Origin of the sequence: Desulfosalsimonas propionicica, assembly GCF_013761005.1 — a bacterium.
Taxonomy (GTDB): Bacteria; Desulfobacterota; Desulfobacteria; order Desulfobacterales; family Desulfosalsimonadaceae; genus Desulfosalsimonas; species Desulfosalsimonas propionicica.
The window spans coordinates 1-219,376 of the sequence record NZ_JACDUS010000005.1; the positions used below are offsets into that span (position 1 = coordinate 1).

The 219,376-nt window shown below is 53.8% G+C and carries 207 protein-coding genes and 3 tRNA genes; 102 read left to right on the forward strand and 108 right to left on the reverse strand.

The window, feature by feature from the left end; genetic code table 11:
- Positions 1–158: 158 nt before the first annotated feature.
- The 3 genes from HNR65_RS09940 to HNR65_RS09950 are packed head-to-tail and all read right to left on the reverse strand — an operon-like array spanning position 159 to position 4,032.
- Positions 159–2,126 carry a transglutaminase TgpA family protein gene (locus tag HNR65_RS09940; RefSeq protein WP_181551357.1) on the reverse strand — a complete coding sequence of 656 codons (1,968 nt, stop codon included), beginning with the start codon at positions 2,124–2,126 and terminating at the stop codon, positions 159–161.
- Positions 2,123–3,022 (reverse strand): DUF58 domain-containing protein, encoded by a 900-nt coding sequence (locus tag HNR65_RS09945; protein ID WP_181551358.1) that lies wholly within the window; start codon positions 3,020–3,022, stop codon positions 2,123–2,125. The genes HNR65_RS09940 and HNR65_RS09945 overlap by 4 nt, the downstream gene beginning before the upstream one ends.
- A gap of 59 nt (positions 3,023–3,081) precedes the next feature.
- Positions 3,082–4,032, reverse strand: a complete 951-nt coding sequence (locus HNR65_RS09950; RefSeq protein ID WP_232364741.1) for an AAA family ATPase — start codon at positions 4,030–4,032, stop codon at positions 3,082–3,084.
- 1,040 nt (positions 4,033–5,072) lie between these two features.
- Here HNR65_RS09950 and HNR65_RS09955 point away from each other — a divergent pair.
- Genes HNR65_RS09955 through dinB form a run of 3 tightly spaced genes read left to right on the forward strand, consistent with a single transcriptional unit; the run spans position 5,073 to position 9,341 of the window.
- Positions 5,073–6,407 carry an amidohydrolase gene (locus HNR65_RS09955; protein ID WP_181551359.1) on the forward strand — a complete coding sequence of 445 codons (1,335 nt, stop codon included), beginning with the start codon at positions 5,073–5,075 and terminating at the stop codon, positions 6,405–6,407.
- A gap of 9 nt (positions 6,408–6,416) precedes the next feature.
- Positions 6,417–8,129, forward strand: a complete 1,713-nt coding sequence (gene ade / locus HNR65_RS09960) for an adenine deaminase (RefSeq protein WP_181551360.1) — start codon at positions 6,417–6,419, stop codon at positions 8,127–8,129.
- A 27-nt stretch (positions 8,130–8,156) separates the two neighbouring features.
- The gene (gene dinB, locus HNR65_RS09965) at positions 8,157–9,341 is read left to right on the forward strand and encodes a DNA polymerase IV (RefSeq protein ID WP_181551361.1); all 1,185 of its coding nucleotides are present in this window, start codon (positions 8,157–8,159) and stop codon (positions 9,339–9,341) included.
- Positions 9,342–9,895: 554 nt separating this feature from the next.
- On the opposite strand, the gene HNR65_RS09970 is transcribed toward dinB, so the two are convergent.
- From HNR65_RS09970 to HNR65_RS18165, 6 genes are all read right to left on the reverse strand, one after another.
- The gene (locus tag HNR65_RS09970; RefSeq protein ID WP_181551362.1) at positions 9,896–11,146 is read right to left on the reverse strand and encodes a class I tRNA ligase family protein; all 1,251 of its coding nucleotides are present in this window, start codon (positions 11,144–11,146) and stop codon (positions 9,896–9,898) included.
- 115 nt (positions 11,147–11,261) lie between these two features.
- Positions 11,262–11,771, reverse strand: a complete 510-nt coding sequence (locus tag HNR65_RS09975; protein WP_181551363.1) for a DUF2062 domain-containing protein — start codon at positions 11,769–11,771, stop codon at positions 11,262–11,264.
- Between the two features lie 18 nt (positions 11,772–11,789).
- The gene (locus tag HNR65_RS09980) at positions 11,790–12,560 is read right to left on the reverse strand and encodes a DUF364 domain-containing protein (RefSeq protein WP_181551364.1); all 771 of its coding nucleotides are present in this window, start codon (positions 12,558–12,560) and stop codon (positions 11,790–11,792) included.
- Between the two features lie 13 nt (positions 12,561–12,573).
- Positions 12,574–13,752, reverse strand: coding sequence for a metallophosphoesterase (locus HNR65_RS09985; protein ID WP_181551365.1), 1,179 nt, complete (start codon positions 13,750–13,752; stop codon positions 12,574–12,576).
- Positions 13,753–13,821: 69 nt separating this feature from the next.
- Positions 13,822–14,253 (reverse strand): PPC domain-containing DNA-binding protein, encoded by a 432-nt coding sequence (locus HNR65_RS09990; RefSeq protein ID WP_181551366.1) that lies wholly within the window; start codon positions 14,251–14,253, stop codon positions 13,822–13,824.
- A gap of 63 nt (positions 14,254–14,316) precedes the next feature.
- Positions 14,317–14,820 carry a rubrerythrin family protein gene (locus HNR65_RS18165; RefSeq protein ID WP_181551367.1) on the reverse strand — a complete coding sequence of 168 codons (504 nt, stop codon included), beginning with the start codon at positions 14,818–14,820 and terminating at the stop codon, positions 14,317–14,319.
- Positions 14,821–15,123: 303 nt separating this feature from the next.
- On the opposite strand from HNR65_RS18165, the gene HNR65_RS10000 reads away from it, so the two are divergent.
- Complete coding sequence (locus tag HNR65_RS10000; protein ID WP_181551368.1) at positions 15,124–15,999, forward strand: 3-hydroxyacyl-CoA dehydrogenase family protein; 876 nt, start codon at positions 15,124–15,126, stop codon at positions 15,997–15,999.
- A gap of 53 nt (positions 16,000–16,052) precedes the next feature.
- The gene (locus tag HNR65_RS10005) at positions 16,053–17,261 is read left to right on the forward strand and encodes a thiolase family protein (protein WP_181551369.1); all 1,209 of its coding nucleotides are present in this window, start codon (positions 16,053–16,055) and stop codon (positions 17,259–17,261) included.
- A 99-nt stretch (positions 17,262–17,360) separates the two neighbouring features.
- Here HNR65_RS10005 and sugE read toward each other — a convergent pair whose 3' ends face one another.
- Both sugE and HNR65_RS10015 read right to left on the reverse strand, forming a co-directional pair.
- The gene (gene sugE, locus HNR65_RS10010) at positions 17,361–17,681 is read right to left on the reverse strand and encodes a quaternary ammonium compound efflux SMR transporter SugE (protein ID WP_181551370.1); all 321 of its coding nucleotides are present in this window, start codon (positions 17,679–17,681) and stop codon (positions 17,361–17,363) included.
- Positions 17,682–17,703: 22 nt separating this feature from the next.
- Positions 17,704–18,336, reverse strand: coding sequence for a DUF1638 domain-containing protein (locus HNR65_RS10015; protein WP_181551371.1), 633 nt, complete (start codon positions 18,334–18,336; stop codon positions 17,704–17,706).
- Positions 18,337–18,870: 534 nt separating this feature from the next.
- Here HNR65_RS10015 and HNR65_RS10020 point away from each other — a divergent pair.
- On the forward strand, positions 18,871–21,474 hold the full coding sequence (locus HNR65_RS10020; RefSeq protein ID WP_332309024.1) for a PEP/pyruvate-binding domain-containing protein: 2,604 nt from the start codon (positions 18,871–18,873) through the stop codon (positions 21,472–21,474).
- 45 nt (positions 21,475–21,519) lie between these two features.
- Here HNR65_RS10020 and gdhA read toward each other — a convergent pair whose 3' ends face one another.
- From gdhA to HNR65_RS10040, 4 genes are all read right to left on the reverse strand, one after another.
- Positions 21,520–22,866, reverse strand: a complete 1,347-nt coding sequence (gene gdhA, locus HNR65_RS10025; protein WP_435051289.1) for an NADP-specific glutamate dehydrogenase — start codon at positions 22,864–22,866, stop codon at positions 21,520–21,522.
- Positions 22,867–22,924: 58 nt separating this feature from the next.
- A complete protein-coding gene (locus tag HNR65_RS10030) occupies positions 22,925–23,512 on the reverse strand; it encodes a hypothetical protein (protein WP_181551373.1) in 588 nt (195 codons plus the stop codon).
- Between the two features lie 354 nt (positions 23,513–23,866).
- Positions 23,867–25,330 (reverse strand): sigma-54-dependent transcriptional regulator, encoded by a 1,464-nt coding sequence (locus HNR65_RS10035; RefSeq protein WP_181551374.1) that lies wholly within the window; start codon positions 25,328–25,330, stop codon positions 23,867–23,869.
- The gene (locus HNR65_RS10040) at positions 25,308–27,206 is read right to left on the reverse strand and encodes an ATP-binding protein (protein ID WP_181551375.1); all 1,899 of its coding nucleotides are present in this window, start codon (positions 27,204–27,206) and stop codon (positions 25,308–25,310) included. Before HNR65_RS10040 ends, HNR65_RS10035 begins: the two co-directional genes overlap by 23 nt.
- Positions 27,207–27,441: 235 nt before the next feature.
- Here HNR65_RS10040 and HNR65_RS10045 point away from each other — a divergent pair, with 235 nt between their 5' ends.
- Together HNR65_RS10045 and HNR65_RS10050 are read left to right on the forward strand one after the other, a co-directional pair.
- Positions 27,442–28,308: a damage-control phosphatase ARMT1 family protein gene (locus HNR65_RS10045; protein ID WP_181551376.1), complete on the forward strand. Its 867-nt coding sequence runs from the start codon at positions 27,442–27,444 to the stop codon at positions 28,306–28,308.
- Positions 28,305–29,411: a tRNA-queuosine alpha-mannosyltransferase domain-containing protein gene (locus HNR65_RS10050; protein WP_181551377.1), complete on the forward strand. Its 1,107-nt coding sequence runs from the start codon at positions 28,305–28,307 to the stop codon at positions 29,409–29,411. The genes HNR65_RS10045 and HNR65_RS10050 overlap by 4 nt, the downstream gene beginning before the upstream one ends.
- Before the next feature lie 42 nt (positions 29,412–29,453).
- Here HNR65_RS10050 and HNR65_RS10055 read toward each other — a convergent pair whose 3' ends face one another.
- Both HNR65_RS10055 and HNR65_RS10060 read right to left on the reverse strand, forming a co-directional pair.
- Positions 29,454–30,293: a mechanosensitive ion channel family protein gene (locus HNR65_RS10055; RefSeq protein ID WP_181551378.1), complete on the reverse strand. Its 840-nt coding sequence runs from the start codon at positions 30,291–30,293 to the stop codon at positions 29,454–29,456.
- A 34-nt stretch (positions 30,294–30,327) separates the two neighbouring features.
- Positions 30,328–30,909 carry a DJ-1/PfpI family protein gene (locus tag HNR65_RS10060; protein ID WP_181551379.1) on the reverse strand — a complete coding sequence of 194 codons (582 nt, stop codon included), beginning with the start codon at positions 30,907–30,909 and terminating at the stop codon, positions 30,328–30,330.
- A gap of 215 nt (positions 30,910–31,124) precedes the next feature.
- Here HNR65_RS10060 and HNR65_RS10065 point away from each other — a divergent pair, with 215 nt between their 5' ends.
- Positions 31,125–31,724 carry a flavodoxin family protein gene (locus tag HNR65_RS10065; RefSeq protein ID WP_181551380.1) on the forward strand — a complete coding sequence of 200 codons (600 nt, stop codon included), beginning with the start codon at positions 31,125–31,127 and terminating at the stop codon, positions 31,722–31,724.
- A gap of 70 nt (positions 31,725–31,794) precedes the next feature.
- Here the strand turns inward: HNR65_RS10065 and HNR65_RS10070 are convergent, their stop codons facing one another.
- From HNR65_RS10070 to HNR65_RS10125, 12 genes are all read right to left on the reverse strand, one after another.
- The gene (locus tag HNR65_RS10070) at positions 31,795–32,151 is read right to left on the reverse strand and encodes a hypothetical protein (protein WP_181551381.1); all 357 of its coding nucleotides are present in this window, start codon (positions 32,149–32,151) and stop codon (positions 31,795–31,797) included.
- Between the two features lie 254 nt (positions 32,152–32,405).
- Positions 32,406–32,843 carry a PaaI family thioesterase gene (locus HNR65_RS10075; protein WP_181551382.1) on the reverse strand — a complete coding sequence of 146 codons (438 nt, stop codon included), beginning with the start codon at positions 32,841–32,843 and terminating at the stop codon, positions 32,406–32,408.
- A complete protein-coding gene (locus tag HNR65_RS10080) occupies positions 32,836–33,867 on the reverse strand; it encodes a medium chain dehydrogenase/reductase family protein (RefSeq protein WP_181551383.1) in 1,032 nt (343 codons plus the stop codon). The genes HNR65_RS10075 and HNR65_RS10080 overlap by 8 nt, the downstream gene beginning before the upstream one ends.
- A gap of 77 nt (positions 33,868–33,944) precedes the next feature.
- On the reverse strand, positions 33,945–35,735 hold the full coding sequence (locus tag HNR65_RS10085) for an AMP-dependent synthetase/ligase (protein ID WP_181551384.1): 1,791 nt from the start codon (positions 35,733–35,735) through the stop codon (positions 33,945–33,947).
- 14 nt (positions 35,736–35,749) lie between these two features.
- The gene (locus HNR65_RS10090; protein WP_181551385.1) at positions 35,750–36,526 is read right to left on the reverse strand and encodes an ABC transporter ATP-binding protein; all 777 of its coding nucleotides are present in this window, start codon (positions 36,524–36,526) and stop codon (positions 35,750–35,752) included.
- A gap of 30 nt (positions 36,527–36,556) precedes the next feature.
- Positions 36,557–37,375, reverse strand: a complete 819-nt coding sequence (locus HNR65_RS10095) for an ABC transporter ATP-binding protein (RefSeq protein ID WP_181551386.1) — start codon at positions 37,373–37,375, stop codon at positions 36,557–36,559.
- A gap of 16 nt (positions 37,376–37,391) precedes the next feature.
- The gene (locus HNR65_RS10100; RefSeq protein ID WP_181551387.1) at positions 37,392–38,636 is read right to left on the reverse strand and encodes an ABC transporter substrate-binding protein; all 1,245 of its coding nucleotides are present in this window, start codon (positions 38,634–38,636) and stop codon (positions 37,392–37,394) included.
- 33 nt (positions 38,637–38,669) lie between these two features.
- Positions 38,670–39,545, reverse strand: coding sequence for a branched-chain amino acid ABC transporter permease (locus tag HNR65_RS10105; protein WP_181551388.1), 876 nt, complete (start codon positions 39,543–39,545; stop codon positions 38,670–38,672).
- A gap of 13 nt (positions 39,546–39,558) precedes the next feature.
- Positions 39,559–40,608 (reverse strand): branched-chain amino acid ABC transporter permease, encoded by a 1,050-nt coding sequence (locus HNR65_RS10110; protein WP_181551389.1) that lies wholly within the window; start codon positions 40,606–40,608, stop codon positions 39,559–39,561.
- Positions 40,609–40,812: 204 nt separating this feature from the next.
- Positions 40,813–41,784 (reverse strand): NAD(P)/FAD-dependent oxidoreductase, encoded by a 972-nt coding sequence (locus tag HNR65_RS10115; protein WP_181551390.1) that lies wholly within the window; start codon positions 41,782–41,784, stop codon positions 40,813–40,815.
- A gap of 7 nt (positions 41,785–41,791) precedes the next feature.
- The gene (gene cfa, locus HNR65_RS10120; protein ID WP_181551391.1) at positions 41,792–42,916 is read right to left on the reverse strand and encodes a cyclopropane fatty acyl phospholipid synthase; all 1,125 of its coding nucleotides are present in this window, start codon (positions 42,914–42,916) and stop codon (positions 41,792–41,794) included.
- Positions 42,917–43,124: 208 nt separating this feature from the next.
- Positions 43,125–44,315, reverse strand: coding sequence for an MFS transporter (locus tag HNR65_RS10125; RefSeq protein ID WP_181551392.1), 1,191 nt, complete (start codon positions 44,313–44,315; stop codon positions 43,125–43,127).
- A gap of 183 nt (positions 44,316–44,498) precedes the next feature.
- Here HNR65_RS10125 and HNR65_RS10130 point away from each other — a divergent pair, with 183 nt between their 5' ends.
- The gene (locus tag HNR65_RS10130; protein ID WP_181551393.1) at positions 44,499–45,506 is read left to right on the forward strand and encodes a tyrosine-protein phosphatase; all 1,008 of its coding nucleotides are present in this window, start codon (positions 44,499–44,501) and stop codon (positions 45,504–45,506) included.
- Between the two features lie 14 nt (positions 45,507–45,520).
- On the opposite strand, the gene HNR65_RS10135 is transcribed toward HNR65_RS10130, so the two are convergent.
- On the reverse strand, positions 45,521–46,087 hold the full coding sequence (locus HNR65_RS10135) for a hypothetical protein (RefSeq protein ID WP_181551394.1): 567 nt from the start codon (positions 46,085–46,087) through the stop codon (positions 45,521–45,523).
- Positions 46,088–46,396: 309 nt separating this feature from the next.
- Here HNR65_RS10135 and HNR65_RS10140 point away from each other — a divergent pair, with 309 nt between their 5' ends.
- Positions 46,397–46,846 (forward strand): hypothetical protein, encoded by a 450-nt coding sequence (locus HNR65_RS10140; protein ID WP_181551395.1) that lies wholly within the window; start codon positions 46,397–46,399, stop codon positions 46,844–46,846.
- Between the two features lie 43 nt (positions 46,847–46,889).
- Here the strand turns inward: HNR65_RS10140 and HNR65_RS10145 are convergent, their stop codons facing one another.
- From HNR65_RS10145 to HNR65_RS10185, 9 genes are all read right to left on the reverse strand, one after another.
- Positions 46,890–48,152, reverse strand: coding sequence for a phenylacetate--CoA ligase family protein (locus HNR65_RS10145; protein WP_232364742.1), 1,263 nt, complete (start codon positions 48,150–48,152; stop codon positions 46,890–46,892).
- Positions 48,127–48,867: an ABC transporter ATP-binding protein gene (locus tag HNR65_RS10150; RefSeq protein WP_181551396.1), complete on the reverse strand. Its 741-nt coding sequence runs from the start codon at positions 48,865–48,867 to the stop codon at positions 48,127–48,129. The genes HNR65_RS10145 and HNR65_RS10150 overlap by 26 nt, the downstream gene beginning before the upstream one ends.
- A gap of 10 nt (positions 48,868–48,877) precedes the next feature.
- Positions 48,878–49,687, reverse strand: a complete 810-nt coding sequence (locus HNR65_RS10155; RefSeq protein ID WP_220128354.1) for an ABC transporter ATP-binding protein — start codon at positions 49,685–49,687, stop codon at positions 48,878–48,880.
- Positions 49,653–50,609: a branched-chain amino acid ABC transporter permease gene (locus HNR65_RS10160; protein ID WP_181551397.1), complete on the reverse strand. Its 957-nt coding sequence runs from the start codon at positions 50,607–50,609 to the stop codon at positions 49,653–49,655. The genes HNR65_RS10155 and HNR65_RS10160 overlap by 35 nt, the downstream gene beginning before the upstream one ends.
- Position 50,610: 1 nt before the next feature.
- Positions 50,611–51,486 carry a branched-chain amino acid ABC transporter permease gene (locus HNR65_RS10165; RefSeq protein WP_181551398.1) on the reverse strand — a complete coding sequence of 292 codons (876 nt, stop codon included), beginning with the start codon at positions 51,484–51,486 and terminating at the stop codon, positions 50,611–50,613.
- A 23-nt stretch (positions 51,487–51,509) separates the two neighbouring features.
- Entirely contained in the window at positions 51,510–52,679 is a 1,170-nt protein-coding gene (locus tag HNR65_RS10170) for an ABC transporter substrate-binding protein (protein WP_181551399.1), read from the reverse strand.
- A 50-nt stretch (positions 52,680–52,729) separates the two neighbouring features.
- Positions 52,730–53,161 (reverse strand): ACT domain-containing protein, encoded by a 432-nt coding sequence (locus tag HNR65_RS10175; RefSeq protein ID WP_181551400.1) that lies wholly within the window; start codon positions 53,159–53,161, stop codon positions 52,730–52,732.
- Between the two features lie 33 nt (positions 53,162–53,194).
- Entirely contained in the window at positions 53,195–54,496 is a 1,302-nt protein-coding gene (locus HNR65_RS10180) for a phenylacetate--CoA ligase family protein (protein WP_181551401.1), read from the reverse strand.
- Between the two features lie 518 nt (positions 54,497–55,014).
- On the reverse strand, positions 55,015–55,806 hold the full coding sequence (locus tag HNR65_RS10185) for an enoyl-CoA hydratase/isomerase family protein (protein ID WP_181551402.1): 792 nt from the start codon (positions 55,804–55,806) through the stop codon (positions 55,015–55,017).
- Positions 55,807–55,988: 182 nt separating this feature from the next.
- On the opposite strand from HNR65_RS10185, the gene HNR65_RS10190 reads away from it, so the two are divergent.
- The gene (locus HNR65_RS10190; RefSeq protein WP_181551403.1) at positions 55,989–56,600 is read left to right on the forward strand and encodes a class I SAM-dependent methyltransferase; all 612 of its coding nucleotides are present in this window, start codon (positions 55,989–55,991) and stop codon (positions 56,598–56,600) included.
- An 83-nt stretch (positions 56,601–56,683) separates the two neighbouring features.
- Here HNR65_RS10190 and HNR65_RS10195 read toward each other — a convergent pair.
- Positions 56,684–56,760: transfer RNA gene (locus HNR65_RS10195), tRNA-Arg, on the reverse strand.
- A 257-nt stretch (positions 56,761–57,017) separates the two neighbouring features.
- On the opposite strand from HNR65_RS10195, the gene HNR65_RS10200 reads away from it, so the two are divergent.
- The 20 genes from HNR65_RS10200 to HNR65_RS10295 all read left to right on the forward strand — a co-directional run bounded on the left by HNR65_RS10200 (position 57,018) and on the right by HNR65_RS10295 (position 79,906).
- Positions 57,018–58,022, forward strand: a complete 1,005-nt coding sequence (locus HNR65_RS10200; protein WP_181551404.1) for a sigma-70 family RNA polymerase sigma factor — start codon at positions 57,018–57,020, stop codon at positions 58,020–58,022.
- 100 nt (positions 58,023–58,122) lie between these two features.
- Entirely contained in the window at positions 58,123–59,841 is a 1,719-nt protein-coding gene (locus tag HNR65_RS10205) for a tetratricopeptide repeat protein (RefSeq protein WP_181551405.1), read from the forward strand.
- Positions 59,838–60,617 (forward strand): hypothetical protein, encoded by a 780-nt coding sequence (locus HNR65_RS10210; RefSeq protein WP_181551406.1) that lies wholly within the window; start codon positions 59,838–59,840, stop codon positions 60,615–60,617. The genes HNR65_RS10205 and HNR65_RS10210 overlap by 4 nt, the downstream gene beginning before the upstream one ends.
- Complete coding sequence (locus tag HNR65_RS10215) at positions 60,614–61,423, forward strand: ATP-grasp domain-containing protein (RefSeq protein ID WP_232364743.1); 810 nt, start codon at positions 60,614–60,616, stop codon at positions 61,421–61,423. Before HNR65_RS10210 ends, HNR65_RS10215 begins: the two co-directional genes overlap by 4 nt.
- Positions 61,410–62,579: a deoxyguanosinetriphosphate triphosphohydrolase family protein gene (locus HNR65_RS10220; protein ID WP_181551407.1), complete on the forward strand. Its 1,170-nt coding sequence runs from the start codon at positions 61,410–61,412 to the stop codon at positions 62,577–62,579. The genes HNR65_RS10215 and HNR65_RS10220 overlap by 14 nt, the downstream gene beginning before the upstream one ends.
- 162 nt (positions 62,580–62,741) lie before the next feature.
- The gene (locus HNR65_RS10225) at positions 62,742–63,137 is read left to right on the forward strand and encodes a LapA family protein (protein ID WP_181551408.1); all 396 of its coding nucleotides are present in this window, start codon (positions 62,742–62,744) and stop codon (positions 63,135–63,137) included.
- A 54-nt stretch (positions 63,138–63,191) separates the two neighbouring features.
- Positions 63,192–65,870 (forward strand): DNA mismatch repair protein MutS, encoded by a 2,679-nt coding sequence (mutS, locus tag HNR65_RS10230; protein WP_181551409.1) that lies wholly within the window; start codon positions 63,192–63,194, stop codon positions 65,868–65,870.
- 37 nt (positions 65,871–65,907) lie between these two features.
- Positions 65,908–67,878 carry an N-acetylmuramoyl-L-alanine amidase gene (locus tag HNR65_RS10235; RefSeq protein WP_232364744.1) on the forward strand — a complete coding sequence of 657 codons (1,971 nt, stop codon included), beginning with the start codon at positions 65,908–65,910 and terminating at the stop codon, positions 67,876–67,878.
- A gap of 47 nt (positions 67,879–67,925) precedes the next feature.
- Entirely contained in the window at positions 67,926–69,305 is a 1,380-nt protein-coding gene (purB, locus tag HNR65_RS10240; protein WP_181551410.1) for an adenylosuccinate lyase, read from the forward strand.
- A 279-nt stretch (positions 69,306–69,584) separates the two neighbouring features.
- A complete protein-coding gene (locus tag HNR65_RS10245) occupies positions 69,585–69,977 on the forward strand; it encodes a roadblock/LC7 domain-containing protein (protein WP_181551411.1) in 393 nt (130 codons plus the stop codon).
- Positions 69,978–70,061: 84 nt separating this feature from the next.
- The gene (locus HNR65_RS10250; RefSeq protein WP_181551412.1) at positions 70,062–70,667 is read left to right on the forward strand and encodes a GTP-binding protein; all 606 of its coding nucleotides are present in this window, start codon (positions 70,062–70,064) and stop codon (positions 70,665–70,667) included.
- A gap of 11 nt (positions 70,668–70,678) precedes the next feature.
- A complete protein-coding gene (locus HNR65_RS10255) occupies positions 70,679–71,281 on the forward strand; it encodes a hypothetical protein (protein WP_181551413.1) in 603 nt (200 codons plus the stop codon).
- Between the two features lie 42 nt (positions 71,282–71,323).
- Positions 71,324–71,797 carry a DUF8082 domain-containing protein gene (locus HNR65_RS10260; protein WP_181551414.1) on the forward strand — a complete coding sequence of 158 codons (474 nt, stop codon included), beginning with the start codon at positions 71,324–71,326 and terminating at the stop codon, positions 71,795–71,797.
- 101 nt (positions 71,798–71,898) lie between these two features.
- A complete protein-coding gene (locus HNR65_RS10265; RefSeq protein WP_181551415.1) occupies positions 71,899–73,098 on the forward strand; it encodes a HAMP domain-containing protein in 1,200 nt (399 codons plus the stop codon).
- Between the two features lie 131 nt (positions 73,099–73,229).
- Positions 73,230–74,252 (forward strand): hypothetical protein, encoded by a 1,023-nt coding sequence (locus HNR65_RS10270; protein ID WP_181551416.1) that lies wholly within the window; start codon positions 73,230–73,232, stop codon positions 74,250–74,252.
- Positions 74,253–74,316: 64 nt separating this feature from the next.
- Positions 74,317–75,417, forward strand: a complete 1,101-nt coding sequence (locus tag HNR65_RS10275; protein ID WP_181551417.1) for a response regulator — start codon at positions 74,317–74,319, stop codon at positions 75,415–75,417.
- Between the two features lie 74 nt (positions 75,418–75,491).
- Entirely contained in the window at positions 75,492–75,857 is a 366-nt protein-coding gene (locus HNR65_RS10280) for a hypothetical protein (RefSeq protein WP_181551418.1), read from the forward strand.
- Positions 75,858–75,936: 79 nt separating this feature from the next.
- Positions 75,937–78,315, forward strand: coding sequence for a GspE/PulE family protein (locus HNR65_RS10285; protein WP_220128355.1), 2,379 nt, complete (start codon positions 75,937–75,939; stop codon positions 78,313–78,315).
- A gap of 47 nt (positions 78,316–78,362) precedes the next feature.
- The gene (locus tag HNR65_RS10290; protein ID WP_181551419.1) at positions 78,363–78,833 is read left to right on the forward strand and encodes a PilZ domain-containing protein; all 471 of its coding nucleotides are present in this window, start codon (positions 78,363–78,365) and stop codon (positions 78,831–78,833) included.
- Positions 78,830–79,906 (forward strand): adenylate/guanylate cyclase domain-containing protein, encoded by a 1,077-nt coding sequence (locus HNR65_RS10295; RefSeq protein ID WP_181551420.1) that lies wholly within the window; start codon positions 78,830–78,832, stop codon positions 79,904–79,906. Before HNR65_RS10290 ends, HNR65_RS10295 begins: the two co-directional genes overlap by 4 nt.
- Positions 79,907–80,042: 136 nt before the next feature.
- On the opposite strand, the gene HNR65_RS10300 is transcribed toward HNR65_RS10295, so the two are convergent.
- The 3 genes from HNR65_RS10300 to HNR65_RS10310 all read right to left on the reverse strand — a co-directional run bounded on the left by HNR65_RS10300 (position 80,043) and on the right by HNR65_RS10310 (position 83,048).
- Positions 80,043–80,549, reverse strand: coding sequence for a chemotaxis protein CheW (locus HNR65_RS10300; RefSeq protein ID WP_181551421.1), 507 nt, complete (start codon positions 80,547–80,549; stop codon positions 80,043–80,045).
- A gap of 69 nt (positions 80,550–80,618) precedes the next feature.
- Complete coding sequence (locus HNR65_RS10305; protein WP_181551422.1) at positions 80,619–82,556, reverse strand: methyl-accepting chemotaxis protein; 1,938 nt, start codon at positions 82,554–82,556, stop codon at positions 80,619–80,621.
- Positions 82,557–82,950: 394 nt separating this feature from the next.
- A tRNA-Sec gene (locus tag HNR65_RS10310) sits at positions 82,951–83,048 on the reverse strand.
- A gap of 67 nt (positions 83,049–83,115) precedes the next feature.
- Here HNR65_RS10310 and HNR65_RS10315 point away from each other — a divergent pair.
- The 6 genes from HNR65_RS10315 (at position 83,116) to alaS (ending at position 90,459) form a co-directional block, all read left to right on the forward strand.
- Complete coding sequence (locus HNR65_RS10315) at positions 83,116–84,267, forward strand: M20/M25/M40 family metallo-hydrolase (RefSeq protein WP_181551423.1); 1,152 nt, start codon at positions 83,116–83,118, stop codon at positions 84,265–84,267.
- Positions 84,264–85,442, forward strand: coding sequence for a nickel pincer cofactor biosynthesis protein LarC (gene larC, locus HNR65_RS10320; protein ID WP_181551424.1), 1,179 nt, complete (start codon positions 84,264–84,266; stop codon positions 85,440–85,442). Before HNR65_RS10315 ends, larC begins: the two co-directional genes overlap by 4 nt.
- 40 nt (positions 85,443–85,482) lie before the next feature.
- The gene (locus HNR65_RS10325; RefSeq protein WP_181551425.1) at positions 85,483–85,956 is read left to right on the forward strand and encodes a phosphatidylglycerophosphatase A family protein; all 474 of its coding nucleotides are present in this window, start codon (positions 85,483–85,485) and stop codon (positions 85,954–85,956) included.
- Between the two features lie 16 nt (positions 85,957–85,972).
- Positions 85,973–86,599 (forward strand): RNA 2',3'-cyclic phosphodiesterase, encoded by a 627-nt coding sequence (gene thpR, locus HNR65_RS10330; protein ID WP_181551426.1) that lies wholly within the window; start codon positions 85,973–85,975, stop codon positions 86,597–86,599.
- A gap of 125 nt (positions 86,600–86,724) precedes the next feature.
- Positions 86,725–87,795, forward strand: coding sequence for a recombinase RecA (gene recA / locus HNR65_RS10335; RefSeq protein ID WP_181551427.1), 1,071 nt, complete (start codon positions 86,725–86,727; stop codon positions 87,793–87,795).
- Positions 87,796–87,804: 9 nt separating this feature from the next.
- The gene (gene alaS, locus HNR65_RS10340; protein WP_181551428.1) at positions 87,805–90,459 is read left to right on the forward strand and encodes an alanine--tRNA ligase; all 2,655 of its coding nucleotides are present in this window, start codon (positions 87,805–87,807) and stop codon (positions 90,457–90,459) included.
- On the opposite strand, the gene HNR65_RS10345 is transcribed toward alaS, so the two are convergent.
- From HNR65_RS10345 to HNR65_RS10360, 4 genes are all read right to left on the reverse strand, one after another.
- Positions 90,411–92,219 carry an extracellular solute-binding protein gene (locus HNR65_RS10345; RefSeq protein WP_181551429.1) on the reverse strand — a complete coding sequence of 603 codons (1,809 nt, stop codon included), beginning with the start codon at positions 92,217–92,219 and terminating at the stop codon, positions 90,411–90,413. The two genes, alaS and HNR65_RS10345, sit on opposite strands and share 49 nt — an antisense overlap.
- Before the next feature lie 8 nt (positions 92,220–92,227).
- Complete coding sequence (gene dapB, locus HNR65_RS10350) at positions 92,228–93,058, reverse strand: dihydrodipicolinate reductase (RefSeq protein ID WP_181551430.1); 831 nt, start codon at positions 93,056–93,058, stop codon at positions 92,228–92,230.
- A 142-nt stretch (positions 93,059–93,200) separates the two neighbouring features.
- Positions 93,201–94,925, reverse strand: a complete 1,725-nt coding sequence (locus tag HNR65_RS10355) for a sugar phosphate nucleotidyltransferase (RefSeq protein ID WP_181551431.1) — start codon at positions 94,923–94,925, stop codon at positions 93,201–93,203.
- Between the two features lie 17 nt (positions 94,926–94,942).
- A complete protein-coding gene (locus HNR65_RS10360; RefSeq protein WP_181551432.1) occupies positions 94,943–97,600 on the reverse strand; it encodes a 1-acyl-sn-glycerol-3-phosphate acyltransferase in 2,658 nt (885 codons plus the stop codon).
- 278 nt (positions 97,601–97,878) lie between these two features.
- On the opposite strand from HNR65_RS10360, the gene HNR65_RS10365 reads away from it, so the two are divergent.
- A complete protein-coding gene (locus tag HNR65_RS10365; RefSeq protein WP_181551433.1) occupies positions 97,879–98,166 on the forward strand; it encodes a hypothetical protein in 288 nt (95 codons plus the stop codon).
- 118 nt (positions 98,167–98,284) lie between these two features.
- Here HNR65_RS10365 and HNR65_RS10370 read toward each other — a convergent pair whose 3' ends face one another.
- Positions 98,285–98,962: a ribonuclease HI gene (locus HNR65_RS10370; RefSeq protein WP_220128356.1), complete on the reverse strand. Its 678-nt coding sequence runs from the start codon at positions 98,960–98,962 to the stop codon at positions 98,285–98,287.
- Between the two features lie 41 nt (positions 98,963–99,003).
- A complete protein-coding gene (locus tag HNR65_RS10375; RefSeq protein WP_181551434.1) occupies positions 99,004–100,179 on the reverse strand; it encodes an exo-beta-N-acetylmuramidase NamZ family protein in 1,176 nt (391 codons plus the stop codon).
- Between the two features lie 621 nt (positions 100,180–100,800).
- On the opposite strand from HNR65_RS10375, the gene dnaA reads away from it, so the two are divergent.
- Entirely contained in the window at positions 100,801–102,201 is a 1,401-nt protein-coding gene (dnaA, locus tag HNR65_RS10380) for a chromosomal replication initiator protein DnaA (RefSeq protein ID WP_181551435.1), read from the forward strand.
- A 79-nt stretch (positions 102,202–102,280) separates the two neighbouring features.
- The gene (locus HNR65_RS10385; protein WP_332309025.1) at positions 102,281–103,579 is read left to right on the forward strand and encodes an FAD-binding oxidoreductase; all 1,299 of its coding nucleotides are present in this window, start codon (positions 102,281–102,283) and stop codon (positions 103,577–103,579) included.
- 3 nt (positions 103,580–103,582) lie between these two features.
- Here HNR65_RS10385 and HNR65_RS10390 read toward each other — a convergent pair whose 3' ends face one another.
- The 8 genes from HNR65_RS10390 to rpsF all read right to left on the reverse strand — a co-directional run bounded on the left by HNR65_RS10390 (position 103,583) and on the right by rpsF (position 110,103).
- Entirely contained in the window at positions 103,583–103,762 is a 180-nt protein-coding gene (locus tag HNR65_RS10390) for a hypothetical protein (protein WP_181551436.1), read from the reverse strand.
- A gap of 36 nt (positions 103,763–103,798) precedes the next feature.
- Complete coding sequence (locus HNR65_RS10395; protein ID WP_181551437.1) at positions 103,799–104,575, reverse strand: inositol monophosphatase family protein; 777 nt, start codon at positions 104,573–104,575, stop codon at positions 103,799–103,801.
- A 12-nt stretch (positions 104,576–104,587) separates the two neighbouring features.
- Entirely contained in the window at positions 104,588–106,297 is a 1,710-nt protein-coding gene (gene hflX, locus HNR65_RS10400) for a GTPase HflX (protein WP_181551438.1), read from the reverse strand.
- Positions 106,298–106,345: 48 nt separating this feature from the next.
- Positions 106,346–107,716, reverse strand: coding sequence for a replicative DNA helicase (gene dnaB / locus HNR65_RS10405; protein ID WP_181551439.1), 1,371 nt, complete (start codon positions 107,714–107,716; stop codon positions 106,346–106,348).
- Between the two features lie 159 nt (positions 107,717–107,875).
- Positions 107,876–108,322 (reverse strand): 50S ribosomal protein L9, encoded by a 447-nt coding sequence (rplI, locus tag HNR65_RS10410; RefSeq protein WP_181551440.1) that lies wholly within the window; start codon positions 108,320–108,322, stop codon positions 107,876–107,878.
- A gap of 60 nt (positions 108,323–108,382) precedes the next feature.
- Positions 108,383–109,339, reverse strand: coding sequence for a DUF2232 domain-containing protein (locus tag HNR65_RS10415; protein WP_181551441.1), 957 nt, complete (start codon positions 109,337–109,339; stop codon positions 108,383–108,385).
- Between the two features lie 66 nt (positions 109,340–109,405).
- Positions 109,406–109,651, reverse strand: a complete 246-nt coding sequence (gene rpsR, locus HNR65_RS10420; RefSeq protein WP_181551442.1) for a 30S ribosomal protein S18 — start codon at positions 109,649–109,651, stop codon at positions 109,406–109,408.
- Between the two features lie 5 nt (positions 109,652–109,656).
- Positions 109,657–110,103 carry a 30S ribosomal protein S6 gene (gene rpsF / locus HNR65_RS10425; protein WP_181551443.1) on the reverse strand — a complete coding sequence of 149 codons (447 nt, stop codon included), beginning with the start codon at positions 110,101–110,103 and terminating at the stop codon, positions 109,657–109,659.
- Positions 110,104–110,479: 376 nt separating this feature from the next.
- Between rpsF and HNR65_RS10430 the strand changes: the two genes are divergently transcribed.
- Complete coding sequence (locus HNR65_RS10430) at positions 110,480–110,938, forward strand: YcbK family protein (protein ID WP_181551444.1); 459 nt, start codon at positions 110,480–110,482, stop codon at positions 110,936–110,938.
- A gap of 48 nt (positions 110,939–110,986) precedes the next feature.
- Here the strand turns inward: HNR65_RS10430 and HNR65_RS10435 are convergent, their stop codons facing one another.
- The 11 genes from HNR65_RS10435 to HNR65_RS10485 form a co-directional block, all read right to left on the reverse strand.
- Entirely contained in the window at positions 110,987–112,660 is a 1,674-nt protein-coding gene (locus HNR65_RS10435; RefSeq protein ID WP_181551445.1) for a L,D-transpeptidase family protein, read from the reverse strand.
- Positions 112,661–113,110: 450 nt separating this feature from the next.
- A complete protein-coding gene (locus tag HNR65_RS10440; protein WP_181551446.1) occupies positions 113,111–114,112 on the reverse strand; it encodes a tyrosine-type recombinase/integrase in 1,002 nt (333 codons plus the stop codon).
- A 4-nt stretch (positions 114,113–114,116) separates the two neighbouring features.
- Entirely contained in the window at positions 114,117–114,296 is a 180-nt protein-coding gene (locus HNR65_RS10445) for a hypothetical protein (RefSeq protein WP_181551447.1), read from the reverse strand.
- 89 nt (positions 114,297–114,385) lie between these two features.
- Complete coding sequence (locus HNR65_RS10450; protein WP_181551448.1) at positions 114,386–114,823, reverse strand: hypothetical protein; 438 nt, start codon at positions 114,821–114,823, stop codon at positions 114,386–114,388.
- A 161-nt stretch (positions 114,824–114,984) separates the two neighbouring features.
- A complete protein-coding gene (locus HNR65_RS10455; protein ID WP_181551449.1) occupies positions 114,985–118,908 on the reverse strand; it encodes a restriction endonuclease subunit S in 3,924 nt (1,307 codons plus the stop codon).
- Positions 118,909–119,224: 316 nt separating this feature from the next.
- Positions 119,225–120,082 carry a GIY-YIG nuclease family protein gene (locus HNR65_RS10460; RefSeq protein WP_220128357.1) on the reverse strand — a complete coding sequence of 286 codons (858 nt, stop codon included), beginning with the start codon at positions 120,080–120,082 and terminating at the stop codon, positions 119,225–119,227.
- A 283-nt stretch (positions 120,083–120,365) separates the two neighbouring features.
- A complete protein-coding gene (locus tag HNR65_RS10465) occupies positions 120,366–120,809 on the reverse strand; it encodes a 4-fold beta flower protein (RefSeq protein ID WP_181551451.1) in 444 nt (147 codons plus the stop codon).
- 145 nt (positions 120,810–120,954) lie between these two features.
- On the reverse strand, positions 120,955–122,136 hold the full coding sequence (locus HNR65_RS10470; protein ID WP_181551452.1) for a Shedu anti-phage system protein SduA domain-containing protein: 1,182 nt from the start codon (positions 122,134–122,136) through the stop codon (positions 120,955–120,957).
- 184 nt (positions 122,137–122,320) lie between these two features.
- Positions 122,321–122,899: an HNH endonuclease gene (locus HNR65_RS10475; protein WP_181551453.1), complete on the reverse strand. Its 579-nt coding sequence runs from the start codon at positions 122,897–122,899 to the stop codon at positions 122,321–122,323.
- A gap of 70 nt (positions 122,900–122,969) precedes the next feature.
- Positions 122,970–123,668 (reverse strand): hypothetical protein, encoded by a 699-nt coding sequence (locus HNR65_RS10480; protein WP_181551454.1) that lies wholly within the window; start codon positions 123,666–123,668, stop codon positions 122,970–122,972.
- Between the two features lie 325 nt (positions 123,669–123,993).
- Complete coding sequence (locus HNR65_RS10485) at positions 123,994–124,734, reverse strand: XRE family transcriptional regulator (RefSeq protein WP_181551455.1); 741 nt, start codon at positions 124,732–124,734, stop codon at positions 123,994–123,996.
- A gap of 106 nt (positions 124,735–124,840) precedes the next feature.
- On the opposite strand from HNR65_RS10485, the gene HNR65_RS10490 reads away from it, so the two are divergent.
- Positions 124,841–125,095, forward strand: coding sequence for a helix-turn-helix domain-containing protein (locus HNR65_RS10490; RefSeq protein WP_181551456.1), 255 nt, complete (start codon positions 124,841–124,843; stop codon positions 125,093–125,095).
- A gap of 226 nt (positions 125,096–125,321) precedes the next feature.
- On the opposite strand, the gene HNR65_RS10495 is transcribed toward HNR65_RS10490, so the two are convergent.
- Positions 125,322–125,597: a hypothetical protein gene (locus HNR65_RS10495; RefSeq protein WP_181551457.1), complete on the reverse strand. Its 276-nt coding sequence runs from the start codon at positions 125,595–125,597 to the stop codon at positions 125,322–125,324.
- Between the two features lie 91 nt (positions 125,598–125,688).
- Here HNR65_RS10495 and HNR65_RS10500 point away from each other — a divergent pair, with 91 nt between their 5' ends.
- Positions 125,689–126,258, forward strand: a complete 570-nt coding sequence (locus HNR65_RS10500; RefSeq protein WP_181551458.1) for a phage antirepressor N-terminal domain-containing protein — start codon at positions 125,689–125,691, stop codon at positions 126,256–126,258.
- A gap of 70 nt (positions 126,259–126,328) precedes the next feature.
- Positions 126,329–127,174: a hypothetical protein gene (locus HNR65_RS10505; RefSeq protein ID WP_181551459.1), complete on the forward strand. Its 846-nt coding sequence runs from the start codon at positions 126,329–126,331 to the stop codon at positions 127,172–127,174.
- 11 nt (positions 127,175–127,185) lie between these two features.
- On the opposite strand, the gene HNR65_RS10510 is transcribed toward HNR65_RS10505, so the two are convergent.
- Positions 127,186–127,491: a hypothetical protein gene (locus HNR65_RS10510; RefSeq protein WP_181551460.1), complete on the reverse strand. Its 306-nt coding sequence runs from the start codon at positions 127,489–127,491 to the stop codon at positions 127,186–127,188.
- Positions 127,492–127,569: 78 nt separating this feature from the next.
- On the opposite strand from HNR65_RS10510, the gene HNR65_RS10515 reads away from it, so the two are divergent.
- The 4 genes from HNR65_RS10515 to HNR65_RS10530 all read left to right on the forward strand — a co-directional run bounded on the left by HNR65_RS10515 (position 127,570) and on the right by HNR65_RS10530 (position 131,320).
- Positions 127,570–128,076, forward strand: a complete 507-nt coding sequence (locus tag HNR65_RS10515) for a hypothetical protein (protein WP_181551461.1) — start codon at positions 127,570–127,572, stop codon at positions 128,074–128,076.
- 138 nt (positions 128,077–128,214) lie between these two features.
- Positions 128,215–128,394, forward strand: coding sequence for a hypothetical protein (locus tag HNR65_RS10520; protein ID WP_181551462.1), 180 nt, complete (start codon positions 128,215–128,217; stop codon positions 128,392–128,394).
- On the forward strand, positions 128,375–128,905 hold the full coding sequence (locus HNR65_RS10525; RefSeq protein WP_181551463.1) for an AAA family ATPase: 531 nt from the start codon (positions 128,375–128,377) through the stop codon (positions 128,903–128,905). Before HNR65_RS10520 ends, HNR65_RS10525 begins: the two co-directional genes overlap by 20 nt.
- A 3-nt stretch (positions 128,906–128,908) precedes the next feature.
- Positions 128,909–131,320, forward strand: coding sequence for a phage/plasmid primase, P4 family (locus tag HNR65_RS10530; RefSeq protein ID WP_181551464.1), 2,412 nt, complete (start codon positions 128,909–128,911; stop codon positions 131,318–131,320).
- A gap of 163 nt (positions 131,321–131,483) precedes the next feature.
- On the opposite strand, the gene HNR65_RS10535 is transcribed toward HNR65_RS10530, so the two are convergent.
- A complete protein-coding gene (locus HNR65_RS10535; protein ID WP_181551465.1) occupies positions 131,484–131,627 on the reverse strand; it encodes a hypothetical protein in 144 nt (47 codons plus the stop codon).
- Between the two features lie 65 nt (positions 131,628–131,692).
- Here HNR65_RS10535 and HNR65_RS10540 point away from each other — a divergent pair, with 65 nt between their 5' ends.
- The 30 genes from HNR65_RS10540 (at position 131,693) to HNR65_RS10685 (ending at position 157,007) form a co-directional block, all read left to right on the forward strand.
- Complete coding sequence (locus HNR65_RS10540) at positions 131,693–132,061, forward strand: hypothetical protein (protein WP_181551466.1); 369 nt, start codon at positions 131,693–131,695, stop codon at positions 132,059–132,061.
- A gap of 480 nt (positions 132,062–132,541) precedes the next feature.
- On the forward strand, positions 132,542–132,883 hold the full coding sequence (locus HNR65_RS10545) for an ASCH domain-containing protein (RefSeq protein ID WP_220128358.1): 342 nt from the start codon (positions 132,542–132,544) through the stop codon (positions 132,881–132,883).
- A complete protein-coding gene (locus HNR65_RS10550; protein WP_181551467.1) occupies positions 132,880–133,392 on the forward strand; it encodes a hypothetical protein in 513 nt (170 codons plus the stop codon). The genes HNR65_RS10545 and HNR65_RS10550 overlap by 4 nt, the downstream gene beginning before the upstream one ends.
- On the forward strand, positions 133,392–134,066 hold the full coding sequence (locus HNR65_RS10555; RefSeq protein ID WP_181551468.1) for a DNA cytosine methyltransferase: 675 nt from the start codon (positions 133,392–133,394) through the stop codon (positions 134,064–134,066). The genes HNR65_RS10550 and HNR65_RS10555 overlap by 1 nt, the downstream gene beginning before the upstream one ends.
- The gene (locus HNR65_RS10560) at positions 134,063–136,009 is read left to right on the forward strand and encodes a terminase gpA endonuclease subunit (protein ID WP_181551469.1); all 1,947 of its coding nucleotides are present in this window, start codon (positions 134,063–134,065) and stop codon (positions 136,007–136,009) included. Before HNR65_RS10555 ends, HNR65_RS10560 begins: the two co-directional genes overlap by 4 nt.
- Before the next feature lie 11 nt (positions 136,010–136,020).
- On the forward strand, positions 136,021–136,275 hold the full coding sequence (locus HNR65_RS10565; protein ID WP_181551470.1) for a helix-turn-helix transcriptional regulator: 255 nt from the start codon (positions 136,021–136,023) through the stop codon (positions 136,273–136,275).
- A gap of 49 nt (positions 136,276–136,324) precedes the next feature.
- The gene (locus HNR65_RS10570) at positions 136,325–136,753 is read left to right on the forward strand and encodes an ion transporter (RefSeq protein WP_181551471.1); all 429 of its coding nucleotides are present in this window, start codon (positions 136,325–136,327) and stop codon (positions 136,751–136,753) included.
- A 440-nt stretch (positions 136,754–137,193) separates the two neighbouring features.
- Positions 137,194–137,640, forward strand: a complete 447-nt coding sequence (locus tag HNR65_RS10575) for a hypothetical protein (RefSeq protein ID WP_181551472.1) — start codon at positions 137,194–137,196, stop codon at positions 137,638–137,640.
- Positions 137,641–138,018 (forward strand): hypothetical protein, encoded by a 378-nt coding sequence (locus HNR65_RS10580; protein ID WP_181551473.1) that lies wholly within the window; start codon positions 137,641–137,643, stop codon positions 138,016–138,018. It abuts the gene before it with no gap.
- Positions 138,019–138,261: 243 nt separating this feature from the next.
- Positions 138,262–138,489, forward strand: coding sequence for a DUF6148 family protein (locus tag HNR65_RS10585; RefSeq protein ID WP_181551474.1), 228 nt, complete (start codon positions 138,262–138,264; stop codon positions 138,487–138,489).
- On the forward strand, positions 138,486–140,081 hold the full coding sequence (locus HNR65_RS10590; protein WP_181551475.1) for a phage portal protein: 1,596 nt from the start codon (positions 138,486–138,488) through the stop codon (positions 140,079–140,081). The genes HNR65_RS10585 and HNR65_RS10590 overlap by 4 nt, the downstream gene beginning before the upstream one ends.
- Positions 140,078–141,481: a S49 family peptidase gene (locus tag HNR65_RS10595; RefSeq protein ID WP_181551476.1), complete on the forward strand. Its 1,404-nt coding sequence runs from the start codon at positions 140,078–140,080 to the stop codon at positions 141,479–141,481. The genes HNR65_RS10590 and HNR65_RS10595 overlap by 4 nt, the downstream gene beginning before the upstream one ends.
- Positions 141,482–141,552: 71 nt before the next feature.
- On the forward strand, positions 141,553–141,948 hold the full coding sequence (locus tag HNR65_RS10600) for a hypothetical protein (RefSeq protein ID WP_181551477.1): 396 nt from the start codon (positions 141,553–141,555) through the stop codon (positions 141,946–141,948).
- Positions 141,949–142,004: 56 nt separating this feature from the next.
- Positions 142,005–143,003, forward strand: a complete 999-nt coding sequence (locus tag HNR65_RS10605) for a hypothetical protein (RefSeq protein ID WP_181551478.1) — start codon at positions 142,005–142,007, stop codon at positions 143,001–143,003.
- Between the two features lie 89 nt (positions 143,004–143,092).
- Entirely contained in the window at positions 143,093–143,449 is a 357-nt protein-coding gene (locus HNR65_RS10610) for a hypothetical protein (protein WP_181551479.1), read from the forward strand.
- A 20-nt stretch (positions 143,450–143,469) separates the two neighbouring features.
- Complete coding sequence (locus HNR65_RS10615; RefSeq protein WP_181551480.1) at positions 143,470–143,955, forward strand: hypothetical protein; 486 nt, start codon at positions 143,470–143,472, stop codon at positions 143,953–143,955.
- 150 nt (positions 143,956–144,105) lie between these two features.
- The gene (locus HNR65_RS10620; protein ID WP_181551481.1) at positions 144,106–145,077 is read left to right on the forward strand and encodes a phage tail tube protein; all 972 of its coding nucleotides are present in this window, start codon (positions 144,106–144,108) and stop codon (positions 145,075–145,077) included.
- Position 145,078: 1 nt separating this feature from the next.
- The gene (locus tag HNR65_RS10625) at positions 145,079–145,351 is read left to right on the forward strand and encodes a hypothetical protein (protein ID WP_181551482.1); all 273 of its coding nucleotides are present in this window, start codon (positions 145,079–145,081) and stop codon (positions 145,349–145,351) included.
- A gap of 125 nt (positions 145,352–145,476) precedes the next feature.
- A complete protein-coding gene (locus tag HNR65_RS10630) occupies positions 145,477–145,761 on the forward strand; it encodes a DUF1799 domain-containing protein (protein WP_181551483.1) in 285 nt (94 codons plus the stop codon).
- Positions 145,739–146,275, forward strand: coding sequence for a hypothetical protein (locus tag HNR65_RS10635; protein WP_181551484.1), 537 nt, complete (start codon positions 145,739–145,741; stop codon positions 146,273–146,275). The genes HNR65_RS10630 and HNR65_RS10635 overlap by 23 nt, the downstream gene beginning before the upstream one ends.
- 3 nt (positions 146,276–146,278) lie before the next feature.
- Positions 146,279–148,246, forward strand: a complete 1,968-nt coding sequence (locus tag HNR65_RS10640; protein WP_181551485.1) for a hypothetical protein — start codon at positions 146,279–146,281, stop codon at positions 148,244–148,246.
- A gap of 1 nt (position 148,247) precedes the next feature.
- The gene (locus HNR65_RS10645) at positions 148,248–149,108 is read left to right on the forward strand and encodes a hypothetical protein (protein ID WP_181551486.1); all 861 of its coding nucleotides are present in this window, start codon (positions 148,248–148,250) and stop codon (positions 149,106–149,108) included.
- A 1-nt stretch (position 149,109) separates the two neighbouring features.
- Positions 149,110–150,000: a hypothetical protein gene (locus HNR65_RS10650; RefSeq protein WP_181551487.1), complete on the forward strand. Its 891-nt coding sequence runs from the start codon at positions 149,110–149,112 to the stop codon at positions 149,998–150,000.
- Between the two features lie 3 nt (positions 150,001–150,003).
- Positions 150,004–151,674: a hypothetical protein gene (locus HNR65_RS10655; protein ID WP_181551488.1), complete on the forward strand. Its 1,671-nt coding sequence runs from the start codon at positions 150,004–150,006 to the stop codon at positions 151,672–151,674.
- Positions 151,674–152,525, forward strand: coding sequence for a phage BR0599 family protein (locus HNR65_RS10660; protein WP_181551489.1), 852 nt, complete (start codon positions 151,674–151,676; stop codon positions 152,523–152,525). The genes HNR65_RS10655 and HNR65_RS10660 overlap by 1 nt, the downstream gene beginning before the upstream one ends.
- Positions 152,526–152,528: 3 nt before the next feature.
- Positions 152,529–155,306 carry a phage tail protein gene (locus HNR65_RS10665; RefSeq protein WP_181551490.1) on the forward strand — a complete coding sequence of 926 codons (2,778 nt, stop codon included), beginning with the start codon at positions 152,529–152,531 and terminating at the stop codon, positions 155,304–155,306.
- A gap of 3 nt (positions 155,307–155,309) precedes the next feature.
- The gene (locus tag HNR65_RS10670; protein ID WP_181551491.1) at positions 155,310–155,627 is read left to right on the forward strand and encodes a hypothetical protein; all 318 of its coding nucleotides are present in this window, start codon (positions 155,310–155,312) and stop codon (positions 155,625–155,627) included.
- Positions 155,628–155,701: 74 nt separating this feature from the next.
- The gene (locus HNR65_RS10675; protein WP_181551492.1) at positions 155,702–156,022 is read left to right on the forward strand and encodes a hypothetical protein; all 321 of its coding nucleotides are present in this window, start codon (positions 155,702–155,704) and stop codon (positions 156,020–156,022) included.
- On the forward strand, positions 156,022–156,447 hold the full coding sequence (locus HNR65_RS10680; RefSeq protein WP_181551493.1) for a DUF5675 family protein: 426 nt from the start codon (positions 156,022–156,024) through the stop codon (positions 156,445–156,447). Before HNR65_RS10675 ends, HNR65_RS10680 begins: the two co-directional genes overlap by 1 nt.
- Positions 156,448–156,449: 2 nt before the next feature.
- Positions 156,450–157,007, forward strand: a complete 558-nt coding sequence (locus HNR65_RS10685; protein ID WP_181551494.1) for a hypothetical protein — start codon at positions 156,450–156,452, stop codon at positions 157,005–157,007.
- A 110-nt stretch (positions 157,008–157,117) separates the two neighbouring features.
- Here the strand turns inward: HNR65_RS10685 and HNR65_RS10690 are convergent.
- Together HNR65_RS10690 and HNR65_RS10695 are read right to left on the reverse strand one after the other, a co-directional pair.
- Positions 157,118–157,194, reverse strand: a tRNA-Lys gene (locus tag HNR65_RS10690).
- Between the two features lie 77 nt (positions 157,195–157,271).
- Positions 157,272–158,045 carry an RNA 2'-phosphotransferase gene (locus HNR65_RS10695; RefSeq protein ID WP_181551495.1) on the reverse strand — a complete coding sequence of 258 codons (774 nt, stop codon included), beginning with the start codon at positions 158,043–158,045 and terminating at the stop codon, positions 157,272–157,274.
- A 137-nt stretch (positions 158,046–158,182) separates the two neighbouring features.
- Between HNR65_RS10695 and hemL the strand changes: the two genes are divergently transcribed.
- Together hemL and mpl are read left to right on the forward strand one after the other, a co-directional pair.
- Positions 158,183–159,469, forward strand: coding sequence for a glutamate-1-semialdehyde 2,1-aminomutase (gene hemL, locus HNR65_RS10700; RefSeq protein WP_181551496.1), 1,287 nt, complete (start codon positions 158,183–158,185; stop codon positions 159,467–159,469).
- Between the two features lie 14 nt (positions 159,470–159,483).
- Complete coding sequence (mpl, locus tag HNR65_RS10705; RefSeq protein ID WP_232364745.1) at positions 159,484–160,926, forward strand: UDP-N-acetylmuramate:L-alanyl-gamma-D-glutamyl-meso-diaminopimelate ligase; 1,443 nt, start codon at positions 159,484–159,486, stop codon at positions 160,924–160,926.
- 31 nt (positions 160,927–160,957) lie between these two features.
- On the opposite strand, the gene HNR65_RS10710 is transcribed toward mpl, so the two are convergent.
- From HNR65_RS10710 to HNR65_RS10725, 4 genes are all read right to left on the reverse strand, one after another.
- Positions 160,958–162,706, reverse strand: coding sequence for a long-chain-fatty-acid--CoA ligase (locus HNR65_RS10710; RefSeq protein ID WP_181551497.1), 1,749 nt, complete (start codon positions 162,704–162,706; stop codon positions 160,958–160,960).
- A gap of 96 nt (positions 162,707–162,802) precedes the next feature.
- The gene (locus HNR65_RS10715; protein WP_181551498.1) at positions 162,803–163,105 is read right to left on the reverse strand and encodes a hypothetical protein; all 303 of its coding nucleotides are present in this window, start codon (positions 163,103–163,105) and stop codon (positions 162,803–162,805) included.
- Between the two features lie 12 nt (positions 163,106–163,117).
- Entirely contained in the window at positions 163,118–163,885 is a 768-nt protein-coding gene (locus HNR65_RS10720) for an enoyl-CoA hydratase/isomerase family protein (RefSeq protein WP_181551499.1), read from the reverse strand.
- A 173-nt stretch (positions 163,886–164,058) separates the two neighbouring features.
- The gene (locus HNR65_RS10725; protein ID WP_181551500.1) at positions 164,059–164,463 is read right to left on the reverse strand and encodes a DUF4168 domain-containing protein; all 405 of its coding nucleotides are present in this window, start codon (positions 164,461–164,463) and stop codon (positions 164,059–164,061) included.
- Between the two features lie 276 nt (positions 164,464–164,739).
- On the opposite strand from HNR65_RS10725, the gene HNR65_RS10730 reads away from it, so the two are divergent.
- Positions 164,740–166,197, forward strand: a complete 1,458-nt coding sequence (locus HNR65_RS10730; protein ID WP_220128359.1) for a sensor histidine kinase — start codon at positions 164,740–164,742, stop codon at positions 166,195–166,197.
- Positions 166,190–167,566 (forward strand): sigma-54-dependent transcriptional regulator, encoded by a 1,377-nt coding sequence (locus HNR65_RS10735; RefSeq protein WP_181551502.1) that lies wholly within the window; start codon positions 166,190–166,192, stop codon positions 167,564–167,566. The genes HNR65_RS10730 and HNR65_RS10735 overlap by 8 nt, the downstream gene beginning before the upstream one ends.
- Positions 167,567–167,602: 36 nt before the next feature.
- Here HNR65_RS10735 and HNR65_RS10740 read toward each other — a convergent pair whose 3' ends face one another.
- The 4 genes from HNR65_RS10740 to HNR65_RS10755 are packed head-to-tail and all read right to left on the reverse strand — an operon-like array spanning position 167,603 to position 172,659.
- Positions 167,603–168,190: a TorD/DmsD family molecular chaperone gene (locus HNR65_RS10740; protein ID WP_181551503.1), complete on the reverse strand. Its 588-nt coding sequence runs from the start codon at positions 168,188–168,190 to the stop codon at positions 167,603–167,605.
- Positions 168,190–169,329: an NrfD/PsrC family molybdoenzyme membrane anchor subunit gene (gene nrfD / locus HNR65_RS10745; RefSeq protein ID WP_181551504.1), complete on the reverse strand. Its 1,140-nt coding sequence runs from the start codon at positions 169,327–169,329 to the stop codon at positions 168,190–168,192. The genes HNR65_RS10740 and nrfD overlap by 1 nt, the downstream gene beginning before the upstream one ends.
- Positions 169,329–170,054, reverse strand: a complete 726-nt coding sequence (locus tag HNR65_RS10750; RefSeq protein ID WP_181551505.1) for a 4Fe-4S dicluster domain-containing protein — start codon at positions 170,052–170,054, stop codon at positions 169,329–169,331. Before HNR65_RS10750 ends, nrfD begins: the two co-directional genes overlap by 1 nt.
- Before the next feature lie 34 nt (positions 170,055–170,088).
- The gene (locus HNR65_RS10755; RefSeq protein ID WP_220128360.1) at positions 170,089–172,659 is read right to left on the reverse strand and encodes a molybdopterin-dependent oxidoreductase; all 2,571 of its coding nucleotides are present in this window, start codon (positions 172,657–172,659) and stop codon (positions 170,089–170,091) included.
- Positions 172,660–172,897: 238 nt separating this feature from the next.
- On the opposite strand from HNR65_RS10755, the gene HNR65_RS10760 reads away from it, so the two are divergent.
- Genes HNR65_RS10760 through HNR65_RS10770 form a run of 4 tightly spaced genes read left to right on the forward strand, consistent with a single transcriptional unit; the run spans position 172,898 to position 174,936 of the window.
- Positions 172,898–173,737: a metalloregulator ArsR/SmtB family transcription factor gene (locus HNR65_RS10760; RefSeq protein ID WP_220128361.1), complete on the forward strand. Its 840-nt coding sequence runs from the start codon at positions 172,898–172,900 to the stop codon at positions 173,735–173,737.
- Positions 173,738–173,760: 23 nt separating this feature from the next.
- On the forward strand, positions 173,761–173,886 hold the full coding sequence (locus HNR65_RS18170) for a hypothetical protein (protein ID WP_269750876.1): 126 nt from the start codon (positions 173,761–173,763) through the stop codon (positions 173,884–173,886).
- Positions 173,887–174,192 carry an MOSC domain-containing protein gene (locus HNR65_RS10765; RefSeq protein ID WP_232364746.1) on the forward strand — a complete coding sequence of 102 codons (306 nt, stop codon included), beginning with the start codon at positions 173,887–173,889 and terminating at the stop codon, positions 174,190–174,192.
- Positions 174,193–174,216: 24 nt separating this feature from the next.
- The gene (locus HNR65_RS10770) at positions 174,217–174,936 is read left to right on the forward strand and encodes an ABC transporter permease family protein (RefSeq protein WP_181551506.1); all 720 of its coding nucleotides are present in this window, start codon (positions 174,217–174,219) and stop codon (positions 174,934–174,936) included.
- Between the two features lie 415 nt (positions 174,937–175,351).
- On the opposite strand, the gene HNR65_RS10775 is transcribed toward HNR65_RS10770, so the two are convergent.
- The 19 genes from HNR65_RS10775 to HNR65_RS10865 all read right to left on the reverse strand — a co-directional run bounded on the left by HNR65_RS10775 (position 175,352) and on the right by HNR65_RS10865 (position 194,962).
- Entirely contained in the window at positions 175,352–176,311 is a 960-nt protein-coding gene (locus tag HNR65_RS10775; RefSeq protein ID WP_181551507.1) for an electron transfer flavoprotein subunit alpha/FixB family protein, read from the reverse strand.
- 64 nt (positions 176,312–176,375) lie between these two features.
- Positions 176,376–177,122, reverse strand: coding sequence for an electron transfer flavoprotein subunit beta/FixA family protein (locus tag HNR65_RS10780; protein WP_181551508.1), 747 nt, complete (start codon positions 177,120–177,122; stop codon positions 176,376–176,378).
- A 49-nt stretch (positions 177,123–177,171) separates the two neighbouring features.
- A complete protein-coding gene (locus tag HNR65_RS10785; protein WP_181551509.1) occupies positions 177,172–178,539 on the reverse strand; it encodes a hypothetical protein in 1,368 nt (455 codons plus the stop codon).
- Positions 178,540–178,543: 4 nt separating this feature from the next.
- Positions 178,544–179,308, reverse strand: coding sequence for an outer membrane lipoprotein-sorting protein (locus HNR65_RS10790; protein ID WP_181551510.1), 765 nt, complete (start codon positions 179,306–179,308; stop codon positions 178,544–178,546).
- A gap of 14 nt (positions 179,309–179,322) precedes the next feature.
- The gene (locus tag HNR65_RS10795; RefSeq protein ID WP_181551511.1) at positions 179,323–180,561 is read right to left on the reverse strand and encodes an ABC transporter permease; all 1,239 of its coding nucleotides are present in this window, start codon (positions 180,559–180,561) and stop codon (positions 179,323–179,325) included.
- On the reverse strand, positions 180,561–181,244 hold the full coding sequence (locus HNR65_RS10800) for an ABC transporter ATP-binding protein (protein WP_181551512.1): 684 nt from the start codon (positions 181,242–181,244) through the stop codon (positions 180,561–180,563). Before HNR65_RS10800 ends, HNR65_RS10795 begins: the two co-directional genes overlap by 1 nt.
- 69 nt (positions 181,245–181,313) lie before the next feature.
- Positions 181,314–181,988 (reverse strand): tetratricopeptide repeat protein, encoded by a 675-nt coding sequence (locus tag HNR65_RS10805; RefSeq protein WP_181551513.1) that lies wholly within the window; start codon positions 181,986–181,988, stop codon positions 181,314–181,316.
- A 30-nt stretch (positions 181,989–182,018) separates the two neighbouring features.
- Positions 182,019–182,900: an alpha/beta fold hydrolase gene (locus tag HNR65_RS10810; protein ID WP_181551514.1), complete on the reverse strand. Its 882-nt coding sequence runs from the start codon at positions 182,898–182,900 to the stop codon at positions 182,019–182,021.
- A gap of 47 nt (positions 182,901–182,947) precedes the next feature.
- Positions 182,948–183,211, reverse strand: a complete 264-nt coding sequence (locus tag HNR65_RS10815) for an acyl carrier protein (RefSeq protein ID WP_220128362.1) — start codon at positions 183,209–183,211, stop codon at positions 182,948–182,950.
- 53 nt (positions 183,212–183,264) lie between these two features.
- Positions 183,265–185,115 carry an acyl-CoA dehydrogenase family protein gene (locus HNR65_RS10820; protein ID WP_181551515.1) on the reverse strand — a complete coding sequence of 617 codons (1,851 nt, stop codon included), beginning with the start codon at positions 185,113–185,115 and terminating at the stop codon, positions 183,265–183,267.
- Positions 185,116–185,117: 2 nt separating this feature from the next.
- Positions 185,118–186,548 carry an amidase gene (locus HNR65_RS10825; protein ID WP_181551516.1) on the reverse strand — a complete coding sequence of 477 codons (1,431 nt, stop codon included), beginning with the start codon at positions 186,546–186,548 and terminating at the stop codon, positions 185,118–185,120.
- Positions 186,533–187,594, reverse strand: coding sequence for a hypothetical protein (locus HNR65_RS10830; RefSeq protein WP_181551517.1), 1,062 nt, complete (start codon positions 187,592–187,594; stop codon positions 186,533–186,535). The genes HNR65_RS10825 and HNR65_RS10830 overlap by 16 nt, the downstream gene beginning before the upstream one ends.
- Positions 187,587–188,291, reverse strand: coding sequence for a hypothetical protein (locus HNR65_RS10835; protein ID WP_181551518.1), 705 nt, complete (start codon positions 188,289–188,291; stop codon positions 187,587–187,589). The genes HNR65_RS10830 and HNR65_RS10835 overlap by 8 nt, the downstream gene beginning before the upstream one ends.
- Positions 188,292–188,352: 61 nt before the next feature.
- Complete coding sequence (locus HNR65_RS10840; RefSeq protein WP_181551519.1) at positions 188,353–189,726, reverse strand: hypothetical protein; 1,374 nt, start codon at positions 189,724–189,726, stop codon at positions 188,353–188,355.
- Positions 189,723–190,265 carry a hypothetical protein gene (locus HNR65_RS10845; RefSeq protein ID WP_181551520.1) on the reverse strand — a complete coding sequence of 181 codons (543 nt, stop codon included), beginning with the start codon at positions 190,263–190,265 and terminating at the stop codon, positions 189,723–189,725. The genes HNR65_RS10840 and HNR65_RS10845 overlap by 4 nt, the downstream gene beginning before the upstream one ends.
- A 30-nt stretch (positions 190,266–190,295) precedes the next feature.
- Entirely contained in the window at positions 190,296–191,177 is an 882-nt protein-coding gene (locus tag HNR65_RS10850) for a hypothetical protein (protein ID WP_181551521.1), read from the reverse strand.
- Positions 191,174–192,247: a hypothetical protein gene (locus HNR65_RS10855; RefSeq protein WP_181551522.1), complete on the reverse strand. Its 1,074-nt coding sequence runs from the start codon at positions 192,245–192,247 to the stop codon at positions 191,174–191,176. The genes HNR65_RS10850 and HNR65_RS10855 overlap by 4 nt, the downstream gene beginning before the upstream one ends.
- A 34-nt stretch (positions 192,248–192,281) precedes the next feature.
- Positions 192,282–193,424, reverse strand: coding sequence for a type III PLP-dependent enzyme domain-containing protein (locus HNR65_RS10860; RefSeq protein ID WP_181551523.1), 1,143 nt, complete (start codon positions 193,422–193,424; stop codon positions 192,282–192,284).
- A gap of 2 nt (positions 193,425–193,426) precedes the next feature.
- Positions 193,427–194,962 carry a class I adenylate-forming enzyme family protein gene (locus HNR65_RS10865; protein ID WP_181551524.1) on the reverse strand — a complete coding sequence of 512 codons (1,536 nt, stop codon included), beginning with the start codon at positions 194,960–194,962 and terminating at the stop codon, positions 193,427–193,429.
- 521 nt (positions 194,963–195,483) lie between these two features.
- Between HNR65_RS10865 and thiM the strand changes: the two genes are divergently transcribed.
- Positions 195,484–196,320, forward strand: coding sequence for a hydroxyethylthiazole kinase (gene thiM, locus HNR65_RS10870; RefSeq protein WP_181551525.1), 837 nt, complete (start codon positions 195,484–195,486; stop codon positions 196,318–196,320).
- Here thiM and HNR65_RS10875 read toward each other — a convergent pair.
- Both HNR65_RS10875 and HNR65_RS10880 read right to left on the reverse strand, forming a co-directional pair.
- Positions 196,274–196,684, reverse strand: coding sequence for a PGPGW domain-containing protein (locus tag HNR65_RS10875; protein ID WP_181551526.1), 411 nt, complete (start codon positions 196,682–196,684; stop codon positions 196,274–196,276). The genes thiM and HNR65_RS10875 overlap by 47 nt on opposite strands.
- A 6-nt stretch (positions 196,685–196,690) precedes the next feature.
- Positions 196,691–198,271, reverse strand: a complete 1,581-nt coding sequence (locus HNR65_RS10880) for an HAL/PAL/TAL family ammonia-lyase (RefSeq protein WP_181551527.1) — start codon at positions 198,269–198,271, stop codon at positions 196,691–196,693.
- Positions 198,272–198,572: 301 nt separating this feature from the next.
- Between HNR65_RS10880 and HNR65_RS10885 the strand changes: the two genes are divergently transcribed.
- Entirely contained in the window at positions 198,573–198,896 is a 324-nt protein-coding gene (locus tag HNR65_RS10885; RefSeq protein WP_181551528.1) for a hypothetical protein, read from the forward strand.
- Positions 198,897–198,938: 42 nt separating this feature from the next.
- Here HNR65_RS10885 and HNR65_RS10890 read toward each other — a convergent pair whose 3' ends face one another.
- The gene (locus HNR65_RS10890; RefSeq protein ID WP_181551529.1) at positions 198,939–199,649 is read right to left on the reverse strand and encodes a cytochrome c biogenesis CcdA family protein; all 711 of its coding nucleotides are present in this window, start codon (positions 199,647–199,649) and stop codon (positions 198,939–198,941) included.
- Here HNR65_RS10890 and HNR65_RS10895 point away from each other — a divergent pair.
- Positions 199,638–200,027, forward strand: a complete 390-nt coding sequence (locus tag HNR65_RS10895; RefSeq protein ID WP_181551530.1) for a hypothetical protein — start codon at positions 199,638–199,640, stop codon at positions 200,025–200,027. The two genes, HNR65_RS10890 and HNR65_RS10895, sit on opposite strands and share 12 nt — an antisense overlap.
- 216 nt (positions 200,028–200,243) lie before the next feature.
- Here the strand turns inward: HNR65_RS10895 and HNR65_RS10900 are convergent, their stop codons facing one another.
- From HNR65_RS10900 to HNR65_RS10910, 3 genes are all read right to left on the reverse strand, one after another.
- Positions 200,244–201,938 carry an FAD-binding oxidoreductase gene (locus HNR65_RS10900; RefSeq protein WP_181551531.1) on the reverse strand — a complete coding sequence of 565 codons (1,695 nt, stop codon included), beginning with the start codon at positions 201,936–201,938 and terminating at the stop codon, positions 200,244–200,246.
- A gap of 91 nt (positions 201,939–202,029) precedes the next feature.
- On the reverse strand, positions 202,030–203,586 hold the full coding sequence (locus HNR65_RS10905) for a glycerol-3-phosphate dehydrogenase/oxidase (protein WP_181551532.1): 1,557 nt from the start codon (positions 203,584–203,586) through the stop codon (positions 202,030–202,032).
- A gap of 44 nt (positions 203,587–203,630) precedes the next feature.
- Positions 203,631–204,593, reverse strand: a complete 963-nt coding sequence (locus tag HNR65_RS10910) for a sulfite exporter TauE/SafE family protein (protein WP_181551533.1) — start codon at positions 204,591–204,593, stop codon at positions 203,631–203,633.
- A 113-nt stretch (positions 204,594–204,706) separates the two neighbouring features.
- Between HNR65_RS10910 and HNR65_RS10915 the strand changes: the two genes are divergently transcribed.
- From HNR65_RS10915 to HNR65_RS10960, 10 genes are all read left to right on the forward strand, one after another.
- Positions 204,707–204,871, forward strand: a complete 165-nt coding sequence (locus HNR65_RS10915) for a hypothetical protein (protein WP_181551534.1) — start codon at positions 204,707–204,709, stop codon at positions 204,869–204,871.
- Between the two features lie 219 nt (positions 204,872–205,090).
- Positions 205,091–205,531, forward strand: a complete 441-nt coding sequence (locus HNR65_RS10920) for a hypothetical protein (protein ID WP_181551535.1) — start codon at positions 205,091–205,093, stop codon at positions 205,529–205,531.
- Positions 205,532–205,638: 107 nt separating this feature from the next.
- On the forward strand, positions 205,639–206,898 hold the full coding sequence (locus HNR65_RS10925) for a TolC family protein (RefSeq protein WP_181551536.1): 1,260 nt from the start codon (positions 205,639–205,641) through the stop codon (positions 206,896–206,898).
- 56 nt (positions 206,899–206,954) lie between these two features.
- On the forward strand, positions 206,955–208,205 hold the full coding sequence (locus HNR65_RS10930; protein WP_181551537.1) for an efflux RND transporter periplasmic adaptor subunit: 1,251 nt from the start codon (positions 206,955–206,957) through the stop codon (positions 208,203–208,205).
- 11 nt (positions 208,206–208,216) lie between these two features.
- Entirely contained in the window at positions 208,217–211,336 is a 3,120-nt protein-coding gene (locus HNR65_RS10935; RefSeq protein WP_220128363.1) for an efflux RND transporter permease subunit, read from the forward strand.
- Positions 211,337–211,347: 11 nt separating this feature from the next.
- Positions 211,348–211,671, forward strand: a complete 324-nt coding sequence (locus HNR65_RS10940) for a P-II family nitrogen regulator (protein ID WP_181551538.1) — start codon at positions 211,348–211,350, stop codon at positions 211,669–211,671.
- Positions 211,672–211,808: 137 nt separating this feature from the next.
- Positions 211,809–211,901: a hypothetical protein gene (locus tag HNR65_RS18260; RefSeq protein ID WP_181551560.1), complete on the forward strand. Its 93-nt coding sequence runs from the start codon at positions 211,809–211,811 to the stop codon at positions 211,899–211,901.
- Entirely contained in the window at positions 211,901–212,815 is a 915-nt protein-coding gene (locus HNR65_RS10950; RefSeq protein ID WP_232364748.1) for a cation diffusion facilitator family transporter, read from the forward strand. The genes HNR65_RS18260 and HNR65_RS10950 overlap by 1 nt, the downstream gene beginning before the upstream one ends.
- 308 nt (positions 212,816–213,123) lie before the next feature.
- Positions 213,124–213,540 carry a MarR family winged helix-turn-helix transcriptional regulator gene (locus tag HNR65_RS10955; RefSeq protein WP_181551539.1) on the forward strand — a complete coding sequence of 139 codons (417 nt, stop codon included), beginning with the start codon at positions 213,124–213,126 and terminating at the stop codon, positions 213,538–213,540.
- Between the two features lie 48 nt (positions 213,541–213,588).
- Positions 213,589–214,485, forward strand: a complete 897-nt coding sequence (locus HNR65_RS10960; protein ID WP_181551540.1) for a permease — start codon at positions 213,589–213,591, stop codon at positions 214,483–214,485.
- A gap of 21 nt (positions 214,486–214,506) precedes the next feature.
- Here HNR65_RS10960 and HNR65_RS10965 read toward each other — a convergent pair whose 3' ends face one another.
- Complete coding sequence (locus HNR65_RS10965; protein ID WP_181551541.1) at positions 214,507–214,809, reverse strand: hypothetical protein; 303 nt, start codon at positions 214,807–214,809, stop codon at positions 214,507–214,509.
- On the reverse strand, positions 214,806–215,993 hold the full coding sequence (locus HNR65_RS10970) for a double-cubane-cluster-containing anaerobic reductase (RefSeq protein ID WP_181551542.1): 1,188 nt from the start codon (positions 215,991–215,993) through the stop codon (positions 214,806–214,808). Before HNR65_RS10970 ends, HNR65_RS10965 begins: the two co-directional genes overlap by 4 nt.
- A gap of 300 nt (positions 215,994–216,293) precedes the next feature.
- Between HNR65_RS10970 and HNR65_RS10975 the strand changes: the two genes are divergently transcribed.
- Both HNR65_RS10975 and cfa (HNR65_RS10980) read left to right on the forward strand, forming a co-directional pair.
- Positions 216,294–217,670, forward strand: a complete 1,377-nt coding sequence (locus HNR65_RS10975; RefSeq protein WP_181551543.1) for a sigma-54 interaction domain-containing protein — start codon at positions 216,294–216,296, stop codon at positions 217,668–217,670.
- A gap of 358 nt (positions 217,671–218,028) precedes the next feature.
- On the forward strand, positions 218,029–219,207 hold the full coding sequence (gene cfa, locus HNR65_RS10980; protein ID WP_181551544.1) for a cyclopropane fatty acyl phospholipid synthase: 1,179 nt from the start codon (positions 218,029–218,031) through the stop codon (positions 219,205–219,207).
- Positions 219,208–219,376: the final 169 nt, after the last annotated feature.

The window sequence follows — 219,376 nt, forward strand, 5'->3', positions numbered from 1 at the left end:
AGTTCTTGGCGAAGCGGAGCGGCCGCGGCCGAATTACTTCGGCCGCAGCGAAGCAAGCCTTAGAACTGCCCGGCCCGAGTGCGCGAACGCCAGGGCGGCACCACCCCATAGCCCACGCTCAAACGGTTGTTTTGGATTTCCGGTTTTCAGACAAAACTTTAGACAGGCGGCTTGTCTTTTGCCGGGTCAAAGGCCCGGATTTTGGCGATGAATTGTTTGCGGGTGTTTTGCCCTGCTGCCGGCCGGTAACGAAGGGCGATATAAAGGCGGGTGATTTCATGCACGGGTTTTTCCAGATCCGGGCGTTTTTCCGCAATATATTCGGCGAATTCGAGGGGGCCCATGTGTTGTGGCCGGACAATGGCGACCCGGGCCATTTTTGAGCAGAATTTTTCATAATACCGGGCTTCTGGCGCTGTTTTTTTTCGGGCGGCCCGGTTTTGCAACCGGGCGTGGAGCCAAAACAGGCCTGCTGCGCCGGCTGCGGCCGCCAGGAGCATTAGAAAAGGGCCTTTCCAGGATCGGGTGTCAATGCCCAGGGCTTTTAGCAGGTCCTGTTGCTGCTGTTTGGAATAAGCCGAAAACCAAGCCTCCCATTGAAGGCCCATGGCGTCCCAGCCGAGCCGGACCTGGTCAATAAACGAGGTAATGGGTCGTAAGTATTTGCGGGCAAAATTTCCTCCCAGCTCCCCGGGCTGAAGCGAGCCGGCAGCCCCCTGGTCCAGGCGTTCCGGCGCCACTTCAAGGGTGGGATCCACCCGGGTCCATCCGTTTTCCGGATACCACACCTCCACCCAGACATGGGCGTCAGACTGCCGGATAATCAGGTATTGCGCCCAGGGATTGACCTGGCCGCCCAGGTATCCGCCCACAATGCGCGCCGGCACCCCGGCTGCCCGCATCAGAAAGGCAAAGGCGGATGCATAATGCTCGCAATAGCCCTTGCGGGATTCAAACAGGAAATCGTCAACCGGATTATGTCCCAAAAGCGGGGGCTGCAGGGTGTAGGCAAAGTTGTTGTCCCTGAGAAAAGAAAGTGCATTTTCGACAATTTCCCCAAATCCCGTGGAATTTTCCGCCAGGTCCGCAGCCAGGTCCCGGGCCCGGGGGTTGGTTTCTTGCGGCAGGTTCAGGGCGTCTTTGACCCCGTAATCCACCGTGGCGGTGTTATACCGGGTATAGGAACGCATTTGGTATCTGCGCTTGCGGGTGATGCTGCGCCTGGACACAACCGTGAAATCGCGCTTCAGGGTCGTCCGGCGCGAAGGGGCCTTTGCGGGCAGATCCAGGGCAAAGACCCATTGCTGGTTGTGGGGCTCAAGGGAAATGGTGTATTCCACTGAATCGCCGCCCTGGATGGATTGATTCAGTTTCGGGACCCGGTCTGCACTGTGCCAGGCCCGGCCGTCAAATCGTGAAAACACAACCCCACGCCAGTATCGCTGCTCCGGAAGAATCACCGGGCCGTCAAACTGCGCGCGAAAGGCCGGATCGTTGTTTTGCACCAGGTTTGCCACTGATCCCGGGCTGAGTTGATCGGAAAATCCGGTTTGGCCCAGATTGGTTTGTGAAAACCCCACCAGACTGCCTTCCAGGCGGGGAAACAGCAGAAAGAGCAAAATCATAAGGGGCAATGCCTGGGCCATGACAAGGCCTGCTCGCCGGGCGCTTGTTTTATACGCGCCAAGCGGATCATTGATGCGCACCAGGGCGGCTGTGGTCAGCAGCACAGAAAAAAACATATACAGGGTAATGGCAAAGGTCTCGGATCGCAGCAGGCTGCTGATGATGATAAAGTAGGCGATAAATACGGTAATCATCCGGTCCCGGTGGGTGCTGATTTCAAAAGGTTTTAACGCAGCCATCACTGCCAGCAGGCCCACGAATGCATCTGAGCCGAACCCGATGCCGTAGGTGGCCACAAGACCGGCTATGCCGGCCACAGAAAGCAGAATCCGCACCCTGCGCCCGGGTTGGGGCCAGCCGGTTCTCATGCATAACAGCAGATATGCCCACATGGCAGCACACCACGCGGTTATCCAGGGGGCCATCTGCAGGGTGTGGGGCAGGATGGCCGCAGCCAGTGCGGCTATCAGTGCAGGAAGGTATTTTTTTTCCGTATTCATTTGTCCCGGGGCTCCTGATTGATTCCAAACAGGGCAAGGGCTTTTAAGCACCTGTGGCGGTGGTCCCTGCCGCTGCCCGGTGCGATAAAGGATCCGGGCAGGTTCAGGCCGTATTCCATGTTTGCGTCCGCAGCTCTGCGCACCAGGTCGCAGAGCTGAGACAATCGTGTTTCCGTGTCCGGGCCGGTCATTTGTTCATAGTCAAACACCATGTTGCTGCGGCCGTGGCCGGCAAATTCCTTGGTAAACAGACCCTGGCCCCGGGACAGGGCCTTCCACGAAATCCGGCGGACCGGGTCACCCGGCTGATAGACTTTCAGGCCCAGAAAATCGTCTGTTCCGGACAGCAGCGGCGCGGAGTCCTGGTTTGTTCCCCCTTCTGCAATTTCACTGAATTCAAATGCCGCGGCAATGGGGTTGGGATAAACTGTGCAGAAACAATTGAGCCGAACCCGGGTCCATGCATAAAAAAGGCCCAGGGGAAAGCAAGTGGACACGGTCAGGGGACCCGGGACGAGCAGCCCCCGTTTTGGGGCGGCCACCCTGACCGAAATGCGGGCCTCGGCATCCGGGCTCAGGTTTTCAATAGCGGAGCCCGGGTTTTCAAAAAAAAATTCCAGGGCGTTTCGCCGGCGGCCTTCCGGCGATATTAGAAAGACAAACACGGCTGTTTCCTGTGCAAAAACAGGGCGGGCGGAAACAGATAAAATTTTTAACCCCTTCAGGTTGCGGTGAGTGTGGACCATGGACACAACCGCCATGGACCCGAGCAGAAACACCAGCAAAAAACCGAGGTTGTTGTTGTAATTAATGGAGCCGGCCAGCATGGCCGCCAGCACCAGCAGAAACATCAGTCCGTGCCGGGTGGGCAGAATATAGGTGTTTTTCCGGGCCACGGTTCAGGGCAGGTGCCGGACGGAAGCGGGATTTAAAAATTTTTCAAAAAAAGGCCATTTCAAAGCGGCACCGGGATTTCAGCCAGAATTTCCATTAACCGGTTTCTGCCGATTTCCGTGCGGTCCTGTCCGGATCGCAGCCGGTGGCCGGCCACCCAGGGCAGGATCTGCTGGAGATCTTCGGGCAGGGCATAATCCCGGCCATGCAGCCAGGCCCAGGAGCAGGCGGCCCGGATCATGGCCAGCCCGGCCCGGGGGGAAAGACCCACGTGAAAATGGTCGCTGGTGCGGGTGAAATACAGGATTTCCCGGACATAGTCCACAAAGGTGTCAGAGGTGTGCACGTTTTTGATCTTTTTCTGGATGGCCCGCACATCGTCTTTGTTCATATTTGCCTCAATGGTTTCCAGCGCGTCCTGCGTGCCCTGGCCTTTGAGGATCTGTTTTTCCGCGGCCCGGCTGGGATAGCCGATCTCGATGCGCATCAGGAAGCGGTCGAGCTGGGATTCGGGCAGGGGGAACGTGCCCGCGTATTCCAGGGGATTCTGGGTGGCAATGACGAAAAAGGGCGGCTCCAGGCGCCGGGTTTTGCCCTCAAAGGAGACCTGGCCTTCTTCCATGGCTTCGAGCAGTGCGCTCTGGGTTTTAGGCGTAGTCCGGTTGATTTCGTCTGCCAGCAGCACCTGGGTGAAAACCGGTCCCCGGTGAAAATGAAAGAGCCCGGTTTTCTGGTCGAATATGGATACCCCCAGGATGTCGCCGGGCAGCATGTCGCTTGTAAACTGCAGGCGCTGGAACTCCAGTCCCAGGCATTTGGCCAGGACCTTGGCCAGGGTGGTTTTGCCGATGCCCGGCAGATCCTCGATCAAAAGGTGGCCCTCGGCAAACAGGCAGGTCAGGGCAAGGCGCACCTGGGACTCCTTGCCGAGCATCACCTGGCTGATTTGCGCCACAATGGCTTCAAACTGCTCATTCATCTGCCGGTGCTGTGCTGTTAACGGGTTTTTCATGCTGCAATCCTTAAAGGTTTCGTAAAAAGCTGTTTACCGCGCCCGCTGTTTTTTCAGGAAGGAAGCCCTGCGGTCGGGGTCGGTTTTTTCGCTCCTGACCGTTTACGGATTCAGCCAATGCCTTCGCTAAAATTTACAAACTCGGCCTTTCGGCCTCAAACAGTTTGAAATTTTTACGCTCCGGCATTTGCTGAATTTTTTCGTAAACGCTCAATGTCGCTTCAAAAACCGACCCCGCCCTTGGACTTCCTTGGAAGTTGTTTATTCCGCTGCAGCGGTTTTTATGAAGAAAGGAAATCCATAAGCGCCCTGGCTGATCGGCGGCACGAAAAAGCAAGTTTCCTCGTTTCAGGAGCCTCCTGGAGCCTCAATTTCCGTTCGGAAACCCGCTTTTCCGTTTCGCCGTCAGGGTAACGGAGTACAATATTGGTATAGCGTAAAAAAGAGATTTCCATGGAAGTCGATTCCTTGGCTCTGTGATCATTTTGAGCGAGGTTAAATTTAACAGAAACCCTTTCCCAATGCCAGAACAGGTTGGCCAGGCCCGCAATCTTTCAGCGTTGGTTTGCATGCGTTCCCTGGCCGGATAACTTCAACAATTCCAGGGAAAAGCGGAATTTTGTATTGAAAGCAGAATGGATTTCATTTTAGATAAGAAAGTACGGATGAAATCGGCTTTGACAGAATGGCAAGAAGGTTTTATATGGTTTGATCCTTGTCAGGAAGGAAGCCCTGCAGTCGGGGTCGGTTTTTTTGGTCCTGATCGTTTACGGATTCATCAAATGCCTTCGCTCAAATTTACAAACTCGGCCTGCCGGCCTCAGACAGTTTGAAATTTTTACGCTCCGGCATTTGCTGAATTTTTCCGTAAACGCTCAATGTCGCTTCAAAAACCGACCCCGACCGCAGGGCTTCCTTGGAAGGGTTTTACCTGGGCCGAAGCCGGGGACCGGGCATTAACAGTAATTTTTTTGCGGTTACAGACAAGGTGTTTTGAGCGATAATCTTCCACTTTCGTCAGTGATACAAAGGAGGCGTTTTTGGGGCAGGCGGCTGATATTTTGATCCGCAATGCCGTGGTGGTTACGGTAAACCCGGATTTTGAAATCATTGAAAACGGGGCAGTGGCCATAAAAGACGGGCGAATTGATTTTGTGGGTTCTGATGGGGCCGGCAATCCCGCCGGAGCCCGGCAGGTCATTGATGCCTGCGGCGGCATTGTGATGCCGGGGCTTGTCAACACCCACACGCATCTTCCCATGTCTTTGTTCCGGGGCCTGGCCGATGACCTGGTCCTGGACAAATGGCTCACCAGCCATATTTTCCCGGCCGAGGCCGCCCATATCCATCCGGACACCGTGCAGGCGGCCACCCTGCTGTCATGTGCGGAAATGCTGTTGTCCGGTACCACCGCCTGTTGCGATGGTTATTTTTATGAAAATTTTGTGGCCGAAGCGGTTGCTAAAGCCGGGATCCGGGCTGTGCTCGGCCAGGGTGTCATTGATTTTCCGGCCCCTGACTGCCCGGAACCGGAAAAAAACATAGACACGGCCCAGGCGTTTGTGAACCAATGGAAGGGCAAAAATGCCCGAATCTCTCCGTCGATTTTCTGCCATTCCCCCTACACCTGCTCGGTGCGCACCCTGCAGCGGGCAAAACAGGCCGCAGACAAAGCAGGGGTGCTTTTCCAGATCCACGTGGCAGAGACCCGAAACGAGGGGGAAAACACCGGTATCGGCCAACTCCGGTCCGTGGCGGCCTATCTGGCGGATCTGGGGGTCCTGGGCCCAAACACCCTGGCGTCTCACTGCGTGTGGCTCAGCCCTGAAGATATTGCCATTTTTCAGGACACGGGCACAAAAGTCAGCCACAATCCCGAAAGCAACATGAAACTGGCCTCTGGCATCGCACCTGTGCCGGCCATGCTGGCCGCCGGTATTTGCGCGGGGTTGGGAACAGATGGCTGTGCCAGCAACAACAACCTGGACATGTTTGAAATCATGGAGTATGCCGCAAAACTCCACAAGGTCTCGGCCATGGACCCCATCGTGATGGATGCCGAAACCGTGGTTCGCATGGCCACCATACAGGGGGCGGAAAGCCTGGGCCTGGGTCATCTCATCGGCTCAGTGGAGCCGGGCAAGGCTGCTGATCTCATTGTCATTGACACCCGCCAGCCGCATCTGTGTCCCTTGTATCACCCGGAATCCCATCTGGTTTACGCTGTCCGCGGCGCAGATGTCTCCCATGTGCTGGTTGACGGGCAGCTCCTGGTGGAACGCGGTCGGCTGGTGGACATGGATGTTACAGCGGTCATGGCAGAAGTCAGCCGCATTGGCCAAAAGGTGGCGAAAACCGATAAACACCACCAATAGAGGAATCTCATGGACATTTCCGCCCTGATTGCTGCAGCCCGGGGTGCAGTACCCGCAGATCTGCTGATCACAGACGCCCGCATTGTCAACGTGTTTTCCGGGCAGATCTCCAATGGCAGCATTGCCATAAAAGACGGATATATTGCCGGTATCGGCGACTATCCGGCCCGGCAGATTGTTTCGGTCAGCAATGCTTATGTGTGCCCCGGCCTCGTTGATGCCCATGTACACATTGAAAGCGCCATGACCAGTGTTTCGCAATTTGTGCGGTCGGTTTTGCCCCGCGGGGTGACCACGGTTGTGGCAGATCCCCATGAAATCGCCAATGTCATGGGCACCGACGGCATTGCCTACATGCTGGCGGCGGCCGAAAAACAGCCCATGAATATCTATTTTACCCTGCCTTCATGCGTGCCGGCAACAGACATGGAAACCGCAGGTGCGGTGCTCGACGCCGGCAGTCTCATGCCCCTTTTGTCCCATCCGCGGGTTCTGGGTCTGGGCGAGATGATGAACTTTCCCGGAGTGATCAACGCCGATGCCAGGGTCCTGGAGAAAATCCGAGCGGCGGCGGATCATCACAAATCTGTGGAGGGGCATGCCCCGGGGCTTTCGGGAAAGGACCTGGCGGCCTACCTGGCCGCGGGCATGACAAGCGACCATGAATGCGTGTCTGCTGCAGAGGCCATGGAAAAGCTCAGCCTGGGTATGCACATCATGATCCGGGAGGCCACGGGCGCAAAAAATCTTGATGACCTGCTGCCGATTGTCAATGACAAAACCGCCGGTCGGATCATGTGGTGCACAGATGACCGCCATCCCCAGGATCTTTTAAATCAGGGCAGCATTGACCATATTATCAGGCGGGCCGTGGGAAGGGGCCTTGATCCGGTCACGGCCGTGTCTCTGGCCACCGTCAGCCCGGCTGCCTATTTCGGCCTGCACCGACTGGGGGCCATTGCTCCGGGCCGGCGGGCCGATCTGGTGGTGGTGCCGGATCTGGAGGATTTTGACGTTTCTTCGGTTTATTGCGCCGGGATTCTGGCGGCAGAAAACGGGGAGGCGGTTTTTCCCGATCCCGGGGCTGAACCCGCCAGTTATCCGGATTCCATGAATGTGGGCGATTCCGATCCGGATTTTGCAATCCCCGCCCGGGGCCGAAAGCTCCGGGTGATTGGTCTCTGCCCGGGCCAGATCACCACACAGGGCCGGATCCTGGATGCCCGGATAAAAGACGGCCATGCCGTGTCTGATCCGGGCCGGGATCTGATCAAGCTGGCTGTGGCGGAGCGGCACAAGGCCACCGGTAATATCGGCCTGGGGTTTGTCTCCGGCTTTGGGCTGCGCTCCGGGGCCATTGCCGGCAGCGTGGCCCACGATTCCCATAATATCATTGCCGCAGGTGTGGATGACGCAGACATCCGGGCTGCTGTCAGGGCCGTCATTGACATGGGCGGGGGATTGGCCGTGGCCGCGGATCAAAGGACGGCCGCGTCTTTGGCCCTTCCCATTGCCGGTCTCATGTCAGATCAACCCCTTTCTGGGGTGCAGGGCGGGATCGGAAAACTCAACCAGGCGGCCGCAGACCTGGGCTGTACATTGGCGGATCCGTTTATGGCGCTTTCCTTTCTGGCCCTGCCCGTGATCCCGGATCTGCGGCTTACGGACAAGGGATTGGTGGACGTGGCAAAGTTTGCCCGCGTCCCGTTGTTTGCGGATTGATATGAGGAAAAAATAAAAATTTCAGCCATGATTGTTCACGTGGACATGGACGCGTTTTTCGCGTCAGTGGAAAAAAAAGATGATTCTGCGCTGGCCGGCAGGTGCGTGATCGTGGGCGGGATCTCGGACCGGGGGGTGGTGTCTGCGGCCAGCTACGAGGCCAGAAAATTCGGGGTGCGCTCGGCCATGCCCATGTACCGGGCCCGCCGCCTGTGTGCTGAAGGGGTGTTTCTCGCCCCCCGGCCCTGGCGGTACAAGGAGATCTCCAGGCGGGTCATGGATGTTTTGTCCGGATTTTCCCCGCTGGTGGAGCCGGTGTCCATAGACGAGGCCTATCTGGATATCACCGGTTGCGGCCGTCTTCTGGGAGATCCGCAATCCATCGGCGCAAAGATCAAGCAGGCCGTCCGGCAGGACACGGGCCTTACCTGCTCGGTGGGCATCACGCCCCTGAAGTTTCTCTCCAAGATCGCATCGGATCTGGAAAAGCCCGACGGCCTGGTGGTGATTTCTGAAAAACAAACAGCCGATTTCATTTATAGCCTGCCAGTGCAGAAAGTGCCCGGTGTCGGACAGGTGGCCCGGGAAAAACTGCAGCGTATGGGCATTTCTACCCTGGGAGATGCGGCCGGCTATGACAAGGCTGTTTTGGTCCGGCATCTGGGCAGTTTCGGCACACGGCTCCATGAGCTTTCAACCGGTGTTGACCGCAGCCGGGTCAGCGCGGTGCGGCCGGTGAAATCCGTTAGTTCCGAACAGACCCTGGCCGCTGATACCCGGGATAAAAATGAATTGAAAACGCATCTTCTGGCCCATGCCGAAGATGTGGGCCGGCAGCTGCGGCGTCACCGCCTGCGGGCCAAAACCGTTTTCATCAAGATCAAGCATTCGGATTTCACCCAGGTCACCCGCCAGGCGCCCCTGGGCCAAAGGGGCAACTGCTCGGCCGTGTTATACCGCACCGGCGCGGACCTGCTGGATGCCTACAGTTTTGACAAACCCGTGCGCCTGGTGGGGCTGGGAGCGGCGGACCTGGCAGATGAGCGCACGCCGGTGCAGCAGTCCCTGTTTGCAGAAAACGGGTCTTTGCATGACAAATGGGAAAAGATCGATACAGCCATGGATGCCATCTGGGAAAAATACGGGGTGCGCAAAATCACCCGGGCCCGGGGCATGGATCCCCCGGACCCGGGCGGCGACAATCCGGCCTGAGCCCAACGGAAGACCATCGTCCCGGATGATGTTGTAGCCGTCGGGTTTTTCCTGTCATAAAAGCTTTTCAGGTCGCCTGGAAGTTTGTCAGGAAGGACGTCCGAAGGGCGGGGGTGGGTTTTTTGCTCCTGATCGTTTTTGCGGATTTAGCCAATGGCTCACGGTTTCAAGCAGTTTGAAATTTTTCCGGCACAGACTTTGGCTGAATTTTCCCGCAAAAACCCTCAATGTCGCTTCAAAAACCCGCCCCCGCCCTTCGGCGTCCTTGGCACCCGCGTCCAAATCCGATAACGCTGTAAAACACCACTCCATACCGATCAGTTTATATCGGCATTCAAATTCAAGGAACATCCCGGTAAAAAACAGTTTCTGGCACATATTTCCAGAGCACTGGCCATGAGCCGGGGCGGGGGTGGTTTGCGAGTCGCATTGAGCGCGCAAGCGGTCAGCAGGGAGCAAACCGCCACCGGGCCGGCATCATGCCAAAATTATAGAACCAAGCATTAGCAGCAACTTTTTTGAACTTACTTAGAAGGGGGAGGGGCAGCAGGTTTTCAGAGCAGGTGCAGCACCCGGTCGATGGCCCGGAGGCGGCTGTGGGCGGTTTGTGCGTCCTTTTGGGCAAGGTGTCCGGCTGCGGCTTTTTCGGCCAGGCCGCTGAGGGTGGTGTAGAGGCTGTCAAAGGCGTCTTTGACATTTAAGTCATCATTCATGGATTTTTCAAAACCGGTTTGCAGGTCCCGGACCAGGGTCCTGGCTTCGGGATCTGATGCGGCGGCAAATTTTGTCTGGGCTGTTAACCGCGCGGCCATTTCCCGAAACGTTTCCACCCGGCCCCGGGCCAGGTCCAGCTGGTCCCGGGTCATGTTCAGATTGTCCCGGTATCGGCCGTTAATCAGGAAAAAGCGGATGTGGCGGGGATGGTAGCCCTGGTTGTGCAGGTCTGTGACATAAACGATGTTGCCCCGGCTTTTGGACATCTTGGCGCCCTGGATGCGCACGTGACCGGCATGGAGCCAGAAAGGGGCCAGGGTTTTGCCCGATACTCCTTCCACCACGGCGATGTTGTAGTCATGGTGGCGGTAAATGTTGTCAATGCCTCCGCAGCAGATATCGAGTTCATAGCCGAGATGCTCGGTGATCATGGCCGGGTCCTGAACGTTCCATGCGGGCCGCCCCTTTCCCAGTGGCGTCTGCCAGAAGATATCCCCGTCAGATTTCCGCCAGGCCTTCCAAAGGATAAAATCGCCCAGGTTCCAGCGCTGGCCCGGGTAGGTGTCTTTTCTGAACCGCATTTTTCGGGCCGGCCACCTGGACATGTCCAGGCCGTAGAGCCGGCCGAACCCCTTGAATTTCAGGGGATCAAAAAAAACATCACTTTTGTGGAAATAGGCGGTGCTGTTTTCGAGCAGCCGCTGGATTAAAAACACAGCCTGATCCACGCAGGTGGTGGAACGGGCAATGGTTTCGGGAAGGCCGATGTTGAGCTGCCGGCAGTCTTCCAAAAACCGGTTGGCCACCGAGCCAGTGAGTTCTCCGAGGCTGATGCCCAGTTCATTGGCCCGGAAAATGGCCTTGTCTTCCATGTCCGTGAAGTTGATCAGCCGGTTTACCGTGTATCCCTGGTATTGCAGGTAACGCTGGAGAATGTCTTCAAACAGAAAGGTGCGATAGTTGCCGATATGGGGCCAGTTGTATATGGACGGCCCGCAGGTAAACAGCTTGACTTCTTTGTCCCCATGGCGGGGATCAAACCGCTGTTTTCTCCCGGTCATGGTGTTTTGCAGATACAGGTGTTCCGCCATGGCGTCTGTCCCGGCATTGGGGTGTATGGGTTATGAACGTATCATATTGATCATAACAGCCGTCCAAAATCGTGTCAAACCAGGGTGGGGCAATTTGTGCAAAAGATGCGGGAAGTTATTTTTTTTCTTTCCGGGATGCAAGATACCAGGCAATTCGGACAAATCCGTAACCGGCCAGGGCGGCAACAGATCCGAGCAACATACCGCCTGTCCACAGGTAGACGGCTTTGGTGAAAATATCCCGGATGCCCAGCTGCTCTTTTTCCACAAGACCCGAAAAGATCCACGGCAGTTTGCCCAGGCTGTGGTAGCCGATGTTATAGGCCATTTTGTAAAAGAAAATAATGGTCAGGGGATTGGTGATCCAGCAGGCAGCCAGGGCCACGGGCAGGTTGACGCGCAGCCAGAGGGCGCAAAATGCGGCAATGATCATCTGAAAGGGAATGGTGGGCGTAAAGGCCACAAACAGGCCCAGGGCCAGTCCGCCGGAAATGGTATAGCGGTCAATGTGCCAGATCTCCCTTGCAAAGAGGCGCTCTCCGAGCATTTTATGAATGCGTTCGCCCCGGAGCCGGTCCCTGGAAATCAGGTTGTTTTCAAGCCATGTTCGGATTCGGCGGGACAAAAAGACGGGCTTTCCTGTTTACAACAAAGGTTGCTTGGGTTTGCAGGCCGGGCGGTTGACTTTTTCAATAACACCTTTAAACCGGCGCATGCCCCCGCCTGCGCTGACAATGTGGAGAAGTTCTTCAGGCCTGGTGACAATGACGCCGGAAAGTCCGGTAATCGGGGTGTCTGCAAAGATTTCGGTGATCAGGGGTGTTGAGGCCCCCAGCACGATGACCTCCCGGCAGTTGCGCGTGTGGCCGATGAGATCATCAAAGCTGTGATTGATAATGGATGTGGCGGTGAGAAAACAGACCGTGCACTCGGGCAGCTTTTGAGGGATTTCCGATGACGGGCGCATACCCTGGGCGGGTGCGGCAATCTGCTCAAATATATTGAGTTCCGCGCCTGTATCCCGGAGCGGCTTGACCAGAGGGGCAAAATGACCCACCATGGCCACCCGGTCACTGCTTGTGACCCGGATTTTGGTCAGCACATCCCCGGTGTCCAGATCGGTATTGGGGGTGTTGACCAGGGCGTTGGCTGTGGCCAGCCCCACGGCGGTTTCAATGGGATCATCGGAATTGACAAGGGCCAGCAGCTGGTCTGCATTTTTGTCAATCAGGGGGAGCATGCCGGTAAACACCGTGCATCCCTTGTGCAGATGGGTTTTGGGCGTGGCTGCAAGGCCGGTCCGGCCGTTTTCGATCATCACTGCAGTATATCCCAGCCCGATGCGTACATCTTTTATTTGATGGGCTGGGGCTGTACCGGCTGCGTACTGGTATATGCGCTGATTGATTGTCATTTCTTGTCCTGTATCATTTTTCCATTTTTTTAACAAGCCGGATTACGGCAATTTCCGGCCGGCCGGCGGTTCGCATGGGCGGGCCCCAGGAGCCGATACCGGAGGTGGTGTAGAGGTATAACCCGTTGATTTTTTTTAGCCCGTAATCATGGCCCCGGTAAAGCCAGCGGGTCAGAAACTGCAGGGGAAAAATCTGCCCGCCATGCGTGTGGCCGGATACCTGAAGATCCGCGTTGAGTTCGCGGTTGGTGATAAAGCGCGTATCCGGCCTCCAGTAGTTGGCCATGTGGCGATCCCGGAGGGAGTCTTTATGAATACCCATTTCCGTGGGTGTATGAAACATTACAATCCGTAACGTCCCGGGTGTTTTTTCCCTTGCAAAATTGCCCAGACCGGCAACAGCAGCGATGCCCGGGTAGCTGACGCCCACGAGTTCAAGCCCGCTGATGGCCACGGCTTCATTGTGGAGAATCCGAAGGGGTGTGTTTTGGATCAGACGCAATGATTTTTCAATGCCCACGTAATGCTCGTGGTTGCCTGTGACAAAAAACACGCCGTGCCGGGCTTGCAGGTCGTTTAGGGGTTTGAGGTTGTCTTTATAGGCCCCGCCCATGCCGTCGACAAGATCTCCGGTGATCAGCACCAGATCCGGCTGCAGGCTGTTGACAATATTGACTGTGCGCCGCGCAAATCCCTGCTGGTTCATCAGGCCCAGGTGCATGTCGGAAAGCACTGCTATTTTAGTGTTTTTCCAGTCTTCGGGCAGTTCGGCAACCGGGACGGACACGTAACGGACAACTGGATGAAAGGCCGCCCAGATGCCATAGCCCGAAGCCGTGACCGCAAGGGCCAGCATTACCATGCCGATGCCTTTGGACGGCAGCTCAACCCCGGCCAGTCGACTGATGCCCAGCAGAATCCAGGCGGCGGCTGCAGCGCTCAGACTGTGGATCAAAAAACCGGTCCATACTGCTGCAAACCGGTAATAAGCGATGGTCCACGGATTTTCCCGCCAGTGGATGGCCACAAAAGCGCTGATAAAAGAAAAACTCAGCAGGACCATGGCGGCATACAACAGGTATCGGAACCCGGGGCGGCTGATCTGAAAAAAGGAAATGGCGCTTCGGAACACCGCATAATGCGATATCAGCATGATGCCGGTCAGGGTAAGGGCAAACAGGGCAAATCTCATGGCATTCCTGGCACCGGCTGGCTGCCCGGGGCATGCCTGCTGGTGTTTTATGGGCTTTTTGGCCGCTGGTTACATATCTGTGGACCAAAGGGGAAGGCCGGTTTCCTCGTCATATTTTCTTTCAAAAATCGCCCCGTCATAGCCCTCGATAATGAGTTCGCAGGCAAAAATTACGGTGCCCTGGGCAAGGTGGCCCCCGTAAGCGTTTCCGGCCCCGTCAGCCAGAGTGACATGGGCATGGACCATTGGCTGTCCGTCTTTTATGGATATGTTGCCGGAAAGCTTTGCGATCTCAAGGGGCTGATCCAGGGTGAAAAACTGGTACTCCCTTGTTTTCTGGTCATAATAGGCCAGCCGGGCCCGCTGGACTGCGCCGATGGCTTCCAGCCGCCCGAGGCGAATGTTTTTTTCCCTGCACAGGGCAGTGATTTCATCGAGCAGATCCGCACCATGGGTGAGCCGACCCATAAAGCGTTCTGCGGATTGGATTTTTTTCATCATGGTCATGGGATCCTGCCTTTCTCCCGCACATGGGGATGTTTTGGATTTGCTCGTCCCGGGTGTTTATTCCACGGTCTTGAATTTTTCCCTGGGAGCCCCGCATACCGGGCATTTCTCGGGTGCTTTTTTGTCTGTGACATACCCGCAGACCTGGCAGACCTGATAGGCCTTGACGGTGTTTTTGATGACCTGATAAAGGGCGCGCTCATAGAGTTTGGCATGATAGGCCTCGGCATCCCGGGCCTGGCCGAATGTTGTGGCGGCCTGGGTTTCGCCCTCGTCTTCGGCGGCCTTGATCATTTCCGGATACTCGTTTTCGCTGATGGACTGCTCGCGTTTAAAAGAATCGAGCAGGTTGGTATCCGTGTCCTTTACCAGCAGATCCCTGACCAGGTTTAAATGGCGCGTGGCATGTACCCGCTCGGCTTCGGCAACGGCCCTGAACAAAAGGGCAATCTGGGGGACCTCTTCTTCCTCGGCTTTCTCAGCATACGCCAGAAGCCTGAAATAGGCCTTGGCCTCGCCGATAAATGCCGTGTATACATTTTCTCTGGTTTTTTCCTTCATGAGTTCTCCTTGTGCTGCTGGCGGTCCGGTATAAAACTGCAAGGGCCTCCGGCGTTCTGGCAACGGCGGCCTGCTGTTTAACGCTATTTCCTTTTATCAATACCTTAACAGCAGCCGATTTTCAAGTCCGGTGCGCAGGTCCGTTCAAAAACAGGCTGATATAGGGTTTTTTCAATGAAATGGTTGTTCAGATATTTTAGCTCATGTTCATCAACAAAACTGTTGACCCATGGAAGTTTTGGCTGTTTAAATTAAATCTTTTCTAAAACCCAATAAACCGCAAACATGGAAGAAGGAGGCATTATGAACATTGACGACGTAAAAAACATTACCGTGGTCGGGGCCGGCAACATGGGGCATCAGATAGCCACCCTGTGCGCTATCAAGGGGTATAAAACCGTCTGCACCGACGTCAAGGAAGATGTGCTCAAAAAGGCTGAGGCCTTTGTAGACAAGTATCTGCCCGGCCGGGTCAAAAAGGGCAAACTCACCGAGGAGCAGGCTATGCAGGCCAGGAACAACATTCGGTTTACCCAGAGCCTCGATGATGCAGCCAAAGAAGCCGATTATGTGATTGAGGCCGTGCTGGAGGTGGTGGACCTGAAGAGAAAGATTTTTGCCGACCTGGACCGGATTACGCCGGAGCATGCCATTCTGGCCACCAACAGCTCCTTTATTGTCAGCTCCAAAATCGCTGATGCCACAAAGCGGCCGGAAAAAGTGTGCAATTTGCATTTTTTCAATCCCGCCCTGGTCATGAAACTGGTGGAAGTGGTCCAGGGTCCCCATACCGGCGATGAAACAGTGGAAATCTCCATGGATCTGTGCCGGAACCTGGAAAAGGTCCCCGTGCATCTGAAAAAGGAAGTGGACGGATTTCTGCTCAATCGCATATTCCGCGCAATTAACCATGAAGCCCTATGGCTGCTGGACATGGGCGTTGCCTCTGTCGAAGACATTGACAAAGCTTGCGTCTACGGCGCAGGCCATCCCATGGGGCCCTTCCGTTTAAACGATCTCACAGGCATTGACCTGGCCTACACCATGGCCATGGAAAGCTTCAAGGCCACCGGCGATCCTGCCCAGCGTCCTTCGCCCAGCGTGGTGGAGCATTACGTCAAGGGGGAATACGGTGAGAAGACCGGCAAGGGCTGGTATGACTATTCCGATAAGCAATAACTGTCTGAAGCCGGCGGCAGCGGCCGGATATATATTCCAATAAAGGAGTCAGTATGCCTGAAAGAGAAATTGTTTTTGTTGATGCCGTGCGCACGGCATTCGGGCGCATGGGGGGCACCCTCCGGGATGTTTTCTGCTCCAAGCTCGGCGGCATTGCCCTGAAAGGACTGCTGGACAAAACCGGGATTGCCGAAAAAGCGCATGTGGATACTGTGATGGCCGGTTCAGCCGCCCATTGCTCCCATGCGCTGAACCCGGCCCGCTGGGCCGCCTTGTATTCGGGCCTTCCATATGAAACTTCGGCCTCTTACGTGGAGATGCAGTGCGGTTCTGCCATTGATTCCATCAATCATGCCGCCTGGAAGATGCTCGCCGGCCAGGCCGATATCGTGATTGCCGGCGGCATGGAATCCTACAGCCAGGTGGCGGCAAAGTTTTCCATGTCCACCCCGCCCTACAAGCTGATTCCGCCAATGCCGATTCAGCAGCAGCTTTCTCCTGTACCGGAAGAATGCATTGGCATGGGTTTGACCGCGGAAAACCTGCAGCAAATGTATCATATTTCAAGGCAGGCTTCTGATGAGTTTGCCTATAACAGCCAGATGCGGGCCAGGGCCGCCATGGAGGCCGGTTATTTCAAAGACGAGATTGTGCCGGTGACCTTCCCGGCGACCCGAAAAACCCCGGAAGTGGTTTTTGACACAGACGAGCATCCCCGGTTTGAGACCACACTGGAAGCCCTTGCCAAGCTGCCGCCCGCCTTTAGCAAAGAGGGGACCGTGACGGCCGGAAACGCCTCGGGCAGAAACGACGGTGCGGCATTCGTGCTGATGATGACCCGGCAGAAGGCCCAAGAGCTGGGCTATGAGCCCATGGCCAAATGGCTTGCAGGTGCGGATTACGGCTGCGATCCCAGGATCATGGGCATCGCCCCGGCTCACGCCGTGCCCAGGGCGCTTTCCCGGGCCGGGCTGAAGCTTTCCCAGATGGATCACATGGAATGCAATGAGGCTTTTGCGGTCCAGAACCTGGCGGTGATCAAGGAAATAGAAAACCAGACCGGTGAGAAGGTGGACATGGAAAAGTGGAATCCCCTGGGCGGGGCCATTGCCTTTGGCCATCCCAACGGTGCATCCGGTGCCCGGGTGGGCATGTTTGCCATGCGCACCCTGATTCGCAACGGCGGCCGGTATGGATTTTTCAGCTCCTGCTGCGGCGGGGGACTGGGCGTTGCCACAGTGATTGAAAACCTGCAGCGGTAATTTTTTAAATCAGGATAAAAAGCCAGGAACAGATACTTCCGGCAGAGGCCGGCGGGTTTGTTTCTGGCTTTTTTTGTAACCCGTAACACCTGTGTATGATCAGGACGGCGTTGCCAGCTTGAGCCCGATGATTCCGGCAACGATCAAGCCAATGCTGATGAGCCGGCCGGCGCCGGCCGGCTCATCAAATAGTGCAATGCCCAGAATCACGGTGCCCACCGCGCCAATGCCCACCCATACTGCATATGCGGTTCCAACGGGCAGACTTTTCATGGCCAGCCCCAGCAGCCACACGCTGGCAAGCATTGCCAAAAGGGTCCACACGCTTGGCCACAGCCGGGTAAACCCCTGGGTGTATTTCAATCCAATGGCCCAGCCGGTTTCAAATAAGCCGGCAAGAATCAGAACAATCCAAACCATGGGTTAATTTTCTGCCTTTATTTCAGCCTGCCAGGGCAATGGCCTGCTCCTCAAGAAGGGATTTGAATCGCTCGAGGGTAATGGGGCAGGGCTGGATGGGAATGCCCATCCAGTCCGAATATTCCAGCAGTTCCTCGGGCTTTTCCGCCATGTACTGGTCCATAAAACCGATGGCGTCGAGTACCATGGCGCCGCCGGTATGTTTGGGAAAATTTTCATTGGCCAGCCCCTTGTCCCATCCCTTGTATACCTGATGGCGGAATTTGATCCATCCAGGGGTGAGCCACAACACCTTTTCCCCGTTTGCCAGCTCCTGTCGCTGTTCTTTGCCCGCGAGCATGTCCATGCAATGGGTGGCGTTAATCCGGGCAATATGGCCGCCCTGTTCATGGATAATCGTGTCAATGGTTCGGGTAACGTCACCGGTATTGACATAGCAGAACTTCCCGCCGTAGACAACAAGGATTTTTTCGGTTTTTTCCTGTGCTTTTCGGATCTTATCAGTGAGCTGTTTTTCCAGTTCCCGGGGGTCTTCATGAAGTCCGGGTGTGGTGAAGTACAAATGCGCCGGGTTTAAGAATCCTTCCTGGCGCAGGTAATTGAGTTCCGGGCTCAGTGTGCCGCAAGATACAATGGCGATGTTTTCAAAATTCATGATCAAAGCCTTTATCCTTTTCAAGGTTTGGGTTTGGATGTCATTCAAACGCTTTTTTTTCTTTTTGTTAATAAAATATACAAAATTGATGCCAGTATGCCCAATATGGGGTGGAATGGAGGTAATTTACCTTTATTTCAAAAAGTTATTCTTTGTTTAAATGAGGATTCAGTCATGCGGCTGTTTTTTGCTGCCGTGGCGCAAAACGGTATATAACGTTAGGTAGCGGTATTGGATAAAATCAAATTCGGGTTTGCTGTGTTGTTGAAACCCTGTTTTCAATATCGTACAAACTGTGATAATCAAAGAATAAGGAACAAAGTGTGATGGCACCGTAAAAGTCCAATATCTGCGTTACGCGCGATTTCTCAGAATTTCACGTACGGCTAAGTACGCTGCATTCTTCGGCAATCGCGCAAGCCTGGATCTTGAACTTTTACGGCGCCATCTGAAAACTTGCTTTTTACGAAACCATCAAGAGTGGTTTTTGAAACCGCCGCCCGGTCAATGCTGTCTGAATCCTTTTGATAAAGCGTGAAGATTTCAACAATGGCCTATTACTCCCATGTCAGCACAGGCTGGCCAAGCCTGGATACAATCATTGATCACCTGCGCCGGGGCGATAACGTGGTCTGGCAGGTCGACAGCATCGATGATTACCAGCGTCTTGTAACGCCCTTTGTCAATAGCGCACTGGCAAGAAATGAGCGGGTGGTCTACATGCGTTTTGCCCGGCATATTCCGCTGGTGGAGCCCCGCGATAACATTGTGGTCTATCATTTAAGAACCGAAAACGGGTTTGAATCTTTCTCCGCCGAGGTCCATAGCATTATCACCCGCCAGGGGCGGGATGTCTGCTATGTTTTTGATTCATTGTCGGATTTGCAGCATGTCTGGGCCACGGACCTGATGATCGGGGATTTTTTTTTCATCACCTGCCCGTATTTGTTTGAACTCAATACCACCGCCTATTTCGGAATTTTGAGAAACCGGCATTCTTTCAAGGCCATCGCCCGGATCCGGGAGACCACCCAGGTGCTCATTGATGTCTACAACTACCAGGGCCAGGTGTGTGTTCATCCCATCAAGGTGCAGCACCGTTATTCGCCCACCATGTTTTTCCCCCACATCAAGAAAAAAGACGAGCTCATGCCGGTCATCAACAGCGTGGAGGCCACCAGGCTGTTTTCCTATCTGGCCGATCACCAGGCGGTCAGCGCCCAGCGGCGACTGGATTATTGGGACCGCCTTTTCATGCAGGCCCGCAGCCTCCTGGAATCCGGGGCCGGGGGCGCGGAAAAAAAAGATATGGTCGAGCAGTTGAGCCGACTGCTGCTGACGCGCAACAAGCGGCTTTTATCCATGATCCGCAGGCATCTGGGCCTGGAGGATCTGCTGATGATCAAAGAAAGACTCATCGGTACCGGCTTTATCGGCGGCAAATCTTTGGGCATGCTCATGGCCCGCAAAATCTTGACACAGGACAGGGCCTTTGACTGGTCACAGGTGATAGAGCCCCATGATTCTTTTTATATCGGTTCGGACGTTTTTTATTCCTATATTGTTCAAAACGGCTGGTGGAAGCTGTTTATGGCCCACAAGACCCGCACGGGATATTTCAGCCGGGCTGCGGAACTTCGGGAGAAAATGTTAAACGGGGTATTTCCCGAAGAGATCACCGAGCAGTTCCAGCTGATGCTCGAGTATTTCGGTCAGTCGCCCATTATCGTGCGTTCCAGCAGCCTGCTCGAAGATGCTTTCGGAAGCGCCTTTGCCGGCAAGTACGAGAGTTTTTTCTGCGTCAACCAGGGTTCTCCGGAAAAACGGTACGAAAAGTTCGAAGAAGCGGTCAGGCGGATCTTTGCCAGCACCATGAGTGAAGACGCCCTGGCCTACAGGCTGCAGCGGGGCCTGGACCAGATGGATGAACAGATGGCGCTTCTGGTGCAAAGGGTTTCAGGCGCCTATCATCAGCGTTTTTTCTATCCCGAACTGGCCGGCGTCGGGCTTTCCTACAATCCCTTTGTGTGGAAAAAGGGCATGGACCCGCATGCCGGTATGATCCGGCTGGTATTCGGCCTGGGCACCCGGGCGGTCAACCGGGTGGAAAATGATTATCCCAGAATCGTGGCCACAGACGATCCCCTGGTGCGCCCGCTTGCGGGCATGCATGATATCCGGAAATTTTCCCAGCATTACATTGACCTGCTCAACCTGGAGCAAAACGATATCCAGAGCCTGTCTGTCCAGGAACTGCTGGAAAAGCAGCGGCCGGAAAAATTTGATTTATTGGCCACCCGGGATGAAGAAGCCGATCGGGAAATGCGCCGCATGGGGCGGCCGCAAAAAGATATCTGGATTCTGACCTTTGATTTGTTTTTGACCCGCACGTCGTTTATTGACTGGATGAAGCGTATGCTGAGCCGGCTGGAAAAGGCCTATGAATACCCGGTGGATGTGGAATTTACCGTTAACTTCAATCAGTCCGATCAGCTCCAGATCAACCTGCTCCAGTGCCGGCCGCTGCAGACCATTGGTGACAGAAGCCGGGTGTTTCTGCCCAGCAGCGTGCCGCCGGACCGGATCCTGGTCCGCATGGAAGGCAATTTCATGGGCGGCAATATCAGCCAGCCCATATCCCGGATTATCTTCGTGGATTGCCAGGCCTATGCCGGGCTTTCCCGTTCGGAGAAATACAGCGTGGCCCGCTTGGTGGGCCGGTTAAACCGGCAGATCCCCGATCGGGAGAAAATGCCCACCCTGCTGATGGGCCCGGGGCGCTGGGGAACCCATACGCCGGAGATGGGCGTTGCTGTTCACTTCTCGGAAATCAACCACATTGCCGCCATTGCTGAAATCAGCTACCAGGACGGCAGCCTGATCCCGGATCTGTCCTTTGGGACCCATTTTTTCCATGATTTGATTGAAACCGGAATTTTTTACCTGGCCATTTATCCCGAATCTCCGGGCGTGGAATTTAATGCCCGCTGGATCCGGTCCCTGCCAAACGCACTGGAAGAAACCGCCGAAGAAGACACCCGGCTTTCTCACGTTGTCCGGGTGGTGGACACAGCCGGTTTGGGATTAAAGCTGCAGTCTGATGTGGCCGGACAAAGGGTGATCTGCTACCGGGAATAAAGCCCCGGCAGATCACCCTTTGTCTGGTTTTTGCGGGAGTTGGGATTACACCACGCCGTAGGCGAGCATGGCCCTGGCCACTTTGACAAAACCGGCAATATTGGCGCCCATGACGTAATTGCCTTTTTTCCCGTAGGCCTCTGCCGCATCCAGGCAGGACTGGTGGATGTCTTTCATGATCGTCTGCAGCCTGCGGTCAACTTCCTCCCGGCTCCAGGAGAGCTTGAGGCTGTTTTGGCTCATTTCCAGGCCCGAGGTGGCCACGCCGCCGGCATTGGCCGCTTTTCCCGGACCATAAAGGATGCCGTTGTCCTGGTAGACTTTTACGGCTTCCGGGGTGGAGGGCATATTGGCGCCTTCGGCCACGCACATGCACCCGTTTTTGATCAGGGCCTGGGCGTTTTGGGCCTCGATTTCATTCTGGGTGGCGCACGGCAGGGCAATGTCGACCTTGATGTCCTGCTCACGGATCACATCCCAGACGCTTTTTCCTTCAAAGCAGACGGTTTTGTATTTGTCTGCGTATTCCGAGACCCGCCCGCGGTGCACGTTTTTAAGCTCCATGAGATAGCAGGTCTTGTCGTTGTCAATACCCTTTTCATCAATGACCGTGCCGGCTGAATCCGAAACCGAAACAATCCGGCCGCCCATTTCGTTGACCTTTTCAATGGCAAACTGGGCCACATTGCCCGATCCGCTGACGGCCACTGTTTTGTCCTTGAAATCCAGGCCCCGGGTGGCCAGCATTTCAGCGGCAAAATAGACGGTGCCGTAGCCGGTGGCCTCGGGCCGGATCAGGCTGCCCCCGTATTCCAGGGCCTTTCCGGTAAGCACGCCGGTATGCTCGTTTCGAAGCTTTTTGTAATATCCGTACAAAAAGCCGATCTCCCTTGCCCCCACACCGATGTCACCGGCCGGGACATCGGTTTCCGGGCCGATGTGCCGGGATAATTCCCGCATGAAGGCCTGGCAGAACCGCATGATTTCATTGTCGGTCTTGCCCTTGGGGTCAAAGTCGGAGCCGCCCTTGCCGCCGCCCATGGGAAGGGTGGTGAGTGAATTTTTAAAAACCTGTTCAAAGCCCAGAAATTTGATGATGCTTAAATTGACCGAGGGATGAAACCGGATGCCGCCTTTAAACGGGCCGATGGCATTGTTGAACTGAACCCGGAAGCCGCGGTTGACATGAACCTCTCCCCTGTCATCCACCCAGGGAACACGGAACAAAATTGCCCTTTCAGGCTCCACGATCCGCTCATAAATCCCGGCCTTTACAAATTCCGGGTGCTTTTCAGCCGTGGGCTCAAGTGTTTCAAGCACCTCGGTGACGGCCTGGTGAAACTCCTTCTGGCCGGGGTCTGTGTGTTTGACTTTTTCAATAACGCTTTGGATTATCGACATTCACTGGCCTCCTTGAAAATAAAAAAATGGTTCCGGATAAGATTTTGGGTTATTTGACAATATAGATTTTGCCCATGGACGCAGAGGCGATGGCGCTGTCGGGCTTTTTTTGAAAATACTGGAAATCATTTTCCCCGATGCCGTCTATGCCTATAAACTCCGCCATGAGTTCGGAAAGACGGTCAAACCCGCTGCCGAAAAAGGTCAGCTTGGAAAAAAACGGTCTCAGGCGCTGAAAATCAACGGGCACGGCAAAGTGCACCGGAAAAAGGGGGTCGCCTACCACCAGGAGGTATTTTTCCGGACATTCCAGGATATTGTAGTCTGGGGCGATGTCAGCGGCCCGCACCGGGATGAAATCATTTTGCAGGATTCTGCCGGCTTGACCGGCGTCAATGTCATCAACTCCCATCAGATCCGGGCAGTCAAAATATCCCAGGATGTAGAGGCAGATGCCGAAGCTGCTGATCTGCTCATACACGGGGTTGTCCCGATCACACATCATCAGGATTTCATCAATACGTTCCCGGATTTGCAAACCCTGGCGCCGGATTTTTTCCAGGTTTGCGGATACAGCGGTGTTTTGGAAACCATCTTTGGACCCGGTCTTCCGGCCGGATGTGTGCTGGGTATACATGGGAGCCCTCCTTGTTTGCATGCGAACCATCTGAAAATCGACTTTTACGAGTCCATCATCATTCTTGTCAGGTGATCCGTTTTTGTCCAAAGGAGACTGCAGGGAGCATGCCACAATGCGGAGTTTAAAATGATCTATGATAAAATATTGGAATTAAATAAAATAATTATGAAACGGTTTTCAGTTTGGAATGAAAAGAATTTTTATGTGGTTGAATAAAGGCATCAGGCCCTGGCGATGCAGGCGGATTTGGGTTGCGGCAGGCGGGTGATTCGGTCTCTGCGGGTCTTTTCCGGATTTGTATAAATTTTGAACACCCCGGGGCAGCTTTTGCACAAATCTGCGGGAGCGGTTTCACTCAGCTTTGGGTTCCTGGTTTTCCTTTTGAGTTTGTTTTTTGATCCGGTGCCGGAGGGTGTTTCTGCTGATGCCCAGCATTTCGGCCGCCTTGACCTGGTTGTTGCCGCATTCTTCCAGGGCTTTTCGGATCAGGGTTTCTTCCACGATTTCGATGATATTGGCGTGAATGTCCTGCTCGGAAATCCGGAAAATATCGGGCAGTATTTCTTCGAGTTTTTCCTTGAGCCGCTCAATGAGCTGTTCTCGATTCATGTTTTGGAGTGCGGCATCAGCCTCAGCATTGGGAATCAAAAGACTGCCTTCGGAAATCACCCCGCCGGTGCACAGCAGCACTGCCCGGCGCACGCAGTTTTCCAGTTCCCGGACATTTCCGGGCCAGAAATAGTCGTTGAGTTTGCGCAGGGCCGATTCAGATACATAGCATCCAGGCCGGTCGTATTCCTCGGCAAACCGGGCCAGAAAATATTTTACCAGTTCGGAGATGTCCTGCTTGCGGTGCCGCAGGGCGGGCAGTTCCAGGGAAATGACCTTCAGCCGCCAGTACAGGTCTTCCCTGAACCGCCCGGCCCGGACTTCGGCCTCCAGGTCCTTGTTGGTGGCCGCAATGATGCGCACATCCACTGTGATGGGCTGGCCGCTGCCAAGCCTTTCGATTTCTCCTGTCTGCAGGGCCCGCAGCAGCTTGGCCTGCAGGGGGGGTGACATTTCGCCGATTTCGTCCAGAAACAGGGTGCCTTTGTGGCATCGTTCAAATTTGCCGATATGGGTCCGCTCCGCACCGGTGAAGGCGCCGCGCTCATGGCCGAAGAGTTCACTTTCAAACAGGGATTCGGGGATGGCCGCGCAGTTGACAGCAATAAAGGGTTTTTCACGCCGCCGGCTGTGATGATAAATGGCCCGGGCGGCCAGTTCCTTTCCCGTGCCGCTTTCCCCGGTAATCAATACAGGCACGTCCTTTTCCGCCACCTGGCCGATGAGCTTGTAGATTTCCTGCATTTGACGGCTGGACCCGATCATCTGCAGGCTGTCGCGGTTGTCTGCAGGCTGCTGCTGGTCTGCAGACGGGGCGGGAAACAGGACAATCTGTTTCATCTGCCGGCTGACCTGCAGGGCCTCGGACACGATGCGGGTCAGGTCTTTTTTCTCAAAAGGCTTGACCAGGTAATCATAGGCCCCGCGCTTCATGGCCTCGATGGCCAGGTTGGTGGTGCCATAGGCGGTCATGAGGATCACCGGGGTTTTGACCTCGATTGCGCGGATTTCTGAAAGGGTGTCAAGCCCGTTGAAATCCGGCATCTTGTAATCGAGCAGTATCAGGTCAAAGTCCTGCTGCCCGATGGTTTCAATGGCCTGCCGCCCGCTGGCGCATGCAGTGACCCCATATCCTTTTCTCTGGAAAAAACGGCTCAGAAAATGGATCAAACCTTCGTCGTCATCAATGAGCAGTATCTTGTCCATGGTCCTTGTCCGCCGGATGGCTGGATTCAATGGGAATATAGAGGCGAAATACGGTGCCTGTTCCGGGCGTGCTCTGCACCCCGATGGTGCCGCCGTGGCTTTCGATGGTGTTTAACACCAGGGGCAGACCCAGTCCCGTGCCTGCGGCCTTGGTGGTGTAAAAGGGTTCAAACAGGTTTTCCATTTGTTCTTCGGAAATGCCGCAGCCGGTATCCCGGACGTCGATGCGCACACAGGCCACGGTCTGATGGTTTTGCGCAAACCGGTCGCTTTGCGCTGATACGCTCAGGGTGCCGTGGTTTTCCATGGCCTCCAGGCAATTGACCATGAGGTTGACCAGGGCCTCGGCCAGCAGTTTTCTGTCCCCGAAAACCGCGGGAAGATGATCCTGTATGCTGGTTTTAAGGCTGCATTCCTGGCGGTTGGCCAGGGGGCGGATCATGTATAGCACATCTTCGATGAGCACGGAGACATCAATTACGGAAAAGACCAGTTCCTCGGGCTTGACAAAATCGAGGAACCGGTTGACAGAAGATTCAATCCTGTTGACCTGTTTCATTGCGATCCGGAAATCCTCCTGGTCTTCCGCGCTGTTGGCGATCTGCTCCTGGGCGGATTCCAGATACAGCTTCAGCGATGTCAGGGGGGTGCGGATCTCATGGGCAACAGCCGCGCCCATGCGCCCCATGGCGGCAAATTTTTCCGAGCGTTCTGCCATTTGCCGGGTTTTTTCCAGCATGATATCGGTTTCCCTGAGCTGGGCATCTTTTAAACCCACTTTTTCCCGGAGATGATGCTGCCGCTGCTGAACCTTGGCATACATGTGTTCAAAGGCCCGGTAGAGCATCCCGATTTCGTCCTTGCGGGCGGTTTTCACAATGGGCTGGTCGGTTTTGGAATCGGCGATCATATCAGCATACCGGCTCAGGCGCCGGATCGGTCCCACGATGTGAAAGGAGATCATCCAGGTGAGGGCCAGGGCCGAGCCGATGCATAAAAAGACCGTCAGATAGATGATGGATTTCAGGGTGCTGGCGCTTTCAAAGGCTTCCTTTCTGTCCTGTTCCACCACAATATACCAGTCTGTGCCCGAAACGTTCATGGAAGTGCCCAGCACCTCAATGCCCCGGTAGTCCAGGTAGGCTTTTTCCCTGTCCCTTTTTTCAAAGATGTTTTTGAAACTCTCTGACTGGGAAATGTTTTCCGATAGAATCCGGCGGGGTTCCTTGTGGGCCAGAAACTGCCCGTCTTCATTGACCAGGTAGCATTCCCCGGTTTCTCCCAGAAAAATGTTGAGAATAAAGAAAATAATCTTTTTGGTGCCCACCTGTCCGTAGATGGTGCCGGCCCTTTTTTCACTGTTTGGTGAAAAGATCGGGGCGGACACATAAAATGAGGATTCATGCTGGCGGGGGGCGTATGTGATCTTTGATATGCGAAGGCTTGTATCCGCAGCCGCCGGTTCAGGCGGGGGCTGCACCGGGCGGGTCCCGCTGTTGCAAATCATTCGGCCGTCTGCGGCCACCACGGTGAGGTTTTTATATACCCCGTATTTTTTGCGGATCAGATCCAGATAGGGCTGGATGTGTTCTGCATCCATGGATTGCACCAGGGAGGTGCCGGCCATGACCTCCATGTCGGCCTTGCGCTCATCAAGCCAGCGCTCGAGAATAGCCGTCTTGTCTGTTGCCGCGTTTTCCAGCTGCCGCATGACCATGCTTACAATGAGCTTTTCGGTAATCTGCAGGGAAAACCAGCCGATAACCATCAGCGGAACCAGGGCCAGCACCAGAAAGATAATCATTACCTTGGTGCGCAGGTTCCACAGCGGCCTGTTGGGGGCTTTTTTTTGTGCTCGTGAAGCGTTTGGGTCCAAATCCGGATCTCCTGGAAAAAACAGACAGGCGTTGCAATGCCTACCGGGGTTTCTAAAAAAGATCCAGGGGCGGGTCAAGCAATAAGTCGCCGGGCCGGGTGGTGTTGGCAAAAAAAAAACGATTTTGCCCGGTGCGGCTTTCTGTTATTTCAGAACAAGACTTGCACGCAACCGGAATCTGATATTGGGTTTTGAAATCCGGTCGTTTTTTGCAACCCAACAAGGACCACATATAATGAAAACCTATTTTGCATGCATGCCCTGCTTTCTGAACCAAGCCCTGCGGGCCTGCCGGTTTATGGGTCTGGATGACCAGAAAACGCGTCAGGTGATCAATGCGGTGGCGAAACTGATCCCGCAAATCCCTATGGAGAGCTCTCCGCCGGAAACCGGCAGGGCGGTTTACCAAATCATCCGGGAGATTTCGGGCAATGCCGACCCATACCAGCAGGTCAAGGCGGAAAACACGGCCAATGCCCTGGCCCTGTACCCGGTTATGAAACAGATGGCCGCGGCCGCGGCCAACCCGCTGGCTGCCGCTGTCCGGATTGCCGCAGCCGGCAACGTGATTGACTGCGGGGTCAATGCTTCCTATGCCATTGAAAAGGAAGTGGATCAGATGCTGGAAAACGAGTTTGCCGTCTTTGACATGGACGCGTTTCTGGCCCAACTGGAAAAAACCGAGCGAATTTTGTATATCGGGGACAATGCCGGCGAATGCGTTTTTGACCGGGTGCTTATCGAGCAGTTGCCCAGGCCGGTGACATACGTGGTGCGCCAGGCGCCCATCATCAATGACGCCACAATGGAGGATGCGCTTGCCGCAGGCATTGACCGTGTGGCCGATATTGTTTCCTCCGGCACCGATGCCCCGGGGACCGTGTTGTCCACGTGCACTTCGGATTTTCTGGACTTGCTGAAGCAGCCCTGGCTGAAAATCAGCAAAGGGCAGGGCAATTATGAGGCCCTTTCCGCGGGTCCTTATCCGGTATTTTTCCTGCTCAAGGCCAAGTGCAGTGTCATTGCCAGGGATCTGGATGTGGACGAGGGGCAGATGATTTTTGCCAGCAGCTCCCCCCCGGATTTTTCCCGGGCCTCATGAAGCTGCTTTTCCTGGAACCTTTTTACGGCGGCTCTCACCGGGATTTTGCCGACGGCCTGTGCCGGCATTCCCGCCATGGGATTGATCTGCACACCATGCCGGAGCGATTCTGGAAATGGCGGATGCGGGGGGCGGCCCTGCATTTTATCCGCCGGATCATTGATCCCGGGGCTTATGACGCCATGATCTGTCCGCCGCTGATGAGCCTGGCCGACTTCCGCATGCTGTGCCGGGGCAGATGCCCCCCGGCCATTGTCTATTTCCATGAAAATCAGCTCACCTACCCGGTGGCCCCGGGCGAAACCCGGGACCTGCATTTTGCATTCACGGACATCACCACTGCCCTGGCTGCGGATCGGGTTCTGTTTAACTCCCGGACGCATTTGACGGATTTTTTCCATCATGTGCCTGAATTGCTGCGCAGGATGCCGGATTTTCGGCCTTCCTGGGTGGTTGATCAGATCCGGGCCAAATCCGGTGTTTGTTATCCCGGCTGCCGGTTTCCGGCAGATTGCCCGGACAGCCACGCCTTCCAGTCGTCGGGTCAGGACCCACCCCTGGTGATCTGGAACCACCGTTGGGAATTTGACAAGCAGCCGGAGATGTTTTTTGCCGCCCTGGAACAGGTGGCCCGGGCTGGCGTGGATTTTGAGGTGGCTGTGCTCGGCCGAGCATATGATAAGACTCCCCGGGTGTTTGGTGCTGCGCGCAGCCGTCTGGGCGGCAAAATCCGGCAGTTCGGGCATGTGGATGACAAGGGTCAATATCTGCAATGGCTGGCACGGGGTACTGTGGTGGTCAGCACAGCCATCCAGGAAAATTTCGGCATTTCCGTGGTGGAAGCCGCACGCTTCGGGTGCCTGCCCCTGTTGCCAAACCGGCTGGTTTACCCGGAAATCATACCAGCAGATCTGCATCCGGTTTGTTTGTATGACAGCTTTGACACCCTTGTGAAAAAGCTCGGGGACATGCTTTGCCGCCCCCGGGCCTACAATGATTGTCGCCGGGCCCTGACTGCACACATGGGGCGATACAGCTGGGAGCAGCGGATTGGTGAATTTGACCGGGAGTTTGAAGACCTGGCTGCCGGCAGCAGGGAATAGCTGCGTTGTCATACAATTTTGCCCTGCTGCCGGCCGCCGGGATTATGCGACCTTTTGCTGGTACATATGTACGTCGCGCTGGGGAAACGGAATGGAAATGCCGTTTGCGTCAAACTGTTTTTTGACGCTTTCTGTCATGTCAAAATAAAATGTCCAGTAGTCCCCGGCATTCACCCACGGCCGGCAGGCGATGTTGACACTGCTGTCGGCCAGTTCAAGAACTGCGATTACGGGTTCGGGCGCCGGCAGAATACGGCTGTCATTTTTCAGCAGATCCCACAGAATGCCTTTTGCCTTGTCAATGTCGGAATCATAGGCAATGCCGAACACCATGTCCACCCGCCGGGTGCCCTGGGTGGCATAATTGACGATTTTATCGCCGGTCATGGTGGCGTTGGGAACGATCACCGTCTTGTTGTCCGGGGTGAGCAAAATGGTGTTGAAAATCTGGATCTCCCTGACGGTTCCGGCCGTACCCCCGCCTTCGATGTAATCATCCACCTTAAACGGCCGGAATAGAATCATGAGAACGCCTGCGGCAAAATTGGCAAGCGAGCCCTGAAGGGCAAGACCAATAGCCAGGCCTGCGGCACCCAGAAGAGCAATAAACGAGGTGGTCTGGATGCCCAGCTGGGCCAGGGCGGCGATGACCACAAAGGCAAACAGGGCAATATAGGTCAGGTTGGTGGTAAACGTAATCAGGGTTTCATCCACTTTGGTGCGCCGCATGGATTTTTCCAGGAAATTGCGCAAAAAAATGGCGACCCACCGGCCGAGCACAAAAACCGCAAGGGCGGCCAGCACCTTCATGCCAAAAACCACCCCAAGGTCCATTAACCGGGCAATCAACTGCTCCAGGCCGTTTATTGAAAATTGCTCCATGGGTTATTGCTCCTTTTTCTTGTTGGCTGATGCATCAGGTCTGGATTTTTGTGCCCAGTACTTCGAGAAATTTTGCCAGCCATTGGGGGTGGGCCGGCCAGGCCGGGGCAGTGACCAGGTTGCCGTCCACATGGGCCTGATCCACAGGGATATCCGCATATGTCCCGCCGGAAAGGGTGACGTCCGGACCCACGGCCGGGTAGGCCGAGCAGGTTCTTCCTTTAAGGGCGCCGGCGGCGGCCAGCACCTGGGCTCCGTGGCAGATGGCGGCAATGGGCTTGCCGGCCTGGTCAAAATGACGGACCATTTCCAATACGGTTTTGTTTAGCCGGATGTATTCGGGCGCGCGGCCTCCGGGTATGACCAGCGCATCGTAGTCTCCGGGCCGGATGCTGTCGAAATCCGCTGTAACGGCAAAGTTGTGCCCGGGCTTTTCGCTGTAGGTCTGGTCGCCTTCAAAGTCATGGATGGCGGTGCGAACCGAATCCCCGGATTTTTTGCCGGGACAGACCGCGTCCACATGGTGGCCCGTCATCAGCAGTGCCTGATAAGGCACCATGGCCTCGTAATCTTCCACAAAATCGCCCACGAGCATTAGAATTTTTTTGGCACTCATACATTCCTCCTTGGATTTATCGGATTTGAAAGGAAGTCGTTGCTCCGCCTGCATGTCTGTCTTATTTTGATTAATATATGGATCTCTTTTCTGCGTTGGTCCATAACAAAGCAAACGTAACTGCATTCCGGCATGTTTGCAAGGTGCGCTTTGAACCGGAAGAAAGTCGGTTTCAAAGCGCAAAAACCAAACAAGGATAACATTGTGGAGGTAGCATGTACGCACTGGCCATCAGCGGAAGCCCGAGAAAAGACGGCAATACGGATTATCTGTTAAAGGAGGTCCTGGCCCCCGTTTCCCGGGCCGGGTGGGAAACCGAACTGGTCCGGGCGGGCGGCAGGGAGATCCGCGGCTGCATTGCCTGCTACAAGTGCTTTGAAAATCAAAACCAGCGCTGCGCCGTGGAAACAGATATGTTCAATGAGATTATGGAAAAAATTGTCCGGGCAGACGCCCTGATCATGGGATCGCCCACGTATTTTACAGATGTGAGCGCTGAATTAAAGGCGGTTGTGGACCGCGCCGGGCTGGTCTCCCAGGCAAACGGGGTCCTGCTGCGCGGCAAGATCGGCGCGGCCGTGGCCGCTGTCCGGCGGGCCGGGGCGGTCCATGTTTTTGATACCATCAATCATATGTTTCTGATGTCCCAGATGATTGTGCCCGGCTCCACCTACTGGAATATGGGCATGGGCTTTGACAAGGGCGATGTGGCAGACGATGCCGAGGGCATGAAAAACATGCGCCACCTGGGGGCTGTCATTGCCTGGCTGGGCAGTGCGGTCAGCAAACATCCCGATGCCTATCCCAATCCCTAACCCCAAAGTGTGCAAACCTGCTTTACAGGGCTGCCCCCGGCAGTTTACAGCCGTTGGGGCAGCATTTTTTTTACCAAAGGCAGATCACTTTTTCGCCTTCCTGCAGCTGGGCGCGCACTTTTTCCATATGCCGCAGCGGTGCCATTTCCCGTTCAAACTCATCCATGGTCAGGCCCATGTCCCCGGCCAGTTTTTCCGGGGGTGTGGGGCCGTTTTTTTTGAGATAATCCACAATGGCAGACTGGTTTTGCGTCAGATCCGGTCCTGTGCCGGTTTTTTCCAGATTCTTGGCGCTGTAAACCGCCCAGGGATCACATGTTTTGGGCTTGGCCGCCATGTCGATATAGCAGTCCTCGCATACGGTCTGCCCCCGTGCTTCCATGGCCTGGTCTGTATTGATTTCAGCTCCGCAACTCTGGCATTTCATGTCTCGGCCTCCTTTTTGTTCTCTGCAGTCGGATTTTGAAAAAAAATAACCAAATTTTAAGATTTTTCAATGCATTTCAGAGTCATGATGCCTGAAAACACCATGCCCATGATGGAGCGTATGGGACTGGTGGGACGGAAGCGCCGGAGGAAAAATCCATGCAGAAAACCCTGCTGGCGGGCATTCGCCTGGCCGGGATTATATTGAGAGGAGCTACAGGCAGTCGCTGCCGCCGGTTTCCGGGGGCGGCGGTTTTACCCGATCTTTTGCTGTTTTTCGGATGCGCCGGCCATGGCTGTGATGGTGCCCTGGGCAACAGCGCAAAGCACCCGGTCGCCCCGGGTATCTGAAAACACCTCGCAGCGGCATACCGCCTGGGTCCTGCCCGTATGTATCACAGTGGCCCGGGAGATGATTTTGTCGCCTTTTGCCGGCTTCAGGTAATTGATCTTATACTCCGAGGTGAGCACATTTGGCCCCAGCACGCTGCCGCCGGCAAACGTCAGGGCGTTGTCTGCGGCATAACTGAGCACCCCCCCGTGGACAAAACCGTGCTGCTGCATCAGCTGCGGGGCGACAGAAATGGTGAGTTCGGCCGTGCCCTGATTAAACGCGGTGATTTCAGCGCCCACATGCACACTAAAGGGCTGTGCTGCCAGGATTTGTTTGCCCATCTCCAGCAGGTCATTCATTTGTGTTTTCTTTGTATCCGGGGATTAGCACAATTTTCCCGCTTGGCCGGGCCGCTTCAATGTGTTCATGGGCCTGCCTTGCCTCTGCAAGGGGCATCCGGGCTGCGATTTGCGGCTTGATTTCCCCCTGTGCCAAAAGGTCCAGGAGCCGGGTCAGGTCTGCGGAAAACCATTTCGGGTGTTTTTTGCGCATGGCGGCAATGGAGTAAAACGCCGTCCGGCGGCCGTTGGGAAGCATGTTCCAGAGTTTCAGGCGCATGAAATCAAGGGGGATGCTTCCGCCTTTGGCTGTTACCGCGTTGTAGAACCCGTAACATACCAGCATGCCGGCGGGATCCAGCAGATCAAAGGATCGCTTCAGGCTTTGTCCGCCAATGGGATCAAAGACCGCGTCAAACCCGCCGCCGGCAAGACTGCGCAGGTGCTGGGGCCAGTTGTCCCGCTGATAGTCAATCGGGGTAGCCCCCAGCGAAGACACCAGTTCATGCTTGGGCGCAGAAGCTGTGCCATAGATTTCCAGTTCTGATAATTTTCCCAGCTGAAGCATTGCCGTGCCCACGGCACCGCCGGCTCCGTGTACAAGAATCCGGGCGCCTTTCTGCATTCGGGCAACGCGGTGGAGCAGCTGGTAAGCCGTTACATAGGAAAGGATTGTGCCCACGGCTTCTGCCGGATCAAGATGGTCGGCAACAGGGGTCAGCCGATCTTCGGGAAGGCATAAATACTCGGAATAAGCCCCAATGACCGTTAAGTCGGCCACTTTCTGGCCCGGGCGAAGACGGGCTGTGCCAGGGCCGGTTTTGTCCACGATTCCAACCATGTCATAGCCCGGCGAGAAGGGCGGCTTTTGCTTAACCTCCGGGTACATGCCTTTGCGGATCATCACGTCCGTGAAAGCCGCACCTGCGGCAAGCGCCCGGATTCGCACCTCTCCGGGGCCGGGTTCGGGCAGGGCAGACTCCTGGATTGTCTCAAGCACCTCAGGGCCGCCAAAGCGGGTTATGACAACACGTTGATAGCTCATTTTCCCGGCCTCTCAGTTCATTGTTCGAAATTACAACGGACTTATCAGAAAAACGGCCCGGCATCAACAGCTCCTGATCATTTGTACATCTCTTCAATAATACCGGCAAATGCCTGGTTGACGTACTTGCGCTTGACCTTCATGGTGGGGGTGACCTCGCCGTCTTCCTCGTATAGCTTTTTGGGCAGGATGCGGAACTTGCGGACGTTTTCCACCCGGGCCAGACCCTTGTTGACCTGGTCGATCTCAGACTGGATGAGCTTGTTGATTTCCGGGTGTGCGGCCAGATCCCCGTAGGTGGAAAACTGGATTTTGTTTTCCTGGGCGTATTTGACCACGTTGTCCTCGTCGATCATGATCAGCGCGGAGAGAAATTTTCGACGGTCGCCGATCAGTACCGCGTCATTGATGTAGATGCTGGCCTTTAGCATGTTTTCAATGTACTGGGGGGAGATGTTTTTGCCGCCTGCGGTGATGATGATGTCTTTTTTCCGGTCCGTGATTTTCAGATACCCGTCTTTGTCGATTTCTCCCACGTCTCCGGAGTAAAGCCAGCCGTCTTTCAGGGTTTCGGCTGTGGCGGTTTCGTTTTTGTAATACCCGGCAAACACCCCCGGGGATTTGACAAGAATTTCCCCGTCTTCGGCGATGTTGATTTCCGTGCCCGGCACCGGGGTGCCAACGGTGCCGAATTTGGCCCGCCCCTCCCGGGAGGTGCAGGTCACGCCGGTGCCTTCTGTCTGTCCGTAGCCTTCAACCAGGTTGATGCCGATGGATTGATAGAAGAAAAGCACCCGGGCCGATATTGGGGCGGCCCCGGAATAGGCCACCCGGATCCGGTCAAATCCGAGTCTTTCCCTTAGTTTGCGAAATACCGCAAAATGGGCCAGACCAAAAGCCAGGGTCAGCCAGGAGGGCACTTTTTGAAAATGCATTATTCGCTCGGCCCGCTTTTGGCCGATTTTCAGGGCGGCCGCATAAGCCAGCTGTTTTGCCCGGGTGGCATCAGACATGCGGATCTGGATGGCGGAATAGTATTTTTCCCAGATCCGGGGCACGGCATAGCCCACCGTGGGAGAGACCTCGATCATGTTGTCTGTGACCGTGTCGGGCTTTTCCACGAAATTGACCACATAGGCGTGTCGCAGGTGTGTGAACACGGAAAACAACCGCTCAAATATATGGCAAAGCGGCAGAAACGACAACACCTCGTCTTGCCTGTCCATGGGATTTTGTTCCACAATGGCGTCTGCCATCCAGGTGACGTTGCCGTGGGTGAGCATGGCGCCCTTGGGCGGGCCGGTGGTGCCCGAGGTGTAGATCAGTACGCAGAGATCCCGGGGTGTAAGTGATTCTGAACGCTGATCCACGCCTGTTTTGGAGAGGGCCTGGCCGCGGGCCACAAGTTCGTCATAGCCCATGACCATGGGATCTGAAAATTCCCGCAGTCCTTTTGTATCCCATACAATGACTTTTTTTAGATCCGGGACCGTGTCTCTGAAACTCAGCCATTTGTCGAGCTGTTCCTCGTTTTCAACAAACAGAAAAACCGAATCGGAATTGGACACCACGTACTGGACTTCCTGCCAGGCATTGGTGGTGTAAATCCCCACGGACACGCCGCCTGCGCACTGGATGCCCATGTCGATCATGACCCACTCCGGGCAGTTGTCCCCGATAATGGCCGCACTGCTGCCTTTTTCAAGGCCCATATCGATTAAGGCCGCGCTGATGTTTCTTGCGGCATCAAAATATTGATCCCAGGAGATATCGTGCCACAGGCCCAGTTTCTTGAAACGCATGGCTACCATCTGCCCTCGGTCGGAAACGGTCTGTTTGAAAACAGCAGGGGTTGTGGATGCAGTCAATGGATTCCTCCGTGTTATCGCCAGACTTTTTTTCGTTTCCAGCGCTGATAGCCCTTGGCCGATTCTGTGGAGCGCACGCCCATGTAAAATTCCCGGACATTTTCATCTTTCATCAGATCTCCGGATTGGCCCTTCATGACAAACCGGCCGTTTTCCAGAATCAGGGCCTCATTTGATACCTCCAGGGCCTTTTTCGCGTTTTGTTCCACCAAAAGGATGGTCACGCCTTCCTGGTTAATTTTTTTTATGATTTCAAATATTTCTTTTACAAGCAAAGGAGAGAGCCCAAGGGATGGCTCATCAAGGAAAAGCAGCCTGGGCCGGCTCATCAATGCCCTTCCAATGGCCAGCATCTGCTGCTCTCCTCCGGACAGGGTGCCGGCCCACTGTCCGGTGCGGTCGGCAAGGATGGGAAAATAGGCAAAAACGCGGTCCAGGTCCCGGGTCACCGCCTTTTTGTCTCTGCGGGTATAGGCCCCCATCATGAGGTTTTCCCTGATGGTGAGTTCTTCAAACACCTCCCTTCCCTCGGGGACCAGGGATATGCCCATGCGCACGATTTTCTCTGTGTCTGCGCCGTCAATCCGCCGGCCTGCAAATTCAATGGTGCCCTTGTCCGGCTGATCATCGATGAGCCCCATGACCGTACGAAGAATCGTGGTTTTTCCCGCCCCGTTATTGCCCAGGATGGCGGTGATGCTGCCTTCCTCCACGGAAAGCGAGGCACCGCGAATGGCATAGATCAGGTCATAATAGGTCTCGATGTTTTTGATTTCGAGCAAAGTCCCCAAAGTCCGGCTCCTTGTGCAATCATGTCGGGTTTATGCCTGTTGGTGTTCCTTTTGGGCCGGGTCCGGCAAATCCGGCTCATCGTCCCCGCCCAGATAGGCCTTTAACACCTCCGGGTGCATGCTCACCTGCTGCGGGGTGCCCTGGGTAATTTTTCTGCCGAAGTTGATGGCAAGAATCCGGTTGGATATATCCATGACCATGTTCATGTCATGTTCGATCAAAAGAATGGTAATGCCAAGTTCGTCCTGGATGTCCTTGATCCAGAAGATCACGTCCTGTTTTTCTTCCGCATTCATGCCGGCGCAGGGCTCGTCGAGCAAAAGCAGTTCGGGTTCTGCGGCAAGGGCCCGGCCCAGTTCGATTTTTTTCTGAATCCCGTAGGGAAGGGCCCCCACCATTTTGTTGCGAAAGGACTGCAGCTCCAGCAGATCAATGATTTCCTCGACTTTACGCCGGTTTTGGATTTCCTCTTTGCCGGCAAAGGATTTTTTCCCCCACATCAGCCCTCCCCTGAACAGCCCGGTTTTCATAAACAGGTGCCGGCCGAGCATGATGTTTTCCATGGTGTTCATGTTGGAAAACAGCTCAATATTTTGAAATGTGCGCGCTATTCCGGCCCTGGCCACCCGGTCCGGAGACAGACCCCGGATGTTTTTGTCCCTGAATATGATTTTTCCCTCAGTGGGCGGATAAATCCCGTTGATGCAGTTAAATATAGTGGTCTTGCCGGCTCCGTTGGGCCCGATAATGGCGTAAATTTCCCCTTTTGCCACTTCAAAGGAGACATCATCTGCGGCCTTTAGCCCGCCAAAGGCCATGGTCAGCCCGCTGACTGCAAAAAAGGTCATATATCTGGTTCTTTTCTTATTGGGACATGGGAATAAACTCGGTTGTCTGCCAGTCGGTCAGAATCTTTGAACCGCCGTCTGCCGTGCACTGCTGGAGAAAGATCTCCTGCTGGCCGATCCGGCACAACGGATCATCCGGGTCATAAGGCCCATAGGTAATTCTTCCCATCAGTCCCTGAAAATTTTCCATCTTTTCCAGTTCCGCCACCAGCTTTTCCCGGGTAAGGTCCCGGCCGGCCCGGCGGATGGCTTCCACCAGGGGTTCGGCGAGCCCGATACCGGTGGTGAAGGTATATCCCCAGCGCTCGTCGTCGGCGGCAAATGCGTCATAGACCTCGGTTTTGTATTTGGCCATGAGTTCATGGTTGGGGTTGTTGATGTGTTCGATACCGCCCACATTGCCGGTGGGCTGCGCCATTCCGAAGCTGGCCGTGATCACGCCCTCGTAGAGCCCCTTGGTGATGGCGATCATGAGCGGAAAATCGCCGCATGTGGTGGTGCTCATCCACTGGGGTTCAAAGTTCATGGCCTTGCCAGTGCCCAGAAGTCTGGCCACATGCCCTGGTGTGACAAAAACCAGGACCGCGTCGGCTTCAGCCTGGCGCAGCTTCATGGTGTGGGGACGCATGTCCGTGTCTGAAATCGACACGGGCACTTTGGCAGCAAGCTCCATGCTATGCTGCTCAAGCACGTGTTGGGCGCCTTCAAGTCCCTGTTTACCGTAATCGTCTTCCTGGTAGACCACGGCAATTCTCTTTTTGTCCATTTCCGTGACGGCATATTCGGTCAGCAGCTGGGCATCGCCAAGGTAAAGGGGATAGACGTTAAACAGATGCTTTTGGGGCGGGGTCACCCAGTGTCTGGAGCCTGCAGAGGGCCCCACCCATGGAATCCCCCTTTCCATGAGATAGTCCTTGACCGCAAGGCCGCATGCAGTGCCCACCCCGCTGACCCAGGCAAACATGCCGGTCTGTTCCTGGAGCTGTTTTACGCCGGCAATGGTCTTGGCCGGGTTGTAGGCGTCGTCAAAATAGTGGTGGATCAGCTTTCTGCCGTGTATCCCGCCGTTTGCATTGATCCATTTGAAATACGCGTCCGTGCCCCGGGCTACGGCCCCCCAGGGAGCCGCCGGTCCGGTCTGGGGCGACCACTGGCCGATATGGATCTCGGTGTCTGTCACCCCGACTTCTGCGTGCCCGGTCGGAACAAAACCCAGCATCAGCAATGCACCCATCATCACAGCCAAAAATGTGTTTTTCATTTTTCCCCCTCCAATCCGGTTTGTTGTTGGCTTTTACACCTTTTTCACGTAATGCCGGGCAAAAAGGCCGCTCGGCTTTATGCACAGGACAATGACGATAACAACAAAGGCCACCACCGCCTTGTACTCCATGGAGACATATCCTCCGAACAGGTGCTCGGTTATTCCCACGATATAAGCCCCGAACACGGCCCCGGGCAAAGATGTCATTCCGCCGATCACGGCTGCGGCAAATCCTTTTAGCAAGGGATCCCACATCATGTAAGGCTCCATGAAAACCGGGGCCAGAAGCAGCCCGGCCACGGTGCCCACAGTGGCTGAAATGCCCCAGGTGATCATTTTTACGCGGTTGGTACGGATTCCCATGAGCCGGGCGGCGGTTTCATTCTGCTGGGTGGCTTTCATGGCCACGCCAAGTTTGGAAAACCGGAAGAACAAAAACAGGGCCACCATGATCACAAGGGCCGCCACCAGGGTGAGCAGATCCAGGGTGCTGATATAGACATTGCCGAACATGATACTGGAATATGAAGAGATGGGAAAGGGCATGACCCGTTGGTCTGCGCCGAACTTCCAGGACACAAAGCCCAGCAGCACCATTTCCAGGCCGATGGTGATGATAATCAGGCCAAGTATATTCGGATTTTTGGCCCTTCGGACAACTGCAAACTCCAAAAAGCACCCCAGAAACATGGCAAACGCCAGTGCCCCGAAAAACGCCGTAAACACGGACTGGCCATAGGAATAAATCAGCATGTAGGCGATAAATACCGGAAGCAGGGCCATTTCCCCCTGGACGAAATTGGGCACCTCAGAGGCCTTGTAAATCAATACCATGCCCAGGGCCATCAGGGCATAAGAGCTTCCTACGGCGATTCCGCTGACTGTCATTTGAATAAAATCGATCATCCGGAATATCCTTTCAAAAAGGCCATGGTTTCCAGTATTTTTTCATGCGTATCCAGAGTCCGTAGAGTCCCAGGGGCTCAAAGAGCATGATGGCAATGAGAATGGAGCCAAAAATAACAAACTGGATGTTGGAAACCCCGGTCAGGGAAAAATAGCTGGCCGAAAGATCCCGAAGCCAGTCTCCGATATAGGGGATTGAAAGAATGTTTCGCAGCTGCAGATCCAGAAATGAGAGCACAATGGCCCCGGCAATGGGGCCCATGACCGATCCCAACCCCCCGGCCACGGCCATGGTGAGAAAAAACACGGACAGAAACAGGTTAAACAGCTCCGGCTCGATAAATCTCAGCACAAAGGCGTAGAGTCCGCCGGCCACGCCTGCATAAAATGCGCTTAAGGCAAAGGCCATGGTTTTGTATAAAACCAAATTGACCCCCATGGTCTCGGCTGCGATATGGGCATCCCGGATGGCGATAAAGGCCCTTCCAACCTTTGTTTTGGTGATGTTTCGGGCAAGAAGAACAAGAAGAACCGTAATTGTCACCGCCAGGTAATAGAACTGCCGGTCAGATGTCAGGTGATGGCCCATGATGACCAGATCCGGGGCATGCAGCCCCTGCCGGCCGCCCAGCATTTCGATCCGGCCGATGACCGTGGTAATGGTCAGGCCAAATCCCAGGGTGGCAATGGCCAGGTAGGGCCCTTCCAGCCGCAGGGCCGGAAGCCCCAGCAGAAAGCCGAACACGGCGGCAATCAGACCTGCGCAGACAAGGGCCGCCAGGAAGGGAAAATGGGCAACGGTCATCAAGGTGATGGTGGCGTAAGCACCGATGGCGTAAAAACCGGCATGACCCAGAGAGATCTGGCCGGTATAGCCCACCAGCAGGTTTAAGCCCACCACAACAATGATATTGATGGCAATGTAGTTTGCCATGTACACGTAATAGTTTGTAAAGACAAACGGGTAGAAAAAAAGAAAGACCATGAGCGCCACAAACCAAAATACGGTCACACCCGAGGAAAACAGCCGGACGTCCTCGTAATAGCTGCGTTTCATATCCATGCGGACAATTCCTTTGCAGATTGTTGCCACATAAGTGCCGGCGGCCGCATACCGCCTCGGACACAGAACGGAATGGATTGCAGTTTGATATCATAAACGCTGTTGAAAAACTTAAACAGTTTTTATGAAAATGTCCAGCGCTGTTGCGTCCGGACAGAAAAAAAACAATAGAAAGTGTTTTTTCAGCTCAAAGCGGTCAGCGGATCAAAGGTGTGTTTTTTTGGCGATCCATGGACCGGCCAGAATCTGGGGCAGACTCCAGCGGGCAATCGGCGCCAGGCAAAAGGGTTGGCCGGCGGCAATGGACCGGGCGGCAATTTTTCCGCTTTCAACGGCCGGGCCGATGCCCTCGCCCATGTCGCAGGTGGCAAGGCCGGCCGCATCGCCGATGAGAAAAGCGTTTTTGTTGCGGATGTTTTTCGTCTCTCCCCGAAGATAATAGATGTGGCCCCTGGGAGAAAACCGCCGGCCGCAGACCAGGCCCTTGCGGGAAAGTTTTTCCACAAAATCCAGCCAATGGGCGTTGATGTTTTGCCCGCGTTTTTTCAGAGCACTGAGCTTGCCGCCGATGCCGATATTGAGATAGCCCTTTTGCTTAGGCACATACCAGGCATATCCCGGAAGGCCCTTGTCAAAAAACCACAGCCGGCACTGGCGGTCTTTGCAGTGCCAGGCAAACTCCTCTTCCGCGGTGGCAATGCATTGTTTTGGATTCCGGGGATGGATTCGGGCAAAAAGGGATTTGTAAACAGGACAGTGGGTGCCGCCTGCGCCCACAAGCCACGTGCAGCGGAATTTGTCGTCAATGATGTATTGGCCCCCACTCTGGCGGATGTTTTGAACCTGGTGCGTCAATACGGGGACGTCTGCGCGCTTGAGCAGAAAATCGTCAAATTCAAACCGGCGGATGGAGTACTGGCAGGTGGAAACCGGCACGGGAACCCCTTTGAAGTGAAAAACAATGCTGCGATAGGTCAGAATCCGGTGCGGGTAATCCTGCGGGGTCAGCTCCAGATCCGCCATGACCCGGGGCGTGATCCAGCCGGCACATAGCTTGGGCCGGGGAAACGGCTGCTTGTCAACAATCAGCACGTCTATGCCGTGCTTTTTTAATTCCCAGGCGCAGGTGGCGCCGGCCGGACCGCCGCCCACGATAATGACTTCTGCCTGAATCATGGCTTTTCTAAGTCAGCCGGCAGTCGGGCTGGGCCCGGCCGGGCTTGGTCATGACAATCTGCCACAGCTGAATGGATCTGGAGCGGAAAGCCGCGGCAGAGCTGAGCAGATAGAATTTCCACATCCGGTAAAAGCGCTCGTCATAATCGCTTTTGTGTTTGGGCCATGATTTTTCAAAATTGTCATACCAGGCCATGAGGGTCTTGTCGTAATCCGGGCCGAAGTTGTGCCAGTCCTCCATAACGAAAATGCCTTCCATGGCCGCGCCCAGTTGTGCAATGGAAGGCAGCATGCTGTTGGGGAAAATATAGGTGGTGGTCCATGGATTGCCGATAGTGGTGCTGACATTGCCGCCGATGGTGTGAATCAGGGCAATACCGTCGTCTTTTAAACACCGGTCAGCCACTTCCATGTAGGTCCGGTGGTTTTTGTAGCCCACGTGCTCCATGATCCCGATGGATACCACCCGGTCATATGTGCCTGTTGCGTTTCTGTAGTCGTCGAGATAAATATTGACCGGAAGTCCTTCACACATTTGGTTGGCCAGGTCCACCTGCTGCTGGGAGACCGTGACACCGGTCACTTCGGCGTTGTATTTTTCCGCTGCATACTTTGCAAAGCATCCCCAGCCGCATCCCAGGTCCAAAACCTTCATTCCGGGTTCAAGTTCGATTTTCCGGCAGATCAGTTCCATCTTGGCTTCCTGGGCCGCATCCAGATCGCAGGCACCGCCGCCCCAGTATCCGCATGTATAGGCCATTCGCGAATCGAGCATGTCCCGGTACAGCTCGTTTCCCACGTCATAGTGCTGCTTGCCAACCGTGTAAGCCCGCTCGTCTTTCTGCAGGTTCAGCAGCCTGGCTTTTAACAGGTGCAGGGCGGCTTTCCAGTTGTCCCTGAAATACTGCTGCACATTTTCCCGGAACACCTGGTCGAAAAGCTGGTCCAGGGCCGGGCTGTCCCACCATTCGTCCATGTAGGATTCACCCACACCCAGTTCCCCGTCGCGTATCACCCGATCGAAAAATTCTTCATTGTGCACTTGGATATCCCAGGGATTGTCTCCCCCGATGGTGATACCGGCGTGATTTAACGCGTCTTCAACGATTTGTCTGGATTTGTTGATCTTCATATTGCCTGCCCATGGTTTGCTTAAAGTGGTTGAACGGATCTGGCCGATTTGCCTGAGCTAAAAAAATGACTTCAGCCGGATGTGTTAGCCGGAAGCGCTTGAAACCTATTTTAATAAAAGCATTATGCTAAAAAAAAGCAAATTTTAGGTCAAGCACTATTTGTTCCACTGTTTCCGGGAAATCCGGCCAAACCGGCCTGGAGCCCGGTTAATTTTTGATAAAAACCGGCAGCACGGAACCAAGACAGATTAAGATGCCCACAAGGACAATGCCTGTGGCAAATGATCCGGCATCCCCGGTAATACCGATGATGGCCGGGGCAATGCCGCCGCCGTAGACAAAAGCCAGGGGGATGGCAAGCGAGATAGCCACGTTGCGGTGTTTGGCAGGGGCAATGGCAGACAGCAGGGCAAAGCCTGCAGGAAAATATCCAGTGGAAAGTCCGGCTTGGGCGATAATCAGTCCGGTGGCCAGTCCCGGATCTCTGCAAATCCCGATGCCGATAGTGGCCATGCCTGTAAGTCCCAGCATCAGGGTTATGGTCCGCCTGGGGCCGAAGCGGTCTGTGGCCCAGCCTGCAGCCAGGGCCATTGCCACCCCGGGCAGCCGGGACAAAGCGACCAGTGAGTTGGCAAAACTTTGAGAAACCTCAAGTTCCTTTACCAGGTAAAGCGGCAGCATGGTATAAAGTCCCATGGTGCTGCTCACCGCCGCTGCAAACAACAGCACCATGAACCAGAATGCCCGGGTGGCTGCCAGATCCCGGATGGCTTCGGCTCCAGGGGGTTTTCCCGGAAAATCCCCGCCTTTTCCCCAAATGGCAAAGCCTGCACCCAGCAGCAGGCAGGCCGCACCCACTGCCGCCGGCATGCTGCGCCAGGTGAAATAGAGAAGGAAAAACTGAGCGATTACCGGGGCGGTCACAAAAGCCAGGTTGGGAGCCATTTCGTGGATTGATACCGCTTTTCCCCAGTTTCGGGCATCCACCATGCTTGTCAGCGAGGAGATTCCTGAGGGCAGATAGGTACCGGCTGCCATGCCCAAAAGAAATATGGCAGCCTGCAGCTGCCAGTATTGATAAGAAGCAGCGGCCAGAATCAGGCTGACCCCGGCCCCGCAGGCTGCGGCCACAATGGTGAAACGGTGATAAATCCGTGCGGAAATAAATCCAGAGCCGGCCAGGGCAATGAAATAGCCAATGGACATGATCAAAAACATGGAACCGGCCTGGGCATGGCTTAAGTGCATTTCCGTTTCAATGCTGGGCATCAGGGGCGAAAACATCACCCGGGCCAGAAATGTCATAAAGAAAATCAGGGTGATAAACAATATGGGCACAAGGGGATCCGGCCGAAAAAAGGGCGGCGGAATGGTTTTGTTTGTGTTTGACGTCTGCATGGCACATCTATAACAAAACCCGGCGGATAAATCCATGCCACCGTTGCCGGCGGCATTGTTGTTTTGTCCTTGTCTGCCGGGCTATTGCAGGCTATGGTCATAAAACCGGTTCATACAAACAATGCGGCACAAACCGGCTGTTTTTTTGCCGGCCGGGCGGATTGGAAAACAGGCGGGGCGGATATGAACAAACAGGGCAAGATTCTGCTGGATGCCGCGGTACAGCGGTTGGATGCCAATAGCGTTCGCATATGTTGGCAAGCTATTGAAAATGCAGATATATCTGTTTATGCGGGCACGCACCCGGAAGCCATTGACAGGTTTGAATCGGTTGCCCGCTCCAAAGACGGCTGCGCGCAGGTAAGTGGCCTGGACCCGGATCTGCGGTACTATTTCGAGCTATATGCGGGAAGCCATCGCATGATCACCGCAGCCAGGCGGGTCCATTTGGAGGGAGCGGTCAATTTCAGGGACATGGGAGGCTATGAAACAACCGATGGCCGCCGGGTGAAATGGGGCAGGGTCTTTCGGGCGGACGGCCTGTCAAGGCTGACCGACCGGGATCTGGTGCTTTTGGACCGGATGGGCATACAGCGGGTCTATGACTTTCGCACCACAACGGAAATGGCCGGTTCCCCGGACCGGCTGCCGGATCACGGGGCAATGGCGCATATCCATTTGCCGGTCACCCACGGCAATTTTGATTTTGCAGAAGCGATCCGGCTTTTGCAAAACGGAGAAGATAGCTGGCTGACACCGGATTTTATGATCAACGGCTATATCGGCAATCTTGAACAGTTTGCGCACTGCTGGGCGGCTGTGATACGAGACCTTGCGGAAAACAGACACGCGCCGGTGGTATTTCACTGCACCGGCGGAAAGGACCGCACCGGAACCTGTGCGGCCCTGATTCTGCTGGCCCTGGGCGTGGCCGAGGAAACTGTGATTGACGATCACCAGTTGTCCAATATTTATATTGCAGAACTGCTTCCCCGGCTCTACCGGAGAATGGAGCGGGCCGGAATTGATCCGGACAGGCTGTTTCCATACCTGACTGCGCCCCGGCAATGCATTGAGGGCGTGATTGATTACCTGACAGATACATACGGCACGGCAGTGGATTACCTGGTGGGAAAGGCCGGGCTGCGGCCGGCGGTCATTGATGCGATGCGCAGGAACATGCTGGAGTAAATCGCCGCCCGGTGCTATTGTGCCCGCTGGACTGAGACATCATCGATCCACACGGTTCCGCTTGTCAGCACAAAATCCAGGTGAATGCGGCTGCTGTTTTCCGGTGCCGTGGCTTTTTGGGAAATTTGCACCCAGCCCGAAGTACCCTGCAGCTTGTTGATCAGATCTACAACCTTGCCGGGCCGGATGCGCTGCGGGCGGAAATTTAGCCGGAACGCCGGGGCCTCGTGGAAACGGTTGTAGTCCAGGTTTTGGGTCCTGATCCAGCAGGAGGCCTCATAGTCCGCTCCCGGGGTTATGGGTGCGGCACCGGCTTCTTCCAGGTACACGATGACCCGGCCGCCCGGGGGAGTGATGGCAACTTTTAAGGATTGCTGGCCGTTGCGTCTCTCCCGTGAATCCAGGCTGATTTCAGCTGTTGTGTTCCGGTTGACGGTGGTCTTCCAGCCCTTGGGCTGCCCATTTTCGACCGGACCTTCAAAGCCCCCGTTGTAAAGCATGTTCGCCCCGGCAGCGCTGCCGGCCGAGGAGATCAGGACAATCGCCATCCATGCCAGCGCAGTGGTAAGTTGTTTTTTCATGACCAACCTCTTTTGGTGAATTGTTGCAGGTATTGACAAGTATTGTAATGGTGTTTTGAAACTGAATCGATTTTATAATAACTCACTGTTTGTTTTCAATGCAAGAAAAAACCGTATACGCACAAGCACGTCCCAGGGGGCTTTTTGGGTACTCAAACCGAGTGTTTCAAAATTGGAAAAACTCGGTTTGGGCGATATATAAAAAGGACTTGATGATTTGAAAGAATTTTGTTTTAGTATGTTATCCATGGGAAAAAGCTGTTCTGGTGAGTCGGGAAAAATTTTTATGAAGCTGACAGGGAGGAAAAGATGCGGACAAGGTTGCAATATGTTGGGTTAATTGTTTTGTCGATCCTGGTGGGAGGATTGTGCTTGCTCGGATGCGCCGGGGAGGAAAAACAGGCCAGTCTTGAGATTGTGGATTCTGAATTTTCAATCCGAAAAGACAGTGACCTTTCCTATGTGATTGATGCCAGCGGCACCATTGCCAACACCGGTGATGTGGATGTCAAAAACGTGAAAGTCACCGGCAGGTGCGAATCCTGCGGCGATCAGATCATCAACGCCACCTGGTTTGTCAGTGACGTGGACAAAATGCCCAATCAAATGGACGTGATCAATTATCTGGCCGCTGGTGCACAGGAAGAATTTGAATTTGAGGAAGTGGCCTTTTACTCCGCCCAGACCGGCTCTGAGGTCCCCGAAGGTCTTCCCGACGGGTTGAAAGTGGTGATTACATCCCATGAAATCGTGGAATAAACCAATTTTTCGGGGGGCAGGGATATTTTTTGCCCCCTTGTTTTTATCCCTTTGATTCCACCAGGCGGATGGTCACGGGCACACCCAGATTTTCCCGGAGCCGGTTTTCAGACCGGCGCAGAAGCTGTTCCAGTTCCTTGATTTCATCGGAAAATATGGCATCGTTCATTTCCATGAGCACTTCCAGGACTTTGCGGCCCTGTTGATGCACCACCCGATAGGAAACCCGCCGCGGATCCATTCCCATCATTTCTTTAAGGTGAAACCCCGTCTGATTGCCGTGAACATTGACCCCGTCGATGTTCATGATATCGTCTGTGCGCTCTGAATCCCATTTCATGCGCATAAGCGTGCTGCCGCACGGGCAGGGATCTTCCAGGAGCCGGGCACGGTCACCGGTTTTAAAACGGATAAGGGGAAAGGCCCGGGTGGTCAGGCTGGTGAGCACCAGTTCCCCGGCGCTGCCCGGTGAAAGCACTTCCCGGGTTTCCGGGTCAATGATTTCAGCCAGAAAATGATCCTCCTGGATGTGGAGTCCATCGTGGGCCTTGCATTCAAAGGCAATCGCCGGCCCGGGGATTTCGCTTAATCCGTAGTGCAGCCATGTGCGCACATGCAGCCCCGTTTCAATGCTGTTTCGAAACTCCGGGTCAATGAATTCTCCGCACAAAACCAGGGTGTGCAGGGAAAGCGATGCCGGCCCGATACCTTTTTCCACCGTGTAATCGGCCAGGTGGCCGGCCATGGCCGGGGTGGTGATCAGCACTGTGGTCTTGTAGTCGCGCAGCACCATGAGCTGTTTTTCAACTGAAAGCGGGGTGTTGGGAATCACGCTGGCCCCGATGGCTTCGGCCCCGTCCTTGTAATCCCGTCCCCAGTTGGCAAGGCCCGGATTCAGGGCAATCTGGAGAATATCATTGGCCCCTATGCCTGCTGTGCGAAGAGCCCGGCCCAGAATGTGACGCCAGTGGTCCAGGTCCTGTGCTGTATAGCCGCTGACCGTGGGATTGCGGGTTGTGCCCGGGGCTGTATGAATCCGTACAATGTCTCGCAAGGGCACGGCAAACAGATCATAGGGGTAATGCTCGCTGAAATCCGCCCGCTCCATAAAGGGCAGGCGGGCAATGTCAGCCAGGGCGGAGATGTCCGAGGGCTCCATGCCCAGTACGCCGAGTCGGTTGGCATGAAAGGGCACATGGCGGCAGGCCCGGTTTAACGTGCTTTGCAGCCGCTCTATCTGTACCTGTTGTTTTTCTTCGGCTGAGAGCTGAAAAAAGGGATCATCCGGCATCGTAAAAATCTCCATAATCCTTGCCCAGATAGGCGCGTTTGACATCCTTATCCGCCAGCAGTTCACCGGCCTCGCCCTGGAGCACCACGGCCCCGGTTTCAAATACATATCCCCGGTCCGAGACTTCCAGGGCGGCCAGGGCGTTTTGCTCCACCAAAACGATGGTCAGGCCCCGGGAGCGCAGCAGGGAAATAACTTCCAGGATTTTTTCCACCACCATGGGCGCCAGTCCCATGGAGGGCTCATCGAGCAGCAGTAGCCTGGGCCGGGCCATCAGCGCCCTTGCAATGGCCAGCATCTGCTGCTCTCCGCCCGAAAGGGTGCCTGCCGGCTGCCGCTGCCGCTGCCGCAGAATCGGAAACAATTCCATGACCGATTCCAGGTCCTGTTGTACCGCTGCATGGGCCTTTTTCTTGTACATGGTATAGGCACCGAGTCTTAAATTGTCGAACACGGAAAGTGGTGCAAAAATCTGCCGTCCCTCCGGCACCAGGCTGATGCCGGCGCGCACAATGGCCGGGGGCTCCAGGCCTTTTATGCTTTTTTTTTCAAAATCAATCTGTCCGCTCCAGTCGGCCAGCAGGCCGCACACGGCTGAAAGCAGCGTGGTTTTGCCTGCGCCATTGGCGCCGATCAGGCAGATGATTTCCCCGGGGTTCACCGACAGGCTCACACCCTTGACCGCCATGATTCGGCTGTAGAAACATTTGAGATTGCGAATGCGCAGCATAAGGAAGTTGTCAATCGTTTGTCGGGTTTGCTTTTTTGCCCAGGTAGGCCGCCATGACCGCCTCGTCCTCCTGAACCGCTCTCGGAGGGCCTTCGGCGATTTTTCTGCCCTGGTCCAGCACCACGATCAGATCGGAGATGGACATGGTCAGGCTCATGTCATGCTCCACCAGCAGAATCGTGATGCCCTGGCTGCGGATTTCTTTGATCAGTTCTCCGAGATGGCCGGTTTCTGACATGTTTAATCCGGCTGCCGGTTCATCGAGCAGCAGCAAACGCGGTTGTGCTGCCATGGCCCGGGCCACTTCCAGCATTCGCTGCCACCCAAAGGGCAAATCCCCGCTTTTACGGCCGGCGTAATCCCGGAGCCCTACAAAATTTAAAAGTTCCATGGCCTGGTCCCGGGCACGGGCTTCCTCCTGCCGGGTGCGGGGCAGGCGCAGCATGCTTTGGATCATACCCGCCCGGGTCCGGGTATAGAGGCCCACCAGAATGTTTTCCAGCGCGGTCATGCTTTCGAAAAGCTCCACGTTCTGGAATGTGCGGGCAATGCCAAGGGCAACCCGCTGGTGGACTTCCAGATTTTCAATGGATTGGCCGGCAAAGCGGATGTCGCCGGCATCCGGGGCCAATATTCCCGTTATCACATTGAACAAAGTGGTCTTGCCCGCGCCGTTGGGGCCGATCAATCCGGTGATCGAGGCTTTTTCCAGGGCAAATCCGATCCGGTCCAGGGCCTGGACCCCGCCAAAGGCCTTGTCCACGTCCCGGATCTCCAGAATGGGGTCATTGCCGGTCATGGGTTTTGCGGTACCGCTCATAAATATCCACCAGTCCCCGAGTCAGCCCCCGGGGCATGAAAATCATCACGACCATGAGGATCAGGCCGTATATCACCATCTCGAATTCCGAAAAGGCATGAAGCCATTCCGGCAAAAGGGTGAGAAGCGATGCGCCGAAAAGGGCTCCCCAGATGCTGGCCATCCCGCCGATGACCACCATGGTCACAATTTTGATGGAGGCCATGAAACCAAAGCTGCCCGGGCTGATAAAAAATATCAGGTGGGCGTAGAGAAATCCGGCCAGAGCGGCAATTCCCGCACTTAAAACAAATACCTGGAGCTTTAAGCGCCGGGTGTTGACGCCCACGGCGGCCGCGGCCTTTTCCCCGTCATGGATCGCACAAAGGGCCCGGCCCACCCGGGAATCAATAATGCGCCGGCAAAGGATGATCATTGCCAGCACCACCGCCCATACCAGAAAAAAGTAGGATTTGCTGGAGGCAAAGCTGACAGGACCGATCTTCAGGGGCGGAATCCCCACAAATCCGGATGCACCCCCGGTTAGACTGCCCCATTCCCGAAGCACAATATGGACGATCATGCCAAATCCCAGGGTCCCCATGCCCAGGTAATAACCGGAAAGCCGAAGCGTGGGCATGCCAACGATCCAGGCGATCACCATGGCCGCACCAACAGCGGCCGGAAGGGCGAGCAGGGGCGGCACCTGGTAAGTGGTGGTCAGTATCGCGGTCACATACGCGCCAATGCCGTAAAAGGCCGCATGTCCCAGGGATATCTGGCCGGCATAGCCCATGAGCATGTTCAGAGAAAGGGCCAGCAAGGTGTTTAACCCGATGAAGATCAGCAGCTGCAGATAATAGGCATTGTCAATGCGCCATCCCAGAAAAGCGATGCCAAGGGCAAAGGCTGTATAGATTGCGGGCAGATATTTATCGTCCATGTTAAAACCGTTTGATCTCGGCTGTGCCCAAAATACCCTGGGGCCGGACATAGAGTACCAGCAACAGCAGCAGAAAGGCGGTTGCATCTTTAAATCCCGAGGAGACAAATCCCACACCCATGGCCTCGAGGATCCCGAGCAAAAAGCCGCCCAAAATCGCCCCCCACAGGCTGCCCAGGCCGCCGAGCATGGCCCCGCAGAACCCTTTTAGCCCCAGGATGGTGCCCATGTCGTAGCTCGACATGGTAATCGGTGCGATGCTGGCCCCGGCCACGGCCCCCAGGCCGGTGGACAGGCCGAATGCCAGCAGCACCATCCATTTAAACGGGATTCCGACGATCCATGCCCCTTTTTTATTTACCGCACATGCGGTCATGGCTTTTCCGGTGAGTGTTTTTTTGTAAAACAGGTGCAGGCCGGCGGCAAGCGCGGTGACAATCACAAGAATCCAGACGCTTTGGGCCAGCAGGCGGGCGCCTGCGATGTCAATGGGGGCAATGTCGAGAAATGGCGGCATGCTGTGGGCATCCTTTCCCCAGATAAGCATGCCCGTGCCCCGCAGAAATATTGAGGCCCCCACGGTAATGATAATCAGTACAATGGGTTCGGGATGCCGAACCGGCCGGATGGCCAGCCGTTCAAAAAGCATCCCTGCTGCGGCGACTGCCGCAACGGTGACAAAAAACGCGGGCACCAGGGCGAGCCCCGCACCTGCTGTCAGGCTGACCATGCACAGGGCGCCGAGCATGACAAATTCCCCGTGTGCGAAATTAATCAGGTCCGTGGAACTGTAGAGCATGGAAAACCCCAGGGCAATCACTGCGTACACAGCCCCGTTGGTCATGCCTGAAAACAGGTATTGCAAAAGTTCCTGCATGGGCTTTTTCCCGGATTGGCGGGTTATTTCACCAGCTGCCACTTGCCGTCGGTGATGCGCACCATTACAAAGGCTGACGGGTCCAGGCCGTTGTGATCGGTTTGGCTGAAGGAAAATACCCCGCTGATGCCCACGTGCTCCCTGATATTTTCTAGGTTTTCCCGGATTTTTGCTTTGTCCCCGCCGGTGCCCGCCATGGCACGGGCCAGCAGATAAACCGCATCATAGGCATATCCCCCGAATCCGGAAACCGTTTCGTCATACTTGTTTTCATAGGCGTCAATGTAATCGGTCAGCACCTGTTTTTGGGGATCATCATCCGGCAGCAGATCGGCCACGAGGATCTTTCCGGTTGGCAGCAGTATGCCTTCGGCCGAATCTCCGGCCAGCTCGATGAATTTCGGGGATGCCACGCCGTGGCTCTGGTAGAGGGGAATGTCAAGGCCGAGCTGCTCGACGTTTTTGGCCACAACCGCCGGCCCCGGATTGGTTCCCCAGCAGATGATGGCCCCGGGTTTTTCCTGACGGATCTTGGTGAGCTGGGAGGTCATGTCCGTATCCCCGGCGCCAAAGCTTTCGCTGCGCACCACAGTGATGCCGAAATCCCCTGCCTGCTCTATTAATTGTTCCCTGCCGCTTTCCCCAAATGAATTGGCCACGGTGAGAGTGCCGATCCTGTCAATGCCCTGTTTTTCAAGGTGGGCATAGATGGACGCCACGGCCTGAATGTCGCTCTGGGCGGTTTTAAAAACCCAGGGCTTTATGGGTTCGACGATTTTGTTGCCGGCCGCACAGCTGACAAAAGGAAGGCCCGCCCGCTCAACCATTGGCACTACGGCCAGTGTTGTGGGGGTTCTGCTGGGACCAACGATCGCCGTGACCTGGTCCTTGTTGATGAGTTTACCGGCTGCCATCACGGCTTTTGACGGATCTCCCTCGGTGTCATAGATGACGGCTTCCAGCATCCGGCCGTCAACGCCGCCTGCAGCATTGATTTCTTCAATGGCCAGTTCCATGGATTTTTTCTCGGGATCACCGAGAAAGGAGGCAGGTCCGGTAACGGAAAATATGCCGCCGATTTTCATCGGGTTTTTCCCGGAATCGGCGCCGGCAGCGGGATTGGCTGCAAAGACAACCGCGCACAGCAAAGCTGCAGCTTGCAAAACAAGACGGCATTTTCTGATAAAGCGCATGATAGGATTCCTTTCCTGTGAAATGGTCTGAGGGGCGCACAGGCTGCCGGCTACATGGTATAGAGCCGCGCGCCTTCCACAATGGTCACCCCGTTTTGGGAAAGTACGTCAATGGCCTGTTCCGGCTGGTCAAACCGGAAGATCATCACGGCATTGTCCCCGCTCTGGCGGACAAAGGCATACATGTATTCCACGTTGATGCCGGCTTTGTAGAGCATTTCCAGGATGCTGTGGAGTCCGCCGGGCTGGTCTGCAACCTCCACGGCCACCACCTTGGTTTTGCGCACCGTGAATCCGGCATTTTTCAGAACCTGCTCGGCTTTGGCATTGTCGTCGACAATCAGGCGCAGCACTCCGAAATCGGTTGTGTCAGCCACGGCAAGGGCCCGGATGTTGACCTGATTCTGCCAGAGAATCCCGGTCACATCAGAGAGGCGGCCGGCTTTGTTTTCCAGGAAAATCGAAATCTGTTCGGCTTGCATGGATCTCTCCTTATTCTGCATTTGGGGTGGATGTTAAATCTTTCGTCTGTCAATGACCCTTGCGGCCTTGCCCTCGCTTCGGGCAATGCTTTTGGGTTCTGCGAGCTTGACATCCACGGATATGCCCAGCAGTTCCTTGATATCGTTTTCAATGCGCTGTTCAAAGCGCTGGAGTTCCTTGACCTCGTCGGAAAACATCTGCTGGCTGACTTCCACCCGGACCGTGACGGTGTCCAGGTTGTCTTTGCGATCCACTTCCATCTGGTAATGGGGCTCCACGCCATCGATTTCCATGAGCACGCTTTCGATCTGAGAGGGAAATACGTTTACACCCCGGATAATGAGCATGTCATCGGTTCTGCCGCTGATTTTGTCCATCCGGATCATGGTGCGCCCGCAAATGCAGGGCTCGGGATTCAAACGGGTAATGTCCCGTGTGCGGTAGCGGATGACCGGAAAGGCCTCCTTGGTGATGGAGGTCAGCACCAGTTCGCCGGTTTCTCCGTAAGGCAGCACTTCTTCGGTGACCGGATCAATGATTTCGGCAATAAAATGATCTTCTGCGATGTGCAGGCCGTTTTTGGCCTCGTGGCATTCTATGGAAACCCCGGGGCCGAGCACTTCGCTTAACCCGTAGATATCCACGGCCGAAAGGTTGAGCTTTTCCTCGATTTCCTTTCGCATGTTCTCGGACCAGGGCTCGGCGCCGAAAATGCCGAACTTAAAGCTCAGATCCTTAAATGATACCCCCATGTCCTCGGCCGCCTCGGCCAGGTGCAGGGAGTAGGAGGGGGTGGCCGTAAGAATGGTGGGAGCAAAGTCCCGCATTATAACCACCTGCCGCTTGGTGTTGCCTCCGGAGACCGGTATGACAGATGCTCCGAGCTTTTCAGCCCCGTAGTGTACGCCCAGACCGCCTGTAAACAAACCATATCCGTAGGCGTTGTGGATGATATCCCCCCGGGTGGCCCCGCCTGCGGAAAGGGCTCGGGCCATGAGTTCGGCCCAGGTGTTGATATCCCGGGAAGTGTAGCCCACAACCGTGGGTTTTCCAGTGGTGCCCGAGGATGCGTGAATGCGTACCACGTTGTCCATGGGAACGGCAAACATGCCAAAGGGATAATTATCCCGCAAATCCTGTTTAATGGTGAAAGGCAGCCGCTGCAGGTCTTCTATTTGCTGGATGTCACCGGGCTTCAGCCCGGCCTGGTCAAATTTTTTCCTGTAATGCGGAACTGTTGCATACACCCGGGAAACTGTTGCCTGCAGCCGCCGCAGCTGGATGGATTCCAGGGCTTCCCGGGGCATGGTTTCATACTCGATGTCGTATATCATCGTTGTCCTCCTTGCGCGTGGTGTGATTCTTCATACAACTGCTGATGGCGCCGTAAAAGTCCAATATCTGCGTTATGCGCAATTTCTGAAGAATTTCACGTACGGATAAGTACGCTGCATTCTTCGAAATTGCGCAAGCCTTGATCTTAAACTTTTTACGGCACCATCTGAAATCAGACTTTTTACGATGCCATCAACTGCTGTCTGGCCCGGGCCGGGGGGTTTCTCATAAAAAAAGGCTGCGGGGCAACCCACAGCCTTTTGGCATGAAAAAAGGCCATGGGTTGCCTGCTTGCGTCTCCCCATGGCCTTGTTTGCGTATATCGGTTGGCTTTTTTACTGCGCCGATCCATGGGAAGACTTTTTAAAGAAAAAAAAGTTCCCGAAACCGGCATTCTCAGATGCTTGTCTCATGCGTTGGCAGACCTTGTAAAATTTTGAAACAAATGTGATGGCACCGTAAAAAACAGATGCCCGTACATTAAACAGCCCCGGCCGGATCTGTCAAGAAAAAACCGTTACTGGTTTAATTTGCCCTTAAATTCAGGCTTGCGTTTTTCCAGAAATGCGCTGGTGCCCTCCTTTGCATCTTCGCTGGCCATGCACAATGCAAAGGCGTTGATTTCGATTTTACAGCCGGTCTCCAGGTCCGCATCCATACCGTTTGCGATGGTCTGCTTGGTCGCCTGGACCGACACACGCCCTTTTCGGGCAATGGTTTTGGCTGTTTTCCCTGCGGCTTCCATGAGTTCGGCAGCCGGTACCACCCGGTTGACAATGCCTTTTTTCTCAGCCTCTTCAGCTGAGAGCATCATGCCCGTGAGAATCATTTCCCGTGCCAGATTCCTGCCCACAATGCGGGCGAGGCGCTGGGTACCCCCGAATCCCGGGATAATGCCCAGATTGATTTCCGGCTGTCCCACTTTGGCGTTGTCCGCGGCATAAATGAAATCGCAGGAAAGGGCCAGTTCCAGGCCGCCGCCCAATGCAAAACCGTTTACCACGGCTATCACTGCAATGGGCAGGGCTTCAATTTTAAACATGAGTTCATGGCCGCGGGAGGCAAAATGCTTTGCACTGACCGGATTGAGTTTGGCCAGTTCGCTGATGTCGGCACCGGCCACAAAGGCTTTGTCCCCGGCGCCGGTGATCAGAAGCGCACGGATATTCTCGTTTGCCGCGATTTCATCAACGGCTGCGTGCATTTCAGCAATTACCTGTTGGTTGAGTGCGTTTAAGGCTTTGGGACGGTTGATGGTGATGGTGGCGATGGCCTCGGCAACATTTACCTCAATGGTTTCATATGACATGTCAGCCTCCATATGCAAGCGGGTGAAAGGGGACGAAAGCAGAAAACGCTTTCAAACCGGGCGGATCTTTGATAGTAAAATAATGTTTATACTCAAAGTTAAATAAATGAATTTGTTTTATTTGTCAAATGTGGCAGCCTGGCGCAACGCTGCCGGAAAAGAACGCACCCTGGAGTCAAACAATGGATGATCAGGCGATTATAAAGGCATATAAGCGCTATGCCGGAAGTTATGACCGGATTTTTGGGAAAGTTTTTGAGCACGGCCGCCGGGCGCTGATCGGGAAAATGGGTTTTGCCCCGGGCCAGCGGATTCTGGAAGTGGGTGTGGGTACCGGGCTTTCTTTGCCGCTTTATCCCAAAGAGGTTTCGGTTGTGGGAATTGACATTTCACCGCACATGCTTTGGCATGCCAGAAATTATACAAACGGAAACGGCAGCCGGAGTTTGTCTCTGATGGACGCCCAGAGCATGAGTTTTGCTGACAATAGCTTTGATAAGGTGGCTGTCATGTACGTGGTGACCGTGGTGCCCGAGCCCGAAAAAATGATGGAGGAAATCCGGCGGGTGTGCAAGCCCGGGGGTGATATTTTCGTGGTCAACCATTTCAGCAACCCGCATCTGATTCCGAGGATGGTGGAAACGGTTATGCTGCCTTTCAAAGGCCTGCTTGGATTTCGTCCCCGTTTTTCACTGGAGGCGTTTCTTGCGCAGAATCCGCTCCAGGTTGTGGAGACCTGCCCTGTGAACCTGCTGGGATACTGGACCCTAATCCACGCGCGCAATGCTTCCTGAAATATAAGCATGACAGCCGGTGCATCGCCCCTTTTTGTTCCGGGCGCAGACGCTGCGGCAGCGAGGTTTGGAGAAAACCCGATTGGCGCGCCTGGCAGGATTCGAACCTGCGGCCTACGGATTAGAAGTCCGTTGCTCTGTCCGGCTGAGCTACAGGCGCGCATACCTGGATCTTCGCTGGTTGACAGGTAAAATCCTTGAGAATGGAAAAAATTTTTTTTACCATTAGAAAATGCTTTTGTCCATTATAAAAAGGCCACTTCTGCCGCAGCGGCAAAATCGCTTTATCTGAACTGAGCGATTCAATAAGGTTGAGATCTTGCGGGAAAAAACTTATTATAGGTTTTTTATGGCAAAAACCGCGATTGTTGCACTCACCGATGCCAGGTGAAAAAATCCGATGACAGCCCAAAGGTTATGAGCAAGCAGAAGCCAACCGATCATATTGAAAATCCGGAAAATGGCCGGTCCGACGGCGACACGGACGGCAGCAGCGATTCGGCAACCACCCGGAAGCTGAAACAGGCCGTGTCTTTGCCCGGAGAGCAGGGCCAGTTGGTCCCCTATGACCCGCTCCAGCGGTATCTCTCCGAGATCAGCCGTTATCCTTTGCTGACCCGGGAACAGGAGGTCGAACTCGGCCGGCGCCTGCAGGAGGAAGGGGATCCGGATGCGGCTTATATACTGGCCACATCCAATCTTCGGCTGGTGGTCAAGATTGCCATGGAGTTTCAGCGCACGTGGATGCAGAATTTGATGGATTTGATCCAGGAGGGCAATATCGGCCTGATGCATGCGGTGCAGAAGTTTGATCCTTACAAGAACGTCAAGTTTTCCTATTACGCAGCTTTCTGGATCAAGGCCTATATTCTGAAATTCATCATGGACAACTGGCGCCTGGTCAAAATCGGCACCACCCAGGGTCAGCGGAAGCTGTTTTTTAAGCTTAAAAAGGAAAAACAGAAACTTGTGGAGCAGGGTTTTGCCCCGGAGACAAAGCTGCTTTCCAGCCGGCTGGGCGTCTCCGAGCAGGAAGTGCGGGACATGGATCTGCGTCTTGACGGCTGGGATGTGTCTTTGGATGAGCCTTTAAAGGATGATTCGGACACCGAGCGGGGCGATTTTTTCAGTTCAGATACCGAGTCCATTGAATCCCAGGTGGCCCGCAAGGAAGTCGAATCCCTGCTGCGCGAAAAGCTCGGGGATTTTAAAAAGCAGCTTTCAGAGCGGGAGCTGGATATTTTTCAGCGGCGCATATTCACCGATACGCCCGACACCCTTCAGGACATCGGGGACAAGTACCAGATCTCCCGGGAGCGGGTGCGGCAGCTGGAAAAAAATATTGTCAAGAAAATGCGGGTTTTTTTCGAAAAAGAGATTCCGGACTTCGCCGCCTATGAACATCCCGAGGAAAACGATTAGCATCATGCGGCTTTCAGGCGCCACAACAAGTGAAAAGCCCATGGATTCAAGCCCTTTACCACGCCTCAGGATCCCCGCATTTGTTCGGTTCGGATGGTTAATGGTTATAGCTGCTGTCCTCACTGCCGGGTGCACGGGCAGGGATCACCACCCCGGGCCTTCGGTACCGGCTGCTCAACCCCCTTCTGACATTACTTTGCCTGCTGCCGGGCAGCAGCGGCCGGTCAGCCATTATTATGATTTTTTACGGGCGCAGCTGGCTGCCCGCTCCGGCCGGTTGGAAGAGGCTGTGGCCTTTATGAAAGAGGCTGTTGACAAGGTTCCGGATCAGGTGGTTGTCAAAAAAGAGCTTGCCATGCTCTACATCAAGCAGGGCAGGAAGGATAAAGCCCTGGAAATGATCCAGGAAGCCCTGGGTCAGGATCCGGACAACACAGAGTCCCTGATCGTTGCCGGTTCCCTCTGGCAGAGTGCCGGAGAGCTGGATGCAGCCCGGCAGGCTTATGAAAAGGTTGTCGAAAATGCGCCGGAACGGGAAAACATTGCCCTGATTCTGGCCCGGCTTTATCTGCAGCAGGAGCAGTTCAACCGGGCTGCAGAATTGATGACGGATTTTGTGGAGCGGTTCCCGGGAAATTATATGGGGTTTTATTATCTGGGCAAGGCCTGCAAAGAACTGGGCCGGCTCGGGGATGCAGCAGACGCTTACCAGCGGAGCCTCTCCATTGAGCCGGATTTAATGGAACCGCGTGCCGCACTCATTGATATTTACAGGCACCAGGGCAGAGACGCCAAGGCGGTTTACCAGTACCAGGCCATCCTTGAACGCGACCCGCGCAATGCCGCAGCCGCCCTTGAACTCGGAGTTTTTTACAAAAAACAGGGCCGGACGGATAAGGCCCGGGCAATCTGGGAGGATCTTGCCGGACGGGCCGGGCCTGATTCAGATGTGATCAAGGCTGTTACCGGGATGCTGGGCCGGCAGCAATACGATGATGCCATAATCGCGCTGTCAGGTGTTTTGGAACATGACCGGCAGAACTCCGCTCTGCATTATCTGGCCGGCGCAGCCCTTTACCTCTCGGAGAAAACAGGACCTGCTATGGACCATTTTCAGCAGGTGGCCTCTGACAGCGATTTTTACATTGATGCCATGATTCACCAGGCCATTATTTACAACCGGGAGTCCAAAACCGGACAAGCTGTCCGGCTGCTTGAAGCCGCCATGGAAAAAAGCGACAGCTTCGGAAAGGCGGCTCTGATTCCGTATCTGAGTGCATTTTATCAGGAACAGGAGCATTACCGGCAGGCTGAATCGCTTTTGCAGCAGGGGCTTTCCATTAATCCCGGAAGCACTGAACTGCTCTATGAACTCGGGGTTCTCTACGAAAAGATGGGCGATGTTGACGCTGCAATTGAAAAAATGAAACAAGTCATCGAAAAGGACCCGGAAAACGCAGACGCCCTGAACTATCTCGGATACACCTATGCCGATCAAAATATCCATCTTGATGAGGCCGAGTCCCTGATCCGCCGGGCCCTGGAACAGGAGCCGGAAAGCGGCCACATCCTGGATTCCATGGGATGGGTGCATTACCGGCAGGGCGATTATCAAAAGGCCCGCAAGTACCTGGAAAAAGCGGTTGAAAAAATCGGCGATGATCCCATTCTCTTTGAGCATCTGGGCGACGTCTACCGCAAAACCGATCAGCCCGGCCGGGCCCTGGAATATTACAAAAAGGCCCTGGAAAACGGGTCTGACCATGCGGATATCGTAAAGGAAAAAATGGATGCACTCCGGCAGGAGGTGTCACCTTGAAGGGCCGCCTGATTGTGCTGTTTTTGATTCTGCTCACAGCGGCCTGCGCTTCTGTGGAAAAACCGCCGCCGTCTGCCGTTTCCCGGATGGATGCGGGAAAAGCCGAATCCCTTCTTGCCTGCATCCGGAAAGCAAATGAGGCAATGACCCCCTATAAGGCCATCGGCCGTATCGGAGTGGACGATGACAGCGGATCATGGTCTGTCCGTGCGGCGTGGCTTGGCGCGCCGGGGGGGCGTTTCCGGGTGGAAGCCATGGGCCTTGCCGGCCAGCCCTTTGGCAAGATTATCTGCGGCCCGGAGCTGTGCTCCTTTCATTTTCCGGAAGGCGGGGAACTCCGGCGCAGGGACACCGGCCGGCGAAGTCTGGGACGGCTTGCCGGGGTGGATATTGATGTGGATGATCTTGCACTGCTGCTCGGCGGCGGTGTGCCCATAGCGGATCATGATAGTGTTGCCGCCTATCGAACGCTTTGCGGGGATCCCATGCTGGTGCTCAAAAAACGGTTTTCCGGAACCGTACAGCACATCCGGTTTTCCACCGACCCCATCCGTGTCCGGGAAGTGGAAATGTTTACCTGGCAGGGGACTGCCTATCGGGCGGAGATCCTTGCGGTGCGGTCTGCAGATGAACGAAATATGCCCTCTGAACTGCAGATTTCGGATGCAGAGGGCCATCGCCTGTCGGTGAGCGTGGAGCGCTGCTGGGCCGATGCAGCCGTACCAGCCCGGGCCTTTTCCCCGGAACTGCCCGGCAACACGGATACAGCGCCTTGAAGCAGGAAAGTGTTCGATCCACGGCTTGTCCGTCAAAGGCCGTCTGCCTTGAACTGCACCTGCGGTCTTGTTCCAACGTGACCTGCCTGGGGGTGCGGCCCAATTTTTCCGATTATCCTCCGGATGAGGCGGAATTGATCCGGGATGCGCCGAAAATATATTACCCTTCCACTTTTTATGCCGATTTGCTGGCAGCTGCCGGAAAACCGATTTTTCCGAGCGTGCATACTTACCGGTTTGTTCAGGACAAGATCAAGCAAAGCGCCCTGTTTGAAATCCTTGATCTGCCCCGGCCCAGAACCCGCACCTTTTATGGCAGGCGCCTGCCGGAAAAGATCCTGTCGCACTTCCGGTTTCCCTTTGTGGGCAAAATTGCCCGGGGTTCGGCCCTGGGCCGGGGCGTTTTTATGATTGCCGGCCGCGATGACCTGGATGCTTACTGCGATCAGACCAATACCGCTTATATCCAGGAATATCTGCCCATTGACCGGGATATCCGGGTGGTGGTCATCGGCAATAAAATTGCCCATGCCTACTGGCGCATTGCCGCGCAGGGAGAATTTCGGACAAATTTGGGCTGCGGCGGCAAAATCAGCCTGGATCCCGTGCCTGAATCCGTCCTTGATCTGGCCCTGCATACGGCCCGCTGCTGCGGGTGGGATGATGTGGGCATTGACATTTGCATGACAGGCAACAGGTTATACATTCTTGAAGCCAACATGAAATACGGCAAAGCCGGCTTTGCCGCAGCCGGCATGGATTATTACAGCATCATGGAGGAAAAGATCGCCAATGCAGAGATCTGAGCTTCCCGCCCTGCATGAGTTGACAGCGATGCTCGATGACCGGGAACAGCAAAGTCTTTCGCCCGGGGCGGCCAAAAGCGCCCGGGCCTTTCGCAGGCGGCCGGAAAAGCGTTTGGCAACAGATTACCGGCAGCCCTTTGCCGTGGATGTGGACCGTATCCTGCATTCTTTGGCGTACAGCCGGTATATTGATAAAACCCAGGTGTTTTACCTGATTCGCAATGATCATATCACCCACCGCATGCTCCATGTGCAGTTGGTTTCCAGGGTGGCGCGGACCATCGGCCGGTTTTTGGGATTAAACGAGGATTTGATCGAAGCCATTGCCATCGGCCATGATATCGGTCATCCGCCCTTTGGCCATGACGGTGAGCGGTTCCTTTCAAACTTGTGCCAGGCCGCTGGCATCGGGCCGTATCATCACAATGTGCAAAGCGTTCAGTTCCTGGAAAAAGTCGAGCGAAAGGGCCGGGGCTGGAATCTCTGCCTCCAGACGTTAGACGGCATTTTGTGCCATGACGGAGAGGTTCACAACCGGCACCTGGCGCCTGTGCAGGGCAAAACCTTTGAAGACCATCAGGCGGAACTCAACGAAAAAAAATCCGGCCGGCCGGTTGATCTGGTGCCCATGACACTGGAGGGATGCGTGGTGCGTTTTTCCGACACCATCAGCTATATCGGCAGAGACATTGAAGACGCCATCCGTCTGGGCCTGATCCAGCGTACGGACCTGCCGGCGGACTGTGTGCAGCACCTGGGCGATACCAACGGCACGATTGTCTATACCCTGGTCACGGATGTGATCCGCACCAGCTACGAGCAGGAGGCCGTGGCCTTCAGCCCGGAGATCTCCGGGGCTCTGCAGCAGCTGAAGCAGTTTAACTACAAGGCGATCTATTCAAATCCGGCCATCAAGCAGGACACACCCAAAATTGAAAGTTTATTTGACCATTTGTTTGAGCGGTTTTTCAATGATATTGAAGCCGGCAACAAACAATCACCTGTTTACCGCAATTTTATTGCCGATATGGCCCAAGACTACATGTCAGCGCACCGTCCTGCTGAAATTGTCCGGGATTTTATCGCCGGGATGACGGACCAGTATTTTTTAAACCTGTCCCCGGAGCGCATGCGGCCGCAGATTCGCGCCTGGTAATCCGGATCGTTGATGCCTGGCCGATGCTGAAAAAACGGTTGAGTTTTTCCGGCAAACGTTTCAATATAACAGTTTCACATAAAAATCGGACAAATTGCAGTTGCAGCCGGCACTGTTTTTTGTTGTGCCCTAAGACCCGGAGCCTTGTTGGAGGATATGCCCATGAAAAAGCTCAAGTATGCTTTCTGGCTGCTGATTGTGGTATTGGCGGCGGTTGTGGTGTTTCAGAACAAAGGGTTTTTCATTGTGGAGCGCAGTTTTAAGCTCAATTTGTATTTTTTCAAATACGCATCGCCTGAACTGCCCACGGCCTTATATTACTTTGCGGTGTTTCTCATCGGATTTCTTCTGTGTTATTTTTTGAGCCTGTCGGCAAAATTCAAGACCCGCAAAACCGTCCGGCAGCTCCATGAGCAGGCTGCGGCCAAGGATAAAAAAATTGCCGAACTGGAATCCGAACTGGCTGCTGCACAGGCACAAACGGTCCCGGCCGAGCCTGTCAGTCAACAGGATGTGTCTGACCCGCCGGAGACGCCCCCGGCTGGTACCGAAAAGTAAAAAAACAGGTTGCGCGATGGGATCCGGGACGGAACGGATCAGGGATATGTTTTTATGAAGGGCCGGCAAAGCAGTGATGCACAAATAACGCCCATGATGCGCCAGTACCTGGAGATCCGGGAGCACTACGCCGATTATCTTCTGTTTTACCGAATGGGTGATTTCTATGAGTTGTTTTTCGAAGATGCCCGGACTGCATCCCGGGAACTGGAAATCACACTGACATCCAGAAATAAGAACGAGGAAAACCCGGTGCCCATGTGCGGAGTGCCGGTCAAGGCCGCTGAAATTTATCTGGGACGCCTGATTGAAAAAGGCTACAAGGTGGCCATCTGCGAACAGACCGAGGACCCGGCCGCGGCAAAGGGGTTGGTCAAACGGGAAGTGGTGCGGGTGGTCACCCCCGGAATGGTTTTAAACAGCGATCTGCTCGATGCCCGCACCAACAACTTTATTGTCTCCATCCTCGCCCAAGGCTCCCGGTGGGGGCTGTCCTGTCTGGATCTTTCCACAGGGGCCTTTCGGGTCACGGAAAGCGGTGATGCGCATGTGCTGCTCGAAGAAATCAGGCGCATCGCCCCCAGTGAAATCCTGATGCCGGCAGCCGCCCGGACCGGTGATGATTATGAAATCTTTCGCACCTCGTTTGAGCAGTCCGTGACAACCTGGGTGGATGACGGGGCCTGTGAGTACAAACCGGCGCGTCAGCGCCTGATCCGTCAGTTCCAGACCCGAAGCCTGGAGGGCTTTGGCTGTGAAGGCCTGCAAGCCGGAATTGGCGCTGCCGGTGCCCTGCTGTTTTACGTCCAGGAGACCCAGAAACAGCAGATCGCCCATCTGTCGGGTCTTGAAACCTATTTTCTGGACCAGTACCTGCAGATAGACGATGTCTCCTGCCGCAATCTTGAACTGCTGGCCAATTTGCGAGACAGCACCCGAAAGGCCACTTTGCTTTCGGTGCTGGATTTTACCGTCACGGCCATGGGCGGCCGGCTGATCAAGCATTGGGTCCGGTATCCCCTTCTGGGGGTCGGTGACATGGGCGCCCGGCACGAGGCCGTGGATCAGCTGGCGGAATGCAGCATGGAGCGAAAGGCCATACGTGCGTCCCTGAAATCCGTGGCGGATCTGGAGCGGCTGGGCAGTAAAATCGTCATGGGCCAGGCCAATGCAAGGGATCTTGTGGCCCTGCGGCGCTCCATCGAGGCATTGCCGGAGATCCACGGCCACCTGGCCGGATTCAGCACGGATCTTTTGTGCCCGGATACGTCGATTCTGCCTGAGTTGACCGGTCTGGGCCAAATCATTGCTGCTGCGGTGGTCGATGACCCGCCGCCCGTGGTCAACGAAGGCGGCATGATCCGCACCGGATATGACGACAATCTCGATGAGCTCATTGCCATTGCCAGAGACGGCAAATCGTTTCTGGCCGAACTTGAGGCCCGGGAAAAACAGACAACCGGTATCCAGACCCTCAAGGTTCGCTACAACAAGGTTTTCGGTTATTATATCGAGGTCTCCAAAAACCAGGCGGATACCGTGCCCGCCCATTATGTGCGCAAGCAGACCCTGGTCAATGCCGAACGCTATATCACAGATGAGTTAAAATCCTTTGAAGCAAAGGTTCTCGGCGCCCAGGAGCAGCGCGCATCTCTTGAATACGAAATTTTCTGCAAACTTCGCGATACGGTGGCCCGAACCCATAAGTCCGTGGCTGCAGCCGCTGCATTTGTGGCCCAAATCGATGTGCTCTCCGGCCTGGCCGAGGCTGCGGTGCAGAACCGATATGTCCGGCCCGCCATCAACGAACAGGGTGTGATCGATATTGCCGAAGGCCGCCATCCGGTTGTGGAAAAACTCATTGAGGCAGAACGGTTTGTTCCCAACAGCCTGCGGATGGATAACCGGGAAAATCAGGTGCTGATCATCACAGGGCCGAACATGGCCGGCAAATCCACGGTGCTGCGCCAGGCTGCCCTGATCGTGCTTATGGCGCAAATGGGCTCTTTTGTGCCTGCAGACCGGGCCGATATTGCTGTAACGGACCGGATTTTCACCCGTGTGGGGGCCCTGGACAATCTGTCCCAGGGTCAGAGCACGTTTATGGTGGAAATGGAGGAAACCGCCAACATCATGAACAATGCCACTTCCCGGAGCCTGGTGATCATGGATGAAATCGGCCGGGGCACGTCCACCTTTGACGGTCTGAGTATTGCCTGGGCTGTGGCCGAATATCTCCATGACTTGGAGGATACAGGGGTGAAGTCCATGTTTGCCACTCATTATCACGAACTCACGGAACTGCACCGGGTCCGCAGGCGGGTAAAGAATTACAATATCGCGGTGCGTGAAATCAACGACGAGATTATTTTCCTGCACCAGCTGGCTGAAGGCGGCACCAACCGCAGCTATGGCATTGAAGTGGCGCGCCTTGCAGGGATGCCGGAAAAAGTTGTTGAGCGTGCCAAAAAAGTATTGGAGAATGTGGAAAAACAGGGTCATGTCCTGGGTCGGGAGGCAGCTGCGCCGGCGCGGCGCACCCGGGTTCAGCAAAGATATGTGCAGCTGCCCTTGTTTCAGGGCCCCGAGCAGGACGTGCTCGAGCGCCTCAGGCAGGCTGAGGTGGAACACCTGACCCCCATGGATGCCATGAACCTGCTTTACCAACTGCGGCAGAAACTTCTGGGCCAATCCGCAAGCCGGTCCGGGAACTCTGAGGCCGGCAATCCGTAAGCCGGAGATTTTGGCCATTAAACAACAAAGCAGCTGCATGAAACATAGACGACTGATTCATATTCTCGTTATCTGCCTGATTTGCGTGTTGGGATCCTGTGTATCCACGGGAGCCGCGCCGAATCAGCTTTATTTTGAGGCCGAGTCCTGCTACCGACAGCTCCAGCAGCACCCGGAGCGGCAGAAATACCGCAGCTATTGGTTAAAGTGCATTGAGCGCTTCGATGCTGTCCATGACCGGGACCCGGACGGTCCCTGGGCGGCGGCCGGGTTGTATAAGGCCGCAAGCCTGTACCGGGAGCTTTACAGACATTCCTACCGGTCTGCAGATCTCAAGGCTGCGGCTTCCCGGTTTCAACAGGTGAGCCGGAAATATCCCGAAAGTGCTTACAGGCAAAAAGCCCGCGCAGCTTTAAGAGACATCGGGGATGCGATCAAAGCCGATGAAAAGGCCGCAAAACAGGCCTATTTTCAAGCCGAGTCCTGCTACCGACAGCTCCAGCAGCACCCGGAGCGGCAGAAATACCGCAGTTATTGGATGAAATGCATTGAGCGCTTCGAAGCCGTCCATGAACGGGATCCGGAAGGCCCCTGGGCGGCGGCCGGGTTGTTTATGACCGCACAGCTGTATCAGAAACTGTATTCTTATTCCCGCAGTCCTGCTGATGAGCAAAAAGCCCGGTCCCTGTTTAAAAAAGTGGCCGGGCAGTATTCGTCGAGCGCCTACAGCCGTCGTGCGCGCAAAGCGCTTGACGCGTCTGCGGCAAGTGCGCACACCCCCGTGAACCTTGCCGGAGAAGACACTGCATCCGGGGAAGTCACCACCAATCATTCAGACAGCAGCAATACCCCCGCACCGGGAGAGGCGGTTACGGTTACCGGAATACGCTACTGGTCCAACCCGGAATATACCCGGGTGGTCATTGATGCCAATCAGGCCACTGATTTCAAGCACAATCTGTTGAAAAAAGATCCCTCCATCAACCAGATGAATCAGCGGCTGTATGTGGATCTGGACAACACCCGCCTGGCCAACCATATCCAGGAGCAGATTGCCATCAACGACACCCTGCTCAAGGATGTGCGCGCAGGCCAGTACCGGTCTGATACCGTCCGTGTGGTTGTGGATATCAAGTCCTTTGAAGATTACAATGTGTTTTCTTTGAAAAATCCTTTCAGAATTGTCATTGATGTAAGGGGGCAGGCCACTGCAGAGAAACCGGCCGATTCCTCTGATCCCGAAATATCCCGTAACCAGAAAGCTTCCATTGCCCGGCAGCTGGCCCTGGGGGTGCGGCGGATTGTCATTGATGCCGGTCACGGGGGCAAGGACTACGGGGCGCCGGGTTATTTAAAAGGAGTGCATGAAAAAAACGTGGTCCTGGAAATCTCAAAAAAACTGGCGGCCAGGCTTCGCGAGGAACTGGGCTGCGAAGTGCTGCTGACACGGGACAGGGATGTGTATCTGACCCTGGAGGAGCGCACTGCCATTGCCAATACCAAAAAAGCGGACCTGTTTATTTCCATTCATGCCAATGCCGCCAGAAACCGGAATGCATACGGCATCGAGACCTATTTTCTGAACCTGACGACCGATGAGGACTCCATTGCTGTGGCCGCCCGGGAAAATGCCACATCTGAGAAAAATATCAGCGAACTGCAGACCATTCTCGATGATTTGATGCGCAATGCCAAGATCAATGAATCCAGCCGGCTGGCCACTTATGTGCACAAGGACCTGATCGGCCATCTGGACGGCCATTACAGCCGGATTCATGATAAGGGCGTCAAGCAGGCGCCGTTTTATGTCCTTCTGGGCGCCCAGATGCCTTCGATTTTGATTGAAACTTCTTTTATCAGCAACAAACGGGAATGTCAGCGTCTCACCAATTCGAATTATCAAAAGCATTTATGCGACGGCATTGTCCAGGGTGTCCGCCGCTATATCCGGGATACCCGGCCCACGGCATTCCTGGGATCCGGGGGCGACGGCGCTGAATCCAATTGAGAAATCAGTCCATGAACAAACATCACGGATAAGGAAGCAGGAGAATCATGACCCAACAAAGGCCCATTGAAGCCATTTCCGTCCTTGACGGCAGATATGCCCGCCATGCCGGCCCGCTCAGGGAGATTTTTTCCGAATACGGGCTGATCCGGTACCGGCTTTACGTGGAATTGCATTGGCTCAAATTTCTGCTCAGGGACCTGGGCATGGCGGACGCCGATGATGCGGCACTGAAAAAAATCGATGCCATATATGAGAACTTTGACGTGGATGGCGCTGAAGCGATCAAGGCCATTGAAAAAGAAACCAATCATGATGTCAAGGCCGTGGAGTATTACATCAAGGAAAAGCTCACGGCTGCCGGCCTGGCCCATATCAAAGAATGGGTCCATTTTGCCTGCACCTCCGATGATATCAACAACACCTCTTACGCTCTGATGATCCGCAGCGGCCGGGAGCAGATCGTAGAGCGGCTCCGGGAAATCCTGGAGAAAATCGAGGAACTGGCCCGTGAGTATAAAAGCATTCCCATGATGGCGCGAACCCACGGCCAGCCGGCAACGCCCACCACTGTCGGTAAAGAGATGGTCAACTTCGCCTGGCGGCTGCGCCATGAACTGCGATGCCTTTTGGACCTGCCCATTCAGGCCAAGCTAAACGGGGCCAGCGGCAATTACAATGCCCATCACTTCGTGTTCCCGGAAATTGACTGGATGGCCGCTTCCACCCGGTTTATGGAGCAGCATCTGGAGATCTCACCTGTGATGTACACCACCCAGGTCAACCCCAACAATTACATGGCCGCCATTCTTCATGCCATGGTTCGGATTTCCGCGGTTCTCACGGATCTGGACCGGGATATGTGGGGCTATATTTCCCTGGGCTATTTCAAGCAAAAGCTCAAAGAGGGGGAAGTGGGGTCATCGACCATGCCCCATAAAGTCAATCCCATTGATTTTGAAAACAGCGAGGGAAATCTGGGGCTGGCTGTTTCCATGATGGAGCATATGGCGGTCAAGCTGATGATTTCCAGATTCCAGCGGGATTTGAGCGACAGTACGGTGCTTCGCAATCTGGGGGTGGTGTTTGGCTACATGATGGTGGCCCTGGCCTCCACATACAAGGGCCTGGACCGGGTTGAGGCCAATGAGGCGGTGATCGCTGCGGATCTGGAAGCCAACCCGGAATTGCTGGCTGAACCCGTACAGTCGGCCATGCGGGTTTACGGTGAAACCCAGCCGTATGAAAAGTTAAAGGCATTGACCCGGGGCAAACGCATCACCCGCGAGGATCTGGCCGGTTTTGTCGACAGCCTGGAGTCCATTCCCGAGGCCGTGCGCCGGGATTTAAAAGATCTTCACCCGTCTGAATACACGGGGCTGGCAGAAGCTTTGGTGGAACGCTATTTCAGGGTAAAGGGACAATAGCGGCAAGGCCTGCCGCATGACGCCGCAAATGATCTTCCTTTCCTGCTTGCATTCGGAACTGAGAATATGTTAGTTATTTTTAAACAGAAATCCACCGGGAGCAGGACAAAAGACTGCATAGGATCAATGGGTATTTTCTCATTGATTCGGGTAAATCATTGTTATATAAGAAAAGAGTTTTGCAAAAAAACAACGGGCCGGATAAATTGCGGGCATGAGCGAAATCCGGCATTAGGGGGAAGGGTGCATATCAATTTGGAATGCAAGGGGTAACCATAAATGGATTTTACAATCGATTTCACCAAAGAACAGATCGAATCCATTGAAGATGTGCTGCAGCAGGAATTGATCGATCTGGGGGTGCAGAGTGTCATCCTGATGGATTTGGCCGGCAATGTGATTGTCAATCTTGACAACGGGCATGCCAATCACGACGTGTTTTCCCTGGCTGCACTGGCGGCGGGCAATTACGGGGCGGTCAGCGCCATGGCCAACATCATCGGAGAACAGGAATTTTCCCTGCTGTTTCACAAGGGGGAAAAAGAAAGTATCCATTTCAGCAAGGTGGTGGAGGATTTGCTTCTTCTGACCATTTTCAACCGGGATGTTTCTCTGGGATTTTTGCGATTGAAAGTAGCCGAGGCCATTAAGCGCATTCAGACGTTGATTTAAAGCCGTTGCAGATCCTGTGAACGCTCATATTCGGGAAATATAATGGCAGTGGAGAAAACCTAAAGGGCTGCGGAGGAAGGTGATTTGGCGTTAATCAATCCGAAAAAGCGGGAGGTCCAGGTCAAGATCGTTTACTACGGCCCGGGCCGCGGCGGCAAGACCACGAACCTCGAATATATCAACCGCAAATTCAAGAAACGGATTTTAAATGAGATGGTCACAGTGAAAACTTACGGTGACCGAACCCTTTTTTTTGACTTTCTCCCATTTGACATCGGTGAAATCAAGGGACACAGCATTAAGATCCAGCTCTACACAGTTCCCGGTCAGGTCAAATACAATGCCACCCGCCGCCTGGTGCTGCGAGGTGTTGACGGCATTGTCTTTGTGGCCGATTCCATGGATCTGCGGCGGGAGATGAATATTCGCTCCCTGCAGAATCTCAAGGAAAACCTGGAAACCTTCAATAAAAACATCTTTAACATCCCGCTGGTCATGCAGTACAACAAACGGGATCTCGCAGATGAAGGCATCCCCATTCTCTCGGAGGAAACCCTTCAAAAGGACTTGAACTCCAGGTTAAACGCCCCTTATTTCCAGGCCAGCGCCATCCGGGGCGATAATGTGGCCGCCACCATGAAAAAAATTATCGCACTGACTGTCAGTTCCCTGCGGAAAAAACTGCAATAGGAGGAAAATCATTGAATCGCACGGAAGATGATGAGGGCCTGGGCGAAGAAGTTTCCAGCCGGCTCGAGGAAATGTTTGGCGAAGACGAGGATACCGGGTTTGATGAACAAAATTCTCCTGTCCGGGAGCTCAGAGCACTGGTGGCCGGCATTGACTGGGAGATTTCAGATGAAAGCATGGGGGCTTTTTTAAAAGAGATTCGCCGGCTGCAGGAGACCTACCAGGACGATAAAACCCTTTCCATGTTTTTAAAGCTCCAGGAGTCCGTTGGCAAATACATCAAGGCCAAAAAGGCCAAGGCGCACCCCGAGGCCATTGGTTTTGTGGCCGATGTGTTCAAAAACTTTGAAACTGTTCTGGCCCGTCCGGAAATGCAGGAAAAAGAGAAAAAACGCCTGCTTTCCGCAGATGTCAAAAGATTCAAGGAATTCAAGAAGCGGGTGCTTTCCCCGGAACCAGCCGGGAGTCAAAAGGTATCCGGGAACACCGGGGGCAGGCCTGCAGCGGTTCTGGACAATCAGGAGGCTCTGGATTATATCGTTGAAGAGCTGAGGAAAACCATCAAGTCGGAATTGCAGGTCATCCAGCAAATCATCAAGAATCTCGGTGCGTAAATCAGGAAATAAGAACATCTTCCTTCGAAACGGAGGCATTGCATGACAACTGTTTTTTCAGGTGATATTTCCCGCATGGTATTGAAACGAAGCCTGCGGGCCGACCAGGGCGAGGTTTCCCTTGACAGCCAGATGCTGCAGGTGCTCATGGAGCTCGACGGTAAAAAAAAGCTCGGCGAGGTGGCCCAGTCCCTGCAGATGAGCATGAAGGACCTTCGTGGCGTGGTTCAGAAACTTCACCAGCTGAAACTCTGCGAACCCTCCCAGGATAGCATGCCGGTACTGGGGAAGGATTTTCTTGATTTTCTCTCCTCCCAGCTTTCCCGGGCCATGGGACCCATTGCGGATGTGGTGATCGAAGATGAGATCCGGGACATGGGGGAGACGGCCAACCGCTTCCCCGCCCATCGGGCGGCCGAGCTTGTGGATTTGCTGGCCCGTCAGATTTTGCGCGAGGAAAGAAAAGTGGCCTTTCAGCAGGCCATGGTCAAAAAGCTCCGGGAAATCCAGACATAATCCGGGATTGGCCCCTTGCTGAACAAGAAAAGAATTCCTTTGGAGATAAAGGAAAATGATTTTATTTCATGCTGCCAACAATTGACCGAGGAGGATAGATCATGACGGTGATTTGCGAGGAATGCGGAAAGGTTTATCATCTGGATCCGGATAAGCTTGAGCGCTATAGAGGCCAAAGTATACGGGTCCGGTGCGGGGAATGCGGCCATGTGACCCAGCTGTCCAGGTTGATGGAAACCACGGAACTGCCCGAGGAAACCTATTCCGAACCTTCCTATGCGACTGCCGATGCGCCGCCGGAGGATGCCGAAGATGCCGGACCATCCCTGGGACAGCCGGACGAAGAAGAGACCCCGGCCGTAGCCGGAGGTCCTGATTATTCAGGGAGTGATTCTTCTTCCGGCGGATGGATCGGGTTGCGCGGCAAGATGTTTTTTCTCTTTCTGGTCATACCGGTTGTCCTGATGGCGGTTTCGGGCTATTTCTCATACATGCAGATCAACAAGCTGACCAAGGAGATTACCGATCAGAGCACCGAATTGGTTGCCGAGGCCGGTAAGGATCAGCTGCTTCAAAAAGCTCGGGATGTGGCTGTGCAGTGCGAAATATATCTGCGCACGCATCCGGAGCTTGAACGTGAGGATTTCAGCTACGATCCCACTTTCAATCAGATTGCCGTGCAAGCCGTTGGTGAAAGCGGTTACACCTGTTTGAGCGAAGAGGAAACTGCGGACCGGGGCTTCACTCTATGGGCGCACCCCAATCCGAATCTGATCGGCATACCGGATACCGAAGAGACCATGCGCAAAGCATTGGGCCCGTATTTTGAGGAATGGTGGGATCTCATGGAAAATTCCTGGGGCAGAAAGGAGGCCGCCGGGACATATAGGTGGAAGGACACAGACGGTGACCTGAGGGAAAAATACATGGCAATCGTCCCCATCAACATCGAGGGCAAAAAGCTTCAACTGGAGGCCACCGCCTACATGGACGAATTTACGGAAAGAACCGAGGGCCTGCGCGAAAATGCCGAGCAGATGACAATGGAGACCCGCAATATCAACCTCGGGATTCTGGGCGGCGCGATTCTGATTATTGGTTTTTGTATTATTGTTTACGGATACCGCCTGACCCGCAAAATCCGCTACCTGACCGAGGCGGCCGACCGCATCAGCGTCGGGGATCTGGAAGCCGAGATCGAAGTGCGTTCCAAAGATGAAATCGGATCTCTGGCTGAAGCGATTTCCCGGATGCAGGACAGTCTGCGGTTTTCCATTGAGCGGCTCAGAAGACGCAGGTAGCCCGGGATTCGGACAAGGCAAATGGTGAAGGCGATGCGTCCGCCCGTGCCGGCGCATTGCCTGTTTGCCTTGTCTGAAGCTGTATCATTGCCGTAACTGAAGATCCTTAACAATACAATGTGGAAAAAGAAATGTTTCTGATTCCCAGAGAAAAGCCGGTTGTTGAAAATTTAAACAGCTACTACGTTGATATTGCCAGGCTCATTGAACATTACCAGGGCGAGGTGGGTGCCGGCGTGGTCCATTTTCAGTCTCCGGTTTCCGAGGCAGTGCTTTTTTTTGACGAGCAAAGCATTGTCAACGGATTTTTGGACCACCGGCGGCAGCATTTTCACGGCACGGATGCTGTTGAGCGCGTTGTTGAAGGCGCAGGCCGAAACAATTTTACCATTTCGGTTTATCGAATCCTGCCGGAGCGACTCTATTTCTGGGCCAATCTGCCGAAATCAAAAGTGGTGTATGCGGATTTGACCTCCGAGTTTACCAATCTTGAGGGATTGATTCGAAAACTGGAGGCGGAAAAGTTCACCGGCTATATTGACGTGGAAGTCAAAAACGTCCAGGGCGGCCTGCTGTTTATTTACAAGGGGGAAGTCATCGGAGGCTCTTCGGCTGACGGTGCCGGCAACCTGGACCGCTCCGAGCAGTACCGGCAGGACCTGATTCAACGCTCCAAGGAACATGGCGGCATTTTTAACGTCAGCCGGGTCATGCTGGATGAGCCCGAGGCAGCCAAAATATCGCCTCCGGAACGGGCCAGGGACAGCAGCAAAGCCGATTCCGGTTCCCGTGAGACAAAGATCGCTTCGGCCCGGATCATGGAGATGCTGGGAGGGTTGTTATACGCCCTGGAATCCTTGGTGCGGTCTAACCGGAAAATCAAAGGCGATTTTGAAACCCTGCTGAACCGCAAGTTTGTGGAAAAGGTGGACAAATATGAATTTCTGGATCCGTTTGCCGCGGAATTCAGGTATTCCGAGGGCAAGGCGCAGTTTAGCGGAAGCGCTGATTATGGAAAGCTGGCAGCCGCAGTAGCGGAATGTGTCACGGAGATCGCCGAAAGCCACGGTTTGCTGGTTCGGCTCCAGAAAAATCTCGAAGTCTGGCGCAGGGAATTCGCTGATGAAATTGCTGCATTTGATATAAGATTGTAGTGCAATGATGGTTTTTAATGGCAGGCACCGGAGAAAACCGCCGGAATCCATATAACAGGTGATCATGACACCAAAAGTGCTCATAGTCGATGATGATGCGGTTTGGCTCCAGCTCATGGAGCAGGAGCTGAAGCAAAATGCCCCGCCTTTTACAGTGGCAACCACGGAAAGCGGCCAGGAGGCATTGGATATGCTGGCCGCAGACCACGTCAGCGCCGTGGTCAGTGATTTGCGGATGCCGGGCATCGATGGTTTTGAGCTGGTAAACCGGGTCAGCCGGGACTACCCGGATATTCCCGTGATGATTGTCACCGCCTATGATCGTCCCAAGACCCGGGAGGTGGTTTTTAAAAGCGGGGCCAGTGACTACATGGTCAAGCCTTTGAGCACGGAAGACCTGATCGAGCGCATCAACCGGATACTCAGAGCTCAGGCGGAAGGCGGCAGCCTGCACAATGTCTCCCTGGAAACATTTTTGCAACTCATTGAAATGGAAAGCCAGACCTGCACCCTTCGTGTGAGCCGCAAGACCGGCAATCAGCTGGGGGTGTTGTTTTTCAGAGACGGGGATTTGATCAATGCCCGGCTGGGCGGTCGGCAGGGCCATGAGGCGGCCTATGAAATTCTTTCCTGGTCCGGGGTGTCGCTGACAATTGAAAATTTTTGCCAGGTGACCGAAAAGCTCATCGACGGAGGCCTTCAGTCGATGCTGCTAAACGCCATGCGCCAAAAGGATGAAAACCGGCCGGATTTTTCGCCCCATGAAAATCCGCCAAATGACCAGATTCTGCTCGATAGCCCCATTTTCACCCAGTCCGAAGAGCAATCGGCACCGTCAGCCGCCGATCATCCCCGATCCGATGCAGGAGACAGCAAAAAATCCCCTGCTGCCGGGACTTCTGATGCAGAACGGTCTCAAAGCAAATTGGAATCCATATTCGGACAGGTTTCCGGAGTGGAGGATATATATGAAGATCAGCGGTATGCCGGTCTTCTGCAAGAAGCCGCGCGGATCGGAAAACTTTGCGGCAGCGGAGATCTCAATGCGGTTTATGTGAATCAAAAATCCACGGGCCAGCGGGTGATTGTGCCAGGCAGCCAGGTGAGCGTGATACGGATGAGCCATGATGTGTCCCGGGACCGGATCATTGATCTGCTGCTATAGGGGTTTTTCAGGAATTTGACAAAAAACCGGTCCCGACGGAACGCAAATGCGTTATCAGGTGCACGGAAAGAGCAATGAAAGATATTTTCAAGGATATTAACACCATCGAAGGCGTTCACGGCGTGATCGTCATTGCCGGAGACGGGCAGGTGGTGGCCAGTGCGTTTTCTTCCGGATACGGCGATGAGCAGTCGCGCCTTGGCAGGTTTGACTGGTCGTCTTTTGCCGGTGAATTATCCGATATCCATGAGGCCGAATTCGTCTTTGACAGCAAGCGCCTGTATGTTCGAAAGGCCCGGCCGGGCTATGTGCTGGTGCTGCTCGAGGACCTGGCCCCGGTTTCAATGGTAAGGCTTAACTGCGAGATCCTTCTGCCTTCTCTGGACCGGATCAAGCCGGGCCGAAAATTCGGCCAGATATTTAAAAGACGCAAGGCCTGATGAATTTGTTTTTGCTGGAATCCGGCTGCATTTGGATCCCGCAGCCTGTACTGTTTTGAAAATCAAAAAGGATGGAAACATGGAGACCGTGGAAAAACAACCCGGTTTCGACTCCCGGCAAAAGGTGGCAGAGGCATATGAAGCCCACGGGCTATACGAAGAAGCCATATCCGTATACCGGGATATGCTTGAATCGTTCACCGATTTAACCGAAGCGGCAAGAGCGGAACTCCAAAGCAAAATCGATTCCCTGAGCCAGGAGGCCGAGGACCTGGACCAGGATGTGGCCAAGGAGCTTTCCACCGAAGATGTCTCTCACATCAAGTCAGGGCTTTCCCTCGGGGAAAGCGCTCCCGAGGTCTATGACAGCGCCACGGCCTTCAAGGAACTGGGCCTGTACAAGGAAGCGGTAAAAGAATATCAAAAGCTTTTTTCAGCCGATTATCCAGTGGATCAGTTTTATGCAGATTTGCTGGAGTGCCTTTTTGCCTTGTTTCCCCCGACCGAGGTCATCGAGCGCGTTGATGCCATCGGCGAGGAAAATCAGCTTTCAGAAAAAATCCGGGCGGACATGAAATACGAGCTCGGCCTGGCATTTGAGCATCGCGATTATAAGGAACTGGCTGCTGAGTGTTACAAATCCGTTCAGGGAATCGATCCGGTATATCCCAAAATCAAGGAAAAGCTGGCTTCCGCGGAACCGGGCGAGCGGTATGAATCCCGCTATGATTATCTGCTGCGAAATGAGGTTGTCACCACTGATCAGCTCCAGAAGGCCCTGGGCATATCCAAACAGCTCAAAAAGAGCGTGGAACAGGTGCTCATGGAGCAGTTCAAGGTGCCCAAGGAGCAGATCGGAAAATCCTTATCCGCCTTCTATCACTGCCCCTTCAAGGAATACAATTCAAACATGGAGGTGCCCTACGAACTTCTGGCCAACCTTAAAAAGCCCTTTCTGCTCCAGGATTTATGGGTGCCCCTGAAATGGGAAGTCGACCATATTGAAATTCTGCTCGATGACCCAAAGGACCTGCGCAAGCTCGATCATGCCAAGGCCCTGTTTAACACCAGCAAATTTGTCTTCTCCGTTGGTATCAAGGAAGACATTGAAGCCATTATCAATCATTTTTTTGTTGGGAAAAAATCCGCCAGGTCTGAACAGCAAAGCCTTTCCACTGCTGAGACTTTTGAAAATCTGCCGGAAATCGAATTCGAAGAAGATGATGAGGAAGAAGAAGATTTTGAAGCCTATACCGAGGCCTCCGGCAAGGTGGTCCGGCTGGTGGATCAGGCCCTGATTACGGCCTTTCGGAAAAAAGCCTCGGATGTTCACGTGGAACCATCGCCCATCACCCGGCGCACCAAGATTCGTTTCCGCATAGACGGGGTGTGCCAGGACTTTCTGGAAGTGCCCAATACTTTTGCCAATGCCTTGTTGTCCCGTATCAAGATCATGGCCGGGCTCGATATTGCTGAACGGCGCATGCCCCAGGATGGAAAAATCAAATTCCGGCGGCGGGGCGTGCCGCAGTTTGAACTTCGTGTGGCCACCCTGCCCACGGCCGGTGGTCTGGAAGATGCGGTAATGCGCCTCCTGGCTTCAGCCGGGGCCATGAAAATCGATGAGATGGGCATGACCGAGCGCAATCTTGAAGTCATGCGGCGGGGCATTTCCAAGCCCTATGGGCTGATTCTGTGCGTTGGGCCCACAGGTTCGGGTAAAACCACAACCCTGCATTCAGCACTGCATCACATCAATACTCCCGAGCGCAAGATCTGGACGGCTGAAGACCCGGTGGAAATTACCCAGCAGGGTTTGCGCCAGGTGGAGGTGCACAAAAAGATCGGGCTGGATTTTGCCCGTATCATGCGTTCGTTTCTCCGGGCTGACCCGGATGTTATCATGGTCGGTGAAATGCGGGATTATGAAACCGCTTCCATTGGTGTGGAGGCATCCCTGACCGGTCACTTGGTGTTTTCCACCCTGCATACCAACAGTGCCCCGGAAACCGTGACCCGGCTTCTGGACATGGGCTTAAATCCCCTGAATTTTTCCGATGCGTTTATCTGTGTGCTGGCCCAGCGCCTGGTGCGCCGCCTGTGTTCCAACTGCCGGGAGGCTTATCATCCCACCCGGGAGGAATTCGATGGGATTGTTGAAATCTACGGCGAGGATGCATTTGACCAAACCGGCATTACCTGGTCCGAGGATCTGACCATTTACAGGCCCAAAGGCTGTGAACAGTGCAGCAGCGGTTATAAGGGCCGGATGGGCATCCATGAACTCATGGACGGTTCCAGGGAGATCAAGCGGATGATCAAGCGGCAGGCCAGTGCTGAAGAGCTTTTCAACCAGGCAAGCCAGGAGGGTATGACCACGCTGGTTCAGGACGGCATTGCCAAGATGTTTGCCGGATTCACGGACATGAGCGAGGTGCGCCGGGTGTGTATCACCTGATGCCCTGAGACCTGATTTCCTGAGATTTGAAAAAGGAAGCCGATCCGTTGCTTGATTCCCTGAAAACGCGTTTGCGGGGACTTGTCCGGCGGATTCTGCCCGGAACCCGGCCAAAACAGTTGCCCTCTCAGGTGCCGGCCCCGGACACCAGTTTTGATAAGCGTTCTTTTGATCGCTACAAGATTACCTTCCCGGTACGGATTTCCGGAAAAGATTCCCAAAACCGCCCTTTTAAGGAAATCACCCGCCTGCAGGACGTATCTGGCAGCGGTGCATTGTTTTTGTCCGGTTTTCCGGACCGCTACCACGTGGGCCAGGATATAGACGTGGCCATTATGCTCGATGCTGCAGAAGACGTGCAGGCCTGCATCCGAAATCAGGCAAGCGTGGTGCGCATCAACTGCCCGGAGGCTTGCGGCGCCAAACCCGATGCCGGTCTGCAGGGCATTGCTGTTTGCTTTCACCATGCATTTGATTTTCAGCGCATGGCGCCTGAAGAAAGCGGATGCCCTGAATGAGCCGGCGGAATCGGAAAAATTACTTGAGCACTGTCGGCCGGATCCGGGCGGCGACTGTGCTGATGGCCGTTTTTCCCTTTCTTCTGTTGGTTTTTCTCTTATTTCGACTCTCCCCTGATCCAGCCGGAGATCTTTTCTGGGCCCTGCCCCTGGCCTTGGCAAGCATGGTTTCCGGCTATATTTTAATGCGGCGCCTGGCATCCCAGATTCGGGAACTCATGCAGGCCGCCGGCCGGGCCGGGCAGGGTGGAGAAGCGGAGTTGACAGAGCTGCGTGCGGACCGGGAGTTATTCTACATTGCGGGTTGTTTTCATTTGCTGCAAAAGCAGGTTGAAGAATTAAATCGCAAAAACCAGCAGCAGGCCACCCAGTTGATGGTATATGCCAGGGATCTGGCCCTGTCTTATCAGCGCAGCAAGCGTGAAGAGCAATTGCGAAATCGCCTGAGCCGGTATGTGGGAAACAACCTCGTGGAAAAGCTCATTAACCTCAAGGAAGGGGTTTTTCTGGAAACCGAGCGGCGTAATGTCACAGTGTTGTTTGCCGATATTCGTTCATTTACCACCATTGCCGAGCGTATGGCCGCAGAAGAGGTGGTGGCCATGCTAAACGAGTATTTCAGCATCATGGTGGATATTATTTTTAAAAATAACGGACTGCTCGACAAGTTCGTGGGGGATCAGCTGATCGCCGTATTCGGCCTGGTGGACACAGATGGCAATGCTCCGGCAAACGCCATTCGCACTGCCATTGAAATCCAGGCGGCCACCGATGCAATGCGGCGTCGTCGAATGGCCGCCGGATTGGAATATTTTGAACTCGGCATCGGGATCAACACGGGAACGGCCATTATTGGCAATATCGGATCGGCCAACCGGATGGATTACACGGTCATTGGTGATTGCGTCAACGTGGCGGCCAGGCTTGAGCAGATGGCCGCCGGAGGGGAGATCATTATCGGCGAGCAGACCTATCTGGCCAATACGGAAAATTTTGCGTTTGAATGCCGGGGGCAGGTACATGTGAAAAATAAGCTGGAGCCGGTGGTCTGCTACCATGTGCTGCGTTCCTAAACCCGGTTGATCCGGGTGGTTTTCAAATCCTGCCCCCGGATCCGGCCTGCCGGATCTGAGGCGCTGAAACAGTTCCGACAGGACAGATTCACGGTTTCCAGGGCCCGGGCTTTAACAGCCCGCCTGTTATTTTTGGTTATCCGCTGGCACGTGTCAGGGCATTCATTTCTTCGGCGGATAAGACCTTGTCGATATCCAGAAGAATCTTGACAGCGGATTCGGTTTTGGCCATGCCAAGGATGAAATGGGTGTTTACCTGCATGCCCAGCGACGGTGCCGCCTCGATTTGTTCTCCGGATATATTCAGGACCTCGGAGACTTCGTCGACGACAATGCCGATGATGAGAGCAGTGTCACTTTTTTGGACCTGGACCACGATAATACATGTTTTCCGGGTCAATTCCTGTTCCGGCATGCCGAATTTGAGGCGCAGATCAATTACGGGTATAACTTTGCCCCGCAGGTTGATGACACCCTTTACATAATTCGGGGTTTGCGGGATCTTTGTAATTTCCAGCATACCAATGATTTCCTGAACTTTTAGGATCTCCAGGCCGTAGCCTTCATCCCCGAGATGAAAAGTCAGGTATTTTCCGGACAGTTCGGACATATCCGCGGCGTTTTCTGCTGCCTGATTGTTCATGGTGCCTCCGGTTCATCAAAGGGCGGTCCTGTCAGACCGCCCTGTTTGCATTTATTGTTTTCGCAGGTATCAGAATTCTTTGAAATCATTATCGTCTAACGGGATTACCTCGTCTGCATTATTTGATCTGGATTTTCCGGCAAGCCTTTTGGTGGTTTGTTTCTGCTGCCTTTTTTCCGGCTGATGCGATGACTGTTTTTTGGAGCGAAGCCCGGCCTTGGATTGCCGGGAATCTTCTGACCGGTTGCTTGACCCGGCAGCGCTGCCTGCCACCACCGCTTCCAGTTCGGCAACCATTTTTTCCATCTCTGTGGCCTGAGATGAAAGTTCTTCGGCTGCACTGGCAGATTCCTCGGAATCCGCGGCATTTTGCTGAACAACCTTGTCCATTTCGGAAACCGCAACATTGACTTGTTCGATGCCCTGGGTCTGCTCCTTTGAGGCGGCGGCAATTTCTGAAATCAAGGTATTGACCTTTACCGAGCTTTCCTTGATGGAATTGAGCTGCGTGGCGACTTCCTCGGCAACGCTGACGCCATTGTTGGCGTTTTCCTGAGATTTTTCAATAAGCTGGGATGTGTTCTGGGCGGCCTCGGCGCTTCGCTGGGCCAGGTTTCTGACCTCTTCGGCAACAACGGCAAAGCCCTTTCCGGCTTCGCCTGCACGCGCTGCTTCCACCGCGGCGTTAAGTGCCAGAAGATTTGTCTGGAAAGCAATATCATCAATGGTTTTTATAATTTTGGAAGTTTCGTTGGAAGACTCCTTAATCTCATTGATGGCTGAATTCATTCGCTCCATGGATGAGACCCCGTTTTCAACAACCTTGGAAGTCTCCTTGACGGCATTGTCCGCCTGATCCGCATTTTGAGAGTTTTGGCGGGTCTGTGCCGCCATTTGCTCGAGGGAGGAAGATGTTTCTTCAAGGCTTGAGGCCTGTTCACTGGATCCTTCCGCCAGGGATTGGCTGGTGGAGGCCACCTGGCCGGAGGCTGAAGCGACTTGTTCGGAACCCCTGTTTAAACTATCCACGATATTCATCACCCGACGGCTGATACCGTTGGAGAAGAATATGACAATCAGCATTGTGGCGCCCAGGAAAACAACGGTCATGAGCGTCATGAAATTGCGAATGGAATTGGCCGTTCCCATGAAATCATCAGCTGTCTGGGTGGTTACAACGCTCCATCCGGTGAGGCCCACAGGCGCAAAACCTCCGATTTTTTTATCCCCTTTGTAAATGTAGTTTTCCACCCCTGTTTGACCGTTTGTTGCCGCCCGGGCAATGCCCTCCATGCCAGGCAACTGGGTTATGTTTGTCTCCAGAATAAGCGTTTCATCCGGATGGACGAGAATCAGCCCTTTCTGATTCACCAAAAAAGGATATCCGGTTTTACCGATTTTGACAGAAGTAATTTTTTCCGCGATAAAATCAATCTTCACAATTAATGCAAGAATACCCGCAAATTTGCCATCCGGGTGCTGGACCGGGCTGGCCACCGGCACCACGACATCGCCCGTGACCTTTGATTTTATGGGATTGCCGACCAGGGTTTTTCCGTTCTTTGCTTTTTGGAAATAAGGTCTGTCAGCAATAGAGACATCCCGGTATGCGCCTTTGTTGCCATCTGAATAAATAATACCTTTGGGATCGGCCAAAAACATGGCTTCATAATCATGACCGATGGACGTCATTATGCCGGAAAGTCTTTTGTCCAATAATTCCGCTTCAGTGGCCGCATTTTGCCTCCCTGTTTCAACCACTGCGGATACGGATTCCTGCAATTTTACATCCGAACCAATTTCTGTGCTCAGCTTGAGTTCTTCCTTGAGCACCAAATCCGTCATGCTGGACAGATCTTTGGATAAATTGACGACCTGTTCCCGGCCAAGGCTCTGCAGCGCCTCTGATGCCCGGGTAACGGCAAAATATCCAACCGCCAGCAACGGAATTAACACCACCAGTATTCCGCCGGCGATTAATTTGAACCTCAATGATTTGGCCTTCATTTCGTTTGCCCCCTTTTTGTTTGGCATTTCGTGAAACCGTTTTTCTCTTAAAATCAAGATATTATTTTCTTGTGAAATCATTAAGGGCTCTTTTCGGATGTATGACGAAAAAATTAAGGCCAAAAGATTTTTTTGTTACCTGGTGTGCCGTGGTTGTTTGTCCATAAAAAACGGATTTTATAATTGAACCGGTATTTCGCAAGATATGGGTTTTCTGTATATCGATATCCAAGGGAGCATGAGCAACGGTTTCAATTGTGCGCTTTGGATACGCAGGAGCCGGGCGGGCACGGGTGTGCTTGCCAAGTTTGGCAAACCCTGATATAGGTCTGAAAGAAGAAAACAGGAAAAATCAGACGGGCCTGGAAAGTTAACTTGCTGAAAAGAATAAAAATGGCGGAAGTGCATGGGAATCGAACCCACCCGGGACGGTTTTAACGCCCCACACCGGATTTGAAGTCCGGGAGCCCCACCAGTGAGCTGCGCACTTCCGCATGGATCAGTGAAACAATAGGGATTGTGTATTTTTTGTCAATAACATCTTTGGGGTGATTGTGCAATGGTCAACAAAAAACGGCTGTCAGAAACCTTTAAAACCCTTGTATCCATTGATTCCGTCTCCCGGGAAGAGGGCCGGGTCTCGCGTGAAATACGAAAAATGCTCGAACCCTTAAACCCGGAGGTCTTTATCGATGATGCAGGCCGCCATACCGGAAGCGATACCGGCAACCTGATTTTGCGGATTGCCGGCACCCGGGATGTGCCTCCCCTGATGTTAAATGCCCACATGGACACGGTGGAGCCGGGCCGGGGGGTCAAACCCCGGTTTGTTGACGGGGTGTTTTACAGCGACGGTACAACCGTGCTGGGCGCAGATGACAAAAGCGCGCTCGCCATCATCATTGAAACCGTTTTGTCCCTGCATGAAAACAACAGGGATCACGGTCCCCTGGATCTGGTGTTTACCATATGCGAGGAAATCGGCCTGCAGGGCGCCAAAAACCTGGATTTCAGCCTGGTTTCGGCAAAATACGGCTATGCCTTAGACACAGCGGACACTGAAACCATTATCACCCGGGCACCCACGGCCAATCACTTTGAATTGGCAGTCCACGGAAAAGCCGCCCATGCCGGGGCTGAACCCGAAAAGGGGATTAATGCCATCGTGCTTGCCAGTCGGGCCATTGCCTCTCTGGAACTCGGCCGCATCGACGAGGAGACCACTGCCAACATCGGGGTGTTTCAGTGCGAAGGGGCCACCAATATTGTTCCAGAGACCGCCAGGATTAAAGGTGAGGTCAGAAGTCATGATCCGGCAAAGCTGGAGGCGGTGACCCGCAAAATCCTGGATGCCTTTGATGCCCAGGCCCGCACCTGGCCCCGGGAGCAGGACGGACAAGACGTGCCCCGGGTCACAGTTGACCTGACAAACGAATTTCCAAGAACGCATATCCCGGAAGAACATGCAGTGGTGCGCATGGCCAAGACCGCCGCGGCCCGCCTGGGCCGGGAACTGGTCTGCCGCCGCACCGGCGGCGGGGCGGATGCCAATATTTTTTTCGGCAAGGGCATTACGACCGGGGTGATCGGCACGGGCATGCGCGAAATCCACACGGTCCGGGAAAACATTGCCGTTGATGACATGGCCCGCACCGTTGAACTGCTCACCGAGATCATCGGCCTGCACGCCCACGGGGATTATCGTCCATGATTGCCTATTTTGACTGTTTTTCGGGCATCAGCGGGGACATGACCCTCGGGGCCCTGGCGGAACTGGGCGTGCCCCTGGACTGGCTGGCCCAGAATCTCAAAGACCAGCTGGGGTTGGATGATTTTCGGCTCACGGCCCGGCGGGTGAAACGCTGCGGCATTTCGGCCACATCTGTCAGCGTCGGGGCGGAAAACGGACCGGAGCGTGATTACCAGGCCATATCACAGATGATCGCCCAAAGCCGCCTGTCCGAGCCGGTCAGGCGGATGAGCATGGCCATGTTTGATCGGCTGGCGGAAGCCGAGGCCAAAATTCATGAATGCGAAAAGGCCCGGGTTCATTTTCACGAAGTGGGCGGAGTGGATGCCATTGTGGACATGGTGGGAACGGCCATGGGCATTGATTATCTGGGCATTGAAAAGGTCTTTGCCTCGCCCCTGCCCCTGGGTTCGGGCTCGGTCACCTGCAGCCACGGCACCCTGCCAGTACCGGCGCCGGCAACCGCAGCCCTGTTAAAAGGGGTGCCGGTATACGGCTCCCAAATCCCCTTTGAGCTGGTCACCCCCACGGGTGCGGCCATTGTTACCTCCCTTGCCCGGGAATTCGGTCCGGTTTGCGACATGGTGGTGGAAAAAACAGGCTACGGCGCAGGCTCCCGGGACCTGGAAGCCCGCGCCAATGTCCTGCGCATCATCACCGGCAGCAGACCGGATGCCGGGGCGGATGCCATGGTCATGGTGGAAACCTGCATTGACGACATGAATCCCGAGATTTACGCTTATGTATCAGACCGGTTGTTTGCAGACGGGGCCCGGGATGTTTACATGGTTCCGGTTTACATGAAAAAGGGGCGGCCAGGGGTGCTGCTGCAGGTGCTGTGTGACAACGCCTGCCAACAGGACGTGATGTCCCGGATTTTAAGCGAGACCAGCGCCATCGGAGTGCGCTATTACCCGGTCCGGCGCCGGGTCCTGGAGCGCAGGGCCGTTGCGGTCAGTACCCCTTACGGTGAAATTGCGGCCAAGCAGGTCAAGACCCCGGAAGGCGGCTGGCGCGTCGCGCCTGAGTATGAATCCTGCCGCCGTGCAGCAGAGGCCTGCAATGTTGCTTTGCGCACGGTTTATGAATCGGCTCTGGCCTGTTTTGTCCATGACAGGAGCCAAAAGCGTCAATGAACAATGCCTTGACACATACGGCTGCAGATTATAGAACCAAATGAATTTTATCTCCAAATTGTCCGTGGCCGTGGCCACGGGCGGCTATATCGGCAAAATTCCTTTTGCCCCTGGCACATTCGGATCACTCCCGGGCCTTTTGCTTTACTGGGTCATGGCGCAGATGCACACCGGCTATGCCGTGCTGCTGGCATTGGCCGTGATTGCAGCGGCCGTCTGGTCTGCGGGAAGGGCCGAGCTCGTGATGGGGCAAAAAGACCCCGGGGCCATTGTAATTGATGAGATTGCGGGCATGGCCGTTGTTTTTGTGGGGCTTCCCCTTTCCTGGCCCCTGGCGGTTTCCGGGTTTGTGCTGTTTCGGATTTTTGATATCATAAAGCCTTTTCCCGTGGGGTGGCTGGAGCGGCGGTTTGACGGCGGGCTGGGGGTGGTTATTGATGACGTGGCCGCAGGTCTGATCTGCCGGGTGATTCTGGCAGCAGCCCTGGCCGTGTTGCCAGCCGGCTTCGGGTAAGAGGACTTGGAGGCCGATGACTGACAAAGACACGCAACAGGACCGGGTACAAGCCCAAACGGGCGATTCTGTGCGGGCCTTTATCGCTGTTCGCCTGCCCGGTGAAGTGACAGCCGCCCTGGCCGATCTGCAGGCGCGGCTCCGGAAATTCGGTCTGAAAATGAAATACACGGCGCCGGAAAACATTCACCTGACGCTGAAATTTTTGGGTCCTGTGCCGGCCTCGGCCGTAAAAGCGGTTTCTGCTGCCACAGCAGAGGCAATTTCCGGTTTTTCCAAAATGCGTATAGACGCCCGGGGCCTTGGGGTGTTTCCCGGCATTCGCCGGCCCAGGGTCATGTGGACCGGAATCGGGGGACAGACCCAAGAGCTGGCATGTTTGCAGCAGGCCGTGGAAGAGAAAATGGCCGAACTGGGATTTGAAAGGGAACGCCGGGAATTTACCGGGCATTTGACCCTGGGCCGGTTTAAGACAAAGCCTGATCCGGCCGGTGTTGCAGATGCCATTGAACAATTCGGCGATTTTTGTGCCGGCCCTTTTGAAATACAATCCGTGCAATTGTTTGAAAGCACCCTGACCCCGAAGGGCCCGGTCTACAGGGTGATTTCCGGCCACGGGCTGGACGCGGAGCCCATGGTTTAATATATTTTTCAACAAACACACGAAATCCATTTTGCAGCCTTGCAAAAAATGATTGTCACCGGCACAAGCGCCGGGGGATTTTTGTTTTCAGGCAAGGGGCATGACACATCCTTCAGGAGGCGGATATGAGCAAGTCCATGGACAAGGAAAAGGCGGTGCAGACAGCCATCGGTCAGATCGAGCGCCAGTTCGGCAAGGGATCGATCATGAAGCTGGGCAGCAACACCATCATAGACATTCCGGCAATCCCAACCGGTTCCATTGCCCTGGACCTGGCCCTGGGCATCGGGGGCATTCCCCGGGGAAGGGTCACCGAGATCTACGGGCCTGAAGCCTCCGGCAAAACCACCCTTGCCCTTCATGCCGTGGCCGAGGCCCAGCAGCAGGGCGGCATTGCGGCGTTTGTGGATGCCGAGCACGCCCTGGACACTGCCTATGCCAAAAAGCTCGGGGTCAATACCGATGAACTGCTGGTTTCCCAGCCGGATACCGGGGAGCAGGCCCTTGAAATCGCTGACATGCTGGTGCGAAGCGGGGCCGTGGACATTCTGGTCATCGACTCGGTGGCCGCCTTGGTGCCACGGGCTGAAATCGAGGGGGAAATGGGCGATTCCCACATGGGCCTGCAGGCCCGGCTCATGTCCCAGGCTCTGCGCAAGCTCACCGGCACCATTTCCAAAACCAACACATCCCTGATCTTTATCAACCAGATCCGAATGAAAATCGGTGTGGTTTTTGGCAATCCCGAGACCACCACCGGCGGCAACGCGCTAAAATTCTATTCTTCGGTGAGAATCGAGGTGCGCCGGACCGGTTCCATCAAGGAGGGCCAGGAGGTGATGGGCAACCGCACCAAGGCCAAGGTGGTCAAAAACAAGCTGGCCCCGCCGTTTAAGGAAGCCGAGTTTGATGTCATGTACGGCGAAGGTATCTCTGCTGCAGGCGATTTGCTGGATATGGGGGTCAAGGCAGGGGTCATTGAAAAAAGCGGGTCCTGGTATTCCCATGACGGCCAGCGCCTGGGCCAGGGCCGGGAGAACATCAAGAAGTTTTTCCATGAAAATCCGGACCTGCACGCCAACCTGCGCGACCGGGTCAAGACAGCCCTGGGCCTGACCCCGGGCAAAAAGCAGGAGGCCACAGCCGAAGCCGGCCAGGAGCCCGCCGGCAGCGAACCCGAAGCAGCGGAAAAATAGGGGAAGCTCATGACGGGAAATGAGATCCGAAAGAAGTTTTTCGACTATTTTGCACAAAAAAATCATCAGATCGTCCGCAGTTCCTCACTGGTGCCCCAGGATGATCCCACCCTGCTGTTTACCAATGCCGGCATGGTGCAGTTCAAGCGGGTGTTTCTCGGCGAGGAAAAGCGTGCCTACAACCGTGCGGCCACCTCCCAGAAGTGCCTCCGGGCCGGGGGCAAGCACAACGACCTGGAAAACGTGGGCTATACGGCCCGGCACCACACCTTTTTTGAAATGCTGGGCAATTTCTCCTTTGGCGATTATTTTAAAAAAGAGGCCATCGGTTATGCCTGGGAGCTTCTGGTCGACGGTCTGGGCCTTGCCCCAAAGGATTTGTGGATCACGGTTTATCTCGACGACGAGGAGGCCTTTGAGATCTGGCGCGATCATATCGGCGTGGACCCGGAGCGCATTGTCCGCCTGGGGGAGAAAGACAATTTCTGGTCCATGGGCGAAACCGGCCCCTGCGGCCCCTGCTCGGAGATTTTGATTGACCGGGGCGCGGCCGCCGGCTGCGGCTCGCCAGACTGCATGCCCGGATGCGAGTGCGACCGGTACCTGGAGATCTGGAATCTGGTCTTTATGCAGTATAACCGCTCAGAAGACGGGCAGATGACCCCGCTTCCCAGGCCGAGCATTGACACGGGAATGGGGCTGGAGCGCATTGCCTCCATTATCCAGGACGTGCCCACCAATTTTGACACAGACCTGTTCACCCCCGTCATCCAGGTCATTGAATCTCTGTCCGGCCGTCAGATGGGAGTTGATGACCCAACCGATGTGGCGGTCAAAGTCATTGCCGATCACAGCAGGGCTGCGGCGTTTTTGATCGGAGACGGGGTGCTGCCCTCAAACGAGGGCAGGGGATACGTGCTGCGGCGCATCATGCGCCGGGCCATCCGCTACGGCAGAAACATCGGCCTGACCGAACCGTTTCTGCACAAGACTGTGGAGCCGGTTTTTGAGATCATGAAGGAAGCCTATCCGGAGCTGTTTGAAGACCGGGTGTTTATCACCAATGTGGTGAAAAACGAGGAAGTGCGGTTTCTCGAAACCCTGGATCACGGCTTAAAACTGCTGGCGGAAACCATGGAGCAGATGCAGCGGGAAAACTCCACCGTGGTACCGGGGGAAGTGATTTTCAAGCTTTATGACACCTTTGGTTTTCCCGTGGACATTGTCCGGGACGTGGTGCGCGACAAGGGCCTGGATCTGGACATGGACGGCTTTGACAAGGCCATGGCACAGCGCCGGGAACAGTCGCGCAGCGTGACCGCGTTTTCCTCCATCAGCGAGGCTTACCGCAATTTTTCCGCCAGTACGGACCAGCGGCCGGAATTTGTGGGCTATGACCGGCTGAGCTGTGACTCCGCCCTCATGCTGCTGGTGGTCGACGGTGCAGCCGTGGATGAAGCCCAGGCCGATTCGCCTGTGGAGGTGGTGGCGGAAAAAACGCCTTTTTACGCGACATCCGGCGGGCAGGTGGCAGATACGGGCACAATTTCCGGGCCCGGTTTTGAAATCCGGGTGGAAGACACCTTCAAGGATCCCACGGGCCTGATTATCCATAGGGGCCGGGTGGTTTCGGGCAAGGTGCGCAAAAACGACACCGCCACCCTGTCCGTGGACCCGGAAAACCGGCGGGACACGGCGCGCAATCACACGGCCACCCATATCCTGCACAAGTGCCTGCGCCAGGTGGTCGGAGAGCACGTGCGCCAGGCCGGTTCGCTTGTGGGCCCGGACCGGCTGCGTTTTGACTTCACCCATTTTTCCCAGCTCGATGCCGAAACCATCGAGGAAATTGAGATTCGCGTCAATGAACGCATCCGGGAAAACCTCGCCGTGTCCGTGGAGGAGATGGACGCGGAAGAGGCTTTTAAAACCGGGGCCATGGCCCTTTTTGAGGAAAAATACGGCGACCGGGTCCGGGTGATTTCCCTTGAGGATTTCAGCCAGGAGCTGTGCGGGGGCACCCATACCGGGCGAACCGGGGATATCGGTGTCTTCAAGATTCTCTCCGAGGCCAGCGTGGCCTCGGGCGTGCGCCGCATCGAGGCCATGACCGGCCGGGCGGCATTTGCCCAGATCCAGGAGATCAACCGGTGTCTCAATGAGGCCGCCCGCCTGTTAAAGGACCGGCCCGAGGCCGTGGCCGGCCGGGTGGAGGGCCTGCTGGCCGGGCAGAAAAACCTGGAAAAACAGGTGGAGCAGCTCAAGCTGAAGCTGGCATCCGCCTCTGCTGATCAGATGAGTGATGAGGTCAGCTCGGTCAACGGCGTCAAGGTGGTGGCCAAAAGCGTTCAGGCCGACAACCCCGGGGCCCTGCGCAGCATCGCCGACCAGTTCCGGGAAAAGATCGGCTCCGGGGTGGTGGTGCTCGGCGCGGTCCAGGGGCAAAAGGCGCTTTTGATCGCCGTGGTGACCAAGGATTTAACAGACCGGTTCCATGCCGGAAACATCATCAAGCACGTGGCCGCGGAAGTGGGCGGCGGCGGCGGCGGCCGGCCGGACATGGCACAGGCGGGCGGATCCAGGCCCGAAAACCTGGAACAGGCGTTAAAAAAGGTCTATGAGCTGGTTGAAACAGCATCTGCTGAAAACACCTCGTCAAAATAGATTGCCGGCGCTTTTGGCGGCAGGGACAAATCCCGCTTTACCGCCTCTTTGAGCAGGGCGTCGGCATCCGGGTCGTGCCACCAGTAGGTCAGCGCGCTCATCTCATCGCCGTATTTTGACAGCACCGTGGCCGGGGTGCCGAACTTGTGCCAGTACAAAAGCCGGGTGTAGTCGATGTTCCACAGCAGAACATAAGGATGGGCGGCAAATACGATCTGGTCGATCTGCCGGCAGATCCGGTGCCGTTTTTCAATGTCAAACTCGGTTTTCTGGGCCTTGATGAGCCGGTCCACCTCTGGATCTGAAAATCCGGTGATATTGGCGCTTCCCTGCCTGTGGGCTTCATCTGATGCCCACATCCCCTCTGGGTCCTTAAACATGGACGCACCCCAGGCGGCCCATGTCATCTGGAAATTAAATTCATCCATGTCCCTGGCCCAGGCGGCCCAGTCCTTTTTGTCAATAACCAGATCAATGCCCGCATCCTTTAAGTCCTCGGCGTAAATGGACAGAAATTTCCCGGATGCCGCATCCCGGGACAGAAACCGGATGGTCAGCTTCCGGCCCTGTTTTTGCCGCCACCCGGTTTCGGGGTTGACCTGCCAGCCGGCCTTGTCAAGCAGGCGGCGCGCCTGCTTTTGGTCGACTTTGATCAGCGGGTTCGGGCACGGGTTGGCATCGGAATAAAGATCCTCGTAATAGGAGCGGTGCAGAAAATACTGGCTGTACATCAGGGTCTGGTTCATTTTTTTCCGGTCCAGCAAAAGGGCCATGGCCTTTCGCACCCGGACATCGTCAAACGGCGGCTTGCGCATGTTCATGGCAAAGCCCTGGAAGCCCACCGGCTTGTGGTTGTGGATCTTTTGCTTCAGGATGTGGTTGCGCAAAAAAGAATCCCCGGTTGTTTCCTGGATCCAGATCCTGGAGGTGTAGACCGGAAACAGGTCAATTTTTCCATCTTTAAAGGCTTCAAAGGCATTTTGCCGCTCAGCGTAAAACCGGAATTTCAGAGTGCTGAAATTGTACTTTCCCTTATTTCGGGCAAAACCGGCCTGCCACCAGTTCTCTCTTTTCTCCATTTCCAAGGACATGCCTTCCCGGATCGGCCCGGGTCTGTAGGGACCTGAGACCACGGGAAAGGAAAAGTTGATCTTGTTGAAATCCTTTTCTGAAAAAGCGTGTTTGGGGAGAATGTTGAGCCCGCCCAGGGCCAGCAGGTTTTTCCAGTGGATCGATTTTGCGCTAAACCGAATGGTGCGCTTATCGACGATTTCTGGGGGCTTGAATCGCTCCAGGCTGACCTTGTGGGATCCGGTCATGTGGGCCGGGTCCATGATCGCCGCATAGGTCCAGGCCACATCCCCTGCGGTCACGGGCCGGCCGTCGCTCCAGCGCGCATCCGGGTCCAGGTGAAAAGTGAAGGTTTTTTTGTCTGCTGATATTTCCCATTGTGCAGCAAGCCCGGGTTCATATTCCAGACCGGTGGAATGCAGGGACAAAAGGCTGTCATACATCAGGGAAAACAATTGAGAGGACAAGACATTGTTGTCCGTGTAATAGTTCATGCTTTTGGGGTACTGGCCCCCGAAAACGCAGATTTCCCCGCCCTGTCGGGCCCCCTGCGATGCCACGGGATCGGGCCGGTCCTGCCACCCGGGTTTTGGAAAGGTTTGCGCCGGGCACGGCGACGAGGCCAGGATCCAGAAAAGTGCCGCAGCAGCTGCCGCAAAAAACCGGAAAGTCAGCGCTTTGTTTCCCATTTGCCGCATTAGCCCTGCTTTAGCACGTCAATCATGGAAAATACCCCGCCCTTTTGACCCTGGTCGATTTTTCCGGCCAGAAACAAAACCGCGTCAAAGGTTCCCTGGGCATAAATGTCCCGGCCGTTGACATTGTGGGTAAACCGGAAGGTCACGGTCTTGTCCGGCGAAACCAGGGTGTAGGTGTGCCAGCCGTGGCCGGACAGGTATTGTTCGTCCACGCCCAGCCGGTCTTTCTGCTCTTGGGGGTCGCGGATCCGGATGATATCGCTTTGGGAAAAATCTGCGCCCAGCTTGTTGAAATAATCCACCATGGCCTTGGCCGTGCCCGAGGTGTCGGCCTTGGCCTGCTGGTGGCTTTCCTCGATGGTCAGTTCATATCCGGCAAACAGGTTGGGAAAGTTTTCGGCCGCATAGGCCATCATGGCCTGGAAACCCACGATTTGCTTGGCCATGTTCGGGGCGATCACCGCGCAGGTATCCGAGTTTTCAACCGTGGCCACCAACTCCTGCCGGTCGCCGCCGGTGGTGCCCATGACAAAGGGAATCTGGTTTGCACAGTAAAATCGGGCGTTGTCATTGACCGCAGAGGGATGGGTGAAATCAATGGCAATCAAGTCCTTGTGGGCTTTTCTGATTTCGGCGATCGCCCCCTGGCGGTCTTTTGGAAGGATCAGCGCGATGCTGCGGTCCTTGACCGCATGTGTGGTCGTCGTGATTTCAGCACCGGTCAAAGAGGCGTCAATGAGCTGAAACCGGCTGTCTTTGGCTGCCTTTTCCGCAAGCATGGCAGCCACGTTTCCGGGCAGGCCGTTTATCATAAGCGAAATGGGCTGCATACAAAATTTCCTTTCAAAAATTGGTGAGCCTGTAAAAAGTCTTTTTTACAGGCAGTGTTAAGTGATTAAGTGTTAGGTAAAATCAAGAAGTTATTTCTTTGTTAATTGACAATTATATCAGTTTTAGGACTTCCAGGGAAATTCATTTTTCGTGCTGCCGCTGGTCCAGAAGCCGGCAGGCATGGGCCACAGTCTTTGCCAAAACGGGCAGGGCCGGGTCTGCGGTCCCGGCTGTCAGTCTTTCCAGGTTGGTCAGGGCCGGGGGCATGTAGCGGGCAAAACCGGTTTTGCCCTTTTCCCGGACCAGCCGGCCATAGGCGCCCAGTGCCTGGAGGTTTCTCGATATGGCGCAGCAGCGGTACCCTTTTTGAAAGGTTTTTTCCCCGCGGCCGCCCCTGATGCCCAATTGGTGCATTGCATAATCCACAAGCCGGTCCTGGAGCTTCGGGGCAAGGGCCACATAGGGGTCTGTTATAAGCGATGCCAGGTCATATTCCAGAGGCCCGATGCGTGCCGCCTGAAAATCAATGAAAAAAAAGCCTTTTTGTGTGACCATGATGTTTCGGGACTGAAAATCCCGGTGCATGAACCCGAAGCAGCAGGATTCAAGAATCACATCCGCCAGGGCGCAGAACTCGGATTCAAGGGCCATTGTTTCAATTTCTGCCATTTCCAGATAATTTTGCAAAAAAGCGGACACAAAATAGCGCCCTTCTTTTTCCAGGATCATCTGCCGGTCATAGACTGCGCCCTGATACGCCCAGGCCGGGTCAAAGCCCTCAGATCCACGGCTGTGCATATCCACTAACCCGTCAATGATGTTTTTATAATATTTTTCAACAAGGTCGGTGCCGGATGCGTTTTCAACGGCTTGCTGCAGCAGGGTGTCTCCCAGGTCGGCCATAAATACCAGCCCGGAAAACCGGTCATTGGCGTGGATCTCGGGCACACAAACGCCCTTGTCAAAAAGATGGCGGCCAATGGCCACAAAGGCATCAAACTCCGTGACCGACTTGTTGGTATTGATTCCGTGGTCTGCCACGATCAGGCTTTGGCCGCTAAACAAAATCCGCAGCCACTTTCGGTCCGAGCCGTCGCCGGCCAGGGCCCGGCAGCAAAGATCCTTTGGGCGGGGCTTTTGCCCAGTGCGGCGCTCAAAGATTTCCGGGGCTATGGTGTCGATGACCGCCTGCCGGAAGCAATGGGGCGTGCCCAGGTCCATCCAGTAATGTCCGGATGCATGGTATGCCTCGATTCTCCGCCCGTCTGCGATCATGGCCGAAAACAGGTCAATGCTGCTGACCGTCTGTTTGGGCGCAATATACGAATAAATCACCGGATCGATTACCTGCAGGCCGGTAAATGCCATAAGGCTTTGATTTTGGCCGGCCGGGGGGGTAAAGGCGGCGATGCCGCCCTCCGGATCCACGGCCACCTTGTTGAAATCCGGGTGATCGTGCATCACCAGTGTGGCTGCCGGGCCCCTGGCGTTATGCTGGCCGAGCACCTCTGCAATGGCAATATCTGTTAAGATGTCGCTGTTGATCATCACAAAAGGCCGGTTGCCCAGCACGTCTGAGAAATTGCCGATGGCACCGCCAGTGCCCAGCAGGTGCGGCTCCCGGCGGCAGATCACCGGTACCGGGTAATTTCGCGATGCGATATATCCGGTGATTTGATCAGGAAGATGAAAAACATTGACGGCAATGGTGCTGACCCCGGCATCGATCAGCCGGGAGATGATGATGTCAATAACCGGCCGGCCGGCCACGGCAAACAGCGGCTTTGGCACCTTCCGGCTGTGGGGGCGCAGGCGCGTGCCCAGCCCTGCGGCAAGGATCAGTGCATTAAAAGCGTTATCCGGCATTTGAAAAACCAAAGATCCTAATTGGGAAGGCAGCGCCGGTAGAACTGGACTTTTTGCGTATAAAAGTCCAGCACTTCCTGATCTTCCTGATTTTCCGGGTTGTTTAAGCCCTGGCTGGTAAAAAAGGCCACTGCGTTTTTGTAATTGATTTTAAACAGGGCTTCCTTGCGCAGAATTTCGTTTCTCTTGTACATGCGGCTGCCCAGGGCCTGAATTTTTTTGGTGTAATTTCTGCGTTCAAGAATCGGCCCCCGGGTATAGCGCATGTAGAAATTGAGCACCACCCAGTAGGATTCGAAATAGGCCGTGAGAAATCCCGCAAACAAATTGAGCTTGCGAAATCCTGCAGATGTCACGTTATAGGTCTCCGGCAGGGCCGGATGCGGGGTGAGAATGGCATCGTCGATAAACGCCTTGATATTTTTGCGCACCGAGACTTCCACTTCCTCTTCCGGGTCGAAAATAAATTCCAGGGAGAAGAAATCCTTTAAAAAATCGTAATGAGGATACAGGTCCTCTGCGGTGAACTGGAATGCGTCAAGGGCAAGAATGGAAAGTGCGGTAAAGGCCGCAGGCGCAAAAAAGATCACCCCGTTGTTTTTGTAATATTCCAGGTTCGGGCGCTTGTTTTCATGGATCTTGAAAATGGGATTCGGCGGTGTGCCGGCCGGGTTGGTGGATGCGGATCGTTCAATGTATTTGTTTGAGATAAAGGTGTCTAACACCGTGTCAAAGGCTCCCTGGTTGTCAATGTAAAGGGTGTCGGTGAGCTTGACTCCCCGCATGGACAGGTACTTCATGTACGTTTCGGCATGTTCCAGCAGCTGGCGATAATAAATGCGCTTCTGGGAGCAATTGAGCAGGGTGGCGGCCACCACCGCATGGGGGGTGATCACAGCCTGGCTGTTAATGGCGCTGATGATTTTTTCCCCGAATGTGTGCAGCTTCTGTCCCCGGGTCTCGCGGTCCAGCTTGAAAAACGGGGTGCTGCTTTGGGAAAAATGCTGTTTTAAGGAAAAGGGTTCATGAAAATTGATATAAATCTTGCCGTATTTTTTTTTGAGAAATTTTCTGGCCTTTACGATATTGATCAGGTTCTCCGGGCTTTTTTTGCCCCCTTCCATTTCGTGGATATAGGCCTTTTCCTCCAGGACCCGGTCATATCCGATAAAAATGGGAACAAAGAGCATATCATCCCAGTTGTTTTTCATGTAGGCATCCACAAGCAGGGACAGAAAGCCGATTTTTGGCGGCAGCAGTTTACCGGTGCGGCTTCGGCCGCCCTCGATGAAAAATTCCATGTGAAAGCCTTCTGTGAGCAGCTTGTTGATATAAGCCGAAAAGATCTTTGGGTACAGAGGCTCGCCCTTAAATGTCCGCCTGAGAAAAAATGCCCCGCCGCCCCGGAACAAGGGCCCTATGGGCCAGAACGAAAGGTTCTTGCCTGCGGCAATATGCGGGCAGGGCAAATTGTTGTGGAAAAATACAAAAGAAAGAATCAGATAATCCAGATGGCTTTTGTGGCAGGGCACCAGCACCAGGGGCCCGGTTTTGGATGCCTGCCGGATCCGGTCCAGGCCTTCCTGGTCCACCACCATGCCGTCAAACATGGCCCGGAAAATCCAGCGCAGGCAGATGTCAAAGATCTTGATAATTTTGAGGTTGTAGTTGGCGGCAATTTCATCGAGAAAATCCGCTGCTTCTTTCTGGGCCTTGTAAATGGGAACTTTGTGTTCGGCCGCATATTCGGCAATGATTCGCTGGGTTTCCGGATGGGTCAGCACACCCTGCATGATTTCCGTTCGGGACTTGAGAACCGGACCGGTAATGGATTGGCGGTGCCGGTTGATTCTGTCGATGAGAAACCGGCGCAAATAAATGGCCTGGCTTTTCTGATTGAGACTGGTGGCTTCCCGGGTCTGGAGAAAATCTTTGAGATTGACAATTTCAGCGCCTTCAATCCAGATTTTGCCGGGCCGCTTGAGCATCATCCAGAGCCTGCGCAGCCGTCCGGGTTTTTCCCGGGTGCCGAAAATGACATCCGTGAGGGTCAGCCAGGTGGTCTGCGGGTCCCGGTCATAGAGGATGAGTTGGGGAACCAGGTAAATTGGTGTGTCTATGGTTTTTTGGATCTCGATGAGGTAGTCCATGGGGTCGGTGCCGGATTTGGCAAGCTGCCGGTAACTTTGCTTTTCCTCAATCAGCGAAATCATTGCCGCATCCCCGGCCAGAAGACGGTTGCGGTAAAAGTGCTGCTGGTAAGGATCCGGCCAGGAAAAATGCTTCAACCAATAGCCGACGTTGAAAACAAAGCCGTCAAAGGTCCGTTTCAAAGGCTGCCAGAAATATGTGGAGTAATCAAAACCAAGAACCGGATAGGGTAGACCTTCCTTGCGATACCTGCAGTGATAAAAAAAATACTCAAATTTGCTGCGGTACTTGTTGACATACACGACAATGCCGGATTGGCTGAGTTCCCTGACTGTCTGCCGGAGCTGGGCATCGATTTTCGGGCGGTTAAACAAAAGCACGCTGATCAACCGCGCCAGCAATCCCCTGCAGGCCGGCAGATAGCAGAAAAACGGGGCGATTTCGCTGTCTGCGGGATACTTGTCATCTTGCTGGGTTTTGTTATCTGCGGTTTTTCCCTGCAGCGGGTGTCGATTATAAGTCATGGCTGCCGCCTTTTTGATAAAGAGTTTTTGTGGAACCATACCAAGTTGGTCCAGGCTTTTCAAGCGGCAAACCGATCCGGGGCTCCGGTGCGGATATCATTGCTCCGGGCAGCCCCGGGATGTGGCATCAGCCCTAGGGTTTTTGCTTGCTTTACAACTTCGCCTGTGTTAGATGAAAATTTGTTATTCTCAAAAGTTAGGGAGGGGTGCCCCACCTGATCGAAACAATCCATATTGTGATCCGATCATCAATATTAAACAAAGGAGGATGTGGCGTTATGAAAACTTTAATTGGCGGTGCAGTCGCAGCTGTAATCGGCGTAATCGGTCTGGCAATCTGGTTTGATGCATTTCTTCAGCTTCTGGCGGGTGCCATTCCGGTGATGCTGCTCCTCGGCGGTTGCCTGGCTTTGTATCTGGGCTTTGACGAGTTGAAAGATACCTGGCAAAAAGACACGGGCGTGGAGCCCGGCGGCTCTGGCCAGAGCGAAAGCGAAGCGGAAAAATACCGCAAGGAAAATGAAGAGCTTAAAAAGCAACTCGAAGAGTTAAAAGCGGAAAAATAATAGCCCGCTTCTGTAACTGTCCAGGGCTGTTTCCGGTCCCAGGCCCCGCTGCGCCAGGCGTTTGCGGGGTTTTATTTTTTAAACCACCGGCCGGGCGCTTTTCTTTTTTAGATACTGCTCAATTGCCTGCGTCTTTTTTGTCAATGGCAGATGTGGCCAGATGATCGGCCTGTTCATTGTCTGCAACTCCGCTGTGCCCGCGCACCTTGATGATTTTAAGGTCTGAAAATTGGCCTGCCAACTCCCTCAGCGCCCGAACCAACTCCGGATTCTGCCGCGCCTTCCAGTTTTTGACCAAAAGTCCATGCACATAACTGCTGTCAGTGTGGACCCGCACAGGCAGGTCCCTGCGCTTGAGTGCGGCAAGTGCGGTGCGCACCGCTTCGAGTTCGGCGATATTGTTGGTGGCATGGCCGATATATTGTGAGATTTCCCTTTTTTCTCCCTTATAGCGAAGCACCGCTCCGATGCCCGCCGGTCCCGGATTGCCGGAAGATGCTCCGTCGGTGTGGATTATAACGGCATTTTCGGGGTGGGCGGTGGTGTCTTCTTGTTCATCAAGGTTTGCTGGTTTTGGTTTTGTGCGCTTTTTGGCGGAGTTGGTTTGCTGGGGCCCATTTTCCAGTTCTGACAGATGATCGGGATTGACCCGGTATTCATGGGGCTGGTCAAGCTGATACTTGATTCGGACCCGCTTTTTTTCAATGGCGGGTCGGCCCTGATCGTCTGTTTCCACCCAGACCTTGTTTTTTTTAAAGCGCATGCGCCGCCAGCCGGGTACGGCATTTTTTGTCATGATAGTTCCTGCTTGAATATGGTGCGGTTTTTTGTTTTTCCCTATTCATAGAGCAGATACGGCCGTATCTGCTGCTGGTAGGCTTCTGTCTGCGGCTGCCAGTGTCTTGCCATTTCAGCGGCATCAACACCGGCTTCCAGTTGAACACGGATTTGTGCGTCACCGGTGATCAGGTCAAATGGCAGTTTTTCCCATTCATATTCATAAGGCGGCATTTTCCAGGCAAATTCATTGCCGAAAAGTTTCCGGACCGCACCGGTCAGGGCCAGACTGCTCTGGTAGGGCAGGTATTTTTGCCGGTCAGTGACGTGGATTTGAAATCCTTGGCAGGATCTTCCGGCCCATTTTCCCGAGGTGGGCTCAAACATCGCAGGCCGAAGCACTGCGCCTGAGAAAGGGTTTTCTCCCAGGGCGTTTTTCAGGGCATTGGTATCCATCCATGGGGCGCCAAAAAGTTCAAACGGCTGGGTCGTGCCGCGGCCCTCGGACACATTGGTTCCCTCCCACACCACCTGGCCGGGATAGACCATTGCCGATGCCGGCGTGGGCAGGTTGGGCGACGGCGGTATCCAGGCAAGACCCGTGTCTGCAAAATACATGTGCCGTTTCCACCCCTTCATGGCAATCACGCGCAGATCGCATCCAATATGACATTCCGCGTTAATCAGCCGCGCGTATTCGCCGATGGTCAGGCCGTGGCGCATGGGGATGGGGTAGCGACCCACAAACGACGCGTAACCGGGCTCAAGGCAGTTTCCCTCCACCTGCAGCCCGCCGACAGGATTGGGCCGGTCCAGGATCACCACCGCCTTTTGCTGTCTTGCGGCCTCCTCCATGCAATAAGAAAGCGTGGTGAAAAAGGTGTAAACCCGGGTTCCGGCGTCCTGGAGGTCCACGATCAAAACGTCAATGCCGTCCATCATTTCGGCAGTGGGAATGCGGGTGGCCCCGTAGAGGCTGTATACCGGGATTTTGAGTTCCTTGTCGAAAAAATCCGACGATTCCACCATATTGTCCTGCTTTTCCGCAAAAAATCCGTGCTGGGGGGAAAACAGAGCAGCGAGCCGTCCCGGAAAGAGCCGGGAAATAACATGGCGGGCATGGCGGAAACGGTCGTCCACGGAGGCCGGGTTGCACAGCAGGCCCAGGCGTTTTTCCGCCAGGCCCGAAGGCTGCATTCGGGTCAGGTGTTTGAGGCCCGTGATAACGGTCGTCATGTTGTTTTCCTTTGTTGCGGGCAGATTCGCCGGTTTTTGTCCAAAAGCCGGTAAAAACCGGAGTTTTTGATATGTATAAAGCTTAACTAACTGAAATAATTTCCTATAATCATAACATCCCATCCTGCAACGCAATATTGTTTGGCCCTGAAATTTTACAAAAATTGACGAAAATTAAAGATCGCTTAATGTCCCGCCCCGGGCCGGTTGTCACGGCTTTTAAAAAAAGAGGCGGGTAAATGTTACAGAATTGCGACAAAATTTTTTCATTTCAGAATTCAGCAATGGCCCGGTAATCCACTGATTGGCAGAAGATTCCGCTATATATAGAATTGTTCATAACACAGCTGAGCCTTAGATGAAAATGGGGAAAACCGAGTCTCATCGCACTTGATCCCATTGTACCCCTGTATTATAACCAAGGGCATTCGATGGGAGCCAGATCCCGTCAATTCAATATTTCCCGGCGATTCAAGGCCGTTTGAATACCTGCCAGTCGTATTGATTTACCAAAAGATACGGTTCTGATGTTTTCGGCTTTTGCACAAGCATAGCATATCCATTGCTTATTGTGACTGTATATTTTGTTCATCCTGTGTGTATGTAAATGGAGAGTGCCTCATGAAAACCGTGTGGAAGAATGTTAAAACCGCTATAAAGGACCAGATTTCTCCGAGCCTGTATCGCCTCTGGATTGAGCCGATTCAGTATGTAGAGGCACAAGACGACACCATGATTCTGGCCTGCCCCAATTTCTTTATCAAGAAAAGAATCGTGGCCAATTACACGGAGTTGATCAATCATGAACTGAGCCGGAAAAACGGCCGGCCGGTTACATTTTCCCTGCAGGTAAACGGTCCGGGCCAGAATCAGGACCAGAATCCGGATCCGCATCATAACGGTGACAATGGTCCGAAATCCGTTTTTGGCGCAGGCCGGGGCAAAAACCGGGGTCAACAGCTGGCCCTGCCCGGTATTGCCGCTCAGCCCATGAACGGCCGGATACTGCGCAAGGATTATACCTTTGATCATTTTGTGGTGGGCCACAATTGTAACCTGGCCTACCAGGCCACCATGGAGCTGGCATCCGGCAAAAGCGCAAACGTCAATGCTGTGTTTCTTCTGTCGGGCACGGGCATGGGCAAAAGTCATTTGTCCCAGGCCGTGGGACACAAGATTTTGTCGGTTTCCCCGGGGGAGCGCGTCTATTACATGAGTGCCGAGGATTTTACCAATGAAATGGTGCACGCCATTAAGAGCAACGCATTGGACACCTTCAAGAAACGCTACCGGGACGGCTGTGACGTTTTGCTGCTCGAGGAAATCCACATGCTTTCGGGCCGCACCCGCACGCAGACGGAGCTGGCCCTGGTACTGGATCACCTGTATGAGTCCGGCAAGAAGCTCATATTTTCAAGCTGCGCAAGCCCGTCAGAGATTCCCAGAATGAGCGATCATCTTATCTCCCGGCTGGGCCAGAGCATGATGACGGCAATCGACGCCCCGGATTTCAAAACCCGGCTCCGGATTTTGCGGGCAAAGGCCCGCTGCCGGGGTATTGAACTGCCCGGGCAGGTGGCTGAATACATGGCCGGCGAGCTGGTGGACAACGTGCGGCAGCTGGAAAATGGCTTGATCGGCGTGGCCTCCCGCAGCTGCCTGATGGGCGATCAAATCGATCTTGATTTGGCCGAGCAGGTGGTCAAAAATATTGTCACCCGCAAAAAAAGCATTACCATTGATTCCATTTCCCGGCTTGTGAGCCGGGAATTCGGCGTTCCCCTAAAGGACATGATTTCCAGGTCCAGGAAAAAATCCGTGGTGCGGACCCGGCAGGTGGCCATTTTCCTGGCCCGCAGACATACAAGCCAGCCTTTGCAGTCCATTGGCAGAAAGTTTAACCGGAAGCATGCCACGGTGATCCATTCCATCAACTCGGTGGAAAAGGAACTCAAGCTCAAGGGCGAGCTGTTCCGACAGGTGCAGATCATCGAGAAAAAACTGGAGTCCGGAAGCGATTAAACCCATTTCTCCCAAAGTCCATGGCCGGCTCAGCCAGATTCTGGGGCCGGATAACTATTGCCGGCAAAAAGAAGACCGGGTGAGCTATGCCTATGATGCCACCCGCAATGAGCATCTGCCCGAAGCTGTTGCATTTCCGAAAGATTCAGGCCAGGTGGCGGAAATCCTGAAACTGGCCACCGCCCACGGTTTTGCCGTCACCCCCCGGGGGGCGGGATCGGGTATGAGCGGCGGGGCCATTGCCGCCAGACAGGGCCTGGTGCTGGTCATGACCCGTTTCAACCGGATTGTTCGTATTGATGCAGACAATTTTATCGGGGTGGTCCAGCCCGGGGTGGTGACCGGAGAGTTTCAGCGGGCCGTGGCGGGTCACGGCCTGTTTTACCCCCCGGATCCCTCAAGTGCGGATTTTTCCACCCTGGGCGGCAATCTGGCGGAATGCGCCGGCGGTCCAAGGGCGGTGAAATACGGTGTGACCCGTGATTACGTGCTGGGCCTGGAGGTGGTGCTGCCCACCGGCGAGATCATCAAAACAGGGGTGCAAACCGTCAAGGGAGTGGTGGGCTATGACCTGACCCGCCTGATCGTGGGTTCAGAAGGAACCCTGGGGGTGATCACGGAGATGACCCTGCGCCTGCGGACGCAGCCCCAAACCGTTGAAACCCTGTCTGCCGGGTTTGTGAAAATGGCCGATGCCGCCCGGGCCGTGGCCGCCATACTGCAAAGCGGCATCGTACCCAGAGCCTTGGAGTACATGGACAAAAACGCCATTTTCTGTGTGAAAAATTATCTGGAAGGCGGGGTCCCTGAAAACCGCGAGGCCATGCTGCTCATTGAAGCCGACGGCAGCCCCGGACAAACCGTCGAAGCCGTCCAGGGGATTGAAAAGGTGCTGGTCGAGCACGGAGCCCGTGATGTCCATGTTGCCCGGGACGCGGATGCGGCCGCCGGTCTGTGGCGGGCCCGCAAGGCCATTTCTCCGGCCCTTTACACCTACGGGCCCCACAAGATCAATGAAGACATCGTGGTGCCCAGAAGCCGGCTGCCGGAAATGGTGGAGAAAATCCGCGAACTGGGGGAAAAAACCGGGCTGACAATGGTCAGCTTCGGCCATGCAGGTGACGGAAACATTCATTTCAACATCATGCTGGACAAAAACGAGCCAGCCCAGCTACTGTCCGCCCGACAGGCAGTGGATGAGATCTTTGATTTCACCCTGGCCCTGGGCGGGACCATCTCCGGGGAGCACGGTGTGGGTCTGGCCAAGGCGCCCTATATGCAAAAGGAAATTTCAGATGCTGCTCTTGGCCTGATGAAGCGGATCAAGGCCGCATTTGATCCTGCCGGAATTTTAAACCCCGGCAAGATGCGGCTTTAAGCGTTACTGGATGTTGGTGGTGGCCTCGTAGGAATTCATCAGATCCTCGAGTTGTTCAATGCGCATTTGCTGGGACTGCTCCACTGCGCAGCGCAGGCGCAGGGCGCAGTATTTGCGGCAAATGCGCGCCTGGATGTCAAACCTGCCGTAGCATTCCACTGTGTCTTCGTATTCGTCGCTCAAGTAAAACTCCTTTATGGCATCTCTTTTTTATCGGGTTTACGTTAACAATGAACGCAAATCTTCGTGAATATGGCCATTTGTGGCCAGAAGTTCCTTTTTGTCGATATCATAGGCCGTTCCTGAAAAGTCCGTAACCCGGGCACCGGCTTCCCGGGCGATAAGGGTTCCGGCGGCCGTGTCCCAGGGCTTTAATCCCTGCTCCCAGAAGCCCTCAAACCTTCCGCAGGCCACAAAGCACAGGTCCAGTGCCGCTGATCCGAGCCTTCGCACGCCAATGGCGGCCGAAAGGCATCTGGCAAATTTATCCATGTACGGTCCGGGGTTTTCCTTGATGTCATAGGGAAAACCCGTCACCAAAAGACTCTCGGAAACCTGGCGGCAGTCTGAAACGCTTATGGCCCGGCCGTTTAATTGTGCGCCTTGACCCTGCACGGCCGTAAACAATTCTCCGGTCATAGGGTTTAATACCACCCCGGCCCTGAGCTGTCCGTTTTCGGCAAATGCAATGGAAACAGAGAAAACCGGCACCTGGTGGGCAAAATTGGTGGTACCGTCCAAGGGGTCAATGATCCAGGTATGGCCGTCAGTGCCAGTGTTTTGGGCACTGCTTTCCTCCGCCAGGATTTTGTGATCGGCAAAACGGCTTTGGATGCTTTTTATGATCTGTTTTTCAGAGGCAATGTCTGCGGCCGTAACCAGATCTTTGGGACCTTTCTTGCTGACCTCTCCGAAATTGCCCAGATGGCTGCGCAGGATCTCTCCGCTTTTGTAGGCCGCCCCCACAGCCGTATTTTTAATCAGGTTCAAATCCATAAAGAATCCATATTAAAGCACCCGGCCGGTATCCGTCAACAGGGGATTTATTTCCATGGCCGCTTCATCCGACGGCCACGAAAAATCTGGTCCTGGCGCCTCTCCGGCAATGACCTGCTCCATTTTTTCAATGAGCGGGTGCAGGGTTTGGGCCTTTGTTGCGGTAATGGCAATGCCGTTGGTTTTTGCTGCAAGCACCTCCATGGTGCCGGCATCCACCCGGTCCTGCTTGTTTAAAACATTGAGCACCGGGATCCGGTCCAGGCCAAGGTCCTGAAGGATGCCGTGCACGGATTGCATCTGCCGGAGGCAGTCGGGATTGGATGCATCAATAACGTGCAACAGCAGATCCGCGTTTTCCAGTTCCTCCAGTGTGGCCCGGAAGGCCACGCGCAGTTCTTTTGGCAGATCCTGGATAAAGCCCACCGTGTCCGTGATGATCACCTCGGTGTCTTTGGGAAATTTCAGCCGTCGGCTTGACGGATCCAGGGTGGCAAAAAGCCGGCTTTCCGCCAGCACCTGGCTGTGGGTCAGGGTGTTGAGCAGGGTGGATTTGCCTGCGTTGGTATAACCGATAATGGAAATCACCGGCAGGCCCCGCTTGGCACGCCGGGCTTTTTGCTGCTTGCGCTGCTTTTTCACGTTTCCCAGGGCCTTTTCCAGCCGGGTGATCCGGTCCCGGACCCGGCGCCGGTTGATTTCCAGTTTGGTCTCCCCCGGTCCCCGGCCGCCGATGCCGCCGGTCAGCCGGCTCATGGCCGTGTTTTTAAACACCAGCCTTGGCAGCAGGTATTTGAGCTGGGCCAGTTCCACCTGGATCTTTCCTTCCCTGGACTGGGCCCGCTGGGCGAAAATGTCCAGGATGAGCTGTGTGCGGTCCAGGACGCGAAATTCGATCTGGTCGGTGATCGAGCGCATCTGGGATGGATTTAACTCCTGGTCGAAAACAATTAAGGTGGCCCCGGTCTGCATGGCGTGGATGGTCAGTTCCTCGAGCTTTCCGGTACCCATCAGAAACCTGGGATTGATCTTTTTGCGGTGCTGTACAATGGTGTCTAACACCTCGATTCCGCTGGAGCGGGCAAGTTCGCGCAGTTCTGTCAAAGACGCCTGTGCCCGGGCCCGGGATGCGGTGGTGACGCTGACCAGAACCGCCCGTTCCTTTCCTTCCGTGACCTCGCGGGTGGCCTGGTGCTGGGACAGTTCGTCCTCGATCGCGCGGATCATTCCCGCACAGTCGACCTGCGGATCCATGGGATCGACCGGATCCAGGATCCGGTGAGGCTGGCTGGCCTCAGAAGACGGAAGAATATGGGCGATATGCATCTGCTCCGGCTTTCCCTCACGCGTTGCCGTGATTGCCGCCATCATGTCCAGCCGCAGAAGTGTCAGGTCCGTGAGGTCGTCGCGGGTCAGGGTTTCATCATTTAGGTGTGTGTGGATGCAGCGCAGCCCCTTGAGCCGTCCCGGAGGGGTTCGGTATTCGCTGGTATCCGGCAGCAGGATTTTCTGGTTGTCGCCCACGATCACCCGGGCGATTTTTCCGGAACGTGCCACCAGCAGCCCGATCTGGCGGCGGGTTTCAGCGCTGATGCTGCAGATTTCCCCGGCAAGCTCCGGGGAAATGACCGATTCCGGCGGGATTCGGTGGTTGTACAGATTTTCAATCCGCCGGACTGCGCCGGCCTTGAGTCCGCCGGTATTGCCTGAAATGTTTTTCATTCGCTTAACAGTTGCCGCTCCCTTTTATTTAAAGCTCGCATTGCCGACTTACGTCCCTTCCAATTCTGGTGCGTATTGTCCGTAGGCCAGGTTTTCAAACCGGGTGTATTCGCCCTTGAACACCAGCGGACACATGCCCGTGGCCCCGTTTCTCTGCTTGGCCAGGTGAATTTCGGCAATGTTTTTGTTGGGATTGTTTTCGTCCGGGTTATAGACATCATCCCTGTATATAAATATAACCAGATCCGCGTCTTGTTCAAGGGCCCCGGACTCGCGAAGGTCGGAAAGCTGGGGGCGCTTGTCGCTGCGATCCTCCAGGCGGCGATTGAGCTGGGACAGGGCAAGAATGGGAATGTTTAATTCCTTGGCCAGACCCTTGAGGGTTCTCGACATTTCCGAAATTTCCAGTTCCCGGCGCTCGAAGTTTTTCCGCGGCCGCATGAGCTGCAGGTAATCGATGATGATCATGCCCACGCCCTTTTCCCGCTTCAGGCGGCGGGTTTTGGTTTTGATATCAAGGGATGTCAGATCCGGGGAATCATCGATATAAATGGGCGCAGATGAGAGCACGCCTGCCGCGTTGGTCAGGCTGTACCAGTCGTCATCATTGAAAAACCCGTCGCGCACCCGGGAGGAGTCAATGCGGGCCTCGGCGCACAAAAGCCGCATGGAAAGCTGTTCCTTTGACATTTCCAGAGAAAACATGGCAACCGGGGTATCGGCCTCCACAGCCGCATACCGGGCCATGTTCAGGGCCAGGGCGGTTTTTCCCATGCCCGGGCGGGCGGCCATGATGATCAGGTCCGAAGCCTGGAAACCCGATGTCATCTGGTCGAGTTTTTGAAATCCCGTGGGCACCCCGCTGATCAGCGACTTGTTTCCCTGCCGGGCCTCCAATGCATCGATGTTGGATTCAATGATTTTGCTGATGGGATAAAAATTTTGCTTCTGCTTTTTATCGGCAATATCAAACAGGGCCCCTTCAGCGTAATCAATGACATCGTCGGTGCTGCCTGACTCGCTGTAGCATTTTTCAACAATATCGCTTGCCGTGCGGATCAAATGACGCAGTACCGCACGGTCCTGGATAATCTGGGCGTAGTGCTTGGCATTGGCCGGCACAGGCGCGGTATCCACGATTTTGGCCAGGTAGGCGGCTCCGCCGATGGATTCGAGCTCGTTGGAGCGCCTCAGATGTTCGGCCAGGGTAACCAGGTCCACGGGCTGGTCTTCGGCAAACAGTTCGGTGATAGCGGAGAAAATTTTTTGGTGCGCGCTTTTGTAAAAAGCTTCGGGTCTGAGGATATCAAGGATGTCGAGCAGGATGTTGTTATCCAGCAGGGCAGCGCTGATAATGGATTCCTCAGCCTCGAGGCTCTGGGGCGGAAGCTTTTGAAGCGACGGATCTTTGCTGCTCATGGTACGGCCCGGGATATACAGCCGGGAAATCAAGCCGGTCCCGGCAGGTGTGAATCAAAAAACAAACCGCTGAACACCGCCGCGGTTTGTTTTTAAGGCGGATCCGCCCGGGCAGGGCAGGGCAGATCCGCTTCAAACACGTATGAAACGACCCGAGTCTCAGGATTCGGGCACGACCTCCACGGTGATTTCCGGTTCAACATCCCGGTAGACGCGCACCGGGACCTGGTAGGTACCCAGGGTTTTGATGGGGTCGGCCAGGAGGATGGAGCGTTTTTCCACTTCAATTCCTTTTTGCTCCAGGGCTTCGGCAATGTCGCGCACGGCAACCGATCCGTACAGGCGGTCTTCATCCGCCACCTTGGCCGGAATTTGAACGGTGATGCCTTCAAGGCGGGCGGCCATTTCCTCAGCAAGCTTGCGTTCCTTGGCAAGCTGAAGCTCGATTTTGGCCCGCTCCTGCTCCATTTTTTTGCGGTTTTCTTTGGTGGCCTGCACAGCCTTGCCCTGGGGAATCAGATAGTTGCGGGCATAGCCGGCTTTTACATCCGCCTCTGAGCCGATAATGCCCAGAGATTCGATGGTTTCTTTTAATATGACTTTCATCTCTTGTCCTCCGATGGTGCACGTAAGTTGCATATTTTTTAGCTCGTGGGATCCGTCTATTTATGACGGATCCGGATGATCACCGGGAGCTGCGTTTATTTTTCGAAAATCCGCCCAGGTGTCGAAAAATCCCAGGCCGATCACCATCAGGGCCAGTGCCTGCTGGATGGCGATTAACACGTATATGAGCACCCGCAGAAACAGGGGCATCTGTTTTTGCTCAAAATACCATGAGATCACGGCAATGCCTTGAAACAGGTAAATGAGCATCAGCAGAATCAATGCATTGGCACCCATAAAGGCCAGGGGGCCGCTTGCCACCCAGAGCAGCAGCGCCGATGCAATCACCGCCCAAACCAGTGCGTCCGGGGCTTTCCACAGATTGAGCCGGCCAAAGCCCGGTTCGGGCAATTGCCTGGCCCTGAGTGCGGCCCTGGCGATCAGCAGGTTGGCCCAGCCGGCAAAAATCAGGCCCGAGGCTGTCAGGGCCGGCAGAATGCCCATGATCACATAATGAATCCGGTCCATGGACTCGGTGAGCACCCGGATGCTGGATTCGGGCATTTCCATTGTCTCGTATGCCGCGGCTGTCAGCTCCAGGTTTCTTCGGACATATTCCGAAATCATTTCCAGGGGCCCGGATGCGGAAAAGCTGCCGATAAACAGCAGCGCGGCCAGCCCTGCGGTCCAAATCAGGGCGCCTGGGTAGCCGATGGTTTTTTCAACGCTTAAATTCTGCACCAGGGCCTCGGCCATGGTAAATCCCAGGCCGATCATGCACAAAATCAGCCACAGGTCCACCACATGACCCGGCCCGGAGACCTGAATGACAACCACGGCAAGCATTGCCATGATCCCGGCGCTTTTGCGGCCCAGCTTGAGCCGGTACAGAAGCATGGGCAGGGGCAGTAGCAGAAAACAGGCAAATCCCAGGATGGGAAAATACAGTGCCACAGCCCCGAACAAGGCCAGAATGCCGGTGCCCGCCAGAATATCGCGTGGATTATATGTTGTCATCATGGATCCGGGGTGGTTTTGCCCCTTCCGTGATTTTTGCGAATATGGGCGCCTGCGGACTGCCGCTTACAGGTCTGATGTGCCCACGTACGGAAGCAGGGCGATTTTGCGGGCCCGCTTGATGGCAGTGGCCAAATGCCGCTGATGCTTGGCGCATGTTCCGGAAATCCGGCGGGGGATGATTTTGCCCCGCTCAGTGATAAAATATTTGAGCATTCCCGGATCTTTATAATCGATTGCCAGTTTGCTGTCAGCACAGAAACGGCAGACTTTGCGGCGATGGAAAAATCGTCTTTTGTTCATTACAGCCATTGGATCTACTCCTTTTCTTCTGCTGCCGGCTCGGCCTGCTCTTCAGGTACGGCAGCCGCCTGGGGGGTTTGGGTGGCTTCGGCTTCGGACGTATCGGTTTCGGCCGGACTTTCAGCAGCGGCCTGCTGCGGCTCTTTTGCTGCCTTCAGGCTTTCTGCATCCACGTTTTCTTCCAGCCGGATGGTCATAAAACGCAGCACCCGCTGGTCGTGTACCAGCGTGCGCTCCATGGCGCTGACAACCTCGCCGTTGCCGCAGAAATCGATGCGCACATACTGGCCCTGCCGTTTTTTCCCGATTTCATAGGCCAGCTTGCGCGTACCCCAGTCATCGAGTTCGATCAAAACGCCGTTTCGCCGGTTCATCTGCTCTTCCAGGCGCTCCATCAACGCCTTCTTGTCGTCTTGTCCGACATCGGCGTCAATAATCACAATGTTTTCGTAATGGTTCATTTGTCCTCCTTTTGGCTGATAAAGCCCTGGTTTGTCGGAATTGGATTTTTTCCGCATCAGAGCAAGGAAAGAATCAATCACATATAAATCCCGTTATTAGACCCGTTTTTCCGCCATCTGTCAAGGATATTTTGCCCGGGAAAATCCAATGCCAACCCCCCCCCTGAAATTGGCAGCCATGTCAACCCTGTTGACGCTTCTTGTAAATTCTGTTATCTATCCTCAAACTGAACGTTTTTGCCGAACCTTCCAACTTTCAACTTAAAACCAGCCCAAGAAAATGCACATATCCCGTAGATCTTTTTTAAAACAGGCAGCCGCCGGCACCTTCGCATGCATGCTGCCATGGCTTGCGGCCCGGCCCGCCGCAGCAGGAATGCGCCGCCGCGGAATTTCAGGTGTTCTTTGCGTGCACAATATCCATACCGGAGAATCGCTTCGCATCCGGTATCTCGACGATCAGGGAAACTGGATTGCCGGGGCCCGGGAAAAATTGGACCAAATCTTTCGCTGTCACTACAACGGCACGGTCAAACCCATTGAGCCATCGTTGTATCTTTTAATCGATCGGATCCACACCCGCCTTGGGGCCGGCCGCCGGCCCGTCCAACTGATTTCGGGCTACCGGTCCCCGGAGTATAACCGCCTTCTGCGTTCCAGGAGCAGCGGAGTGGCCAAAAACAGCTATCATTTAAAGGCCATGGCCGCAGACATTCATATCAGCGGCATTAATGACCGACGCTTGTACCAAGCCGCCAGGGAAATAAAGGCCGGCGGGGCAGGCAGCTATTCCGAATTTGTGCATGTTGATGTGGGGCCAGTGCGCTTCTGGTAGAAAGTCCGGTTTCATCTCTTTTCCTCTTTTGTTTGCGTTCCGGCCGCCTTATTGTGAATCCAGGGCTTTTGCCAGCGCCTGGTCGAGTTCGTACACATCCTCCCGGTAATTGACAACGCCCTGCGGGCTGACCCAGAAGGTCCGGTAGACCAGGTGAACCGCAATCCGGTCGTGGACGCGCACAGCTGTGGTTTCCCCGCTTTCGATGATCTTTTCTATGCGTGACCGGTCCCATAACGGGTTGGTTTTTAGAATAAAAAGCGCCAGTTCCACGGGTTTTTCCACCCGGATGCAGCCGCTGCTAAACGCCCGCACCCGCCGCTGAAAAAGATGCTGTTCCGGGGTGTCGTGGAGATAAATGCTAAATCTGTTGGGAAAGATGAATTTGATTTGGCCCAGTGCGTTCCAGGGGCCGGGCTTCTGGCGCAGGCGCCCCGGGAAATTACGGATATAAACGTCTGACCAGTTGATGGCCTCCGGGCTCACACGGGTGTCATGGGACTGCCATCCGCTGAGGAGTTCAAAATGATTTTCGGCAAAATAGTCCGGGTTGTTTTTGATTTTGGGGAGCACCTTTTTTTCCAGAATCCCGGACGGCACGTTCCAGTAAGGATTGATCACCAAGCGCGCCATGTCCTTGCTCAAAATCGGGGTCATCTCGGTTTTTGTGCCTGCCATCACGCGCATTTTCAATACGCGGTCCTGATTTTCCCAGGCATTGAGTTCAAACCCGGCTGAATTGATGACAATGCGACGCTGGCGGAGTTTTCGGGGCAGCCACCGCCGGCGTTCCAGGTTGGCGCGAATGGTTTGCAGCCGGTCGTATAGGGGCCAGTTGAGCGCCGCCATGGTCTTTCTGCCCGCCACCCCGTCTGCACCAAGGCCGTGGCGCTTTTGAAATCCCATGAGGGCTTTTTCCAGTTCAGCATCAAAAACAGGCGACAGGCTGCTTTTCTCCGTTTTTTTAAGATCGCCTTCTGCGGCCAGGATTTGGCGCAGCTGCAAAACCCCGGGCGATTTGTCGCCCTTTTGAAGCACTTCTCCGTCGTCCATGCGCACCTGCGCACCGGATTTCATGCGCTTTTCAAGATGTGCAGCCCGGGCTGCGGCCGCCTTGTAACCGGCTCCGGCCGGGGCCAGTGCCTTTATGGCCTGGCGCACATCACCGGGTGTTTTCATATCCGCCAGAAAACCCAGGATTTTTTGGGTTTCATTTTTCTCCGGGTATTCAATCACCTCACTGGAATATACGGCAAGGGGATCGACTTTCCCGTGGGCCAAATGGTCTGCATATTTGAAAAACGCATGGGAAATCATGATGTCCATGGCCGCCAGGTTTCGTGCGGCAAAACGGTCGGGCTCCCGGGATGCCAGCCTTTTTTGCCACTCGGAAAGACATCCGTGATAATAGTCATCCGGCAGCAGTCCGTGGCGGCCGGCCTTGCCCGCGGCTTCTATGACCGCCCGGCCCGTATCCGAAAGCCCGTTTTCATCCACCCAGACCGGCTGGTATCCCCGGCCTTCATAAACCTGTGCAATTTCCTGCCGCACCGAAACCGGCGCACACCCGATCCAGAATCTGCGGGCTTGTGTGCCGGCACTCAAATAATTTTCCAGGTTCGCTGAAATCCTTGCGGCTCCGGATTCTGTAAACCCTGCAGTCAGGTGCATCACCAGAAAAACAACAAATGCTTTTGAAAGGTAACGGCTGATTGGTTTCATCGCGTCAGTATATTTGGCCTTGTGATAATCCATACCGGCCTGTGGAATAACCAGTTTTTCACCATGATATTGCCAGGAGATCGCTTTAACTAGCGCAGTATCATAGTTTAGCACAGGCACATCAGCAAGCAGATGTTTTTGATAGTGTTAAACATGGAAATCGGCCATGGCAAGAAAAAGCTTTTTACATCGCAGTAATGTGGTTTCCTTTCATTTTCCACTTTTCCAACAAAAAAAACCCGGCTGTTTTGCCGGGTTTTCAATGTGGTTAAAAATTGTGTTGTATTAAAAGAGGGGCAAATTTATAACTGCCTGATTTTACTGGTGGGCCGTGAAGGAATCGAACCTTCAACCTACTGATTAAGAGGTAGATGTGCTGTTTTTTATCCATCTGTTTTTATATATCTTTTCAATAGCAAAAAATGACAACGTCGTCAAGTGAAATTGTCGTCACAACGACCCGATCGCATCCTTTTTCCGATTCAGGGCCACGTGGGTATAAATCTGTGTGGTGCTCACTTCCTTGTGGCCCAAAAGCTCCTGAATGGTTCTGAGGTCCTTTCCTGCCTCGAGCATGTGTGTGGCAAACGAATGCCGGAACATGTGAGGCGTCACCCGCTTTTTGATTCCGGCGCGTTTCATGGCGCCCCAGAGGCCCCGCCGCATATCCGTGGCCTTTGCACCGGCATTTCTCAGTGATGGAAACAGGTGGTTAAAGCCGCAAAGCCTTCTGCATTCCACCTGGCCGGCCAGCATTTCATAAAGCTTATCCGCCATGGGCACCAGGCGTTCATAGCCGCCCTTGCCTTTGGCCCGGATGAACCTGCCGTCCAGGTTTATGTGCCGGGTCTCCAGGTCAAAGACTTCGTTCATCCGCAGCCCGGCATAATAGAGACACCCGATCATGGCCCGGTGAAACGGGTTGGCGTGCTTCAGAATCTTTTGGACCTCGGCCCTGGTGAGGGTGTCGGGCTCTGGCCGCCTATAGGGCAGCTTCTGTATTTTTACAGGCTCATCCACACACCTGTTGTTTTCATAAGCCCATTTCCACATGGCGGACAGGGTGAGCAATTCCAGGTTTATTTGCCGGTGGATTTTTCGGCCCTTGGTTTCTTCAAGGCGCTTGGTCTTGTAAGACCCCACGATGGTGTTATTGATGAAGTCGAAATGGTAGTTGCCGAAAAAGCCAAGGATCTGGCCGTATATCATTCTTTTTTTATCCCGGTAGGTGCGGGCGGACTGGTGCAGCCGGACGTGTTCCAGATAATCGGGCGCGATTTCATTGATCAGGTGGGAGTCCCGCGCGGTTTTGCCAAGCTGCTTTTTGGCCTTTACTTCTGCAATGCGGGCTTCTTCCTCTGATCCTTCAAACACGAAACGGATCCGCTTGCCCGTGCGGCCCTGGGAGATGTCGATCTGGAATTTTTTGTCTGCAATCTGCCGGATGGACATGGGATTATTTTTTAGCCCGGCGCTGCCGGTTTTGTAAGTGGTAAATCTTGCTGCGGACGATGTCGTCGATTTCCCGGGATGACCTTTTGGCCTGGCTGGACGCACCGATATTAAAATGCTCGATAATCATGTCGAGCTTCTTTTCAATCCGGTCAAGCTGTTGCTGGTCGCTGCTTTGTGACAAGGCCCATCACCGTTTTGTGATGGGCTGAAGGCAATTGAGTGTGGCAGTTCTTTTTATAATAAAAGGGATGCGCGCAGGTCAAGAAAAATTTAAGAGGCCGGGGTGTTCAGCCGTCTGAAACGTTTTGGGTGGCTGAGTATGGCCTCCCTTGTTTTCAAAGGATCAAAGGAATCATACCCGGCCTGATTAAGGGCGTCGGCAAGGTCCTGGAGCACGCCGCGTCCTACACCCGGCCAGCACAGGAGTTTTTTAAGGTTTTCAAGTTGGGACAAACCTTCCGGGTCGGCCAGCAGGTCTTCTCCCAGGCTTTTACGGATAGCCTTTTCCGTGCGGGCGGAGAGGTATTCGATAAAGGGGTAATAAAAGGCCTTTTCTCTGTAAATGCATTCCCGCTGGTAGATATGGCGGGCGTTCTGATAAATCATGCCGCTTTGGTGGGCAATTTCCACCCATGAAAGACCCTGCTGCCCCAGGCGGTAAATCTTTTCAGATAGTTTTCTTTTTTTTTCGGTTCGGTATCGGTCCATAATAAAATAGATGATTTAATGGGTATCGTGTCCCCCCGAATTACGTGTCCCCCGAATTAAGCAATTGAGTGTGGCATTTATTTTACAGTTCAACGGCCCTTGCTTTGTCAAGGGTATTGAGGCTTAAGGTTCCTTTTTTAAAATACTGTAAAATGTTCTGCTTACAGATACTTCTGAAGAATTTCACCCTTACGTTTCTCGCAGTTTTCCAAGATTTCTTTTGCCTCCTTAATGGCATCCTTGTGTTTTTGAATTTGCCTGATTAGAGTTTTCTGCGTCTCAAGATCACCGGGCAGTGGTATGGTGAACTGTTCATAAAAGGAAATCGGGACTCTTCTGTGGCCGCTGGAGCCCGTCATTTGGGCTTCAGCTTGTTTTCTAACTACCTCACGATTCAAAAAGGCAAATACATATTCAGGCAGGGCCCTATTTTGGTCTGTTCGAATTACATGAAATTCAGTACTACCAAAACCAATGCCTCTTGCCAGGCCCTTAGCAACTGCACATTTCCCATTTTCCATACAGGGGGTAATCTTGGCTATAATAATATCTTCTTCCCTGAAATAGGTGTAAGTGCCTTTTCTCAGGTCATTTAGCGGCCTGTCTTCTTTATGGGCGATAAAGCCTTTGCCAAGTGAGGACATTTCAACAAACGAGACTATTACTTCATCCCCGATGTCTGAGATTTCTTTCTTAGATGGATTGGTAACTGATATTTCCTCTATCTTTTTTATGAAATAACCTTTGTCGAGCCAATCCGATAAAATCTCTTCAATGCCTGCTTCTGCCCTACCAATCTCTTCTTGCGCTTGTTTTGCTTCTTTGTCTACTTCCTTGCATTCGGTGACAATTTGTCCTTGGACCTCGAAAGGAGGAAGAGGAATTTTGAAGTTCTTAATTGCCGTGGTATTCACTTCTTTATATTTGGTTCCTGAATCAACTAAATTTTGTATCTTTTCGGTGCAATAAGCAAGTACCTCATACAGATATTCATAGTGTATCTTATCGCCTTTACAAACAAAGTTTTTGAAACCTTGATTTGTAGCGGTCGGGACCTTATTAATCGATATTTCACCAATGGTTGCACGACTTGAAAACAAAACCGAATTCACTGGGAGAAGTTTTGCGCTACTATTCTCCAGACCTTCTTTCGTTATTTTTCTTTCTGTATCAGTTAAGTATTTTTTTTTAGTATCAACTAGAGATGCCCAACAGATATCGCCATTTTCCCAATAGGTAGATGTGCTTGTGTTTGGAGTACCGCCACTTACTATTTCAGCGATTTCATCAAGTTTTACCAACTCCCATTTGCTCTCAACCATAGAAGCCTTCTTTGGGGTTAAGCTAATGGCCTTATTGAATTCTTTGCGCGAAAAATCAAGCATGTCCGTCAACCAAGCTGTTGTAACATAATCGTTTAGTTCCTCTGGTATATGGACTGTTTCCCCGTTGAAGTTAGCGCGGATCAGGCTGTTTATTTTTTCTGGGTTTGATAAATTCCCCGGATCATAGAGTGGGGTCTGAATATTATCTAAATTAAGCAGATTTTCCAGCACTCTCTTGTCATCTTGCTCTAAGACCTCCTCGCCTTCTTCATCCTTTTCAATCGTGACGGTCTGGCCGCCTAAGTATTTTATCCCTTCGTTCCCTTTGGCGCTGCTCCATTCATAGCCAAGAAATTTTTTCATTTCTGCATTGCTGGATGGTGACCGCACTATCACAGTTTGGGTAGGGTTAAGACTTGTAAGAATAAAGTAATAGAGCTTTTCTTTTTCAATGTTTTGGATATAAGTTATGAATTTTCCTTCCATTTCATCCTGTTGGTCTTTTTTGCTTAAATTTTTGAAAGTTTTTTGTTTCTTTCTATATTTTGTTTCTGCAAAATTTTCAAAGTCTTTGCGATATGCCTTGAATACGTCCGTATCAAGAAGTGTTTTGTTGGGGTATCCTTTGAGCAGTGATTTATAATCATCTAGTTGATATTCTAAAAGGTTGCAATATTTGCGAAGAAAGTGTTCGTCTTTAAAAACTACGCTTTTATCATCATAACCACTAAACCAGCTTTCAATTCTGTTCTTGTAATGGAGGGCGGGAGCGGGGTCTTCTTTTCTGCGGTGTAAGAATAGGGTTATAGTGTGTGTGCCTGTTTTCCCGAACGTGCCGCTCCCAAACTCTGTAATTGCCACGATATCGAAGTATTTTAAAAGAATTTCCCGAGCAGTTACATAAATATTGCGTTTTTTCGCTGTAGCCCTGATGCTGCCCTTGGACAAAATGGAAATAGGCAGAATAATTCCTGCGACACCATCAGGCTTAAGTAATTGTTTTGCCCTTTCGAGAAAAAAAGTCTCTATACTGTTGTTACTGGCATAGCTCTTTTCATCAACGCACTTGGTTAATTCGAAGCGTTCCCTATCCGAGGGAGAAAGGGTTTCCAGAAAACCTTTGACACTATATGGCGGATTGGAAACAAGTAGTGAAAAACATGCATCCTTAGCTTTGTCGTTGTCTGATAGCGCGTCATTGTAGATTATGTCGATGTCATTTTGGCCGTACATAAATGCAGAGACTTTGGCTACTTTTGATAGACGGTATTCTTTTTCAACGCCTCTAACTGCAGCATAATAATTTTGAAGAGGATCGGTTTTTTTTTGTTTCACCACAGGAGCGATTCGCATTGCATATTCATTGAGGAAATGTCCAGCGCCGCAAGCATAATCTATGACATTAGGGGGCTGTTCATGCTCAATGATCAGTTTCTCAACAGGCAAGGATGAAAGAATGAACTTAACGATGGGCATTGGGGTGAAGAACTGCCCTTCACTTTGTTTAATTCCCTGGTCCAGAAAGCCTTCGAACATATCACCTAGAAACTGGTTCTGTTCATCTGTTTTTAGGTGGATGTCCTGAAGCATTCTTACGATTTTTAACAAGACCTCTGCATTCTGATAAAACAGCTTTTCATTATGCACGTCGATGAAGGCGAAATCATTATTGGTATAAAATTTTAATTCACGAAAGTATTGCTTGATCGTGTCCCGTGTAGCGTCTGGATCGTTTTTGAAGAAACGAAATGCATCGTCAATTGCAGCATTATCAATATAGGTAACCTCTTCACCTAAGAATTCTTTCATCCCCGCTTTATATAAGAGCTGAAGGCGATCCTGAAGGTCAAAATGGCTGTCATAGGCGATTCCCTTCCAGTAAAATTTAAGGTTGTCGGGATTGTTTGCTTCGTCAACAATTTTGCACAAGAAAAGATTTACCAGCTTATCAAAGGCATTTTCATGCCCAGATACGTTATGTTGCCTTAGTATGGTAGCAAATTCGTGGTATTTCCCCTGGATGTCATTACTGCTAATGGATTTCAGGTCTTTTAGTGAAAAATGGTGCTTCCCTATCTCATAGGCTGGTATGTCGTCTTCAAAAATACCTTTGGTGGCAAAGTCCTTGCTGTAGGTCTCTGCCCAAGCACGGAAGAGCTCATCCGCTCCTCCTGATTCTTTATAGGAAAGGGGTTGACTGTGCTTTTTTTCTTCCAGAAGTTTTTCGTTATCTTTTAGGGTGATTATATGGTTGGTAAAAAAGAGCTCTCCATCAATAAAATCAGCAGAGTATAGGCATATGAATTGTGTGCTTCTATCTTGTTGGACATAAGAGAATAATTGCCCTCCGTTCTGCAGGGTTTGCCTCCAAGCCCTTGCGTGTTCTCTCCCAGCGGTTTTGCATTCAATAATTAAAAGAGATTTGCCCTTGTTATCTTTGATAAGGATATCGGCACGCCCTCCGCTTGCTCCGTGGCCAACCTTCCATTTAGGTTCCAACTCCATGTGTTTAGGTTTATAACCCTTTGCCAGTAGGCGGTGTACGCATTCAAGAACAACGAAATTTTCATTGGCGCTGAAATTGCAGATTTGTCGGTCGGTTATAATTATGCCTTTATCCTCAGGATAGAAGATTTCTTCTTGCTCAAGGTCCACTCTAAGATATGCGTCGTGTTCAATAAAGTGTTTGATATAGCTTTGTTTTTTCTTGGTAAAACCAAGGTGCTTGAGCATCTGCACGAGGTTTTTCTGGGTTATCATTGGTTCTCCTTAGCTGATCTAAATTTCCACTTCTGTTACAATACATGAAAAAGTTTGATCACAATATTTTAAGCAAACATGCCGTTTGATCACTGCGGTTTTATATTTTTCAGCTTTCTAAGAATCAATTATTGATTCTTTCCAATGTTTTGTTATTTTTGCAAAATCTAAAGACGGTTTCTCCAGAAAAGACATCCCCTAACCTGAGCTGGGGAGAATGACGCATCCGGAGCCTATAAATTTTTTCAGCCTCTTTCCTTTTTTCTTCTGTTTTGTACGTGGGGGGCATCAGCGTTAAGTCAGTCCAATTACAAGATTAGGTTTTCTCTTCCTCTATTTGCCCCAATTTTTTGCCGTTTGCATCTTTCCAGCTTGTTAATCCATTGGAGTTGCCGCCACGGACAATGCTGGCCGCCGTGCTTGGGGAACCGAACTCAACATCTTTGGTGAAAACAAGATGATTATTCTGTTTTTCCAGGATCCCTTTCTCCATCAATTCTTCCCGTTTGGCTTTGAACCGGGTTGAAGATGGCCGGTGTTCGAGCACGGCTTTGGAGCCGGAAAAAACAACAAAGCCGCTGGATGTTCTTTTGCCTTTGGCTGTCAGGCCCTTTATTTTGCAATAAAGGATATCTTCTTCTTCCGTGGCCTTATCAACGGTTGCTTTGAAGCTGTTTACACCCAGTACAGGCAGGAGTTGAAGGCATTTTTCAAGGAATATATCCATATCTGCGCTGTCTGATTCCGGCAGCCTGGCCCCGCTGGTCTGTGAGTTAATCACTTTCGATGCCCCAATCTCCTGAGCCATTTCAATAAGTTTGCCCTCCAGGTATCGGGTATGGGCCTTGGTAAGGTTTTCATCCTTTGAAACAAAAACCACCACTGAATTCCAGAAATCCTTATTCGCGTGCCCCTTGATTCTGCCCGCCACTTTTTCGGCTTCGCCAATGTATATGGCATCGTCGCCTGTATCCGGGTCCACACCGGTGAGAAAATAAATTCCCGGATTTGCCAGTTCCTCTCTTTTCAGCAGGCTGGAAAACTCGGTTCTCGGGGCTGTGATGGCTTTGCCTGACCAGTTTGAGATTTCGGCGGTTCTTAGGCCGGTGGGACTGCCATGTGCCAGGAATATTTTAATGGTCGCTGCCTGCAATGTTTGGCCTTTGCCTTTCAAATCCATCCCCGGATTTAATTAAGTACACTGTCCCCAGAATTCCACGTTTTGCGCACCAGAGACTTCACCGATGATGCAGATGTTTTTGGTAATGTGATCCTTGAGGCTAATGAGTTGAATTAAGTATGCTGTCCCCAGAATTCACGGAATTCATTTAATGGGTATCGTGTCCCCCGAATTCTCCATACATCATTTTAGCTTTCGATCGCTAACAAAGCTAATCAGCCGCGCTGTTTTTTGCGTCGGCTGAATTAGCTTTGTTAGGGAACATAAGGGATAATTATTAGTCAGCTCCCATTGCCAAAAAGATCGAGAGAGGTAGCGATGACCAGCGATTTGAAAGCATAGGCTTTATGGGTGCTATCTCTCTGATCGACTTAATAGATTTGATACTTTTAATACTCTTTATTGGCTCTATGGAGGTCACCATATTTACAGCCCCTTCAATAAAACCGACAGCATTTCCCTTGTTATCCCATATGATTCCATCAATAAACCAACCAAGATGCTTTCCATTGAATCCATATACATGGTCATCATCATAAAGATAAGCTACAGGGTTTCCGTCCCAGAGATAAATGGTAAGTTCATCAGATGTGTCTATATATGCAGTTGCTTCGCCTTTGCTATCGAATAAAGTAATTTCCTTCGCATACGTTTGACCAGTAGCGGCAAATGCATAAAAGAGCACGATTAAGGGAATTATCCAGTATGAAAATCTTTTCATATATTCCTCCCTAACGCTTGAGATGAATTGCGCGGCCAAGAACCTTTCAAAAAAACGCCGCTCTGTTTCTCGCGTCAATTCGGACGATTGGTTAGGCAACGATCCAGCCCCTTCCGACTTGAATCTATTATGGCTATATTGGCTCTTAATCAAAGAGATAGCGATTACTACCAGGTGGTCCTGTGTGCCGTACAATGCCTCGGAGGGTCTCTATTAACCAATCGTAGGTATGTATCTGAATATTGTTCGATTGCCTGATCTCACTACGCTGCGCATCCTTTGTCGGCGGCATTTTTTCCCTTCTCCCAACGAGGACCACCGCGTCCGATTTCTCGCGGATATCGAAAAGACCTAATCCATCTTGGCGGGGAGAATTACGAGCATATGCGAAATTATTACACAACCAATTACGCCAGCTCACAATCTGACTATACCCTTTACGGGCGTATTGATCTAAATCCTCACCCTTTTGAAGATAAATGCCGGAACGGGGCGTCTCTATTTCAATTAGAACCCAACGAAACCCTAAGGAATCCGCATCACCTATTATAAAATCAGGTATATACTCTCCTCCGAGCCTTTTTTGGGGAATGCAATACCGTTCATTTCCGCTCATTAGGCTCGTGATGAGGTGAGGATGGCTCTCTAGAAACTTTTGAATTGGGCGCTCATCGGAAGCATTTTCGATTACAGCCTCAAGTTCATCGACTTCAACCTCAGTCAAACCACATTCAGTAACAAAGTGTGCGAGATCACCGCTTTTTGCTGCGGACCACTCCGATGGACCTTTCCTCTTCTCCGCTTTGTTCTTGGCTTGAATTCGTAGCTCCTTCGCTTCTCCGGATTCATCTTCCTTCCGTGCCCTCACTTTGATGAGATCCGGCCACGCCCCAAACCCCCGGCCACCTTTGAAGAAAACACGCCCGTTTTGGCCAATCGAAGACACCTCAGCAATTTCTCCACTCCAAGTCATCACTATATCGCCGTGGCGTAGCTCGAGCTCCAAGAGATGTTCCCGCCTGCGTTTGAGCCTGAAGTGCGCGATCCATGCAAGTGCTTCTTCATTAGACTCGTAAGAAACGGTCACATCGTCGGACGTGCGGAGTTGCTCAACGAGGTTTTCCAACTCTTCACTGACATAATCAGCAGTCCGAAGATTTAACTCAACTGTCAGCGCCATCCTTAGCTTCGCCGCCGCCACCAAGGTTGGACAATCACGCTCCAAAGTAATTCCGCACAACTCTGCTAACTGCCTTTGACGAGGCGTAGGGCCGCCAATTAACTCGGCAATAGCTCCTGCGGCTTCATGGGAATTAGAGAAAGCCATTCATTTCCTCTCCTAAAGCAGCCATTTTTCCATTAGTCCCGGATTTTCTCGTGGGGCCTAACGTTGGAAGCCAGGAGCAGTCAGGGCTTCCAACAACTTGAATAAATTTGTTTGGTGTTCAATTGAGCCTCTGTTTAAAAAAGCCGTCGGCCCTGACTGTAGCCTGAGCTGACTGGTTATGCAATCACCATTTCTGATATCGCAATAATTCAACAATTAAACTGTATACATCGTCTTTATTTTGTGAGATTTTTTCTCGATAATCATAATTAGCCCGCTTTCGTTGTCGCTCATAATGCGGGTCCGGCCCCCCACCTAATGCCATAACAAACACACGTTTTAGTGGTCCAACCAGTTCGTTCAGACGTTTGCTATAAAAATCACCCATTTCAAGAGATGCCACGAATTCAATTAATTCCTTGGCTCTATTCTCAATTTCGGCAACATTTGAATCGTTGATCTCTATCTCATTTAAAAATAGTGTGCGTTCATAAATTGGATGAAATTGTGGCTTTAAAATTGTTGGATCCTTGTACTTCCTAAACAGTTTAAGCTTTCCTACATCAATTTTTTTCGTTGGATTATGTTGATCTCTAAGATGACAATTCGGACATAGAGGCAATAAATTCATAGGGTCATTATCAGTTGCATCTTCATTAACATGATGAAGATGGGGGCGGTCTCCTGCGCAGACGGCACATCTATGATCATATTCATCAAGCACTGCTTCTTTAATTTTCTTTGGTATTGATTCTCTCGCCATTATTCAATCTCGCATGCATAACGGCGCAAATAACCGGTGCAAATGAAGCGCAGTGGAATTTGCATCCGAGTTAATTTGCTTGGTTAGGCTCCTCGGGCTTCACAATTTGTCTTTTAAGACATGCCATCATGTCAGATAATAACCCTACCAAACGGTTCTTGATTTCTGCATTATTTGAAATCGCATCGTGAATTTGGTATTCATCAACATACTCATTTCGTCTTGCCTTTCTCAGGTCAATCAAATATTGTTTTCCAAACTGAAAGCCTTCGAATTCACTGAGAACGTAATTTAATTCCTTAAAATGCCTGTCCTCTATAAGCAATGCGCTTTTTCTAACTTTTAGTCGTGTATCATGTAGCTGCCGAGCCAGTTTTCGTAAATTAGTTAAATTTGCTTCTTCCCATAGCTTCGTTACACATACTTCAAGATCGCATAAAGACGCCCATAAATCGTTATATAATTCAAATTGCTTTTCAGTATAACGAAGCAAGCTTGCCTTTATAATTTCATACTCGGTCCCAATTCTGGCTTTAAATTGTTCTATCTCAACTGCATTGCTTGCAGACAACTCGGACTTCAATTGCTCTAAATCAATAGCATTGCTTGACGCTAAGTCAGATTTGAATTCCTCTAAATCCTTGTCATATTCATGCTTTATAGATCGGGTGAGTCTTTCTTTAATCCAAGTTCTTGCCAGCCATGCAACAGCGCCTATTAAACCTGTTGTAATTGCAGTGCTTGCTAAAATTGTTGTAAAGAAATTCATTAATCCCTCGTTTTTCTAAGGAGCATAACGATAAATATATGCCTGATCGGCTTCATAACACCTAAAAAAGGGCCTCAAAACTTTTATTTATTTTCAGCATGTTATTTTAAATTCACTCAATATAATGGGTTATATGCGCCTCAGATTGAGTGTGGCTTCGATTAATGGAGTTCCTCCATAGGGTTTCGGCCTGCTCAGACCTCCTCAAGGCTGCGCCACATCCAGACGGCGCGGCCGACGACGAGTTCATTCCAGCCGAAGTCTGTCATTTCGGGTAAATATTTGCGGTTTTCCCTGACAAGGGCAAAGTCCCTCTACGTATACTCTATTCTGTCTTTATAAACTGTTTGGCGCACCAGATGACTTCACCGATGATGCGGATGTTTTTGGGGTTTGCTTCGTAGGGTGAATATTCCTGGCGGTTGTCGCTGATGATGCGGATGGAGCCGCTGACCAGGTATTCCAGGCGCTTGATGATGATGGTGTCTTCGATGCCAAGGGCATAGATGCTGCCGGATTTGATGCGGGTGCGGCCCATGTCGATCATGACCGTGTCACCATCCGAGATGGTGGGGGTCATGCTTTCGCCTTCCACGGTCATCAGGACGATGTTGCCGGGGCCGGTGGCTACCTTTCTGAGCCAGTCCTTTCTGAAGGCGTAATATTCCCCGTATTGTTCTGTCATGACCACGTTTCCGCCGCCAGCGTTTAAGCGGGCTTCGGCCATGGGAACGAAGTCAAAGTAGCGGGCATCAATCTTGGGTTGTGGGGGTTCGGCCTTCCAGGATGTTTCAGAAGAAACATTAAGGGGGGTTTTGTCCGGGTCTTTTTCATAAAGTAGGATGCTTCGGCCAAGTTTAACCATTTCTTCATAATCCCTGCCGAGAGCCTTTGATATAGCATAAAGAGTTTCAATACTTCCGCTGCTTTTCCCCGATTTGATCCGGTTTAGTTGTGCATGGGAAATATTGGCTTCAATAGCGACGAAAGTCTGAGCTCCCCGCCCTTTTTCATCCAACAGATGATTTAATGCCGCCTTGAAAGCCTCTTTGTAATCTTCATGCATAAAGGACTAACCTTTTTTTATTACGGACAATATTACCAAAGGTAATAAATTAAAAGAAAAATATTTTCCTTTTAATGTAAAAATCGGTTGACAATATGTAATTTTAATGCAAATTAAAAATCAAAACGTAATTAAAAGGTACAAAATGCCAACTCAAATAGAGCTCGCAGCAAAGGTCAAAGTTTCTCAATCGATGATCAGTTTTATTTTGGCTGGCAAGCGCCGTCCTTCATGGAAAAAGGCAAAAAAAATAGCCGAAGCAACCGGCACCAACCCAGTCCTTTGGCTGGAAGGTTCGCCGGAGGAAATGAAGGCCGCCCTTTCCAATAATGGAGGGGGCAAAACCCCAAACCAGGGCTGAAGGCAATCGGGTGTGGCAACCAGGGTTACTTCAGCCCTTTTTTTCAGGTTTTTCACTCAGGTCGCTTTTGGGTGGCCGCCGACAAGCAGGCGCTATCTGAATACGAGGCCGTTGCTTTGGGATCTTTAAATTTTTGAGGCAAGAAAGGAAAGGTCGAAATGGCGGAAAAATCGCAGGAGCACGGTTCGATCAAGGCGCTGGTTGATTTCATGCAGGGGCGGCAGGGCTATTCCGGTTCTTCCGAAAAAAGGATGGCATTTTCATCAAGCGGGCCTTCAACCGGCTCCAGCACCACGCTTGAAACCCGGACATAAGGCGCTTGCATTGTCTCGAAATAATCAACCGAAGAAAAGGTTATCAGGTCTTTTGAGTAGGCCGCTTTTTCAGCCTGGGAGTATAGCTTTTCCTTTCGGTCTTCCGGGATTGTTTCGAGTTTGCCGCGTTTGGATGCGTAGATCAGCCGGCCGTCTTCAAGGAAAAACTTGATTCTGTACTGTTGCACTGCTGGCTCCTTTGGTTGGCGATTTATCAAGAATGCAATTCAGATAGTTATCACTTTCGGGGCAAAAACAAAAGCAAAAGGGAGGGATATCATGACCGACCGCAAACACCTCACTCCGGTCTCCTTTCACGGAGACACCATTTACACGGTTGAGCACGAGGGCGAACCCTATGCGCCCGTGCGGCCCATTGTGGAAAACATGGGCCTGGCCTGGCCGCCGCAGCGGGAAAAGCTCAGGCGCCAGGCCGATCGATGGGGGGTGACGATTATCGTTACACCTTCGTCTGGCGGGTCCCAGGAGACCGTGTGCATCCCGGTGAGAAAAGTGGCCGGGTTTCTGGCCACCATTAACCACAACAAGGTGAAAAACGGCCTGCGGGCCAAGGTGCTGGCCTATCAGCGGGAATGTGACGATGCGCTGTGGGATTACTGGACGCGGACGCAAAAGCGGGATCTGCCGGTTTGGAAGGGGTTGCTGGCGCGGGCCGGGGATGGGACGATTTCCCCGAGCCAGCGGATCCGGCTGTTGTCTCTTGCCATGCGGTTTGCCCGCATGGGCCGGGCCGAACAGGAGGCTGCAGCGGAAACCTATGCGGAATTCTGCCGGCGCGCGGGCAGGGCAACGGCCCAGGCCGGGGCCGGAGGCCTGCCGCAGGCATAGGATGGGGGTGGTGCCGGGCGCGTTCATGCCCGGCAGGATAGCTTACCGGATTTGAAAAGGAGAGGCCGAAATGAGTGAAGAAACAAAACAGGATCAAGAGTTTAGGTGCAGCCGGTGGCTGCAGTTTTTAGATGAGGCCATCGGCAACCAGGCGGGCATTGACTGCCTGCAGGAGTTTTTTGGGTATTGTCTGACCAGGGATGTGATTTTCGCTAAGGCCTTGGTCCTGGTTGGGCCTGCCAGATGCGGAAAGTCTTTGATTCTTGATGTGCTGCGGGAAACACTTAAACCGGCACCTGTGACAAATCTGACCGTCGAAGAAATGGGGAATCAAGGCTTTCGCCGTTTTTTGCAGCCCTCTGTTTTAAACGTATCAACTGAAGACGATCTTCGGGTTGCTCTGGACAGCGCTTATTTTAAAAGCCTTCTGGCCGGAGACATGATTAATGCTTCTCATCCACCAGGTGTTTTTCCAAATTACCGAACCTTTACTTTCCAGCCATTTTGCAAGCTCGCCATTAAAACCAATCATTTCCCGCCGGAGCTGCTTCGATCCCAGGCGATGATGCGGCGGCTTCTTTTAGTGGTGTTCAGAAATGCCCCGCATAAATCATCGCGCATACGGGGTCTGTTTGACCTTTTTAAGCAGGAAATGAAGGGCATCCGTTTATGGGCGGAAGCCGGGCTGGCCCGCCTGGTTAATCGCGGTGCTTTTACGGAACCCTGCCTCATTCATGACAATGAACTGGACGCGCTTGAGCAGGGCGGGGTTGCCCTGTGCTGCAAGAACACCGTGGAATCGCCAATGAAAAAACTGGACCGGTTTATCCGTGAAAACGGGTGGTCTTACGATTTTGCGGTGACAGCCTCAAGAGCGCTGCTGCTGGAAGAAAAATGCCGGAGGCTTGGAGGTTAAAACCCCCGGCGTCACAGCTTAATTTCACCCGATTTAATTTTGAGGGTCAACTTATGGTTAGCGAAATCTGCGCGACTGGAGCCATCGACCTTACGACCGTTGGCTTTGCACCAGGCAAGAAAGTCGTCTGCGTAAACATCTATCTTTACAACTTTAACCCCCGGCAGGCCGCTGTATTGGTTGAATCCCATCTCCGCCTTTTGCAGCCAGTCCGCAAAGGTATCAGGGAGGTTCGCTTTGTCTTCGCAGATAGATAGCACTTTCTTGTATTCAGCTTCGGATGGATACCATGCAAAAGCAAAGACTTGTGGTTTCATATGCAGCGCTCCTTCCATTTTGGTGGGCAGATTATGACAGCAAATAAATACCATTTATACGCAAAAAGGAAAAGTGAAATGAACAGAGAACCCAAAGCCCCGCCGTTGAGAAGCTGGCAGGTGTTTTCCGCAGGTATCTATCACATCAAAAAAGATGTTCTGGCCAGGATGTTTGGTGTTTCCCTGCGCCAGGTGGAACGGTGGGCCGCTGATCCGGACACCACCGAAAGCCATCAGAAAAACCCCATCGACCGGTTGGAAGCCATGTGCCGGGCATTTATGACCCGTGGGCAAAGCGAGATTGCCCGGATTATCGCCGCGCGCCTGGCGTATGTGGTCAATTGCGAGCTGCGGGATGTCGATGATGTGGAGCCCAGCGCCGAGACCATCCAGCATGAATGCCTGGAGGACTATCCGCCGGTGACCCGTTTTCACGCGGCCATCAACGAGTATCGCGACGCAGAGCAAGTCCGGCATTTTCTGGCCGAGGCCAAGCGGGAACTGAATGAAACCTATCAGATGTATCTGAGGGGGGAGCATGGCAAAGGGGGCGTGCCAGCGGAGCAAGAAGGCCAGAGAGATTAAAAAACAGGCTGTGGCGGCCGGGCTGCCGGCCGGATTTTCCCATCCGTCCCACATCGCCGGGGTGAAACGGTGCGCGCGGCGGCACCGGCACAAGGTGTATGCGGTGGAACGGCGGCGGATCATCTGGAGGTTTGCATCATGATGGATCGGATCAAAGCGTGGATATTTTGCCTGCTGTTTTTCGGGGGGTATTTGCTGGCCGGCTCTGAAAGCCCGTATTTTCCGGTAAATATTTTGATCGGCGCGGGCATGGTGGCCGCATCGATTTTCTTTGTACCTGCATTGGAGAGGTTGGCGGATGTACTCGAAAAAAAATGATCTGGGCAACATCATTGCCTTTTCCGGCGCCCAGGGCACGGGCAAGACCACGGCGGCCGGCCGGTTGGCAGAGGTTTACCAAACAGCCACAAAGCTTTCCGACGCCACGGTTTGTCTGATCACAGACGTTGAGCGGCAATGCCCGTATCCCATCAACCAGGAGACCACCCACAAGGCCCAGCAGTGGATATTTAACAAGCAGATGGCCGCCGAGATCACGGCGGCCGCGGAGTATGACGTGGTGGTGACCGACCGGACCCTGATGGACGTGATTGCCTATTCTTTTGCAGCAGGGTTCCGGGCCCAGGCCGATGACATGCTGCAGGTGTGGCGCCGGCATGCATCCTATTACCGGAGAATCGTGTTTCGCAGCATTGCCACAAACCACTGGAACGTGGAAGACGGCTGCCGGGACACGGACGCGATATTCCGGGCGCGCATCGAGGCCACATTGTATGAGCTGTACCGCTACGTGGGCATGACCACACAGCCGCAATTTTTTGAGGTATAGGCCATGGGTATTGCAAAGGAGCACTTGGACGAGCAGCAGCGCCGGGCAATCGCCCAGGCGTGTTTTACGGTAAAAAGCGGGTGGGACGCCGATGAAATGATCGGCCTGTGCCCGTTTCACGATGAGAAAAACCCTTCCTTCTCATACAACCCGGAAAAGGACCTGTTTCATTGCCTGGCCGGCCATTGCGGTGTGTCCGGCGATCTGGCGGATTTGTGGGCGCACGCGAACGGATATGGCGCAGACGATGGGTTTAAGGCGTTTTGCGATGAATTCGGAATCGACCGCGGCGGACATGGCGGCAAGCGGGATCCGGGCCATCCGCCGGTGCCGGGCACCCGGAAAAAAGCCAAGGCTGCGGCAAAGACAAAGCAGCAGGAGGACCCGCCGTATCTCGATGATGTTTACGCCATGCTGGGCGACCTGCCCGAGACCTGGATCAAGTATCTGGAACGCAAAAGAGGGTGGTCCAGGGACGTGATGCAGGCCCTGGGCCTGCGGCTGCAGACCCATTATCAGGCCAAGACCGGGGAGATCAAAAAGATCAGGCACCCGGAGCGCGTGGCCATTCCGGTGCCTGATGAAGACGGCCACGTGCGAAACATTCGCCTTTATAAGCCCGAGGGCCTAAAGGAGGGCGAAAGCAAAATCTTTTCCTGGGGCAAGGCCTATGGAGAAGCCCGGCTTCTCCCCCCGGCCCCTGATGACCGGTCCCCGGTGCTGCTGTGCGAGGGCGAACCAGACATGATCTGTGCCCGTTCCCAGGGCTTTAACGCCATCACCCAGACCGGCAAGCCAAAGAAATGGAGCCGGGAGCATGCGGGCAAATTCGAGGGCCGGGACGTGGTCATGGCCTATGACGGGGACCAGGCCGGCGAACAATACGCCAATGTGTATGCAGCCCCGCACCTGGCCAAGGTGGTGCGGTCCCTCAAGACCATCGAGTGGCCCGAGGAGATGGGCCGGCGCGTGGACGGCACCTGGCCCGAGGATCACGGCGAGGACCTGACGGATTTTTTCGTAAAGCATCGAAAGAACGTGGATGATTTCTGGCAGCGGATCTCTGATGCGCAGCCGGTGGATATTCTGAAGCATGTTTCCGCCCAGGCCCTTGAGTTTTTCGAGCGGGGGTTAAACGACCGGGTCAGCTTCAAACCCCGGCGCCTGGCCGAAAAGATCCTCTCCGAGCACCAGCTTTTGACCGACCCGGAAACCGGCTTGTTTTACCGCTGGAACGGCCGATACTGGGAGCAATACCACGAGGATCACGTCAAGGCCCTGGCGCTTCGCTACCTGGGCGGGGAAAGCCAGAAAAGCCGGGCAGAGGATGCCGCCTACCAGGTGCGGATATTGAGCACACTGCCCCACGGCCGTGCGGTCAACGACTTCAAGGACTGGGTATGCGTGCGAAACGGCATGCTCAACCTCGAAACCCTGGAGCTAAAGCCTCATCACCCGGAATATTACGCCACCTACGAGCTAAACGTCATCTATGATCCGGATTCAAGCCGCAGGTGTGACCGGTGGCTGGATTATCTCAAGACCAATATCCAGACCCCCGGAGTGATCGCCCAGGCCCAGGAATTCGTGGGCTATTGCCTCACAAAGGACGTGCTGTTTGCCAAGTGCCTGATCCTGATCGGGCCCGGCAGCGACGGCAAGAGCGTGTTTTTAAAGATCCTGCGGGAATTGATCGGCCATGAGAACACCACAAGCGTGTCATTTGCCGACCTCGAGGACCAGTTTTTGAGATCGAGCCTTTACCAGAAAGCCATCAATATCAGCACGGAGATCGGCTCCAGGGCCATGGAATCGCCGTATTTCAAGGCCATCACCAGCGGTGATCCGATCAATGCCGCATTCAAGCACAAAAATACTTTCACGTTCACGCCCCATTGCAAGCTGGTATTTGCCAGCAACAAGCTGCCCAGGGTGCTGGACAACTCTGACGGATACTTCCGGCGGGTGCTGCCCATCCAGTTCAAGCGCCAGTTCTTCGAGGGAGACGCGAACACGGATCCGCACCTGTTTGAAAAGCTCAAGGGAGAGCTGTCTGAAATCTTTTCCTGGGCCTTGGTGGGCCTTCACCGTTTATGGAAGCAGGGCCGCTTTACCGAGAGCCGGGAAACCGATGAGCTGATGCTTGGATACAAACGGCTCAATAACCCGGTGCTGTGCTTTGTGGATGATATGTGCCACGTCGGCCAGGAGCACCAGGAGAGCAAGAAGGAAATGTACAAGAAGTATAAAGAATACTGCAACGCCGGCGGCTACAAGATTCTTTCCCGGGAAAACTTTTTCCGGGAGCTCTACACAGCCGTCAATAACCTGCAGATGATCCGCCCCAGGGTGAACGGCACCCGGGAACAATTCCTGAAAGGAATCGCCTTAAATGGATTCGCCAACGAAGAATAACCATGCATCTGCCCTGGTCAGGGCGTCGGCCGGTTTGGGCCGGCGGTTTTTCCCCGCGGCCCCCGTGCCCCCCTGTGATCTCCAGGGCGGTCAGGGTGGTCAAGGTGCGGTCAGGGTGAAACCGCTTCACCTTGACCAGGTAATCAATAACCATTCCAGTTATTTAATCCAGGGTGGTCAGGGTGGTCAGGGTGAAACGCCACATCAATACACATGCGCGCGCGTGATAGGCCCTGTAAATATTTTTGCTTTTATAAAAAAGTACCTTGACCACCCTGACCACGCCAGTAATGACGCGGGTTTTCACCTTGACCACCGGCCCTGACCAACCCTGACCACCCTGACCAGGGCCCATAAACAGGAGGTTTTCAGATGATCGGCAACCTTGCAGCCAAATATGACATTGACATCGAGCTGCCAAAAGACCCGGCCACAGACCATGATGCACCAGGTGCACCCATGCCGCGGACCCTCGAACCCGTGTCCACCCCATGGCGCGATTTCCCCAGAGTGGTGGCTTTGTCCGATTTCCTGAAGCAGCACCAGGAACACGGCATCCAGATCGTGCGGCGGGACAACGAGGTATACATGCACTTTGCCCCGCCGCTTGACAGGGAGGACCAACAGCGCTTGGAGATCGCCGGCCAGGCCCTGGAGCTTTTCGCCCAGGCTGTAAATGACATTGAGTTTCTAATGCACCGCGGTTTGATCTTGATCCATGATCATCCCGGATATCATTAACGGGTCCTTCCGGCGACTTGGTTTAATACGGTTTCGTGCAGCGCGAGTTGTCAGAGGTTTTGGAAAAATAAACAGGTGGAAAAATGGAAACTGCCGAAAACACAATCAATTTAAATTTTTTCACGGCTACCGACGTGGCGAAAATCTTCGGGCCGAATTTTTTGGATGCTGATGTTTGCCGGCAGTGGATATTGAGGCGGCTGCATCCGGATGGCGCTTTTTGCCCGTGTTGCGGATCTGGTCTGACCGGTACAGCACTGGGTCGTTTTTGGCAGAGCCGGACCGTTACCTGCCGGAGCTGCGGCAGAGATTTCACAGCCCGGACCGGCACCATTTTGGCAGGCAAAAATCTTTCTTATCAGGAAATCGTCCTGATGGCCTGGCTGATGGCGCGCGGGGATTCGAACAGCGAGATATCGGAAATCATTGGATGCAACCGGGAGACTGTCCGGCTGTGGAGATTTCAACTGGAGGGATAGCATGCCCAGGAATATGAGCTTTGCGATTACGACCGATCAGGTGCGAAACCAGATCAAGACCGTTACACGTCGCCTGGGATGGTGGTTTCTGAAACCCGGAGACGTTGTCAATGCCGTTGAAAAGGCAATGGGATTGAAGAAGGGCGAAAAAGTCAAAAGGATCACGCAAATTCGAATTGTTTCTGCAAACCCGGAGCCCCTTTGTGCAATCGATGAATCCGATGTGGTTAAAGAGGGGTTCCCGGAGTTGACCCCGGAAGAGTTTATCGAGATGTTTTGTCGTCACAATAAGTGCACGTCGCAGACCACGGTTAACCGTATCGAGTTTGAATATTTGTCATGACCAAGGCCCTGAAAAACATTCCCGCGGTGGTGGAGTACCTGGACCGGGCCGGATGGAAAATTGGTAAGTCGGCTGCCTATAAGCACAAGAAGGAAGGCAAGCTGCTGCCGTCTGCAGATGGGACGTTTCCGCTCAAGACCGTTGAGAAGTATGCAAAGCAATGGCTGGAGAAAAAAGACGGATCCGGGACTTTGGATGATCTGCAGGAAGCCACGGCCAAAGCCCAGCTGGAAAAGCTCCAGGCCCAGGCGCGGCACTGGGACACAAAGACCAAGATTGAGATGGGTGAATATGTCCACCGCAATCAATGGGACCGTGAATTGGCCGCGAGGGCAAAGGTGTTCCGCTCAGACATGGAAAATTTCATCCGGGCCCAGGCCTCAGAGATCATCCGGATCGTGGAAGGTGATCCGGAAAAGGCGCCGGATCTGATTGAAATGTACCTGGAACACCTGGAAGCCTGGCTGAACCGGTACAGCAAGCCAAAGACATGGAAGGTGGTTGAGTAATGCTGAATCAGCCTCCATTTTTGCTTTCAGTTTATGACTATACTGGCAACTGGGCGCGCCCTTATATCGATGCCGGATGGCGGGTGCTGCTGTGGGATCAGCATTTTGAAGGGAGCATCCTTGAAGGGTTTGGCCGATTGGTCAGCCTGGTGGAGGAAGAAAATGAGGGCCGCGTGGATGGACTGTTAGCCGCGCCGCCGTGCACTGCATTTGCTGCATCCGGTGCCCGCTGGTGGCAGTACAAAGATTCGCCAGGGTCTGCAGAGCCGCCATGGGAATCCTTCACCGAGCAGATGGTGGGCCTGACGCTGATCGTGTGGGAAATGGTGGTCAGGTTTCGGCCCAGGTTCTGGGCACTGGAAAACCCTGTGGGCCGGATTGAAAAATTATGCCCTGAGCTCAAGCCTTTTCGCCGGATGTCGTTTAACCCGTGTGATTATGGCGATCCCTATATAAAAAAGACAATCCTGTGGGGAGATTTCAACCCAAACCTGCCCCGCAACCCGGTCAGGCCGGTTGAAGGTTCAAAAATGCACCGGCTGCCGGCCGGCCGGCGCAGGTCTGAATTGAGAAGTGTTACGCCTTCCGGATTTGCCCGGGCCTTTTATAAGGCGAATCACGATCTTTCCATAAACTTTGCCAGTGGAAGGCAATTGGAGTTATTTGCATCATGATCCAGGAAGCCCATGAAATAATCGATCCGACCGAAGACGTGGCGCCGGAGTTTATCTTTACACCCTCGGAGCGCCGGGTGTTTAAGGAGAAAGAAAAGGTCACGGTGTCGCAGCATGCCGATGCCCACCGGCAGGTCACGCGCGGGCCGTGGAAGGGGCAGTGGGACACGGCCAATACCGAGTATCTGCGGTTTCCCATGGATTTGTGGAACAGGCCCTGGATCCGCAAGATCTTCATGTGCTGGGCCCCGCAGACCGGCAAGACCCAGGTGGCCCTAAACTGCCTGCACTATGCCATTGACCAGGATCCGGACACGGCTTTTTATGTCATGTCCACCGAGGGCACCACCAAGCGGATCAAGCAGAAACAGATTGATCCCTTGATTGAGTCCAGCCCGCGCGTATCCGACCTGGTGGCCGACTCCACAAATTATTCCATCCAGTTTCAAAACGGCATGGACCTGATGCTGGCCTGGGCCACGTCTGTTTCCGCCCTGGCATCGGAGTCGGCCCGGTACATGTTTTTCGACGAGGTGGACAAATACGATCCGCCCATCAACCTGGACCTGGGTGACATCCGGACCAACGCGTATCCGCACACAAAGAAGCTGCTGTATTACACCACGCCCGAAGACGAAACCGCGCCCATCACCCGGCTGATTCGCGAGGAGGCGGATATCCTGTACCGGTTTCAGGCCCGGTGCCCCAAGTGCGGCCATTATCAGTTCATGGAATTTGACCGGATCAAATGGCCCAAAGACATCCGGGACCCGCGCAAGGTCACCCGCCGCAAGATGGCCCGGTATGTGTGCGTATCCTGCGAAATCGGCTGGACTGACGATCACAGGGATGTGGCCGTCCGAAATGGCCGATGGGTTCCGTTTGTGGGCAAACATCCCATGTTCGGTGATTTCCCGGAGCCGCCGGACCGGCCCGTGTCCGTGGCCTTGCATCTGCCGTCCTGGTATTCCCCCTTTATCTCCCTGTCTGATGTGGCCGCGGCCTTTCTGCATGGACTGAAAGACCCCAACAAACTGCGGATTTTTATCACCCAGCACAAGGCCGAGCCCTGGGTTTTCCGGGTCAAGACCACCACGGAAGATCAGGTGTTAAAAGCCCGGATCCCTGAGCTCAAACCCCAGACCGTGCCTGCAGCCGCCGTGGCCCTGACCTGCGGCATTGACGTTCAGAAATATGGCTTCTGGTTTTTGGTGCGCGCCTGGGCCCGGGATTATACTTCCTGGCTGATCCATTACGGTTTTCTGTCTTACTGGGCGGAAATCGACGACCTGCTGTTTATGCGGGAATATCCCCGGGCCGGCGGCGGGCCGGGCATGCGTATCTGGCGGGCCGGGATCGACACCGGCGGCGGCCAATACGAGGAGGAAATCTCATCGGCCGAGCAGGTTTATCTCTGGCTGCTGGAAAACCGAGTGGGCCGGGGCAGCCAGGTATGGGGCACCAAGGGGGCGTCCAAGAGCCTGGCCAGCAAAATTTCCGTGGGCAAATCCCTGCAGCACACCCCATCAGGCCGATCCATACCGGGCGGATTGTCAATTATCAGCCTGGATACGGACAAACTCAAAGACACGGTGCATTTCAGACTGGAAAAGGCCATGGCCGGCACCGAGGAAACCGCTCAAATGGCCGCCTACCTGCACGCGGACACAAAGGCTGATTATGCCAAACAGATCATGGCGGAAGTCAAAAAGCAGGACAAAAAGGGGAAAGAAACCTGGGTGCAGGAATACCGGGAAAACCATTTGCTGGACTGCGAGGTCATCGCCCACGCCCTGGCCGATCCCGAGTGGCCCGGCGGCGGGGTGCACCTGCTGTCCGAGCCGGCCACCGAAGACCCGCCGCCCAAAAAGCCGGCCCAGTCCGCCAATCCGCGGGAGAGGGCCGCCGCGATCCGTGAACGAATCCGAAACCACCGAAGATAAAGGGGGTCCCCATGACCGAACAACGACACGCTTTCGTCTACCGCCGCAACCGTCCGGATCTGCAGAATACCGGGCAGGCCCGCACAAACCGGCTGCTTAACATCGACCAGGTCCGCCGTCGGCTCAATTGCTCCAAGTCCCACGTCTACAATCTGATCCAGTCCGGCGAACTGCCCGCGGTCACCCTTGGGGCGTCCAAAGGCAAAAGGGTATATGAGTCTGAGGTGGATGAATATCTTGCGCGCAGACATGACCTGGAGGTATAAAATGAAAGCAGTGCCAACCTTTCCTGCTGAAATGATAAAGAGGCCTGGAATGCAGCAGATTTCCAAAGCCTGGGACGTTTTTGTGGATATCACAACCCTTATCTGGTTTGTGGTGTTTATAATCCCCCTGGTATCAGACGGCCGGGGCGCAGGCTGGGTCGGGCCGGTCATGGCTGTGATCGGCGGGATCTATGTCATTGAGTTGGTGGTTATCTTCCGCCGGTCGGCCGGCTTTTGGGATTTTTTGCGCCAGGCATGGCTTGATCTGCTGCTGCTGATTCCGTTTTTTCGGATTTTCCGGGTCGGGCGAATCGCCAGGCTTTTTCGGCTCAGGCGTCTGGCCCGGTTTGTCCGGAACCATAAATCCCTGCGCCGCATTGCACGCACCAGCGTCATTGAGACAAGCGTTGAGGGCCTGGACCTGGTGCAAAAAACATTCGAGCGCCTTTCCCGCTTTTTTAGCGCCTACCGCCGCTGATCTTTTCCCCCCAACAAACATTCTTTGTTTCGCTCTCGTTTTTTCAAGGCCTGTATCTGGCAGCCCAGGTGCGGCCAAAGTGGATTCGAGTAAGGGAAAACGATTCCCGGCGTTGGGTGGTTGCAGTGATCGGGTTGGTTATGTAAACGATTTAGAGTCGCAAAATGCGATGATAAAATAGAGAGACAGAAAAAATTCTGTGTCCCCCTTACCATTGCTGTGGTCCCAAAAGGGTCTTATTATTAAACAATAAAGAGGAATGGATTTAAAAATCAGAGCAGAAATCAATATATGGTGCCCATCTAATTGTTTTTTTCAATATAAAGTGGGTAGAACCGAAAGTCCTTGACAAAGAGAGGTATTCTGTACTTTCACAAAGTAAGAGCATAGTTCAGGCCATGAAAATATTTTTCTATGGCTCTAATTAAGAGGGCAGAACAATGGTATCGACAGCAGATTGCATCCCAAATCCTTCAAGGTTGGAAAGCTTATCCAAACGATCCAACAATATTTATAACGGATTGTTGCGCGGATCGCAATTTTTTCTAATGATGAAGGTGTTATTTCTGTGTATCGGACAGTATCTTCATCTTAAACTTACGATTTTTCAAATTCGTAGGATGTTGGATAAGTGCGCACCGGGGTGCGAAAATATTACCGGGTGTCTTTCCGCAATTAAAGATTCAACAGTGAAATTGCGGGATATGCATTTAGAATTCTTCACAAGCCTACCAAAGCAGGTCTCACGTTATAACAGGATTTACCGTGCCTCTGTTTTTTTGCTTGAAAACAGTCTGTTTTTACTTGATGAACTGGTGGAAGACTGCGAAATCGGGTCGGATCAGGACTTCCGGGAACTGGTTAAGGGAATTGCAGAAAAGTTTTGAATGTCCATTCAGATACAGTATCCAGGCAATGTCGGGCGTGAGTTTAAGGGAATCTTTAAAACATATCCCAAGTCCAAAAAACGCATTAAGGATACAATAAAAACACTTAAAAAAAATCCCCGCCAAGGAGATCGTTATCCCGGTTTTGAAGGCCTTGAGGTCAGAAAGCTCAGAATCGGGTTGAAGGAATACAAAATCAGTAAAAGAAATGGGTTGAGGTTGATGTTTTTATATCTGCCTGAAAAATCAAAAATCCTTCTATTGACAGTTTATACCAAAAAACATTACGGAAAAGAGAGCGAAATAAAAACGATAGCGCTGGAGCGGTTGAGAGAGTTTGGCTCAGAAACAGCATTGAATGATTTCGATTTACTATAAACTGATCATCCCCAGGGCAACTTGCCCTGGCCGCCACCGGGTTGCGATCCGGAGGTTTTTTGTGGCCGGTAAAAATTTTTTGCCGGCCACAAGTGCGTTCCTGCCATTGAAAACAGTTCCGCATAATTTTCTGTCCACTACTTCCATGACGTCCATAACTTCCATGACGTATTAGACAACGAAACGACCTGCCCAATATAATGACCCCATCATGTGGCAAAAATCCATATATGGGGTTTTTTTATGTCCTGTTTCACCATCGCGGAGTTAGACGAACAGATCACGGCCTATAAGGCGGCGCTAAAGGCCGTGTCCATCAACCAGGAATACACGGTGGGCGGCCGGCGCTTTTCCCGGGCCGATCTGCCCGAGATCCGAAAAACCCTGGAATGGCTGGGGACCGAAAGATCCCGGATGGCCCACGGCATGACCCCGGGCATGCAGGGCGTGTCCACGCGGGTGGCCCGATGATGGATAATCCGCATACGCCTTCCAAGCCCGGCCACGATGCCGGCTCCGGCCGCATTGCCGCTGGTTTTTCTGGCGGCCGGTTTCCACTGGTGGGCCAGGCACCGGGCCAGCGCCAGGTTTCCGCGGCTGCCCAGGCCCCGGCTGCGGGCCGCAAAAACCCGCTTTCCGGATCCGGATATCCGGACATTCACCGCACGGCCGCATCCCGCAAGGGCACCATGTCCAACTGGGTGGTCCGCCGCTTAAACCGGGTGACTGAATCTTCCGAGCGCATCACGGTCACGGACCGCGCCGCGGACATGGTGGCAAATGATCCGCACGCGGCCTCCATTGTGGATTCCATGGCCCTTAACTCCGTGGGCACGGGCTTAATCGCCCAATCCAATCCCCACCAATCCATCCTGGGCTGGACCGACACCCAGGTGCAGGATTTCCAGGAGCAGGCCGAATGGTGGTTTTCGGTCTGGGGCCGGGAGGCCGACGTCACCGGGCGCATGCCCTGGTGGTGCATCGAGTTTTTAACCGCGTATTCCCTGTTTGTGCACGGCGAATACCTGCGCGTGCCCGTGGTGCTGGACCAGCCCAACCGTTCTTTTTCCATGGCGCTTCAATGCCTGCACCCGGCCCGGTTGGCAACCCCCCGGGATCAGGTCAGCAGTATCAAAATCCGCGACGGCGTGGAGCTAACCCCCTGGGGCGCGCCGGCCCGGTACTGGGTCGCCAACCCCTCGGATCGGTTTCTCCGCACCCCGTCTGGCCTGATGTCTTCCCAGTTTGCCCGGGTGCCGGCCTGGACCGGCCACCGGCCCGGGTGCTTTCACGGGTTTGTGGCCAAGTCCGAGGAGCAGGTCCGGGGCGTGTCCATTCTGGCCCCGGCCATGAAGTTTTTCCGGGACCTGTCGGATTACCTGGATTTCGAGCTGGTGGGCGCCATTGTGGCCGCCAGTTTCCCGGTGTTCATCGAGACCAACAACCCATACGAGCAGGCCGCGGGCATGAAGAAACCGCCCGAGCCCTTCCATGATATCGAGGCCGGCGGCGTCTACTTCGGCGCCTCCAACCAGCGGCCCCACGTGCTTTCCCCGAACCGGCCCGGAAACACCTTTCCGGATTTTGTCGAACGCCTGCTTCGTGCCGTGGGCGCATCTGTGGGCATGCCTTACGAGGTGGTGGCAAAAGACTTTTCCAAGACCAATTATTCCAGCGCCCGGGCCGCCCTGCTCGAAGCCTGGCGCGTGTATTCCTTTTACCAGAAATGGATGGTGGACAACTTCTGCCAGCCGGTTTGGGAGATGGTGCTGGAGGAAGCCTGGCTGCGCGGATATTTAAAGCTGCCCCGACGCGACCAGGATTTCTACGATATCCGCCAGGCCGCGTGCCGGGCCCGGTGGATTCCGCCCAAGCGCGGCCATGTGGATCCGGTCAAGGAGATCACCGCCATGGTCAAGGCCCTGGAAAACGATATCACAACCCTGGCCGACAGCGCAGCCGAGATGTCGGGCGGAGACTGGGAGTCCACCGTCTCCCAGCGCGCCCGGGAGCGCCGCCGCCAGCGCGATGCCAACGGCACCGGATTGGAGGAAGATGAATGAAATTTCGCGGCATTGACATATCCATGTTTGACGGCCCCTGGATGATCGAGCCCCAGGCCCTGGAAAACCTGATTGCCAACATGCGCGCCATGGACTGGGACGCGGCCATGCGGATGCCGGGCATGGACGGCGGCGACAACAGCGGCCGGGAAGATCTGTATGAATTGCGCGGGGATGTGGCCATCCTGCGGATCTCCGGGGTCCTGACGCCCGAGGCCGGATTTTTCTCCCGGCTGTTTGGCGGGGCGGGCCTGCGCTCTTATGCGGATATCCGCCGGGCCGCGGCCGCGGCAGACAATGATCCCAAGGTTAAAAAAAAGGTGCTGTCCTTCCGTTCTCCGGGCGGCACCGTGGCCGGGGTCTTTGAGAGCCTGCACTTCCTGGCCCAATCGGCTGAAAAAAAGCCCCTGTACGCCTATGCCGACGGCCAGATGACATCCGCGGCCCTGCTGCTGGCCCTGCCGGCGCAAAAAATCGCCGCGCCCAAGACCGCACAGATCGGCTCCATCGGGGTGCTGTTTACCCATATCAACGAAGAAAAGTTAAACGAGAAAATCGGCATTTCGGTCACATACCTGACCGCCGGAAAATACAAGGCCTTTGGTAATTCGGCTGAGCCGTTGTCTGATGAGGCCCGTGCCTATTTCCAGGACCGCCTGGATAAGACCTATGCGTTTTTTGTCGATGAGGTGGCCGCCCGGCGGGGGCTTTCCCCGGAGCAGGCTTATGGCGCATCAGACGGCCAAATCTTTCTGGCCGACCAGGCCAAAGACGCCGGCCTGGTGGACATGATCGTCAATGATTTTGATGAATTTTTAACAACCCTTACCAAGGAGGACCCACCCATGGATGTCAATGAACTCAAAACCCAGCACCCGGATCTTTACGCCCAGGTCCTGGAGCAGGGCAGGAAGGCCGGAAAAGACGAAGCCGCAGCCCAGGCCCCGGACCCGGAAGCCGCGGCAAAGCAGGCCCGGGAATCGGTGCTTTCCGTGCTTGGCGCGGTGGCCGGAAAAGACACCGCAGACCAGGTCAAAAAGATCACCGACCTGGGCCTGACCGCAGAGCAGCTTGAAGCGGTCCGGGGCCTGATGGCCCCGGCCGGCGGCGGGGACAATGCCCAGAACCCGCCCCAGGGCCAGCCGCCCGGCCAGACGCCTGCCCCCGGCCAGAGCCCCACCCGGCAGCAGATGCTTGACGCCATCAAGTCCGGCGGCACCCCGCCGTTAAACGCAGGCGGCGGCCAGGCCACGGATCCAAACAAGGTGGATTTCATGGCCGAAGTGGAGGCCCATAAGAAGGAAAACCCCAACGCCACCCATATGGCCGCCATCCAGGCTGTGCGCAAGCAGCACCCGCAGGCCTATGAAAAGTGGATTGAGGCGGAAAACCGGAGATAACCGCAGCCGGCCCGCAGCCATTGACCTGGCCGGCGCGTGACCATCAACGACCAATAACGGAGGATTTCACCATGTATAACAAGGGACCCAAAACCTTTCCGATCGGCACCGGCGGCGGGGTTCGAAACCGACTGGTCAAGCTGGCCGGCGGCACCGTGGTGCTCAACACAGCCACGGCCACGGATGCCCCCATCGGCGCCATCGTGGGCATGGACGGCGACGGCGCAGAAGGTGATTTCGCGGCTGTCCGGTTTTTAAAAGACGACGGCACCCAGGAACTGGAAGCTGCCGGCGCCGCGGATGCCGGCGCGGATGCTTACGCGGCAGACCAGGGCCGCGTCCAGGCCTTGCCCTCCACCGCCGGCGATTACCGGAAAATCGGCAAGTTTCTGCAGGCCGCATCCGGGGCGGGCAGCCTCATTGAGGTGCTGCCCTATGACTGGCACCACGTGGAAACCGTAACCTAAACCATTGAATCGGGCGGATTTGACATCCGGCCTTAAAAACCAAGGAGGACCCACATATGAGACCGCAGTCAGGAACCCCCGTTTACCGGCCGGATCTGGGCACCTACATGATCGAGACCGGCCAGATCCCCCAGTCCGGATTCATCGGCCTGGAGGTGCTGCCGCCTTACACCACTCCGGATGATACCGGCACATTCAAGGTGATCCCGCTGGAGCAGTACCGCAAAATGGTATCAGACGCCCGGGCCCCGTCCGGCGCCTACAACCGGACGGACTGGAACTACCAGCGCGCTCGCTTTTCAACCCGGGACAAGGGTATTGAAGAGCCCATTGACGATGACGAATTTGACCGCCTGGAGCGCCAGAGCCCGGGCATGGCCGACCAGGTCACCATTGATTCGGCCCGGGGCGTGATCCAGATGAACCAGGAAAAGCGCATTGCCAACAAGGTCATGGACCCGAGCCGGTTTACCGTTAAGAACGTGTCCAATCCCTGGAATGACGTTGCCAACGGCAAGCCCATTGCCGATGTCAAGGACGGCATGTCGGAATTCCGGAAAAAAATGGGCGCCCTGCCAGACACCCTGATCCTGTCCTGGAACATGGCCAATGCCGTGAACAAGACTGAAGAAGTTCGCAATACCCTGCAGTTCACGTTTCCCGGCCTGGACATCAACAGCCTGACTGCGGTCCAACTGGCCCGGATGTTTGGCATCGCACGGGTGCTGATTGGAAACGCCATGTTTGACGCGGCAGACAAAAACCAGCCCAGGGAACTTACGGATTTCTGGCCCGACACCCATGCCGCCCTGGTCAAGACCAACCGGGGCCCGGATCTGCGCCAGCCCTGCGTGGGCCGCACCTTTATCTGGACCGCGGATTCCCGCACCGATCCCATTGTGGAAGTCTACCGGGAAGAGCAGATCCGCAGCGACGTCTACCGCGTGCGCCACCACGTGGATGAGCGCCTGCTGGTCACCGAGGATGAGGACGGCAACACCCTCACCGACATTGCCGCCAACTGCGTGTATCTGTTTGGCAGCATCAAGACCTGATAACGCGGTGACGTCTGACAGGTGACCGGGGCATTTGGCCCCTGTCGCCTGTCACCGGCCGCCTTTTTTACAAAAGGGAAAACAACCCCATGGGAACCTTTGAAGACCAGATCGCCGCAGACAACGCCGCCATGCTCGATGCTGATGAGTTTGCCCAGGACGTTGTTTACCACAGGCCGTCAACCGGCACGGCGCAAACCATCCGGGCGGTTGCAGAAACCGGGGATCTTTCCATGGCAAGCGGTGTCCGCAGCGCAGACAAGGCCCGGCACAGAACCGGCCGCCTTTTTTTGACGCAAACCGCCCTGGCGGACTTCGGGGGCGCGGCTGAATACCGGGACGAAGTGGACATCAGCGGTCATACCTGGAAGGTGCTCAACACTGTTTCCGAAGAATTCGGCCTGCTGGAACTGGCCATCGAGCGCGATGTCCGGCCAATGTTTTAATGATTTTTGGAGCCTGATCAATGGACCTAAACCCCTTAATCGATAACCTGGTGGCCGCCATTGCCACGGATTCGGCCATAGACGCCTGGTGCCGGGACAACTACGGCCGGGGTATCAAGGTGTTTGGCAATTTTGACGTGCGAAACCCCCCGGCAGCAGAAGACTGCCCGGCCGTGTGCGTCTACCCGGAGGAAAAGCAGTACGGCGGCCGGCAGTATGCCGATGCCGTCACCATCGTGGACATGGTCCATGATCCGGAAACCCGGAACCGGCCCGGCCTGAACAATGTCATTGAATACGCGGGTGTCAAAAATGTCGAGGCCCTGCGCCGCCTGGCACTCGTTGCCGCCGTCACCGTGATCGAGCAGTCAGACAACGCCGGCATCAACGAAATTGCCGTGGACTATTCCACCATTGAATGGTTCCCCTTCTGCATGGCCGGCCAGACGTTGAGCATCGAAGCCCCCTACGTCATCGGCTCGGGCCATCCGGCAAGAAACGAATAGGGCCGAGGGCCGAGGGGCAAGGGCCAAGGGCCAAGGCACAAAGGCCCAAAAGTCTTCCTTGCACCTGGGCCCTCGGCCCTTAGCCCTTTACCCTGGGCCCTCGGCCCTCGGCCCTTAACACTTAAAACTTAACACTTCCAGGAGATCATCATGGGAACAGCACGCGGATACAAATCCCAGGCGGTAATCGATTTTGAAACCACCTTCGGCCAGGACCCGGGCACCCCGTCGGGCCGGATCATGCCCATCAACTCCAACACCGTCAATGCCAGCCGCAACAAAAACACCGCCAACACCATCCGGGGCCACCGCAATCCGGCCGCGCCGTTTGATGGCTATGTCAATGTGGCCGGAGACATTGTGGCACCGGTGGACGCCCTGGCCTTTGCCTTTTGGCTAAAGGCCATGTTTGGCGCACCCACGACCACGGACAATACAGACGGCACCTTTACCCATGTGTTTAAGGTGGGGGATGTGCAGCCGTCCCTGGTGGTGGAAAAAAAGTTTTCCGATGCCGCGGCCATAATCGCCTATGCAAAATACAATGGCTGCAAGATCGGCTCCTGGAACATGGAGATCGGCGGCGACGGCGAACTGGTGTCCACATTCAACGTAGTCGGCGCAAAAGAGACCATCGGTGAGACCGCCTATCACGGCGCAGCCGCAGACCCAGGTTTTGACCGGTTCCAGATCACCTCCGCTGATATAAAGGAGGGGGGCGTGTCTTCCGGTGTCATCACCAGCCTGGATTTTACCGTGGATTTCGGTCTGGACACGGATGACAACAAACGGGCCATTGGCGGCGGGGCTTACCTGGCCGATATCATCGAGGGGATCCTGGGCATTTCCGGCAACCTCTCCGCCCTGTTTCAAAACCGGGATCTGCTGGACAAGGCCCAGAACTCCACCGAGACCAGCCTGGCACTGTCTTTTACGGACGGGGACAACATCCTGGCAATCGAGTTTGCCGAGGTCCAGATTGCCCCGTCCACCCCGGGCATTGACGGCCCCCAGGGCGTGTTGCTGGATCTTTCCTGGCAAGGCTATTTTGATGACGGCGCGGATGCCTCCGCGGTCAAGGTCTCTCTTACCAACACAAACGACGGAACGGAGTACGTATAATATGCCGGATAATCAGATCAGCGTTGGCGGCCGCCAGATTGAGGTGCGCGGCCTGACCCGAAAGGAAGTAAAGGAACTGGCAGAAGACGGGCTGAATCTGGGCGCCTTGCCCCGGTCCCTGGCCGAGCAAGCCGTGGATGCGGTCTTTAAACGGGTGCTGTCACAAGACGACACCGACTATTTGGACGGCCTGGTCAATGCCGAGGCCGTGCGCGTCTACCGGCGGATCATGGATTTGACCTACGGCTCCGGAGAAGAGGAAAAAAACTCCTAGCGGTCTGGCAGTGGCATGCTGACCAGGCCCGGATCACGTACTGCAAATCCTGCCGGCAGGCCCACCGGCGCAAAACACCGCCCTGCGGCACCTGCGAAAACGGGCCGCACAACGCCCCGGCGCTCATGGCCCAAAACGCAGACGCCTGGGAGCTCTACAACGTGGCCGCCACCCAGTGGCGCTTCGGGCCAAACGGCATCACCGGCCTTGATTTTCCGGCCGTGTTTGAGCTGGCCGAAATCATGGAAATTGAAAAATCCGCCGACCTGCTGCGGAAACTGAAAGCCTTGGAAACCAGCGCTTTGGACGCCGCGGAAGCAGCCCGGCAAAAACGGCAGAAAGACACCCATGATCAAAATCACCCCCGTCATCCGCGGCGCCGCCCAATTGGAAAAAAGCCTCCGCGCTGAATCAAAGCGGCAGAAGCGGGCCCTTTCCACTGCCGTGAAGGTGGAGGGCTACCGCCTGCGAAAGCAGTTGATCGCAGAGATCCGCGCCGGGGCCCCGGGTGGTGATAGTTTTGCGCCCCTGTCCATGATCCAGCGAAAGCGCGCCCTGCGCACCAAGCCCGTGGCCCCGCTTACAAAGGCGATCCGTTACCACATCCCCAGCCAGGACCCCATTGAAATGCAGATCGGCTGGACCGGGCCAAAGGTGAGCAAGTCCTGGAAGCGCATCGCCAAAAAGCAGCAGGAAGGCTACACCGTGTCCGTGTCTGCCAAACAGCGCCGATTTCTGGCCAGATACGGCGGGTCCATGGGCCGGAGCAAGTACAAGCCCTTTTTCTTTGTCCAGAAATCCACCCGGCAATTCGAGGTCCCGGCCCGGCCCATCATGGAGCCGTTCTGGGCGCAAAACCAGGCCAGGGCCACAAAAAACATCACCCGCAATTATCAGAAGAAACTGCGCGGGGAAAGGATTTAGCCCATGGCCGACCATCGCCTCCAAATCGTTCTTGCCGGAAAAGACGCCTCCCAGCGCGCCTTCCGCTCGGTCACGTCCCGTATCAAGGGCCTGACCAAGTCGGTATTCAACATGCGCAATGCCACCGTGGCCGCAGCCGGGGCCGCGGGCATCGGGTACATGATCAAGCGCAACCTGGAGGCGGCAGACGCCATTGCAAAGACCGCCGATTCGGTGGGTATCTCCACCGACGCCCTCCAGGAATACCGCTACATGGCCGAGCGTTCCGGCGTGGCCACGGCAACCCTGGACAAGGGAATCGGCGCGTTTACCAAGCGCCTGGGCGAGCTCAAGAACGAATCCGGCGCCCTATACAGCTATTTGAAGAAAAACAACGAAGGCCTGGTGGAGCAGTTAAAAGCCACCCGCACCACGGACGAGGCCCTGCAGGTGTTTTTGTCCTCTCTGGCGGACGTGGAAAATCAGTCCGCGCGCACGGCCATGTCCGCTGCCGCATTTTCCCGCACCGCCGGCATCCAGATGACCAACATGGTCAAGGGCGGCACAGACGGCTTGGATCAAATGCGTGACAAGTTCGAGGACCTTGGCCTGGCCATTGATGAAAAATATCTGCGCCAGGCAGAAGATGCCGTGGACCAGATCACCAACCTGGAAACGGTCATCAAGACCCAGTTCACCACCGCCATTGTCCAGGCCGGCCCAAAGGTGGCCGAGTTCACCGGCAACATGGCCGACTGGATTGCGGAAAACGATGACCTGATCACCCAGGACATACCCGACACCCTGGGCAAGATCGCCTCGGGCGTGGGCAAGGTTACCCGGGGGGTGGCCGGCCTGGCCGACAAGATCGGGGACAAGTACGACATTGTCATGGATTTTTTCGAGGGCATCGGCGACCGGATACCCCTGGTGGACGTGCCCCAGGATGTGTGGGACCTGGCCGAGGGAAAAGACATTCACCGCGCCCGGGTGCCGTTTGACTATGACAAGGCACGAGCCGGGCAGAAAGATGACGCAGCCCGCAAAAAAACCAATGATCTTATCAAAAAGCAGACCCAGGCGGAAAAAGCCCTGGAACAGCAGATCCTCAAAACCAGAAAAACCCGCGGCCCTGCCGGCCAGCCGGATCTGGCCGTGGACCTGTCCACACTCGAAGACATTGACCAGATCTATTCCCAAACCCGCACGCCCATTGAAAACCTCTACACCGATCTGGACCGGTTAAATGAGCTGTTTGCCACCGGCCTCATGGATCAGGAAACCTATTTCCGGGGCATCGAGATGTATGGCGAGGAAATGGCCGGCCACTTTGACGACATGGGCCGGTCTGCCAAAGACTCCCAGTCATCCATCAGCGAGGGCTGGGACGGGATGATGGGCCGCATGGCAAACGCCTTTGATGGCTGGGCCAACTCCTATTCCAAAACGCTAAACGACATGCTCTGGGAATCCGAGCTCACGTTTGAGGGCATCACCGAGAGCTTTGGCAAAATGATCACGGAAATGCTCATTCAGTCGGCCATGACCGATGCCATGGGCGCCCTGTTTGGCACGGACAAGCAGGGCGGCACCGGAGGCGGTTGGTTTTCCGGCAGCGGGGGTGACGGCGGCAAGGCCGGCATGGTCCAGCAGGGCGCAAACTGGGCAATGTCGGCCCTGCAAACTTATTTTTCCATGCATGAAGGCGGCACAGTGGGCAAAGACGGCACCCCGGGCATTGCCCCCACCGGGCTCTGGAACAACGCGCCCCGGCTGCACAACGGCCTTGCCCCTGACGAGTTCCCGGCCATATTGCAGCGAGGGGAACGGGTGATCCCGAAAAACCAAACCCAGGGCAGCGGCGGCCAGCAGCAGGTTAATTTGAAAAACATAAACGTGCTGGACCCCTCTATCGTGGGCGATTACATGGCCACCAACGAGGGTGAGCAGCTCATCATGAACATCGTGCAAAAAAACAGGGACAGCATCTGATATGGGACATGATATCGGCACAGTAACAGACATCAGCGGCACTTTTGGCCTGGCGCATTACAACATGCTCGAAAAGATCCATGACCTGGTCACAGCCGCCGGCCAGGGCTGGACCGTGCTGCGCTATGACACCTCCGGCGATAACCACGAGCTTATTTTAAAAGGCGAGGGCTTAACCGGCACAGAGGAAATTTTTGTGGGTTTCCGCACGTATCAATCCGCAGACGCCGACTATTACAACCTTGTGGCCGCAGCATTTGCCGGCTATGTCTCCGGCAATGCCTTTGACGATCAACCCCAGGCGCTAATTTCTGGTGTGCCGGCACATAATCAGAATATTGATTACTGGATTACCTGGAACGCCCAGCGCATTGCCCTTGCCATGAAAGTCGGCACGCCGGTTTATGAATCCGCCTACGTTGGCAAGGCCCTGCCCTATGCCCGCCCCTCCCAGTTTCCGTACCCGGTCATTTGCGCCGGGATGCTAAACGGCACCCCGGCCGCCCGGTTTTCCGATGACAGCCAATCCATGCCGTACAAAGGCAACCGGGCCAATTTCCAGATGCGCAATATCAACGGCTCCTGGCAGCAGGTGCATTGTTATCCGTACAGCAACGATCAAAACATATTGGCCGGCAGCACAAACGCCCTGCGCGATACCGGCGGGGAATATCACCTCATGCCAGTGGAGTTGTTTGATCCAGATTCCGAAATCTACGGGGCACTGGACGGGATTTACTTTGTCACCGGATTTAACAACAGCGTTGAAAACACCCTGACCATTGATGGCTCTGAATATGTGGTCATACAGGATGTCTGGCGCACCGGGTTTGACGATTATTATGCAATAAGGATGGATTAACATGGCTTACACTACAGGCTCAGCGGCTGATATGGATGCCGTTAAAACCGCACTTGTTAATGCTTGCACGGCAAATGGCTGGATCGAACAGACTGATGGTGATGGTAAAACCGTGCTGTCAAACTCCGGCTGCTACGTGCGAGTGGCGTCTACAACTGGTGATGACGGAAACGCTGCTCTTGAGCTCTTAGGGCGAACAGGCCTTGATACAGGGGACGCGCCAGGCGTGGTCTCCATGCGCTCAATAGACCAGACCGCAATCACCTTCCCGGTCACATACTTTGCTTTTGTTTTTGCCGCCGAGGTGTTTTTTGTCATTAACTACAGCGACAAATATCAATGGTGTGCGTTCGGACAATCTGATCAGCCCGGCTTGCCAGGCACAGGTAACTGGGTTGCCGCGTCGTGCGGATCAGCCGACCCGTATGACATTAGCATTCGCGTCAATACCGGCGGAGACAATTCCCGTACTTCTGCCGCGATTTTTTGGTCTACCAATTCCAGATTATCACACCTGAATTCATGGCTGCATAATGATTTTGAAACATCATATGCGTGGACTCTCGGCAATGGCAGCAATGCCGCAGCTCCAGTTGGTATCAAGTATCTGACCGAGCTGGTGGAAGCACAACCCAATCAATTTTCCGGCGAAGCAGTCCTGCTGCCGATCCGGGCGTATAAAAAGCGGCCGGAAAATAAGGTTAGCCAGCTTTTGGAAGTTTCATACGCCCGCCATGTCCGTATCGATAATTATGCGCCCGAGCAGGTGGTAACACTCGGCACAGATGAGTGGATGGTGTTTCCGTTTCACAAAAAGAATGCCTCGCAGAGAAATGGAGGGGGAGGTGTCAACCACACCGGCACATTCGGCTGGGCGATAAAAAAGGCATAACAAATGGCTGTTCTTAACGGGCAAATAACCGATTTGGCCATAGCAGGCAAGGATCTGAATCCGAATATCAGTTCGGACCTGGACGGTTATGATGATATTTTAAACGTCTGGAATTCGCCGTATGCCCAAAAACGTGAACCCGCTTTAAGCCAACAGCGCGCTTTTAATGCCGCGCCAATAAATGAGCGAGCCTTATCCGGGTCTATTGCCCACCACTATAAAGAAGACTATTATCATAGAATCCATGTTGCCCCGAACCCGTTGGCCCTCGGCAACCTGCTCTCCGAGGAAACCCGGCAGGCTTATGTGTGGAACGCCTTTTTTGAGAACAAAACCCTGGACACCGTGACAAAGGAAAATGCCGACGGCATTCGCGTGACCGAGCCGGAGGCTGCGCCCGTGGATTATGCGCCCCTGGAAGAAAAGGCCTACACCATTGCCGTGTCCCTGTCCGGGCCGCCCACCATTGATGCGGATATCAATTTTGCCTTTGCTGTTTATACCGTCACCCTAAACATCACCGGCAGCCGGGTCACGCTATGGCGCTGGATCCCCCGCGAGCAGTACACCGAAATCCTGGCCTGGAACACCCAGGTGCTGCAAACTCGTGTGGGCGAGCAGCGCATTGGATACCGGGCCGCGCCCCGGCAGGTCTTTGAGTTCCGTTTTTTCCGGCCGGCCCGGGAAATTTCCCAGATGAAAAACGTGGTGGACAACTGGAGCCATCGGGTTTGGGGTCTGCCGATCTGGAAAGAGGCCTCGGTCGTGTCTGCCACAGCCGGGGCAACAGCCATCAGCTTTGATACGTCATACCGGGATTACCGGCAGGACTCGCTGGCCGTGCTCTGGGAGTCCGCAGACAAGGCAGAGGCCGTTAATGTGACAAACGTCAGGCCAGACGGCATTGACATTGACCCGGCCCTGCAAACCAATTTTGCCGATGCCTTTGTGATGCCCCTGCGCCGGGCGCTGACCCCGGAGGGCGTGGATTTCCGGCGCGGCCGCGCCCCGGATTATGCCGGGGTGTCGGCAACGTTTATTGTCATTGACAACGAGGATCTTTCAGGCAGCGCGGATTATCCGCAATATGACGGCTACGACATTTTAGACGACGGCAACATCATTGTGGGCGACATGGCCGAACGCATAAGCATTCCCCTGGAGCAGATCGACAACGGCCAGGGACCCATCACCATTGAGACAAAGCAGGATTACAGCCGGGTCAAGCGCACTGTCGGCAAATACACCAAAACCCTGGCCGCGCTGTGGCAGTGGCGCAGGTGGCTGCATTCCCGCTACGGGCGGCAAAAGGCCTTCTGGTTGCCGGCATACAACAGGGATATCCACCTGGCGACCCCCCTTTATTCCGCAGAAGTCCAGGCGGAGATCCGGCCGGCAGACCTGGCCGTGCACGGCAACTTTCCGGTTGACTGCATGATCCGGCTGGCCGATGCCACGATTTTTTACCGGCAGATCACCGGGGCCGAGCAGCTGCCCGGCGGAAATGAGCGCATCATCATTGACAGTGCCTTTGGCCAAGACATTGACCCGACAGACATTGATTTGTGGTGCTACATGGACCTGGTACGCTTTGATGCGGACCGCATTGAGATGGCGCACCAAAACCCGTATATCATGCAAACATCCATACCAGCAGCAAGGGTGCCGGAATAATGGGATTTACCGATTTGGCCTACAGTGTTGCCGGTGGCAAGCCTTATGAGCTCTACGATTTTGTGCGCGGGACCTGGGATATGTATCTGACCACACGGGCCACGGAGCTGTATGTATCCGACCAGCAGATTTACCGGCCCGCGCCCATCAAGCGCAGCAAAATCCGCCATGGCGAGGATTTAAACAAGGATGCGATCACGTTGACCGTGCCGCGCGGCCACGATCTGGCCGCACAGTTTGTCAATATCGCGCCGGAGCGCACCACATCTGTCACCATCCGGTCCATGCAGCGGGGTCTGACAATTGCAGATGCCCTGGTGATTTGGAAGGGCCGGGTGATCGGGGCGGAGCCGCGCGGCGAAGTGGTGGAGATCAGCTGTGAGTCCGTATATACCAGCATGCGCCGGTCCGGGCTGCGCTATAAGGCGGAGCTGATCTGCCAGCACGCCCTTTACAGTGCGGACTGCGGGGCCAATCAGCCGGCCATGCGGGTCGATGACACAATTGCCGGCATATCCGGCACCACCCTGACCATGAACGCAACCGGCGCCTATGAAAACGGATGGTTTTCCGGCGGCATACTGGAAAATGACGGTGACGCGCGGTTTATCACCTCTCATGCAGGCAACACAATTGTTCTTTCCAGGCCCCTGGCCGGATTGGCACTCGGCCAGGCCGTGGCCCTGTATCCGGGATGCGACCGGACCATGGCGACCTGTCACAGCAAATTCGACAACCTGGACAATCACCTTGGATTTGCCTGGGTCCCAGGGGAGAACCCATTTATGATTTCCATTAAAACAGGCGGCAACGGCTCTATCACCCCGCCCACTGACTATATTTTGGAGTAACCTATGGTTTGGCAAGCAGTGGCCTGGGCAATCGTGAAATTTGTTATTGCAATGGCGATTGCCTACATGATGCAGCAAAAGCCCAAGTTCGACAGGCCCAACCCGGCCGGGCTCGATGCTTTCCAGGTGCCCACCGCTGAAGTGGGCCGGCCTTTTGGCGTGTTGTTTGGCAGAAAGGCGTTTAAAAGCCAGAATGTGGTTTGGTACGGCGATCTCGGCATTGACGAGATAGAGGAAAAAGTTAGCACCGGCATGTTTTCCAGCACCAAAATCACAAAGGGATATAAATACTTTCTGGGCATGCACATGGTCCTTTGCCACGACCTGGACCGCATCCTGCAGATCAGCATTGACGGCGACGTGCTGTGGACCGGAGACACCGGCAGCAACGGCGATGTGGCAACCATTAACAAGCCCGGTTTTTTTGGCGGTGAAAGCGATGGCGGCGGTATTGAAGGAAATTTAAAGTTATTAAGGGGGATGCCGGACCAGCAGCCCGATCCATACTTGCAGTCTCAGCTCGGCAATCACATCCCGGCATTTCGCGGCGTTGCCACAGCGGTGCTCAGTGGCCGGAAATACAAGGCCATTGGCAATATTGACATGAAAGGCAACGGCGGTGCCTATTTAATGGAAACCGGCGTGTATGCCGGCGCACCGCTGGAAACCTGGACGCTGGAATGCATTGAAGAAGTTGAAGGCGGAGGGGTGTTTAGCGTTACCGGGTCGGTATCCGGGAGCCAGGGCACAGCGAGTCTGAATAATCATTACGATAATGGCATTGTCGAATTTACGGTCAAAAACTTTTTTCTCACCTTACAGTTTGGCGTTCAGGCTGATTTTAGTCTCGGTGATCGAATTACCTTTTCTGTAATTAATCGCAACATGCACGGTTTTTCCGGCATGTATTTCGGGACCTCTGAATACCTGAAATACTGGGTGATCTGGGGGGAAAAAATATATGACACCTGGTATCCGGAAAAAGCGCAGATCGGGTCTGACGGGGATATGAACCCGGCGCATATCCTCTATGAGCTGATCACCAGCCGAAAATTCGGCATGGGCTATGATCCTTCAGACATTGATGACACGGCCTTCCGGTCCGCGGCCGACACCCTCTACAACGAAGGCTTTGGCCTTTCCATGCTATGGGACCACGGCAGCGAGATTGAAGATTTTGTGGGCGAGCTGCTCAAACACATTGATGCAAGCTGCTACACAGACGTTCACACCGGAAAATTCACACTGAAACTGATCCGGAATGATTACGACATCAACACGCTTCCGATATTCAACGAGTCCAATGTCACCGCCGTCAGTTCCTTTCGCCGGCGTACCCTGGAAGAAATCAGCAATTCGGTGACCATCAAGTTCTGGGACCGGCAGACCGGCAACACCGGCAGCATCACCCGGGCAGACATTGCCATGGTCAGCCGGGTGGGTACCACGGTCAACACGGAAATCAATTACCCCGGCGTGGCCAATAAAGAACTGGCCGAATTTATCCTTTCCCGTGATCTGCGGGCATTGTCCACGCCCATGGCATCGGCTGTGATCAACACAACACAGGAGGGCTTGCAGTTGTCCCCGGGTGACCCGTTTGTTTTTTCATGGGATCGCTACGGGGTAACAGAAACCGTCATGCGGGTGGCCGCAGTGCAATACGGCGAATTTGGAGACGCCAACATCCGCATCGAATGCGTGGAAGATGTCTTTGCCATCGCCAGCGCCACCTATCAGGCCCCGCCGCCGTCCGGCTGGGTGAGCCCGAAAAACGACCCGGCCCCATGTCCGGTGCATGTGGCCATTGAAACCCCGTATTACAAGGTTGCCAGAAAAATCGGGGCCACCGAAACCGCCGCACTGCCGGCCAGCACAGGTTATGCCTCCCTGGCCGGGGGCAAGCCCTCCGGTGATGCCTCCAGCATGGAAGTCCATTACAGCGATGACGGCACGGAGTACGAACTGGAAGAAACCAAGCGGTTTGCACCCTATGCAATCCTTGCCCAGGGCGCTATCCGCACCAATGCCGTATTACAGGTATCCTGGCAGCGGGGCTTTGCCTTTGCCGTGCCCGGCACCTGGGGCATCATTGATGACGAGATTGTCCGCATTGACGCTGTTACGGACAACACCGTTCAGATCGGGCGCGGGTGCCTGGACACCGTTGCCGATGAACACAGCGCGGGAGCTTACCTGGTATTGATCAGTGACTGGCTGGCCACCCGGCAGCAAGGCAATAATGATGGCGATACAATCTATGCAAAAGCCTTGCCCCGGACACTGAAAGGCACGCTTGATATAGACGATGCCACGGCCCGGACAATTGAGATGAACTCCCGGATGATCCGGCCGTACCCGCCCGCCCGGATGCAGCTAAACGGCAAGGATGAACCCGGCGAAGTGATCGGCGATATCAGCCTTGCCTGGCGGCATCGGGACCGCACCCAGCAGCTGGCGGCCGATCTTTACGCGGATGGCCAGGATGTCAATATCGGCCCGGAAACCGGCACAACATACGCTTATGAGCTGCGCAAGGCAAGTGACGGCACCCTGCTGGCCAGCGCCTCCGGCCTGTCCGGCACCAGTGAAACCATTTTGTTTGCCAGCTCCGGGTTTAACGGCGAGGTAATATTGACCCTGTGGTCGGAACGGGACGGGTATCAATCATGGCAAAAGCAGCAGCGGCAGTTCTATCACCTGGAGTCCGGGGCCAGGATCACGGCGCGCAGCGAATTTCGAATCACAGAAGACGGCGAAGCCAGAAGACTTGAGGGATAAAACATGGCAAAGAAAATAAGCGAGCTGACTCAATTATCAAAAGTCACCGGCCTGGACTTTGTTGAAGTCTCAGAAGACACAGACGGCGGCGGAACCACATATGCCACAAGAAAATGGGCACCCGGCTCCATGGCCAACCAGGACGCGAATCAGCCCGTTTGCATTGCATTGTCAACGGACCCCCCTGACCCGGATCCGGGGCAGGCCGTGGAGTGGCTGTCAGACGGCACCCAAACCGGCGACGCTGGCGATAAGATGATGAAGATCAACGTGGGCGGCACCGTCAAGACCATTACCCTGGTGGATTATAGCGCTCAGTAAACCCCTGGCCAGGGTCCGCAGACCTGGTGACGCCGATTTTGTTTAACGAATCAACAACTGGAGAAAACGCTTGTATGCCTTTGACCGAGGAAGAAATCGGCCGGATCGTTAACGGAGTTGCCGAAAAACTGGAAATCAAGTGCCAGTGCGGGCTTTCATCAGACGCCCGCAACGAAATGACCCACTTTTTCGGCATGGTCAAGGACATCGGAAACGGCCGATATGACCAGGGCATTGAGGTCATGCGCGACATGGGCAAGCGCTATAACCGCATGAGCCGGACCAGCGAGGCCCTGTCAAAAGCCCTTATGTGGCTGTTTCTGGCCTCCATGTTCTCCGGCGTTTTGTATGTGGGAAAAAAAGGCGTAGTGGCCATTATCAAGGCGGTGAAATAATGATTGAGGCGTATCTGCACCGTGACCCGTCAACAGCGCAGGGGACCCCCGGCGTGCTGTCTGTGCCGGAAAAAGCCTTTGCCTGCTTTTCAATCGAATTGCCCTGGCGGGACAATCGCGTCAGCCTTTCCTGTATCCCTGCCGGCGAGTACCGGTGCGAGCGGTATTTTTCCCATGCATTCAAGGAGTATCTGTATCGGATTTGCGATGTGCCGGGGCGCTCAGGGGTTGCAATTCATTCCGGCAACGTGGCCGGAAACAAGGAAAAGGGATATAAGACGCATTCCCTGGGGTGCATTCTTTTGGGCAAACGACAGGGCCAGCTTTGGGGCCAGGACGCGGTGCTCCTGTCCCGGCTGACCGTGGGGGCGTTTTTTCGGCTCATGGACAGAAAGGATTTTAAACTGCATATACAGGAGGCATAACAATGGGTATTGCGGAAATTTTCGGCGCCATATTCGGCGGTGGGGCCACAGGTCTTTTCGGCTCTTTGATCAATTCACTGGGCGATTATTTCAAGCAAAAGCAGGAATACCGCCACGAGGAGCGCATGGCCGAAATCGAAACCCGGCACCTGGAAATGGAGATCAACCGGGACGTGATTGTTGCAAAGCAGGAGGCCGCCGCCAAAATGGAGGTGGCTGCGGCCGACACCCAGGCGGCCAGCTACCGGGCCGACTCCCGGAATTACCTGCCGGCCGAAGCAGTCAAGTCCAGCACAGCCATCGCCTGGATGATGGCGATCGTGGATTTTCTGCGCGGAGCGGTCCGGCCGGTGCTCACCCTGTATCTGTCCATCGTGGCTTACCTGCTTTACCTGCATACCAGCCAGGTCCTGGAAGCCTCCGGCACCGGCATGACCCCGGACCAGGCATACGAGCTGACCAAGATTATCATACTCGGTCTGCTTTACCTTACATTCACCGCAGTGGGCTGGTGGTTCGGTTCTCGAAGCAAGTTTGACAAAATGATGAAATCGCGTTGATTTTCGCGGGTTTGGTCCCAATAAAAAAAACAGCCAAAAATGTCGTCACAATGTCGTCATTTTCGGCTGTTTTTTTATTTTATGAAAAAAGGATAACTACCTGATTTTACTGGTGGGCCGTGAAGGAATCGAACCTTCAACCTACTGATTAAGAGTCAGTTGCTCTGCCTAGTTGAGCTAACGGCCCGGGAAATTAAAAACAACTCTATAGCTGTGTTGCCGGAAGTTGTCAATGGATTTTTTATGGGCTTGGGGTCGGGGCCGTTATCTGCGGCGTTTTTCCCTGCGCTCCTGTTTCCAGGAGATCTGTTTTTTCTTTGCTTTGCCGGGTTTTTTGGGCTCCGGCGGGGCCGGGATGTCTCTGGGATCAACTGTGTAGGTGCCGGCCCGGGCCTTTTGCCGGTATTGCTCGGCGCTGTCTTTGGTTTTTTCCTGGTTTGCGGCTTCGGGCATTTTGGGCATGGCCGGGCCTGTAAAGGTTTCAGGGGGGAGGGCTTCGGCCAGATACAGGTGCTCGCCAAACCGGGTGAATTCAATTGCCCGGGCTGTGGTTTTGGTGGTGTGGATGGTGAGCACCACCGGCTGGTTGTCTTTTCGCCGACCCAGCTGTTCTGCGCTCTGGGGGTCGGCTGTGCACACCACCGGACTTTCTTTTGTCGCGCGCAGTCCCTTTTCTTTGACTGCAGGATAGGCTTTTTTGCGTATGGCGGTATACAGCAGCCTGGGCAAATCCGTGCAGGGCCGGACAGCCGGGAGCTGGTCCCGGTTTTTGGCCCGGATGCGGTTCTCTGTTATTTCCACTGGCGGATCCGGGTCCACGAGTAGCAGCTCATTGAAATGACTGCGGCGGATATGCCGCCACCCGTCGGTTTCCGAAAGGGCCTTGAGCAGTTCTTTTATGGTGACAAAGCCGTGCTTGTCCGGGATGAGGCCGAATTCGTCGGGTCGGCGCTCCAGGATATAGGCCAGGATTCGGGAAAAGGGCTGCAGCTGCTGTTTGGGAGTCATGGCTTCATGGGGCAAAGATTGTTTGTACAAAAGCGTGCAAATCAGCTCCTGATTCTTTTGCTGCGGTGCTTGACCGGTATGCCGGTCTTTGTTATTATTTGTACCTTTAAAAATGCAGCCGTGTCAACCGGATTTAAGCGGCTGCCGGTTATGTAAAAGGGGGATAAATGAAATCAGATCCAAGATCCTATCGGTTGTTCCAGCGGGCCCGGGAAGTGATCCCCGGCGGGGTCAACAGTCCGGTGCGCGCCGGCAAGGCCGTGGCCCAGGACCCGCTGTTTATCGAAAAAGGCGACGGCTGTCGGATTTATGACGTGGAGGGCAGCGAATATATCGATTATGTCTGCTCCTGGGGGCCGCTGATTCTGGGCCACCGGCACCCGGAGGTGATCAAGGCGGTCCAGGACGTGCTCGCCCGCGGGGTGAGCTTTGGCGCGCCCGTGGATCTGGAGGTGGAACTGGCGGAAATGATCGTGGAAGCCGTGGATGCCGTGGAAATGGTGCGCATGGTCAATTCCGGCACAGAGGCCACAATGAGCGCGGTGCGGGCGTCCCGGGCCTATACCGGCCGGGATTTGATCGTAAAATTCGACGGCTGCTACCACGGCCATGCCGATCATCTGCTGGTGGCTGCGGGCTCGGGCGTGGCCACCTTAAATATCCCGGGCAGCCCCGGGGTGCCGGATGCGGTTGTGGCCCACACCCTGTCTCTGCCCTACAATGACATTGGCGCGTTTGAATCCCTGATGAAGGAAAAGGGCGATCAAATTGCCGCTGTGATTGTCGAACCCGTGGCCGGCAACATGGGCATGGTCGCCCCGGAGCCGGGATTTCTGGAAGCCCTTCGCAGGGAAACCGAAAAATGCGGGGCTGTTTTGATCTTTGATGAGGTCATGTGCGGATTTCGGGTGGCCTGGGGCGGGGCCCAGCGGCTTTACGGGGTCAATGCCGATCTGACCTGTTTTGGCAAGATCGTGGGCGGTGGCATGCCCGTGGGCGCATATGGCGGTAAAAAAGAAATCATGGAGCAGATCGCCCCCCAGGGGCCGGTCTACCAGGCAGGCACCCTGTCGGGCAATCCCCTGGCCATGGCAGCGGGCATTGCCACCTTAAAGCAGCTGCAAAAACCCGGGTTTTACCAGGCTTTGGAGGAAAATTCCGCCCGGCTGGCAGAAGGCCTGGGACGCATTGCCCAGCGGATGGGGGTTGAGGTGACCTTAAACCGGGTGGGCTCCATGATGGGCATGTTTTTCACCCCCGGGCCGGTTCGCAATTTCGAGGAAGCCAAAACGTCTGACACAGACCGCTTTGCCGCCTACTACCGGGCCATGCTGGAAAAGGGCATTTACCTGGCGCCTTCCCAGTTCGAGGCGGTGTTTTTGTCAGCCGCCCATGAAACCGCTGATATCGATACCACCTTGGCGGCCGCAGAAGCCGTCATGGCCGGGCTATAAAAAGAGATGGCCTCTTGAAAAATCCACCCGGCATATCCCCGGGGGTAGGCACCGTGCATTTGATTGCCGTGTGCGGAACCGGCATGGGTGCACTGGCCGCGGCGTTAAAGGAAATGGGTTATGCGGTCACAGGCTCGGATGCCAACGTGTATCCGCCCATGAGCACGTTTTTGGCTGAGCGCGGCATTGTGGTCAACCAGGGGTTTTGCGCATCGCACCTGGCCTATGGCCCGGATCTGGTCATTGTGGGCAATGCGGTGAAAAAGGACAATCCAGAAGCGGTATACGCACTTGAAGCCGGGTTGCCATATTGCTCCATGCCCCAGGCGGTCAATCATTTTCTGGCAGGCGAGCGGCAGACCGTGGTGGTCTGCGGCACCCACGGCAAGACCACCACCGCCTCCATGGCGGCATGGCTGCTGGCTTCGGCCGGGTGCGACCCGTCCTTTATGATCGGCGGGATTGTCAGCAATTTTTCCTCCAATTACAGGGTGGGAAAGGGGCCTTACATGGTCATTGAAGGCGATGAGTATGACACGGCCTTTTTTGACAAGGGGGCCAAGCTTTTGCACTACCGGCCGGATGTTGTGATCTGGACCGGCGCGGAATTTGATCACGCGGATATTTTTGATGACATTGAACAGATCCGTTCGGTGTTTCGCGCTTATTTTTTACAAATGCGGCCGGACCAGACCCTGGTGGCCTATGGGGCGGATGCTGCAGCAGACCGGCTTTTGGCCGGCCTGGGCTGCCGGGTGCAGACCTACGGTATCCGGGCCGAGGACCACTGGCGCATTGCGGTGGAAAGCACCGCGCCTGGAAAAAACGCTTTTTCCCTGTTTTGCCGGGAAAAAAGGTTCGGCCGTTTTGAAATGGCTCCGGCTGGTGCCCATAACCGCTTAAATGCCGGGGCTGCCGTGGCTGCTGCAGCAAGTTTGGGCCTGTCTGCCGCGCAGATATCCGAGGGCCTGCAAAGTTTTACCGGGGTCCGGCGCCGCCAGGAGGTCCGGGGAGAGGCCGGCGGGGTTACCGTGATTGACGATTTTGCCCATCACCCCACGGCCGTGCGTGAAACCATTGCCGCAATCCGCTCGGCCTATCCCCGCAGCCGTCTGATTGCTGTGTTTGAGCCCCGGACCAACACAAGCATGCGAAAAGTGTTTCAGCAGGTCTATCCGGATTGCTTTGATAACGCGGATTTGCTCTGCATCCGCAAGGCCTCCCTTCTCCACAAGGTGCCCGGGGACCAGCGGTTCTCATCTTCGCACCTGGCAGCCGACCTGCGGAAAAAAGGCAAAGATGCCCATTGTTTTGACGATACTGGAAAGATCGTGGATTTTGTGGCAGATACGGCCAAAGCCGGGGACGTGGTGCTGGTGATGTCAAACGGCGGGTTTGACAACATTCATGAAAGACTGCTGGAGGCCTTGAAGCATCCGCCGGAACCGGGCCTGTAAAAAGCGCCCGGCACCGGCAGATGCAGGGGGGTTATTCGGATTTCTGGTCCATTTCCTCGTCGCGCAGGACCCGGCGGAGGACCTTGCCCACCGGAGATACCGGAATGTCGTCTCTGAAATCGATGAATTTTGGGCGTTTGTAGCCGGCCATGTTCTGCTTGCAGAAGTCCCGGATTTCCTGCTCGGAGACCTGCTCTCCTGGCTTGACCTGGATAAATGCCTTGACTGCTTCGCCGCTTTTGTCATCCGGCACGCCCACCACAGCCACCAGCTGCACCTTGGGATGCTGGTAAAGGATGTCTTCGATGTCCCTGGGATAGACGTTGAACCCACCCACCAGGATCATGTCTTTTTTGCGGTCCGTGATCACGATGAACCCGTTTTCATCGATATGGGCAATATCGCCGGTGAGAAAGTAGCGCCGGCCATTGAGCTGCCGGAAAACAGCCTGGTTTTCCTCGGGCCGGTTCCAGTAGCCCTGCATGACCTGGGGGCCGGACACGGCCAGTTCGCCGTCTTCACCCTGGGGCAGTTCGCTCTGGCCGATTTCCAGGTCCACGATTTTAATGTCGGTGCCGGGCAGCGGCAAGCCGATGGTGCCGATTTTGCGGGCATCCCGGTCCGTGGGGTTGGAGGAGACCACGGGTGCGGTCTCGCTGAGTCCATAACCCTCAAATATCACCGCACCGGTTTTGGCCTCAAACTGCTTGCAGACTTCCGGGGGAAGGGGGGCGCCGCCGGAAAAGCATCCCATCAGGGATGTGAGATCGTATTTGTCAATATCCGGATGATTGGTAAAGGCCACAAAGATGGTGGGCACTGCGGGCATGACAGTGGCCTTGTATTTCTGGACGGCTTTTAATACTTCGGAAAAAGGCGGGTTACCGGCCCGGGGATCGGGCACGCAGATCATTTTGCTGCCTGACCCGGCTGCCGAGAGCATGCACACAGTCAGCCCAAAGCTGTGATACCACGGAAGCACTCCCAGGTAAGTGTGGAATCCGCCTTTGCGCAGTTTTTCAGGCTTGCCGCCCTTTTCGTGCACCAGCCGTCCCCATTCCTCCAGGGCCTTGAGGTCATAGTAGAAATTGACATGGGTCAGGGCCGCGCCCTTGGGCTTGCCCGTGGTGCCGCCGGTATAGATGATCAGGGCCAGGTCCTCGGCCGGGTCGATGCTGACCTGCGGGGGTTCGGGTCTGGCTGCGGCCACGATGTCGTCGAAACTGTGATGGGAGGGATCATGGCTTTCGGCCTGGGGGATCTTTTTGAGCAAGGAGCCCAGAATGGCCTTTACCTTGGGCAGATACGACTTGATATTGCAGTAGACAACGTTTTCCACGCTGGTGTTTTTTACTGCTTCCATGGCCGTGGGATAAAATTGCGGATGATCCATGCAAAAGACCATTCTCGCCCCGGAATCATTTAATTGGTAGTTGAGCTCGGATGCCGTGTACAGGGGGTTGCAGGTCACGCAAACGCCGCCGGCCTTCAGGATGCCATGGAAAATGGCCGGGTATTGGGGGAGATTGGGCAGAAAGATCGCTACCCGGTCTCCTTTTCGGATGCCTGCGGATGCAAGAAAATTGGCGATTCGGTCGGCGGTGTCTTTGACCTGGGCATAGGTGCGGGTGCCGTCGTTGAAGATGGTGTAAACCTGGTTCGGGTAATCCCTTGCTGCTTCGTCGATTACGTTGAAAAGCGGTTTTTCGTATTCCGAGGTATCGACGTCTGCGGCGACGCCTTCGGGCCAGCGGTCAGTGGGCCAGGATGTGGCAACCATGGCAACTCCTTCTTGTGATAATGGGTTGTGGGTTGGCAAAGAAGACTTTTCAGGCAAGAAAACAAAAGTTAAAATAGCACACAAATTTCCGGTTTGTCAAAGAAAACCCGCGTGTCTATGGCTTTCTTTGATGTGGCGGATAAAATCATCGGCCTGGCTTTCATCAGTAATAATCCAGACAGGCAGGCGGGCAAACGGTTCCAGTTCGGCACAGGCGCTCTGACAGCCTTCCACGGCCAGGACCATGGCAATATCCGGGTGATCCGCGGGCAGAAATTCGGCTAAACCGTTCAGTTCTTTTTGTATCCGGGCAACCAGGGCCACCCGGTCATAATCAGGCTGGCAGCCACCGCAGTACTTGAGCCCGATTTTTAAGGGGTGGGTCAGCGGTTCGCTCATTTTTCCGGGATGCTATTGTTTTCGCCTGGCGGCCAGTTGTGCCTGCAAATCGTCGATGCGGCGGTGATTGTCTTCGGAGCCGATATAGGAACGGAAAAGCCATTCCTGGATTTGCATGGCCCCGTCCAGATTCTGGTCTGCAACCAGATGGCTGAGCTGCTTGGTTTCCCGGAGGCACTGCTGGTCGTATCCGGCCATGTTTTGGGCGATTTCGGCAACCGAAGACAAAAGCTCGCCCTCGGCAAACACCCGGCTCACGTATCCCATTTTTTCGGCTTCATCCGCGTCATAGATGCGGCCGGTCAACGCCACTTCCCTGGCCCGGCCCATGCCGATGATTCGCCACAGCGGATCCATGATGGGGGTAAGGGAAAGGGCGATTTCCTTCTGTCCGAATTTGGCCCGCGTGGAGGCATACCGGATATCGCACATCATGGTCAGATCAAAGCCGCCGGCAATGGCCGGCCCGCCCACTGCGCAGATCACCGGCCGGGGACAGAACAAAATGGCGCGGTAGGCCTGGTGGAAAAGGCGGATATAGGCTTCATTGGAGACTTTTTCAAGCTGGCGGATTTCGCCTAAATCAAAGCCTGCCGAAAAATAGCGCTCCCCGCCGGTAAAAACGATCACGTTGACATCTGGATCAGTGCCGAGTTGGGTAAAAAGTGCCCGGATTTCCTCAAGCACGTCAGGCGACAGGCTGTTTCCCTTGTCCGGGCGGTTGAGGGTGACTGTGGCAACCTTTCCGGCTATGTCCTTTATAAGGTAATTGTATGGCATTTCGCGTCTCCGTTGCTTGGTCAAAAGGCGGGTGCTGTTGTCAGTGGTTTATCCATTGCATGAATCTGTGATGGTGTCAAGCCGGAGGCATAGACAAAAAAGGCCCGGCTGCATCCTGGGATGCAGCCGGGCCTTTTTTGTCTATGCCAATGCAAAGAATCGGAGCGGCCGGGTTATTTGCGCATTTCCCGGATCCGGTCGAGCAGTTCGGCGCGCAGGTCTTCATCGGTCTGGGCGGCTGTGATGACCTCGTTGTAATCCTCTACGCTCATATCGTTTTGTTCAATGGCATCGGTGATTTTTTTGTTGATCCGGGTCTGGAGTTCCTGGGCCTGTTCAGAGTCTTTTGCCTGGGAGAATTCATCCTGATATTGTTCCCGGATTTTGGTGATTTCCGTGTAGGCTTCCGCAGTTTTCTGAATCCGGGCATCGGAGAAATCCGGGGTTTCCTGGTGCTGCATCTGCTGTTGCTGCTGGCCGGTGTCCTGGCTCTGGGCTGCGGCCGGGGCGCAAAGGAAAAATATCAGCGCCAGTGCGCAGGCAATGATAACATGATTTTTGGAAATGGTGTTTTGCATGAAAAATCCTCCTTGTTTTGATTATCTTCTGGTGTTTATTTTTGGCTCTGATTTTGAATAGAAGAAAAGCACAATACATGCCATTTTTTGCAGGGCGCCCTGAAACTTTTTTGATTATTTAAGATTACAGCTTGTTGTTATGAAACTAGAGGTTTTTTGAAGTCCGGGAATTGGATTGACATGCCAAAATGTCATGTATAAAATTGACACATGTGCCATTTTAAGTCAAAAATAATGCATTGGCTGCGTTTTGGGCGATTCCTCCGCAACCTGAGCTTGCGCGGGGCCCTGGTAATCTATGTTCTGGTGCCCATGGCGGTGGCCGCCGCATTCGTGGGGCTCTGGAGTCTGCATGCCTTTGAGCGCCAGGTGGAAAAACGGATGCAAAAGGATCTGGAACTCGTGGCCCGGGCCATCAAACAGCCCCTTGGCCATGCCATCCAGCGGGAGCGGGAAGGCAGTATTTCCCAGGCCCTGGAATCGGCTTTTTCCATTGGCCGGGTTTACGGGGCTTATGTTTATGATGCCGAGGGAAATAAAATTTCAACCACGGGCAGACGCGAGCCCAAGTCTCAGCCCGAAGAGGTCAGCCGCCTTGTAAAAGACGGCAGGCAGCACGGGGAATATGGCGAAGTGGCCGGCAGGGATGTGTATTCCTATTTTGTGCCCTTAACCGATTCCGGGGGCAGGATTACGGGCCTGCTGCAGCTCACCCGCCGCCGAAGCGATTTTCAGGAACAGATCCGGGATATCCGCTACAAGGCGGTGTTTATTTTTATCCTGGCCTTTACCGGGCTGACCGGGGTGGTTTTCTACGGCCACCACCGGGCTTTGGGGAAACATTTGAATCGGTTGTCAAAAACCATGACCCGGATCTCAAAGGGAGAGCGCCAGCAGCGGTTTTCCTTTGGCGGGCCCAGGGAAATTCTTGCCCTGGGCGTGCATTTCAATCAGATGATGGACAATATCGACCGGGCGGAACAAGAGATCCAGCGAAGGCGGACTGAACAGGAAGAACTGGAAGAACGTCTCCGCCAGGCTGAAAAACTGGCGGCCATCGGGCAGCTGTCAGCCGGCGTGGCCCATGAGCTGGGAACACCCTTAAGTGTTATTGAGGGAAAAGCCCTGCGGGCTTTGCGCAGTCCGGACATGCCGGAGCCGGCTGCTGACAATATCCAGGCCATCCGCTCCCAGGCCCGGCGCATGGAGCAGATCATCCGCCAGCTCCTGGATTTCAGCCGGCGCAGCGAGCTGCGTCCCAGACGGGTGAAAATATCCCGGCTGGCAAGGTCTGCAGCCGCGGCCCTGGAGCCTGAATGCAGCCGGCTGGATGCGGGCATTATTCTGGAGGGGGAAAACTCAGACGAGATGGTGGCCGATTCGGTCCAAATGGAGCAGGTTTTGACAAATCTCATGAAAAATGCGGCCCAGGCGGCCCCGGGAGGGCAGGTCAAGGTCAGCTGGCGGGTGGAAAAAGATCGGGCTGTGCTCTGTGTGGAAGACAGCGGGCCCGGCATTGATGAAAAAACCCGGCAAAAACTGTTTGAACCCTTTTTCACCACTAAGGCCGTGGGCGCGGGAACAGGCCTGGGCCTTGCCGTGGTCCACGGCATCGTGGAGGCCCATGGCGGAGAAGTTCAGGTGGATACCAGCATCATGGGCGGTGCCTGCTTTACCCTTTTGCTTCATGTGGCCGGCTCGGATGGAATGTCCGGAGGAATAAAGGATGAATAAAGCCCGGACCAACAGCCAGAAGATTTTAATCGTGGAAGACGATGAGGGATTGGCCGGCCTGCTGGCCGATGAAATCACGGATGCGGGTTTTGAAGCCGTCTCGGTTGCCAGTGCAGAGGATGCCGAAGTCCGGCTGGTGGATTGGGAGCCGGACCTGGTGGTCAGCGATCTTCGCCTGCCCGGCGCCAGCGGCCTGGATTTGCTTAAAAAAGTCGCAGCCCTGCATGCACCGCCCGCGTTTCTGGTCATCACTGCATTCGGCACCATTACCCAGGCCGTGGAGGCCTTAAAAGCCGGGGCGGATGATTTTCTCACCAAACCCCTGGATCTGGAGCATTTCATGCACCGGCTCGTCCGTATCCTGGAAACCCGCCGGCTGCGCCAGGAAGTTGACAGGTTCCGGCAGATTTTTGAATTTGAGAATTTCCATGGAATGTATGGCCAGAGCCGGTCCATGCGGATTCTTTTTGACCAGATTCTACAGATGGCCCCGGCCAGCGGGCCGGTACTGATCGTGGGTGAAAGCGGCACAGGCAAGGAGCTGGTGGCCCGGGCCGTGCATGCGGAAAGCGACCGCAAAGACGGCCCGTTTATTGCCGTGAACTGTGCCGGCATTCCCGAAAATCTCATGGAAAGTGAGTTTTTCGGCCATACCCCGGGCGCTTTCACAGGGGCCGGCAAATCCAGGCAGGGCCTTTTTGAGGAGGCCCACGGCGGGACCCTGCTGCTTGATGAAATCGCGGAAATGCCCATGGGCCTGCAGGCCAAGCTTTTGCGGATTCTCCAGGACGGCAGCATCCGGCCCATCGGGTCAAACCGCGAAAAGCAGGTGGATGTGCGGATTCTGGCCGCAACCCACCAGGATCTGGAACAAGAGGTAAACAATGGCCTGTTCCGGCAGGATTTGTTCTACCGCCTGGAAACCTTTACCCTCAATGTACCGCCTTTGCGTGACCGGGCCGAAGATATTGAACTGCTGGCCGGCCGTATGCTGACCCGGTTTGCCACCCAGATGGGAAAACAGATTCACGGGTTTTCCGACCAGGCCCTGGCCCTTTTGCAGCAATACCCGTTTCCCGGAAATGTCCGGGAATTTCAAAACGCCCTGGAAAGGGCGGTTACATTCTGCACCAACAGTCGAATCAAGCCCGAGGACCTTCCGGCAAGGATCCGGGACAACGCCAACTCCCCGGATGCCATGGCGGATTTTCCCATACCGGCCCGGGGTCCGGAAAACCGGCTTCCCACACTTGCCGAGGTGGAAAAACAGTATATAGCCCATGTGCTGGAAAAGGTTGACGGCAATAAAAAACGGGCGGCTGATATTCTGGGCGTTGCCAGAAGAACCCTGTACCGCAGGCTTGGGTGAGTACTGGTTGATTTTTGTAAACAAAGGGCCGGTTTGTTATTCGGCGGCCCGGGCCTCGGCCAGCACAAGGCTGCGGGTGACAGCCGCCAGCAGCTGATAAAAACCGGTTTCAGCGCCTTGTTCCATCTTGCTGGTAAAAGGTTCTATCCAGGTGCCTATGTGCTGCCGGACAAATTGATGGTGCAGATCCCGGAGCAGGTGCAGGGTATCATCATCATCTGCGGCCTGGCGGGCGGAATGAAGATAGGCCAGAAATTCAAGCTCTGCAATGACGTGGTCCGGGGGGTTGTTGAAATCTTCGGCCATGTCCAGGCCGGCCCGGCGGTATAATTCCATTGCACTGCGGGTGGATTCGCCCATCAGGGTCCGTTTGCCGTCGAGATACACCGACCCGAACGGCGGGGCCACCAGTTCAAACGGGCCGACGAAAAGGCGTGTATGATCCAGGCGCAGCTCCTCTGGATCACCTGTTTCAAACCGGTTTTTCAATTCCCGGATGTCAGGGGGCGAAATGCCTTCGTGCACCGGCTGCGGGCCGCACAGCGGATCCAGTTTTTGAGGCAGCCCGGAGGCCGGCTCTTTATAACAGGCCGCCACGGCGGCAAACGCCTCGGGAAAAAACATCAGGCTTCCTCCGGGGCCGCTCCCAGGTCCAGATACCGTTCTGCCAGGGTATAGATGGTCAATACAATGCTGAGCACCAGCAGAATGATCCCCCATTCGTAAATGCTGGGCACATAATGGATAAACTCCGGGGCCCCTTCTGCCTGCACGCCCATGGGTTGGACGTTTCCGGACAAAAGCTGTTCAAACCGGCCCGCAAACATGCCGATCAGCACCAGGACAGCGGCGGCAAACTGGGCTGCGGCGTTTTTGCGCAGGGCGGCAAAAGCCAGTATCCCCAGGGGCACGAGTATGCCGGCGATCAATTCGACATTAAAAGACAGGCTGCCCATCATATGCATGAATCCGGCCATCTGCTCGGTTTGGGCGGCAAACGCCCGGATAATCCGCAGCAGAAACACCACTAGGGTGGCGCCCAGAGAAATGCCCAGATAAAGGCTCAGATCGCTTCTGGCCCGGATTTCCTGCTCGTTTTTGCTCCCTTTGAGCCAGTCATTGATCACCGAAGACAACAGCAGGGCCGCAAGACCGCTGGCAAAGGCGGTGACCAGAAAATACAGCCCCAGGGTGAATCCGAAAAATCCCAGTCTTGCCTGTACGGTGCCGAATACCACCGACAGGGACAGATAGGAGAAAAAAGACAGCAGCAGTGCGCCGATGGCGGCAAACACCCCTTCGACGCGGTGCCATTTGCCCTGGTGCATGGTCAGAAACTTAAAGGCCACAAAGGCAAAATAAAAAGCATAAAGAATTGTCATCCACCAGATGGGCGAGGTGAGGTTCGGGGAAAAAGCGATCCAGATCAGGTTGGTCAGGGTGCTGATGGGCCCCAGATCCAGCCCCTTGCACATCAGCCCGGCCAGAAGAGTGGCAAAGGCCAGCAATGCTGCCCTTTTGGCCACCGGATAGAGATGCTTGGCCCCGAATACCGTGGGCAGCGAGGACAGCAGGGTCAGGCCGGCTGCGGTCAGGCCGAAAAACAGGTACCCTGCCATGGGCAGTCCCCAGAATACCACGTTTCTTGTGTTATAGACACCCAGGCCGGCAAATATGCTGGTCAGGGCCGCAAAGAGTCCCAGTGCAAGCCCCAGTATGAGCAGCAATGTCCAGGCTCTGGTAAAAGTTTTGCTGGCAGCCATCAGAGTCCTCCTTTGGTCTGTGTATAGGTGCCGGGGTTAAAGCTTCGGATATAGTATATCTTGGGCTCGGTCCCCAGGTGCTCTTTTAGCCTGTAAGGTTTGTATTTGCCGATCAGCTTGCTTACCTCGGTTTTCGGGTCATCCAGGTCCCCGAAAATCCGGGCGTCTGCCGGACATGCCTCCACGCAGTAGGGAAGCAGTCCGCGCATGAGCCGGTGGTCGCAGAAAGTGCATTTTTCCACAACGCCCATGGGCCTTTCCGCGGGAAGGGTCAGGCCCCTCTCGGGATTTTCATAAGGGGGCCTGCGGGGTATGCCGTAGGCCGAGGCCTGTTCAGCACCGGAACTGGTGCAGTCCTTGATAAGCACTTTTTTTTGGGTCCATTGCTGGTGCGGCTCTTCCCAGTTATAGGAGATCACCCCGTACGGGCAGTTGGCAATGCAGTACCGGCACCCGATGCACTTGTTGGGATCATGCATGGTGATCCCGCCTTCTGCCTTGTGCATGGCCTGGGTTGGGCATCCCAGGGCGCAGGGCGCGTTTGCACAGTGATTGCACAGGGTGGGGATGTAGTGAAAGCGCACATTGGGGAAAGTCCCCACAGTTTCGGTGATCTTGTATGACCAGCTGATGCCTTCTGTGAGATTGTTTTCATTTTTGCAGGCGATAATACAGGCCCCGCAGCCAACGCATCGCTGGTGATCTATGACCATTGCGTATTTCATGCTTCAAGCCTCCTCGAATTGATTTTCCGGCAAATTACAATTTGACGATTTTCACCCGGGTGGTGCTGTAATATGCCGAAGCGCCGCTTAAACGGTCATAATCCGCAGGCAGTATGTAATTGTTGTTGCCGCCCCGGGGTTTTTTGCCGAAAACTTCTGCTGCACGGCTGCCGTAGGCCCAGTGGCCCTGGCCGTAGCATTTGGCCACACATCCCGGCCGAACGCCTTCCCACAGGGTGGTCGTGCACTCGATTTCCCCCACAGGGGAGATGATTTTGATTTTGTCCCCCTTTTCAATGCCCAGAGCGGCCGCGTCTCTGGGATTGAACTTGGCCGCGTCCTGGTAGTTCACATCCCCGGGGTCCAGGTCCTTTAGCTCATAATACCAGGAGCAGTTGGCAGACCGGCCCTCGCGGTTGAGCCGGGCCTTGTGATCCACAAACAAAAGGGGGTATTCTTCCGGATCACCGTGCACGTAGGGTTCCTCATGATGCGGCACAAAGGCCAGTTCCCCGCGTGCTTCGTATTTGCAGACCTCGAGCACATGGTCCATATTTGTGTCGTGTTTTTTGGCGTGGTTTTCCAGGGCGGTTTTCAGGGTTTGGGAGTAGAACTCAAATTTTCCGGTTTCGGTTTTCATTTTGCCCCACCTGGCGCGGTAGGGATAGGGATCCGAGTTCCAGACCCCGATTTTTTTGAATTCCTCCCAGCCGTTGATTTTGTCGCCGCCCTTGTAGCGTTTCGGGTCCCACAGATCCCGAGTGGCGATTTTTGTGGCGTATTCCGAAAACTGTTTTTCATCTTCAGGCGATTTGCCGGTTTCCGGGTCGGCAAACTGCTCCACGTGATAGCGGTGCAGGTTGTCAAAGCCGCGCTCGGCCAGCTTTTTGCCCAGCAGAAAGGGAATTTCGGTTTCATCGATCTTGAAATCAAAGGGCATGTCAATGATGGGCTGGAGAAGCGGCACATGCCGGTACCCGTTACCCGTGGATTTCAGATACCCCCATTTTTCAAACATGTGGTGGGTATCGGGCAAGACCAGGTCGGCAAACCAGGAAAATTCCGAAGCGTTGGTGGTAATGTGCACCAGGAAGGGAATTTTGGAAAGGGCCTTGTCCCACCGCTGTCCATGGGGGGCCGAGAAGTTGAAATTGTTCATGTAGGCGATTGCCATTTTGATTTCATAGGGATCTTCATCGGCAATGCCGTCTGCGGCCCGGTTGGTGATCACTCCGCCCCCGGACTTGCCTTTCTTCAGGCAGGGAAATTCCAGACGCCCCCGCTGGTCGATTTTTTCATGCTGGGTGCCTTTTTTGGCAATGTCATCCAGGTATTGATCATATCCGGGAAACCCGCTGGTATATTCCTTGTTTGACACCATGGTGCCGCCCAGATTGTCACAGGCGCCCACAAGGCCGTTTAGGGCGTGGCAGGCCATGCTTGCATAGCCTCCCCTTACCTGCATGACCGGTCCGCCGCCCAGCCAGGAGATGGCGCGCGGGGCGGCCTCTGCGAATTCCACGGCCACTCTGCGGATCTGTGCGGCCTCCACGCCGGAAATTTTTTCCGCCCATTGCGGGGTCTTGTCCTTTAGCGCCAGGTTCCACCACCGGACCACCCCGTGGGAGTGTTTTTCCGCAAACAGGTCTTCATCGACTTCACGCCCTTCAATAAACCGGTTTTCCCCGTCTTTGAAATCACCCACAAAATCCTTGTACCATAGCCCTTCTGTAAGGATCACATGGGCCATGGCCACAGCCAGGGCCCCGTCGTATCCAGGTTTTGCAGGGATCCATTCATCTGCCTTGGCGGCCGTGGCCGACAGCCTGGGCTCCACGATGGCCACCTTGGCCTGGTCCAGGGTGGTGCCCCATGCCTTGGAATAGTAGGATACCTGGCGGTTTGCCGCCAGGGGATCGGCTCCCCAGAGCAGTATGTAGCGGGTGTTTTCCACGTCGTACTGCCGGTAGCCCCAGAATCCCTCGGTATAGTAGGGGCCGAATTTTTCGCCTTCTGCACATATGGCGCTGTGGGAGATGTTGTTGGGCGATCCGATGAGCTTGGTCATGGAGCCGTAAAGGATATCGCGCATGTAGGTGTAGCGGCCGCGCATGAGCATGTACTTGTGGGATTCCCCTTTTTTGCGCAGTTCCATGATGCGGTCGGCCATCATGTCCAGGGCCTCGTCCCAGGAAACCGGCACAAATTTCGGGTCCTGATCCCGGCCCTTTTCAGGATTGGTTCTTTTCATGGGCACCTTGATCCGGTCCGGATCATAGAGCTGCTGCAAGGCCATGTGCGCCCTGGGGCAGCTGGCCCCGCCGTTGACTTTTGAATGGGGATTGCCTCTTACCTTGACAGCTCTTCCGTCAATGACATAGACCTGCTTGGCGCACCAGGAGGTGCATCCCTGGCAGGCCGCCGGAAGCCACTGTCCGGTTTGTGTTCCGGTTTGCGCACTGGCCTTTTTCAAAGGCGTAAAGGCGCTTAAGCTCAGCCCGGAGCCCAGCACAGCACCAGCGGCCAGCGAAGACTTGACAAACGCCCGGCGGCTGATTTCAATGCCGCCGCTTCCCGCACTGGTCATGGATTCGTCTTTTTTCATGCTCCCGTCCATTTTTTGTGTTTGAATTCGGGTTCGGGTGTTGCAAAAGTCCATATATTGAAAAACTAAACAGGGTCGAACAGATTGCAAAAACAACAGCCTGTTTGCATTTTGCATCCGTCTCCGGTATTGCCGGAAAGCTGCTGATGCCCGGGACAAGAATTTTTTCGTAGTTTTGCGAAATGTGATATATAATTTGTAAAACTTTTCACCCCGTGTCAACAGGAAGGTAAATATTTTGGAATCAGGCGAAAACATCGATTCAATCACCGTGGATGACATCAGCGGCATTGCCAGGGCCCTGTCCGAGCCGGTGCGGGTCCGCATGCTGATGTGCTTGAAGGGCGGTCCGCTGAGCCTCTATCATTTTACCGAGATTTTCAAAATGGCGCCCTCAACCCTGTCCAAGCACCTGCATATCCTGGAAAGCGCCGGCCTGCTGGTTGCCGTCCGGCATGGAAGGTGGCGCCTTTACCAGTGGCAGGGTCAGGATGCAGAGCAAACTATCCGGGCTTTGCTGGCGTGGCTGGGCCAGGCGGTTCTAAAAGACCCGGTGCTGGAAGACGATGCCGCCAGAAGGGCGGTTGCCGTGCAGGCAACCCCGGTGCCCGTGCCGCAAAACGACATCATCCGGGTATTGTTTCTGTGTTCCGGCAATTCCTGCCGCAGCCAGATGGCCGAAGCCCTGCTTAGCAAAAGGGCCGGCCCGGCTTTCGAGGTGTCCAGCGCCGGGACCGCTCCCCGGGAGATTCCCCCTTTGACCGTGACGGTCATGGATGAAATCGGAATCGACATCCGGGACCAGAAACCCAAAAGCGTCATGGAATATATCGGCACCACCTATTTTGACTATCTGATCACCGTATGTCCCATGGCCGAACAGCAGACCCCGGTATTTCCCGGGGTAAGCCGCCGCCTGCACTGGCCGGTGCCGGACCCCGCGGAAGAAGCCAAAGGCTCCGAAGAGGAAAAAAAGCAGGTTTTCAGGCAGGTGCGGGATTTGCTGGATGAAAAAATACAGGACTGGCTAAAGCAGTCCGGACTCCGGCAGGAGGCCGGTAACAAGGAATCGTTATAAAGGACGATCAGGGAGGTATCCGGTTGAAAATCGTCTTCATTGCCATCAGCAAACATAAAGGCACCCCGAAAAAACAGGTAAAAACCGCTGATCTCATAGAAGGCCATGGACTTGACCAGGACGCCCATGACGGCGACTGGCACCGGTAGGTGAGTTTTCTGGCCTCAGAGGAAATAGAAAATGCCCGGCAGCAGGGCCTGGATGTCTCTTTTGGAGATTTTTCCGAAAATATCCCCACCACCTGCATTGACTGGAAAAGCCTGCCTTTTGGCACCCGGATGGCAATCGGGGCCTCAGCGTTGGTGGAAATCACCCAGATCGGCAAAACCTGCCACAACAAGTGCGCCATTTATTACAAAGCCGGCGACTGCATTATGCCCAGAGAGGGTGTTTTTGCCCGGGTCTGCCGGGGCGGGCGCATTTCCTGCGGCGATCCGGTGGTTGTTTATAAATAGGGGCCCAGTTTTACCTGTCTTTCCGTGTTTCAGCCCCTGCTGCGCCGGGTGCTGGCATTTGTGCAGGCCAATATCACCAACCTGGCCGGAGAGCCCTCGGTGGTTTACGGTATCGTGGGCCTGACAGCCTTTGTCTCCATGTTCCAGCTTTTTGGCAGTCCCAAGAGCCCGGCCTTTGAAATGGGCATCCAGTATTATGATCAGTTCTACAACCAGGCCGGCGAGGTGATGCTCGTGTCTGTCAACAGGCCGGGTGCGCCGTATACGGACCCGGAGCAGGACATGGCGGCAATGACACCGGAAGGCGAGGCATTGCACGTCCATGTCATCGGCGCGGATCAGTCCTGGCCCCAGGAACCGGCGCTTTCCGCACGCACACTCCGGGAAAACGATATGGCCGGCCGGATTGACCGCCGGCAGTGGTATTATTTCCGGATTCCGTTCGGGCGCGGCGTTCTGCCCGCGGCCCTGCCCGGCATCATGCCCGGCGCCATTCTGGCCATCAGCCGGGCCATCGGGGATGCCGCCCCTCTTTTAATGATTGCCGGCATCGTGTTTATTTCCAATCAGCCGGGCCATTTAATGGACGATTTCACGGCCATGCCCCTGCAGATCTTCAACTGGCCCCAGGCCCCGTTCCATGAAATCGCTGCAAGCGGGATCATCCAGGTCCGCGATGAGCTGCGCCGACGGATCGAGGGCTGGGTGGAAACGCTTTTTGGTGATATCGCAAAACCGGTATAAAAGCTCCATTAACATGGCGCGATCCTTTGCGTTTTTACCCCGCCGGCAAAGTTCATCTTCGTCTTTTCCGAGAATTTGAGAAACATTTTTGATCAGCATTTACTTATAGATTCTGTTCCGCACTGCATTTTTGCGGTCATCAGTCGCCAGGTACTGCTTGATTCCAGATTTTCAAGCGCAATCTGTGCGCCTGTATAGATTTCCTGCCACGGCCTTTCCACTCAGGTACTGTTTGGCCTTGACAGCGGGCTGAAACATGACAACAGCATTTATTGCGATGAACGGGTCAGTATCCCCAAACGTTTGCTGAAAAATTTTGTCGGCACCCTTCATCCCGTTCAAGTGACTGCTCTGAACAGATCGCAGGACTTTGCTGTGGGCATCGAGGCACCCCTGGATAATCACCAGACATGCTCTATTCAATGGTGTTTTCTATGGCCGCGATAAGGGCTGGAACGACTTCAAAGAGATCCGCGACCATTCCGAAATCCGCAACCCTGAAAATTGGTGCATTTTCATCTTTGTTAATCGCCACGATGATCTTGCTGTTTTTAATGCCGGCCACATGCTGCATTGCACCGGAGATCCCGCATGCCATGTAAAACTCAGGGGCTACAAACTTCCCGGTTTGCCCCACTTGCAAATCATTGGGGACCCATTGGGCATCTACTGCTGCACGGGTTGCACCGACAGCGCCCTTGAACAAATCCGCAAGCCTTTCCAGCATCCTGAAATTTTCCGCGTTCCTGAGCCCGCGGCCGCCGGAAATCACCACGTTTGCTTCTGGCAGATCTGGTCGTTTGCTTTCTGTTTTTCTGAATTCGATAAAGCGGGTTCTGGCAGGCGGGATCTTAAGATGCAGGGGTTCGATTTCGCTGCTGTTTCCTGCTGGAGTGGCAGGCTCGAACAGAGTCGACTGGACAGTGGCGACCTGGATTTCTGTATGAAGCCTGATTCGGGCCACAACGCTTCCCGCCCACATTTCCCGCTTAAAGCATTCACCGTCAAAACCGATAACTCCCGATGCCATTCCGGCTCCAATACGTGCTGATACGCGGGGCATGAAATCTTTTCCTGTAGAGCCCGCATCCGTGCATATCATAGCAGCATTGCATTGTTGGGCCACTTTTGAAGTTACGTATGCCCAGGTTTCGGCTTTATATGTTTCAAGAGCAGGGTCGTTCACCAAAAAAATACAATCCGCCCCGTATATTTTCAGCTGTTCTGCAACTTTCTCAACGTTATGGCCGATTACCAGTAAATGCAGCTTGTGCTTTAGCATTTCGCTTGCATCACGGCCGAATGTAATTGTCCTAAGGGTCGCTTTACTGGGCATTCCCTCCTTGTGCTCTGCTACTATCAGTACTGCTGACACTTTGGTTTCTCCTTTAAAGGTCAAGCGGAAAACGCCTTGTGCTGAGGAACAACACTATTTGGGTTTATGCGATTATTCCATTGTTCTTCAGGATTCCCAGGAGATCGGAAACAGTTTCGAGGATCTGACATGATTTGCGTTCTGCCGGGACTTCCAGGTTTTGAACAACTACTTTGGGCGCAGTATCGATGCCAAGTTCTGATATGCTGGAGATTTCTATTTGTTTCTTATTCGCTTTGAAAATCGCCGGCAACGGGATATGACGCGGTTCATTGAGCCGCAGTTCGGCACTTATAACGCAGGGAAGCATAACCTCGACGACTTCGATTCCATCATCCACCTCACGATCTACCACCACTTTATTCCCGCTGAATTCGATCCGGCTTGCGAAACAGGCTTGTCCCCATCTCAAATATTCAGCCAGCAGCTGAGCCGCCTGGTTATCATCAAGATCGATGGCCTGTTTGCCCATAAGAATGATATCCGGCTGTTCTTTTTCCACTACCTTTACCAGTATCCGGGCAGCTGCATCAGAGTCCGGTTCCTCGGGTGCTGTGATGAAAATTCCCCTGTCCGCGCCCATGGCCAAAGCCTTCCGGATTTCACTTTGGCAATCCTCGGAGCCGATACTGACAACCGTCAATGTCCCGCCGTGAGCTTCCCTGATTCGCACCCCTTCTTCAACTGCAATTGCATCGAAAGGATTAATTGTGAACTGTATGCCCGATAAGTCTATACCTGAACCGTCCGGTTTTATCTCAATGATCGAATCCGGGTCGGTTACACGTTTGGCAGTTGCAAGAATTTTCACTGTAGCCTCCTTAACGTTGACCGGAAAATTCATTTGTGCGGAAATGGTTTCAAAAAGTATATTCCACTCCCAGAATCAGGAATGAGTGGAGCAGGTCGCCGAATTCCTCATTATCTTCTCCGGTATACAGGCCTCCGATAGCAAAACATCGAGCATGGTTGCCCACGAAAAACTCCATCTCAGAATGGAATATTCCCGAACTGTCATCTATGTTGTAGATCCAGGAAAAGGAGAGATTCAGAACATTTCGGATATTATTCTGGTTGACCCGGAGGATCCCGTAGTTTTTCCTGAAAAATCTGATGCCAGGATCAGCAGTATGGCCGAGTGTCATCAGGGCAAGGCCTTCAAGGGATTCAATATCTGTATAGGCCTCACTTGCATCTTTTCTCAACTGGTAATAAAGTTCAGCCTGTTCATCAGAATAACCGGCTTCATTGTATAAATACTCCAGGGTCAGGGTCGGACCGAAGAGCAGGGTATAGGAGGCGCCAAAAACAGCGGTGCTTTTCCATGAGGAGTTGTTTATGTTTTTGGATTGCATGGATGCATTGAATGGCGATGTTTCATCCGGGACGGGATAGAAAGAATTGCTGTTGCGTGAAAAATTGAAATCTGTATACAGGAGCAGGGTATCACTGGCTGTCCATACGCCGAAGGTGCCAATCCGGTCCTCTCCGCCTTCTTCATGAGAAAGGACCAGGCCGGCAGAGCCTTGATGGCCGGAGTAATCCAATTTCAATGCATAAGTTTTTTGAAATTCCAGAGAATTGAATTCCTGCCGCCCTTCATCCGTATTGGCAATCAGTGAAATCGTCCATTCCATTCGGGGAATCCAGACCAGGCGGGCGAAATCCATACCCGGAATTTCTATGATGGGATTCAAACGACCGTTATTTGCGAAAAATGGGTTTGATGGAGAAAATAGGTAGGATGGCCCCCATTGCAGGTTTTCCTTCCCATAGGATGCATACAGGGAAGGATCGATCTGTAACCGCAGCAACCATTCATTAACATACCAGTCATCCTCCAGGTCTTCATCTCCTTCTCTGGTGCCTTCTTCCCAGGCCAACCATCTTAGGTTCATCCTCGGCTTGAGCCTTAGATCCAACCTCCCGGAGGAAAATGCGATATCGGGCCGCAATTCCAAATTGCCTAAATAACGGGGAATCTGAAGAAAATCGTTTTCCGGATTCTGGGTAGTACGCGCGACATCCTGATACGTCCCGTATACCAAGGTTCGCATGGTGAAATCCAGTTGGCCCGGCAGCTGAGTCCAGAAACTGGTATTCTCCTGGTCCTGGCCCACGCGGAAGATATGGTCAGCAAAGGAGGCAGTGCATGGAATCGGCAGAGCAAGTCCATATGCAAGCTCAAGAAAAATCGCGTAGACAAGAAAAATGCGTAGCGTACGCATCTGATTATCTCCGTAGCAAATTCAAGTTGAAAGCTGCATCGGGAATATTTTTCAGATTTACCTGAGTGTAGACCAGGGTGGTTACCGTATTTTTTACAACTTCATCGGTAATGATCATTTTGGAAATAAAAGGGATTGATGCGTCTTGGAACGGAATGCTATGACCATACTCGAAAACGGCGGATTTTAATAATTTCCCGGAGATCGTGAGGAAATCCGCTTTGACGCCCACAAGTCTTTTCTTGGAAACCCAATACCGGATGCGGCTGTAGGTGGTATTTTTATTGGCAGCATTTAAATCGAGGACATGACAAGGTTCGCCCTGGAACACTTCTTCGGTAACCAATTCCGCTTTATAATCGCCTGCATAATCTGTTGAGGCAATATCACCGTTGGAAGCCCCGCCCATCAGTTTCTGTCTTGGCGAAATGGGCACCGGCTTTCTGAGTCCCGGTTTTATGAACCACATGTTCCGGTCCAGCATTAAAATCTTTTGTCCCTTTACTTTGGGGGGCGCAATAAATTCCGCCAGGCTGTTATTTCCACGTGCCTTTACAAGGATTTTTCTTTTATGCAGTTCTTCTCCTTCACGCGATTCCAGGTCAATTATCCATTCAATGCCGCCAATATTGCCTCTGGACCGGTCCGCGTGAGCAAGGATCACTTTCGGGGGAATTTCGTCAGATAGGCACGGAAGCGGGATGCTGATCATGGAAATTGAAAGTAAAATAAACAAAATTCTTCCCATTTCTGACTCCAGTTTGTCCATTTAAGATTGTTTTGTTAAACATGTCCCAGGGCATTGACCACATTCTGCCCAGCGGCGCGCCTGGCTGGGAAGACGGCTGCAAAAAGTGAAAGCATAATCAGGACAAAAGCGTAAAGCCCCATGGCTTGCGGAACCAGGTTCACCATCAGGGGAACCGGGGCTGAGTTGCCCGGGGGAACGTAAGTGGGTTGGATGTACCTTATGACAATCCAGACCAATAAATTTAAAGCAATGCCGGAAACGCAGCCGAATAGTCCGATCAGTCCGCCTTCTATAGCAAAGAGGTTGCCTACAGCTCTTCTTTTCATCCCCAGGGCCCGCAGGGTTCCGATTTCTCTGGTTCTTTCAATGACCGCCATGCCCATGGTATTGACAACACTCATAATTACAATTGTCAGAACGATGATGAACAGGAACAGGAAGATAAGGTCGAACAAATCCTTTACTTCTGAATAGAAGTTGGAAAGTTCATCCCAGGATTTGATTTCAGTTGCCAGTCCGGCTTTGTTCAGCTTTTTCTGAATTATCGTCTTCAGCGGATCCGTTCTTTTGTAATCGTCGAGCAGCACAATTATCCGATCAGCTTTTCCGGTATCGTAGAGAGAACGCGCAATGGTCAGGGGTATACGCATGTACTTGTCGTTCGTGGCTTCTGTTCCTGTATCGTAAAGCCCGGCTACTTCGATATCGAGTGCATTCATATGCCCCTGAAGAGTTGGGGACATGATCACTGAATAGTCCCCGGGTTCCATATCAAGAATTTTGGCGAGGCCTTTGGCCATTTCCACGCCGTAAAGTTTCTTTTTGTTCAGCCGGTTTCCTTTTATGGGCCGGAAAGCGCGCCATGAACCTTCTATCACTTTTACATCCTCCGGGATAACCCCCTGGGCGATGAATATGGTCGATATCCGGCCATTTGTCACGATGCCGGAGATATCGAGCTGTGGAGTCGAGAGGAGTACATGCCCGTTCGAATTGAGCACGTCCATGCATATTCGGATTTCTTTCTTTGAAAACATATACTTGTCCGGATTGATGTTGCCTTTCTCCCTCCACCCTTTCTTGAAGATGGTCAGGTGAGCCAGTCCTTCCCCGCGAATGGCCGATTGCCTGAGGCCCCAGTACGTATAATCCATATAGCCACGGAACAGGCTGATAGCGGCAAACCCAATTGAAATTGCCAGGATCGTCATCAGGGACCGTCGCTTGTTCCTCAGAATATTTCGATATGCCACTTTGACCCATTTGAGCATTATGATTGTTCCTTTTCCGATATCCTTCCGTCACTGATCTCGATCAAGCGGTCACAGTGTTCAAGAAGACGCCTGTCATGTGTGGAAAATATGAAAGTGGTTTTTCCCTTCTGATTGATCTCACGCATAAGAGTGATGATTTTATCAGAAGTTTCTGAATCCAGGTTGGCCGTAGGCTCATCGGCTATAACCAACACGGGGGTGCCTATCAATGCCCGGGCAATCGCCACGCGCTGGGACTGCCCTCCGGAGAGATTGTCCGGGCGGTGATGGATAAACCTGGAAAGTCCGACTTCCTCAAGGCGGGATCCGGCCGTTTTCTTTGCCCGGGAATACGATTCACCTGAGATTTGCAAGGGGAGCATAACATTTTCCAGTGCGGAGAGTACCGGAATCAGGTTGAAATTCTGAAAGATGAATCCTATGGATCGGTTGCGGACTTCGGTCCGCTCGTTATCCGAAAGAGCATTGAGCTTTCTGCCATTGAGAAAAATCTCTCCTTCAGTCGGCTCATCGATCGCCCCGATAAGGTTGAGCAACGTAGTTTTCCCGGAACCTGAGGGCCCCCATACGGCTACAAATTCTCCTGGATCGATTTGTATGTTCACTCCCCTTAAGGCATGAACGGTAGCCTCTCCCAGACGATAATCCTTCCGGATCCCAATTGTTTTTACCAGCGCCATGGTTCATGCTCCTGCACGATTCTGAATCCAAACACTTCTGTATTTGTTGTATTGCGTGCTCATTCGATATCAGGGATTATCCAGCTTACTGGCTGCTGCGGCGTATTTTTTTGCTTTCGCATCATTGCCCGTTTCCTTGTAAAGTTCTGAAAGACTCGAGTAGATATCCTTCTTCAGGCAAGGGGCCAGTGAAATTGAATTGTTTTCCAGCTTTGCTGCGATGTATTCAAAATCCTCTATGGCAATGTCTTTTCTGTCCAGAAAATCCGGCATTCCTTTTGAGTTGAAAGCCCTTGTCAATCGTATGGAAATATTGTCCGGGTCTTTGCGGGCCGCTTTGTCCATCATTGCAATGCCATTATTTGCATAGGAACTTTTCTTTATGGGATTCCAGGTCGTATTTGCCATTAATGTTGTTGCACCGCCGAGATAGCATAGCGTTACAGTATCCTCCGGGTTTAGTTCATGCGCTTTTTTCAGCGATTGCAGAGCTTTGGGCGCAAAAGTGTCCGCATCCTCTGTTGCCTTGATGTGGTATGCTATACCGATTGCTTTGAGCAGAGCATAGTTGTCCTGAGTTTCATCTAATTCTTTTTTAAATGCTTCGATTTTTTTGGTTAACTCCTTTTCGTCAAGGGCGTGAAGCCCCTGCCACTCCGCGGCTGTGGAAATGCCCGCAAACATAAAAATTCCAAGAGCCAGGACAAGCAATACCCGCAGAGCAATTGTTTTTGCGCTTTTCATTTGATTTCTCCTTGTGATTTTTTGCAATATTTACAAACAGGATTCGATCCACGACCCGATCTTTTCGTGCACACAAAGCAGCATCGAGGCGTGGTTGACCTTTTTGATCATAGCGATTTCCGAAAGGCGAGAGCGTGACCCCCCTGGCGCAGCAAAGGCGATGACTTTTTCCGGGTCTATAAGCTCGTCTTCACTTCCGATCCACAGGCCGACCGGGCGATCAATACAGTTGAATTGTTCACGGGGTGAAAAGGGCGTAACCGCCTTGGCCATATTTACGGTATAACAATCAACCATTCGGGGATCATTTTCCAGGACCTCACGGGGATAGTTAAAACGGACGGCACGGCGGTGTCCGTATAATAATCCTTTGCTTAAAGCATGCAGTATGAAGTAACGGACATTGGTGCTTGAAAATTCCTTGCTGCCTCTGGGCCTGGAAGTTTCGGACCTGAATCCGAAATTGGGGCTTACAAATACATAGGCCGACACTTCGTTATCAGATTCCATGCTGAGGTAATTGAGAACAAGCCCGGCTCCCGAGGAATGCCCTCCGAGAAAAACGGGAAGAGAGGGATATCTGCTCCGTGCAAATTCAATGGCTGTGGATACATCTTTCCAGACCTGGTTGGTACTCGGGCTATCGCCCCGCCTGCCCCCGGACATTCCATGGCCGCGGATGTCAACGGTATAGACCGCGATTTTATAATCGTCGCGCAGTCCTGTTCCCAAATGGTGATAGCCGGCACCGCCATGCGCTCCGCCTCCGTGGTAGAAAAGCAGAACGGCAGCCGGATCCTCCGGGACATAGGATCGGATTGCAAGCGCCACACCATCTGTGGCATAAATGTATTCTGGAGGAGTTATGCCCTCGTTACCAGAGGAAATGAGTTCGTTTAAGGAAAAAGTCATAATGGTATTCCTCGCCTGTCAAAGTGTGGCGGGCAGGATTCCTATAATTACCAATCGCTTGATAGCTCGATGAGTTGTGAGTGCAGATCCTGAATGGTTGTAAATTCATCAAATTGCAGTTCCTCGGGCCTGGTCACCTTCGTATAAATCTGTTCGCAGGCAACAATCAATTCAATAACATTCAAGGAATCGATTCCGATTTCGGTGAGCGTGGAGTCGGGGGAGATATCTTCTTTGTTCAGTATATCCTTTGTTTCGCTTATCAATTGCTCCAGCATTTCATCGACATTCTCGTAAACACATTCGGTCATTGCCTCCATCTCCTTTCCGGACAAATGTGGTGAACAAGCTTCGTCTATAAAATTTATTGAAATATACTCTGATCTGATTCCATGATTGACATATCTTCAGATTCGAGTATTTCCGCCTTGCTGAAAACACCGGGGAGAATATTTTTGATAAAGAAACGAGTGGAAATGATTTTTCCCTTGTAGAAGGAGTAATCCGGATGACGCTCATCAATATTACCGATCGCCCGGGATGCAACTGCAGCGCTTTCCAGTAGCAGCCAGCCTATGCAAACCTCGGCCATCATTTCCAGAAAGCGGGTGGAAACTGCGAATATGAGCTCTATTTTTTTTTCTTTCACCCAACTTCCCATTAAGGCATGGGTTTGCACCAAAACCTCCAGGCTTCTGCCCAACACTTTGAATTCCGACGGAAATGGATGCTCCTTTTCCTGGTCTAAAAATCGCCTGATTTCTTTTATAAAGATATCGAAAAGCCTTGAACTCCGGCCCATGCCAAGTTTTTCACGGATCAGATCGGCGGACTGGACAAAATTGGTTCCTTCCCATATGGACAATATTTTGATATCGCGGGCGTATTGTTCTACGGGGTAGTCCTTGGTATAACCATATCCGCCGTACACCTGTATCGACTGCTCGGCAATCCGCCATGCCTGATCTGAGATATAGGCTTTCGCAATCGGGGTTAAAAGATTGACAATCCCTTCATGGGCGGCAATTTCCTGTTCGTCGACATCATCGGTTCTTGCGCGCAGAAATTGATTCATGCTGTAGTGATAGGCAAGCTTGTAAATGAGCATCCGGCAGCCCTCGACCTTGCTTTTCATTTCCAGCAGCATGCGGCGCACATCCAGGTGTTTGATGATAGGAACTTTCGCAGCTCTGGGATTGAAAGACTGCCTGAAATCGGTTCCCTGAATTCTGTTCCGGGCGTAATCCGCGGCATTCAGGTAGGCGCTCGATGCCATTCCCAGCGCATAAATGCCAGTGGTGATGCGAGCCTCGTTCATCAGATATAGCAGTTGCCGAAGTCCTACATTTTCTTTTTCGCCGAGAAGATACCCTTTGCAGGGTCCGTCTTCGCCGAATGTCAGCTGGGCTGTAACGCAGCCATGCAATCCCATCTTGTCCTCGAGACCGACGCAGCGAACATGGTTGTCCTCATTGTCTGAAGACGCGCCCCCGACCCGGAATCTCGGGACGATGAAACAGGATAGTCCCGTTGTTCCATCTCTGGCACCGGCTGCACGGGCGACCACTATGTATACAATGTTTTCCGTCAAATCATGCATCCCGGCGGAAATGAAAATCTTACTCCCCTCGATTTCATAGGTGCCATTCTCTTTTGGGATAGCTTTGGTCTGGATATTGCCAACATCGGTACCAGCATCCGGCTCGGTCATACAAAAACATGCACTCCACTGATTCGTCGCAAGCTTTTCACAAAAGATGCTTTTGAGTCTTTCGTCCCCGAACAGTTCTATGAGATAAAGAGCAGGGACGCAGAAACCGGAATAAGTCATGAATGAGGGGTTTGAACCCAGGAACATTTCGTTGACGGCTTGAGATATAAGGTATGGCGCCCCCATACCCCCATAGGCTTGAGGAACGGCAAGTCTCCCCCACTGGGCACGGCAGAATTTCTCCCACAGTCCAGGGAACGAGCCTGGAAGACGTATTTTTCCATCATCCTCGATTCCACAGCCTTCCCTGTCGCTTTCCTGGTATGCAGGGCCAAGATTCGTATAGGCAAAATCACGGGCAGCATTTAGTATGTCCTCTACGAGAGACCGGTTGAAATCCGTGTTTGCAACATCGGATAGTATTGTTTTTTCAATGTCCAGGTATTCCCACAGGAGAAAATTAATGTCACGCGAGTCGACCTTGTAAACATTTTGACTGGCCATTTTTACTCCGATTTTGTCCGGGTTGAGTCAAAAAACTTCATCTCGTTCTCGATCATTTCTCCGGCCTGTAGTACGACTGCGTCCTTTCCATACGCTCCAACGATTTGCAAACTGATCGGCATGCCATTGGAATGAATGCCGACCGGCAGCGCCAGGGAAGGAGATCCTGCCAATACCGCCAGGAAATTGGGAACAGCAAGATCAAAGAGTTTGTCGGCTGATAAATCTCTGCCCTCAGGGCTTCGGACAGGAGGCGCGGTCGTTGGGAGGACCGGCAGTATCAACAAATCGAATTTTTGAAAGAAAGAGTTGACCATTATGCGAATTCCCAGCATTTTTCCATAAGCCTGCATATAGTCCCGGGTCGTGAAGCCATCCGGAATGTGCTCAATAAAACTCAAATCCGGATTAGCAACCCTGTGGTCGGTCAGATACTGGTTTACGCTGTATTTCAGGTCGGTCCCGACAAGGGTTCTCATCGCAGGTGACAATTCTTTGCCCAAGGGTATCCGCTTGCGCTCCCATGCCCCGTCATGCCTTGATAGCAAGGAAGCCACATGCAGGGCCATTCCATCGATTTCTTCATCGATTTCGATTTCGGCCCGAAAATCGATCAATGCACATTTATACCCCTTAGAAGACGCACTATTCATTTGGGTTTTCAGGGGTGCAAATCCCATCATAAACGGATCTCTATGGTTGAAGCCTTCGATGACCGACAAAATCAATGAGATATCCCTTACAGTTCGGGTCATTATGCCCGGTGCCAGCAATGCGCCAATTACCGGAGTGCCAGCCCTGCTATGGCCTTCGGTAGATACTCTGCCCAGAGACGGGCGAAAGCCGCTGATTCCGCAACAGTGCGCCGGCACCCGGACCGAACCTCCCAAATCGCTTCCAATGGACATCGTAGACATCCGGGCTGCCAAAGCGGCTCCATTTCCACCGGACGATCCTCCTGGCGTGCATGCAAGGTTCCAGGGATTTTTTGTAGTGCCATAAATTTTGTTGCTGGAAAGGTGACTGAATCCGAATTCTGAGGTGTTTGTTTTTCCGAGGAGGATGCCGCCGGCTGATTTCAGTTTTTCCACAATAAAAGCGTCCCTGGCTGGAACATGTTCCTTAAAATAGATGGAACCGTAAGTAGTACGGATGTTTGCTGTATCGAAAAGATCCTTGACGAGAAAAGGTATGCCATGTAAAGGTCCTGCAATTAGCTGCTTCATCAGTTGTTTCTCCGCCTTGCGGGCGGATTGAAGTGCGCTTTCGGCAGACAGGGTAACGATTGCATTGATATCCGGATTTTCTTCCTCTATTTTGATCAGTTGCGCTTTCACGATTTCAACAGGAGAGATTTTTTTCTCCATGATCAGTCGGGATAAGGAAAAAGTGTCCTGGTCGATCAAATCATTCCCGTTCATCTGACTACCCATTGATAAAACAGGTTGTCCTTTTGTTCAGCAGGAGTTTTAAAGTAATACAGGCTCTGTCTGATCTGTTCATATATCCTCGGCCAGTTACCGGGGCTGGAAAAACAATCGGCTACGCTTCTGTATTTTTCCAGGTCAGCGTTAAAATGGCAGATCCGGGGCGTGATGCCTTTCTGCCGCCAGCACGATATGGATGGATTTCCATCGTTATGGTGCGAATGGTGCGAAACCTGCAGTAATCCGAGCCTTCCACCGGCTCCCAGCGTGAGGGGAATAAGCCCTGTTTCTTTTAATTCATTTTTGTGCAGGGACAGTTCCATTATTGGTTTGAGTGTGAGGTAATGCCTTGTTTCCGTTTCGCAGCCCTTCAACCAATTTTTTGGTGTATGAGGATCTGGCATTGCCTGGCGAAAGCCTTTGATCATTTGCTCGGACCATTGCAAGGGCAATTCAAAGCTGACAATTTTAGAATAGATTTTGGATTGTAAACGCATGATGCAGTCAGCGCTTTTCCGTATACACTGCAGAACTCCATTGATTTTTTCCGGCTGGCCGAATATTTGACAGTCATTTACGATCATCATGCCGACTTTCAGACGGTCACGGGGAATCTTTTCCAGGTAGGCAACCGCAAAACCTTCCTGTGCGTTCAAGCCGAAGCCTCCCTGGCCTGCGCCAATGGCATTCAGACAATATTGCGGAAGGAACCCGGGGGTTTCCAGTAGAAGTACCAAGGCATTCCTGTCGCCGGATTGTAGAAAATCCAGTACTGCTGCATAAAACCCCAGGCAGGCGAGAGAGGAGAACCGAACAGAGGCTTTCGGGAACATACTGTAAACAGCCTGCATGAATGATTTCGCTTCCGGGGTGGTAAGAATAAACAGCTCAGATGAGCTGCTCAGGATGATTGATTCGGGCTGCAGGATTGAAAAGCCCTGCTGATCCCGCATAAATGAGTCGAGAAAAGCTATCAATGATCCGTCATTTCCGAGGAGGTTATCGTTCAGGCGGTACCGGTAATCACGAATTATGGGGATTTCTTCAATCACGCGTTGATTCCTGCTTGCTTTGATCTGCCAGTTTCGAGAAGTGGCAGGCTTTTTTAAATTCACCTTTTTCCTTGAGGATAATGGATAATTTTCTATAAACATCTGTCATAATACGGAAAAAGTTCGGGTCCGGATTTTCCTTGTACATTTCGGACAGGATCAGAAAGTCTTCGTATGAATCATCCCGTCTCTTGTACATAGGAGGTAAATCAAAATTGTTCAGCCCCCGTATAAGATGCAGGATAAAGTTATTCCTGTCCTTTTCAACGGCACGATCCAGATATTCGAGCCCCTTGTTTACATAACGGACCATGTTGAAGGCGCATAGAGCGTCCCGGCCTTTCATGGTGTAAGAACTTCCCAGATAGGATAGTACAATCATGTCTTCACTATTTTTCCGGCGTGCGGCTTCAAGAACATCCACGGCATTATCCGGCGCCCCTTTAACCCCGCATACTGCCAGATTGTGCCACGCAACACCAAGCGCCTTGAGTTTTTCAAATTTGGGCACATCATTGCGGATTTCCCTTTCGCAACACTTTACGATTTTCTGAAGCTTTTGCATCTCCATCGTGCTGTATGGCGGAATGGCGCATTTTGCTCCGAGGGCCGGTAATAAAATGGCAAAAACCATAAGCGAAACAATGGCACCGATAAAACAACTATTTTTGTTCGAAAAAGTTTTCATTGCTTCCATGTAGTCACGAAATCCGGGAAACTGTGGCGCAGAAGGCATACTGGCCGTCATCCAAGCCGGTTTAAGGGGCCTGCTGACCCTTTCGCAACATTTTTACAAGCCTATTTTCACTGATGTCCTGGACGCCTGATCGACCTCTTGAGAAAAAATCTTTCAATACCAACCGTTTAAATGTCCTCGAAGCATAATAACTGTTCAGCAGATGTCTGTCCTTAGTACCGCCGGCGTCAGAGCCGGAATAAAATATCATGCGGGATAAATTCATTATCATTGGCATCATTTGGGATCCTTCTATGTACATATTATTCTCCGGATGAGGAATCGCAGTTTCCAAGAGGGGCATGAAACCGAACCTCTGCCACATCGCGGTAGTATAATCGAAGGAATAACTGGCTACGATGACCACGCCCTGTGAAAGCAGATAATCGAGTGCACACTTAAACAATCCCTTGATCAGTGCCTGGTTGTATCGATAATTCCTGGCAGTGGAGAATTTTCCGATTTCTCCGATCCGGCCGCACGCTTTTATGGAGTTGCAAGAAACTCCTGATTTTTCTTCACTTTGAAGTCCCCAAACCGGATGATCCATGTACACACATACAGTGCCGATGGGTTTATCCCGGTCATAGGCGATAAATCGGTGTATATAAGGGATGCGTTTCTCATCTCCTTCTTTGTATTTCTTTTTGATCTCTTCCAGACTCAATGCTTTTCCGGATTTTGAATATCTCCTGTGTTCATTCAAGTACTGCTGAATGAGCAGGTTATAAAAGTCCTCCGCTTTCTTTTTATCATCTGGGGAGATCCGGGAAAATGTGTGCCCGTTGTATTCAAAAGTCTCCAGTAACCTGCTGATCGGCCATAAGCTGTAAAAGTGGAAAAATAGGGTCGAAAATATTCCAATCACCATTAATCCGAAGGGAATCAGGATAAAGGAAAGATGTGGTATGAATATAAAACTCGAGATAGCCGCGGTTATGTATAAAACAGTCCACAGAATTGATGTGGTCCAGTGTAGAGCAAGCGTATCTTCCTTTCCAAGTGTGTAGGCAAGTGTAAACGGACGCCTGTTCGCAATCGAAACCATGGCCAGTACGGCGAAAGAACTGTAAATGCAAGGAGCAATAAAAGCTATCCAGGCTACTGGGATACCGGCCAGGGTTATGGAGCCTATAAGCAAATAAAGGATTATGGTACCGATGATGATATTGGGCCTGATACCGATACGCCTGTATTTCCAGTAAAGGAAGAGATATAGAACAAGATTGATCAGCCAAAAAGTTTTAAGCGGCGTAAAATACACATTGAAAAAGGAAATCAGCGCTATGGCAAGATTGCCGACCATGAGAAGGACTACCCGCTTTTGCCGGTTCTCCGGAGGACTATATTCGCTTGGGCCGGGATCTTCTTTAATTTCACCCTTGCCTGTACTCAATTTGAAACGTCTCCGGTAGGCTCGAAATTTGTTTGCAGGATTTCGATGCGCCATTGTGAAAGCATTTGAACGAATTGATGAAAGACATGTAATGTGGAGGATTCCGCAAAACAGTCCACATTGATACTGTTATCTCCCATTTCCTGGGGATGTCGGATGAAACTGTCCCTTATGGCAAGAACAGAAAATGAAAGATTCCGTAGCTTCTCGAATTCGGAATTCACATCGAGGCACAAAAAAACTTTTTCATGGAGCAAGGTCGGAGTAACACGGGCGCCGCTCGGCATGGCAATTTCAACAAGAATAAAGTCAAGCTCCTCCATGTGATTCAAGACAAACTGAACCATGCGACTCAAAAGGTCAAAGTGCTCGAAAAAATTCAGATATACAGGTATTCCGCGGATTCCGTGGAAGCCGGATGCATTCCGGTAATCACTTTCGGAGCTGAGGGGGAATGCGCGAAGGCTTGCAAGAGTGGCCTTTCTCCCATAGGGCCTCCCAATCAAGCGACCGGTAAAGGACATGTGCAAATGAGTCATATTTTTTCAATCGTAAGCATTTGGATTGTTTTAATCACCAGGGCCATATCGGGCCTGATCGGACCAATTCCTGTCCAGCATAAGAATGGTATCTGGATTGACCACTGCCTCGAGTATCGAATAATATCCGTTCAATGCTAAAGAGCACGCGAGATAGGAGTTATTCAGCGGTTTGCCGGAAGAATCCAGCTCTGTATTGTTTAGAATCGAAAGCCATGGGTCACTGCCAAAGCAATGCCCCCATTGCTCGTGATCGTTTGGCAGAATGTGAGATTTGTTCAGAACCGACGCCAACATTTCGCGAATGCGTTGGGGAAATAATGGCAGTGTAATTGTGTTGCCGGGATAATTGACTGCCGCTTTCCGTATAGCAATGGCAAATGCCATCATTGGGTTGTGTCCGGAGGCAAAACCGGTTATCAATCTATCCTTGTTTTCCGAAACTCTTTCGATCAGCAGGGTGGTTATGCCAAACCCGGAATGTTCCCAGTTTTCATTGTAGATCCAGAATTCAAAATTATAGACATTGGCGTCAATAACACTGATCAAAACAAAGCGGGTGTCAGGATGCTTTTGAAGGTGATACCGGATCGCATATCCCCATGAAGCACACTCGTAGGCATTGACGAAAGCAACTGGTATGGGGTGGGATATAATTTCCGCCACAGAATTGTTAAAGTTTGAAACATTGATATCTCCAACTGTGAAACATGTATTGACAATGGTTGAACATAAGTAGTGGCCGGAAATCGACTCGGGTGGGGCATCAGGTACCAGGTCCAGCAGTTGACGGGCCTGCCCTCCGACTTTTCCCGAGAAATGTGCAAGCGTATCAGATATGCTGCTGTTTGAAGACAGCAAAGGGCTGTTCAGTTGCTGATAAAACAGTCCTCTTATAAGAAAAGAGTTCAACTTTTCCCTCTTTTATTGTGTATTTCAAAGTAACATCGGTAAGAACTGCCTTCCATTTTACTAAGCCCCATTAGATCTCTTTGATCGTGCCAGTCCCGGGCACCCGCATTTGCGACAATATCGATCAGGATCTCGTTGCAGGCGAATTTAAGGGCCAGAACCTGGTCAACCGAACTTTTTGTATTATGGCTATTCCGGGATAAGGCATTGGAAATGCAAAGAAGGTTTTCCAGTGCATCTTTTTGATAGTCGAGAAGCGTTATCCGCTTTTCATCAAGAAGCCAGAATACATGTCCGATAATTGCCCGGACAAGTCTCGGGCGGCAAAGGGTCAAAAACGTATTTACGCCTGTAAGTCCGCCTCTGGTCAGTTGATCTTCTTTCCTGGCGGGAATTTCGCCTTTGACATTGCCGAGGAGGATGCTGCCGTCAAACCAGCGCTCTCCGACCGGCTGTTTGTCCAGTTTATTACATTCATCTGGACCTATAAGGAAAGTCAGTGGTATGAAGGATGTGCCCCTGCGAACCACAATTATTGCAAAGCCCATTTTATTGGCTGAAATCGCATGGATTTTATCGATAATCAGCCTGGGATTTTTTCCCCCCGCAATCAATTCGGAATTCCAGTTCAATAAATTCGGACCGCCTGTATCGGTCATGAGGAAACATCCGATTAAATCGCTGGCGACCCATTTTTCCACTTTTTTTTGTTGGTCTTCATTTCCCGAAAGCCTCAGGATGATAGAGCCGAACAGACCGGTCAATTCCTGGAGATAAGGACCAATCCCATGTTTTCGAATTCGTTTCAATAATTGCTCAATTGCCTGGAGCTGAACAAAATCAAAATGCTTCTGTTTTGTCATCCGGTCGGGCTTTTTCTGTTCGGCCGGCGATTTAAAGGTATCCTCGATGATCATTCTGGCGTCCAGAATCCTTACACATCCCTTCTGAATGATTCGGCGCAATGGATCTTCCACCAATCCGATTTCATCCAGAAGATTAAGAATTGCATTACTTGATCTGACCAGCATAAAGCGCTCTATCCATGTGTTAAAAATCTGCTGTTTCAATACCCCATTGGATCGCACCGGATTTGCTGACGGCTTAAATAATGTACTGCTTCGCATCCGGAAGTGATAAAAATCTGGAAACCGAATAGCTGTAATTGTAGGCGCCGCAATAATCGAAAATGAAATAATCGCCTTTTCCCGGCTTGGGATTTCCTGCCGGGATAAGTCCGAAAATATCATCTTTCGAGCAGGATGGCCCCACTAAGAGCATCTCGTCCGATAGCAATTTTGTTTCGGAAACGGCTGAATGAATCCGGGGTGTTTTATACCTTTTGAAAACATTTTCCGTTTTTGCCAGCAGAAAATTGTGAGTTATACCGCCGTCACATATTCCAAATGCCTTGCCGTCGATTTTTTTATCATTTAGCATCCGGGTCAGATAGTATCCAGCACTACCGAACACCCCCCTTCCGGCTTCATGGACGAAATCAATATGTGAAGGCAGTCGGGAAAGATGTTTTCTGTAAGAGGTAAAGTCAATCCCTTCATCGCGCCATTTTTCACTGAATCCACCGCCAAGATTAACCAATGATATGGCGTCGCCGTATCGGGTCTCGACCTCGGAAATGATTTTCCTGATCGGAAGCAATGACAATTCCGCTTTTTCCCTGAAGCTGTAAGAGCCGTTGAATATATGCAGCCCCCTCAAGCCGAGGCCCAGCTCATGAATCATTCGGATGGCTTTGCAAATCGTCTCCCAGTCCATTCCGAAATGATCCGGACGAAAAGCGACATCCCGTGAACTGAATTGATTCAGCAGCGAATTGTTCAGACGGAGAATTATCGGCTTTATCTCTGTTTTTGACATAAATTCTGATAATTTTTCTATTTGTTGCAGGTTATCCGCTACTATCGTTGCTTTGGATGCCAATGCCGCCCTTATTTCTCTTTGCCCGCAGGAAGGGTTGTTTAGAAAGATCTCTCCGCTTGTCCCAATGACATCATTTAATTCCTTGAGAGATGCGACTTCAACCCCGTTGCCCATGACATGGTTGCAGCGGGTCAACAATTCGACGCAGGAATTGGCTTTAAAAGACCCGATTAAATCCGTGCCCAGGCACTCTTTCAGGTCTGTGTAATTTTTGATAACTTCTTCTACTATGTATACATAGCAGGGGGTTTCGAATATCCCGGGATTTTCAATAATGTTTTGAATTATCTGTTTAAAGCCTCGCATTTCTAACTTCCAGGGATTGTGTACGGATTGCTCTTGTATTCCTCGATCAGACGCTTTTTATCTATCTTACCGGTACTTCCATAAGGAAATGCATTGATGAAAAATATTGCCCGGGGGCTGTAATCCGATTCGAGCCCTTCTTTGAGCCAGAATAATAATCTATTTCTTTCAGCCGGATTGTCTTCGGATAATTCTACGAAAGCACATGCGTATTCAAGCCCATCCTTCCTGGTTTCTCCGACTACGCTTACCATGCGTGCATTATCATGCTGATTTATGACTTCTTCTATTTCTGCCGGATAAAGACAGTATCCCCCTTGCTTGATCAATTCTTTTGATCTTCCCTTGAAATAGAAATATCCATCCTCGTCTCGAATAAACAGGTCTCCGGTCTTCAGCCATTTTTCATCCCGATATCTGCCCGGGTAAAGTCGACAAACGCTTGATTCGTCTTCATGGCAATAACCCTGCATAACAGAAGGTCCCCGAACGAAAAGTTCGCCGATCTCATTTGGTGAAGCTTCATGGTAGATGCCCATATCATTTGTTTCTTTGTCCAAGTCTGCCGGTTCATTCCTTACGAAAACGCGTGCGTCAAGTCCGGGTATAGGGATCCCGACCGACCCCATTTTTTTGTCGAGGTCCGCTGGCGGGAGATAAAGGGCACGTTTGCATTCGGTAAGACCGTACATCGGGTAAATTTCCAATTGCGGCAGAAGTCTTTTCAATTCCTTGATCGTATCGGTGCTCAGGTGTCCTCCCGTATTGGTCAGCTTGCGAAGTTCGGGAATATCGTTTTTCCGGTACTTCAATATTTTTTCAAGCATCGATGCCAGTGAAGGTACAACCGGAAGAACTGAAACTTTATATTCATTTAATAAATTGATCAGTTGATAGGGTTGAAGGGGGGCATCGTGTAGTACAGTTTTCAAGCCTGACGCGAAGGAAAACAAGACCTGGTATAAGCCATAATCGAATGTAAAAGGAAGAATGTTTAAAATGACATCTTCCTTTTGAAGCCCGAGATAAGAAATGATCGAGTACATTGAGAAGATAACATTACTGTGACTAAGCATTATCCCCTTAGGTTTGCCCGTACTTCCGGAGGTATAAACAATCAAGGCGAGATCAACCCCGCTGACAACAGGGTTGTTTTTTAGCTCGAGAGGATGATTCTCCTTTTTATAACTCCGAACAGGCGAAAGCGTTTTTGTATCCGGATCCAGGATATACTTGGCATTGCTGTCAGCGGCAATATTTAAGATGCGCTTTGGCTTTAAAGTATTTTTTACGGGGACGACAACTCCGCCTCGCCCCCAGACAAAAAGCATGGCACAAACAGAGTTCACAGTATTGGTTGTTTTAATAATGACTTTGTCACCATGACGTAACAAAGAAAAAAGATTTTCAAATTCGGTGATTTTCGCCCCAAGATCCGAACATGAAAATTCATTTCTGCTCTTTACCTCAATGAGCGTACCCCGCCATGCACCATCTTTAATAGTGTAACCAATTTGGGTAAGAGTGGATAAGTACATGATCAAAAACTCAACCATGAGTGTTAACAATGATTGTAGAATCAAAACCAAATTTCGCGATGTATATATGGTCTTTTTTCTATAATGTCAAGGGGGAATTTTATGAAAAATAGAACGAAATAAGGGCTAAATTTTTAATTCTGAGAATTGGTCGGCCATATCCTCAAACTGCTGCTTTAAAGCCGCAGTTGATTCCGTTCTGAGGCGTAACGCGTTTGGGCGAGGCTGTATGAACAGTTTTTCCCTGTTTGTCAAAAATAAAGATTAGACCCCTGTAAACTCAGAGACCGGATGCTCAAAGTCGGGTGTGTTGTCGGCCCCGTGCCATCGAGCAGTGTAGCATAAAATGCTGTTTCGCCCGTGTGGCTCTATGTTAAGGTCAATTTGGCGCTTCAGAAAATTGAGATTGCCGGATATGTTCCACAAAATTCGTATTTGCGACCCTGTATTTGGATTTTTCAAAAATAAAGATTTGACCCCAATAACGCCCCAATAACGTACATATAAGGTCAATCAGGGACATGGAAAACAAAACCATTGAACTGCTCGGGCAGATCCGAACAGATGCGCCCCTGGTGCACAACATCACCAATTTTGTGGTGATGAATTCTTCGGCCAATATTTTGCTGGCCCTTGGCGCATCTCCGGTGATGGCCCACAGCGCCGACGAAGTCGGGGAAATGGCGGCCATGGCCGGGGCCCTGGTGTTAAATATCGGCACCCTGGATCAATGCTGGCTGGATGCCATGATTTGCGCTGGTCTGGCGGCAAACGAAAAGGGTATCCCGGTTGTGCTCGACCCGGTGGGGGCGGGCGCCACGCAATTTCGCACCCATGCTGTGGAAAAAATCATGTCTGCGTGCCGGGTTTCGGTGGTGCGGGGAAACGTCTCTGAGGTGCTCTCCCTTGGGTCCGCTGATGTGCAAACCCGGGGGGTGGAATCCTCTCTTGGCCTCTCAGATGCCGTTGCAGCGGATTTAAAGGCCCTGGCTTATTCAAAAAGATGTATTATGGCCGTATCGGGCAAAGAAGACTGCATCACCGACGGTGACCGGGTTTTCCGTGTGGAAAACGGCCATCACCTCATGACACGCGTCACGGGCACGGGATGCGGCTTGTCTGCGGTTACAGCGGCTTTTTGTGCGGTTGCATCGGAGCGGCTCCTTGAGGCGACAGTGGCGGCGTTTGCTTTTTACGGACGATGCGGGGAACTGGCTGCGGCAGCATTTGACCGGCCGGGCAGCTTTTATACCGCATTTCTTGATTGTCTTTATTCCGCCGGGGAAGCTGAAATCACCAGGGGGCTGAAAATCACAGAATCAGCGGGGGTTTCCCCCGGCGCAGGCGGTAGCGGTTAATGATTTTAAGGGTGGGCCCCCGGGAGATCAGCCATCTTTCAAGCCTGAACTTGCCGGGAAAATTCATCAGCCCGAGGCCGATGACGATGGTCAGCAGGCCCTGGCCCGGGGTGAGCAGCATCACGAGGCCGGCCAGAACGAACACCGCGCCGGCTGCATTTTTTATGATCCGTAGCAGGAGCCATGCCGGGGTTGAACGGTTGCAGTCACTGCAGATGACGTTTCGTTTCCGGCCGCGGAAGTAATCCGCCGGAATCCGGAGCACCAGCCAGGGTATAATGGCCAGGGTGGCTGCAAACGCGGCCAGCGAACCCCCTGCTATCCAGTAAAAAACCGTCTCATAAGTCTGGAACCACTCAAACATGATGGTTTATCCATGTTCTTTCATGACCGTGGATTGCGGATGAAACAGTTCCGAGTTTGCAATGGCGGATGACAGATTGGCGATATCAGCATCCATGGGCCGGTCGGCGGTGTTGGGTTCTGCGATTTGGCGTATTGCGGCCGCAACCCGGGAAAGGTGCGGCCGCTGATCCAGGCGGCTGCGGATTTCACAGGCCTGCACTCCGGCAAGCAGGCATACGGCAAGGGTTTTTTCCGCCAGAAGGCAAACGCGACAGGCGTCTCTGGCGGCAATGGTGCCCATGCTGACCTTATCCTGGTTGTGGGATTCAGTTGAGCGGGAAAATGAGGCCGCCGGCATGGTTTCTTTCAGCGCCTCTGCCGCAAGGGCCGATGCAGTGATGGACATGGCCTTGAATCCGTGATGAAAGGGCTGCTCGGATTCCTCCACCCGCACCAGGTCAGCGGGCAGGCCCCGGTTGACATTGGCATCCACCATGAGGGCCACCTGCCGGTCGGCCATGTCTGCCACTGAGGCCAGGGCGCTTTTGAGCCCGTCCATGGCAAAGGCCACGTGCCCGCCGTAAAAATTGCCGCCCATAAGAACGCTGCCCGATTCGGGATCAAACAAGGGGTTGTCGTTTGCGCTGTTGGCCTCGGTATGGATCCAGTCTGTCACCCATTGCAGGGCGTCTGTGAGAACACCGATCACCTGGGGGGCGCAGCGCACCGAATAGGGATCCTGCAGGGTTTCAGGTCCTGAGGCGGTAAAATTTTCCGGCGGGGCATCTGAGGCCAGCAGTCCGGCGATCCGCTCTGCTGCCGAGCCCTGGCCGGGATGCGGCTTGACCCTGGATATGACCTGATCATAGTGATGGGTGTTGCCGCCTATGGCATGGATGCACAGGGCTGTGGCGCAGGCCGCGGCATCCGCCAGTTTTCCGGCCCGGTCCACAACCATGGCCGCAATTCCTGTCATCATGGCCGTGCCGTTCATGATGGCCAGGGGTTCCTTGGGCAAAAACCGATGAGGCGTGATGCCGGCCTGGTCCAGGGCCTTTTTGGCCGGCATCTGCCGGCCCTGGTAAAAAACCTGCCGCTGTCCCATCAGTACGGCAGCCACGTAGGACATGGGGGTCAGATCCCCGGAGGCGCCCACCGAGCCTTCAGAAGGCACCACCGGCGTGATGCGCGCGTTTAACAGCTCGGCGATTTTTTCCATCAGATCAAGGGACACCCCGGAGTATCCCCGGGAAAAGCAGATCAGCCGGCATATCATGGCCGCCCGTGTCCCGGTCTCACCAAAAGGTTCGCCAGTGCCGCATCCGTGAAAACGGATCAGGTTCAATCCGTTTTTTTCCGCCACTTCGGATATCATCCTTTTGCCGCAGCATTTGCCAAATCCCGTGGTCACCCCGTAGACGGGCCGGTTCTGCTCCATGGCCCGGGACAAGACGTTGCGTGAGGCGTTGATGTGTGCGGCAAACTTCCGGCTTTTATCCATTTCGATTTCAGCCTGCCCCCGGGCGGCTTCAACGATCTGCTGCACTGAAATCTGCGACCCGTTGATGACAAGCTTGTGGCTTTGGCTGTTGCGTGTGTTTTCCATATTCAAAAGGGCATCCTTGTCTGCGTGTGGCTCCGGCATTGGTGCTTGGGCAAAAAAACGCATCCACCTTATACCTAAATTGATCGATTTTCAAGTTTGGGCCGCGGCGTTTTGCGGAAAATGCAGCTCATTGTTTTCTGCAGGGAAAATTTTGCATGGGCGGCGGTTCTGATATGGGCACTGTCTTTAAGGCGGCCCTTTTTGGACAAAATCTCTTCAAAGGATTATGGTTTTGTGCGCACAATTGAATGATTGTGATTTTTCAAAGCTTAGACCACCATGAAAAAGGGGTTGGATATACATGGAAAATGAGATACCGGCATTTGTCCGGCAATATGTACAGGACGCAGTCGAAGTTTTCAACAGCGAGGAAATCGGAGAATCGGGCAAGGCCTATCATGTACGTTTTGAGGGCGGCTATGTCTATGTGGACCGCGATGACGGCATGGGGCCCTGGCCGGTTCTCCGCCTGGGCTATACCGGGGATATGGCCGATTGGGAACTGGCCATATACAAATACAGCGCAGAAGACTATGACCCCGAGGAAAGTTTTTTCCCCGGTGCGGACCTGGCTGACGGCACCATTGAAGGCGCCCTTCGCGCAGGGATGAAGGCATATGCATAACGGGCCGCTATTTGGCACTTTCTGCACATGGGTCAGTTGCCGTCATATGACTCCGGTAAACGGGCCGGCCATAAAATAGACGCCCAGCAGGCCAATGACTGCACCGGCGCCCTTGCGGAACCATGTTCCGGCTCCCTGCCAGGCGGCACTTTCAGTGAGCCTGCGCACCGCAGCTGCCGAACTTCCGGCAAAAACAATGGGCAGGCAATGGCCCAGGGCAAACAGCAGCATCATCACGGATCCGGCAAAAATCTCCTGCTGTACGGTAACAATGGCCAGGATCGGGGCAATAAAGCCGAACGTGCATGATCCGGACAAAATCCCGTAGGCCAGGCCCAGACCGAAGGCCCCGTGGATGCCCCGGAGGTTGAGCCGGTAGAGCAGCCCGCCGGACATGGTGCATGCCTGCACCCCCATCATGCCCAGGGCCACCCAGATCAGAACCCCACCCACGGCCACCTGGAGCCATATGCCCACATCGCCGAGCATGCGTCCCAGCATGGCGCAGATAATACCAACTGCGGCAATGGTGATAAACAATCCCAAAGAAAATGCCCCGGCATACCATCCTGCCCGTTTCGGGTTCACAGCCGACTGCTGGCCGCCTACATAGGCCACGATCAGGGGGATGGAGGCCAGGTGACAGGGAGAAAACAGCACGCTGATCATGCCCCAGGCAAAGGCGCCCACTCCGGCAACAGCCAGGCCGCCGCTCATCATCTGGTTTACGGTGATCAGAAATTGGTCGAACATATCGTTATCCGCTCCTTTTGCGGCAAATGGTCAAAAGTTTTGATACAGGAAAAGCAAAAATCAGGAACAGGGCCGGTCAAAGGCCCGCCCGTGCTTTGTTTTTTGATTCGGAAAAAGGGAGCTATTAACAGATATAGACGCAATAAAGGCAAAACAAAGGCGGATGGCGAGATATCAGGGATGGGTTGGGTGCAGGGCTGCAGGTTTGAAAAGCGCCCGGCTTTACGGCACTCTGTGCTTTTGCCGATATGGCCGGCGATAAGGTCGGATAGCGGTTTTCGTTATCCGGGCGGCGGGAAGTTATTTCCGGCAAAAGAAACAAATGGTGTTCTTTTGACCGGCAGGATGTCAAATGGCATTTCCCGGAAGCCGGCATGACGATGCCTTTTTTCCCGGAAGTCTTTTTTTCGCATCCGGTTTTTACGGCCTTGTCCGGCAGCACGGCGCATGCCCCGGCCGGGATCATGCTGATCACCAGAGCAATGGAAATGATAAAGATGGATATCCTGTGTTTCATATGAATTGCGTATTTTGATCCGGTTGAAATAGAATCATTCATTTATGAAAGAATCATGTAAAAAATGCAAGCCGTTTTTATGCATTCAATCCCAAAGTGCCGCCCGGGTTCATGATGTGACAGGGATCAAAATGGTTTTTGATGGCCCGCAAAACAGCCATTTGCTCTGAGCCCAGGTGGCGCTCCATCCAGGGACCCATCATTTTACCCACCCCGTGATGGTGGCTCAGAGATCCGCCGTGCTGCTCGATCCGGTCGATGATTGCCCGCTGAAAGGCCAGGAAATCTTCTGTGGGCATGGCCCGGCAAATAAAGATAAAGTACAGGTTGGTGCCCTGGGGATAAAAATGGGAGGCATGGGTCATGCAGATGGTCCGGGGATGACCCTTGATATAAGAGCGCACGCCCTGGTACAGATGGTGCAGTTTGTCCCAGGTAACCGAGGTCTCCAGGGTGTCGATAATGATGCCGTAATCGTTGAGGTCCTCGCGCATGTAGGGATCGCCGAAGCGGCCGTGCATCCACTTGTTCATGGGGTAAGCGGTGAGGTACAGGCCGCCGTGGGAGCGGCAGATTTTTTTGATGTTTTTTTTCACCTGGGCTGCGAAATGCCTCTGGCCGTCGGCCTGGCCGATGAGCAGGCACCGGCGGCCCGGGCGTTGGCGGCGCAAGGTCATCAGCCGGTCCAGGTGTGATCCGGCAATACCGAACATTTTCATGGCCATGTCGGTTTCTTCCGGGTCGGAAATGCGCAGAATCGAAGGCATGCCAAACTCCCCTTGGCAGATTTCCCGAACCGATGCCACGGCTGTTTCCCAGTTCGGCAGCATATAGGCAAAGGGCTGCCCGTTTTGCGGAAAATGGCGAAAGACTTTCATGGTCACCCCCACCAGCACACCAAAACAGCCTTCGCTGCCCTTCATGATATCGTTGACCTTGGGGCCGGTGGCGGTGGCCGGAAAGGGACGGGTGGAAAAGGTCCCGGCCGGGGTGACGTACTCCTGGCTGATGACCAGGTCATAGGCGTCGCCGTAGTAAGAAGATGCCTGCCCGGCACCCAGGGTGACCACCCAGCCGCCCACAGAGGAGTGTTCAAAGGATTGGGGAAAATGGCCGCCGGTGTAGCGATGGGCCGCGCCAAAGCGCTTCGGGGCGTTGTTTAAGGCCGCTTCATAGTCCGGCCCCATCAGGCCCGGCTCCACGGTGATGGTCTGGTTGGTTTCGTTAAACTCCAGCACCCGGTTCATGTGGGTTCCCAGGGCCAGGCAGACACCGCCGCGCACGCATTCCAGTCCCAGGGTCACGGAGCTGCCGCCCCCGTATATATAAATGGGAATCTTTTTTTCGTGGCACAGGGCCACGATGCCCTGTACATCGTTTTTATTTCGGGGGTGGACCACCACGTCGGCCAGGTTTTCGAGTTTGCCTTCCCGCAGTTTGAGAAGGTCTTCCATGGCCTTGCCCGAGGAGAATTTCAGGCGGTCAAAGGTTTTGGTGGAGATATTTTCCGAACCCACGATCTGCTCCAGGGCGGACAGCTCCTCGCCTGACAGCCCCGGGGCAATGTCTTGCGCAACCGGTTTTTCCCCGGTTTGGGCCGGCTGCTGAAAATCAGCATCGGTCAGTTCCAGGGCTTCCCTGACGGCCCGGTAAAAGCCCGGGCCGGGGTGCTTGGTCTGATCCGGCGCCCCCCATTTGAAAACAGACCGGAACGTGCCTTTTTCCGGCGGGGTGTCGATCCAGTTGGGTGTAAATGATTGGCTTTTGCGCATAATATCTCCCCAGGTAAAACTTTCGTGCAATGACGGCGGCATTTATTCCGGAGATCCGCACCGGCAAACCGAATTTTTTCCGGTGTATTGGTTATCTTTCCGGCGGTCCATAGTATCGTCGCCAGGTTTCCAGGTAATCGGTTTTCTCTTTTTCCCAGCGGTGCTTGTCCCATCCCAGGGCCGGCCGGCACAGATCGCCGATGGCATCCAGGTGCCGGCGGCCGCCTTCCGGGGCCAGCAGTCCCAGCCGCACCCGGCGCAGCAGCAGGTCGGTTAAGTGGTGTACCTGCTCATGGGCTGCGGCAAAGGATATTTCTGCCCACAAAATATTGGTCTTTGGAATGACTGCAGGGGTGTGTTGACGGCAGAAATCCAAGATGATATCTGCCTGACGGCCGTAGCGGCCATAAAGCCGCTGCCGGGTGGCCGGCGTCAGTAAATTTTTCAGGCCCGGGCGTTGGGCCGGAGGGGTAAAAACCGGATCCCGGTCCGGGGGCAGGGCGCATTGGGGCAGATTGTCCGCTGCCGCTTTGAGCGCGTCCCGGGCCAGCAGGCGAAATGTGGTGAGCTTGCCGCCGGTAACAGTGACCAGGCCCTGGTTTTCCCAGACCACGTGCTCACGGGATTCATGGGACGGATCGGCTTTGCCGCGGCTGAGCACCGGCCGCACCCCGGCAATGGAAGCAAAAGCATCAGCCTTGGCAAGGGGCAGTTCCGGCATGATAAAATCCATGCCCTCCATGAGGTAATCGGCCTCGGCAGCGGTGATGGCCGGATCAGTATCCAGGCCGCCGGCATGATCCACGTCTGTGGTGCCGAGGATGGCCACCCCTTCCCAGGGAAACATGAAGACCGGCCGCTTGTCAGCCGGATGCATGAAACTGACCACATGGTCTGCGGGAAAAGCCGTGCGGGGAAAAATCAGGTGGCTGCCGCGCAGGGGCCGCAGGTGCAGTCCATGCCGGGGAGATGGGTGCAGGGTTTCGGCCCATGCGCCGGTGGCGTTGATAACGGCTTTGGTGTGCAGTTCGGCGCTCCGGCCGGTTTCCGCGTCCCGAACGGCCACGGCTGCAACCCGGCCCTTTTGATCCCGGATGATTTTTTCAGCCGCAGTGTAGTTTTTGGCAGTGCCTCCTGCGGCCGCGGCTTCATTGATCAGCCGCAGCACCAGCCGGGCATCGTCTGTCTGGGCGTCCCTGAAATAAAACCCGCCGCTGAGATTTTTTTGGCGAAGACCGGGAATGCGGGCGCTGATCTCGGCTGCATCATAGGCCTGGTGCTGTTTTTCTGTGGCCATCAGGCTGTATACGGTCAGACCTAATGCCATGATCGTTTTGGACGGGCCGAAGTCTGTGAATACCGGCAGAAGAAATCCCAGGGGATCGACCAGGCCCGGGGCTTCGGCCAGCAGCCGCTGGCGTTCTTTGACTGAGGCGCGGGTCAGCAGGGGTTTGCCTTCTTTCAGGTAGCGCAGGCCGCCGTGGACCATCTTGGACGACCGGCTGGAGGTTCCCCAGGCAAAGTCGTGTTTTTCCAGCAGCAGCACCTGAAGGCCCATGCGGACGGCTTCACTGAAAATGCCGGCGCCGGTGACCCCGCCGCCGATGACGATCAGATCCCAGTTGCTGTCTGCTTCCAGTGGCTTCATGATGCAAATCCGTGATCCACCATCTTTATCGGAAAAGGGGCTTTTTAATAGCCGAAAAAATTGGCGACATATTTCAGGGCAGTAAATACGAGAATAACCGCCAGCATCCACTTGATCTTTGCAGCCGGCACGAATTTCTGGCATCTGGCGCCCAGGTACATGCCGGCCATACCCCCGGCACCGAACAAAAGGCCCAGCATCCAGTCAGGCGCCACGGACATGGCCGGGTAAAACGGGGCGATGGCCTGGTAGAAGACAACGCCGGCAACAGAGGTCACAAAGGTGCCCATCAGTGCAGCGCCCGCCACGGTGTAGACCGGCAGGCCGAAAAAAGTTACAAAAAACGGGGCGATAATGGATCCCCCGCCGATGCCGTAAATGCCTCCCACGACGCCTACAATCAAACTCAGGCTAAAAATGCCCCAGAACGAGACATCAAATGATTGGTCATAAAAGGTATAGCCCAGGCGCTTGAGGTTGAAATGGGTCACCTGGATTGGTTTTATGTCGCTTTTGTCGGCTGCTTGCACTCTGCCGGCCTTTGATCTGTGGCGCCTTACCATCTCCTGGAAGCGTTTTTCACTGTCGGCCTGGGCTCCCCGGCCGGCATTCCTGCCCAGAAGCTCCCGAACCATTTTTGCCCCGATATACAGAAGCACGAGTGCGGCAAAGAGCTTGAAATGGCGTGAGTCCGGCAGCCAGGCCACGCGCACGATTGCACCGATAAAAACGCCGGGAAGGGTGCCTGCAATTACAATTGCGGTGAGGGGCCATACCATGCGGCCTTCCCGGAAATAACGGTACACTCCGCTGGGAATGGCCACGACGTTGAAAAGTTGGTTTGTCGCGCTAACCGATGGGGTGGTGTAGCCAAGAAACGTCATTTGGAAGGGCAGCAGCAGAAAGGCGCCCGAGACTCCCCCCATGGATGTAAAAAAAGAGATCACAAACGCTACAATGGGGGGGATCCATGGGGAAACCTCGATCCCGGCGGTCTGGAAAAACACGGGATACCTCCTTAAAAACCTTGGCTGGTTATTGACACCAAAAATAAGATTTTCATGTCAATAACGCATATAATTTAAGCCATTGCAAGAAATACCTTTTTCGGCAAAATCAAATGATTGAAAAGGCAGGTATCCAGGCCCGGGTGAAGCTGTTTAACCTGGATTGGCATCGGATTGCCACGGTTATCACAAGCGGCAGCCTGGCCATCGGCACAATCCCTTCGGCGGCTTTTTCCAGTCAGGTTCGAGAAATGGCCACGCCTATACTTATCCATTAAATCATTGCCCTGATTCAAAACAATGCTCGCCAGTGCCTGGGAGAAAAACACCGCCGGCTTTACGACTGCCGGTCTTCGTCCAGCCCGTGAAACGCGGCAATGGCAAACCCGTTTTCTTCAAAATGCTTATCATTGGCTTGAATAAAAAGTTGACATGATGGCTTGCAGAAGCTACAGGCGGGCCTCAGGCAATAAAGTCGTATTTTCCGGAGGAGTCGAATGAATAACCCTGCAAAATTATATCGTCAGGCAGCTGCACTTCTGATTTGTTTTTGCCTGCTTGCCATGGGCAATGCGGAGGTTTACGCCATCTGCTTCAGTCAATCCCACCCCGGCAGTTTTTCGATTCATCAACCCTGCGGTTCCAAAGACCATCATGTGACACACAAAATGCCGTCTGCACAGCGGCAGGGTTTCAGTCAGAAATGCTATGCCGATCAATACGGCCACGAAAATCACTGTCTGGATGTTTTATTGTCTGCTCCTGCCCAAAACATTCAAATTTCCCCGGCTGCACAACTCCCGGCCGTCATGGATTCGGGCGCATTTCTCAATACAGATGTCATGGCGTTCTTTTACACCCGGCGCCTTCCTGCTGTTTCGTTGTTTCCCGCACCCTCGCCGCCAGTTATTCTCCAGACCCAATCCTTTCTGATTTAAGCCGCTTTTCGTTTTTTTCTTTTCTTCTTTGACAGCGTTTTATCTGAATTTGCGCAGCGGCCATGCGCATCCGTATGGCGTGCTGCAACCCCAAAAAAGGAGTATTCATGCGTTGTTGTCTGATTGCGTGTGTTGTATCCGTGGCTTTTGCCGTCTGTTTTGGATTGCCGGATTCGGCGTTTGCCGGATCCTCTTCCGGTGTCCTTTCCCTGGAGCAGGCGATACAAAAAGCCATGTCGGTCAATCCCGACATTATTGCCTTTAAAAAGGAAATTGAGCGGGCCAAAGCCCGTCAAAAACAAGCCGGACTTTACCCGAATCCGAACCTGGCTTTTGAGCTGGACGGCTTTGGGGGAAGCGGCCCGTTTTCCGGTACGGAAAATGCCCAACGAACGGTTTCCCTGGAGCAGGACATTCTGCTGGGCGGGAAAATCAAAAAACGCCGCCAAATGGCTGCCGAACAAATTGAAACCATTCGGTGGAAGATGAAAAGCCTGGAGCAGGATGTCCGGCAAGGGGTGACAAAGGCCTTTGTCGAAGTGGCCGGCGCCCAGCGGGCGCTGGATCTGCAGCAGGATCTGGTCGATTTGTCCGGGCGGGTGTATGACACGGTTCTGCAAAAGGCGGATGCGGGCAAGGTGTCGCCCGTAGAGGCGCTCAAAGCTGAAATCGAATTGAAAAACAACCGCCAGGCCCTGCAGCTCCTGAAGCGGCGATTGGAGCGGGCGAGAAAAAACCTGGGGTTTTTCTGGGGCACTGCCGAACCGGATTTCAGGAAAGTTAGAAGCCGCCTTGACCGCAGGCCCGATCTGCCGGCGCTTGCGGTACTGGAAGCCGGTTTTGAAAAAAATCCCGATATTGTGCGTTTTGCGGCGGAACAAAAACTTCAAAAAGCCAGATACAATTTTGAACGGGCCCGGCGCATTCCGGATTTGTCTGTATCCGGCGGCTACCGCCAAATACCCGAGACCGACGACACGGCTTTTATCGCTGAGATTACCATCCCCTTGAATATCTTTGACCGCAACCAGGGCAATATCGAAGGGGCCCGTCAGGCAATGGCCCAGGTTTCCGACCGTCGCGCTGCTACGCTCAACCGTCTGCGCCAACAGCTCAATGCCGCATTCCAGGATGCGCTGGCCGCCGAAGATGAGATTTTGTCCCTTGAAAAAGACATCATTCCCGCCACCCGCAAGGTATTTTCCGCAAAAAAGCAAGGCTATCAAAACGGCAAATTTCCATTTCTGGAACTGCTCGACGCCCAGCGGGTGCTTTTTGAAAGTCAGCAGCGATACAACGACGCCCTGGTCGCTTATCACCTGGCCATGGCAGAGATTGAACGGCTGACCGGAAATTCGATTGAGTAACCGGCATCCGGCAAACAGGCATTAATGAATCGGGTTTGGAAACAAGGAGATAAAAAATGAATCATAAAGGTAAACGCTATTATACGACCCCATTGGTTGCAATGGCAGTGGCGCTGACCATAGGGTGTGCCGTACTGGTTCCGCCGGGTCTGTACGCCGGCGATGCCCGGGCGCAGGCCCAAAACGCCTATGAACATGCTGAAGATATCCAGCCCGAAGACGGGCATTCGGAAAACGAAAGCGGCGAAGAAGAAGGGGTCCACATGAGCGCCGCGCAAATCGAAGAATTCGGAATTCAGACGGCCCCTGCCGGCCCGGGAGAGATCCATATCCAGACTGAACTGCCCGGTGAAATCGTCTCTGACCCGGACCGGATGGCCCATGTCGTGTCCCGGGTGCCGGGCTTTACCCGGGAAGTGCTGAAAAAAGCGGGTGATGCGGTCGCTGCCGGGGAAGTACTGGCCGTAATCGACAGCCGGGAACTGGCGGATGTGAAATCCGAATACCTGACGGCGCGCAAACGGTTGGATTTGGCCCGTGCCGGATTTGAGCGGGAAAAACGGCTCTGGAATCAAAAAATTACCTCCGAGCAGGAATTTCTGGATGCCAAAACCGCCATGGCAGAAGCCGACATTCAACTCTACAGCGCCAAACAGAAGCTTTTGGCCCTGGGATTTGACGCGCAATATGTGGCCGGTCTGTCGGACCAGCGCAAGGAAAGCCTGACCCGATACAACATCACTGCGCCCACCGGCGGTATTGTCACGGACAGAAATCTTTCCGTGGGGGAAGTCGTCGACTCCCAATCCGATGTGTTCGTGGTGGCTGATCTCTCCCGGGTATGGGTGAACCTGACCGTTTACCAGAAGGATTTGGGCGCTGTTGCCAAAGGGCAGCCGGTGACGATCGTTGCCGACAAGATCAACGCCCGGGCCGAAGGCAGAATCGATTACGTCAGTCCGGTGGTCGACGAGGCCACCCGGACGGCCACCGCCCGGGTGATATTGGACAATTCAGACGGCCGCTGGCGGCCCGGGCTTTTTGTCACCGGCAAAGTCGATATGAAATCGACCCCTGCCGATATCATGGTGCCCAAGTCGGCCATTCAGGCCATCGATGAAAAGCCGGTCGTATTTGTCAGAACGGGCAATGGGTTTGCCCCCGCGCATGTAGAGATCGGAAAGCGCAATACCACGCATGTGGAAATTGCTGCCGGGATTGCACCGAATACGCATATTGTCGTGACCCATACGTTTATGCTCAAGTCGGAGCTGAAAAAGGAATCCATCGGCGGACATAATCATTAAGAGGAAAAATCATGATTCGGAATATTATCCATACCGCCCTGGCCAACAAGCTGCTGGTGGTCATCTCCATCGTACTGGTTTTCGGCTTCGGCGTTTACGCCTACCGGAGCCTGCCGGTGGATGCCTTTCCGGATGTATCGCCCAGCCTCGTCCAGGTCTTTACTGTCACCGCAGGCCTGGCCCCCGAAGAGGTCGAAAAATACGTCACCTATCCCATTGAGGCCAAGATGACCGGTTTGCCTAAGGTGCGCGCAATCCGGTCCGTTTCGAATTTCGGACTGTCGGTGGTCAATATTTATTTCGAGGACGGCACCGACATTTATTTTGCCCGGCAGGTGGCGGGCGAAAAACTCGGCGAAGCCCGCGAGCAAATCCCGGAGGGGTTCGGTGACCCGCAGATGGGGCCCATTGCCACCGGCCAGGGGCAAATTCTTTACTATTATCTGAATGACACCACCGGAACCTATTCCCTGACCGAACTGAGAACCTTCCAGGACTGGATCGTGAAGTTCAATCTCCAGACCGTTCCCGGGGTCACCGAGGTGCTCGGCATCGGCGGTCACGAAAAGCAGTTTCAGGTGGTGGTGGATCCGGATGCCCTGCTGCGCTATAAGCTGTCCCTGCAAGGGGTTATTGAACAGATCGGAAAAAACAACCGCAACGTCGGCGCCCAGTTCCTGGAGCAAAACGGCGAGCAGTTGATCGTCCGTTCCGAAGGTTTGGCCGAAGGCCTTGCCGATCTGGAAAAAATCGTGCTCAAAAGCGCAGGCGGCCGGCCGGTTTATCTCGCCGACGTGGCGGATATAAAGATCGGCGGCGCCATCCGCCGGGGGCTTCAAACCCGAAACGGCGAAGCGGAGATCGTGGCGGGCATGGTCATCAAGCTGATCGGCACCAATTCGTCGACTGTTATTGCGCGGGTCCAGGAAAAACTGGCGGAAATCCAGAACAGTCTGCCGGAAGGTGTCGAAATCGTGCCGTTTTACGAGCAGAAAACCATTGTGGACGCTTCGGTCAACACGGTCACAACCGCCCTGGTCCAGGGTATCGGGTTGGTGCTGGTGGTGGTGTTCGTGTTCATGGGCGGCATCCGGCCCAGCCTGATTGTGTCCCTGGCCATTCCCTTTTCCGTATTGTTTACTTTCATCGTCATGCGCGTCACGGGCATGTCCGCCAACCTGATGACCCTGGGCGGGGTGGCCATTGCCATCGGGATGATGGTCGACGGCACCATCGTGATGGTGGAAAACGCCGATCGCATGCTGCGCCGCTCCGACCCGGACGAATCCGTATCCCACGTGGTTTCCCGGGCCTGCCGGGAAGTGGGACGGCCGATTCTGTTTGCCATCAGCATTATTATCATCGTGTTTCTCCCGCTGTTTACCCTGGAAGGGGTGGAGGGCAAGACCTTCCGGCCGCTGGCCTACACCGTATCCATTGCCATGCTGGGAGCGATGATCTACAGCATTTTTCAGACGCCGGCGCTGAGCGCACTGCTGCTCAAACGCCCCGGCAGCAAATCCTCGGGGCCAACAGCGCCGGCGCCGAAAGAACCCCTGGTGGTGCGGGCGCTGCTTAAACCCTATAGGCCGCTGGTCGGATTTTTCGTCCGGTTCCGGTGGCTGGCCGTCAGCCTTTCCGTGCTGCTGCTTGTCATCGGGGCGCTCATCTATCCGCGTCTCGGCCAGGAATTCACCCCGCGGCTCCTGGAAGGCGATATCATGGTGAACCTCACATTTGCGCCCTCGGCATCCATTTCTGAAAGCAAGCGCAACGTGATGCTTTTGGAAAAGCGTTTTCTTGCGATACCGGAGGTATCCGAAGTGGTCAGCCGCATCGGGCGCGGCGAGGTCGGGGCGCATTCGGCGCCGGTGAATGTCAGCCACATGAATGTGTTGTTAAAACCCGAATTCGAGTGGACGGATGCGAAAACGCAGCCCGATATCGAGGCCAAAATCCGGGAGAAACTCAAGGGGTTTCCCGGGGTTCAGGCCAATATCACCCAGCCGATCCAATTGAGCGTCGACGAGCTCATCGGCGGCGTGAAAGCGGAGCTGGCCGTGAAACTGTTTGGCAACCGCATCGGCACTCTCAAGGAGAAAGGCGATGCCATCGGCGCCGTGCTGCGCGATGTTGCCGGCGCAGCAGACGTTCAGGTGCAGCAGATGACCGGTGCGCCGCAGCTCATCATCCGCCCGGACCAGGAGGCCGCGGCCCGGTATGGCATAAACATTGCCGATATCCAGGACGTGATCCGAGCCGCAGTGGGCGGAGTGGAAGCCGGGCAAGTATTTGAAGGCATTCGCCGGTTTGACATTTACGTCCGATATGAAGCCTCAGCCCGAAGCACCCCCGAGGCCATCGAAAATATTATCGTGCAGACCCCGGAGGGGGTTCGCCTGCCGCTTTCCGAGCTGGCAACCGTGAAAACCGTGGTGGGCCCCCGCCAGATCCTTCGGGAAAACAACCAGCGCTATATCGCCGTTCAATGCAACGTGGTGGGCCGGGATATCGGCAGCTTCGTGGAAGAAGCCCAAAAGCGGATTGCAGCCGACATCGACCTGCCGGCCGGCTATTTTATCAACTGGGGCGGGCAGTTTGAACTGCAGCAGCAGGCCAACCAGCGCCTGGCCATCGTGATTCCGGTCACGCTGGCGCTCATCGCACTGATGCTCTACATGAGCTTTAAGACATTTTCCAGCACCCTGCTCATCCTGCTCAACATCCCCCTGGCCTTAGTCGGCGGGGTGGTGGCGCTTTGGATTGGCGGGCAGAATCTTTCGGTTCCCGCGTCAGTGGGATTTATCGCATTATTCGGAATTGCCCTGGAAAACGGGATGGTGCTGGTCACCTATATCAACCAGCTCGTCCGGGAAGGCGTCCCGGTCAGTGCCGCATCGATTCAGGGGGCCTGCCTGCGGCTGCGGCCGGTGCTCATGACGGCCGCGACCACGGCCCTCGGCTTAATCCCGCTGCTGCTTTCGTCGGGCACGGGCAGCGAGGTGCAAAAACCCCTGGCCGTGGTGGTCATCGGCGGCCTGGTCTCTTCAACTTTTTTGACCCTGCTGGTGCTGCCGAGTCTTTATAAATGGTTTGCACCGCGCATTGAAACCGAAACCAACGGGAACTAAGGAGCAGAAATATGAAAATGATCATTGCCTACGTCAAACTCAACAAAATCGATGACGTGATGCTGGCGCTCCACAAAGTCGAGGGACTGACGGGCTGCAGCAATTCCGATGTGCGCGGGTTCGGCCGGGACCGAACGGCATCGGAGATATCGCTGGACTATAAGCCCCATATAAGGCTGGAACTGGCCTGCCGGGACGAACTGGCTGAAAAAGTGGTGGAAACCATTGAAAAGGCCGCCCATACCGGCCTTCGAGGCGATGGCAAAATCTATGTCCTGCCCGTTGAAAACGCGGTAAGAATCAGCAGCGGACGGCGCGGCGAACAGGCGGCTTGATACTTACTTTTAAACTCAGGGAAAATTGAAATGAAAATACAATCGAGTCGGCCGGGACAAGTAGCCAAAGCCGATTTGTCAACACTTGCCATTAGGATCGTTCCGGCCTATGATTTCATTAACAGAACAGCCGGAAGATCGACGGCATACCGCCCGATCGGTTTGATATCATCGGAGGGATCATCGCATTGATCGGCGTGGCGGTGATCATGTACTGGCCAAGGGGATAATGATGGATATGATTGATAACAACAGCCACCAGCATCAAACCGGAAATTACAACCGCGCCTTTGGGATTGGCATTATACTTAATGTCCTTTTCGTTGGCATTGAAGCGGGCTATGGCATTGCGGCCGGGTCATTGGCCCTGATAGCTGACGCAGGGCACAATTTGAGCGATGTGCTAAGCTTGCTGCTCGCCTGGGGTGCGGCTTTGCTCGCTGCGAAACCGGCGTCTGAGAAACGGACATATGGTTTCCGAAAATTAACCATCATGGCGTCTTTGGCCAATGCCATCGTGCTTCTGGTTGCGCTGGGCGCAATCACATGGGAAGCGATTGGCCGGTTCTTCGATCCAAAGCCGGTCGAAGCGATGATTGTTATCGTGGTTGCCGCCATCGGTGTCGTTATTAATGCTGTCACAGCTTTGCTTTTTGTATCCGGCCGGAAACATGACCTGAATATCAAAGGAGCATTCCTTCATATGGCAGCCGATGCCGGTGTCTCACTCGGTGTCGTGGTGGCGGGCATAATGATTATGTTTACAGGTTGGTTGTTGATTGATCCACTGATCAGTCTTCTCATCGTAGCTGTTATCCTCGTCGGTACCTGGTCATTGCTTCGTGATTCGATGAACCTTGCCATCGATTCGGTTCCCCGGGGTATTGATATCGCTGGAATAAAAAGATACTTAACCAGTCTTGAAAACGTGATTAAGATACATGATCTGCATGTCTGGGCGATGAGCACAACCGAAGTTGCGCTGTCTGTTCATGTGATTGTCAAAGATGGTGCTTTAGAAAATGACTTCCTGCCGAAACTCCAGCAACAGCTTCATGATCGTTTCGGAATAGAACATTCCACCATACAGATTGAAAAGCAGGATGATGCATCCTGTATGTTAAACAAGGACGCATGCATTTGAGAAACGGAAGTCGCAATAGGGGTCAAATCTTTAATCTTGACAATAATTTGTTGGCCATATCCTCAAACTGTTGCTTTAAAGCGGCATCCGATCGTTTCCGGCAACTTTTAACCGGGGCTGTTCCCTGGGTGATTTCCCGGAATCTTTTTCCAGAGCTTGACCCCATTCAATGCGAAAAATAGTTGACATTGTCAATTAAAGTTCATAATGTAAAAGTACAAGCAGACAGGAACGCGGAATTTTTTCCGGGGCAAAGGATAATACTTTTGCAAAAGAGCGTTTGTAAAGCCATCGAAGGGTAAAAGACAATGTTTTCAGAGATTGGCAGTACACTTGCCACAATCGCCTGGCACTTCGGTCCCAGGGGCCTGAACGGGGAATGCTGTGAAGATCTTTCCATGCCTGAGTTCATTGCCCTGGACAAGGTTTCAGCCACCCGGAACTGTTCCGTGCAGGAAGTGGGGCGCAGCCTTGGTTTCAGCAAAAGCGGGGCCACAAGAGTGGTCAACCGACTGGGAAAAAAGGGCTATATCAAAAAGCTAAAATCCCGCGAAGACGGCAGGGTATGCTGCATTGAACCCACGGACAAGGGCCGGGAGATGCTTCGGATGGCAGATCTGCGGTATCAGCAGCAATTTGAAGCGCTTTTATCCAGGTTCCCCTCTGAATCCAGACAGAAAATCAAAGAGGTCTTTTTCCGGGTGGCCGGGGCAGTGAAAGAGTAAATTTTTTTTGGATAAATGGTTGACATTGACAACTTTTAAGAGGGCATAATGAACAATCTTTTTACTTCGCTGAAATATTTTGCAGTCATTACCGCTGAGCTGACAGTCCTGTTTATCGGAATTAGCGCAATTGTGGCCCTGATTTTAATGTATATTCCCCGTGACCGCCTCCGGCAGTGGCTTTCCAGGCGGGGCATTTTCGGCAATTTCCTTGCCGGCATTGTCGGGGCATTGACCCCGTTTTGTGCCTGCTCCACAATCCCCATGACGCTTGGTTTTCTCAACGCCGGGGCGCCTTTTGGTCCGGTCATGACATTTGTGATCGCATCCCCGCTGCTCAACCCCATTATTATCGGAATGGTTGCGGTGCTCATGGGCTTAAAAGCCTGCCTGATCTATTTTGCGGTTACTTTTGCAGGCGCCATCTGCTTTGGAATCGTTCTGGAGAAGGCCGGAGGCGGCCGGTATGTAAAAAACGTCCGGGTAAAAGGGGGGTGCTGCGACAGCGGAGAGCTGGAAATTCCGGCGGCTTTTCCGGATAAGCTGAAAAGCGCTTTTGCTTCTGCCTGGACCGATTTCCGGGGGGTGCTGATCTATCTCCTGGTCGGCGTGGGGATCGGGGCTGTGATTTACGGATATATTCCACAGGAATGGATCGTGACAGCGGCCGGGCCCGGCAATCCGCTGGCCATACCGATTGCCGCGGTCATCGGGGTCCCCTTGTACATCCGGGCCGAATCGGCCATTCCCATCGGACTGGCTCTGGCTGAAAAAGGCATGAGCATGGGGGCGGTGATTGCCCTGATCATCGGCGGCGCCGGTATGGCGATTCCGGAGATGACCATGCTGGCAGGAATATTTAAAAAACGGCTGGTGGCTTCATTTGTGTTTGTTGTTTTTACAACCGCGGTGATCGGCGGATACGCATTTAACATGATACTGTAACCTATATCAGGTGTAAACCTGTCAAAAAAAAGGAGGCAAGTTATGGCTGAAGAAAAGAAAAAAGGGTTGCTGCAGAAAATTTTCGGAAGGAAACCCAGCTGCTGCAGTATCGAGCTCGAAAACGCAGAGCAGGAGAGCCAGCAGGAGGAATCGGAAAAAAAGAAGGATGAAGCCGGCCGGGGGTGCTGTTCGCAACGCAGTGAATCCGGAAATTTGCGCTGATCCGGAGTCCTGAGAAAAACCGGCCGCCGGATTATAGCCGGCGGCCGGAACTTTGGTAGGGCAGTTTTTTTTGATGGCAGCAGAAAGCGGACCGGGGGTCAATTGGCGTCCGCCGCCTTGGGCAGGGTCTCAAAAAGCGCCTCGATCCGGGTTTTGAGCTGGCCCGTATCCGCATCCGAATAATCGGTTTCCACCTTTAAAAAAGGCAGGCCGTGGTGGTTTTTTACGTGATCGGCGATCCGGCGGGATTCCACGTTGTATCCGTGGCATGCCTGCAGGATAAAATCGACCACCACGTCCGGCCGGTAGGTTTCGATGAGTTTCGACAGGGCGGTCATGCGCCCGGTGTTGGGTGTCATGCAGGCGCACGGGATTTTCAGGTATCGTTCTGCCAGGGCGCCGATGGGATCGCCGGTGTTTTCCGCGATGTCATTGTTAAACGTTTTTGTGCCGGTGCATGAATCCGGGGCCACCACGACCCCGCCGGCTTCTTCGATGACCCTGAATATTTTCGTGGCATCGCCTCCGATGGGACACCCCGTAACAAGGACCCGGGGGGCGTCCGGGGTGCCGAAATACCGGCCGGCCTGCTTTCTTTTTTCCAGTTTTTCGAGTTTTTCCTCCAGCAGGGGGATGACGTCAAAGCCGGTCGAGGGCATGGCCAGAAAGGAGATGTCATAGATCTCCTTCCGGGAGATTACCGGGGGGCAAAGCGCGGCATATTCAAATATTTTCCGGGCCAGGCGGTTTTTCCGGTTGGACCAGGAGATGGCCTCCTCGATTTGCTCTTCCGTGGCTGACCGGCCTGTTTGCCGCTCCAGAAAGTTTTTGAGCCTTACAATCATTTGCCGCCAGACCGCTTTTGCCTCGTTTTGTTCGGGCATCTGCGGCAGGTCCATGACATGTAAGGGGCGCAGTTCCGCGATGAGCTCAAACATCTTTTTCTTGCCGTCGCAGGTGGTCTCTGCCACAACCACGTCGGCCGCCGAGAAAAACGGGCAGGTCCCTTCCCGGATAAATCCGTAGCTGGACTTGATCAGCGGGCACAGGTTGGCGGGCAGTACTTCTTCGGCCGATTCGATGGGCACCCTGGAAAAGGCGCACAGCAGTGCCGGCACGATTTTCATGGCCTGCATCAGTTCAATGGGTGCGTATCCGCAATAGATGCCGGCAACCGGCCAGCCTTCTTCCTTTTTTTGCAATACATACTGCAATGCCCGTTTGGCCGGGGGCTCACTGTCGAGCCCGTCGTTCATCAGCGGTTCCGTCGGCGCGTTGCTGCTCATCCATTGACTCCTTTCCGGATATTGATCGGGTTTCATGCAATGGGTCAACCGTATAGGCCGGTCATATGGATGTGTCAAATTTTTAATTTCTATAAATAGTTATGTTTTTATAGATTTCTTCGATAAATACAATTGACGACTTCGTAAAAAGTCGTCTGATCACGATTTTTTACGAAACCATCACAATTGAATGATTCCGAAAAATACGGCTTATTTAAAACCGTTGACCCCGGCATTCCAAACCGATACTATATATAATATAATTCTGGTTTGTTGCGTGCTGCTGAAAGGACGATGCCGATGACCAAACAAAATTTTGATCCACCCTCAAGCCCTACCTCATGCCGATTTATGGCGCTGCCGCCGTCGCACTGCTGCACGATCGTGGAAAGCATCCGGGAAGGGGTTCTCACCTTTGACCTTGAAAAAACCGTGACCTATGCCAATCCGGCGGCCGAGGCGATTATCGGGTATGGCGCCGATGACATGATCGGCCGCAAATGCCATGAGGTGCTTCAAAGTGAGCTGTGCCGCCGCAGATGCCCGGTGGATGATCTGCTGGCCGGCGGGGCCTCCCCCGGGGAACGGCAAACAAGGATTATCGGTGAGTCCAGCACGGTAAAAACCGTTGCCATCAACTGCGAGCTGCTCTACGACGAACAGGGCAGGGCCACCGGACTTGTGGAAACCATCCGTGATCTTACGGACCTGGAAAAGCTTCGCAAACAGGTGACCCGGGATTACACCATCGAGGATATTATCGGCCGGTCACCGGCCATGCGCAAGATCCTTTCCTTTCTGCCCGACATCGCCGAAAGCGATAGCGCGGTGCTCATCGAGGGGGACACCGGCACGGGCAAGGAAATGGTGGCTAAAGCGATTCACCGGCTGAGCCGGCGCAAAGACGGCCCTTTTGTGGCGGTCAACTGCGCCGCCCTTCCTGAGACGCTGCTGGAATCCGAGCTTTTCGGGCATAAGAGGGGCGCTTTTACCGGTGCTGTCAAGGACCGGCAGGGACGGTTTGAGATGGCCGACGGGGGCACGCTTTTTCTGGATGAAATCTGCGCCACCTCCATGTCTTTTCAGGCGGATCTGCTGCGGGTTCTGGAAGACGGGCAGTTCACCCCGCTGGGGGCTTCCGGGCCCCGGCATTCGGATTTTCGTTTGATCACTGCAGCCAACGAGGATTTGCAGGAGCTGATGGGCCAGGGGCAGTTCCGGACCGATCTTTACTACCGGGTGGGCGTGGCCAGGATTCAACTGCCGCCCCTGGCCCGGAGAAAAGAGGATATTCCTCTTTTGGTGGATCATTTTATTCAGAAATTCAACCTGATCAAAGGCCGCGCCGTTCAGGGCGCCACAGCCCAGGCCCTTGCCGCGCTTTTCGATTATCCCTTTCCCGGCAATATCCGCGAACTGGAAAATATCATCGAGTTTGCCTTTATCGCCTGTAAAAACGGCTGGATCGAACTGGAGCACCTGCCGGAGGAAGTCAGGGAACGCCGGGATTCGGATTCTAAAGACTGGGGGGGAGCGCTTCTGCCCCATGAGGCAGAAGAAGCCCTGAAAATCAAGAGCGTTCTGGAGAACTGCCGCGGAAACCGCACCATGGCCGCCAGGTCTCTTAGCATGGGCCGCTCGACGTTGTGGCGGAAAATAAAAAAGTACGGCCTTTAATGCAGGCGGCCGCAGCGGTGCCCCCGGGCAAAACGGAGTTGAAACATGAAGTAAAACACTCTGTGAAACTGTTTCACTATATGAAACGCCTGCCTTTTCTCATCCTGTTTTGACATTTCCTGCTTTATAAAGAAAAAACATTTATTTCAAAAAGATAGGATTTTATCTCACTCGTCTGCTTTTTTTCGGCATAAAATTTGCTTTACTATGGGTAAATAATAGATAATGGCCTTAACCTCTTTCGTCCCAGTCTTTTGGGCACGAAATATCCTGTTTCAGAAGAGTAGAGGTTCATTAAAAACCAACAGAACGGAATCGCATATGAAGGAAAAGAAACAAATCAAATGGAGAGACAGACATGGAAACAACAACATCCGGTATTTATCAAAAGCCGCGAGTTCTCTCCTCCGTGTTGGGGAGAGCCAAAAGCTCCCGGCAATATATCCAGGAGGCGCTGGATTATGCCGGTATTACAATTAACGGCGGCAGGCCCCATGACATCATTGTCCATAACAACGACCTGTATGACCGGGTCATAAGGGAGGGAAGCATTGGCGTTGGTGAAAGCTACATGGACGGGTGGTGGGACTGCCATGCACTGGACGCGTTTTTCAACCGGATTTTTCGGGCGGATTTGAAAAAATATTTTGAAGGTAACTGGCAATTTTATCTCCATGCCCTAAACGCCCGGCTCCTGAACCTGCAGAAAGGAAAGCGATCCTATGAGGTGGGTTTGCGCCATTATGACGTGGGCAACGCGTTTTACCGGGACATGCTCGATGATCGGATGACCTATACGTGCGGATACTGGGCCGGCGCGCAGAACCTGAATGAAGCCCAGGAAGCCAAACTGGACCTGATTTGCCGGAAAATGGAACTTTCCCCGGGGATGCGCGTTCTTGACATCGGATGCGGCTGGGGATCTTTTGCCGGATATGCCGCGGAAAAATACGGCGCAAACGTCACCGGCATTACCATCTCGCAGGAGCAGGCCGATCTGGCCCGGGACCTGTGCAGCGGGCTGCCCGTTGACATAAAGCTCCAGGACTACCGTGATGTAACCGGACAATACGACCGCGTGCTGTCTGTGGGCATGCTGGAGCATGTGGGATATAAAAATTACCGGACTTACATGGAAACCACCGCGCGCTGCCTGAAAGACGACGGCATCGCCTTGATCCAGACCATCGGCGGCAATGCCAGCGCCACCACGACCGATCCCTGGCTGGACAAATACATTTTCCCCAATTCCATGCTGCCTTCGATCAGCCAGATCGGCCGGGCCATGGAAGGCCTTTTCGTCATGGAAGACTGGCACAACTTCGGACCCGACTATGACAAAACCCTGATGGCCTGGCATGAAAATTTTGAAAATTGCTGGCAGAAGCACAAAGAACAATACGGTGAGCGTTTCTACCGGATGTGGAAGTTCTACCTGCTGAGTTGCGCCGGTGTGTTTCGCGCCCGGCATACCAATCTCTGGCAGATTGTCATGACCAAAAAGGGCTGCGCCCGGCCCGCATGCAGGCTTGCCTGAAAAACCGGAACATCCAGCGCCGGCGCCGGGAATTTGAAGCAGACTCCGGGGTATCAGATGAAAAACCTTATGATTTTAACTCAACTTTCTGAGGAGCTAAATTCAGTTTAAACTTCTGAAATTAAGCTCGATTTGTCACTTGAAAAGCCGAAAAATATGATTGCAGCCC

What these genes read in the sequence shown, in the direction of transcription:
- HNR65_RS09940 (WP_181551357.1), bottom strand. Translation starts at nt 2,126, where the DNA reads ATGAATACGGAAAAAAAATACCTTCCTGCACTGATAGCCGCACTGGCT.
- HNR65_RS09950 (WP_232364741.1), bottom strand. Translation starts at nt 4,032, where the DNA reads ATGAAAAACCCGTTAACAGCACAGCACCGGCAGATGAATGAGCAGTTT.
- ade (WP_181551360.1), top strand. Translation starts at nt 6,417, where the DNA reads ATGGACATTTCCGCCCTGATTGCTGCAGCCCGGGGTGCAGTACCCGCA.
- dinB (WP_181551361.1), top strand. Translation starts at nt 8,157, where the DNA reads ATGATTGTTCACGTGGACATGGACGCGTTTTTCGCGTCAGTGGAAAAA.
- HNR65_RS09970 (WP_181551362.1), bottom strand. Translation starts at nt 11,146, where the DNA reads ATGGCGGAACACCTGTATCTGCAAAACACCATGACCGGGAGAAAACAG.
- HNR65_RS09980 (WP_181551364.1), bottom strand. Translation starts at nt 12,560, where the DNA reads ATGACAATCAATCAGCGCATATACCAGTACGCAGCCGGTACAGCCCCA.
- HNR65_RS09985 (WP_181551365.1), bottom strand. Translation starts at nt 13,752, where the DNA reads ATGAGATTTGCCCTGTTTGCCCTTACCCTGACCGGCATCATGCTGATA.
- HNR65_RS09990 (WP_181551366.1), bottom strand. Translation starts at nt 14,253, where the DNA reads ATGATGAAAAAAATCCAATCCGCAGAACGCTTTATGGGTCGGCTCACC.
- HNR65_RS18165 (WP_181551367.1), bottom strand. Translation starts at nt 14,820, where the DNA reads ATGAAGGAAAAAACCAGAGAAAATGTATACACGGCATTTATCGGCGAG.
- HNR65_RS10000 (WP_181551368.1), top strand. Translation starts at nt 15,124, where the DNA reads ATGAACATTGACGACGTAAAAAACATTACCGTGGTCGGGGCCGGCAAC.
- HNR65_RS10005 (WP_181551369.1), top strand. Translation starts at nt 16,053, where the DNA reads ATGCCTGAAAGAGAAATTGTTTTTGTTGATGCCGTGCGCACGGCATTC.
- sugE (WP_181551370.1), bottom strand. Translation starts at nt 17,681, where the DNA reads ATGGTTTGGATTGTTCTGATTCTTGCCGGCTTATTTGAAACCGGCTGG.
- HNR65_RS10015 (WP_181551371.1), bottom strand. Translation starts at nt 18,336, where the DNA reads ATGAATTTTGAAAACATCGCCATTGTATCTTGCGGCACACTGAGCCCG.
- HNR65_RS10030 (WP_181551373.1), bottom strand. Translation starts at nt 23,512, where the DNA reads ATGTATACCCAGCACACATCCGGCCGGAAGACCGGGTCCAAAGATGGT.
- HNR65_RS10035 (WP_181551374.1), bottom strand. Translation starts at nt 25,330, where the DNA reads ATGGACAAGATACTGCTCATTGATGACGACGAAGGTTTGATCCATTTT.
- HNR65_RS10045 (WP_181551376.1), top strand. Translation starts at nt 27,442, where the DNA reads ATGAAAACCTATTTTGCATGCATGCCCTGCTTTCTGAACCAAGCCCTG.
- HNR65_RS10050 (WP_181551377.1), top strand. Translation starts at nt 28,305, where the DNA reads ATGAAGCTGCTTTTCCTGGAACCTTTTTACGGCGGCTCTCACCGGGAT.
- HNR65_RS10055 (WP_181551378.1), bottom strand. Translation starts at nt 30,293, where the DNA reads ATGGAGCAATTTTCAATAAACGGCCTGGAGCAGTTGATTGCCCGGTTA.
- HNR65_RS10060 (WP_181551379.1), bottom strand. Translation starts at nt 30,909, where the DNA reads ATGAGTGCCAAAAAAATTCTAATGCTCGTGGGCGATTTTGTGGAAGAT.
- HNR65_RS10065 (WP_181551380.1), top strand. Translation starts at nt 31,125, where the DNA reads ATGTACGCACTGGCCATCAGCGGAAGCCCGAGAAAAGACGGCAATACG.
- HNR65_RS10070 (WP_181551381.1), bottom strand. Translation starts at nt 32,151, where the DNA reads ATGAAATGCCAGAGTTGCGGAGCTGAAATCAATACAGACCAGGCCATG.
- HNR65_RS10075 (WP_181551382.1), bottom strand. Translation starts at nt 32,843, where the DNA reads ATGAATGACCTGCTGGAGATGGGCAAACAAATCCTGGCAGCACAGCCC.
- HNR65_RS10080 (WP_181551383.1), bottom strand. Translation starts at nt 33,867, where the DNA reads ATGAGCTATCAACGTGTTGTCATAACCCGCTTTGGCGGCCCTGAGGTG.
- HNR65_RS10095 (WP_181551386.1), bottom strand. Translation starts at nt 37,375, where the DNA reads ATGACCTTTTTTGCAGTCAGCGGGCTGACCATGGCCTTTGGCGGGCTA.
- HNR65_RS10100 (WP_181551387.1), bottom strand. Translation starts at nt 38,636, where the DNA reads ATGAAAAACACATTTTTGGCTGTGATGATGGGTGCATTGCTGATGCTG.
- HNR65_RS10105 (WP_181551388.1), bottom strand. Translation starts at nt 39,545, where the DNA reads ATGATCGATTTTATTCAAATGACAGTCAGCGGAATCGCCGTAGGAAGC.
- HNR65_RS10110 (WP_181551389.1), bottom strand. Translation starts at nt 40,608, where the DNA reads ATGGATATGAAACGCAGCTATTACGAGGACGTCCGGCTGTTTTCCTCG.
- HNR65_RS10115 (WP_181551390.1), bottom strand. Translation starts at nt 41,784, where the DNA reads ATGATTCAGGCAGAAGTCATTATCGTGGGCGGCGGTCCGGCCGGCGCC.
- cfa (WP_181551391.1), bottom strand. Translation starts at nt 42,916, where the DNA reads ATGAAGATCAACAAATCCAGACAAATCGTTGAAGACGCGTTAAATCAC.
- HNR65_RS10125 (WP_181551392.1), bottom strand. Translation starts at nt 44,315, where the DNA reads ATGCAGACGTCAAACACAAACAAAACCATTCCGCCGCCCTTTTTTCGG.
- HNR65_RS10130 (WP_181551393.1), top strand. Translation starts at nt 44,499, where the DNA reads ATGAACAAACAGGGCAAGATTCTGCTGGATGCCGCGGTACAGCGGTTG.
- HNR65_RS10135 (WP_181551394.1), bottom strand. Translation starts at nt 46,087, where the DNA reads ATGAAAAAACAACTTACCACTGCGCTGGCATGGATGGCGATTGTCCTG.
- HNR65_RS10140 (WP_181551395.1), top strand. Translation starts at nt 46,397, where the DNA reads ATGCGGACAAGGTTGCAATATGTTGGGTTAATTGTTTTGTCGATCCTG.
- HNR65_RS10145 (WP_232364742.1), bottom strand. Translation starts at nt 48,152, where the DNA reads ATGGAGATTTTTACGATGCCGGATGATCCCTTTTTTCAGCTCTCAGCC.
- HNR65_RS10150 (WP_181551396.1), bottom strand. Translation starts at nt 48,867, where the DNA reads ATGCTGCGCATTCGCAATCTCAAATGTTTCTACAGCCGAATCATGGCG.
- HNR65_RS10155 (WP_220128354.1), bottom strand. Translation starts at nt 49,687, where the DNA reads ATGAGCGGTACCGCAAAACCCATGACCGGCAATGACCCCATTCTGGAG.
- HNR65_RS10160 (WP_181551397.1), bottom strand. Translation starts at nt 50,609, where the DNA reads ATGGACGATAAATATCTGCCCGCAATCTATACAGCCTTTGCCCTTGGC.
- HNR65_RS10165 (WP_181551398.1), bottom strand. Translation starts at nt 51,486, where the DNA reads ATGCAGGAACTTTTGCAATACCTGTTTTCAGGCATGACCAACGGGGCT.
- HNR65_RS10170 (WP_181551399.1), bottom strand. Translation starts at nt 52,679, where the DNA reads ATGCGCTTTATCAGAAAATGCCGTCTTGTTTTGCAAGCTGCAGCTTTG.
- HNR65_RS10175 (WP_181551400.1), bottom strand. Translation starts at nt 53,161, where the DNA reads ATGCAAGCCGAACAGATTTCGATTTTCCTGGAAAACAAAGCCGGCCGC.
- HNR65_RS10180 (WP_181551401.1), bottom strand. Translation starts at nt 54,496, where the DNA reads ATGATATACGACATCGAGTATGAAACCATGCCCCGGGAAGCCCTGGAA.
- HNR65_RS10185 (WP_181551402.1), bottom strand. Translation starts at nt 55,806, where the DNA reads ATGTCATATGAAACCATTGAGGTAAATGTTGCCGAGGCCATCGCCACC.
- HNR65_RS10190 (WP_181551403.1), top strand. Translation starts at nt 55,989, where the DNA reads ATGGATGATCAGGCGATTATAAAGGCATATAAGCGCTATGCCGGAAGT.
- HNR65_RS10200 (WP_181551404.1), top strand. Translation starts at nt 57,018, where the DNA reads ATGAGCAAGCAGAAGCCAACCGATCATATTGAAAATCCGGAAAATGGC.
- HNR65_RS10205 (WP_181551405.1), top strand. Translation starts at nt 58,123, where the DNA reads ATGGTTATAGCTGCTGTCCTCACTGCCGGGTGCACGGGCAGGGATCAC.
- HNR65_RS10220 (WP_181551407.1), top strand. Translation starts at nt 61,410, where the DNA reads ATGCAGAGATCTGAGCTTCCCGCCCTGCATGAGTTGACAGCGATGCTC.
- HNR65_RS10225 (WP_181551408.1), top strand. Translation starts at nt 62,742, where the DNA reads ATGAAAAAGCTCAAGTATGCTTTCTGGCTGCTGATTGTGGTATTGGCG.
- mutS (WP_181551409.1), top strand. Translation starts at nt 63,192, where the DNA reads ATGAAGGGCCGGCAAAGCAGTGATGCACAAATAACGCCCATGATGCGC.
- HNR65_RS10235 (WP_232364744.1), top strand. Translation starts at nt 65,908, where the DNA reads ATGAAACATAGACGACTGATTCATATTCTCGTTATCTGCCTGATTTGC.
- purB (WP_181551410.1), top strand. Translation starts at nt 67,926, where the DNA reads ATGACCCAACAAAGGCCCATTGAAGCCATTTCCGTCCTTGACGGCAGA.
- HNR65_RS10245 (WP_181551411.1), top strand. Translation starts at nt 69,585, where the DNA reads ATGGATTTTACAATCGATTTCACCAAAGAACAGATCGAATCCATTGAA.
- HNR65_RS10260 (WP_181551414.1), top strand. Translation starts at nt 71,324, where the DNA reads ATGACAACTGTTTTTTCAGGTGATATTTCCCGCATGGTATTGAAACGA.
- HNR65_RS10265 (WP_181551415.1), top strand. Translation starts at nt 71,899, where the DNA reads ATGACGGTGATTTGCGAGGAATGCGGAAAGGTTTATCATCTGGATCCG.
- HNR65_RS10270 (WP_181551416.1), top strand. Translation starts at nt 73,230, where the DNA reads ATGTTTCTGATTCCCAGAGAAAAGCCGGTTGTTGAAAATTTAAACAGC.
- HNR65_RS10275 (WP_181551417.1), top strand. Translation starts at nt 74,317, where the DNA reads ATGACACCAAAAGTGCTCATAGTCGATGATGATGCGGTTTGGCTCCAG.
- HNR65_RS10280 (WP_181551418.1), top strand. Translation starts at nt 75,492, where the DNA reads ATGAAAGATATTTTCAAGGATATTAACACCATCGAAGGCGTTCACGGC.
- HNR65_RS10285 (WP_220128355.1), top strand. Translation starts at nt 75,937, where the DNA reads ATGGAGACCGTGGAAAAACAACCCGGTTTCGACTCCCGGCAAAAGGTG.
- HNR65_RS10295 (WP_181551420.1), top strand. Translation starts at nt 78,830, where the DNA reads ATGAGCCGGCGGAATCGGAAAAATTACTTGAGCACTGTCGGCCGGATC.
- HNR65_RS10300 (WP_181551421.1), bottom strand. Translation starts at nt 80,549, where the DNA reads ATGAACAATCAGGCAGCAGAAAACGCCGCGGATATGTCCGAACTGTCC.
- HNR65_RS10305 (WP_181551422.1), bottom strand. Translation starts at nt 82,556, where the DNA reads ATGAAGGCCAAATCATTGAGGTTCAAATTAATCGCCGGCGGAATACTG.
- HNR65_RS10315 (WP_181551423.1), top strand. Translation starts at nt 83,116, where the DNA reads ATGGTCAACAAAAAACGGCTGTCAGAAACCTTTAAAACCCTTGTATCC.
- larC (WP_181551424.1), top strand. Translation starts at nt 84,264, where the DNA reads ATGATTGCCTATTTTGACTGTTTTTCGGGCATCAGCGGGGACATGACC.
- HNR65_RS10325 (WP_181551425.1), top strand. Translation starts at nt 85,483, where the DNA reads ATGAATTTTATCTCCAAATTGTCCGTGGCCGTGGCCACGGGCGGCTAT.
- thpR (WP_181551426.1), top strand. Translation starts at nt 85,973, where the DNA reads ATGACTGACAAAGACACGCAACAGGACCGGGTACAAGCCCAAACGGGC.
- recA (WP_181551427.1), top strand. Translation starts at nt 86,725, where the DNA reads ATGAGCAAGTCCATGGACAAGGAAAAGGCGGTGCAGACAGCCATCGGT.
- alaS (WP_181551428.1), top strand. Translation starts at nt 87,805, where the DNA reads ATGACGGGAAATGAGATCCGAAAGAAGTTTTTCGACTATTTTGCACAA.
- HNR65_RS10345 (WP_181551429.1), bottom strand. Translation starts at nt 92,219, where the DNA reads ATGGGAAACAAAGCGCTGACTTTCCGGTTTTTTGCGGCAGCTGCTGCG.
- dapB (WP_181551430.1), bottom strand. Translation starts at nt 93,058, where the DNA reads ATGCAGCCCATTTCGCTTATGATAAACGGCCTGCCCGGAAACGTGGCT.
- HNR65_RS10355 (WP_181551431.1), bottom strand. Translation starts at nt 94,925, where the DNA reads ATGCCGGATAACGCTTTTAATGCACTGATCCTTGCCGCAGGGCTGGGC.
- HNR65_RS10360 (WP_181551432.1), bottom strand. Translation starts at nt 97,600, where the DNA reads ATGACTTATAATCGACACCCGCTGCAGGGAAAAACCGCAGATAACAAA.
- HNR65_RS10365 (WP_181551433.1), top strand. Translation starts at nt 97,879, where the DNA reads ATGAAAACTTTAATTGGCGGTGCAGTCGCAGCTGTAATCGGCGTAATC.
- HNR65_RS10370 (WP_220128356.1), bottom strand. Translation starts at nt 98,962, where the DNA reads ATGACAAAAAATGCCGTACCCGGCTGGCGGCGCATGCGCTTTAAAAAA.
- HNR65_RS10375 (WP_181551434.1), bottom strand. Translation starts at nt 100,179, where the DNA reads ATGACGACCGTTATCACGGGCCTCAAACACCTGACCCGAATGCAGCCT.
- dnaA (WP_181551435.1), top strand. Translation starts at nt 100,801, where the DNA reads ATGAAAACCGTGTGGAAGAATGTTAAAACCGCTATAAAGGACCAGATT.
- HNR65_RS10395 (WP_181551437.1), bottom strand. Translation starts at nt 104,575, where the DNA reads ATGGATTTGAACCTGATTAAAAATACGGCTGTGGGGGCGGCCTACAAA.
- hflX (WP_181551438.1), bottom strand. Translation starts at nt 106,297, where the DNA reads ATGAAAAACATTTCAGGCAATACCGGCGGACTCAAGGCCGGCGCAGTC.
- dnaB (WP_181551439.1), bottom strand. Translation starts at nt 107,716, where the DNA reads ATGAGCAGCAAAGATCCGTCGCTTCAAAAGCTTCCGCCCCAGAGCCTC.
- rplI (WP_181551440.1), bottom strand. Translation starts at nt 108,322, where the DNA reads ATGAAAGTCATATTAAAAGAAACCATCGAATCTCTGGGCATTATCGGC.
- HNR65_RS10415 (WP_181551441.1), bottom strand. Translation starts at nt 109,339, where the DNA reads ATGACAACATATAATCCACGCGATATTCTGGCGGGCACCGGCATTCTG.
- rpsR (WP_181551442.1), bottom strand. Translation starts at nt 109,651, where the DNA reads ATGGCTGTAATGAACAAAAGACGATTTTTCCATCGCCGCAAAGTCTGC.
- rpsF (WP_181551443.1), bottom strand. Translation starts at nt 110,103, where the DNA reads ATGAACCATTACGAAAACATTGTGATTATTGACGCCGATGTCGGACAA.
- HNR65_RS10430 (WP_181551444.1), top strand. Translation starts at nt 110,480, where the DNA reads ATGCGCCGCCGCGGAATTTCAGGTGTTCTTTGCGTGCACAATATCCAT.
- HNR65_RS10435 (WP_181551445.1), bottom strand. Translation starts at nt 112,660, where the DNA reads ATGAAACCAATCAGCCGTTACCTTTCAAAAGCATTTGTTGTTTTTCTG.
- HNR65_RS10440 (WP_181551446.1), bottom strand. Translation starts at nt 114,112, where the DNA reads ATGTCCATCCGGCAGATTGCAGACAAAAAATTCCAGATCGACATCTCC.
- HNR65_RS10450 (WP_181551448.1), bottom strand. Translation starts at nt 114,823, where the DNA reads ATGGACCGATACCGAACCGAAAAAAAAAGAAAACTATCTGAAAAGATT.
- HNR65_RS10455 (WP_181551449.1), bottom strand. Translation starts at nt 118,908, where the DNA reads ATGATAACCCAGAAAAACCTCGTGCAGATGCTCAAGCACCTTGGTTTT.
- HNR65_RS10465 (WP_181551451.1), bottom strand. Translation starts at nt 120,809, where the DNA reads ATGAAAAGATTTTCATACTGGATAATTCCCTTAATCGTGCTCTTTTAT.
- HNR65_RS10470 (WP_181551452.1), bottom strand. Translation starts at nt 122,136, where the DNA reads ATGGCTTTCTCTAATTCCCATGAAGCCGCAGGAGCTATTGCCGAGTTA.
- HNR65_RS10475 (WP_181551453.1), bottom strand. Translation starts at nt 122,899, where the DNA reads ATGGCGAGAGAATCAATACCAAAGAAAATTAAAGAAGCAGTGCTTGAT.
- HNR65_RS10480 (WP_181551454.1), bottom strand. Translation starts at nt 123,668, where the DNA reads ATGAATTTCTTTACAACAATTTTAGCAAGCACTGCAATTACAACAGGT.
- HNR65_RS10485 (WP_181551455.1), bottom strand. Translation starts at nt 124,734, where the DNA reads ATGCATGAAGATTACAAAGAGGCTTTCAAGGCGGCATTAAATCATCTG.
- HNR65_RS10490 (WP_181551456.1), top strand. Translation starts at nt 124,841, where the DNA reads ATGCAAATTAAAAATCAAAACGTAATTAAAAGGTACAAAATGCCAACT.
- HNR65_RS10500 (WP_181551458.1), top strand. Translation starts at nt 125,689, where the DNA reads ATGACCGACCGCAAACACCTCACTCCGGTCTCCTTTCACGGAGACACC.
- HNR65_RS10505 (WP_181551459.1), top strand. Translation starts at nt 126,329, where the DNA reads ATGAGTGAAGAAACAAAACAGGATCAAGAGTTTAGGTGCAGCCGGTGG.
- HNR65_RS10510 (WP_181551460.1), bottom strand. Translation starts at nt 127,491, where the DNA reads ATGAAACCACAAGTCTTTGCTTTTGCATGGTATCCATCCGAAGCTGAA.
- HNR65_RS10515 (WP_181551461.1), top strand. Translation starts at nt 127,570, where the DNA reads ATGAACAGAGAACCCAAAGCCCCGCCGTTGAGAAGCTGGCAGGTGTTT.
- HNR65_RS10520 (WP_181551462.1), top strand. Translation starts at nt 128,215, where the DNA reads ATGATGGATCGGATCAAAGCGTGGATATTTTGCCTGCTGTTTTTCGGG.
- HNR65_RS10525 (WP_181551463.1), top strand. Translation starts at nt 128,375, where the DNA reads ATGTACTCGAAAAAAAATGATCTGGGCAACATCATTGCCTTTTCCGGC.
- HNR65_RS10530 (WP_181551464.1), top strand. Translation starts at nt 128,909, where the DNA reads ATGGGTATTGCAAAGGAGCACTTGGACGAGCAGCAGCGCCGGGCAATC.
- HNR65_RS10540 (WP_181551466.1), top strand. Translation starts at nt 131,693, where the DNA reads ATGATCGGCAACCTTGCAGCCAAATATGACATTGACATCGAGCTGCCA.
- HNR65_RS10545 (WP_220128358.1), top strand. Translation starts at nt 132,542, where the DNA reads ATGCCCAGGAATATGAGCTTTGCGATTACGACCGATCAGGTGCGAAAC.
- HNR65_RS10550 (WP_181551467.1), top strand. Translation starts at nt 132,880, where the DNA reads ATGACCAAGGCCCTGAAAAACATTCCCGCGGTGGTGGAGTACCTGGAC.
- HNR65_RS10555 (WP_181551468.1), top strand. Translation starts at nt 133,392, where the DNA reads ATGCTGAATCAGCCTCCATTTTTGCTTTCAGTTTATGACTATACTGGC.
- HNR65_RS10560 (WP_181551469.1), top strand. Translation starts at nt 134,063, where the DNA reads ATGATCCAGGAAGCCCATGAAATAATCGATCCGACCGAAGACGTGGCG.
- HNR65_RS10565 (WP_181551470.1), top strand. Translation starts at nt 136,021, where the DNA reads ATGACCGAACAACGACACGCTTTCGTCTACCGCCGCAACCGTCCGGAT.
- HNR65_RS10570 (WP_181551471.1), top strand. Translation starts at nt 136,325, where the DNA reads ATGCAGCAGATTTCCAAAGCCTGGGACGTTTTTGTGGATATCACAACC.
- HNR65_RS10575 (WP_181551472.1), top strand. Translation starts at nt 137,194, where the DNA reads ATGGTATCGACAGCAGATTGCATCCCAAATCCTTCAAGGTTGGAAAGC.
- HNR65_RS10580 (WP_181551473.1), top strand. Translation starts at nt 137,641, where the DNA reads ATGTCCATTCAGATACAGTATCCAGGCAATGTCGGGCGTGAGTTTAAG.
- HNR65_RS10585 (WP_181551474.1), top strand. Translation starts at nt 138,262, where the DNA reads ATGTCCTGTTTCACCATCGCGGAGTTAGACGAACAGATCACGGCCTAT.
- HNR65_RS10590 (WP_181551475.1), top strand. Translation starts at nt 138,486, where the DNA reads ATGATGGATAATCCGCATACGCCTTCCAAGCCCGGCCACGATGCCGGC.
- HNR65_RS10595 (WP_181551476.1), top strand. Translation starts at nt 140,078, where the DNA reads ATGAAATTTCGCGGCATTGACATATCCATGTTTGACGGCCCCTGGATG.
- HNR65_RS10600 (WP_181551477.1), top strand. Translation starts at nt 141,553, where the DNA reads ATGTATAACAAGGGACCCAAAACCTTTCCGATCGGCACCGGCGGCGGG.
- HNR65_RS10605 (WP_181551478.1), top strand. Translation starts at nt 142,005, where the DNA reads ATGAGACCGCAGTCAGGAACCCCCGTTTACCGGCCGGATCTGGGCACC.
- HNR65_RS10610 (WP_181551479.1), top strand. Translation starts at nt 143,093, where the DNA reads ATGGGAACCTTTGAAGACCAGATCGCCGCAGACAACGCCGCCATGCTC.
- HNR65_RS10615 (WP_181551480.1), top strand. Translation starts at nt 143,470, where the DNA reads ATGGACCTAAACCCCTTAATCGATAACCTGGTGGCCGCCATTGCCACG.
- HNR65_RS10620 (WP_181551481.1), top strand. Translation starts at nt 144,106, where the DNA reads ATGGGAACAGCACGCGGATACAAATCCCAGGCGGTAATCGATTTTGAA.
- HNR65_RS10625 (WP_181551482.1), top strand. Translation starts at nt 145,079, where the DNA reads ATGCCGGATAATCAGATCAGCGTTGGCGGCCGCCAGATTGAGGTGCGC.
- HNR65_RS10630 (WP_181551483.1), top strand. Translation starts at nt 145,477, where the DNA reads ATGGCCCAAAACGCAGACGCCTGGGAGCTCTACAACGTGGCCGCCACC.
- HNR65_RS10640 (WP_181551485.1), top strand. Translation starts at nt 146,279, where the DNA reads ATGGCCGACCATCGCCTCCAAATCGTTCTTGCCGGAAAAGACGCCTCC.
- HNR65_RS10645 (WP_181551486.1), top strand. Translation starts at nt 148,248, where the DNA reads ATGGGACATGATATCGGCACAGTAACAGACATCAGCGGCACTTTTGGC.
- HNR65_RS10650 (WP_181551487.1), top strand. Translation starts at nt 149,110, where the DNA reads ATGGCTTACACTACAGGCTCAGCGGCTGATATGGATGCCGTTAAAACC.
- HNR65_RS10655 (WP_181551488.1), top strand. Translation starts at nt 150,004, where the DNA reads ATGGCTGTTCTTAACGGGCAAATAACCGATTTGGCCATAGCAGGCAAG.
- HNR65_RS10660 (WP_181551489.1), top strand. Translation starts at nt 151,674, where the DNA reads ATGGGATTTACCGATTTGGCCTACAGTGTTGCCGGTGGCAAGCCTTAT.
- HNR65_RS10665 (WP_181551490.1), top strand. Translation starts at nt 152,529, where the DNA reads ATGGTTTGGCAAGCAGTGGCCTGGGCAATCGTGAAATTTGTTATTGCA.
- HNR65_RS10670 (WP_181551491.1), top strand. Translation starts at nt 155,310, where the DNA reads ATGGCAAAGAAAATAAGCGAGCTGACTCAATTATCAAAAGTCACCGGC.
- HNR65_RS10675 (WP_181551492.1), top strand. Translation starts at nt 155,702, where the DNA reads ATGCCTTTGACCGAGGAAGAAATCGGCCGGATCGTTAACGGAGTTGCC.
- HNR65_RS10680 (WP_181551493.1), top strand. Translation starts at nt 156,022, where the DNA reads ATGATTGAGGCGTATCTGCACCGTGACCCGTCAACAGCGCAGGGGACC.
- HNR65_RS10685 (WP_181551494.1), top strand. Translation starts at nt 156,450, where the DNA reads ATGGGTATTGCGGAAATTTTCGGCGCCATATTCGGCGGTGGGGCCACA.
- hemL (WP_181551496.1), top strand. Translation starts at nt 158,183, where the DNA reads ATGAAATCAGATCCAAGATCCTATCGGTTGTTCCAGCGGGCCCGGGAA.
- HNR65_RS10710 (WP_181551497.1), bottom strand. Translation starts at nt 162,706, where the DNA reads ATGGTTGCCACATCCTGGCCCACTGACCGCTGGCCCGAAGGCGTCGCC.
- HNR65_RS10715 (WP_181551498.1), bottom strand. Translation starts at nt 163,105, where the DNA reads ATGAGCGAACCGCTGACCCACCCCTTAAAAATCGGGCTCAAGTACTGC.
- HNR65_RS10720 (WP_181551499.1), bottom strand. Translation starts at nt 163,885, where the DNA reads ATGCCATACAATTACCTTATAAAGGACATAGCCGGAAAGGTTGCCACA.
- HNR65_RS10725 (WP_181551500.1), bottom strand. Translation starts at nt 164,463, where the DNA reads ATGCAAAACACCATTTCCAAAAATCATGTTATCATTGCCTGCGCACTG.
- HNR65_RS10735 (WP_181551502.1), top strand. Translation starts at nt 166,190, where the DNA reads ATGAATAAAGCCCGGACCAACAGCCAGAAGATTTTAATCGTGGAAGAC.
- HNR65_RS10740 (WP_181551503.1), bottom strand. Translation starts at nt 168,190, where the DNA reads ATGTTTTTTCCCGAGGCGTTTGCCGCCGTGGCGGCCTGTTATAAAGAG.
- nrfD (WP_181551504.1), bottom strand. Translation starts at nt 169,329, where the DNA reads ATGGCTGCCAGCAAAACTTTTACCAGAGCCTGGACATTGCTGCTCATA.
- HNR65_RS10750 (WP_181551505.1), bottom strand. Translation starts at nt 170,054, where the DNA reads ATGAAATACGCAATGGTCATAGATCACCAGCGATGCGTTGGCTGCGGG.
- HNR65_RS10755 (WP_220128360.1), bottom strand. Translation starts at nt 172,659, where the DNA reads ATGAAAAAAGACGAATCCATGACCAGTGCGGGAAGCGGCGGCATTGAA.
- HNR65_RS10785 (WP_181551509.1), bottom strand. Translation starts at nt 178,539, where the DNA reads ATGCGTACGCTACGCATTTTTCTTGTCTACGCGATTTTTCTTGAGCTT.
- HNR65_RS10790 (WP_181551510.1), bottom strand. Translation starts at nt 179,308, where the DNA reads ATGGACAAACTGGAGTCAGAAATGGGAAGAATTTTGTTTATTTTACTT.
- HNR65_RS10795 (WP_181551511.1), bottom strand. Translation starts at nt 180,561, where the DNA reads ATGCTCAAATGGGTCAAAGTGGCATATCGAAATATTCTGAGGAACAAG.
- HNR65_RS10800 (WP_181551512.1), bottom strand. Translation starts at nt 181,244, where the DNA reads ATGGCGCTGGTAAAAACAATTGGGATCCGGAAGGATTATCGTCTGGGA.
- HNR65_RS10805 (WP_181551513.1), bottom strand. Translation starts at nt 181,988, where the DNA reads ATGAAAAGCGCAAAAACAATTGCTCTGCGGGTATTGCTTGTCCTGGCT.
- HNR65_RS10810 (WP_181551514.1), bottom strand. Translation starts at nt 182,900, where the DNA reads ATGACTTTTTCCTTAAACGAACTCATTTCCTCTGGTAACGAGGGCATA.
- HNR65_RS10815 (WP_220128362.1), bottom strand. Translation starts at nt 183,211, where the DNA reads ATGACCGAATGTGTTTACGAGAATGTCGATGAAATGCTGGAGCAATTG.
- HNR65_RS10820 (WP_181551515.1), bottom strand. Translation starts at nt 185,115, where the DNA reads ATGGCCAGTCAAAATGTTTACAAGGTCGACTCGCGTGACATTAATTTT.
- HNR65_RS10825 (WP_181551516.1), bottom strand. Translation starts at nt 186,548, where the DNA reads ATGGGTAGTCAGATGAACGGGAATGATTTGATCGACCAGGACACTTTT.
- HNR65_RS10835 (WP_181551518.1), bottom strand. Translation starts at nt 188,291, where the DNA reads ATGGAAGCAATGAAAACTTTTTCGAACAAAAATAGTTGTTTTATCGGT.
- HNR65_RS10845 (WP_181551520.1), bottom strand. Translation starts at nt 190,265, where the DNA reads ATGACTCATTTGCACATGTCCTTTACCGGTCGCTTGATTGGGAGGCCC.
- HNR65_RS10860 (WP_181551523.1), bottom strand. Translation starts at nt 193,424, where the DNA reads ATGCGAGGCTTTAAACAGATAATTCAAAACATTATTGAAAATCCCGGG.
- HNR65_RS10865 (WP_181551524.1), bottom strand. Translation starts at nt 194,962, where the DNA reads ATGTACTTATCCACTCTTACCCAAATTGGTTACACTATTAAAGATGGT.
- thiM (WP_181551525.1), top strand. Translation starts at nt 195,484, where the DNA reads ATGGAAAACAAAACCATTGAACTGCTCGGGCAGATCCGAACAGATGCG.
- HNR65_RS10875 (WP_181551526.1), bottom strand. Translation starts at nt 196,684, where the DNA reads ATGTTTGAGTGGTTCCAGACTTATGAGACGGTTTTTTACTGGATAGCA.
- HNR65_RS10880 (WP_181551527.1), bottom strand. Translation starts at nt 198,271, where the DNA reads ATGGAAAACACACGCAACAGCCAAAGCCACAAGCTTGTCATCAACGGG.
- HNR65_RS10885 (WP_181551528.1), top strand. Translation starts at nt 198,573, where the DNA reads ATGGAAAATGAGATACCGGCATTTGTCCGGCAATATGTACAGGACGCA.
- HNR65_RS10890 (WP_181551529.1), bottom strand. Translation starts at nt 199,649, where the DNA reads ATGTTCGACCAATTTCTGATCACCGTAAACCAGATGATGAGCGGCGGC.
- HNR65_RS10900 (WP_181551531.1), bottom strand. Translation starts at nt 201,938, where the DNA reads ATGCGCAAAAGCCAATCATTTACACCCAACTGGATCGACACCCCGCCG.
- HNR65_RS10905 (WP_181551532.1), bottom strand. Translation starts at nt 203,586, where the DNA reads ATGAAGCCACTGGAAGCAGACAGCAACTGGGATCTGATCGTCATCGGC.
- HNR65_RS10915 (WP_181551534.1), top strand. Translation starts at nt 204,707, where the DNA reads ATGATTGAAAAGGCAGGTATCCAGGCCCGGGTGAAGCTGTTTAACCTG.
- HNR65_RS10920 (WP_181551535.1), top strand. Translation starts at nt 205,091, where the DNA reads ATGAATAACCCTGCAAAATTATATCGTCAGGCAGCTGCACTTCTGATT.
- HNR65_RS10925 (WP_181551536.1), top strand. Translation starts at nt 205,639, where the DNA reads ATGCGTTGTTGTCTGATTGCGTGTGTTGTATCCGTGGCTTTTGCCGTC.
- HNR65_RS10930 (WP_181551537.1), top strand. Translation starts at nt 206,955, where the DNA reads ATGAATCATAAAGGTAAACGCTATTATACGACCCCATTGGTTGCAATG.
- HNR65_RS10935 (WP_220128363.1), top strand. Translation starts at nt 208,217, where the DNA reads ATGATTCGGAATATTATCCATACCGCCCTGGCCAACAAGCTGCTGGTG.
- HNR65_RS10940 (WP_181551538.1), top strand. Translation starts at nt 211,348, where the DNA reads ATGAAAATGATCATTGCCTACGTCAAACTCAACAAAATCGATGACGTG.
- HNR65_RS10950 (WP_232364748.1), top strand. Translation starts at nt 211,901, where the DNA reads ATGATGGATATGATTGATAACAACAGCCACCAGCATCAAACCGGAAAT.
- HNR65_RS10955 (WP_181551539.1), top strand. Translation starts at nt 213,124, where the DNA reads ATGTTTTCAGAGATTGGCAGTACACTTGCCACAATCGCCTGGCACTTC.
- HNR65_RS10960 (WP_181551540.1), top strand. Translation starts at nt 213,589, where the DNA reads ATGAACAATCTTTTTACTTCGCTGAAATATTTTGCAGTCATTACCGCT.
- HNR65_RS10970 (WP_181551542.1), bottom strand. Translation starts at nt 215,993, where the DNA reads ATGAGCAGCAACGCGCCGACGGAACCGCTGATGAACGACGGGCTCGAC.
- HNR65_RS10975 (WP_181551543.1), top strand. Translation starts at nt 216,294, where the DNA reads ATGACCAAACAAAATTTTGATCCACCCTCAAGCCCTACCTCATGCCGA.
- cfa (WP_181551544.1), top strand. Translation starts at nt 218,029, where the DNA reads ATGGAAACAACAACATCCGGTATTTATCAAAAGCCGCGAGTTCTCTCC.